Genomic DNA, 230,686 nt, shown 5'->3' with positions numbered 1-230,686 from the left:
TCCAGATCTCCAGCGCCGCTCCAGCTCAGCGATGTGGTCAGGCTTACATCATTTTCAGCGATTTCGAGTGCAAATTCCTGAACCTCCAGATTTTCTGCTGAAGGACCCATTGTACCCGTGTCTTGCTGGTGTCTTTCTGTATAGGTCAGGTCGCTTTCGATAACGCTGCCGTCCACATCCATGCGGTCAAAGTACATGTACTTATTCAACATTCTGACTTCAAGATTATGGACGCCTGTGCCCAGGTCATCAAACACAACGGCGACATCTTCAGGAGAATATTTGGAGGCGGTTGCACTGTAAACGGTGGCAACCCCCATTGAAACACCATCTGAAATAAGTTCGACCGAAGTTGGTTTGTCATCTTTTACAAAGAAGTGAAGACGTACCCGCTCCCCTCTTACCGTTGCGGTAAAGGAAGAGTTGGCGTATTTGGCTTTGTTCATTGTGCCCTGGTACGCCAATTCTTCTGACTTGTCATACCATTTTCCTGAGTATGTCAGTAATTCATAAGTGTCATCTACCTGGGTCCAGGGGCCCTGACTTGCCCAGGTGGTATCCCGGAGAGAAACTCTACGCGGTTACCACGAACTTCTTCTGCACGCTCAACCGCAGATTTGACATTAATGTATCCAGCACCAACCTCATGAGGGGCATAATCCATCGGATCAGCTGTCTCCATAAGGATTTGTTCAATTTGGTCTGGTGATAGCTGTGGATTAACTTCCAACAGCAAAGCGGCCACCCCGGCGACAAATGGCGTCGCCATCGATGTACCACTGATAGTATGGTAGTACGCAAAATATTCCGGATGTTCAGGATCTACCACGGGTCCCATCGCGCCAATCGCCGTGTTCGGAGCGCGGGTTGAGGTGATGTTTTGCCCGGGGGCAGTGATGTCAGGCTGCTTATACTGAGTACCGGCTACGCCCCGACTAGAAAAATCAGCCAATGTTTTGTCACTGGTACCAGCGGCCACGTTAATAACCCACGGCGCGATTGCATACTGATTAAGGGTATTTTCTTCAGGGCCTGAATTTGAGGCCGCAAAGCTTACCACCATCCCCCTCTTATAGGCTTCAAACGAGGCTTTATTGATAGGGTTGTTCGGGTCAAATTCTGCCCCGTCGCCGCCGCCCCAGCTATTGGTAATAATGTCAATATCCAGGCGTTCCTGATTAGCAATTGCATAATCAAAGCCGAGCAAGGCATATAGAATAGAAACCCCTTCGCCAGCACCGAGACCAACTAAACTCGAATCAGGCGCGATACCCGCGTGATAGTAAGCACGGCGTTCATCATTGGCTGACACCACGCCCGTACCGCCCACCGTGCCAGCAACGTGAGTCCCGTGGCCAGAACTTGTATCGCTATTTGGCACCCCTTCGATAAAGGCGTTGCGGCCACCCGCTAAATCCAAATCTCCCACTATCTTTACGTTTTCTACGGTTTTGGTACCTAATTCCAGATCCGGATGGGTGGCATCCACCCCCGAGTCCAGCACCGCGATGGTTACGCCCCTACCCGTGACGTTATAAACATCCTGAATATAATGTCCCCGGTAATTTGGCCGGACGTATAGTTTTTGTATTCCAAAGGAGCATCAGCATAAATACTGGTTACCGATGGATTCGTAGCAAGTTCCTGAATTTGCGTTTTAGTTAAGAAGGCCCCGCCATAGGCAGCGTTTTCAATGTTTGATAAGGAACATTTAATGACTGCAAAACCGAATCGACTTGCTGCTGCTCATTCATCGAGACAATGACATTGAACGGTCCCGTCTGGGACGTCAGTGACTGGGATAATTGAGGTCCAATCAACGCCTCAGCATGAACCAGGCCTGAACAGGCAAGACCTGAGGCTATTAAGCTAAGTGGCAGAAAAATTTTTCTCATTATGGTGTCCAACAGTTTATTAGTAGGCATGCAAAATGCCAAAAACAGGGTGAATCGCATATAAGGGGTTACACCTATATTTGACAATTTTTTAACAAAACTGACAAACTACTGGCGCTGTGTGAGGAATACTGATCGCGCCCAGAATGAGCGGTCTTGCATCTTCTGAGTTAGAAGATACCCAGATTAAGGCACCACGACCTGTTTAATAAAAGCTGGGAACTCCATTTTTGCTGTTTACTACAAATATGAATTTTTAAAATTGAGAAAAATAAAACCCTCTAAAAAGTGGGCTTAAAATTTATAAATTGTGTTTTCAAATATTGGTAGCCAACATATCAATTAAGTACGCTACCAGACACGATTAAAACCCTCGTTTGGCACACTCTCCTTAAGCTATTATTTTGGTGGATTTGACCTGAAAAAGAAAAATTATGGGTAGAGCTGTGGTCAATGAATTTGATAAATTCAATAACCACATCTTGTCGAAAACTATATCTTGGAATACCAGTCAATAACCTTTTCAAGTGCACCCAAGGTTTCTATTTTTAAATAATATGCCCTATTGCCTAACTTCAATTTTGGTGTGTTCTTCTCGTTCAGATTAGAATTCCTCGTTTGATTGCGCTCATACGCTTGCCCCGGAAATTTTGAGTTTTTTATCTCTACACCGTCGATGTTTTGATCGTACTTCTGTAACCAAAGATAAATTGCTTCAGTACGCTCTCTCTCTAGTGCAAGCTCTTTTCCCGACTTGGTCGCGAACTTTGCTATATACTGGGTGCTCGACTCAGTAAAAGGAAAAGCGTTTTTTAGTTCTTTCTGTGCTTGTTCTGAAATACTCATAAATTTTTACTCCCTGTTATTATTAGTTTAAACCTTCGATTGCTTGCAGCCTTTTTAAGCCCGGCCCTAAATCTGTTTTCAACCAAGTGTTAAAATGCCCATTTAAGCCAGATGCATGCGCTATGTGTATCCACCTCTTTCCTTCGGCTTCTACACACATAGGATTAATTCTCTTAAAGCTTTTTGGGTACAAATTTTCAATAATTCGTTGTACCCCACAAACATATTTATCACTATTTGATAGAAATATGACTGCCTTAATACTTTCCGGCAAACCTATTAAGTACTGCCTCGTACAATTACTTATAATTTCAGGTATCTCTTCGAAAGATTTAGTGATCAACGGTCCTGTACAAGAATAAACTTTTCCATTGCCTGCCTCTGATTTTTTACTATCTATTCGAGAGACACTGCACCGCACCAATGACCCAAAAGCTATTTTCGAAGAGGGATTGTTAATATTCTCAGTCACATGCTCTGAATCAGACATAATACCGACTGCCCGCAGTGCCTGAGTCAGCCGTTCTCTAATACCTGCAAAGGCAATGTCCTCAAATTTATTATTGTTGCACATCCCAGCCTGAGTGAAACCTTTAGAAAATCCAAGTATCAAGTATTCAGGTTTATCATTTCCGCCCCAAGCTCCCGGGTCATTGACCATTCTCCATTCGGTGTTTGGTTCAAACACATCATTAACATGTTCAGGAAAGCAAACTCTACAATCTATTCTTCCGTGTTTAGGTAACACTTTTTTATCCTCTTAGGTGAACTCCATATTTAAACTAATTTTAATTTTCTGGCAGATCAAGTATTTGCCACGGCAAACATTTGATCTGCCAGATTTAGTAGCATACCTTTCAACTCAACTGATTTTTTCAGAGACCCCAGCGGGCGGTGGGGATGAATAACACCCGCAACCATGTCAACGTTGTGTCTCTCACCGTTTTTTGACGGAAAGCAACGAAGTAATTGCGTAAAATAACTGTCCAATGCGAATAGGGATATTGAACAGCAATTACTGTAATGAACCGATGAGTGGCTGACGGCGGGAAAGACCGCGTTAATGTTAAGTTGGTTTTTGCCTCCAAAATTCGACAGTGAGTAGAATGGAGCAGAGTAATTTCAAGAAAAAATTCAAAGTATCATTCGCGCAGGTATTTATTAATTCACAGTAGGGCGGAGGCCAACCCTATATGCTTCGTCAGAATTAATCATCTGCTTAACTAGGTCAAATTTGTTCTTTTCACAGTAAAGAAATTGCTCAGCGAATGTAACCTGTAAACTATTTAAAAACGTCGTGTTTTCAATAGTTGTTTCCATAAGTTTCCCTTTTAAGAAGGCATTTGCATAATCCGGGCAAATAGGACAGTCACTAACCATTCTCAGGTACAGTTGGGTTTTGAACTAATTTGGGCACACTAAAAGCACGGTTCCCTTCGTGTTTAGAAGACCATGCCCAAACCACGTAAATCTCTTATCAACCTGGCAGATACCCTTACTATCACTGCGTATCTCGCTGTGTTCGCCGTGCATTTTTATGTGGTGAAGATACGCAGACAGGCAAAAGCTTCGAACATCGTCGCCAATGGGTGGAAGACCGTTTATTGTTTTTGGCTGAGGTGTTCTGCGTAGATGTCTGTGCCTATGCAGTGATGAGTAATCACACCCATGTGGTATTGCGCATCAACAAGGACAAGGCGGATTCATTATCGGTAGAGGAGGTTCTACGGCGATGGCACAAGCTCTACAAAGGCATGTTGATAGCCCGACGTTATATCAATCCGGCTGTGTGTGATTCGCTGTCCGAGGCCGAGACTGAAACGGTGAAAAGCCTTGCTGAAGTGTATCGCACCCGATTATTCGATATCAGCTGGTTTATGCGACTGCTCAATGAGTTTATTGCCAGGCAAGCAAATAAGGAAGACGGCTGTACAGGCCACTTCTGGGAGGGACGATTTAAGTCTCAGGCATTAATGGATGAAGCATCACTTGCAGCCTGTATGGCGTATGTCGATTTAAATCCTGTGCGTGCCTGTTTAGCAAAATCACCGGAAGCCTCTGCCCACACTAGTATTCAAAAACGCATTCAGGCGGCGAAGTCTCATCAACAACCTCGTACGCTGCTTCACTTCGACGGAAATTCCAAAGGCACACTGTCCGACGGGTTGCCTTTCCGGATTGAGGATTATTTCGCACTCGTCGAACAGACCGGGCGTCAATTTCATCCAGATAAACGTGGCAAGATAGAAGATGCAACCTCTTCTATACTCACACGGGCGGGACTAGCGCAAACCGATTGGAATACATTAGTCTGCGGTATTGAAACTGACTTTAAGTCCTCAGTAAGCATCGGGAAACTGATGTCGCACTGCAGAAGAAACCACAAATACAATTCAGCTTGAATACGCTGAGCTCGTCTCGAATCACATCCTACAACCTAATACGTACCGTTCAAGGCGGGGCGACGCACATCCGTAAGCTAGTGTTTTATCTACAAGCTATTTAGGTATATAAACCTTTTTAAAGCCGTTCCAGGGCGATATATCGAGGCATTAACTTCGAAATAGTTTGGGCAATCAAGTATTACCTAAAGGTTAACCGTAGATGCAGGGAGTGACTGTCCCACATTATTCTCCTCAACGGTCGAATCCAAATATTGTTCTTTCTGCTGTTCTTCAGCGGCTTGCGCTTTTCGTTTTGTCTCGGCAATTAACGCGAATGCGTCAGCATTCATCGCTTTAATGTCAGCCTCATGCTTTGCTTTAGCGATTTCTTCCGCACTCGGTGGCTGCGGCGCTTCTTCTGGAAAATCTTCAAAGTAATCAGACCATTCTCCCATGCTTCACTCTCCCTATTTCGCACGTTGTAGTATTCAGTATAGCATAACATTTCGCTAATACAGCCAACCCCACTCGCAAGACGATAGTGGCTATGCCTGTTTATTTTCCAAATCGGCTAATATTTGCCGCGCTTCCCGTGCTAATCGTCCATCAGAAATACCAAACATTATCTCTACGTCCATCGATGGGCTCGAGGCTGTTTTGTTATCCCGATAGAGCCAGAGAAAGATCTCTCGTGTCACGTCTTAGATGGGGATATTGATCCCGAAACACTCACCAGTATCATATCGACAGGACTCACAATAAAGTAGGACTCGTCCCGGCCCAGAAAGCTCGGCATAGGGCGGGTGATCAGGTTGAGAGCATTTGTTGCACCACAATTAGAGCAGCGGACGGCATTTCGCATTCAACCGTTCTCGGGTTCAATTCATATCGAGGAGGGAAACTAACACGCTCAGATACGGTTTCGCGACGAGAAGACAGTGAGTCTCCCAAATTAGCAGGCTGTCGACAGCCGCGAGCACTGTGAACTTTCGTAAATCAAATCAGTAAGAAACGAAGTGGATTGAACATAACCCCCTTATTGTGATGTCGCCTCTAATTTTGAGCTACGCCAGCATGAATTAGATCAATCTTAGGCTGCCGGAATTTGGCTTGCCTAAAAAGACTTGAGACTGGACGCAAATAGTACTGTACGACGAGCAGTTCCGGCTACTCTGACGAAAATTAATATATTGTAAAAAAGGGCCTTACGGCCCTTTTCACAAACTTCATTTATTTCACGAACTAATTTTATTCACAAACTAATTTAAAATTCACAAACTTAATTCGAAACTGGCAACAACAACTCACTCGTCCCGATAAGTATCTATCGAAGGGCATGAACACATCAGGTTGCGGTCCCCATACACATCATCGATACGGTTTACGCTGGGCCAGAATTTATTCCGGGCCACGGCGGCTACCGGATAGGCGGCTAATTGACGGTCATAACCACGGTTCCAGTCGCTGTCACAGATATCGGCCAGGGTATGCGGTGCATTGTGCAGTGGGTTGTCGGTGGCATCCCACTCGCCGCTTTCCACCTTGGCAATCTCTTGACGAATGCTAATCATGGCTTCTACAAAGCGGTCCAGCTCGTACTTGGCTTCTGACTCAGTAGGCTCAATCATCAGCGTACCGGCGACCGGGAAGCTCATGGTGGGCGCGTGGAAACCGTAGTCGTTCAGGCGCTTAGCAATATCCATTTCGCTTACACCGCTGCCGTCTTTAAGTGGCCGCAAATCAATAATACATTCGTGCGCCACCCGACCATTACGACCTTTGTACAACACCTCAAAATGCCCTTCGAGCTGCTTGGCGACATAGTTAGCATTCAATATAGCCACCTGGGTCGCTTTACGTAAGCCTTCGGCGCCCATCATTTTGATATACATGTAGCTGATTGGTAGTATTGAGGCACTGCCCCACGGCGCCGCGGATACGGCGCCACAATCTTTGCCGGCATTTTCAATATCAATCACGGTGTGATTAGGTAAAAACGGTGCCAGGTGTGATTTTACGCCGATGGGACCCATGCCGGGGCCACCACCACCATGGGGGATACAGAAGGTTTTATGCAGGTTTAGATGCGATACATCTGAGCCAATAAAGCCCGGTGCGGTAATACCGACCTGAGCATTCATGTTGGCGCCATCCATATACACCTGTCCACCATACTGATGCACAATTTCACACATCTCTCGCACGGTTTCTTCGTATACCCCGTGGGTAGACGGATAGGTGATCATCGCACACGACAAATTGTCGCCCACTTCTTCGGCTTTGGCGCGCAAGTCAGCAAGATCCACATTGCCGTTCTTGTCACAATTGACGACCACCACTTTCAGGCTAACCATTTGCGCTGAAGCAGGATTCGTCCCGTGCGCAGAGCTGGGGATCAGACACACATTTCGATGTCCTTCACCACGGCTTTCATGATAACGCTGAATGGCCAGCAGGCCGGCGTATTCGCCCTGAGCACCGGAGTTTGGCTGCATCGACATGGCATCATAACCGGTGATGCTGATAAGCCATTCGGCCAGCTCAGCAATCATCTCATGATAACCAGTGGCCTGGTCCAGCGGCGCAAATGGATGCAGCTGCCCGAACTCAGGCCAGGTCACCGGAATCATCTCGGCAGTGGCGTTAAGTTTCATGGTGCATGAGCCTAGCGAAATCATCGAGTGATTTAAGGCTAAATCTTTATTTTCTAAAGATTTAATATAGCGCAGCATTTCCGTTTCTGAATGATACTGGTTAAAGACTTCGTGGGTCAGTATATCGCTGGTGCGTACCAGATCAGCCGGGATCGACTGCACATTCTGGGTGGTCACCTCACTATCAAGTTTTTCAACATCCAGGCCGTGAGCATCGCCCAGCAACACATCAAACAATGCCTGCACATCATCACGGGTGGTGGTTTCATCAAACGCGATACCGACCGCGTTATCTAAGTCGGCACGCAGGTTCAGGCCTTTGTCGTAGGCGCGTTGCAGAATCTGATCTTTGTTGTCGGTCAGTACCGTCAGGGTATCGAACCAGGTCGCATGCTTAAGCGCCAGGCCTTTTTGTTTCAGGCCGGTGGCGGTAATATCGGCTAGACGATGAATTCGCTGGGCGATGGTTTTAAGCCCCTTGGGACCATGATACACCGCATAAAACGACGCCATATTGGCCAGTAACACCTGCGCGGTACAGATGTTTGAGTTGGCTTTTTCACGACGGATATGTTGTTCACGGGTTTGCAGCGCCATACGCAGTGCCGGACGACCACGGGTGTCTTTACTGACCCCGATGATACGACCAGGTAATGAGCGTTTATAGCTGTCGCGGGTGGCAAAAAATGCGGCGTGTGGACCACCATAGCCCATCGGTACACCAAAGCGCTGCGCGCTGCCCAGGGCCACATCGGCGCCCAGTTCACCCGGGGATTTCAGCATCACCAGACTCATCAGGTCTGCCGCTACCGCCACAATGCCTTTTTTGGCCTGTACTGCGCTGATGATATCGCGAATATCGGTTACTTCACCGGTGCTTGACGGATACTGCAACAACGCACCAAACACATCGTGTTCGGCAGCCTCTTCGGCCGGGCCACTGACAATTCCAAAGCCAAACATTTCGGCGCGGGTTTCCACCACGTCACGGGTCTGCGGATGTACATCATCAGCAATAAAGAACAGATTGGCTTTTTTGTTTTTCGAAACCCGCTTGGCCAGGGCCATGGCTTCCGCCGCCGCCGTCCCTTCATCCAGCAATGAGGCTGAGGCCAGCTCCAGACCGGTCAGGTCGATGGTGACCTGCTGGAAGTTCAGAATGGCTTCTAAACGTCCCTGGGCAATCTCTGGCTGATACGGTGTATAGGCGGTATACCAGCCGGGATTTTCCAGCACATTGCGCAAAATAACATTGGGTACATGGGTATCGTAATAGCCCATACCGATGAAGGAGCGATTGATTTTGTTTTTGGCTGCCACCTTTTTCAGTGCACTCAATGCATTAACTTCGGTGGCGCCCTCGCCGGTTGCAATCGGTTTATCCAGCTCGATACCAGCCGGGACGGTTTGCTGGGTTAAATCCTCTAATGACTCGGCATTGATGATTTGCAGCATCTCGTTGATTTCATCTTCGCCCGGGCCGATGTGACGGCGAACAAAGTCGTTTTTTTGCTCTAGCTGAGCCAGCGTAATGGAGGTGTCTGTCATAACAATTACTTAAGCATGTCCACTTGTTCGTGAAAGAAAAAAGGGGCGATTGTGTCGGCCCCTTTTACTTCATATAAATAATGACTAAGCAAATTCTGGCGAAGACTTACTCTTCGTCAATTGAAGCCTTGTAGCCGTCGGCATCCAGCAGATTTTCTACTTCTTTCGGATCGTCGGCTTTAATTTTGAATAACCAGCCATCGCCATAAGGGTCAGAGTTGACCAGCTCTGGCGAGTCTTCTAAATCTTCGTTTACCGCAATTACTTCGCCGGTAAGCGGAGTGTAGACATCAGAAGCGGCTTTTACCGACTCGGCCACGGCGACGTCGTCACCGGTGCTGACTTTGTCGCCTTCATCAGGCAGGTCGACAAAAACCATGTCGCCTAATAATTCCTGTGCATGTTCAGAAATGCCAACAGTGAATACACCATCGCTTTCGGGGCGCACCCATTCGTGAGTGGCGGCGTAGCGTAAATCTTTTGGAATGTTACTCATAGTATATCCTGACGTTTAAATTGTTAGTTATAAGACACTTTTACCATTGCGAACAAAGCTAGGTTTGACCACGTCTACTGTAACCCACTTTTTGCGCATTTCCACCTCTACCGTTTCAGGCGAGCCGGCTGGAATGCGCGCCATAGCAATCGCATGGCCCAATGTAGGCGAGAATGTACCTGAGGTGGTGATGCCTTCGCCGTTATCGGTTTTTACTTTTTGACCCGCGCGTAATACGCCTTTTTCTTTCATGACCAGACCCACCAGCTTGTCGGTGCCCTGCTCTTTTTGTTGTTCCAGCGCGCTACGCCCGACAAAGTCGCGATCAGCTGGTTCCCAGGTAATGGTCCAGCCCATGTTAGCCGCCAGCGGCGATACGGTTTCATCCATGTCCTGACCATACAGGTTCATGCCGGCTTCTAATCGCAGGGTATCGCGGGCACCCAGACCACACGGCTTGACCCCGGCATCTACCAGTTCCTGCCAAAACTGACCTGCTCGTGCTTTTGGCACCATGATTTCATATCCGGCTTCGCCGGTATAGCCAGTAGTGGCGATAAACAGGTCTTCGGCCTGTACCCCGAAAAAAGGCTTCATGCCTTCCACCGCTTCTTTTTGCGCGGCGCTGAATAAGGTTGCTGCTTTTTCTTTGGCGTTAGGACCCTGCACCGCAATCATGGCAAAATCCGGCTTTTCGGTAATGGTAACCTCAAAGCCTTCTGCTTTGTCCAGTAACCAGTTCATGTCTTTTTCGCGGGTAGCCGAATTAACCACCAGCCGGTAATTGGTGTTATCAAAATGATATACGATAAGGTCGTCGACCACGCCGCCGGCTTCGTTCAGCATACCGCTGTAAAGCGCTTTGCCTTTGTCTTTAAGCTTGGCTACGTCGTTGGCCAGCAGATAGCGCAAATAGGCCTGGGCCTGCTCGCCGGTAATATCAACAATGGTCATATGTGACACATCAAACATGCCGGCATCCTGACGTACCGCATGATGCTCTTCAATCTGAGAGCCGTAACTGATGGGCATTTCCCAACCAAAAAAATCTACCATTTTCGCCCCGGCTTCCAGGTGCTTTGCGTGTAGAGCCGTTTTGCTGGTCATACAATACAACCTTATCTTGTTATGTAAGTGTGAACAGCAGTATAGGGTGGCACTATAACGACAACAAATTGGAAATTTTTATCAATACATTTAAAATTGTTATCTAATGTTTATTGCATATCAGTAATTCAAATCTATATGAAACAGTTATCCTTGGACAACTTACGTACTTTTGTCACGGTTATAGAGCAAGGCGGCTATGCCAAAGCCGGTGAGTGGCTGGGCCGTTCGCAGCCTGCGGTGAGCCTGCAGATTAAAAAACTGGAAACCCAACTAGGCCGCAAATTGTTTTCCAAGGTCGGCCAGCGCCATACGCCCAGTGCCGACGGTAACTGGCTGTACGCTAAAGCCCGGGAATTATTAGCGCTCAATGATGATATTTTTCGGGCTTTAAACCCAGCGCCTCTCAGTGGTCGGCTGCGGCTGGGCATACCCAGTGAATTTGCGTCTACCCTGCTACCCGGCTTAATTGGCGAGTTTTCCAAACGCTACCCGGATGTGTCCCTTGAAGTTACCTCTGCGCTAAGCCGGGACCTATTGCATCACACCCGTCGGGATAGTTTTGATTTGATTCTGGCGCTGGCCAATCCGCAGGAGCAGACCGACGGCGAGGTCTTGTTACAGGATGACATGGTGTGGGCCGGCGATATTACCCGACGGATTGGCGGCGATACCATTTCCCTGGTGTTGGCGCCGGATGGCTGTGTTTATCGAAGCCGGGTCATTGAGCAGTTAAAACGCCAGACCAAAGCCTGGAAAATCACCTACACCAATGCCGATTTATCCGGCCTGGTGGCGGCGATTGGTCAGGGGCTGGGCATTACCGCACTGGCGCGTTCCAGCATGCCGGACAATCTGATGGTTTTAAAACATCCAAATCTTCCCCAGCTGGGACGGATTAATATTTGTTTGTTCAATCTGGATACCCAGCATCCGGTGGTCAGCAAAACGCTGGCCGACTTTATCAAGTCACGGCTGACCACCGGGGCGACGGCTAGCTAAGTGCTAACGGTGCCAGTTCGCCCAGCGGCTCTGCCAGGCTTTTGGGAGGACGGGTGAACCATTGCGGGCCTTTACTGTTCATATAAATACAATCTTCCAGACGCACCCCAAATTCGCCCGGAATATAAATCCCCGGCTCATTGGAAAAACACATGCCCGCTTGTAAGGTGGTTTTTTCACCATGCACAAAGTTCACCCGCTCGTGACCCTGCATCCCGATGCCATGACCGGTACGGTGAGACAGTCCGGGAAGCTGGTAATCCGGCCCGTAGCCTTGTTTTTTATACAGGCTGCGAACCGCGTCATCGACGCTGCCGGCAGTGTTACCAAGCTGGGCCTGGTCAAATGCGACCTGCTGGCCTTTACGTACACTGTTCCAGACCTGCTGTTGTTTGTCGGTGGGCTCACCAAATACAAAGGTACGGCTAATATCAGACTGATACCCGTGGACCGCACAGCCACAGTCCATCAGCACCACCGAACCTTCTTTTAACACCTGCTCTTTGCGGGTGCCGTGAGGATAAGCACTGCCTTCATTAAACAGCGCCATCGCCCACAAATCACTGCCACCCAGTTTTTGCTGAGCCTGCTGCATCAGATCTTTCACATCCGCCTGCGACATACCCGCTTCCAGCCGTTCATACACATGGGTATAGGCTTTTAATGTCACCTCGTTGGCCTTGTGCATCAGCCGCAGCTCATGCTCGCTTTTGAACATGCGACACCCCAGGGTCACCGGCTCGGCCGAGACATTCTGCATATCAGGCAACAGCGGCATCAAACCATTTAACACAAAGTAGCGAACACTGGACTCAAAGCCCAGGCGACCCTTGTCCACCTTGCGATCTGCAAGAATTTGCGCCACCTGCTTAAACGGGCTTTCGTGTTCCTGCCACACCCGGATATCTTCACCTACCTGCAGCGACTCTTCTACACTGGGCTTTTCAAAAAATGGCGTTACCACGGCGATGTCCCCTTCCCGGGGAATAACCACGGCCGTCAGGCGCTCACTGCGCCACCACTGGATACCAGTAAAATAGTCCATGGCGGCGCCGGGCTCTAAAATTATCGCCGCCATATCATTTTTGGCCATCAACTGCTGGGCTTTGGCAATCCGCGTGCGGCGCTCTTTAGCGGTTATCGGGCTTACCGACGCCGTGATATCAGCAATCTTGGTATCGGTATAAAACGGCTTTTTAGCAGTCTCCTGCTGGGCAAATGAAGCCAGCGGCGCCGCAGCCAGACCGGCTCCGGTAAATTTCAGAAAAGCGCGCTTATCCATGTTTTCACTCCGTGATAGTGGCAATAAAGATAATAATATTAACAATCCCATCATGCGTGGGTCGCTCAGGCTTTGCAATCCTGAGCTTGTAACCCGGCGAGCCGGATTGGATTAGGTAAATACAGAAAGGCGGTCTTAAAAGCCCATAGCCTGTTCAATCAGCTTTCGTTTTACCAGCGGCAACTCATTGGTTACGGCCAGCCCGGTACTGCGAACCAGTTTTTTCAATGGATTGTCTCCATCAAACAGGGCTTTAAAACCGTCCATGGCGGCAATCATTTTCATGGCTTCGGTTTTGCGGGCGCGTTCAAATGCACGCAGGTGTTTATAGCGCCCCAGCGGCAGACCATTTTCATGCAGCTGCACCAGGTGATCAGCCAGTACCAATGCGTCCTGCATGCCCAGGTTAGCGCCCTGCCCGGCCAGCGGATGGATGGTATGGGCGGCATCGCCAATGATGGCCACCCCATTGTCGGCCCACTGCCGGGCGTAACGCATGGTCAGGGTAAAGGCACGCCGGTCACTTTCCAGCGCCACTGAACCCAGCTCACTGTTACAGGCCGCGGTCATGGCGTGGGCAAAGTCGGTGTCGGATAACGCCATCAGCGCTTCGGCTTTGTCGGTTTGCTGAGACCAGACCACCGAGCATACATGCGGATCATTTAGCGGCAGAAATGCCAACGGGCCATCGGGGGTAAAAACCTGGCGGGCGCAGGCTTCATGGGGCTGTGGGGTTCGAATGGTGGCCACTATGGCGCGATGGTCATAATCTCTGAAGGTTTCAGGAAAGCCAGCATGGCGGCGTACCATCGAGTTGGCTCCATCTGCCCCCACCAACAACCGACACGACACCACCTCATCGTTGTTTAGCATCAGCATGGTTTCCTGATCGCCTGCCAGAATTTTGTCTACCCCGGCTTCAATCAGCGTCACATTCCGCAAATGCTGAATTTGTTCTGCCAGCGCATTGGTTAACACCTGATTTTCAATAATATGGCCCAGCTTCGGGCGTTGCATATCACTGGCATCAAAATGAATATGGCCAAAACTGTCTTTATCCCACACGTGCATGTGCTGGTAAGGCGCGACCCGGTCAGCGGGTAAATACTGCCAGACCTGCAGACGTTCCAACGCCTCATGGTTTGCTTCGTTAATCGCACTGACCCGCAGCGACGGCGCAGCAGATAAGGTTTCGGTAAATGCACTATGGCTAATGACCGCCACCCGCAGCGTACTTTGTCCCAACGCGGCGGCCAGGGTCAGGCCCACCATGCCACCGCCAATAATTACCACATCCATCTTTTGCATACTGTTAGCTCCTGCCTGTTGCCGGACCATAACCGGTGGTACGCGCCACAAAGGCCTGTTGTAATGCTGAAACATTATCCAGGGCAATTAATCCAGCGTTTCTCATGGCACCTAACCCCGCATAGCGATTGGAAAATCCCCGTACCAGGGCATCGGTCAGCCAGATAGTTTGCTCACGATCCGCGCTTCGTGCCTGCTCAAACTGTCTTAATGTGCCATAGCTACCGGGATCAGAGTGACAGGTTAATGTCTCTACAAGATCCAGCGTATCACGCAGGCCCAGGTTAAAGCCCTGTCCGGCAATCGGATGCAGGGTTTGCGCAGCGTTACCGACCATAGCGATACGATGGCTGGTTAACTGGTTTGCCTGGGCCAGCTCCAGGGGATAAGCGTGGCGCGGGCCGGTTTCATATATCCGCCCTTGTCGATAGCCGAACGCCCGTTGTAAGGCCCGTAAAAATTCCGTATCAGCGAGTTGCAGAAGGGCCTGGGCTTTATCAGCAGCCACCGTCCATACCATCGAAAAACTATGGCCAGCATGGGTATCGCCAGGGTTAAACGGTAAAAAGGCCAGCGGCCCGTGGGGCGTAAACCGTTCGTAGGCACGTTGGTAATGCGCCTCGCTGGTCAGCACATTGCAGGTAATGGCGACCTGCTCGTATGACATGCTGGTCCGTTCAATGCCAACCTGTTCGGCCAGACCTGAGCGCCCGCCATCTGCCAGGATCACTAGTTTGCTGCTCAGTTTTTCGTCCTCATCCAGCGCCAGTATCACTTCACCCTGACCCTGATGAAGCTGATGCACCGGCGTGCTGACCAGATAATTCAGTCCGTTAGACAGATTATGGGTGGTTAACAGCCGTCCCAGCTCTTTAAGCGCAATAACTTCCCCAAATGAGGATAATCGGAAATCTTCGGCATGTAACTGACAGAACCCAAGACTGCCCTGATCCGTAATCTGAATATGTCCGATGGCTTCGGTACAGGCAGAATCTACGGGGACGCCCATTGCTTGCAGGCTATCCACGGTACGCCGCGCCAGGGCAATCACCCGGGCATCAAAGCCGGGATGAACCATACCGGCAGCCTTTTCGTGTCTGTCACCAAAGCGAGGCTCTTCAGCGCTTACCTGCTTTGTCTTTAACGCTGCCCCTGCGGGCTGGGCGGGGTTAGCGTCAAGCAGGGTAACCTTAAAAGCGGTGTGCGCCAGCAAGCCGGCAGCCAGTGCATGGCCAATGGTACCGCCGCCCACAATCGCAATATCCGTTTGTTCCAAAAGTTTATCTCTGTAGCAGGGCTTCTAGTTCAGGCACTGTTTTAGGCACATCACTGGTTAATACCTCAATGCCGGTTGCAGTCACCACCACATTATCTTCTATACGTACGCCAATGCCCTGATATTGTTCAGCCACCGGCGCATCCGGGGCAATGTAAAGGCCCGGCTCAACCGTCAGCACCATGCCCGGCTGCAACGGCCGGTCTTCGCCATCAATACGATAATCGCCCACATCATGCACATCCAGGCCGATAAAATGTCCTAGGCCGTGCATAAAAAATTGTCGCCAGCTTTCACTGTCCAGGTTTTCGGCCACAGTGCCGGGCAACAGCTTTAACGCCACCAGCCCTTCGGTCAGGGTTTCGATTACCCGTTCAGTGGCATCGCGCAACGTAACCCCGGGGCCCAGCATGGCCAGCGCTTTTTCCTGAGCTTTCAGCACCAGGTTATAAATTTCTTTTTGTGGCGCACTGAAGGTGCCTGACACTGGAAACGTGCGGGTAATATCGGCAGCGTAGCCCATAAATTCGGCGCCGGCATCGATCAGCACCAGCTCATTGGCGGCCAGCTCTTTGCTGTTTTCGGTATAATGTAAAATGCAGGCATTTTCACCGCTGCCGACAATGGTGGAGTATGCCGGCGAGCGAGCCCCGGCCATGGCAAACTCATGATGCAGCTCGGCTTCAAGCTGGTACTCAAACACTCCGGGAGCAGCAGATTGCATGGCCCGGCAATGGGCACGGGCGCTGATCTGGCAGGCGGCTTTCATCACCGCCACTTCACACGCCGATTTAAACAATCGCATTTCATGCAACAGCGGCTGCACATCCAGGGTGGCCACCGGGGCACTGTATTCTTTGGGCGCCTCGCGCAGACTCTGCATGGCACCATTAAACAGAGTATCGGCGGTGGCATTCTGGCCCTGGCCAAAATAAACCTGATCGTGTCCCATCAGCCAGTGCATCAGCACTTCCGGTAATTCATCCAGGTCGTAAGCTTCGTCAAGGTCAAAACGCGCCAGGGCCATCTCGGTCCCTAAACGCCGACCATGCCAGATTTCACTGTCTTTATCTTTTGGCTGACATACCATGGCCATAAAGCTGCCGCCGTGGCGTTCATGATTAGATAACAGCAGCCAGGTATCGGGTTCATCAAAGCCCGTTAAATACCAAAAATCGCTGTTTTGGCGAAACGTATATTCGGTATCACGGCTACGAGTCACCCGCGAGGCCGCCGGTATCAGACACACACTGTTAGGCTGGCACTGGGCCAGCAGTCGCTGCCGGCGGGCAAAAAATTCCTGTTGGCTAATCATAGGCGCCTTTGTTGGTTAATGAGCGAAATGGTTAATGAACAGAAGGTTTTTCCTGTTGATCGTCAAGTAACGAGCGACCCAGCTCACTAAAGCACAGCAGTGCTGAAATTTTCACATACTCCACCACTTCATTTAATGCCCGTTCTGACTCTTCATCAGAATCCATCGGTTCTTCCATACGTGAAATATCGGAAAAGTCCTGCACAGCTTCTTTTACATCCGCTGAGCACTGCTCAAGATTTTGCTGATGCAACCCAAAGCCAAGCAAAAAACCCTGCACCCAGTTAATCAGCGCGGCACCGCGATCATTAATCGGGGCCTGATCATCGGGCAGCATCATTTGCAGGCTAAACTCGCCTTCCAGCAGTTGTTCGATGGTCTGGCTGAAGAGCTGTTCGAGTTTGAAGCTAACCAGTTGCGAAAAGGTTTCGCCCTGATTCGTGGTATCGGCCAGCACGGTCTGCCATTTGCGGTCGGTCAGTGACATCCCGCCACATAACATACCGCACATGGTGCCATGAACTTCGGCGGCATCGGCATTTACCGAGCCCTGGAACAACACATTGGTAATGCTGTCGTAATCTAACTGTTTGTCCACGCGAACAACCCTTAATATAATGCTTGTATGTTGACACGTTATGCTAGCAAAAACCGGCTGGAAAACCCAGTATGCTGGCTTTGTTCAGCAACTGCCCAACAAAGCGTAGATAATCGCATCTGCCCTTTCGTAATGAGCGAAGATGCTTTATTATTTAACTGCAAGCTATTTCTTTTGACCAAATGGTTAACTTTTGGTTGAAATTTTTTTGTCTGACAACATAATCGGGTCATCGCTTCTGACCTGTTGAGGTAGTGGAAATCCAGTGACTCAACCTGTTAGTATCCTACTGACCTGAACAACAAGGATAACGACGTACAAAATAATGATCTCTTCCCGAGACGGTACGTTTGATATACCCTGTTGCGCTTGTTATTTAATCAATGTCTCCTGGGATGTGCGCCAGTCCATTCATGTCCCTGGCCGATGCTTTTTTAAAAGGAAGTTGAACTTATAACTACTGTGCAAGCTCGGCTCGTATCGAGAAGCCTACGGTTATGATGATTCTTCCGCCGTGAACCTTTCGGCTCACGGGCGAACGATTGGGCAGCGGCATTCTGGGAGACGCCCTCTTTCGACGAGAAGAAGAAATGGCTGTAATTAATTTTGGGTCTATTAATATCGACCATGTGTATTCGGTTGAACATTTTGTCAGACCCGGTGAGACCATTGCCTCATCAAACTATCAGCAACTGTTGGGTGGCAAAGGTGCCAACCAGTCTATTGCACTGGCCCTGGCCGGCGCCGACGTTAAGCACGTAGGCAGCATCCACGAGTCTGATGCCAGTTTTAAACAAACCCTCATCAAGCATGGTGTCGACTGTCGTTATGTAAGGTGTCATGACGTGCCTTCAGGTCATGCCATTATTCAGGTGACGCCAGGCGGTGAAAACGCCATTGTTCTGTTTGGTGGCGCCAACCTTACGCTGACCTCCGATACTGTGCAAAAATCGCTGTTAGACATTGGCGATATGGATTGGGTGCTCACCCAAAACGAAACCAGCTGTATCGACGAAGTCTTAAAACAGGCCAAAGAAAAAGGATTGCGGGTTGCCTTTAACCCCGCGCCGATGAGTGAATCGGTCAAATCCTTGCCCCTGGATTGCGTGGATCTGTTGATTGTCAATGAAACCGAAGCCGCGGCACTGACCGGGGCCGAGGCACTGGATGAGATCATCAAAGTTTTCCAGCAACAGTGGGCCCATGCCGAGGTGTTAATCACCTTAGGTAAAGATGGGGTGCTGATGATCACCGAACAGGGCATCGAAAAAGTTTCCGCATTTACTGTTGAAGCCGTAGATACCACCGCCGCGGGCGACACCTTTATCGGCTATTTTTTATCTGCCTATAGCAAGCATACTGCCGCTAAAGATGCGCTGGTACGCGGATGCGCCGCCTCAGCCATCGCTGTTACCCGTAAAGGCGCCGCGCAGTCTATCCCCACCGAAGAAGAAGTGGACCGCTTTTTAGCGAAACACGCTTAGTACACAGAGAATACTATGACACACAAGATTATTTTAGACACGGATCCGGGTATTGATGATGCGATGGCCATCTTCTTTGCCTTCCAGTCACCTGACATTGACGTACTGGGGCTAACTACCGTATTTGGTAATGTGCCCGTGGATATGGCCGCTAAAAATGCGGTAACCCTGTGTAAACTGGCGGAACAGGACATCCCTGTCACCAAGGGTGTTGGCATGCCCTGGGTTGGACCAGAGTCTTCCTATGCGCATTTTGTGCATGGCGATGACGGCTTCGGTAACATTAATTTTCCGGCCATTGAAGGCCAGCTTGACCCACGCAGTTCTGCCCAGTTTATTGTGGATATGGCGCGTCAGTACCCTGGTGAAATTACGCTGGTGGCCATCGGTCCTCTGGGAAACCTGGCCCTGGCCCTGCGCCTGGAGCCGGATCTGCCGAAGCTGGTAAAAGGCGTAAGCATTATGGGCGGCGCGGCTTTTGTACCAGGCAATGTTACCCCGGTGGCCGAAGCCAATATCTGGAATGACGCCCATGCCGCCGAAATTGTGTTTGGCGCTGACTGGGAGGTCACCATGTTTGGTCTGGATGTCACCAATGCGGTGCGCTTTAAGGCCGAATTTGTGGAGACCCTGGCCCAAAAGAATCCGAAACTGGGTGGGTTTGTTAAAGATGCTGCCCAGTTTTATATTGATTTTTATACCCGTGACGCCCAGGAGAGGGTGTGTTGTTTTCATGATGCCTTCCCGCTGGCCCATTTAATTAAGCCAGAATTGTTTGAGCTGACCGAAGGGCATGCCCGGGTAGCCACTGATCCGCTTAACCGGGGCCAGACCATGGTGGCGCCGGCCGGCACTACCGCCAGCCCCTTATGGCTGGAAGCGCAAACCATTAAAGTGGCGACACAGGTTGACCGGGATGGTCTGGAACAGTTGTTTGTGGACACCTACGCCCGCTAACCCTGTCTTTCGTTACAAAGGCGCTGGCGCGATGGCGCAGCACCAGCGTCTACGTAAAAAAACTCCGTGTGGGAAGTTATTCCTGACGGAGTTTTTTTATTTTGGTTGGTCTAGCGAAACAGCGGGTCAGTTTCGAACAACAGCCATCAACATTGTTACTAAACATGTCCTGGTAATGCGTCCGCCTTTTGTATAACACCTTGTGGTTGCCTTACTGCGCCTGGCCCAATGGCACCATAATACGCTTTGAAGCATGCAACCGCTTATTTCAACTCATACCTGATTTACAACTAAAGTTGACTCGCTGGTACTGGCGATTTTAGTTATAACCTCCTATGCTTTTTAAAAACGAGACACCAAAACTATGCCCGCTCTGCCTGGCGTAGCTGTCTCTTATATTTCTTAATATATTGGTTATAAGAGACAAGCCTTGTGCAAATGCCCTCACCGCCTATAAATGAAAGTCAGCGACTGGCTGAACTGTTAAGTTACGAAATACTCGACAGCGACAGTGAAGATGTTTTCGACCAGCTCACCGCGCTGGCGTCACAGATTTGTGGTACTCCGATTGCGCTTATCAGTCTGATAGATCAGGACCGGCAATGGTTTAAGTCGAGAATCGGGTTGGATGCACAGCAGACCCATCGCAATGTTGCCTTTTGTGCCCATGCCATTCTTGAAGACCATGTGTTTGAAGTACACGATGCACTGCAGGATCCGCGGTTTTTTGATAACCCGTTGGTGACCGGTCATCCGAATATCCGTTTTTATGCGGGTACCCCATTGGTTTCGCCACGGGGATTTGCGCTGGGCACATTATGTACCCTGGACGATAAACCCAGAGTGCTGAATGAGGAGCAGCGCAAGGCGTTATCGACGCTGGGCGCCGCGGTCATTGCGCAAATGGAGCTGCGCCGAAACAGCCGGGAGTTGCAGCGGGCATTGCAATACAAAGAACATTATCTGTCGTACTTAAGCCACGAGGTGCGCACCCCCTTAAATGCGATTTCGATGTTTAGCCGTCAGTTACGCCAGCAAACAGCACAGCATAATCTCCCGGAATCTTTTGATAACGCGTTGCAGCATATTCAGACCAGCGGCCACCGGCTACTTGATATTGTCGACTCGGTATTAAATGTGGCCCATGACAGCGAAAAAAGTTTACAGCCATTACCCCGCAGTATTCGCTCCAAAGATTATCTGACCAGTTTGTTTAGTATGCTGCAAATGGTAAATAGCCAGCTCAAACTCGGCTGGGCGCTGGCCACCTCGGCGCCGCAAACGATGACCCTGGATGACACAAAAATCAGTCAGATCATCAGCACCCTGGTGAATCATGTGGCGTTACACCTGCCCGCCCGCAGCCAGTTAATTTGTCAGGTACAGTTTGCCGCAACGCAGTTGCAGTTTACCTTTAAAAGCACACAGCCGTTGGTGACGCCACTGGAACAGGAATTTTTAAACACACACCAAATCTGCTTTGATGAACAGTTTTATATCAGCGAGAATTTTCAGGATCTTAGCATCAGTAAAAATCTGATTAATTTGCTGGGTGGTCAGATTGAAGTCGAGGACCTCCATCAGTTTCGGCTGTCCCTACCATTGGGTCAATGCCCGCCTAACACCAGCTCAGAAGCCTCGGAAGATTTGCATATCAAGCCAGACGTTCGGTTATTGATTGTAGAAGACAATGAAATAAATCAGATTGTGATTAGTTCATTAATGGATGAGCTGAATGTGGCGCATGCGCTGGTGGCCACCGGCGAAGAGGCGGTTGATGCCGTCAGTCATGATCCGTTTGATTTAATTATCATGGATATTGGGTTGCCGGGGATTTCCGGCCTGCGCGCCACCGAAATTATCAAACAACAAAACCCGCGCTTGCCGGTGGTGGCGCTGACGGCCGATGCGGTAACCAACCGGGAAACCATGTTATTGAGTGGCCTGGATGCAATTTTAACAAAACCCATTGCATTGAATCAGCTCATCCGTATGCTTAATTATTATTTAGCCGAATCTTAAAATGTTATGCCTGCACAGCCAAACCGCCGAGAATTACGACAAACCCTTCGCGCCGCGCGAAATGCGCTAACCTCGGCGGCGCAACATGACGCCGCGCAAGCCATTGCCTATCATCTTACCTGTCTGGAGGCTTACACCCGCGCTCACACCATTGCCGGTTATCTGGCAAACGACGGAGAGCCCGACCTGACGCCAATGCTGTCGCAATGCTGGCGAGATAATAAACACACAACGTTGCCGGTTTTACACCCCTTTTCTAAACAGCACTTGTTGTTTTTGCGCTATTGTTCAGCCACCGCCATGACCACCAACCGCTTTAATATTGCCGAACCCATTCTCAGCTGTGCTGATATTCAATTGTTGAATCAGCACGATATGATCCTGATGCCACTGGTAGGCTTTGACAAGAAGGGCAACCGGCTGGGCATGGGCGGGGGCTTTTATGACCGCTCACTGGCGGCGTTGCCGGCCGGCGACAAACGTCCGGTGCTGGTAGGCATCGCCCACGATTGTCAGCAGGTAGACGCCCTGCCCGTCGCCAGCTGGGACATCCCCTGTGATGTTATCGTCACGCCCGCGGGGGTGCATAACCAGAAATACACGCAAAGCCAGCAATCCAGCCCCCAAATGGTCTGAGGATAAGGTACACTTTTGATTCTTTAAGATGGGAGGGATTATGGACCAGAACGAAAAGAAAAAAGCCGTTGCGCAAGCCGCCTTACAATATGTGCAATATGATACCGTCGTGGGCGTGGGCACAGGCTCTACCGTTAATTACTTTATTGATGAACTGGCCTCAATAAAAGATAAAATAACCGGGGCAGTGTCCAGCTCGCAGGCGTCTACCGAGCGTCTCGAGGCGGCGGGTATTGAAGTGTTTGAGCTTAACAATGTTGATTCATTGGGCATATATGTGGACGGCGCGGATGAGGTCACCGAACACAAACATATGATAAAAGGCGGCGGCGCCGCCCTTACCCGTGAAAAGATAGTCGCCGCGGTGGCCGAGACCTTTGTGTGTATTGTGGATGACTCTAAACAGGTTCCGATATTGGGTAATTTTCCATTGCCGGTGGAAGTGATTCCGATGGCGCGCTCTTATGTGGCCCGGGAACTGGTCAAACTGGGCGGCGATCCGGTTTACCGTCAGGGTGTGGTTACCGACAACGGCAATGTCATTTTAGACGTGCACAATCTTGAAATCCTCAATCCTCGCGAGCTTGAAGCGAAGATCAACAATATCGTCGGCGTGGTAACCAATGGTATTTTTGCCATGCGTGGTGCCGATGTGGTGTTAAGTGCCACCCAGCAAGGCGTAAAAACCTTCAAGTAAGCGTTTAATGTCTTTAGCTGTGGTCGCCTGACTATGGCTAAAGAGCGGTTTCAAGCCGCGACAACTTCCGCGCGGTCAAAATTGCCTGATAATCTTCTTTGCACCTTCTGTCACATCTGGTACTTTGGTATTTAGACGTCCAGATGTCTTTTAATAATTCACTAAGGCTGAGATTGCAAGCGATGAGTAAAGTGTCATTACCGAAAGAAAAGATCCGTATTTTGTTGTTAGAGGGGGTGCACCACAGCGCCGTAGAAACCCTGAAAAGCAGTGGCTACAGCAATATCGAGTATCTTAAAAGCTCGTTGCCGGAAGAGGAGCTGATTGAAAAGATTAAAGATGTCCATTTTATTGGTATTCGTTCCCGAACTCAGCTGACCGAGCCGGTTATTGCGGCCGCCCAAAAGCTGGTCGCCGTAGGCTGCTTTTGCATCGGCACCAATCAGGTCGACCTGAACGCGACCCAGCGCCGCGGGATCCCGGTTTTTAACGCCCCCTTTTCGAATACCCGCTCCGTGGCCGAGCTGGTGCTGGGACAAATTATTTTGTTACTGCGGGGCGTGCCTGCCAAAAATGCCAAGGCGCACCGTGGGGAATGGGACAAATCGGCCAATGGCTCCTTCGAGGCCCGGGGAAAGACCCTGGGCATCATTGGTTATGGTCATATCGGTACCCAGCTTAGTATCCTGGCTGAGCATCTTGGCATGAAAGTCCAGTTTTTTGACATCGAAGATAAGCTGGTGCTGGGCAATGCGGTGCAAATTAAGAAGCTGGATACCCTGCTGGCGTCCTCCGATGTGGTCTCGCTGCATGTTCCTGAGACCGACTCCACCCAGAATATGATCGATGCCCAGACGCTATCGAAGATGAAACCGGGCAGTATTTTTATCAATGCCTCCCGGGGCACGGTGGTGGATATTGACGCGCTGGTCAAAGAACTGGAAGCCGGGCGCCTCAATGGTGCTGCCATTGATGTGTTTCCGGTAGAGCCAAAGTCCAATACCGAAGAGTTTGTGTCGCCGCTACGTCAATTCGACAATGTTATTCTGACTCCCCATGTGGGCGGAAGTACTCAGGAAGCACAGGAAAACATTGGAATTGAAGTTGCTGGCAAGCTGGCGAAATACAGTGATAACGGTTCCACCCTGTCGGCCGTAAACTTTCCCGAAGTCTCGTTACCGGGTCACCCCGGCCGCTCGCGGTTATTGCATATTCATGAAAACCGGCCCGGCGTTATTATGCAGATCAACAGTACCTTTGCTGAGCGCGGGATCAATATTGAAGCACAGTACCTGCAAACCTCCGGGGATATCGGCTATGTGGTTATCGATGTGGCCGCGGATAATGCCTACGACGGATTGAGTCAGCTAATGCAGATTGACGGCACCATCAAAGCCCGCTTGTTACACTAAACGGTTCGCGGGGTAACCCCCAATAAAGCAGGTGAGTCGCCCCGCGGCTTACCTGCTGTAAATCGACAAAGTCAGTTTGCATAGATGTCGATAAAAAAGTAGCTGGTGATAAGTACGCTGACCATCATCACAAAATAACGAATATAATGCGCTGCTATCAATCGCGAGATGCGCGCCGCCAGATACCCGCCCGCCAGAGTGCCGGTTAACACCAACGCGCCTTCCACCCAGGCAATCTGGTCCTGAACCACGAAGATCACAATCGCAATCATTGACACCACACATGAGATAAGCAATTTCATTGCGTTCATCACATTGATATTGGTATAGCCGGCCAGCACCAGATAACTGAGCGAAATAATACCCAACCCCGCGTTAAAAAAACCGCCGTATATACCAATCAGTAACAACAGCACGACTAAGGCGGCCCTTGCCGTTCCTGCCATACGGGCATGCCCGTTACCCAGCATTCTAAACCCGCGGTTTAGCTGCTCCCCAAAGATAAACAGTAAGGTGGCAAATAACAGCAGCCAGGGTATGGCTTCTTGAAAAACGGTTTCGGGGGTTTGCAATAATGACCAGGCCCCCACCAGTCCGCCCACGGTGCTCACCATCACCAGAGCAGGCAACACCGAGCGATGGCTGCGAAGCTCTTCTTTAAAGGCGTAAGCGCCGCTCAGGTAGCCGGCACAAGAGGCAAAGGTGTTGGTGGCATTAGCACTGATGGCCGGGACCCCGGCCATCAGCAACATCGGAAAGGTGATAAAACTGCCTCCTCCGGCAATACTGTTTAATACGCCGCCAAAAAAGCCTGCCACCAATAACCCTGCCCAGTCCCAGCTCATCGTTGAGTCAGACGCCTACGGGCCTATCGCCGAACAGCAGGCCCGGGCAGTACGGTATAAAGCGTTAGCATTCAAACCGGGCAATACGCCGCTGCCAGTCGCCCTGATCCTGACGCGCGCAGCTCTGCTCACTATCCAGGCGCACATGGCGCCGGATATCTTTAACTTTAATACCCGCTTTTAGTAAGTTTCCCTGAATCCGTTGGCGTAATTTTTTGTCCAGCCCATCAGCCACTGCCCGCTCCACCTGGTCGTCATTTGCAAACACACACGTGATCATCAGACTTCCCGGAAAGTGATTGTAGCGAGCCGTATGGGTCAGCCACTCAAACCCTATCTGCCATTGTTTTACTTCTTCACAAGCTAAGGTCAGCGCTTTAACAACATTGTTATCAAGTTTTTTGGTGGTTTTATTCATTTTAAAAGCTTATCTGCGTAAACACTGAGCATTACGCATTTTACCACAGATAAAGATGCGTCCCAGAAGGTGAAAACCCTATCTAAAAGTTAATTTAATGTTAATGGATTGATAATTAAGATAGCATACTCAAACGGATGACCTTGGACAGTGCCCAAAGGGATGATATCTGACTGATAACAGTCGATTGACGGGCCAACAATAACAAGTGGAAACCAATATTTATGTTCAGAACACCTCTAAAACCTACATTAGCTGCTGTACTTTTGACGTTAGGCGCAACCGCTGTTTCAGCCAATACAGGCGACCGGTACATCATTCAGGTAGACAATAATAGCAAGGGTATTGTTAAAGCCCTGGCAAAGCAGTCCGGGGCTAAGATACACATCGATGCCGAAGGCTTTATTGCTGCTACCTTTGATGGAAAATCACTTTCGCAAGTCAAAGGATTGATGAACAATCCTCATGTGAAATTGATTGAACAGGATCTTCAGCGTTTTCCGATGGCACTCTACAATGATGATGCGGGTAATCCGGATACGACGCAAATAACGCCCTACGCGGTTTATCAATCGCAAGCTAATCAACTCAATTTTAATGCCGCTACTGATACGAAAGTGTGTGTTATCGACTCCGGCCTGGATGATTCTAATCCCGATTTTGTCTGGAATAATATTACCGGTGATAACGATCCCGGCACTGGTAACTGGTTTGACAATGGCGGGCCCCATGGCACCCATGTAGCCGGTACTATTGGCGCTGCTGATAATACCTATGGTGTAGTGGGTATGGCACCCGGGGTGAAAATGCACATTATCAAAGTATTTAATGCAGAAGGCTGGGGCTATTCCTCTGATTTAGCCTTTGCGGCCCAAAAATGTTCTCAAGCCGGCGCTAATATAATAAATATGAGCCTGGGCGGTGGCGGCGCTAACAGTACCGAAGAAAATGCATTCAATGACTTTGTTAATGCCGGTGGTCTGGTGGTGGCAGCGGCCGGTAACGACGGCAACAATGTGCGTTCTTACCCCGCTGGCTATCCGGCGGTAATGATGATCGGGGCCAACGATGGTGATGACAATATTGCCGACTTTTCGCAGTATCCGTCATGTACCACCGGTCGCGGTAAAAACGTGACGACAAATGAAACGACCTGTGTGGAAGTCACCGCCGGCGGTGTCGATACCCTGTCAACCTATCCGGCTAACGGCGCTACCCTGGCAACAATGACCGCCGACGGTCAGGGTTTTGCCTCCTCAGCCATGGAAAATACCGGCACCGCTTCGGCCAGCACCTATTTTATGGGTCTGGGCGATAACATCGACAATAATGCATCGGGTAAGATTTGTGTAATCGATCGAGGCTCTATTTCTTTTTATGACAAAGTGAATAATTGTGAGTTATCTGGCGGCGTGGGCGCGGTGTTAATCAACAACGAACCCGGCATGCTTTATGGCACATTGGGCGAAGCCAACGACACCTCTATTCCGGCGGTGGGCGCAACGTTTGAAGATCGTGCACAGTTGGTAAGTGCCACTACAATAGATATTAGTATAGGTACCAGCGATTATGGTTATATGAGCGGCACCTCAATGGCCACACCAGCGGTGGCCGGGGTGGCGGCGTTGGTTTGGTCAAATCATCCGACCTGCAGTGGTGAAGATATCCGTGCCGCGCTAAAAGCTACGGCCCGGGACTCAGGCGCGGCTGGCAAGGACGTATACTTCGGTTATGGTATTGTGCAGGCCGCCGATGCTGATGCATATTTAACCGCTAACGCGTGTGCAGGGGGTTCTGGGGGCGGAACTCAGAATGAGTTAACGCTTACCGGCGACGGTTATAAAGTAAAAGGCCTGCAAGTTGTTGATCTTACCTGGTCTAACGCGAGCGCGAACGAGGTAGATATCTATCGTGATGGGAATGTCATTACCACCACGGCCAATGATGGTGCTTACACTGACAATCTAAATCGTAAGGGTAGCAACAGCTATAGCTACCAGGTTTGTGAAGCGGGTACCTCGGTATGTTCTGCGTCCGTCTCTGTAGCCTTTTGATATTATTTTCTGCCCGCAGAAGCTAGTGACAAAACGCGTGAATCTAATGCCAGTCAGTTAAGCTGACTGGCATTGTTCTTTTTGGGGTATTCAACTGGCATGGCCACTCCTGCCCCTGGTCGTTCCTGACCGACCTCAAACCGTCTATCTTCAGCCACTTCGCGTTTGGGACAGATTCGTACACAGCATCGGTTACAACCTTCAGTAAAACCCGGACACCTTTGCAGCTACCTCTGTCGCTTTTGTGGAGGCTTGCCAATACTTGCAAATGACTCCATTTAAAGGCCAGGCTGAGGGTAGAGTCCCCCTTTGTTATGGCGTTCGCCTTTAGACGCCGCCAGATTAGCCTACGGCTTTTCAGCCCCAGGCATAGCTCATCCGGATCCCACCAAAATAGCTATACGCGTTTCCTAAACGATGTAGCCGGGAGATAGGTTTCGCCCTCACACAGACACCAGGCTCCAATCGCCCACCTTCCTGCCTAAGTCGGGCCTAAGTCAAGCCTACACTTTGAGCTGGTTTCGAGTAAGATTCATTCCAATAACCCGCCTCTCACGGTTGCAGTGAGTCAGGGGGTCCGGGAGAGCTGAGAAGGGACATAAAAAATCCGATATCAAACGCTGATATCGGATTTTGAAATTTGAAAGAGTTTAAGCAACCCACCAGCAAAGTTTGTTAACCGATGGCAGCTGGCCTCAGCCCGCTTTTCAAGTCACCCCAACCTGCTATTACAGGAAGTTGTAAACCAGGGTTACCGCTGTTTCGGTGTCCAGTTTTTCTTTGCCTGGCTCCACGTTCGTGTTGTGGTCAAACGAAATAGAGACCTTAAGTGATAAACTGCCGTTAATTGATGCTGTCAACGCGGTTTCGGCGGCAGACTTGGTATTGTCACTCCCTACCTCAGTACTGAGTGTCTGGGTAAACTTTGACGTATCAGAAATAAGCCACTGAAAGCCGGTTGAAGCACGCACGATGAAGCCATTCTGTGACTCGCCGTCCTGAGTTTCGTTGAACGCATAACCCGGACCAATGGAGTACTCTAAAGCTGTTGTATCATCTTGCCACAGCTTTTGGTTCCAACCCGCAGCCACAGTAGACTGGTAGTTAAACGAACTGAACCGGTCGTCTTCATAAGATGCGAAACCAAACAACCGGTTGTCCGGATTCTGTAGTTTGTAGTTGGCCTGGGCCTGGGCATCAAACTTTTGCGCAGAGGTGCGATCTTCTTCCACCCCTTCTTCATTTTCTACCGACTCCTGCTTATAAAGCCCGCTTACGCTGTAGTCGTTACTCCATCTTTCCAGTTCCTGGTGTGACTCTATCGAAGCATTAACAGAAGTGGTATCTGTGTTACCGGTAGTGAAAATGAAACCCAGACCACCTTCCAGAGTGAAAGGCTTTTGCTTGATTTGCGCCAGGCTTGAACCTGAGAAAAGCGCACCGATAACCGTTGCCGCTAATACTGTTTTGTTCATGTGTTTCTCCGTGTTTTTTGTGAATCCGATTTGTGTTTGCCCTAACGGTGCTCCCCCGCTGCGGCGTTATTCTTTTTTTTGATACCCGAGCTTTTACTGATTAACCGCGCAATTTGCTCAGTTTGCTTAAAAGAACCGGTAAACCACACTCAGTGAGGTTTCGGTATTCAGATTAGGGACATCAGGTAGCGGTTGTGTTTCAAAAGACACAATAAAAGATAATTTCATCGCTAATGAGTCAAACAGGTTTGCTGAAAGCGCGGTCTCTGACCGGGTCTTAATATTATCGGGGCCGACTTCGGTACTTAAAAACTGCCGAAACCGGGAACCGGTATACCACTGATAATGGTATTCGCCCGAGGCCCGTAAAATCAACCCGTTATTGATGTTGGTCTGGGTGCCATCTTCGGCGGAGACCAGCCCATATCCCGGCCCCACACTATAACGCAGCATACTTTCATCGGTGTTCCAGACTCGCTGAGACCAGCCGCTGGCCAGGGTCGCCCGATACTCGTACCCATTGAACTCATCATTTTCGTAATCGGCATAAAAGAACAGTCTTCGGCCTGGGGTATCCAGCTTGTTGTCGAACTGCGCCGTACCGTAAAAACGCTGGGCACTAACCTGATCTTCTGTGACCCCGTTATTTTCCACTTCAATTTGCTTGTACAGCAACTCGGCCGAATAATTGTTGTTCCAGTGAAAGGTTTCCTGCTCGGCAATCACACCAGCCTTAAGAGAAAAGGCATCGGTGTTACCGGTTGAATTTAACACCCCCACTTCCCCGTCTAACGAAAACAGATCTTCCTCTTCATCCTGGCGATAGGTGAAGTCCGTATGATACAAGGTTTGAATCAGATTTTTCTCGGCGGCATAAGACGGCACACTGCCAAACAAACAGGCAGCCAGAACCAGTAAACATCTTCTGGAATGGTTTTGCATACAATTTGATTCGATTTGTTAGCGCTTGTGGTGAACCGGTCCGTGGCCAGATTATTAGTATATCAGCGAGGAAATTTTCTCAGCTTCTTTGTCGGCATAAGCCACAACCTCGTCCAACTGCTCATGAGCAAAGGTTAAGATGCGGTTTGATGCCGGCGGCACCGGGTCAATTTCCTTCGACATTTCAGGCCGTATCTGACAAATTGTAACCCGCAGGGCGCAGGCTAATAAAGCAATATCCTGTTCCAGTGCCTGTTTTTCTGTATTGTGTAATTCCTGCACCGGATAGTACAAAGGCATGGGTAACTGCCATTTTTCCATGATAACGCCGCTTAATCGGGCAAAATCAAAGCCGAACACCGCCTGTTGACGACTCCAGGGTGTGCCTTTCGAAAATTGGGTGTATTCACTGTAGAGCTTCGGATTGTATTTGGCGGCCACCAGTTCGCTGAGATTCAACAAAATACCATTGACAAAAAAACGGTCACTGCCACGAAGCCCGGCCAGTTTTGCCAGCCGTTTGGCCACCACCCCGGTATAGACCGATGCCTGCCAGTGGGCGTCTAAGTTAACATAAGGCGTATCGAACACCTTGAAGGCGGTGGTGGCGGTTTCGGCGACCACCAGGTTGTATAATGCTTCACCACCAATAACACTCACAGCTTTGCTGATGGAATCTACCTGCGACGGGAATCTGAACAAAGCACTGTTGGCCAGCTTTAAAATTTTAGCCGTCAGTGACGGGTCTACCGCAATTAAACGGGCAATGTCGTCACTGTCTGAACGATGATCATCTAAAATCTCGCGAATCCGCAAACAGATATCCGGCAGTGTAAAGGATTGTGCTGCAAATGAGGCGTAGTTTTCTAAAGACATGGATTTTGTTCTCTCCTGGCAGCGTGACTGAAATCTTACTACCTAAAAAGCTATGTATTGTCGAACAATTCAAACTGAGTCGGGCCCGCCGAAGACGGTTTATCGTGCTGGCGGGCACGGCGCTGCGCCGCCTGTTTACGTTTATAGCACGCTGCCACTATCTGGCGACGGGTAGCCGTGTCGGCCTGATACCAGAAGCGTCGTTCATCACGACTGCGAAAACAGCCTTTACAATACCCGCGACGACCCGACTCGCACACACCGATGCAAGGGCTGGGCACATCAAAAAACTCCAGCTGGGAGGGTATTGAAGGCGAAGAGTCTGTCATCAGGAAGTTCCTGTTTTGCCGCCAAAACTTTCTGATCATCAGTATAGCAGGATTCATACCCAGTTGAATATTGCCAGCGTATACGCAGGTATCAATCAATCGGCGTGTATTTGAGGCTGGCAACCACCCTCACTTTTTTACACAAAGATGCTTGTGGTCCCGGCGGCTGCGGGTGTCGGACACAGGGGCAAGTGAGGGGAATGAGTGGATTGAGGGGAATGAGTGGATTGAGGGGAATGAAGGTAAACCAGTAAGGCGAGTATCAGCATGGACAGCCACGTGCCCCTGGCCAGAATAACGCCAGAGCTTTCATCCACAACCTTGCTTATTTATAGCGTTAACAGGCACTGAAATAGCAGTACAACCCTGCATCAGAAACCGCGCAACAGTAGTAAGGCAAGAGTAAGGGGGCAGCAAGAGGATGGTAAGAGGATGGCAACGAGCAGGCAATAATAAAAAAGCCGCCCGGGAGGGCGGCATAAAATGCCCCAGTTAAGGAGAGGGGCAACACTTGGGTTTGGTTAAGACGCCTTGCTGGCTTTTTTGCGTTGCAACAGGTAATAGAATACCGGGGTTAAAATGAGTCCGAACACGGTGACCCCAATCATGCCGGAGAATACCGCCACTCCCATCGCCTGGCGCATTTCGGCGCCGGCACCGGTGGATAACACCATTGGCAGTACCCCCATAATAAAGGCAATCGAGGTCATCAGAATGGGGCGCAGCCGCAGGCGGGAGGCTTCTTTAATCGCACTAAAGGCATCGTGCCCGTCTTCTTCAAGTTCCTTGGCAAACTCCACAATCAAAATGGCATTTTTGGTGGCCAGCCCTACCAGGACAATCAAGCCTATCTGGGTAAAGATATTGTTGTTTCCTTCAAACAGCCCTACGCCAATCAGCGCGCTTAACAGCGTCATCGGTACAATAAGAATGATGGCCAGCGGCAGACGCAGACTTTCATACTGGGCTGCCAGCACTAAAAACACCAGTAACACCACCAATGGGAATACATACACCGCGGTATTGCCTGCCAGAATCTGCTGATAGGTTAATTCGGTCCACTCGTAGGTCATGCCGATGGGTAAGGTGTCATCCAGGATTTTTTCGATGGCAGCTTTGGCCTGATCAGAGCTGTAGCCAGCTGCCGGGGCACCGTTAATTTCCGCGGTCACATATCCATTGTAATGCATCACCCGGTCCGGGCCGGCGCTGTAATCAATATTCAGCATCGAGCCCAGCGGAATCATTTCGCCGTCTTTGTTTCTAACCTTCATCTGCTCGATTTGCTCCACATCCTGTCGGTATGGGGCATCGGCCTGAACATTGACCTGATAGGTGCGGCCAAACAGGTTAAAGTCGTTGACATAGATAGCCCCCAGATACCCTTGCATGGTATTAAACAGCGTATCGATATCCACGCCCTGGGTGATGGCCTTTTCCCGATCCACATCCACGTCCAGCTGCGGCACATTCACCGTAAAACTGGTGAAAGCATCGGTCAGCGCCGGGTCGGCCCAGGCTTTTTGAATGACCTCGTTGGAGACTTTTTCCAGGGCGGCAAAGCCCAGAGAATCCCGATCCTGCAATTGCAACCTGAAGCCCCCAATGGTGCCTAAGCCCTGCACCGGCGGTGGCGGAAAAATAGCCACGTAGGCGCCTTTAATGGAGCCAAAGGCTTTGTTCAGATCAGCAGCAATGGCCGCCGCGGAAAGCTCTGGTGACTGGCGCTCTGAAAACGGCTTTAACGGCGTAAACAATATGCCCGAGCTGGGACTATTGGTAAAGCCATTGATGTTAAGCCCCGGAAACGCCACGGCATCAGACACACCAGGGTGCTCCATGGCAATGGCCGACATATCCCGGATAACCTGCTCGGTTCTATCCAGCGACGCGGCATTGGGCAGTTGGGCAAAGGCCACCAGATACATTTTGTCCTGCGGCGGCACGTAGCCGGTAGGCGTACTGTCAAACTGCTGCCAGGTCAATGCCAATAGTCCGGCATACAGCACCATCACAATACCGCCTTTGCGTACCAAAGAGCCTACGCCATTGGTGTATTTGGCCGAGGCCTTGTCAAAAAAGCGGTTAAATGGTTTGAACAACCAGCCACCTAAGGCTTTGTCCATCGCCCGGGTCAGCCAGTCATTTTTGCTACTGTGAGGTTTTAACAGCAGTGCCGATAAGGCCGGACTCAGGGTCAGGGAGTTAATGGCTGAAATCACTGTAGAGATAGTAATGGTCAGGGCAAACTGTTTGTAGAACTGGCCCGTCAGGCCGCTCATAAAGGCGGTCGGAATAAAAACTGCCGCCAGCACTAAGGTGGTGGCGACAATAGGCCCGGTGACTTCTTTCATCGCCTGGGTTGTCGCAGCTACCGGTGATAAGCCTTCGGCAATATTGCGTTCGACATTTTCTACCACCACTATGGCATCATCGACCACAATCCCAATGGCCAGTACCAGTCCGAACAGCGACAGCGCGTTTAACGAAAAGCCCAGCAAATGCATAAAGGCAAAGGTACCCACCAGGGAGATAGGCACCGCCACCAGCGGAATGATGGAGGCACGCCAGGTCTGCAAAAACAGCACGACCACCAGCACTACCAGCAATACCGCCTCTAGCAGCGTATTGACCACCGCTTCAATAGACCCGCGTACAAACACGGTGGGGTCATATACAATTTCGTATTCCAAACCCTGAGGAAAGGCTTTTTCCAGCTCCGCCATGCGTGCACGCACATCATCAGAGATTTGAATCGCATTAGAACCCGGTGCCTGAAACACCGGAATGGCCGCAGCAGGACGATTGTTTAACAAAGAACGCAGGGCATAATTGTTGGCGCCCAGCTCGGTGCGGGCAACATCTTTAAGCCGGGTAATTTCACCATTTTCGCCGGTTTTGACAATAATTTCGTCAAACTCATCTTGTTCTACCAGACGGCCACGAACATTGATTAGCCACTGAAATTCACTGGTGCCGGTGGGTTGGGCACCCAGGCTGCCGGCCGCCGCCTGCTGATTTTGCGAGCGAATGGCCTTTACCACGTCGCCGGGGTTCATCTTAAGCGCCGCCAGCTTATTGGGGTTCAGCCACACCCGCATGCTGTATTCACCCGCACCAAACAGCCGAACCTGGCCGACCCCTTCAATACGATTCAGCTCATCTTTAACATACTGATCGCCATAATTAGACAGGTACAGCATGTCATACCGATTATCCGGCGAGGTTAAATGCACCACCATGGTCAGGTTGGGTGACGACTTTTCGGTCACGACCCCCAGTCGCTGCACTTCTTCAGGCAGTCTTGGTAGCGCCCGGTTTACCCGGTTTTGCACCAGGGTAGTGGCTTCATCCGGATTGGTACCAATGGCAAAGGTAACTGTTAATGTCATGGTGCCATCGGAAGTTGCCTGGGAGGACATATACAGCATGTCCTGCACCCCGTTTATTTCCTGCTCAATCGGGGTGGCCACGGTTTCGCCGATGACTTTAGGGTTCGCCCCCGGGTAGTTGGCGGTGACCACCACGGTGGGCGGTACCACATCAGGATACTCGGTGATCGGTAATTTCCAGACCGCAATGGCGCCGCCGATAAATATCAGCAGCGACAACACCGCCGCGAATATAGGACGATGAATAAAAAAGCGCGAAAAGTTCATTATTGCACTCCGCCCACAGTAACATTAGAGCGGCGACGGGCGATACCGCTGGCGTTGTCTACGCGTTGCTGCCACGCCTGCAGTTGCTCGAGGGTCTGCTCATCGGCCATAGAAACTGTATTAGGGGCCACCGTGGCGCCCGGGCGTATGCGTTGTAAGCCATTGACCACAATGATGTCATCCGCCTTCAGCCCGCTTTTGATAATACGCAGCGAACCGCCGACCTTATCGCCCATCTTTACCGCGCGATATTCCACTTTATTATCCTGATTAACCACCATCACATACTTGTTGTTCAGGTCGGTACCAATAGCTTTTTCGGCCACCAGAATGCCATTTTCAGCTTTGCCACCTGCCAGCTTAAGATGCGCAAATAAACCAGGCATCAGGTCTTTATTTTCATTGGCAAATACCGCACGCACCCGCAAGGTTCCGGTGCTGCTGTTAACCTGGTTATCCACAAAATTTATTCTTCCCCAGTGGCGATAGTCATCTTCATTAGCCAGACGCATGGCTACCGGTTGTGCAGCAACAGCATCGCTGCGCTGCTGAGCCTGCTGATAGTTCAGCCAGGTGGTTTCGTCAATATCAAAGTAAGCATACAGTTTTTCGGAAGACACAATGGAGGTGAGCACCGTCTGGCCGGCGGTAACATAGTTACCCTGAGTGATATTGGCCCGGGAGACCCGGCCTGCGATAGGCGCTTCGACGCGGGCAAAGCCGCGATTTAATCGCGCCAGTTCCAGGGCTGCCTGAGTTTGCGCGACCTGAGCCTGAGCCTGCTCTACACCGCTGATGCGAGTATCCAGCACCTCTTTTGAGATGGACTGACTTTCACGTAAACCTTCGGCACGGCTTTTGTCCTGTCTGGCTAAACGCAGCTGACTGCGGGCCGATTGTAATTGGGCTTCCAACCGCTGCACTTCAGCTTTAAACTGGCGGTTATCAATCAGAAACAGCGTATCGCCCTGTTCCACATATTCGCCTTCTTCGAACGCGACAAAGTCGATGTAACCAGACACACGGGGGCGTAATGATACCTGTTGGGGCGCTTCAAGACGGCCAGTAAAACTGTCCCATTCGGTAATACGCTGTGCCACCACCGGCGCCACATCTACCGGAACACCGGCCGGTGCAGCAGCACTTTGTTGCTCTGCAGCCTTGTCATCCGTACAGGCTGCCACTAGCGATAGCGCTATTATGAGAAAGCTTAATCGTTTAATTAATGGCATGTCGGTTCATCTCTTTCATCGGTCACTGAATATAAGCGCGGCATTATGAACACATGTATATAATAAAAATAATTATCTTTTTATATGCGATACATCATTTGATATAATATATATATTATTAACAATCCCGTTACACAGGAGTGCAGATTCCGGTGCGTCCACAAGAACTGAATTTACTAATGATTTTTGACGCCATCATGACCGAGGGCGCTATCACCCGGGCGGCAGACCGGCTTTCGATGACGCAGCCTGCGGTGTCCAATGCCTTGTCCCGGATGCGAGCCGTGTGGGGCGATGAACTGTTTGTTAAAGACGGCCGTGGTATTCAGCCCACGGCTTTTGCGAAAAATATGTGGAGCCAGATTCAAACACCGCTAAGTGCACTGGAAGATGCGGTGAACCCTGATCAATTTGACCCGGCCACGGCAACCCGGACCTTTAGGATTGCCGCCACCGATACCTTTGTCGATGTGATCTGGGGGCCGTTGCGTCAGGTTATCGAGCGTGAAGCCCCGGGTATTAATATTTATGCGGTACCCAATCCCACCATAGAGTCTGCCGATATTTTAAAAGCCGCTGAAGCCGAGCTGGCCATCTCCAAATATACCCAGTCAGAAAGCGTGATACGTTCTGAACATCTGTTGGATCCCAGTTATGTCGTGGTCATGCGCCCTGACCATCCGCTGGCCCAGGAACAGCTCACATTAGAGCAATTCATCAATGCGGATCATTTGCTGGTGTCGTTAACCGGCGATGTAACCGGCCCGACGGATCTGGCATTGCAGAGTCTGGGAAAAAAACGCCGGGTGGCGATGTCGGTAAACAACTTTTTTAATGTGCCGGGACTGCTAAAACAAACAAATCTGATTTGTGTGGCACCGTCGATGGTGCTGGAGCGGGAAATCTTTTCTAAACAACTGGCGGTGTTCGAAAGCCCGGTGGAGGTAAGCCCTACCCCGGTCACGTTACTATGGCACAAGCGCCAGGATCATGATCCGGGCTTACAATGGCTACGTCGCCATGTGGTTCGCATTATCCATCAGCGGGTTGAACAGCATCAACAATTGCTGAACCAGTGTTGCCGCAAGGGGTATTGCGAGCAGGCGGTACTCGAGGCCAAAGCACAGCATCATTATGAGTGTATAACCCAGGCCTGTGAGCAACTGAACATTGAACCTAAAGCGATTACCCCAGGTCACTAATAGCGGCGCCGGCGGAGCGATCTGTTATCGCCTACGGCTGGTCGGTGGCTAAGGCGGCTAAGATGGCTAAGGCGAGACCAACAACACTCCCTAACACAAGACCAATAACATAAGACCAATAAAAAACCCCCGCTGCGAGCGCATCGCAACGGGGGTTGTTAGCAAGGGTCAGTCCGCTGATAGTCACAAACTGACTATCCACTGACATAAAACCCGGTTACTTTTTCTTTTTCGCCTTCGGGTTTGGCATATCGGTAATGCTACCTTCGAAGATCTCGCTGGCCAGGCCAATTGACTCATTCAGCGTAGGGTGAGCATGAATAGTCAGGGCCACATCTTCGGCGTCGGCGCCCATTTCGATAGCCAGACCAATTTCACCCAGCATCTCGCCGGCGTTAGTACCGACAATGGCACCACCAATCACCCGACCTGAATCTTTATCAAAGATCATTTTGGTCAGACCGTTGGTAGCATCAGAGGCAATCGCCCGACCTGACGCCGCCCACGGGAAGGAGGCGGTCTCGTAATTCACGCCTTCTTCTTTAGCTTCTTTCTCGGTCAGACCCACCCAGGCAACTTCTGGTTCGGTGTAGGCCACTGAAGGAATACAACGCGGATCAAAGTAGTGATTCTTACCAGCAATAACTTCTGCTGCTGCGTGGCCTTCATGCACCGCTTTGTGGGCCAGCATAGGCTGTCCTACCAGGTCGCCAATCGCATAGATGTTTTTCACATTGGTTTGCATCTGCTTGTTCACGTTGATGAAACCACGGTCGTCTACTTCTACGCCGGCTTTATCTGCGCCTACTTTTTTACCATTGGGGGTACGACCCACCGCTACCAGCACTTTGTCGTAACGTACTTTTTCTGACGGTGCATTTTTGCCTTCGAAGGTTACGTACAAGCCGTCATCTTTGGCTTCAACATCCGTTACTTTGGTTTCAAGCATGATGTTGAATTTATCTTTATAGTCTTTCATGAAGACTTTCATGATGTCTTTATCGGCAGCAGGAATAAGCTGGTCCAAAAATTCAACCACATCAATCTTAGAGCCCAGTGCTTCATACACTGTGCCCATTTCCAGACCAATGATACCGCCACCCAATACCAGCATTTTTTCCGGAATGTCTTTCATTTCCAGAGCGCCGGTTGAGTCAATAACCCGGTCGTCTTCTGGAATGAACGGCAATTTAACCGGCTCAGAACCTGCAGCGATGATCGCATTATCAAACTTGATGGTGGTGGTGCCGTCTTCACCTTCCACTTCTAGGGTGTTGGCACCGGTAAATTTGCCGGTACCACGCACATGTTTAACCTTGCGCATCTTGGTCATTCCTGACAAGCCTTTTGTCAGCTGACCCACAACCGAATCTTTATAGTCCCGTAGTTTATCCAGGTCGACTTCCGGTTCGCCAAAGCTTACGCCGTGCGCGGCCATCTGTTTTGCTTCTTTCATTACCTTGGCTACGTGCAACAGGGCTTTTGAAGGGATACACCCAACATTCAAACAAACCCCACCCAGTGTTTCCCTGGCATCAACAATCACGGTTTCTACGCCCATATCGGCAGCGCGAAAAGCCGCAGAATAACCGCCTGGTCCTGCGCCCAATACAACTAGCTGAGTTTTAATTTCGCTCATCTTGACCTCAAATTTGTCAAATATCTGAAAATAATGCGTTAAGAAGTTTAACTAGGGCTGGTGAGCCCTGTAAAGCTAAGCTGGCTATTTGCCTGCAAAAAGCATCAAGGGGAGCCTGTTTTGCTCCCCTTTACATGGTTTGTCTATAGTAGCATCTGGCGCAGGTCTTCTAAGACCGCTTTAAGATGCACGGCAAACCGGGCTGCAACCGCACCGTCGATAACCCGGTGGTCGTAAGACAAAGATAGCGGCAGCATCAGGCGAGGTTCAAAGTCCTTGCCATTCCACTTCGGCTTCATCTCGCTCTTCGAGACACCCAGGATTGCTACGTCTGGCGCATTCACAATAGGCGTAAAGGCGGTACCGCCAATGCCACCTAAGCTGGAAATAGTGAAACAACTTCCCTGCATATCGGCAGACTTCAGCTTACCGTCACGGGCTTTCACACTAATATCCATCAGCTCTTTCGATAATTCGTGGATGCCTTTCTGATCAACATCACGAACCACCGGAACCACCAGACCATTTGGTGTGTCTACTGCAATACCAATATGGTAATACTTTTTCTGAATTAAAGACTCGCCTGACTCAGAAAGTGAAGTATTGAAAATCGGGTAGGCTTTGAGCGCATCGGCCACCGCTTTCATCATGAACACCAACGGCGTGATCTTGAAGCCCATCTTGCGCTTCTCGGCCACCTGGTTTTGTTCTTTACGAAATGCTTCTACATCAGTAATGTCCGCTTCTTCAAACTGGGTAACATGGGGAATCGACACCCAGTTACGATGCAGGTTTGGCCCTGACAGTTTTTGAATACGCGTTAGCGGAACTTCTTCAACATCACCAAATTTAGAAAAATCGACTTTTGGCTGTGGAATGACCTGCAGACCACCGCCCTCGCCTTTGCCGGCAGAGCTTGCTGTCGCTTTGGGTCGTGACAGCTCGTATTTTACGTACGATTGTACATCTTCTTTGAGGATCCGGTCTTTACGACCACTGCCTGATACTTCAGACAAATCCACCCCAAATTCACGGGCCAGGCGACGAACCGAGGGTGAGGCATGAACCTTACCCGATTTTTGTTTTTCACCTGCCGAAGGATGATGTGGAACCGGCGGCGGCTTAGGACGGCCGCTGTCCTGTGACTTGCTCTCTTGTGAGCTGTCTTTAGCAGAGGCTTTTTGCTCTGATTTAGCCGGTTTGTCTTCGGTCTTGGTAGCTGGCTTACTGCCACTGCCCTTAACCTTCAGCATTAATACCTGTGAGCCCTGCGAGACTTTATCGCCTTGCTTCACCATCATCTTGATTACGGTGCCGGCTTTGGGGGCCGGAACATCCATGGTCGCCTTGTCAGTTTCAACGGTGATCAGGCCATCTTCGGCTTCAATTGTATCACCTTCGCTAACCAGCACTTCGATAACTTCAACATCCGCAGCATCGCCGATGTCAGGTACAGTCACTTCAATTTCTTCTTCACCGCCATCATCAGACGAATCTGGCTCATTGCTATCGGCAGCGGCAGGTTCGCCTTTGGTGCCGGCATCATCCGGCTCGCTCTGACCTGATGCCGCGTCATCGTCGGCGGCCTGCTCACCGTCTTCGTCACCCGCGACTTCCAGCATCAGAATCAGTGAACCTTCACTGACCTTATCGCCTTCTTTAACTTTCAGGCTGACGACTTTGCCGCCCTGAGGCGCAGGCACATCCATGGTCGCTTTGTCGGTTTCAAGGGTAATCAGACCGTCTTCGGCTTCCACCGTATCGCCTTCGCTGACCAACACTTCGATGATGTCAACTTCCTCTGCATCACCAATATCCGGCACCGTTACTTCAACGGTAGAGCTGCTACCACCTGATGCTTTCGCGCCCTTGGTTTCACTTTGCTCGCTGCCTGATTTTGCGTCTTTTGCAGAGTCACCCTGATCGGCTTTTGTAGTGGTCTCTTCTGCGGCCTGGTCGTCTGACTCAGATTGTTCCTGAGACTCATCAGCTTCGTCGCTGCTGTCATCACCAGCAGCTTCTAATTGCATCAGCAAATCGCCTTCAGAAATCTTATCTCCTACGCTGACTTTCAAAGCACTGACTTTACCGCCAAAGGGCGCCGGAATATCCATACTGGCTTTGTCACTTTCAACCGTAACCAGCGAGTCTTCCGCTTCAATGTCATCGCCCTCTGCCACCAACACTTCAATGACTTCTACTTCGTCTTCACCTAGGTCGGGTACGAGAACGTCTTTAATATCTGCCATGTTGTTGTCTCTCCTGTGCTTACGCGTACAGTGGGTTAACTTTGTCTGAATCGATATCCAGATCTTTCATCGCCTTTGACAGTGTCTTGGCATCTACATCACCGGCTTTATACAGCTCATAAAGAGCGGCATAGGCTACATAGGCAGCATCAACCTCAAAGTGGCGACGAAGATTTGCACGGCTGTCAGAGCGGCCAAAGCCGTCAGTTCCCAGTACACGATAACTACCAGGTACAAAGTTACGTACCTGATCAGCATAGTTTTTGATGTAATCGGTAGCCGCAATGGTCGGGCCATCGTTACCGTTGTTTAGTACTTCGGTGATGTACGGCGTACGGGCATCAGCATCCGGGTGTAGCATGTTGTGACGATCCACATCCATACCATCGCGGGTCAGCTCGTTAAACGAGGTAACACTGTAAACCTGTGACTCGATATTGTAGTTATCAGCCAGCAGTTTCGCCGCGTCACGGACCTGCTCTAAGATAGTACCTGAGCCCAGCAGCTTCACTTTCTTATCGCTTTCACCCACCGTGTCCAGCAGATAAATACCTTTCACAATACCTTCTTCAACATCTTTGGGCATTTGCGGCTGCTTGTAGTTTTCGTTCATCACGGTCAGGTAATAGAACACATCTTCCTGTTCTTCAAACATCCGACGCATACCGTCTTGCATGATCACGGCAATTTCAAAGCCGTAGGTCGGATCGTAAGAAATACAGTTTGGAATCAGTGCTGCCTGAGTATGGCTGTGACCATCCTGATGCTGTAAGCCTTCACCATTCAATGTCGTACGACCGGCGGTACCACCGACTAAGAAGCCACGTGCCTGTGAATCCCCTGCGGCCCAGGCTAAGTCGCCCACCCGCTGGAAACCAAACATGGAATAGTAGATGTAAACCGGAATCATCGGCAGATCGTTGGTGCTGTAAGACGTACCAGCCGCCAGCCATGAAGCCATGGCGCCCAGCTCATTGATACCTTCCTGCAGAACCTGACCTTTGGTGTCTTCGCGGTAATACGCTACCTGGTCTGAATCCTGTGGCTCGTATTTCTGACCTTGTGAAGAATAAATCCCCACCTGCCGGAACAAGCCTTCCATACCAAAGGTACGGGCTTCATCCGGAATAATCGGTACCACGCGTTTGCCGATTTTCTTGTCTTTGAGCATCGCGGTTAGAACACGAACAAAGGCCATGGTGGTTGAAATTTCACGATCGCCCGAGCCTTTGGTAACGGCCTCAAAGGCTTTCAGATCCGGCGCCGGTAAGTCTTCGGTGCTTTTGGCCAGACGGCGTGGCATAAAGCCATGCAATGCTTCGCGACGAGCCTTGAGATATTTCATCTCTTCGCTGTCTTCATCAAACTTGTAGTACGGCAGGTCAGCTAAGCTTTCATCTGATACCGGAATGTTGAACCGGTCACGGTAGGCTTTAACCGCATCGGTATCCATCTTTTTCACCTGGTGGGCAATGTTCTTACCTTCACCAGCGGCGCCCATGCCATACCCTTTAACCGTTTTGGCCAGAATTACCTGTGGGCGGCCTTCGGTTTTAGTGGCGCGATCGTACGCGGCATACACTTTAACCGGATCATGACCACCCCGGTTCAGACGCCAGATGTCTTCATCTGACATATTGGAAACCATTTCTTTAAGCTCTGGGTATTTGCCGAAGAATTTTTCGCGGGTATACGCGCCGCCTTTGGCTTTAAAGTTCTGGTATTCACCATCAACAGTTTCGTTCATCAGATCCAGCAGCTTGCCAGAGGTGTCGCGCGCCAGCAGCGGATCCCAGTAACGACCCCAGATCACTTTGATCACTTCCCAGCCTGCGCCGCGGAAGGTACCTTCGAGTTCCTGAATAATTTTGCCGTTACCACGCACCGGACCATCCAGACGCTGCAGGTTACAGTTAACCACAAAGGTCAGGTTGTCCAGACCTTCACGCGAAGCCAGACCGATAGCACCTAAGCTTTCTGGCTCATCAATCTCGCCATCGCCCAGGAAACACCAGACGCGCTGTTCTGAACAGTCTTTCAAACCACGATTGGTCAGATACTTCAGATAGCGGGCTAAATAAATCGCCTGCATTGGGCCTAAGCCCATTGATACCGTGGGGAATTGCCAGAAATCAGGCATCAGTTTCGGGTGCGGGTAAGAAGACAGACCTTCGCCGTCTACTTCCTGACGGAACATGTCCAGCTGGTCTTCGCTCAGACGACCTTCGATATAGGCACGTGAGTAAATACCCGGTGATACATGGCCCTGGATGAACAGGAAGTCACCACCGTCTTTGTCATTCGGTGCGCGGAAGAAATGGTTAAAGCCCACATCGTATAGCATTGCAGATGATGCAAAGCTGGAAATGTGCCCGCCCAGTTCCATGTCTTTTTTCGAGGCGCGCAGTACCATCATCAGGGCATTCCAACGCAGGGCGTTACGGATTTTACCTTCGATAGTCTGATCGCCCGGCATGGTCGGTTCCTGACCCGGCGGAATAGTGTTTATGTACGCGGTTGTTGCATCATAGGGTAAGTGGGCACCATTTCTGCGTGCTTTCTCTATTAGGGATTCTAATAAGAAGTGAGCCCTTTCAATACCTTCTTCTTCTAAAACTGACTCTATTGACTCCAGCCATTCTTGTGTTTCTTGTGGATCCACATCTTGGTGCATCATATCAGTCATGGTGCCATCCTATTTTTGCTTAATATAGAAAACCACCCACAACACCGAATTTGGCGGAGGATGGAATCACTAAATTATGTTGTACTTGCAGCAGGCTGTATCAGCCCACCTCTTAGTTGCGTGCTGTTGCTTACAAAAAAGCAATCATGCGCATAAAAACCAGCTCTTCGCCATTAAATTTCAAGGCGTCGTAAAGCGCGCTGTACTCTGCTGTCACGCTGATTAATTGCCAGCAAAGTTTTTTCAATAAATGCCAGGTGCGCATTGCAGGCCTGTCGGGCACTTTCCGGGTCCCGGTCGGCAATGGCTGCGACTATTTCGGCACGCTGACGTGACAAATCCTGCGCCACATTGGCATGCTGAGCCAGCATTTCTAAATTTCGTTCAATATTTTCTATTAACATGGCTTGCATGGTGCTCATCACATGCAGCAACACCATATTGTGGGAAGCCCGGGCCATCACCACATAAAACTGTCCAAGCGCTTCGGCCAGTGGCCGCTGACTTTGTTTGTCATCTGCCGCGGGCAGCTCGTCGAGCGCCTGCTGCAAGGCCTGATAATCCTCAGGTTGCCCCCGCAGCGCCGCATAATAGGCCGACATGCCTTCCAGGGCGTGGCGAAACTCCAGCAAATCAAACTGGGTTTCGGGCCGCCGGCTAATCAGCGCCATCAGCGGGTCCAGCATGGCCGCATTCAGACTTTTGCTAACAAAGGTGCCCCCCCCTGTTTACGTTCAACCAGCCCCCGGGCCTGTAAATTACCGATGGCCTCGCGTAAAGACGGTCTGGACACATCAAAGCGGGTGGCCAATTCACGTTCGGGAGGCAGTTTTTGTCCAGCCAGTAGCGAGCCATCCAGAATCATAGACTCCAGTTGCTCGGTGATGACATCTGACAATTTTTTGCGCCCCTGCTGCATGGGTATCCTTGACTCTTCAGACAGAAAAAAGGCGGTCACTTTGTAAACACCTTGGTGTTACAACCGCCTATTGGTCATACCATTTTACCTATATAGTGTAGGCCAGTTTAAAACTCAGGTAAACACTTTGCCGGATTACCTTCTTTTCAGGTCGTACCTAAACCTATGCTACATACTGTTTTTTAACCACTTTATTAATAGTTCTTACTGGTCGGATAAGCCCTGACCTGGCGATAAAATCAACATTTACCAATACCGGTGAAGGCCTTCTGCCAGCGGCGGGGTTAGTGCAAGACCCCGGTCAGCGTCAACACGGCGATAATGACCACCAGACACCAGCTGCTGCGCCGGGCAAGCACCAAGGCACTGGCTACCGACTCTTGGGTGGCGCCGGCTTCAAACTCACCCGCCTGTTGACCTACCCCGATTAAAAACAGCCGCGGGGGCTGGGTGATCGCCATCAAATTTTTAACCCAGGCCGCTGCAGCGCGGCTAAAGTGCCCCACCAGCAAATAAGTTAAGCCCACCAGCCGCGTCCCGCCAATATCGGCGATGCGCATAAATTCAGCAGGCACGCTGCGTCGGTTATCGCCAGGCACATGCTGACTCAGCCATCTTGCGCTGCAATAAATCAGCAGGCCCGGGATCCCTAACACTGCGGTCACCAGGATAATGGCGGTGTAATAGCGATAGTTCACCCACAACAATGCCCCGGGCAAATCATTCTGACTGGCCACCTGGTAACAATCCTGGTGCATCCCATCCAGATAGCGGCCAGCGGCTTCTTCGTCACGGCGTTCCAGCGCCGCCTTAAAACGACGAACATTGCGTTTTACCCGAACACTGCCCAGGGCCAGAATCAGTAACACCGTTTGGACAATCCAGGTTAAGAATGCACTGTCGGCCACAAATAACACGCCGCTGACAATCACCACCGGTAATATCATCACTGCTGCGCGCAGCCAGTGAACGCTGGCCGGACCGGTAATTACCCGCCCCAGCCCGGTGGCCATCAGATTTAAGTAAAAGTCGATAAATCCGGCCCGGGGGCGGATGAAGTAACGGTCAATAGCCAGTGCCAGCAGTAAACTTATTAGCATAATAGTGGGTCCGGTTGGTTTAGCTTATTGTGTTGTTGTTGAGTGTTACAGTATCAGGGGCTGAGCCAGCTTGTCGCGGTTCAGCCGGTTCAGCCGGTTCAGAAAAAAGGGCATGACGGTAACCGCCCCAGTCAAATGCAGGTCCGGGGTCGGTTTTACGCCCCGGGGCTATATCATTATGGCCGACAATACGCCCACAGGTAATTAATGGAAAGGCATGTACCAAGGTCCGGCTTAATGTCAGTAAACTGGCATATTGTGCCTGAGTATAGGGCGTATAGTCGGTGCCTTCCATTTCTATGCCAATGGCAAAATCGTTGCAACGGCTACGCCCCTGAAAGGTTGATAAGCCGGCGTGCCAGGCCCGGTGGGTGAAAGGCACAAATTGCTCAATACGCCCATCACGGTAGATCACACAATGGGCCGACACCTTCAGGCCGGCAAGCTGGGTATAAAAAGCATGCTCATCCGGATTCAGGGTACCGGTAAACAGTTGCTCTATACCCTTTGTGTTAAACTCACCCGGTGGCAGCGAAATATTATGAATCACCAGCAGCGACACCGGCACATCGGCAGGTCGCTCGTCATAAAACGGCGAAGACTTTTGAATTGCCTGGGAATAATATTTCACAATAACAGTTCCTGATTATGTGTCAGACCAATCAAATTTTGACACCCTACAGGACAAGGTACAAGTACTGTGCCCCACAGACTACTATTAATGTATTGCCGGCAGACAATACAGAGCGGCATAGCAAGGAAAATAATGAGCAGTGAAAAATCGATGGGTAAGTGGATGTATGTGCTGGCATGGGTTTGCGGGCTGGGGTTGCTGACGTTAATCTTTACCGATGTGATTGACGGACAGCGCAACCCGAACCGGTCACCCGAGTCTATGCGCATTAATGGTCAGACTGAGGTCAGGCTTAAACAAAACCGCCAGGGTCATTATGTAACCAGCGGCACCATTAATGGTGAGCCGGTGGTCTTTCTGGTGGATACCGGCGCCACCGATGTCGCCATTCCGGCCAGCATGCAGCAAAAGCTGGGCCTGACCGCCGGGCGCACTGCCCAGGCCCAGACCGCCAATGGCACGGTACGGGTAGCACGAACCACCATCGATACCCTGACCATTGGTGACATTACCCTGCATAATGTTAACGCGAATCTGAATCCGGGGCTTGGCGAAGGCCAGATTTTGCTGGGGATGAGTGTTTTGCGTCAGTTAGAGTTTACTCAGCGTCAGGATTGGTTAATATTGCGCACCCTGTAATTTTACTCATTGTGTTTGGGAGCCTTTACGCCCTATGTCTTATGTTTCAACCGACGATATTATTGCTCAGGTAAGCACCGCCTTAATGGAAGACCTGGGGGGTAGCCTGACCCCGGCCAACGACATTACCGCGAACCTGATCCCGGCCGCACAACAGGCCACCGCCACCATTATTACCCGTGAACACGCAGTAGTGTGCGGCAAACAATGGGTGGAGCAGGCATTTGCCCTGGTGGATGCCACCCTTACCCTGGACTGGCATGTCAGCGATGGCGACACGGTTACCCCGGACACGGTGCTGGTCAGCATCAGCGGCAGTGCCCGCAGTATTTTAACCGCCGAGCGTACCGCCCTGAATTTTTTGCAGACCTTATCGGGTACCGCCACGGTAACCGCCTATTACACCAGTTTACTGGCAGGCTCAAAAACCCGCATACTGGATACCCGCAAGACCTTGCCGGGTCTGCGTATGGCCCAGAAATACGCAGTAAAATGCGGCGGTGGCACCAATCATCGCATTGGGTTATTCGATGCATACCTGATTAAGGAAAACCACATATTTGCCTGTGGCTCTATTGATAAGGCCGTGGCCACCGCCAAAGCCAGCCATCCGCAAAAAATGGTTGAGGTTGAGGTTGAAAATCAGCACGAGCTACAGCAAGCCCTTGATGCCGGGGCAGATATTATCATGCTGGATAATTTTACCAACGAACAGATCGAAAGCGCAGTAGCACTGAATCAGGGAAAAAGTAAACTGGAGGTGTCTGGGAATGTAACTGATGAAAGGTTGCGATCGCTGGCAAAAATAGGGGTTGACTTCATCTCTTCCGGCGCGTTGACTAAGCATGTTCAAGCTATTGATTTGTCGTTAAGGGTCACCATTAAATAACATTAACCAGCTGTTTTTGTTGAAAATTTGGCGTTTTTTAAACTTTTGTCTAAAAGCGCCTCCCGCCTCCTGTTACTCCGGCAGAACCTACACATAAGTATACTTTCGAATACTTGTCAACACGACGATCCCCCCTATACTTGGCTTCAAGTACCGGGGGCGTTACAAGGAACAAACCAGGTATAAACGTAACTTTGATTAGTTAACTAACGTAACTAGCAACTTTTTAAATTAGCGTCCTATACGCACCCGGAGAACTACCATGAAACAATTTAAACCAGCAAACAAACAAGACGGTTTCACCTTAATCGAACTGATGATCGTTGTGGCGATTATCGGTATTCTGGCCGCGGTAGCCCTGCCGGCTTATTCAAACTATACCGAAAAAGCGCGCTTCACCGAGATTGTCAATGCGACAGCCGGTGTTAAATCTGCTGTTGAAGTATGTGCCCAGACGTTGGATGGGATTGACAATTGTACGGGCGGAACTAATGGTAGTAATGGTATTGCAAAAGATGTAACTGCTGCGAAGGGTGTTGTAGGGATAAAAGTAGCAGCAGGTAAGATTACGGCCACAGAGCCAACTGATGGAAAAATTGCAGGTGTTACGAAAGCAACCTATGAACTAGCTCCTACTTATGAAAACGGCCGTGTAACTTGGAAAGCAACGTGCGCTCCAGCTACTTTGTGCTAAAACAAGAGTATTGATTTTAATAAGCCCAGCCCTCGCTGGGCTTTTTACTTGACGAGAACAACACCATGGCAAAAGCAGCAGCGGTATTTGAATGGCAGGGTAAGGATCGGCAGGGCGGTAAGCGTAAAGGCGAGATTTCCGCAATAAATATCGCTGAAGCCAAAAACCTTCTACGTCGACAGGGCATCTCGGCCAACAAGGTTAAAAAACAGCAAAAGTCGTTATTTGGTGGTGGTAAAAAGATAGACGCCGGTGATATTTCGGTAGTCACCCGCCAAATCGCCACCATGTTAGGCGCGGGCGTTACCCTGCTTCAGTCAATCCAGATGATTGCCCAGGGTCATGGCAAACCCGATATGCGCAAAATGCTTACCGCCATTGCTGATGATGTCAGTGCCGGTACCCCCCTTTCTAATGCCTTGCGCAAATACCCCCTGTATTTTGATGATTTATACTGCGATCTGATTCATACCGGTGAACAGTCCGGTGCACTCGAACTGATATTTGACCGGCTGGCGACCTACAAAGAAAAAGCCGAAGCACTGAAAAGCAAAATCAAGAAAGCCATGTTTTACCCAGCGGCGGTATTGATTGTGGCGTTTATAGTGACCACCGTCTTGCTGATTTTTGTAGTACCCCAGTTTGAAGAAATTTTCTCCAGCTTTGGCGCCGAACTGCCGGCCTTTACTCAGTTTGTGCTGGCCATTTCACGAGGCATGCAGGACTACGGGATCTTTATTGGCATGGCGGTGGCCGCGGCTATCTTTTTGTTTATCCGCGCCCATCGTAAATCAAAAAAGCTGCGCGATAACGTGGATAAACTGACCCTGAAAATTCCGGTTATTGGCGAGATTTTGAAAAAAGGCGCCATTGCCCGCTTTACCCGTACTCTGGCCACCACCTTTTCTGCCGGTGTGCCGCTGATAGGCGCGCTGGACTCAGCGGCTGGTGCCTCGGGCAATGCAGTGTATCGCGATGCCATCCTGTTTATTAAAAAAGAAGTCGCCGGTGGTATGCAGATGAACACCGCCATGCGCGCCACCAATGTATTTCCGGATATGGTGAATCAGATGGTGGCCATTGGTGAAGAGTCAGGCGCGGTAGATGAAATGCTCAGCAAGGTGGCGACCATTTATGAAGCCGAGGTGGACGATATGGTTGACGGCCTTACCAGCCTGCTGGAGCCCATGATTATGGCGGTGCTGGGGGTGGTGATTGGCGGGCTTATCGTAGCGATGTACTTGCCAATCTTCCAGATGGGTAATGTGGTTTGATTTACTTAAGCATTTTTACATGTTTCATCAAAATAAAAGCTAGGTAAAAACTAAATAAAAACCGGCCGCTCGGGCCGGTGAAATCTATTTTCTTTGCCGTTGTAGTTTTTTTTAGAATGTTTATCCGTCAGCACAGACGCTAAAACCCGGCTCAGGCAAAATCTTTCAGGCTAAACCAGCGCGACAAGGTAATTTTGGTGGTCCGGGCTGAAGATAATAGTATTGCCGGTTGCCAATTGACAGTAGTCAGAGCCAAATATCAGGATTTGTACCCTTAGCCTGGCTCTGGCACACTTTTGTTTCTTACCAGTTGAAAACGAAAATTTTATTTATGTACGCCATTATTGAGCTTTGCCAGACCAGCCCGGTGTTTTTTTTAAGCCTTGTATTTGTCGTCAGTTTACTGGTGGGCAGCTTTTTAAATGTGGTGGTATACCGCCTGCCCATAATGATGGAACGCGAATTTAAAGCCGATTATCAGGCTTATTATGAAACGGATGCCATGGTACTGGCCCCGAAGCTGGCGATAATGCACCCACCGGCGCGCCCGGGCCTGATAGCAGCGCGACCTCATCCGCGGGCTTTGACTCTCCCTCACCACACGAAACCGCCGTTTTTAATCTGGTTAAACCCGATAGTACCTGCCCTGCCTGCGGGCACAAAATCCGGGCATGGGAAAATATTCCGGTAATAAGCTATTTGTTTTTAAAAGGCCGTTGCGCCCAATGTAAAACCAGAATCTCTGTCCGTTATCCGCTGGTAGAGCTGAGCACCGCCTTATTGTGTACCTGGGTGGCCTGGCATTTTGGCCCCAACAGCCAGGGCGTGATTGCGATTCTGGCCTGTTGGTTACTGGTGCCAATGGTACTAATTGATTTGGACAAAATGCTGCTGCCCGACCAGTTAACCCTGGCCCTGTTATGGGTAGGGTTGCTGGCCAGTACCCAGCAGGTGTTTGTGGATGCCCCTACCGCCATTATTGGTGCGGCGATGGGTTACTTTTGTTTGTGGGCGGTGTACTGGCTGTTCAAATTGTTTACCGGTAAGGAAGGCATGGGATATGGCGACTTTAAGTTGCTGGCTGCGCTGGGGGCTCTGGTAGGCTGGCAAGGGTTGCCGGTGATTGTTATTTTGTCCTCCCTGGTGGGCGCGATGGTGGGGATTGGGTTAATGCTGAAGCGCGGTCAGAATTCAAATCTGGCCATCCCCTTTGGCCCCTATCTGGCGGTTGCCGGGTTGCTGACTCTGCTGTATAAACAGCCTATCATTGATACGTACCTGCAGTGGATTTTGTAATGCGTTGGTTTTGTTGTTATCCACAGCAGTGGTCATCATGAGTTTTGTGGTGGGCCTGACCGGGGGAATCGGCAGTGGCAAAAGTGCCGCGACCCGGGAGTTTGAAAAATTAGGGATCACGGTTATAGATGCGGATGTGGTCGCCCGTCAGGTGGTTGAGCCAGGCACCGCGGCGCTGGCCCGAATTGCTGAGTATTTTGGTGACGCAATGCTCAACACCCATGGCGAGCTTAATCGCACTGCCCTCAGAAAGGCGGTATTTGATAACGAGCAGCATAAAAACTGGCTGAATGCGTTGCTGCACCCGGCCATCCGACGTCTGATGCAGCAACAAATTGAACAGGCACCCGGCCCTTATTGCATTTTGGCGGTGCCGCTGTTAATTGAAAACAACCTGACCGGGATGTGCCAGCGGGTGCTGGTCATCGATTGTCCCGAATCCCTGCAGCTGGCCCGAGCGGTTAAACGTGATGGCAGTGATGAGCAAGTTATCAAAAATATTATGAAATCTCAGGCCAGTCGCGAGCAACGCCGTGAAGCGGCGGACGATATTATTGATAACAGTGGTGAAATAGATGCCCTTGCTCCTCAGGTTACCCGCCTCCACCAGCAGTATCTGAGCCTGTCAGCGCCGTCATAACGCCATTTTACTTGAAATTTTTGTATTTTTACGTTTTAGTGCTTAAAAGAAGTGATAACGAGGAAATACATGTCTGACACCGTTTACGAATTTCCACTCAAAGAGAAAGTGCGAAATTACCTGCGCATTGAACAGCTGATTGCGCAACTGAAAAGCGGCGCGTCAGCTCCTTCTTCCCAGTTGCAGATGTATTTTTTTGACCAGCTGTTTACCCTGCTCGATTTATTTGAGCGCATCGATATTCGTACCGACATCATTAAGGATCTTGATGCCCACGAAAAAAATCTGATGTATTGGTCGCAGCATCCTAATATTGACAGCGGCGCCTTAGAACAAACCATGAACTCCATTGTGGCGTTGCGTGACAAGCTGAAAACCTGCAAAAAATTTGGTACTGAATTAAAAGACGACAAGTTTCTGGCCAGTATCCGCCAGCGTTTTGCCATTCCCGGCGGCGCGTGCAGCTTTGATTTACCCAACTTGCACTTCTGGCTGGCCCAGCCCGACGACCAGCGCACCGCCAGCATGAACAACTGGCTTGCCACGCTAAGCAGTGTCGATAAAGCCATCAGTATCTGCCTGTCGTTTTTACGGGAACGCGGCCAATTTCGCCCTATTACCGCCACCAACGGCTTTTATCAGGGGGTCGCGGAGGACAAGAATGAACTTATCCGGGTTCGTTGTTCCACAGAGGGCGGCTATTATCCGAATTTAAGCGGCAATAAATACCGCTACGCCCTGCGCTTTATGTGGTTTGAACCCACCGCCGGGGCCAATGTGTCGGTGGAAGATGATGTCAGCTTTTCCGTCGCGGCCTGTTAAACCCAGTTGTTATTGTTCGATAGAGCCATTTGTAAAGAGAGATTATGTTCGTTAAATGTCCTATTTGTGCCAAAGAAGTTGAATGGTCGGCCACCGCCAGCCCGTTTCGGCCCTTTTGCTCCAAAAAATGCCAGCTTATTGATTTAGGCGAATGGGCCAGCGAAGAGCGCACCATTGCTGCGGCCAAACAAACTCCCGAAGCCAGCCCCGACGCTGTCGATATTGAAGAGATTGAGGCGATGCTGAGTCAGCAACCCGATGACTTTTTCAAACATTAAGGAACTGCCCTCATGCTGAATTCTGTTGCACTGGTCGGTGCCACCCATGGCAACGAAACCAGTGGCATCCAGCTTGTCAAAAACTGGCGTCACAGCGGTATTCCTGCACAATATACCAGTACCCTGACGCTATCACTGCACCTGGCCAATGAAGCTGCGCTGCAGGCGAATGTGCGCTTTATTGAAGAGGATTTAAATCGACAGTTCAGTGCCGCTGCATTGCAGGAACAAGGCAGTGCTCAGGAGGCCATTCTGGCCCGGCAGCTAAATGCCACGCTGGGGCCCAAAGGTGACTCGGCCACGGATCTGGTTATTGATATTCACAATACCACCAGTGCCATGGGCGCAACCCTGATTATTCTGGAAGCCAGTGAGTTTTACATTCAGCTGGCCAGGTTTGTAAAACAGCACATGCCCGAGGCCAACATTTTGCTTGAAGATGAAAAACCCTTCAGCGATCACCGTTATCTGTGTACCACAGGCAAACGGGGCGTGATGCTGGAAATCGGCGGCCAGCCCCAGGGTGTGCTTAGGCAGGAGGTATATCAGCTTACCGAGGCCCTGACCCATACGGTACTGGATTTTTGTCTGGCCTATCAACAGGGGCAAACCAGCAACCTGCCACCCTGTGAGGGGTTTCGGTTAGGCCATGAAGTGCAGTTTCCATTGTCCGCGGCAGGTGAACGTGAAGCGATGGTGCATTATCAGTTACAGGATGCCGATTTTACGCCCTTGCTAGCCGGTCAGCCGGTATTCAAATGCTTTGATGGCAGTGAAATTGTGTGGGAAGGCGAATCGCCTACCTATCCGCATTTTATTAACGAAGCCGCCTATGCCAAACAACATGTGGCCTTCGCTACCGCCAGTCTGGTGACGCTTTAATAGCTGAAATGCTGCATTGGTAACCGGCAACCACCACCGACAGGCATTCGTCCTGTTAACCGGCCAGTCAGGCAAACCTTTGCCTGATAGGCTGATAAAATAAGCGCTGCGGCTTTAAAATAAGCGCTGCGAGCACTAAAAAGCACGCTAAGAAGCCTGAGTCATTTACAAGCGCCGCCCTGACGACATAAAAAAACCAGCCCTCAGGCTGGTTTTTTGGTTTATGCTTATGGGTTCAATCCCACATCATCACGCCGGTAGTGCTTTTGCAGTGCTTCAATAATAGCCTGGTTGGCGGCCGGAAACTCCTGCGGGTCCAGCAAATCTACACTGACCCACCGGCCTTGCTGCTGCTCACGGCCATAGGGTTCACCTTCAAAGCCGGTTACCACCTGCACCTCCAGACAAACCCGTTTGTCGCCATAATCATGTTCGATGGTCATCAGCGGCTGCGTCTGAATAACAGCAATACCGACTTCTTCGTAAAGCTCGCGGCGCAGTGCGGCCAAGACGGTTTCGTCATTTTCCACTTTACCACCGGGAAACTCCCACTTACCGCCCTGATGCTTGTCATCGGCACGCAGCGTTACAAAGGTTTGGTTGTGGCGAAGGATAATGCCTACCGCCACCAGTACCTGTTTCATCAGCTCAATTTACCGTGACACTGTTTGTACTTTTTCCCCGAGCCACATGGGCACGGGTCATTTCGACCCACTTTCGGGCCTTCACGCAAGGTGCTTTGCACCCGGCTGCCGCCCTGTGCGGGGGCTTGCCCCTGCACTTGCGCCTGAGCCTGCGCGGGTTCCGGTTTTGGCGTGGTTTTCTCATGCTCAAAGTTTTTCGGAACATCGTCTGCCTGACGACGCTGTTCTTCTACTTTTTCCACATCTGACTCTTCTTTCACCTGAACCCGGCTAAGAATGGTAATGACTTCCAGCTTCAGCGCTTCAAGCATCTGCGAGAAAAGCTCAAACGACTCACGTTTGTATTCCTGCTTAGGGTTCTTCTGTGCATAGCCACGCAAGTGAATGCCCTGACGAAGATGGTCCATGGCCGCCAAATGCTCTTTCCAGTGACTGTCCAGATTTTGCAGCATCACTGCTTTTTCAAACTGACGCAGGACCTGCTCGCCCACCATTTCTTCTTTGGCTTTGTAAGCCGCCTCGACTTCATCGAGAATGCGCTCACGCAGCTTTTCTTCGTACAGTTTTTCGTCACTGTCGAGCCATTCCTGCAGCGGCATATCTACCGAGAAGTCGGCTTTCAGACGTTCCTGCAATCCTGCTACGTCCCACATTTCTTCTAACGACTGCGGCGGAATATATTCATCAATCACACCCGCGACCACATCTTTACGAATCGCCTGAATGGTTTCGCTGATATCGCCTTCATCCAGCAGTTCGTTGCGTTGCTCGTAGATAACCTTACGCTGATCATTGGCCACATCATCGTATTCCAGCAATTGCTTACGAATATCGAAGTTACGGCCTTCAACTTTGCGCTGCGCATTTTCGATGGCGCGGGATACCCAGGGATGCTCAATGGCCTCACCTTTTTCCATGCCCAGACGTTTCATCATGCCGGCCATTTTTTCCGAAGCAAAAATACGCATCAGCGCATCATCCAGCGACAGATAAAAACGACTTGAACCAGCATCGCCCTGACGACCTGAACGGCCCCGTAGCTGGTTATCGATACGCCGTGACTCATGGCGTTCGGTACCAATAATATGCAAGCCACCGGATTCCAGGACCGCATCATGGCGTGTTTGCCACTCACTCTTAATTTTTTCAATTTGAGCGTCGGTGGGATTCTCCAGTTTTTCCACCTCACTTTGCCAGCTTCCGCCCAGTACAATATCGGTTCCCCGACCGGCCATGTTGGTGGCGATGGTGACCGCACCCGGACGACCCGCTTCAGAGATGATATCGGCTTCATGCTCGTGGAACTTGGCGTTTAATACCTTGTGCTTGATGCCTTCTTTTTTCAGCACCCGGGACAACAGCTCGGAGTTTTCGATAGAAATGGTACCGACCAATGACGGCTGGCCGCGCTTTACGCACTCTCTGATATCCGCCACAATTGCATCGTACTTTTCTTCGGCGGTCATGTAGATAAGATCCGCCATATCCTTACGAATCATCGGCTTGTTGGTGGGGATAACCACAGTTTCCAGGCTATAGATATGATTGAATTCGAAGGCTTCGGTATCAGCAGTACCGGTCATGCCCGACAACTTGTTATACAGCCGGAAATAATTCTGGAAGGTAATGGAAGCCAGCGTCTGGTTTTCGTTCTGGATCTTAACCCCTTCTTTGGCTTCTACCGCCTGGTGCAAGCCTTCTGACCAGCGACGGCCTTCCATGGTACGCCCGGTGTGCTCATCAACAATAACGATTTGATCATCTTTTACCAGATAATCGACATCTTTTTGGAACAATTTGTGGGCACGTAGCGCGGCGTTGATATGATGCAATAACGAAATATTACCAGCATCAAACAGACTTTCATTTTCAGGCAAAATGCCATTGCGGTGCAGAATTTGTTCTACATGCAACTGACCATTTTCAGTCAGATGGATTTGCTTGGCTTTTTCATCCACGGTGTAGTCGCCATCACCATGAGCACCCTCTTCATCTTCTTTGTCCTGCTTTACCAGCTCCGGGATAATGGTATTGATGCTGCGATACAGGGCCGAGCTGTCTTCAGCAGCGCCGGAGATAATTAGCGGGGTCCGGGCTTCATCAATCAAAATGGAGTCAACTTCATCCACCACCGCAAAGTTCAGCTCTCGCTGAACCCGATCCTGCGGGCTGAACGCCATGTTGTCTCGCAGGTAATCAAACCCAAACTCATTGTTGGTTCCATAGGTAATATCTGACTCGTAGGCTTCGCGCTTCATCTGCGGTGGCATACCAGGAATATTACAGCCCACGGTCATCCCCAGATAGGCAAACAATTCCCGGGCCCAGTCGGCATCCCGTTTGGCCAGATAATCGTTGACGGTAACCACATGCACACCTTTACCGGATAACGCATTGAGGTAGGTGGGCAAGGTCGCGGTCAGGGTTTTACCTTCACCGGTGCGCATTTCGGCAATCTGCCCATTGTGCAGCACCTGACCACCGAGCATCTGTACATCAAAATGCCGCATGCCGTACACGCGCTTACTGGCTTCACGCACGGTGGCAAATGCTTCAATCAGCAAGTCGTCCAGCGTACTGCCCTCAGCCAGCCGTTTTTTGAATTCGTCGGTTTTGGCTTTCAGTTCTTCGTCAGAAAGCGCTTCAAATTCCTTTTCCAGACCGTTGATGGCATCGACAGATTTTTTTAGCTTTTTTATAAGTCGGTCATTACGGCTACCGAACACTTTTCTCAGGACGCTTGAAAACATTACGTTGCAATTTCCACTACTGATAAGGCAGCCTGTCACGGGCCTGCACCTTGGGTTTAGAAAAATGACATCGCGCTGTGGCTGGCACCGCGCAACTCACCCTAATTTTTGATTGTCTGTATTGGTGTAGTTTTCGCACCGAACAGTGATTTTTCTTATCAATTGCGGGTAAAGGGAAGAGGATCGACAGGCTGGCCGTGTCTTATTACTTCATAATGCACATGGGCGCCGGTGGAACGACCGGTGTTACCCATGATCGCGATGGCCTGACCTTTGGTGACCACCTCGCCTACAGCAACCTCGATAGACTGATTATGCCCATAGCGGGTGATGTACCCATCTTTGTGCTCAATCTCAACCAGGTTGCCATAGCCATAGCGTTCTGCGGCCCAGGTTACAATGCCGGCAGCAGTCGCTACCACGTTATCGCCTTCGGCACCGGCAAAATCCAAACCTTTGTGCATCGCAGGCTTGCCATTAAATGGATCTGTGCGCATTCCGTAATAAGAAGACAACCATCCCGCCTCTACAGGCCTTCCCGACAATTGGCTTTGTTGTTGGATATGGTGCCCGGAAACTAAACTTTCAAGCATCGCAATTTGACGCGATTTGTTTTCCAGTGAGGCTTCCATGACATGCAGCTGTTTTAGCAGCGGCTCGTTATCCAGTGTTGTTGATGTTGCCGGTAATGTGAAGGCATCAAGATCCTGTGCCTTCATTCCCAGTTGTTCTGCAATTTGTTGGCCCCGGCCGTCCAGTTGCGACATTTTGCTATTAAGCCGGGCCAGTTGTTCAATTAAAACCTGTAATTGTGCTTCGGTACTCAGCTTCAGAGCCTCAAGCTCTTCCTGATCGGCGGTGTGGGCCTGCTGCGCGAGCGCAATACGGGCCAGATCTTCATTCACCGACTCGGTAGAACGGCTGGATACCAGCATAAACAAAGACGACAAAACCGTCAGGCTCACCAGCGTACGTACGCTGAATGTGCGCTGATAGCGAAGTGTTTTGCCGGTCAGGTTTATGGTCAGTTTCATTTCACAACTCTTAGAAAAATCGAGCAATAGTGTACCGCTGTTCGCGGCGATGAACAAATAGGATTAACAATTCTAACTATAGCAGCTTTGCTTTATGACAAAGGTATAAAAATCAGCGGATAAGGCATGGTGCCAGATACAAAAAAACCGCCAGATAGGATGGCGGTTTTTTTATGCATCGCGTTAACGACTAGGCCAGTACAGGTTCGGCGTAACGAATCGGTACTTCTTCCTGATTGTCGTAGGTAACAAATTCCCACGCATCAGCATTGGCCAGTACTTCATTGAGCAGCTTGTTATTGAGTCCGTGGCCAGTTTTATAGGCACGTAGTTCACCCACAATACTGTGACCACCTAAATACAAGTCACCAACGGCATCCAGAATTTTATGCTTTAAGAACTCATCATCGTAACGCAGGCCTTCAGGGTTCAGAATTCTGAACTCATCCAATGCTACGGCGTTTTCCATGCTGGCACCTAACGCCAGGTTATTGGCATTCATGTACTCAACATCACGCATAAACCCAAAGGTACGGGCACGACTGATCTCGCTCACATAACTGCAGCTGTCAAAGTCCATAACCATTTTCTGGCGCGTTTGGCTGATCACCGGATGGTCAAAATCGATTTCAAAATCGACCCGGAAACCATCATGTGGCAGCAACTCGGCCCATTTGTCACCGTCTTCTACACGAACCGGCTTTTTAATGCGTAAAAAGCGTTTTGGTGCATTTAGCTCCTCGATACCAGCAGACTGCAGCAGGAAAATAAACGGACTTGCGCTACCGTCCATGATGGGCAGCTCGTTGCTGTCTACTTCGACAATAATATTGTCGATTCCCAGCCCTGCCAGTGCCGATGCCAAATGCTCAACAGTATGAATGCTCACACCGTCTTCATTATTAACACACGTACACAACACGGTGTTACCTACAGCATTTGCACGCGCAGGAATATCCACAAACGGTTCCAGGTCAATCCGCCGGAACACAATTCCTGTGTTCGCAGGCGCAGGCCGGAGAGTCATAGTGACCTTTTCCCCTTTGTGTAAACCAATGCCGGTCTCTTGTACCGGATGTTTGATTGTACGTTGTTTAATCATGATATGCTTTTACCTATTCAAAAAGCGGTCGCGTATTATACAGGCACAAATTGCCCGTTGTCAAAAATCGAAACTTTTAACCTTAGCGCTGATGCCGGTATTAAGCAGCATCAGCCACGCGCCCAATTCCTAAAGCCTGAAAATATCAGTCCGCCTGCTTGCGCAGGAACGCTGGTATATCCAGGTACTCCAGATCATTGTTAGGCTGTACATCATCATCAGCTTTAAGCGCTTGGTTGCCATCGGTGCCACCCACATTGGCGCGGCTTTCCCCCGTTGAAGGCGTATTACCGCCAAACTCACGAGCAGAAGATGACAGGCGCGATCCTTCAGAACTCACCAGGGAAATGTCTGGTTTTTTCTCTGCGCCAATACCTGTTGCGACCACGGTTACCCGTAATTCGTCGGTCATTTCCATATCGATAACGGTACCCACGACTACCGTGGCGTTTTCGCTGGCAAATGCCTTAACCGCATTACCGACGGTCTCAAACTCATCAATTGCAAAATCAGGGCCAGCTGTAATATTCACCAGAATACCGCGGGCGCCAGACAGGTCGATATCTTCCAGCAGCGGGCTGGCAATAGCAGACTCCGCGGCCTCTTCAGCGCGATCCGGACCACTGGCAGCACCAGAGCCCATCATGGCTTTGCCCATCTCCGACATAACTGTACGTACGTCGGCGAAATCCACGTTAATCAGGCCTGGGCGGGTGATCAGCTCCGCAATGCCTTGCACCGCACCACGTAGCACGTCGTTGGCGGCACTAAAGGCTTGTAGCAACGGCGTGCCCGGCCCCATCACTTTTAACAGTTTTTCGTTTGGAATGGTGATCAGTGAATCAACATTGTTGGCCAGTTCAATAATGCCCTGTTCAGCAAAGGTTGTGCGTTTTTTACCTTCGAATGGGAAAGGTTTAGTCACTACCGCTACCGTAAGAATTCCCATTTCACGGGCAATTTTGGCCACTTCCGGGGCTGCGCCGGTACCGGTACCGCCACCCATTCCTGCGGTGATGAATACCATATCCGCGCCGTCCAGCGACTGACGAATGGTTTCACGATCTTCTTGTGCGGCATCACGACCCACATTTGGATCGGCGCCTGCACCCAGGCCTTTGGTCACACTGGAACCAATTTGCAAGGTGACATCTGCACTGGAACTGCGCAGCACCTGAGCATCGGTGTTAATTGCAATAAACTCAACGCCTTCAATACACTGAGACACCATGTGCTCAACTGCATTGTTACCGCCGCCACCGACTCCGATGACTTTGATTACGGCTTCTTCGCCGTGACTATCCATTAATTCAAACATACTTACTCTCCGGTTGTACGTCTTCAACACTACGCCAGAACATTGTCAGCAGGTTATGCGCTTCCTTGACAACCTTCATGTACCGGCGATAGCGCCCCCAAAATAAAAAAATTTAAAATTCGCCTTTGAACCAGCTTTGCACCCGGTTAATAAAACTTTCTACCGGTTTATGCTTACTGATTTTCTTATTCTCTGATTGCATCTTGCCATATTGCAGAAGTCCTACAACCGTGGCAAAACCAGCATCATCAGTATATTCCGACAAACCTTTGATATTGATCGGTTTGCCAACACGCACAGGCATCTGAAATAACTCTTCAGCAAATTCGACAGCCCCTTCCATTTTGGCGGTACCGCCGGTCAGGACTAACCCTGCTGCAATTTGTTCTTCCAGGCCACTGGCACGAATTTCATCGTGCACTAACTCAAATAGTTCCTGATACCGAGGCTCGATCACCTCAGCCAGAGTATGCCGTGACATCGCCCGGGCAGGCCGCCCGCCAACGCTCGGCACCTCTATATTGTCTTCCATGCTCACCATGTCTTTCAGTGCGCACGCATAATTCACTTTTATCTCTTCAGCATTGCTGATCGGTGTGCGAAAAATCTTGGCGATATCACTGGTAATCTGATTACCCGCTACCGGGATCACCGCCGTATGGCGAATGGCACCATCGGTGTAAATGACGATGTCCATGGTCCCGCCGCCAATATCCACCACACATACGCCCAGCTCTTTTTCATCATCTGTCAGTACCGCATAGCTTGATGCCAGCGCCGAGAAAATCAGCTGGTCTGCATTTAATTCGCAGCGCTCAATGCACTTTGTCAGATTTTTCGCCATATCATCGGCGCAGGTAATAATGTGCGCATCGGCTTCCATTCTGACCCCCGACATGCCGATGGGGTTTTTGATGCCTTCCTGGACATCAATGGTATATTCCTGCGGTAACACATGCAGCAGCCGGCGCTCGGCCGCAATCGGTACTGAGCGCGCCGCATGAATTACGTTATCCACATCTTCCTGGGTGACTTCCTGGTTGTTGATGGGCACCATGCCATTTTCGTTCTGACACTTAACATGGCGACCTGAGATCGACATAAATACCGACGAGACCCGGCAATCTGCCATCAATTCCATCTCGTTAACCGCATTTTGTACTGACTTCACCACCAGGTTTAAGTCGTTCACCCCGCCTTTGTCCATGCCTTTTGCTGCATGGGTTCCAACTCCAACAATACTGATCTGACTGTCGTTCAGCACTTCGCCAACCACGGCTTTCACCTGGCTGGTTCCAATATCCAGGCCGACGATCAAATTGCGCTCAGCGGGTTTTGACATAGTAATTTAAACTCTCTCACTAACTGCGTTTGTTATCGTCAATTCGCCAGCCCACAGCAAATCCTGTGTCGTAGCGCAAATCAACGTACCGTACCGGTTTTTCTTGTTTGGTTAATAGCGGGTATACATCGATAAACCGCTGTAGTCTGTCAATAAATTCCTGCCGACCTAAATTGAGCTCTACCCCGTTTTTAAGCTGCATCTGCCAGGCAAACCGTTCGCTTAGCGACAATTCCGCAATCGCCATCGATGAGGTTGCCAGCAACGACTTCATGGCGTTGTACCCTTCCAGCGCGGTCTTTTCACTACCGCCTGGACCATACAGCCGCGGTAAGGTCAACTCGCCGGCGCTGGCTTCAAATGTGTCGCCATACGGATTGAGCAGCATATCCTCATTCCACTGCGCCACCGGCTGTTGCTCCACCAGATAAATTTTCAGGGTATTCGGCCATTGTTTGCGCACCGACGCCCGATATACCCAGGGCTGTGCTTCAACCAGTCGGAACACCTCATTCACATCCAGCTCAAAAAAACTGCCGGGCTGACTTTTTCGAATCAGCCGTTCCAGCCGGGTCAGGCTCACATGGTCAAAATCACCCGAAAACTCAATAACCTGTACCGGCATCCGCTGTTCGTCTTTGAGCCAGTCTCGCACGGCAAATGCGGCATATAACAAACTGCCAAGCACACACAGCAGAAAGGTCAGGCCGCTAATAAAGCGTATTTGCTTACGAGATAACAGCTGCATGTGCCGATGGTTTTCCCTGTTAACTTGCGGGCATACTGGTGGTCAAAATAGCCACTGATAATGCATCAAAATCGATGCCCGCTGCTGCTGCCGCTTTCGGCACCAGGCTTTTTTCGGTCATGCCAGGCACGGTGTTTGACTCAAGCAAAAAGAAGGTTCCGGTTGCTTCATCACGCATCACATCCACCCTTCCCCAGCCGCTGCCAGATAACGCGTGGAAGGCTCTGGTCGATAATTCGGCCAGCCTGACTTCTTCTTCTGCGGCCAGTCCGCTGGGACAAAAATACTCGGTGGTATTGTCCTGGTACTTAGCCGCATAGTCGTAAAATGTATGGGGGGTGGACATCCGGATAGACGGTAGTGCTTTGCCATTGAGCAAGGCTACGGTGTATTCCTGTCCATCAATGAACTGCTCTAGTAACACCTGATCATCGTAATGAAAAGCATCTTGTACGGCAGTTTCGAGTTGTTTAGCGCACGTCACTTTGGCCATGCCGATGCTCGAACCTTCACGAGCGGGCTTAACCATGACTTTGTTCCCCAATTTTTTCATTATAGCGCTGCATGATCCAGCTTCAAAGCTTGTTTTATCAGCAATTTGGTATTTCGCAGTGGGCAGACCCAGGCTTTCCCAAATTTGCTTACTGTGAATCTTGTCCATGGCTAATGCTGAGCCCAGCACACCACTGCCGGAATAGGCTATTTTAAGCTGTTGCAAAGCCCCTTGCATCGAGCCATCTTCACCGCCCCGGCCATGCAGCATGATAACCGCGCGGTCTATATTTTCATCAATTAAATCAGTTATTTGCCTCTCGCTAGGATCGAAGGCAATAGTCTCAATTCCACACCGTTGCAAGGCATTCAGCACCGCCGTTCCTGATCGCAGGGACACTTCACGCTCGGCAGAGTCGCCACCAAGCAGCACAGCCACGCGGCCGAAATCAGATGCCTGATATTGTTTTTCCATTACTATTTCTCATCCAAAAAATTTTTTGGCTCGCATTCTTTTTCAGCAAGTTTTGCAGCAATTTGCCCGATATTACCTGCTCCCTGAGTCATTATGACATCATCGCCGTGCAGAAGGTTCGCCAGCAATCCTTGTAAATTTTCCTTATCACCAACATACACCGGCTCGAGTTGGCCGCGCATGCGAATTGACCGACACAAGGATTTACTGTCCGCTCCTTCAATGGGCTGTTCACTGGCGGCATAGACATCCAGAATCAGCAGCACATCTACCTTGGATAATACTTCGACAAAATCTTCATACAGGTCCCGGGTTCGGCTAAACCGATGCGGCTGATACACCATGACCAGCCGGCGCTCAGGCCAGTTAGCCCGCGCCGCAGCAATGGTGGCGGCTACTTCAGTGGGGTGATGACCATAGTCATCCACCAGCGTAATCTCGCCGACACTGGTTGCATAGTTGCCCAGCACCTCAAAGCGTCGTCCTATACCTCTGAATCCGGCCAGGGCCCGCACGATGGCATCATCTTCCACGCCTTCGTCCGTGGCCACTGCAATGGCGGCCAGGGCATTTAGCACATTGTGATGCCCGGTTAGATTCAGGGTTACCGTTAAATCACTGTGTCCGCGCCGGCTGACGGTAAAGTGTGCCTGGCCAAAGCCCAGCTTAATATCCCGGGCCACAAAATCATTATCCTCGGCGATGCCATAGGTAAGAATACTGCGCCCTACCCGGTCACGAATGGCCTGAATATTTTCATCGTCGCCACACATAATCGCCTGACCATAAAATGGCAGGTTGTGCAGAAAATCCACGTAGGTGTCTTTCATGCGACCAAAATCACCGTCATAGGTATCCATGTGATCAGGTTCAATATTGGTCACTACCGACACCATCGGCTGCAGATGCAAAAATGAGGCATCGCTTTCATCGGCTTCGGCAATCAGATACCGGCTACGCCCCAGACGAGCATTGGTGCCGGCGCTATTGAGTAAGCCCCCGATGACAAACGTAGGATCCCGCTCGCCCTCAGCAAAAATAGTGGCAATCAGACTGGTGGTGGTGGTTTTGCCATGGGTGCCGGCCACCGCAATGCCATGCCGGAAGCGCATTAATTCGGCCAGCATCTCGGCGCGGCGAATAATCGGAATTCGATGCTGGCGTGCGTATATGACTTCCGGATTTTGTTCGTTGATGGCACTGGAAACCACCACTACATCTGCATTTTTTACATTTTCCGCGGCATGCCCAATGCACACCGTGGCACCGCGCGCGCTCAAGCGTTGGGTCATGGTACCGGTTTGCTGATCTGAGCCGGCAATTTTATAGCCTTCATTGAGCAACACTTCAGCAATACCACCCATTCCCGCACCGCCAATGCCGATAAAAAAAATGGTTTCAACTTTCCGCATTTGCGGACTTTGGAACGGCGTTTCAAACACCATCAGCCGTCTCTCCTGTCAGTGCTATACACTGGTTAATTACATTGTCTGTGGCATCTAATTGTGCCTGCTGGCGGGCATTTTTACCCATGGCTACACAGCGCCCAGGATCAGCCAGCCAGCGTTCAATTACCCCAGGTAACTGCGCTGCTAAATTTTGTTGCGGAATCAATACCGCCGCCTCATTGTTTACCAACGCCTGGGCATTTTTGGTCTGATGATCGTCCACCGCATGTGGCAGGGGCACAAAGACCGCCGTGAGCCCTGCCGCGGCGACTTCAGATACCGTCAGCGCCCCCGCCCGACAAATGATGACATCGGCCCAGGCATAGGCTTCATGCATTTGTTCGATAAACTCACTTACCTGCCATTCACAATGGGCGCCGGCATAGGCCTGCTCTAAAGCTTGCGCCTGATTCTTTCCACTTTGATGCCAAACGGATAAACCCGGATAGCGCCCGGCAATATCCGGGATCGCCGCATTCAGTGGCGCCGATCCTAAACTGCCCCCCACAATCAGAACGCGCAGGGGTGTGTGAGTACTGACTTTTGGTTGAAGCGAGGCAATCTCCTGTCGAATTGGGTTGCCGACGGTAACACACCGGTTGGCTACCTGGCCAAACTGGTTTTGGGCGGCACTAAAGCCCAACAGAATTTTTTTGGCCAACCGGCCTAACAGCTTGTTGGTCATCCCTATCGCTGCATTTTGCTCATGAATCATCAGCGGAATACGCAAACTGTAAGCAGCGGCGCCGCCAGGCCCGCTGGCATAACCGCCAAAGCCTACGACCAGGTCAGGCTTCAGCCGTTGCAATAACCGCCGAGCGTGCCACAGGCTTTTCCCTAATGCCAGCAGCCCCTGCAGCCGTACTTTAAGGCCTTTACCCCGTAAGCCTGTTACCGGTAAAAAATGAATGTCGAACTGATTGGCGGGGACCACCCGCGCTTCCATTCGCTCGGCGGTACCCAGCCACTGCACATCCCAGCCGCGTTCACGCAAGGCAATCGCTACCGCCAGGGCGGGAAACACATGGCCGCCGGTACCGCCGGCCATGATCACACAGCGTTTAGGCGTTGGCATCGTCAGCCTCCTGCTTAACATCACTGACCATTTTACGTACCTGTTGCCGGGCGACCGGTTTTTTAAGCTTGCGGGGGTTGTCACCCCGATTTAGCGCCTGCACCCCATCAACCCGCAACTCAAAATCGATACGCAATAGCAGGGCAATTGACACCATCATCACAATTAAACTGGTGCCGCCATAACTGATCAGTGGCAGGGTCAGCCCCTTGGTAGGTAAAATCCCGACACTGGCGCCGATATTCACCGCAGTTTGAAAGCTGAACCAGATACCGATGGCATAAGCCAGATAACCTTCAAAGGGGCGTTCGTGGGACAGCGCCCGATTGCCGATTTTAAGGGTGCGGATCACCAGAAAGAAAATCAGCCCCAGGACGGTGAGCACACCCACAAAGCCCAGCTCTTCGGCCAGAATTGCCATGATAAAATCTGAATGCGCCTGGGTAAGAAATTCCAGCTTTTGATAACTGTTGCCCAGGCCCTGGCCGAACCAGCTGCCCCGACCATACGCCATCAACGACTGAGTTAACTGATACCCGCTGCCAAACGGATCAGCCCAGGGATCCAGAAACGAGGTGACCCGGCGCATCCGGTATTCTTCAAACACAATTAGCGAAACCACCGCAGCCAGACCTACAAACACCACGCCAAAGAACTGCCACAGCGGCGCACCGGCTAAAAATAACAGCCCCATGGTGGTAGTAAGCATTACCACCGCGGTACCAAAGTCCGGCTGCAACAACAGCATGGTAGCCAGCACAAACAACACCGCCAGAGGTTTGATAAAGCCTTTGATGTTCTCCGTCACCTCTTCGTATCGGCGCACCAGATAACCGGCCAGGTATGTAAAAAAGAACAGTTTTGCCGGCTCTGCCGGTTGCAAGGTCAAGGGCCCTATTACAATCCAGCGGGTACTGCCATTAATGCTGCGCCCCACCACCAATACTGCCACCAGCAATACGATGGCAAGAATCAACAGATACGGATTTGTGACCCGCCAGAAGCGCATGGGTACCGTCAGCACACCGGCGGCGGCCACCAAAGCCGCCACCAGATAAATCATATGCCGCGAAGAAAAGTAAAACGGGTTCGCGTATTCGCGCTCAGCCACCGGCATGGAAGCAGAGGTGACGACCACTAATCCGATGGTCATCAGCGCCAGACTCACCAACACCAGCGACAGATCATAGGCACGCTGCTGCCCGACCTGGCCATGCCGGGCATTGAATAATTCAGTAAGCCTGGTCGTGGCAGCGGCTAGCATGAGAATCCTTTTTCAATGGCATCGACAAACACTTGAGCGCGGTGCTCGTAGTTATTGAACATATCCAGGCTCGCGCAGGCGGGTGACAACAGCACCGTGTCTCCTGGCGCTGCCAGCTTGTGGGCCTGCGCGACTGCCTCGGCCATAGAGCGGGTATGCATCGCCCCCGGCTTCAGCCTGGCCAGCAACTCGCCGTCACGTCCCAGCGTCACCAGCTCATCAATATATTGTTCAAAATAGGGTTTAAGACAGCTCAGGTCGGCGCCTTTCGCATCGCCGCCAGCAATCAGAATTAACTTGCCGGTGCGCCCTGCACCCAGCCCCTCAATCGCCGCCATGGTGGCGCCGGCGTTGGTCGCTTTTGAATCATCAATCCAGGTAATACCGTCTTTAGCCGATACCGGTACGCAGCGATGCGCCACCGCCTCAAACTGGTAAACCGCTGGGGCAGCCTGTTCCGGGGTTACCCCCAATAGCATCGCCAGTCCCAGCGCCGCCTGAATATTCAGAATATTGTGGGCTCCTACCAGCCGGACCTGCGCCAGGTCAACCACCGGTTGACCCTGCCAGGTGATCCAGTTATTGCTGACTCCAAAATCTTCGGTGGCAGACTGCTGGCCAAACTCGACCACCTCGACCATTATCGGCAAGGGATAGGTCAGCTGCTGGTCACGCCAGCACAGCGCGGTCTGGGCATGGCTGTAAATACGCTGTTTTGCCTCACTGTAGGCCGCCAGTGTTTTGTGCCGGTCCAGATGATCATCACTGATATTTAAAATGGTGGCCCCGGCCAATGCCAGCGACCGCGTGGTTTCAAGCTGAAAGCTGGAAAGCTCAAGCACCACGGCCTCAGGTGCCAGGGCCAGGGTATCCAGCGCCGGCAAGCCAACATTGCCTGCCGCCACGGCATTAATGCCAAAAGCGTTTAAAATATGGGTGGTGAGTAAGGTCACCGTGGTTTTACCATTAGAGCCGGTGATGCCCAGCACCGGCGCCTGATTGAAGCGGGCGAACAGTTCAATCTCGCCGATGATTTCCACGCCCTGGCCCGCCGCTATTTGCAGCTGGGGATGATTCAGCGCCAGACCGGGGCTTACCACCACCATATCGACATCATTCCAAAACCCGGCGGGCGGCTCGCCCAGTACCAGCGGGATCTGCAGCCCTTCTGGCAATGCTTGATCGGTCCGGGTATCCCAGACGCTTAGCTGCACCGGCTGACGGGTCAGAAAACGCAGGCAGGCCTGGCCGCTGAGCCCAAGCCCGGCCACGACTATCCGTTTTGCGTTTAACTGATCACTCATTAGCACTTACCGTAATTTAAGGGTGGCCAGGCCCACCAGCACCAGAATTAACGAAATGATCCAGAAACGCACAATTACCCGCGGTTCCGGCCAGCCTTTCAGTTCATAATGATGATGAATGGGAGCCATTCGAAAAATGCGCTGGCCCCGTAGTTTGTAGGAACCGACCTGCAAAATAACTGACAGGGTTTCCACCACAAACACCCCGCCCATAATAATCAGTACAATCTCCTGGCGTACCAGTACCGCCAGCACGCCCAGCGTTCCACCCAGTGCCAGCGAACCGACATCGCCCATAAACACCTGGGCCGGATAGGTATTGAACCACAAGAAACCTAAACCGGCGCCGACAATGGCGGTGCATACAATAACCAGCTCGCCGGTAAGCGGGATATACGGAATATTAAGATATTCGGCAAAATTAGTATTGCCGGTCACATAAGCAAAGATGGCCAGCGCCCCGGCCACCAATATGGTCGGCACAATGGCCAGGCCATCCAGCCCGTCGGTAAGGTTCACCGCGTTACTGGTGCCCACCAACGCAAAATACACAATCATCATGTAAGCCAGCCCTAACTGCGGGAAGACTTCTTTGAAAAATGGCACCAGCAAGGCGGTTTCAGCCGGGGAGCTGGCGCTGGCATACAAATACCCGGCCACACCAATTGCGATAGCCGACTGCCAGAAGTATTTCCAGCGGGCAATCAGGCCATTGGAGTCTTTGCGGATGACTTTGCGATAATCATCCACAAAGCCGATGATGCCGTAGCCGATGGTGACCGATAACGTGACCAGCACGTAGCGGTTGGTTAAATCTGCCCACAACAAAATGCTCACGATCACCGCCGCCAGTATTAACAGCCCTCCCATGGTGGGGGTTCCGGCTTTGGATAGATGGCTTTGCGGGCCATCATCACGGACGGTCTGGCCAATTTGCATGCGCTGCAATGCGCGAATCATTTTCGGGCCAATAAGAATAGCGATCAATAACGCCGTCAGGGTGCTTAAAATTGCGCGCATCGTCAGATACGAGAAAACATTAAATCCTGTTTCGAACTGGGTTAACCACTCAGCCAGCCAAATTAACATGCAATACGCTCCCGACGGCGCTCAAGCTTTCCCAGCGGGGATTCCTCGAGGGCCTGAACTACTCTTTCCATTTTTGAACTTCGTGATCCCTTGATTAAGATTGAAATATCACGCTGCTCGTTTTCCACCCGGCTTAGCAGATTGCTCACCAGTTTATCGACTTCATAAAAATGCTGACCCCGGACATCAAACACCGTGCTGGCACTTTGGCTTAATACGCCTAAGGTCAGCAGGTAATCGATGCCTTTTTGACGGGCATAGTCGCCAACCTGTTCATGATAATACCGTGCCTGCTCGCCCAGCTCGGCCATATCGCCAAGCACCAGCACCCTGACCCCGCTAAACGAAGACAGCGTATCAATCGCGGCATTTACTGACGCCACGTTGGCATTGTAGGTATCATCCAGCAGGCGGACCTGGTTGGTGAGTTTTTTCACATTCAACCGGCCTTTGACCTGGGCCATTTCCCGCAGACCTTCACATACATCCTCAAGCGTCGCGCCAACTTGCATCGCCAGCGCCGCAGCGACCAGGGCATTACCCACATTATGGGTACCAGGGATGGCCAGTTGCACGGCGGCGGTACCGCCGGGCGTAATCATTTGAAATTCGGCGCAGCCATCAAGTCCTAAAGAAATATCTTCAGCATAAAAATCAGCTGGTTTTTTCTGGTCCGGCGCAAAGGTCAGTACCGTCTTGTCTTTAAGTTTACCCAGCCAGAAATCAGCAAACTGACTGTCGGCATTGATAATCGCGACACCATCACTGCCCAGCCCTCTGAAAATTTCACTTTTGGCCCGTGCCACCCCAAACAGACTGCCAAAGCCTTCCAGATGCGAGGCCGCGGCATTAACAATGGTGGCCACATCCGGCTTCACCAGGTCGGTGGTATACGCGATTTCACCCAGATGGTTGGCGCCCAGCTCGAGCACCGCAAAGTCATGGCCGGCTTCAAGACGCAGCAACGATAGCGGCACCCCAATTTCGTTATTAAAATTGCCCTGGGTTGCCAGGACTTTACCGCGCCGGGATAAAATTGAGGCAGTCATTTCTTTTACGGTGGTTTTACCGCTGCTGCCGGTGATGGCGACAGTTTTAGGTGCCACCTTAGCCTTCACCGCAGCCCCCAGCAGGCCTAATGCCTCACTGGTATTATTAACGGTGATCACCGGTAAGTGGGTGGTCACCGGGGCGCTGGCAATAATGGCACTGGCGCCGCCGGCTTCGGCCTGCGCCAGAAATTTATGGCCATCGAAATTCGGCCCGGTCAGGGCGATAAAAACATCGCCTGGCGCGATATTACGGGTGTCGGTGCTTACCCCCGCTACCGTGATATCGTCGCCGTGTAACTGACCGTCCACATTCTGCGCTATCCATGACAGCGTGGTGGTTATCATGTGTTGTACTCCATCTGCAGCCGCGCAATGACGGCGCGCTCATTATACTTGTTTTTGGACTCACCAATTATCTGGTATTCCTCGTGGCCCTTGCCGGCCACGATAATCAAATCCTCTGGCTGGGCGTTATCCAGACAATAACGCACTGCCGCTTCGCGCTCTTCCACAAAGACCGCTTGCCCGGGCTGACTCAGGCCGGTGCGAATATCATCAGCAATGGCCTGGGGTGATTCGGAGCGGCTGTTGTCATTGGTGATCACAATATGATCGGCGTATTGCTCGGCAGCGGCCCCCATCAGTGGCCGTTTGCCTTTATCGCGATCGCCGCCACAGCCAAATACACACCAAACCCGGGCACGGGTATGCGCCCGGGCGCTTTGCAGTACCTTTTCCAGCGCGTCGGGGGTATGGGCATAATCCACCACCACATTGGCATGCCCGGTGAATTCGAAAACTTCCATACGCCCGTCTACCGGTTTGAGCCGTGGCAGGACCTGTATAATCCGGTCAAAGGCTTCGCCCTGAACCAAAGCTACCGACACCGCGCTGAGTATATTGCGAACATTAAAGGCGCCCAACAGCGGAATATTCACCTCATGGGTGCCCCAGCTGCTTTGCAAGGTAAACTGCACACCTGCCTGATGGTATTGAACATTGGTGGCCACACAATGGCGGTAGTGCGGCAATCGGGGTTCGTCCGGTGCCATACTCGTTAAAATCCGCTCTACGGTGGCGGGCGCGTTATCCAGCCAGTTCTGAGCTTCCGGATCATCAATGTTCACCACCAGCGACTGCAGGCCGGGCTGTCTGAGCAGCCCACGCTTGGCCGCCGCATAATTTTCCATACTGTGATGGTAATCCAGATGATCGCGGGATAGATTGGTAAACACCGCGATATCCGTTTTCACCTGACTCAACCGGCCTTGGACAATGGCATGGGACGAGGCTTCAAAAGCAACCTGACGCACTTCATGAAGCACGAAGTTTGCCAACAATGCCTGCATGGCAATCGCATCCGGGGTGGTGTTATCGGCTGGCGACGGTGTCCAGCGCGTGGAAGCACCTTCGTAGACACCACTTCCCAGGGTACCGATAGCCGCGCAGCGGGTCCCCAGCAATGAGGTGATCTGACTGATAAGCTGTACCACCGAGGTTTTACCATTGGTACCAGTAACCGCAATAGAGTCCAGCTTGGAGGCCGGGTAATCATAAAATGCCGCGGCCAGTGACGACAACATGACCGGCAGGTCAAACAGGTGGACAATCACCGTGCCGCCGCGCATTTCCATCGCCCCATGGGCTTCACTGTCTTCAGTTTGCGCCAGAATAACTTTCGCGCCCAGACTTATGGCTTGCGGAATGAATTCACGCCCGTCACGCTCATGACCTTTAAGGGCAATAAAACCATGACGGGGGGTGACCTGACGGCTGTCTATTGCCAGCCCATCTAGCCGAATGTCAGGTGCTTCGATACCAAACTTAGCTAGAAGGGGTCGGATACTTTGGGTAAACGCATTAGCTACCATGCTGGCCTCCGGTCAACCACTGGGTCGAGGTTACCTGTTTATCATCAGGGGGAATATTCAATAGTTGCAGGGCGCCGCCCATAATCGCGGAAAAGGCCGGTGCTGCAGTGTCGCCGGCATGATACAAATCACCCCCGGGCTCATTAATTAACACCACCGTTACCAGTTTAGGATCCGAGAGCGGCGCGACCCCGGCAAAAATGTTTACATATTCTTCACCATAGCCCCGGCCACGGCTTTGCGACTGGTACCGGTTTTACCGCCAATCCGATACCCGGCCACCGCCGCTTTGGTCGCGGTGCCGCCCCGCTGGACCACCGACTCCAGCATGTTCATTACCGCATTGGCATTTTTTTCACTCAGCACCCGTTCCGCTTCAGGCTTCCACCCTTTTGACTGGGGGCGTTTCACAATACTCAGGGGATGCTTGATGCCGCCGTTGGCAATGGTGGCGTACATGCGTGCCAGTTGCGCGGTAGTCACTGAAATACCATACCCAAAGGACAGGGTTGCCAGTTCAAACTTCGACCAGCGGCTGCGTTCATGGAAGATGCCGTCGCTTTCACCGGGCATATTGGTGCCGGTATCGGTCATCAGTCCCATATTGTAATACGTATCGAGCAAGAAGTTTTTCGGCACGCCTAATGCCAGCCGCGAGGTGCCCATATTACTGGAATGCTGGATAATTTCTTCAAGGGATAACTCGCCATAATTGCGATGATCCTTCACCAGGCTGCCACCAAGACGCATCCATCCCGGGTGGGTGTCCACAATATCATCGACCTCGACACTCCCAAATTCCAGAGCCGATAACACCGCCAATGGCTTCATCGCTGAGCCGGGCTCGAACGCATCGGTAATCACCCGGTTGCGCATTCGACGCGGCGATACATCGCTGCGATCATTGGAATTGAACGAAGGCGCATTGACCATGGCCAGAATTTCGCCGGTATGCACATCCGCCACAATGGCTGAGGCTGAGGTAGCCTGGTAATACAGCATGGCTTCTTTAATTTCACGGTAGGCCAGTGCCTGGATGCGCTGATCGATGGTGAGGGTCAGATTCCCCGCCGCTTCACCATCTTTGGTTTCCAGGATCTCCACCTGACGGCCTTTGGCATCCCGGCGGATTATTTTTGACCCGGCCGTACCCGTGAGCCAGTCGTCGTACAGTCGTTCGAGGCCTTCAATGCCCGTATCATCCACATTGGTGATACCAATCAACTGCGCGGTAACCTCACCATTGGGATAATAGCGCCGGCTTTCGCGACGCAGGTAAATCCCCGGAATATCAAGCTGACTGACATAATCCGCCATGGCCGGGGAAACCTGGCGTTGCAAATACACAAACCGCCGTTTGGGATTTTTTACTTTGTCTTTTAACTCGTTGACATCGCGTCCCAGAACATCGGCCAGCGCCTCCCACCGGCGGGTGCGCGACAAGCCATTTTTCTGATGGACAATTTTGGGATCGGCATAAATGGCCCGCACCGGCACACTAACCGCCAGTTCCACGCCATTTCTGTCGGCGATTAACCCGCGGTAGGTGGGCATATCCCGGGTTCGAAGGGTACGATAGTCGCCTTGTTCAATAAGATTATCCGGGGCAATCACCTGAATATACGCCGCCCGCACCGCAATCGCGGCAAACACTAACGCCACCGCCACCAACACCACCACAAAACGCCACTGCACCAGACTAGGCTTCACATTCTGGCGGGCGCCGCGGGTTTGCTTCTTTCCTTTAAGCGGTGACTTGGTCATTTTATTTTTATTACCACTTCCTGATCGGCGCTGGGCCGATGCATGTCCAGCTGTTTTTGCACCATTGCTTCAATGCGGTTGTGCTCGGTGAGCGCCCGCTGTTCCAGTACCAGGTTTCGCCACTGGACATCCAGCTCATCACGCTGTTGCATCAGACTCTCCAGCTCAATGTTTTGTTGCCGGTTGTAATGGCTGGCCAGAATCACTGCGATGCTTGAAACAATCACCATCAAATACAACAAAACCCGCAACTTGTTGCGGGCTAAATCATGAACCAGAATGCTGACCAGGCTGAAATTCGTGGCCGCCTGATGTGCATGATTGGCCGCCGGGCTCATAGCTTTTCTGCCACCCTGAGTACAGAGCTGCGCGAACGCACATTAATATTTATTTCTTCGGCACTTGGCTTGATGGCCTTGCCGATGGGCTTAAGGACTTTATCCGCGTCAATTTCAGCCTGCGTTACAGGCAGGTTATGCGGCACCACTTTGCCTTTGCTCTGATCCTTGATAAACCGTTTCACCAACCGGTCTTCCAGCGAATGAAATGAAATGACCGCCAGCCGCCCCCCGGCTTAAGCACATCCACCGCCGCTTTTAGCCCCACTCGCAACTGCTCCAGTTCAGCATTAATATAAATACGAATTCCCTGAAACGCCCGGGTGGCGGGGTGTTTGTATTTGTCTTTTACCGGTACCGCCGCATCGATAAGTTCGGCCAGCTCCAGGGTGCGGCTCAATGGCTGGGTTTCACGCCGCTCGATAATGGCATGGGCGATACGTTTGCCAAACTTTTCTTCCCCAAATTCTTTAATAACCTGAGTGATGTCCTGAAGCTCGGCGGTATTTAACCAATCGGCGGCGCTCATGCCCCGACTGGTGTCCATACGCATGTCCAATGGGCCGTCGCGTAAAAAACTAAAGCCCCGATCCGCATCATCCAACTGCGGAGAAGAAACTCCTAAATCCATCAGTACCCCGTCAATACGGCCAGCCAGGCCCTGGGCCTGCAGTTGTTCGGCGAGCGTGCCAAAGGGTTCATGAATAATGCTAAAGCGTTGGTCATCAAGCAGCGGCTGCGCCGCGGCGATAGCTTGCGGATCGCGGTCAAAGGCAATCAGACGGCCTTTATCAGACAGCTGTTCCAGTATTTTACGCGAATGACCGCCCCGGCCGAAGGTGGCGTCCACATAAATCCCGTCGGGGTCAATCGACAGCCCTTCCATGCACTCATTGAGTAACACTGAAATGTGGCTAAATTCGCTCATAGAGAAAAGTCCTGTAAGCGCTCGGTAAGTTCAAAGTTGCCTTCACGTTCAATATCCATATCCGCCTCAACCTGACGGGCCCAGATATCGGCATCCCAAATCTCAAGTTTATTGAGCTGGCCGACTAACATGATTTCTTTGTTCAGATGTGCGCGTTGACGTAAAGGAGAAGACAGCAGAAAACGTCCGTTTTTGTCCATTTCACCTTCTGTGGCATAGCCAAGCAGAAGACGTTTCAAACGACGTTCAGCAGGAATAGTACTGGAAAACTTACTGAGTTTTAGTTCAATTTCTTCCCATTCGGGAAGTGGGTAAAGTAGCAAACAACACTGCTGTGAATCGGCGGTGCAGACCAGCTGTCCGTTGCAATCATCCAACAAAGGCTGACGATATTTTGTCGGTAAAGCCAGCCTTCCCTTTGCGTCCAGATTGATTGCGTTAGCGCCGCGGAACATTCCCCTAGCCTTTTTTTGTTTTTGTTTATATTTTTCTTGTTTTATGGACGTTGGTCTGCAAAATCTTTAACTTTCGATCCACAATTCACCACATTTACCCACTGATTGACAGTTTAGGTAGGTACCTGTGTAACTGTCAAGAAAAAAACCGGGCGCGAGGCCGCGTATCTACTGGGCTAGAACTGTATTTATATACAGCTTAATTTTGAAGTGGCTGATTAATGAACAGAAAAAACCGGGGCTTCTGGCGCAGACAACAACGAATTTATTTAAAAAAAGTTAATATAAATGGCTTGAGGCCGAAAATCTGACCGCGCTCACCCGCTGCTCAGGCAGCACCTGATGGCTGACGGGTCTCGCCGGGCACAGTGATAGGCACCGAATAGCAAAGACGCAATGACCAGCATAAAAAAACCGGTTTTAGCTTCGCACTAAAACCGGTTCTTAACAGCAATCATTTAAGCTTACTGAGTAACTTCTTCTTGTGGCTGTGCTTGTTCCTGAGCATTGGCGTTGCTCAGTTGCATGGTCTGAATCGGGTTTTCTGTGTCTTTTGACAGCTCTACCAGACGGTTTAGCTGGCCCAATGACATCATTACCGCATACATGGCGCCCAAAAAGCCTGACTTATGCAGTTCAAGGACTTTTTCTTCAGGCAATTCCAGCATTTTCTTTTCATTGATGCTTAGCATGCCGGTAACATTGCGCTGCTGACCATTTTTGTACAACAAGCGGATCTGGATTTCTTCCAGCAGGTCCAGTTCCAGAACCTGTTTAACAAAGCGCTGTGTCATCATTTCACTGTTGGCTAAATCACCCAGAAATTGCTGGCGATTTTGCAGGTATTCCGACGGCTCACCGGTTTCAGTGAACAAAGGCTGACCTTCATCACCCAGCAGCTCGCTGTTTTCATCGATATAGACGCCCAGCTTATCACCGTCAGGACGCACATCGAATGGATAGCGCAGTACATTCATGGGTACATGCGGGCCCTTCCAGCGGTCAGTGGCCAAAAACAGGTTCTGATTTTGTTCCATGCCCAGCATTGCCACTACATGATGACGATCCGCTTTTGGATCTTTAATAAACACGATAGGCATTGAGGAAGCCAGTTGCGCAAATTCTTTAATCGACGCGGCGGCCAGGTGAGTATTCTTTGCAAAGGCAAATGTGTTATTCACCGCTACTTTTGAGTCTTTATGTTTTTCTTTATCTAGCGGGATGTAATTAATAGCCATAATCTAATTCTCGTAACAGTTAGGGGTGGTAATGAATACATGGACCAGAAGACAACGCCATTTAGCGGGTTGTTTCACGCGTTCCACGCGTCAAAGCGGCCTTGTCTGCCAGGCTTTAATGCGGGTGAAAAGTATTACCACGATATTTACTTCAACAAACGCCCTGCCCTGTTGCACGTTCTTGCGCGTGCTCCTAAACAGCAGGGAGTGGGGGGCAGTATCCCGTATTTACGGGCGTAAGTCACGCGCAAGCACCATATCAAGTTTTAAGTTTTTATGACAACCGATTAACAGGTTTTTTTAACCGATAAGCGAACTGGTATCCCCGCCGCGGCCATGGCACACTGAGTACAAATTGCTCTGCCTAACCAAAGCAGAAAAATAACTAGTTGAATTTCGTACGAAAAGGAATCCTTGCTTTATGTTTGCAAAATCGTCTTTGCGCGCCGCCTTGTTCTGTGGTCTAACCGGTACTGTGGGCCTGTCGTCGGCTGTGGCCGACGTCTCTGAGCAAGCAACCAGGCTTGCCCAACAAAATATTATTGTCGATGGCCATATTGATGTGCCCTACCGCATCCACGATACCTGGGCGGATGTGACCCAGGCTACTGCCGATGGCGATTTTGATTATCCCAGGGCAAAACAAGGCGGCTTAAATGCGCCCTTTATGTCTATTTACGTACCTGCGTCACTGGATAACTCTGCCGAATCCACCCAATTGGCGCACCGGCTGATTGATTCTGTGGAAGCCATTGTTTATCGCGCTCCGGACAAATTTGCCATCGCCACCAGCGCCGCCCAGGTTAAACAACAGTTTGAAAAAGGCCTGATTTCCCTGCCTATGGGCATGGAAAACGGCTCACCTATACAGGGTGACATCAACAACCTGAAGACCTTCTATGAGCGCGGGATTCGGTACATTACTCTGGCGCATTCCCAAGCCAATCACATTAGCGACTCGTCGTACGACTTACGCCGGAAGTGGAAAGGCCTGAGCCCGTTTGGTAAAAAGCTGATTGCTGAAATGAACAATATCGGCATGCTTATCGATATTTCTCATGTCTCGGATGACGCGTTTTATCAGGTGATCGAGCTTACCGAAGCACCGGTTATTGCCTCTCACTCCTCTTTGCGTCATTTCACCCCCGGGTTCGAGCGCAATATGAGCGACGAGATGCTTAAAAAGCTGGGTGAGAACGGCGGCATTGTGATGATCAATTTTGGTTCCGGGTTTGTGACCAAAGAAGCCCGGAAGTGGCGCGATGGTCTGAGCAAGTACACCCGTAAGCTCGTCAAAGAGCATGGTAAAGACAGTGCGCAGGTACGCAATGCTGAAACTTCTTACCGTGAACAGCAGCCCTACCCCTATTCAAGCCTTTCGCAAGTGCTTGACCATATTGATTACGTGGTCAAACTGATTGGTGTTGAGCATGTGGGGATTGGCTCTGACTATGATGGTGTAGGCGATACCCTGCCCACCGGCCTTAAAGATGTGGCTGATTTTCCGAACCTGGTTCAGGGGCTCTTGGATCGGGGCTACAGCGAGGCCGATATCACTAACATTCTGGGCCGCAACTTTTTGCGGGTGTGGGAAGAGGTGGAACAATACGCCAGCCAGCAATAACCCATGGCGGCATAAGAGCGGCTCAGCCGCCTGACGTTACTAACAGCCTGTGCGGGCCACAGCCCCGCCCAGGCTTTTTATGGTTTATTTACCAGTAGCCTGTTTGAAGTCATCATAACTGATATACGGCCGCGGCCGGTTGCTGTCCTGCAGCCCTGGCGTAATCTCAGTATGGGCACTGACAAAGGCTTCAAGCATAAATATCATCTGGCGGTACAAAGGATTGGCTTTAGGCACCGCACAGCGCTCCTGAACATTGACCATCTTCGTTTTAAAATGCATGTCGGCCACCAGCTTACGATTCAGCGGTAAGTCGGCATGACACAAATCATAGTCTTTATCTATTTCGAAAAAAGTATTGGTGTCATCTGCATATTCCAGCAACCGCTTGACCCCTTTAATCGGGGTGGTGTTATCCGCCTGCGAATGAGCGGCAAAGACCGGCACCTGTATACGCTGCCCTTCCTCCAGCCGGGTGCGGATAGACCTGATGATATCCATCAGCTCTAATCCTGCGAAGCCAGCGACCGCCGGGTATTTGTAGGGGTTGGGGCCGTGGCTTTCATAGTCGCCATCGATAAGTTTTGCCAGAGTTTTGATACCCCAGATTTTATGCATGGTTTCGGCATTATCGGTTAGCGCCAGCGCTCCTGAAAATAACATCAGCCCGGCAATATCCTCAGGTGCATCCAGATAATGGTCGACCGCCAGCGCCCCGCCGGTAGAAAAACCACCGATAAAAAAGCGCTCACCCAGCGGCTGGCTCACGGCCATGATGTCTTCAACATGCTGCTGCCAGCGCTCGGCCAGTTGTTTATCTTTCATTGCCGCGTCCGCCTCGCGCAATCCATGCCCGGGTAGCAGCGGGACCACCACGGTAAAGCCGCGATCATGTAATACCGCGGCAAGGGCCCGCATAAAATAGGGAGAATCGCTCAGGCCGTGGAACAACACCGCCACATTTTTTGTGGGCTTACCATGATGCAGAATAAACGGGCCGTTGCCTTCATTACGCAGGGCTTCTGCACACACCCGATACTGATTGACGGCGCCCTCGCGACAACGGCTGGTCGCATTGAGCTCTGTCTGATACAGCTGACTGAATGCCGTGAAGACTTGTTGCATTGAGGCCACCGCGGTGCTGGTTGAACATGTTAGCAGCAGGCCGGTGAAAAATAGGGACCATCTCAAACGGAACTCTCCGATTACATTGTACAAATCGATTATGCATTATTTTAGCACGTGCGCTTGGGCAAAAAACCGCTATTGCCAATTTAGGCATTGTCCCTGCTTGTATGCTGGCTTATATCTTTGCCCTTCCCGCCATTCCTGCCCGCTGGCTTTATTGGGCTATGCTGAATTACAAAGGTACCCCTGGCGGGTGCAGTAAAACAGACGAAAAAGGCAAAGCGAGGCGAAAGCACGTGACGCAAAGCCACCGGTCTTTCCTGCTAAAGGTATCACTTTTAACAGATGACAGCGGGGCTACCGAAGCTGTCTGATAGTATTAATCAGACTGATTTGCTTTTTCTGTCGGCCATTCCAGCATCCGAAACGCCTGGTTGAGGTGCTGGTAATTCCATACGGGTAAGGACTGACATCATGATTATTTTAGTCGGCGGCGAGAAAGGCGGCAGCGGCAAAAGCTGCTTAGCCCAGAACATCGCGGTATATCTTCGAAATGAAAAGCAGGTCAGCGTGTTGATGGTCGACTGTGACCCGCAACGGACCACCTCAGACTGGATCCAGGAACGTAACGCCAATGAGGAATTACCGGCCATCAACTGTGTGCAGTTGTATGGTAAAATTCGTAATGATTTGCTGAGTTTACGTCAGCATTATGAGTATGTGGTAATAGATTGCGGCGGCCAGGATAACCTGGCCCTGCGCTCGTCGATGGCGGTGGCCGATCATATTCTTATTCCGCTGCGTCCTAAACGTCGTGATTTGAAAACCGTGCCTCATATGGAAGATATTCTGTCGACCTGCAAAATGGTAAACCCTCGTATGAATGCGGCCTTTGTCATCACCCAATGCCCATCGTTACCCTCACTGGCCAGCCGTATCCTGGAAGCAAAAGAGGTTTGTCGGTCGTTCGAAGTACCGGTGCTGGACTCGGTTACCTTTAGCCGTAACATGTATGATGATTCGGAAGAGTCCGGTATGTCGGTCATGGAAAGTGAGCCAAAAGGAAAAGCCGCTATCGAGATACGCAGTATCATCGAAGAGCTTCTGGCCCGGGAACAGGGAGAAAGCTATGAGTCTTTCCAGTCTCAAAAAATCCAAGCCGTCAGTTAAGGCCACGCCGGTAAGCGTGGATACCTTTATCGAGCAGGCGATTGACTATGCACGTGGCGAAGGCGTGGCGACAGTGGTTCGGCTCCCGGAAAAACAGGAAGCTGGCACCACCAAACCGATGCGCCGGGCTACCTTCACTCTCAGTGAACATGCCATTGAAAAGCTGACGGCGCTGAGCGAACAAACTGGGATCCCCCGCTCAAAACTTATCAGGATCTGGGTGGAGCAAGCAAACCTCGTCCCCTTTCTGGTGTGCTGTTAAAGCAATCTTGTTGCTAGCAAAAAAAGCGTGAATTACGACTAGTCAGTAATCCTTTGACCTCACCTTTTTTTATTAGCTTTTGTGCATACAATAAGGTAAAACAGTAGAAACGCGTAACCAGGATGTGGGTATGATGCATTATGTACGTCTGCTTGTTATGGCGTTGCTACTGGTGACAGGTTGCGGGGCTAGTTTGGCATCGCCCAGCCAGTTTTTGTCGTGTTCGCCGGCCATCTGCCAGCAGCTTGAACAGCTCTCACTGGACTTTGACCAAGGGCTGGCTGATGTTACCCACAAAAACCTGGCAAAGCTTATTGCCACCTTAAATCCTTCCAATAACCCCGACGATTTAGTGTCTGCGCATTTTTATAAAGGCCATTTTGCCCGCTCACAAAGCGCCTACGATGACGCGCTTCAGGCCTTTGAGACCGCGCTGCATCATTGTCAGCAACCGCGCCAGATCGCTTCAAAGGCGTTCATTTTGGGGGAGATGGCAAAGGTCTACCGCTTCCAGGGAAATTTACAGGCGGCGTTGGAGCATGCCTATCAGGCACTACAGCTTTATCAGCAACACCATCATTTAAGCGGTGTCGCGTGGCAGCAGGTAACGGTGGGCAGTATTCTGGTGGCCCGGGGCCAATACGAACCGGCACTGGCGGTACTCCAACAGGTGGCTAAAAACAGTCATCAGTATGAAGATGCTGAGCTTACCGGGCAGGTGTTTTATTACATCGGGGTGGCGTACCTGCAACTGCAGCAGCTGGAGCTGGCGGGCCAGTACCTGGATGACGCACTGGAATATTTTGATAGCGCCGGCACCGCCTTCTATGTGGCTTCAAGTTATTTTAGCCTGGGGGAGCTCAATTTACAGCGCAGCGATACTACCCAGGCCCGAACACAGCTCAACAAAGCCTTAGGTTTATTTGCCGAGATCAACGCGCCTGTGATGCTGCATAAGGCGCAAAGCCTACTGGGCCTGATTGAAATAACCGCGGGCGAGGCCGATGTTGGTCAGGCGCATCTGAACACCGCCATGGCGTTTGCCCGACAGCACTCGGCGACAAAACTTGAAGCTTACCTTCATCTTTACATGGCCCGGGGCCTGCGTCTGGCAAACCAGCCAGAACAAGCATTTGAGCATGTACTTCAGGGAGAGCAGATGGCCATAAGCCAGCAACGCGCCGGTCTGCACACCGAATTTTTAAAACTTAAAGCCCAGCTGCTGTTTGAACAGCAAGACTATCAACAAGCCTATGAAGCGCAGCAGCAAAGCTATGCCATGACGGCTTCACTGGCCAATCAGGCACGACTGATGCCTATTATTCAGCAAAGCGCGTTGTTACAGGTACAGCGTCAGGCCCAGTCTATTGAACTGTTGGAGCATAGCAATGCCGCCGAGCTGGCACAGGCCGAGCAACGGAATTTGCGCAATATGCTGATTTTAGGTTCGGTTATTACCCTGATGTTGTTGCTGTTTTTATTATTTAGCCGCTACGCCCATTATCGTCAGAATATGTGGCTGCGCCAGCAAGTTCGGGCCAGAACAATTGAGCTGGAGTCAAAAAATCAACAGTTGCAGGAAGCCTTTAAGTCGCTGGAACAAGCTAGCCTGCGGGATCCACTTACCGGTTTATACAATCGCTACTATCTGGATACCCGGCTGCCCGGTGAGTTTCGGCGTGCTCAGCATGCGTGCGCTCAGGCGGCCGAAAACAACACCCGTGCTGACACCGATTTGTTGTGTTTTCTAATGGATATCGACAATTTCAAACAAATCAACGATGAGTATGGCCACTTATCGGGGGACCGGGTGCTGGTGCAATTTTCCACTCTAATTCAGGAAGTATTTCGGGATACCGATTTGCAGATCCGCTGGGGAGGCGAGGAATTTCTGGTCATTTGCCGGCATGCGAACCGGGCCAGTACCGAAGAGCTGGCCGAACGCTTTCGGCAAACAGTGGCCGCCCATGTGTTTATCCTGGCCGACGCCCGGCCTTTGCGGGTAACCTGTTGTATCGGCTTTAGTGTCCTGCCCCTGGACCCTCACGGGCCGTTTAATACTTCCTGGTCAATGACCTTTGCGTTGATTGATTATTGCCTGTACGCGGCAAAATTGTCTGGTAAGAACTGTTGGGTCGGTGTCCGTGAGGCCAGTGAACAGCAAGCCGGTGATACGGACCAGCCTGGCACCGCAGCGGCCTCGGTATTATCCGAAAAGTTCAATCTTGCGCAGATCAAACTCGCAACGTCGCTAAACAATATTGCCAGTATTCAATGGCCCGAAGATACCTGAAAAAAAACCGGCTTATACGCCGGTTTTGATGTCTTCCATATGATATTTGTCTATCAGTGAATACAGCGTAGGCCGGGTTACCCCAGCAGTTCAGCAGTCTTAGACATATTTTTATCGGCGGTTAAGTAGGCCCGGCGAATGGCCCGGCTTTCTGCCAGTTCCCGGACTTCACGAAGATTCAATGTCTCGGTTTCAGCCGGTTTGTCCGGGGCCATCAGACCTAAATCTTCAGCCTGGACCACCTGACCTTCGGCCATAATGACTGCCGACTTCAGTTTATTCTGAAGCTCGCGAATATTGCCCGGCCAGCGATGCGCCAGTAATGCCTGAATCGCGCCTTCTGAAAAGCTTTTGGCTTTGGCGCCAAACTCTTCGCGATACTGACTTAAAAAGGTTCGGGCCAGCAGAATGATGTCCTGATCCCGGTCACGCAGAGGCGGAATGACAATCGGGATCTCACCGATGCGGTAGTACAAGTCTTCCCGAAAACTTTCTTCGGCCACCATCGTCTGCAGATCCCGGTGCGTGGCACAGATAACCCGTATATCGACTGAAATTTCACTGCGCCCGCCGACCCGCTCAATGATCCGCTCTTGTAAGAAACGCAGCATTTTGGCCTGTAACCCCAGCGGCATATCGCCTATTTCATCCAGAAACAGAGTGCCACCCTGGGCGGTTTCAATTTTTCCTAACGTGGTTTTATTGGCCCCGGTGAACGCGCCTTTTTCGTAACCAAACAGCTCGCTTTCAAGCAGGTTTTCAGGAATAGAGGCACAGTTAATGGCCACAAAAGGCTTGTCTTTACGCGGGCTGTGCTCGTGAATACTGCGCGCAAACACTTCTTTACCGGTGCCACTTTCGCCCAGCAACAGGGTGCTGATGTCGGTGCCGGCAATTTTTTCGGCGCGGCGTACCACGGTCTGAATCGCATCGCTGTTACCGATAATCCGGCCCATGCCCGGGCGGGTTTTCGCCAGTATACGATTTTCATCTTCCAGCTTCGCCAGGTTCGCCGCCCGGTTAACCAACAGTTTAATCGTATCGGAGTCGATGGGCTTTTGATAAAAATCGTAAGCGCCCAGCTCAATGGCTTTTAGCGCATTTTCTTTGTCGTTGTTACCGGTCACCACAATAACTTTGGTGCGCGGGGCCAGCGCAATAATTTCTTCCAGCGTAGCCAGACCTTCTGAGGCATTCGCCGGGTCCGGCGGCAGTCCCAAATCAAGGGTCACCACTTTTGGCTCGTGGCGCCGCAACTGAGCAATGGTGGAACTACGATCATCGGCAAAGACCACCGTGTAATCCGTAAAACTCCACTTCAACTGTTTTTGGATCCCCAAATCGTCATCGACAACTAGTATGGTATCCGTCATGTGCTGGTTATCCTGTATAAATTGGTTGTTTCAATCGATGGCTTAGTCAAGGGGAAAGGCCAGCGTAAAACAACTGCCTTTGCCGACTTCACTATGTACTGTTAAATAGCCTTCAACAGACTCCATATAATGTTTTGCATCATAAGCGCCGATGCCCATGCCAGCATTGCCTTTGGTCGTATCAAACGGCTTGAAGAGACGCTGCTCAATGAAGGCTTTATCCATACCGGTGCCATTGTCTTCAATCAGCACCAGCTGTTGCTGTTCGGCTTCATCCACCCGTAAACGCACGGTTATTTGTCCCTCATCCGCCGTAGCCTGCTGCGCATTACTGACCAGATGATAAATAACATTGGAAAATTTTTCGGCATCGACCACCACGCTACGCTCTTCTTCACAGATAAGCTGTGGCACAGGCAGTAGATTATGACACCGATTCTCCAGAACATGCTGTATTACCGGTGATAACAGCTGTGCCTGATCAATACCTTTATCCTCCACATTTTTTTCGGTCAGCTGGCGTAGCATCTTATCCATTCTGGCCTTGGTGTAATGTAAGGTTTCAAAGGTATCTTCAATAAATTCGGGATTATGCTTGTGTTGTTCAGCATTGCATAAAATCAGATCCACCTGGGCCATCACATTTTTAAGATCGTGCAAAACAAACGCCGACATGCGATTAAACGCCGCAAACTGCGCATTTTCAGCCACCGCATTGGCCGCCTCGCTGTGCAATATATAGGTGGCGACCTGCTCACTGACCGCATGCAGATAGTCACGAACCTCCCAGTTCAGTGAGACGCTGTCGCCTGAGTTGTGCAACAGCGCAAAGCCCCAGACTTTCTCCTGATTGAACAAGGGCACCACTAATTCGAAGTTCACCGCTTTTACGGTTTCCCGGTCCAGCTGCAAGCCCTCGTACTTAAAAGGATTGACCTGGTATTCGGGTAAGTCGATAAGCCAGTTGGTGCTGGCGCAAAACGGGATCAACTGACGTAATACCGTACGTTCAGCTTCATTAAACTCGACATACCCACACTCGCTGACCAGCTCAACATTATTGCCGACAATTTTGGCCAGCACCCCGCTGTCATAATTGATGGCCTCGCAGGTCCCTTTGAGCGCATGGGTGTACACCTCATGCATGCCGTTGGTTTGTGAAGTAAGGGCTTTGGTTAGCTTTACCCACTCTACCCGGTAGTCGAATTGATTGGCAAAAAAGTGTTTAGTGATAAACACTTTGGTGCGGTTACGCAGACTGTTTGAGGTTATCACCGCGGCCAGTAAGGTTAGCGATAGCCCCAGCGTGATAATCTGAAATGTGGTGCCCCAGTTGCCACCATAATAATTGACCGCGTAGCCGGCCATAGCCACCACAAACAAAAAGCCACCGGCCACCAGCATAATAGAGCTGTGTAACACCACCTGGCGGGAGATAAATATATCTACCCCCAGTGCTTGATACGGCGAATTGCGATAACTAAAAAAGGCAGAATCAGGAAATAGAAATAACCACGGGCGGCAATAAACCCGGGATCCACAATATTCACCATGGTGGCATTCACATAGGTGACAAATTCAAACAAATGCACCGCGCCCAGCGAAATCACCAGAGGCTTATACGCCCAGCGATCTTTATCAACCTGGCGGTACAACACTTCCAGCAGCAACAACACTTCCAGTGACAAAATCGTCATCATCAGAAAGTGGGTCGACAGCTGGAACCGGTAAAACCAGGGGCAATCAGCGTGACCAGCCCTGGCAATAAAATGACCATGGTTACGGGGCGGCGCAGTACATCCCAAATGGTGGCGAAGTCGTTTCTTAAACAACTGGCCAGAAACAGTAGCCAGACCAGCAACTTGGTGACATCGGCCGTCAGCAGATAGTACAGACTCACCGGGCCGGTCAGATAGGTAATATAGCCCACCGACCAGCCAAAGCTGACCAGGGTGGCCAACATCAGCAGATATTTGGCCAGCCCGGCCTTACGCACCGTGAACAATAACAACAACAAGCCCAAATGCCCCAGTGCGCTCAGGCTATAACCAATATCTGCCAGCATTATCTTCCCTAATTATTGTCGTTTTACTTCAACGCTTAACGCTTTTGCAATACCAGGCTACCGATAGAATAACCGGCTCCAAATGAACATAAGACACCGTAATCGCCCTGGTGCAGATCTTTATGATTCAGACCAAAGGCAATCACCGAGCCTGCAGACGCGGTATTGGCGTATTCATCCAGCACAATTGGCGCTTCCTGAGCACTGGCTTCACGTCCCAGCAGCCGCTTGCAGATAAGTGTATTCATATTGATGTTCGCCTGATGCAGCCACCAGCGGGTCACATCCGCCGGCGTCAGCGAGTGACGCGCCAGATGCTGCTCAATGTGGTCCGCTGCCAGCGGGCAAACTTCTTTAAACACTTTGCGGCCGGCCTGATGAAATAATTTATCCGGGCCGTACGGGTCGACATCATTGGCGCGGCTCATATAGCTAAAGTTCGAACGAATATTGTTTGAATATTTTGTCAGCGCCTGGGTGCTCAGCACATTATAGACATGTTCAGCGGTCGCGGTCTCGGCGGTTTCAAGCACCGTGGCGGTAGCCACATCACCAAAAATAAAGTGACTGTCCCGATCGGTGTAATTAATCTGGGGCGAGACCAGTTCAGGATTTATGACCAATACGCATTTGGCATTGCCTGCAGCAATCATTTCATAGGCGCGATGCATCCCGAATGTGGCCGCCGAACAGGCCACCAGCATGTCAAAGCCAAAGCCTTCGATGCCAAGCTGTTTCTGTACTTCAATGGCGATGGCAGGATAAGAGCGCTGCGTGTAGGCGCACGACACAATAACCGCATCCACGTCGCTGGCTTGTTTATTTGCCTCTGCCAGCGCTTTTTTGGCTGCATGCAGTGCAATTTCCGCCTGATCAGACAGCTCAGTTTCCGCCCGCTCAGGAATACTGGGGCGCATTCTTTGCACATCTAACGCCCCGTCTTTGCAGTAGATATAACGCTGTTTGATACCCGACGCTTTTTCAATAAATTCCGCACTGGAATGGGGTTTGGCAGCGACATCTCCGGCGTCAATGTCAGCCTGATGTTCTTTGTTAAAGGCATCAGCATACGCATTATAGCTTGCCACGAGCTCTTCATTGGTGATTGTGAATTCAGGGTTCCAGACGCCTACACCACTCACTACAATTTGTTGGGCCATTGTTATCTCTTTGGTTAGTCAGTTAAGGGTTTCCGGTGCTCTGTCTATTTTACAGGGAGTCATAATGCCCCCGGCAGGCCGGCGCTACTAACATGAATTATATACCGGTGTAGCTTACCGTGTTATACCAGCCTTGTCATGAGACAAAAGTCCGGCCTGCGGGCCTGTCCGCCTCGAAGCTGGCAGCCTTGCAGCAGCCGGAAGACAAGCATCTCACCTGATTTTAAGGTTATCGATTTATAACTATAGAGGTTTGGGTATACTAAATACTGGCGTCAAACCATGCGCTCAAATCTGACCAAAGTAGTCCGGCTGGTCAAATCCTCAGCGCTTTAACTATTTCGGCACGAACCGGGTTTGAAAATTTTTTTCTCTTCCAAACATCTGATTCGGCCTCGCTCCCGTTAACAGTTTAAACCGGTATTAGATCACCGCGGTTGGCTGGCTTGATCCCAGCGCTAACGTATTATTTATAAAGCTGATTCAGCATCATAGGTAATTATCTTGGCGTGACCCGGCCGGAAGCAGTACACTGATTTAATGCCATACCCTGTGATGTGAAATAACATCGATATGTTTAGTATAATTAAGAAGGATTTCTGTATGTCTGCGTGGACCAAACCGCTGGTCGCTCTGGGCCTTACCGTATTGTTAAGTGCCTGTGCCACCTCCCCTACGGGCCGTAACCAGGTGCTGTTGTATTCATCGGATCAACTTGAACAGATGGGCGACCAGGCCTTTGCCAGCATGAAAGAAGAGTTAAAGGTATCTAACAAGCGGGTACAGAATGCCTATGTTGAGTGTATTGCCAACGCCATCACCCCCATGTGCCGCAATCGGTATACAATGGCCGCTGGGAAGTGGTGGTGTTTGATGATGAGCAGGTGAATGCGTTTGCCTTACCGGGTGGTAAAATCGGGGTGTATACCGGTTTGCTGAAGGTAGCAGAAAATCAGAACCAGCTGGCCGCCGTTATTGGCCATGAGGTAGGACACGTTATTGCCGAACATGGTAATGAGCGTATGTCTCAGGGGACTATCATCAATATGGGTTCCCAGGCCGTAGGACAGGTACTGGCGGCCAACGAAGTTAGTCAAACCGGTCCGATTATGGCTGCCATTGGTTTAGGGGTGCAGGTAGGTGTGCAACTGCCGTTCAGCCGGACCCACGAATCTGAAGCAGATATTATCGGTTTAGAATTGATGGCCCAGGCGGGTTTTGACCCACGTGCGTCGATTCAACTTTGGAAAAATATGGATGCGGCGAGCTCCGGGGAGCGGCCAATGGAGTTTTTATCGACTCACCCGGCCCCACAAACCCGCATCGAAGATTTGCAGGCCAATATGAGTGCGGCCCTGGCAGACTATCAAAATACCAGCCAACGCCCTTCATGTAAGCCTTAACCAGCCAGCCCTGATGACAGCTCTGATAACAGCCCCGAGCTAAAGTGAAAGCAATGGGGCATCGCTATCAAACACAATTCAACAGACATAAAAAAAGCGCCTAAAGGCGCTTTTTTTATGTCTGGGGCGTGTACTATTTTTGTACCTGCTGCGCCGCCTCTGCTTCTTTATGCAAATGCACATCCATTTGCGGGTAAGGAATTGAGATACCCTCTTCATCAAAGCGTAACTTCACTTTTTCAGTGAAATCCAGCCGCAACGCAAAGTTGTCTGAAGAGTTCACCCACGGGCGCACGATAAAGTTCACACTGTTATCGCCCAACTCCGAAACCGCCACCAACGGTTCGGGATCTTTTAATACCCGCTCGTCGGCATGCACCATTTCTTCCAGAATCCGTTTGGCTTTAAGCAAATCATCATCATAGCCAATGCCAAACACCATATCACAACGGCGGGTGTCTTTAGCCGAATAGTTGGTGATATTGTCATTGTAGATTTTGCCATTCGGGATGGTGATTTCTTTATTGTCCAGGGAGGTCATGATGGTATGAAAAATACCGATTTTCTGCACAATCCCGGTGGTGCCTGCCGCTTCCACGAAATTACCGGATTTGAAAGGTTTGAACACCAGCAGCATCACGCCGGCAGCAAAGTTTTTCAAAGAATCCTGCAATGACAGACCAATGGCCAGGCCCGCGGCACCCACAATCGCCACTAATGAGGTGGTATCCACACCCAATTCGTTTAACGAGGCAACAATAACGAACAACATCAGAATCGCACTGATGATGGACTCCAGAAAATTGATCAACATCTCGTCGTGTTTGGATTTGGCCATTAAGCGCCGGAACATCGACATAATGATGCCGACCACCAACCGGCCTACCACAAAGATAATTAATGCCATGGCAATATTAATTGCCCACGGCACGGCGTATTCATTAAAGTACATCTGAATATCTTCGGTGGATACCAGGTTTATATTTTCCATTTTTTCTCCCACAGTATGGATTGATAACTAACTGATAACTTACGCTAACAAGGCCTGTGAAGTCGTTGCAACGTCTCTCATTACCACCATCATGAATAAATTGTTTTGTTGGTTATACCTTTATTTGACCAGAATCGATTTGTTTCACGTACTCATCAGTCAGATGCGTCAGATGTTTTACGCCTTCATTTGGCCTCAATATACAAGTTGCTGTTTTCAATGTTATTTGAAAAAAAACCAGGACGCATGCTTATTTGTGCTGGCATGACCAGCTCAAAGTTACTATGATGGGGGCTTCTCCGCTCCGTATGCTAACGGAATGAGCTGTCTCACGCCCCGGAGAGTTCCCAGTAACCCTTAGTATTTTGATTATCCAGTATCCCTAAGTGGTTAGCATTAACCTGACGAAACAAAGGATCAGACAATGTTATTTCTTACAGTGCTTTTTGTCATTGTAGTAGTGTTGTTTGCCTATGCATTATCTTCAGACAAAGGCAAAAACACCATCTATGCGCGACGTCACGCGCCCTCCCCGCCGTCGATGACTGATATGTCGAAGAAACCCTCAACCAAAGTGGTTTCAATAAATTCCTGACCCGGCTGTTATCAGTCTATAGGTAGTTTAATTGGTTATTGATCTGACAGACATTGCGTCGGTCAGGTCAAACTCGTTATTATATCGCTCATACTAAACTAAGAACCTTGTTGTATGCGCATTCCACGCTTTTACCACCCCGGCCCCATTGCCACTGATACCGAGTTTTCGCTAGCCCCTGAAGCGGCTCATCATGCCAGTACCGTGTTACGGTTAAAAGCCAATCAGCCTATTGTGCTGTTTAATGGTGATGGCAACGAATACAGCGGTCAGATTATCAGTGTCGCCCGCCGTGAAGTGATGGTTGAAATGGATGCGTGTCTGGCGCTGAAGGTGGAATCCGGGCTACGATTGCATCTGGCCCAAGGCGTCTCTAAAGGCGACCGGATGGAAACCGTGCTGCAAAAAAGTGTGGAGCTGGGCGTCACCGAGATTACGCCGGTTATCACCGAGCGCTGTACCGTAAAACTGGATGAGAAGCGCTGGGAGAAAAAGTTTCAGCAGTGGCAAAAAATCATTATTGGGGCGTGCGAACAAAGCGGCCGCAATACCTTGCCCACCCTGAATCCGGCCCAAACACTGAACCAGTTACTGGCTCACTCCACCCGTCAGCAGCGCTTGGTACTGGCTCCTGGCGCCACCGCCCGCTCAGCCGTACCGCTTATAGTACGGATGGCTACCGGTTGCTGATAGGCCAGAAGGCGGCTTATCTGACAGTGAGATTCACCATGCCACCGAAGCTGGCTATGCCGCCGTTAGTATGGGCCCACGTATATTGCGTACAGAAACCGCCGCAATTGCCAGCTTAAGTCTGTTACAAGGCATTCACGGCGACCTTTGAGCTGCCTTTTTCCGAATGCATAAACCGGTATCCAGCCTGATAAATTCCCCGGCCCGGTCTTGAAAATCGGCGGCCGGACGCCATATTCGTTTGTATTCACCCCTGATAACAAAAGTAGACTACCATGACCTATACCGTAGGCGTGGTGATGGATCCCATCGCCAACATTAAGCCGCACAAAGACACCAGCTTTGCCATGATGCTTGAAGCCCAGCGCCGGGGCGCCACTGTGGTGTATTTTGAGCCCGCCGATCTGTATTTGGACAACGGCAAACCTATGGGTCTGGCGCGCAACATTAAGGTGCAGGACACTGACACTGACTTTTATCAGTTAGGCGATACCTACACCGTGCCGCTGGGTCAGATTGATGTGCTGCTGATGCGCAAAGACCCCCCTTTGATAGCGAGTTCTTATACTCCACTCAGGTGTTGTCGCTGGCCGAACGCGATGGCGCGCTGGTAGTGAACAACCCACAGGCCCTGCGCGATTACAACGAAAAGCTTTTCACCGCCTGGTTCAGCGAGCTGATCCCAGACACCCTGGTGACCAGCAACGCGGCTAAGGTCAAAGAGTTCCATGCCACCCACAAAGACATTATTTGTAAACCGCTGGATGGGATGGGCGGTGCATCTATCTTCAGAGTCAAAGAAGACGGTAACAACCTGGGCGTGGTGATTGAGACCCTCACCAAACATGGCAAATATTTCATGATGGCCCAACGCTATATGCCGCAAATAAAAGATGGCGATAAGCGCATTCTGATTGTGGATGGTGAGGTGGTGCCCTATGCTCTGGCGCGGTTACCCGGCAAAGGGGAAACCCGTGGTAATCTTGCCGCCGGCGGCACCGGCCGTCCGCAAGCGCTTAGCGAAGCTGATCACCAGATTGCCAGCACCATCGCCCCGGTCTTAAAAGACCATGGACTGTTGTTTGTGGGTCTGGATGTCATTGGCGATAAAATTACCGAAATAAACGTTACCAGCCCCACCTGCGTAAGAGAAATAGAAGCCAGTTTTGATATTAATATCATGGCGATGCTGTTCGATGCCATAGAACGCCGCCTGAAGTCTACCGGGAGTAACGCATGACTGAGGTAAAAAGCTTACAAAATCATTTGCTTATTGCGATGCCATCACTCGATGACCCCTTTTTCGAGCGCTCGCTGACGTACATTTGTGAGCACAATGAAGAAGGCGCTATGGGCATTGTGATCAACCAGCCATCGGCGATGAATTTGCGCGAATTGCTGGAACAGACCGACAAAGATCTGATCGTCGCTGAGGATAAACAGGAGCAGATTGTGCTCACCGGCGGGCCGGTGAATCAGGAGCGCGGTTTTGTATTGCATTCTGATCAGGGCCAATGGGGCTCAAGTCTGACCCTGGCCGATAATATTGTGGTGACCACCTCCAAGGATATTCTCACCGCCATCGGCACCAATGCCGGACCCGATAGCGCTTTGATTGCATTAGGCTACGCCGGCTGGACAGCCGGTCAGCTGGAAAAAGAATTGCAGGAAAACGCCTGGCTGACCATCGAGGCAGATCCGCAGATCCTGTTTAATACCCCCGTGCACGAAAAATGGCAGGCGGCGGTGAACAAACTCGGTATCGATGTGTGGCAGCTGACCCCGGACATTGGCCATGCGTGAGGCTGGCCAGCGTACCGTGCTGGCATTTGATTTTGGGACGAAAAGTATAGGGGTCGCGGTAGGACAGGAAATTACCGGTACCGCTTCGCCGCTGGCTGCATTAAAAGCTACCGATGGCATCCCGGACTGGGAAAAAGTTGGCCAATTGTTTAAAGACTGGACGCCGGATTTAGCCGTGGTGGGCTTACCGTTGAATATGGATGGCACTGAACAGGAAGTAACCCGGCGCGCCCGAAAGTTTGCCAACCGTCTGAATGGCCGGTTTCAGGTCGCCATAGACACCTGGGATGAACGGTTATCTACGGTGGATGCTAAATCTATGCTGTTTGAACTGGGCGGCTATAAAAAGCTTACCAAGGAAAAAATCGACAGTGTTTCTGCCTGTGTAATTTTCACCAGCTGGGCGGAAAACCAGTATTAGCCGGCTCAGGTGGCCGGTAGTGGCACCTGCCGATGACAACATGGCTCTGGCTTGGGCGCCTGACACTGCCAGCAGATCGCAAAGGCGCCTTCATTGAGTTCATTACACTGTGCACATTGCCAGTCAGAATTTTCACAAAAGCAACGCCCGATCTCACTAAGACTTTCCACAATTTTTACGGCCTGATGAGCCCAGCTTTCGTCGAGCAACCATACCTGCTGCTGAATATCCTGCCAGGGTAATTCACCTACCGCACCGGCCACATATTCGTTTTTCATCAGATATGGAATGCCTGCGGTTTCCAGCTCGCTACGCAGGCGCTGAATTAAAAACCGATCATCACTGCCAAACAGTTTTTGCATGGTTAATCCATATCGATTGAGACATTTGTCAGCGAGCCTAAGTTTGAGCCATTGCTGGCATCCAGTTTGACCATTAATCGCAGATCATTTGGAGAGTCAGCATGATGCAATGCCTGCTCCAGGTCAATATCCCCACGCTGATACAGTTCATACAGGGCCATATCAAAGGTCTGCATTCCCGCCTCGCGACTCTTTTTCATTGCCTCTTTCAGCTCCCCGACCCGGTTCGCCTGAATAAGCTCGCTCACAAAGGGGGTGTTGAGCAAGACCTCAATCGCCGCGGTGCGTCCGCCGGTCTGCGTGGGGACCAGTTGCTGAGCCACGATGGCACGTAAATTCAGGCTCAGATCAAACAGCAGCTTTTTATGCAGTTCTTTTGGCGCCAGATGCATGATGCGTTCAATTGCCTGGTTGGCGTTATTGGCATGCAGGGTCGCCACACATAAATGCCCGGTATCGGCAAACGACATGGCATATTCCATGGTTTCCATTGAGCGGATTTCACCCAGTAAAATGACATCAGGAGCCTGCCGTAAAGAACTCTTCAGGGCATCTTCAAAAGAATGGGTGTCGATGCCCACCTCACGCTGGGTGACCACACATTTGCCATGGCGGTGGATAAACTCTACCGGGTCTTCAATGGTTAAGATATGGCCGGAAGAATTATGATTACGATGGTCGATAAGCGCCGCCAGCGAGGTGGATTTACCGGTCCCGGTCGCCCCCACCATTAACACAAGACCGCGTTTGCTCATGATCACATCTTTTAAAACCGCGGGCAGACCCAGCTCATCCACTTTGGGGATTTCGGTGACAATCCGGCGAATCACCATTCCCACTGAATCCCGCTGCCAGAATGCCGAGCAACGAAAACGCCCCAGGCCACTGATGCCAACAGCAAAATTTGCTTCTTTCAGGGTATTAAGCTCTTCCACATAGCGCGATTCCATGATGCTGTGCACCAGCTCTTTGGCCTGAAAAGATGACAACTTGTCACCGCCAAGAGGAATCAGCTCACCATTGATTTTGGCACTGACCGGAAAACCCGCCGTAACAAAAATATCAGAGGCGCCTAGTTCTGTAGCCTGACGCAAAAAATCGATTAACACGAGCGGATTCCTTAAAAAGTGTTTTGCTTATCAACGGATTTAGCCGCAGCGTCTTGCTGCGACACAATACCTTTGGCAACCAGGCGTTGCAGGCATTGATCCATGGTTTGCATACCAATGGACTGGCCGGTCTGAATAACAGAATACATTTGTGGCACTTTATCTTCGCGAATCAGATTACGAATCGCCGGCACCCCCAGCATGATTTCGTGCGCGGCCACCCGGCCCCCGCCAATTTTTTTCAACAAGGTTTGGGAAATAACCGCTCGCAGAGACTCAGACAACATGGAGCGAATCATCGACTTTTCGGCGGCCGGAAATACATCAATAATCCGGTCAATGGTTTTGGGAGCCGAGTTTGTGTGCAGGGTGCCGAACACCAGGTGGCCGGTTTCGGCCGCAGACATGGCCAGCCGGATAGTCTCCAGGTCGCGTAATTCGCCTACCAGAATGACATCGGGGTCTTCACGCAACGCTGAGCGCAAAGCGCTGGTAAAACTGTGGGTGTCCCGGTGAACCTCACGCTGGTTAACCAGGCTGGTTTTGTTGTCATGCACAAATTCAATGGGATCTTCAATGGTCAGAATATGCTCGCGTTTATTAGAGTTGATGTGATCCACCATCGCTGCCAGCGTAGTACTCTTGCCCGAACCGGTAGCACCGGTGACCAACACCAAGCCGGTAGGCTGTTTAATAATCTCTTTGAAAATTTCAGGCGCGCCCAAATCATCCAGAGTCAGAATTGAGGAAGGAATGGTCCGCAACACCGCGGCCGCGCCACGGTTTTGCATAAATGCATTGACCCTAAAGCGCGATAGATCTTTAACTTCAAAAGAAAAATCCACTTCCAGCTTTTCTTCATATTCTTTGCGCTGGTTGTCGTTCATGATTTCATAAATAAGCGCATGAACCTGTTTGTGGTCCAACTCTGGTATATTCAGGCGCCGCATTTCGCCATCGACGCGAATGAGGGGCGGTAAGCCGGCTGAAAGGTGTAGATCCGATGCGTTATTCTTAACACTGAAAGCCAAAAGTTCGGTAATATCCACGAAAACATCTCCATATCGTTAGGTGCACTATGCAAACAATAGCAGAACGACTGAAAACCACCTATGCACGGATAGAACAGGCGACTGCGCAGGCTAATCGTCCTTTAAAATCCGTCCGATTACTAGCGGTATCAAAGACAAAACCGGTATCTGATATCAGGCTAGCGTATGAAGCCGGACAACGTTTGTTTGGCGAAAACTACATTCAGGAAGGGGTTGAAAAAATTCAGGCGTTACAGGATTGTGATGATATTGAGTGGCATATGATAGGCCCGATTCAATCCAACAAAACCCGTGTGGTGGCAGCACATTTTGATTGGGTACAGTCTGTGGACCGGTTGAAAATTGCCCGCCGGCTGCACGAACAACGCCCTGATAACCTGGCGCCACTGAATGTCTGCATTCAGCTGAATCTGGATGATGAAGCTTCAAAGTCTGGGGTATCGGCGGAGGAACTGCCGGCGCTGATTGACCAGGTTAGCCGCTTTAAACGCTTGCGGTTACGTGGACTGATGGCCATCCCTAAAGCCAGCGCTTCATCTGAAGAGCAGCAACAAACCCTCGCCCGGCTGGCAGAATTATTCGGCCAATACCATACAAAGCTGAGCAATTTTGATACCCTATCCGTAGGTATGAGTGGTGATTTAGAAGTAGCGATTGCCCATGGTTCCCATATGGTCCGTGTTGGTACGGCTATTTTTGGTGCCCGAAATTCGTAACCTTTATTACTAATTTTTACATCAAACCAAAAGGACACACATGCAACAGAAAAAACTCGCATTCATCGGCGCTGGTAACATGAGCCGGAGTATTATCAGCGGACTGATTCAGTCAGGCTACGACAAAAACCTGATCATGGCCAGTAATCCCAGCTCCGGTCCGCTTGAAAAGATGGCACAGGAGTTTGGCATAAAAACCTCCCAGTCTAATGATGAAGCATGTGCTTTTGCTGATGCGGTTGTGTTGTCTGTCAAACCCCAGGTAATGGGCAAAATGTGTGATGCCCTCACCAAAGACGGTTTTGAGAATAAACTGTTTATCTCGATTGCAGCAGGTCTGACCGTCAGCCGCTTAAAAGAAATGCTGGGCGGCGATTATGATCTGGTTCGGGTCATGCCTAATACTCCCAGCCTGCTGGGCAAAGGAATGTCCGGTTTATATGCCGAACAGGGTATCAGCTCGGACAACCGCCAGTTTGTAGAAGACATGATGAATGGTGTCGGCGCCACGGTCTGGGCCGAAAAAGAAGAGGATATCAACGGGGTGATCGCCGCTGCAGGCAGCAGCCCGGCGTATTTTTTCCTGTTTTTACAAGCCATGCAGGAAGAAGCCATGAATATGGGCTTTGACGAACAGGCCGCCCGGACGATGGTCCAGCAGTCGATGCTGGGGGCCGCCGAAATGGTTTGTCAGAATCCGGATTTGCAGTTAAGTGAATTACGCGCCCAGGTTACCTCAAAAGGCGGGACGACTGCGGCCGCCGTCAATACGCTGATTGATGAGGGCTTGCAGGAAACCGTTGCCAAAGCGATGCGCGCGGCTGTGTCCCGTGCCGAAGAAATGGCCAAAGAACTTTAAATTAGCAGGATATTTTTAGATGAACGCATCGGTATTTCTTATCTCTACACTATTCAATCTGTATTTGATGGTAGTGATTTTACGTTTGTGGTTACAGCTGGCCCGGGCTGATTTTTACAATCCTTTAAGCCAGTTTGTGGTCAAGGCCACCCACCCTATCGTGGGGCCGATGCGACGGGTTATTCCTTCACTGGGGCGGTTTGATACCGCCACCTTTGTATTGGCGATAATCGTCTCATTTGCCAAACTGGCGACCCTGTCACTGGTATTTGGCTCTGGCATTTTAAACCCGCTGGTGATGTTTTTTGTGGCCATCGTGGATGTGTTAAAAGAAGCCTTCTCACTGGTCTTCTGGGTGCTTATCCTGCGTGCAATTCTTAGCTGGATTTCACAGGGCAATAACCCCATAGAGTATGTATTGCATCAGTTAACCGAACCTTTTCTGGCGCCAATCCGCAAGGTTATTCCCCCATCGGCGGGCTTGATCTGTCGGTTCTGGTGGCCATTATTGCGTTACAGTTTATCCAGCTGCTGCTGCAAGAAACCTTTCGTTTGTATTAAAAACCTCACAGGCACCGTATCACCATGATAAGCATAAAGCAGTGGATAACCGGAATATTGCTGATGGTCGTAGCCACCTTTGGGGTCCAGGCTGAGCAAAAAAAGACGCTGGGCGACTGGGATGTGCATTATATCGTGGTGAATACTGCCTTTTTAACGCCGGATGTGGCCAAAGCCTATGACATTGTTCGTAGTAAGTATTCGGCGCTGGTGAATGTGTCGGTGCTCAATAAGCAGTCTCAACAACCACAGCGGGTCGATGTTACCGGCACGGCGACCAACCTGCTGGGCAGTGCCCAACAATTAAAATTTCGGCGGGTGGAAGACGGTGATGCCATTTATTATCTGGCGATACTGTCATTTGATAATTTGGAGACCTTTCGTTTTAATATCAGACTACAGCAGGGCGACGCCCGGCAAACCCTGAAATTCCAGCAAAAGCTCTACACCGATTAAGAGCGAATAATCCGCGAATTAAGCACGATTAAAAAAGCCTGGCACTGACCAGGCTTTTTTATGCAAATCCAGCATCCAGGGATAGAAGCTAGCTTTGTTCTTCGCGTAAAAATACCAAATCATTACCGCTACTTTGTTCCTCGCTGTAGTAATAGCCATCAGCATCAAAGTCATGCAAACCCGCCACGTCTTCAATCTGATTTTCAAGGATAAAGCGTGCCATCATGCCCCGGGCTTTTTTAGCGTAAAAACTAATCACCTTATAGTTACCGTTTTTCTTATCTTTGAAATGCGGGGTGATAATTGCTCCATCCAACTGCTTTTTCTTCACCGACTTGAAATACTCATTTGAAGCCAGGTTAACCAGCACATTATCGCCCTGCGCAGCCATCGATTTGTTGAGCTGTTCGGTGATTCGGCTGCCCCAGAACTGATACAGGTCTTTGCCTTCACTATTATCCAGTTTTGTACCCATCTCGAGCCGGTAAGCCTGCATCAGATCCAGCGGCTTCAATACCCCGTACAGGCCCGATAAAATACGAAAATGCTGCTGGGCGTAATCTATCGCTTTGGGGCTCAGGTTGTAGGCATCCAGACCACTGTACACATCGCCATTAAACGCATATATCGCCTGACGGGCATTGTCGGGGGTAAATGGCGTTGAAAATTCGGTAAAGCGATCGGCATTTAACATTGCCAGTTTGTCGCTGATGCTCATCAATGAACCCAGCTGCGCCGGGGATAATTCGCGGCACCGCTCAACCAGCTTCTGCGCCTCATTCAGCATTTCAGGCTGCGTATACGACTCGGTCGGTACCGGCGACTCAAAGTCAAGATTCTTGGCGGGTGAAACAACAACCAGCATAGTAGCTCCAGTGTTTAAATTGAATGTGAGTAGTGTATCGAACCCGCCAGTATTGGCAAATTGATTAACTATATCGGTGTAATCATTAAATTGGTTGAATACGGGCCAATCACCCCAATGTTTAGAGGTGGTATTTATACGCGCTTTTTCATACAGTATCAGGGCGAGCATTCTTATCTGCCTTTGGCCTGAGCGCCCACGAAATATGCAGCACAAAAATTTCGTTTTGAGATAAAGACCGCAGTAATAATTTTTTCTGACTGGTTAGTCTGGTTTGTAAACTAGCCGGTCAGCATACTTTCACATTTACAGATTTAGAGAGAAATATGACCAATCAGTTAGAAGCCTTACGCGAAATGACCACCGTTGTGGCGGACACCGGTGATATTGAAGCGATTAAAAAGTATCAGCCTGTTGATGCCACCACCAACCCGTCACTGCTACTGAAAGCCTCCGGTATGCCTCATTATGCGCAAATTATTGATGATGCGGTCGCCTGGGCAAAGCTGCAGTCTAAAGATCACGACCAACAACTGGTGGATGCCGCTGACAAACTGTCCGTGCTAATTGGTAAGGAAATCTCAGGCTCCGTACCGGGCCGTATTTCTACCGAAGTCGATGCCCGCTTATCGTTTGATACCGAAGCGACTATTGCCAAAGCGGAACGTCTGATTGAGCTGTACGCCGATGAAGGCATCGACAAATCCCGCATTCTGATCAAAATTGCTTCTACCTGGGAAGGCATTCGTGCCGCTGAAGTCCTTGAGCAAAAAGGCATCAATTGTAACCTCACATTATTGTTCAGCTTTGCCCAGGCGCGTGCCTGTGCCGAAGCCGGTGCCTTTCTGATTTCCCCGTTTGTGGGCCGCATTCTGGACTGGTACAAAGCCAATACCGATAAAAAAGAGTATGCCCCTCATGAAGATCCGGGTGTGCAGTCAGTCACCCAAATCTATGATTACTACAAGCATTATGGTTATGAGACTATCGTAATGGGCGCCAGCTTCCGTAATATTGGTGAAATTCAGGCCCTGGCCGGCTGTGACCGGCTGACCATCAGTCCGGCGCTGCTGGAAGAGCTGGCGAATGAAACCGCGCCATTAAAAGCCGTTCTGAAAGACGAAGGCGCCAGCGAAACTCCGGGTGAAAAGTTAACCGAAGCAGAGTTTCGCTGGAACATGAACGAAGACCCGATGGCCACCCAGAAACTTGCCGAAGGCATTCGTAATTTTGCCGCCGATCAGGTGAAACTGGAAACCACGTTAAAAGAAAAGCTGGATATTTAGTCAGCTCAGCGTTCCCTCTTTTACTGAATTTCTCAGGGTTATGCGTCGCGGCATAGCCCTTTAGTTTGTCTTAATATCACACCAAAGGACGGCATCATGACCACCTTAACTGATCAACCCCAGTGGCAAAAGCTGAGCGAGCTGGCCGCTTCGGTAAAACAGGCCCATATGCGCGACTGGTTCGCAGAAGACTCCCAACGTGCTCAGTCAATGCAAGCCAAAGCCTGTGGTATTTTTCTGGATTACTCGAAAAACCGGGTAACCGATGAGGTGTTAACCACGTTGTTTGACCTGGCCCGCGCCCAGGGCCTTGAAACGGCCCGTGAGCGTATGTTCAGTGGCGAGCCTGTTAATCACACCGAACAGCGAGCGGTGCTGCATACTGCTTTGCGCAATCTGTCTGGCGAGCCAGTGCAGGTTGAGGGTGAAGACGTTATGCCGGAAATACAGGCGACGCTGGAGAAGATGCGTGAATTCACGGAGGCGGTCCACAATCAAACCCATGTGGGTTATACCGGCAAACCGGTAAAAGATATTGTGGCTATCGGTATTGGCGGGTCGTTTTTAGGCCCAAAAATTATGACAGAGGCTCTTAAACCCTATCGTACTGACAAGGTGAAGGTTCATTTTGTTGCCAATGTGGATGGCTGTCACATTCATGATGTGCTGAGTCAGGTGAATCATGAAGAAACCCTGATAGTAATGTCGTCGAAGTCATTTTCTACACAGGAAACATTGCAAAATACCCAGTCCGCTAAACAGTGGTTCCTGAAGGCCGGGGGCAGCCAGGCCGATATTGCCCGCCATTTTGTGGCTGTGTCGTCCAATGTTAAAGCAGCGACAGAATTTGGTATCGATAAAGACAATGTCTTTCCCATGTGGGACTGGGTGGGCGGTCGTTATTCGCTATGGTCAGCCATTGGTCTGCCGATTTGCCTGGCGTTAGGCTACGACAACTTCCACCGCCTGCTTAAAGGGGCTCATCAAATGGATGAGCATTTCAGGTCGGCGCCACTGAAAAATAATCTGCCGGTCATCCTGGGGATGCTGGGTGTATGGTATCGCAACTTTTTCAATGCACAGTCCCATGTGCTATTGCCCTATTACCATTATCTGCGCGGGTTACCGGCCTATGTTCAGCAGCTCGATATGGAAAGTAATGGCAAGCGTACCAATGACAGTGGCGACACGGTAAATTACCAGACAGGCCCTATCATCTGGGGCAGCGAAGGCACAAATGGCCAGCATAGCTTTCACCAGCTCATTCATCAGGGAACCTCCGTCATTCCGGCCGACTTTTTATTACCATTAAAGGTGCCGAATCAGAATGATACTCATCACGCCATGCTGGCTTCAAATTGCTTCGGACAGTCACAGGCACTGATGCAGGGTAAAACGTATGATGAATGCTACGCGGATCTGGCTGATGAGACCGACGTACAACGTCGTAGCAAACTGGCTGCGCACAAAACTATGCCGGGCAATAAGCCCAGCAATACCTTGTTGTTTGAGCAGCTGGACCCCGAAACCCTTGGTTCCTTGGTAGCTTTATACGAACACAAGGTGTTTGTCCAGGGCGTAATCTGGGAAGTGAATTCGTTTGACCAGTGGGGTGTCGAGCTTGGTAAGCAGTTGGGTAATGAAGTGCTTAATGGTATTCAGGGCAATGCTGATGCGAGTCAGTTTGATGACTCAACCTTGCAACTGATTAAGCAATTCACCCAGGCGAACTAAGCCCTTGGGAAAAAGCCCGACGTGGCGATAAGTGGTTATATAATAGGCGATCCTGTTCAGGGTCGCTTTTTTATGCCCGATTCATAACCCATGTCATAAAAACGTCATAAAGTGTTAACAAAAGGTAAACTTTCTTGTTTTATTTTTGCTGTGGCTGTGGTACAAGATTAGTCGAAAGGATAATGCGTTCACTCAGTGACTGTTGTAAGTGGTACATTAAGGAGATCCTCGTGGATAAATCAGATCTATTTACCTTGTTAGATATCGAAACAACGCCGGCAAAAACCAAAAGCAAAAAACGTAAATGGCGAGAGATTGAAGCACTGCAAGATCGTTTCGCGCTGGAAAAAGAGCTTGCTGATTTAGATTATAGTTTTGAGTATGAACTGGAAACCATGGAACGCTAAAGCATAAATCACGGCCACCTTATTACAGGTGGTCGTTTTGTTTGTGGCGATGGTCAGGTGAGTACGGGCAGTTTTATCACTGCCCTAAGTTCGGTGCGGTTTATATTTGCCAGCTTATTGGTACTTGTTGTTGCGCTTCAAGCAAGCGGTTGGTGGCTGAAAAGTGCCCGCAGCCTAAAAATCCGCGATGGGCGGATAGTGGCGATGGGTGGGGGGCGCTAAGCACATGATGGCGGTCGCTATCGATTCCGGCACCTTTCTTTTTAGCGTGACTTCCCCACAACAAAAACACCACGCCTTCACAATGAGTATTGATTGCTTCAATTACCGCATCCGTGAAGGTTTCCCAGCCAAATTTTGCATGGCTATGGGCCTTGCCCTGCTCCACTGTGAGCACGGTATTGAGCAATAACACACCTTGCTCGGCCCATGAGGTCAGCGTGCCGTGGTCCGGGATGCAGAACCCATCAATATCACTGGCCAGTTCTTTATAGATATTCACCAACGATGGTGGTGTTTTGACCCCAGGCAAAACCGAAAAGCTCAGGCCATGAGCCTGGTTCGGCCCATGGTAAGGATCCTGACCTAATATCACGACTTTGATATTGTCCAGCGGGGTGACTTTCAGCGCGTTGAAAACATCCTCGCGGGGCGGATAAATTGTCTTACCCGCCGCACGCTCCTGCTCGACCTTCTCCATCAGCGTTTGAAAATAAGGTTTTTGCTTTTCCTCGCCCAGGACGTCGTGCCAGTTCATTGCTTATCTTTCAACAGATGTTGCATGTGTGCCTTTAACTCTTCGTAGCTGGCATTGAGCTCCACTGCCAGACTGTCTTCGCCCACCACGGACGCCAATTCCGGGGGTAAACTAATGGGCTGACCTAAAACATTTTCGACGGTTTCGCGAAACTTTGCCGGATGCGCCGTACCCAGGAATAACCCGGTTTCACCTTCTTCCAAAGAGTGGCTTAATACGCGGTAGGCGACGGCGGCATGCGGCTCGCTGGTGTAACCCGCCTGCGCCAGTTGCCGCATGGCCAGTTGGGTGTACTGCTCATCCACCGCTTCACCATGCACACTGTGTTTATCGATGTAACCTTTTTCAATCAGGGCCTCAATGCGTGGCCAGTTGTTGGGCTGACTCACATCCATGGCATTTGAAATGGTGGCCACGGTGGCTTTGGGGTCCCATTCACCGGTTTTTAGAAAACGCGGCACCGTATCATTGGTATTGGTGGCGGCGATAAACCGTTTTACCGGCAGCCCCATCGCCTTGGCAATCAAGCCGGCCGTAAGATTTCCGAAATTGCCGCTGGGGACGGACACCACCAGCTCTTTACGTCGCTCAGCCGGTAACTGACTGACTGCTTCAAAGTAATAGCAAACCTGCGCCAGCAGGCGGCTGATATTAATTGAATTCGCCGAATTAAGATGCAGGTCATCACGTACCTGTGGATCATCAAATGCCTGTTTTACTAATGCCTGACAACTATCAAAATCGCCATCCACCGCGACCGTATGAATATTGTCGCCTAAGGTAGAAAACAGCTTTTCCTGCAAGGGACTGATTTTACCTTTTGGAAACAAGATGACCACATTGATATTTTCGATGCCGTGAAACGCATGGGCTACGGCGGCGCCGGTATCTCCGGAGGTCGCGGTCAATATAGTTACCGGCTTACCCCTGGCAATACGGGACAAACACTGCGCCATAAATCGGCCACCAAAATCTTTGAACGCCAGTGTCGGGCCATGAAACAGCTCTAATGTATATATATCTTCGTTGATCTGGGTTACCGGGACATTAAAATCAAATGCGGTCTGCACAATTTCATCCAGTACGCCCGCCCCCAGCTCATCACCGATAAGACGGTGCAGCAGCGCGGTACTGCGTTCTACAAACGGCATGTCCAGCAAGGCTTCTATGTTTTCCAGTTTTGGAATTTCTACCGGAAAGTAAAGCCCCTGATGTTTACCTAAGCCTTTGGCGACGGCTTGCGAAAAGGAAACCTTGTCACTGGCGTCTTTTAAATTTACTAATTCCACAATCTGATACCTTCGCTGTTACTTAACGCCCTTTGACGGGATACGACAAACATGGCTAAAACCATCATCGTTTTGAATGTAGTTAGTTTCAAGCCAGGCGGCCATTGAACGGGCCTCTTCTAATTTCTGACATACCGCAAAGACGGTGGGTCCTGAACCTGAAATGCCAAACGCCAAGGCGCCGGCTCGCAGGCAATGTATGCGGGCTTCATCAAACCCCGGTAGCAATGACTTTCGATAGGGCTCAGCAATAACATCGGTCATTACCGCGGCCGCCAGCGCTTCATCCTGGGTATGTAGAGCATGCACAAACACACCTAACTGCCGACCAAAGGTAAGGCCGGTCGCCAGGGGCACTGAATCGGGTAAAATATCCCGCGCCTGCGACGTAGAAACCGTAATTCCGGAATAACACACGACCCAGTACCAGCTATTTATGGCAGGCAGAGACGCCGTGAGCGGTGCCTGCTGGCCGGTCATCAGAGTAATGCCCCCTAAATAACTGGGCGCGACATTATCATAGTGAATACTGCCGCTTATCTGGCCTTCCATCTCCCCCATCATATGCAACAGCTCATTTTTGGTAAATGGCTGTCCAAAATGAATATTGAGGGCATGCAAAGCTGCCACAATAGAGCTGGCGCTGGAGCCCAGACCACTGCCAATAGGCAAATTTTTGTGCAGCGTCAGTGCCACCGGGTGAGTGGGCTGGCCATACTTGACCATGGCTTCGATGAAATGTTCGTAGCAGTGAGTGACAATATTGGTGTTTTCATGCCTCGGCAGTTTATGGGCAAAGGGGCCGTCCACTGATAATGAAAACGCCTCAGCCTGCTGCACTTCCACCACATCACCCAGGGGCGTTCCATCCACCGGCTCAATCGCGGCCCCAAGCACATCATAACCTAAGCTGATATTACCGATTGATGCGGGTGCGTAAGCTATTGTTGTCATTGTTTATCCTTGTTACTTAACCAGCGTTTTGTTTCCATGGCATGGTGCGCAGTATATCGGCAAATACCCCCGCAGCGGTGACCGTAGCGCCTGCTCCATAACCACGAATGACATAGGGAATAGGCCGGTAATATTCACTGCTGATCGCCAGCGCATTTTCACCATCTTTGACCGCCGCCAGGGGGTTGTCGGTGGTAACTGCTGCTATCGAAACCCGGCATTTTCCATTCTCTATACTGCCAATGTAACGCAATACCTTGCCTTGTTCGCGGGCTGAAGCGACTTTTTTTGCAAACTCGTCATCAAGTTCTGGTAAGCGCTGCATAAATTCCTCTACCGAGCAGGTATCAGCAAAGCCCGCAGGAAGCACTGACTCAATAGTGATATCACTGAGCTCCAGCTCCAAATCGGCTTCGCGTGCCATAATCAGCAATTTTCGCGCGACATCCATACCACTGAGATCGTCTCTCGGGTCCGGTTCGGTGTAACCATTTTTTCTGGCCGTAAGGGTCGCCTCCGACAGACTCATGCCTTCATCCAGCTTGCCAAATACATAGGATAAACTTCCCGACAGAATGCCCTCAAAACGGTGCAGGGTATCGCCGGCACTGAACAGTTTCTGCAAATTATCGATAACCGGTAGCCCCGCCCCACCGTGGTTTCATACAAGTACTGACGGTTGGTGTGCAAAGCGGTTTTGCGTAAGCACCGATAGTATTCAAGGGAGGCGGTATTGGCCTTTTTGTTAGGCGTGACCACATGAAATCCCTGATCCAGCATGGCTACATACTGGTCGGCGATGTCGGCATTACTGGTGCAGTCCACTATTACCGGGTTTACCAGGCTGTTGTCGTTAACAAACTGATGCAAGCGTGCTACCGAAAATGACTCCTCAGCGGCCTGTAACGCCGCGGGCCAGTTGTTGCTCACATCAATACCCTGGGCATTCAGTAGCAGTTGCCGACTATTGGCGATGCCATACACCCGCAGCTGAACATTGCGCTGTAGCAAGGCGGGCTGCTGACGGGCGATCTGCTCAAGCAATTCTTTACCGACATTACCGCAACCCACCAAAAACACATCAATGGTATGCCGGTTGGAGAAAAAATTCTGATGAATCACCCGAACCGCTTTTTTCGCACGCCGGGCTTCAATAACCGTAGAAATAGAGCGTTCTGAGGAGCCCTGGGCTATCGCCACATTGTTTACCCGAGCCTGAGCCAGGGAGGTGAAGAAGCGCGCCGCCAACCCTTTGGTGTGACGCATGCCATCACCCACCAGCGTCACAATAGCCAGTTGCCGGCGAACCTCTATCGGATCCAGCAACTGATTTTGCAACTCCAGCGCAAAGGCTTCTTCGAGTAAGGCCTGGGCCTTATCGGTATCTTTATCCTGAATACAAAAGCTGATGCTGTATTCTGAACTGGACTGCGTTATCAGTGAGATTGAAATATTGGCATTGGACATCACCTCAAACACGCGGCTGGCCATGCCTACCATGCCTTTTAAGCCGGGCCCGGCGACATTAAACATGGTGATATCATCCAGCTGAGAAATACCCTTAACCGAAGTCCAGGTCTCGCTTGGCTGGTTGGAGATAAGGGTTCCTGGTGCCTGAGGATTCAATGTATTTCGAATGCGACAGGGGATGTGGTGCTGGGCAATGGGACCAATTGTTTTGGGGTGCAGTACCTTAGCTCCAAAATACGACAGTTCCATCGCTTCCTGGTAAGTAAGCTTATCCAGCAGCACTGCGCCTTCCACCTGATTTGGATCGGCGTTGTAAACCCCATCCACATCAGTCCATATTTCGCAGGCTTTAGCATCAATACAAGCCGCCAGAATAGCCGCTGAATAGTCTGAGCCATTGCGTCCCAGGGTCACCTTTTCGCCTTGTTCGTTGGCCGCCACAAAACCAGGCATAACCAATAGCGTGCTGCCATCGGTGGGCGTATCGGCAAAGTGTTGTTTGCTGGCGGCCACATCGGCGATGCTGTCCAGATAATCGCCTTCCGCAATAATACAGGTAGTAGGGTCAATGATCTGATTGTTAACCTCTTTAGCACTTAATATAGCCCCGAATAGCGTGACGCTGATGTATTCTCCAATGCTTAGGATGCCCGCGGTCACCGAATCAGGTGCGCAGCCTAATAACTGAATACCCTGAAGCTGTTTTTGCAAACTGACCAACTGACTTTCAATAAAAACCGACACTTTTTTGCTATCAAACTCAGGTAATTCGGTATCCAGCTGCCCGGCGATGCCGCTGACCAGGCTCGCCAGCTTATCCAATAGCACCGAATAATCTTCTCCGGTCGCTGCCTGCTCGCACAGCAGTGACAAGGCATTTGTTACCCCTTTTGGCGCCGAGAGCACGACGGCTGCGCCGTCGGTTTGGTGGGTGGAAATACTAATCTCGGTGACCCGTAAATATCGCTGCGCGTCGGCCAAAGATGATCCACCAAACTTCAACACTTTCATTTGTTGCTCCTCTTCAAGGGTTAACTACATCAATGTTTAACATTGTTTGCAAAAAAAAACCCGCTCTCGTTGAGGGCGGGTTTTTGGTATTTGTGCTTTTTTGTGCACTAACCAGCTACCGCCCTCGTCGAGGTGGTAATCATAATCATGCCGGTGGTGCGAATCATTGTGCTCATGGGTTCAATTTGACGTATAGACGTCTATAAGTCAACCCCACAATTGCGTAAAACGTAGACAAACATAAAATCATTATTTTATTAAACCCGCTTAGGATTCTTTCGATAACGGCGAAGACAAGTTCCTAATCCAATGGCACTCGAAATAATGAGCCTCACGAGCTGCTTTCCCCTCTGTACTGATAAGCAACTTCCCCCCATTAAGCGACTTCACCTCATGGCCACGCCAAAGCCGTACCGGCCAACCACTGCGTTGAGATATGTTTTTTAAGAGTATTACTGATTGGATACTGATTGGACACCCACTACTGATTGGACACCCACCATAACTCATTGCCTCCTACAGTATGGACACCCACTATATTACTAACTGGACACCCACCTATAGTGTGGATACTACTGATTGCCCCCCCGAACTCAATGCTGTTGAAACACGGCGCTTTGCTCTATGATTAATTGACTCGAATGGTAACTATCTCTGGTTGGACACCCACCCTCGAGTAATCACCAGCGGCCTGGATAAATAATTGACAACCGTGAACCGTAAAAAGAAATTAACTTTTGGAGCAGGCGGATTGAACAGAGAATGTGCATGAACCAGACATACCAACGCAGTCCCGGGGCAAAGACTGGATTCCACAAAGAGAATTATCAGCATTTTTGTAAAAACGCTTATCGCTTTTCAAACAACCCGGGGAAACTGAGACGGTTTCGGCTTCCCGGGCTTGTATTCATAATTTTTGCAGAGCCCACACTTGTTCTCAGGGCGATTTATTGGCCGTCGAGCGTAAAAGTAAGGCTGGAAAAATAGCTTTCATAATCAGCATCAGTGTTATTAGGCCTGACTTCTCCCCAAACCACATTGAGTTTTACCGGCCCCTCTCCTGTAAGCTTAAAAATGGCCTCCCCCGGCTATTGGTGGTCTTTGACTGCTCTTTGTGACTTGCCCCAGACAGAGGTGCTACATCAACTAGGGCATTTTCCAGAGGTTTTCCTTTAAATAGTACTTTAACCGGAAATGTACCTTCTGAGTTTATCTTTGCCGGATGCTGTAACGGCACAATCTCCAGTGTGTGTCCCAGAGGTCTTGTAGCAATATCTGACTGTTCTGAGCCGATTTGGATGATGGCTTTGGCTTTACGTGAAAACAATTCCGTTCCCGGCTTGGTGGCGAGACCGTTTTTCTGACGATGTGCAATAATATCTGCCAAGCCCTCTTCCCGGGCATAAGCATTGAACGTATCCGCCTCCAGGGTACTGCGACTGTGATAGCTTTCAAACCCAAGTACATAGGTACCAGATGAAAGTTTCTGAGTTTTGGCCACCCCTGGCATAAAGTTAGATTTGGGGATAATACTGGCCGCCATATCCTGTACCCCGGCACTGCTGTAGGTACGTAATGCCACTATTTTGTCCCAGCTCAAATTCCAGTTGCTCGCATTTTCTTCATGCCCGACTTTGAATTTTACAGGCACTGCGGTCGCTTCCTTTGCATAATACTGTCCCGGTTCCAGCCAGAAATCGTGTGCCATAGCAATGGAGATACTGCCGCATAAGATGGCCAAGCAAACTAACCCTTTTATTGTTTTCATTATGTTTATTGTCCCTTCATTAAATTACGTAGAGCTAAAGTTATTACCGTTTAGAACTTGATTTAGACTCATACAGGTTGTTGGACACTCACTGCCCGGCATTAGATACAGTTTTCTTACTGCTGAAATGCAGACACTATAATGGTTTGTACTTTAGCGGAGCAGCCTGCTGTGCCACTTCCCCGAAAATCTCTGATATCGCTATCGCAAACACCTTATTATCATTGCGTCTCCCGCTGCGTGCGCCGCGCGTTCCTGTGTGGCAAAGACAAGCATACCGGACAGTCATACGAGCACCGAAGACAATGGGTGGAAGACCGGCTGCTGTTCTTAGGGACTGTATTCGCCATTGATATCTGTGCTTACGCGGTCATGAGCAATCACACCCATGTTGTATTACATGTGGACCGCCAAGCGGCCTGCCAGTGGTCGACCGAACAAGTTCTAGAGCGCTGGCATCGTCTTCATAAGGGCACGGTGCTGACCAACCGCTATCTAAACCTCACCGAAAGAAAAGCCATGTCCACAGCCGAAACAGAAGCGGTGAAAAGTACCGCGGAGATTTATCGTTCACGCCTGTACGACATCAGCTGGTTTATGCGACTGCTCAACGAATTCATCGCCCGGCAGGCGAATAAAGAAGATAATTGCACCGGCCGCTTTTGGGAGGGGCGATTCAAATCTCAGGCATTACTGGATGAAGCCGCGCTGGCCGCGTGTATGGCATACGTGGATTTGAACCCGGTACGCGCAGGTTTAGCAACCACACCTCAAGGTTCCTGTCATACCAGTATCAAAAAACGAATCCGGGCCGTTCGGCAGAATCAACAACCCCAAGAGCTATTTGCGTTTACTGAGGCAGGCCAACCTGCTGCATTTTCTGCCTTGCCCTTCCATTTAAAAGATTACCTCGCGCTGGTTAACCTTACCTGTAAGCAGTTTCTACACAACAAATCCAGCCTGGCTGCTAGTTCAACACCGATACTGAAAAAGACCCGGCTTTCCCAAGCGCAATGGCACTGGCTGGTAGAAGGTATTGAACAGCAGTTTGGCACGCGCATAAGCCTGGATTTGGTTCATAGGAAGTTGAATAATCGAATGTTAGATGCTGTCTGAAAGCCGTATTAAAGCCAAAAAGTTTTGTGGTAAAAAGTCGATTAAGTCGCGTACTTGCGCCGCCTCCGTTTATCCATACGCCCCGGGCTTTAAAAGCTTGTCATATTGCTCAGTTTAATCAAACTTCTACTCACCGAGATGAATAATATCCATACATAGAGTTTGTTGAGCAAAGCTAGATTACTGCACTACGACTTGAGCAAGTTATGGTGTGGTTTCTATACTTTGGTAATGATTGCACTATGGCTATTGAAATCCTGCAAATGGGCCTCCTGTTTCTTACTATTTATTGAGAGTTTGCCTGTGTGGTCTTTGTTTCTTTTTCTAATGGAGTTATAACTGTCGTTCTCCTGGTTATTTCCTTCAAATTGCCGGTCTAAGTCACTCTTTCTCAGAGTAATACCTTCGATTAAAACGCTCTCTACCGACTGAATCTACCATCCTGGACAGATGATTTACCTATCGCACTTATCAAGTCGGCTGTCCATCGGTCTTGGTAGATCTGAAACAGTGGGTGTCCTAGCTATTTAGTGGGTGTCCTGGCTATTTGCTTTTATGGATGTCCTGGCTATTTAGTGGGTGTCCTGGCTATTTGCTGATTATTTATTGAGCTTTGGTGGTTCTCACTGCGAGGTCTAAACGTGGTATTTATGAGTTCCCGGTGGAGGGTGATTAGTGCTTATTGCAACGAAGGGGTTGCCTACAATAAGTCCAGACCCGTCCCGGCAACTTACCGGTTCTGAAACGCCTGCAGTGTATTGTTAAGCCCTTAAGCCCTCTGTGGGGCTAACATTCGTTCACAAATATGCGTAATGCTTCCATATCCACCGGCTTTACAAAGTGAGCGTTAAAACCAGCGGCTTCGGCGCGTTTGCGATCAGACTCCAGCCCATAGCCGGTTAACGCAGCCAAAGTAATTTCGGGAGATTGCTCACGCAACCGTCTGGCTACTTCGTAGCCATCCATCCCCGGCAGTCCAATATCCAATAGCACCACATCTGGCTGAAATTCCTTTGTCTGCGCCAGCGCACCACTGCCTTCATGGACGATAACAACCTGATGTCCGGCCAGCTCCAGCAGCAAAGAAAGCGTTTCGGCAATGTCCTCATCGTCTTCCACTACCAATACACGCTTGCAGCACACGGTGCCGGGGTGGGTTTGCTCAGTCTGCACTTCAACAGCATTATCTGATGTTGCCAGTGGTAACGTTACCAAAAACTCTGACCCTTTGTTGAGCCCATCACTGTAGGCTTCCACCTGGCCGCCGTGCAGCTCTACCAATCGCTGAACGATAGTCAGACCAATCCCCAGTCCGCCTTTGGAACGATCCAGCCCCCGTTCGACCTGTCTGAAGAGATCAAACACCTGCTCCAGTACTTCAGGGTCATACCAATGCCAGTATCTTTTACCCTTAATACCGCCTGGTCACGCTGGCATGCTAACTCAAGCGTAATCATTCCGCCTGGGTCGGTGTACTTGGCCGAGTTGGTAAGCAGATTCACCAGTATTTGTTCAAGCCGAACCGTATCCCCTATCACGTAGAGCGGTTCATCCGGTAACGCCAGGCTCAGTACGTGATCATTATCCTCCATCAATGGCCGAACACTTTCTAGCGCATGAGCAGCAATCTGAACCAGGTCGGTTTGTTCCCGTTTAATCTCTACCAGGCCCCGGGTAATGCGCGAAACATCTAGCAAGTCATTGACCAGCCCCTGAAGAATACTGGACTGGCGGGTCAAAATATTCAGATACCGACGGTTCGCGGTATCGCAGTGTAGCTCCATAAGTTGCACGGTATTACTAATCGCACCAAGGGGGTTACGAAGCTCATGGGCAAGCATCGCCAGAAACTCATCTTTGCGACGATCTTCCTGCTTGAGGCGGGCATTAGCTTCGCTTAATGCTTCGGCCGCTTCCCGGCGCACCCGGGCAAGCTCTAAACACGCGGCGATCCGGGTCGTCAGCTCGCGTGCCGAGAATGGTTTAACCAAATAATCATCCGCGCCGGCTTCAAGCCCTTCCAGTCGGGCTTCGTCGCCGGCGCGGGCGGACAGTAAGATAACCGGAATACTCTTGGTCAGTTCATTACCCCGAAGCTGCTGTAATAACTCAAAGCCGTCAACTTTGGGCATCATGACATCGGTCAAGACCAAATCGGGCGGAGATCTTAGCACCCGCTGAAGGGCCGCTTCCCCATCGCTCACCGCCTCCACGGTCCAATAACTTTCTAACAATCGTCGCAGATAATCACGCATGTCAGCATTATCATCTGCCACCAGCACACAAGGTTTCTCCTGACCATGCTCGCCAGCGCGGGCGTTATTCGAAGTCCCCTCGGTGGCGGGCACTTCCCACTCCCACGAGGTATCTGGTGACTCTGGCAACCACCTTAGGGCCTCCTCAATATAAGGCCGGACGCCGATGGCGGTCGATGCCAGTTTTTGTGGTGAACTGATTTGCTCCTGGGGCAGATGCTCACTGCCAAACGGCAGGCGTATGGTGAAGGTCGTGCCCGCTCCGGGAGAACTTTGCACGTTTATGTTGCCACCATGTAGCTTAACCAGTTCACGTACCAGCGACAGACCTATACCGGTTCCCTCATGGGTTCGCCCCCGGGCGTTCTTTACCCGATGAAAGCGATCAAATATATGCGGTAATTCTTCTTTAACAATGCCTATACCCGTATCTTGTACTTGTAACTCCACCTTCGAGCCTACCCGACGTAGCGCAATACGAATACTCCCTTCAAAGGTAAACTTCAGTGCATTAGAAAGCAGGTTGAGAACAATTTTTTCCCATTTTTCCTCATCAATGTACACCAGCTCATCAAGCTCTGGCATATCCGCCACCAACGACAGTCCGGCCTTTTCAATAGCAGAACGAAAGGTACTGGCAAGCTCCTGAGTTTTAAGAGAAAGGTTGGTCGCTTTAAAGCTGACATCGGTACGGCCTGCTTCAATACGGGAAAAATCCAACAGTGTATTGACGAGCTTAAGCATGCGTAGGGCATTGCGGTGCACCAATTTCAGCTCGGTGGGCGCCAGCACCGGCTCGGCGGCGCGAAGGGCATCTTCTGTAGGGGCCAGCATCAACGTCAGCGGCGTCCGCAATTCATGGCTGACATTCAGGAAAAAAGCAGTCTTTGCGCGATCCAGCTCGGCCAGGGCTTCCACCCGTTTACGCTCTTCTTCATACGCTCTGGCACTGCCTATCGCTCGGTCTATCTGATCGGCGGTAAGCCGGATAAGCTCTTGGTAAGCATCATCAAATGCCCGCAGCGGACTCAAGCCGACTACCAGATACCCATAGGGCTTGCTGCCAGAGCCGGTCAAAACCACCACAACCGCCTGTTCGGGGGGCTGTTCCCAGCGACCGCCCGGCATGGTGCCTACCTTATCCAATACATCATTGAGTACCAACGGGCTATCGGCCGACGCCTCAGCCAGGGGCCAGGTTTGTGCATTGTTCTTATCAAAAATAATCACCTCTGGCGTGCCGGGGCCCTGGTAATCATCCAGCCCTGCTGACGCCACCAGACTGGCTTGCTGACCATCGGCATCAATCAGGTACAACATGGCGAATGGAAAATCAGCATCATTGCGAGCCAGCACAAGGGTTGCCATGTTGCAGGCCTCCTCCGCCGACTCCGGGGTGGGCTGGGCGCCAAGATCGCGCAGCAATAATAACTGACGCTCACTTTGCACTTGTAAGGTGGTTTCCTGACAGGTTACCAACACCCCGCCAATACCACCGGCATCATCACGTACCGGGCTATAGGAAAAGGTGAAATACGTTTCTTCTATAAAGCCTTTGCGATTCATCGGTAAAAACAAATGCTCATTCCAGGTAGCCCCTTTACCGCAAAGCACGTACTCACTTTGCGGACCAATAATGTGCCAAATTTCCTGCCAGATCTCAGCGGCGGGCTGACCCAGAGCGTGAGGGTGCTTATCTGCTAAGACAGGCAAATAAGCTTCATTATAGATGTGCAGAAGATCCGGGCCCCACCACAGCGTCATGGGGAAACGGTTTTCCAATACCATCGCTGCCACTGAGCGCAGGCTGGCAGGCCAGGTTTCGTAAGGCCCAAGACCTGTACTCGACCAGTTAAACGCTTCCAAACGCAAAGCCAGATCGTCTGCGCCGGCCAGCAAATTATCGACGTATAGTTTATCCATTATGAGTTTCGTCATCCCGGGCTACCAGTGGGCCTGTATTCGCTTCATAAGACTTAACCAGCGCGCATAAACGCCAGCCTTCGTTAAAGTGCGATTAAGTGAGGAAAAAAGCTCGCTAGATCAGACGCTGTGTTTGCCAAAAACTATATCAATAGCATAATTTAGAAGCAAAAAATAGCGTGACAGACCTTGGTCGCATAGAGCTTTGACTCCCCCGGAGGTGGGTAACTTTACCCCCTTTACAACCTGCGCGATTATCACGGCATTAAGCCCTCTGAGGTGCGCAATAATTCTGGTTCGCTAACGTTTTATTTCAGTGACCATAAATTTTTCAAATAAAACCAGCAGCGCCATCCTATTCTGTTAACGCTCGTTACATTTTTACAATTGCGTGTTTGCCGGCGCTTCCTAGAATTGGGGCATCATTGTTAAACTCTGTAATGAAATGTTGTTTAGAATTATTATAACGTTATCGCTGATTTTTGCTCCTTTGGCCGGATTCGGTGAAACATCTGCGCCGGTTAAAGAGCCTATAAGGGTGGTTACCCTGGGAACCTTTCATTTTCACTTTCCCAACCTTGATGCAGTAAAAGTGAGCGATGACGATAAAATTGATGTGTTATCGGCTGATTATCAACGCCAACTTGAAGATATCTGTCAACAATTAATGACCTTCAACCCTACACATATTGTGGTCGAGCATCGGGTAACAAAGCAAAACGAACTGACCAAGGCTTACTCAAACTACCTGGCCGGGCAACCGGGTCTGCCTGCGGCGCTGCCGCCTGGGGAGGTTTACCAGTTTGGCTTTAGGCTGGCGAAAAAATCCGGGCATAAAACCCTCTTTGCCGCAGATACATGGGGGCAGATGTACCCGAATATCGAGGCAGTGTTCAACGATAAAACGAAAGTGGCCGAGTTTGGCAGGTTTTACAAGAACAATCCTGATACTTCTCTGCGATTTGATAATGGTGAGCCCGCCTACAAATCTCATAATATCGCCACAGAATTACTGCGCCTGAACGATGAACAACACCTAAAGCAATCGCTAGGGAATTACCTTATAGGCCACTTCAAGTTTGAAAGTGAAGACAATGAATACTTCGGGGCTGACTTTGAAACCGGCCGCTGGTTTAATCGTAATTTACGCATTTTTCGCAATATTCAGCGGGTTCCTGCCGCCCCGGCGACCGGATTCTGGTTATCTTTGGCGCAGGCCACATGAACCTTCTTAACCTGTTCTTTGATGCATCGCCCGAATACAGCCGGGAAAGCCTGCGTACTTATTTAAAAGCTCCTGATTGAACGCCGGCATTTCCTCCCGTCAGTGTTGCTCCAGGCGCCTTTGTTGCGATGGCGGCCGGTAGTCAAGCAATCAACTGCGTTCGCAAAACGCGGTACTTTTGCCTGCCTGAATTCTTACTCACCCTTTCAATACCCGGGCTGTGGTAATGTGACTATCTGTGTGGCTATCTTTGTGGCTTAGCGATAGTGTGCTTATGCGTGGGGACGTGAAACAAATCCGCTCATAACCACCAAAGCGAAAAGCAGATAGCTGAGCAGGAGCCGGTTGGCAGCAAGAAATATTCGCAACTAGACCTGCTGGTTAAAAACAGGGCGGAATAACAGGCTCCCTCCTCCCACCGCCTTCTTTGCTTTATTGTCCGCCAGGCCTTACATAGCTGGAACAGCTCCTGCATTGCCATGTGTTCCAATACTGGTATTTCGTAACGCTAAGGAGTGTGACTATGTCTGACCAACAATACCCTACCCCGCCGTTTTCAAAACAGGATACTGGCGAGCTTCCCGGTGAAGAACAGTCTATGGATCCACGGCCCGAATTTACCGCTGAAGATTACAAGAGTGCCGGTAAGCTTTCCGGAAAAGTAGCATTGATCACCGGCGGCGATTCAGGTATTGGACGTTCTGTGGCTGTACTGTTTGCCCGTGAGGGCGCAAAAATTACATTTACCTATTTGCCTGAAGAAGAGCAGGATGCCAGAGCTACCGTCAAGCATGTGCAACAGGCGGGCGGTGAAGCTCTGATGATTCCATTTGATGTTACCGACCAGGGCGATTGTGAAAAAGTCGTCAATGACACTCTTAAACAGTTTGGCCAACTGGATATTCTGGTCAACAATGCGGCCTTTCAAAATCATGTGGCGGATGTGGAATCATTGTCTTTTGAACAATGGGATAAAACATTTCAGACCAACATCTATGGTTACTTTAAGATGGTCAAAGCTGCCCTGCCGCATATGACCAAAGGCGCAACCATTATCAATACCGGTTCTATCACGGGACTGGAAGGCTCAGCCGGACTGCTGGACTATTCATCTACCAAAGGGGCGATCCATGCCTTCACCAAAACCCTGGCACAAGAGCTGGTTGAACGTGGAATCAGAGTAAACTGTGTGGCGCCCGGCCCGGTCTGGACCCCCTTAAATCCGGCAGAACGCAGCCGCGAAAGCGCCAAACATTTTGGTGAAAAAACACCTTATGGACGGCCGGCGCAACCCGAAGAGATGGCACCTACGTATGTATATCTGGCCTCTAACGCCGACTCGGGCTATCTGACGGGTCAGATCATCACTCTGCTGGGCGGTAGTACCCGCGCTGGCTAATTCAACTAAATTATAAGGAATCTCATGTCTAAAATTGTACTTATTACTGGTGCTTCCAGTGGCATCGGTAAAGCCACGGCACAGGAAGTGGTTAAAGCCGGACATAAAGTGGCGTTAACTGCCCGTAGCGAGGATAAGCTCAACGCCCTGGTGGAGGAGCTTGGCAAAGATAATGCCGTGGCATTTGCTGCTGATGCTACCTGCTATGACGAGCAGAAGAAGGTTGTTAAACAGACCATCGAACACTATGGTCAGCTGGATGTGGTCTTTGCCAATGCCGGTAAAGGTGTTTCTCAGGCTGGAACCGAAAATGGCGACCCGAAAGAATGGGACTCGATGGTGGATATTAACATCAAAGCCTTATTATGGAGTGCTCAGCTGACCCTGCCGCATCTGCGCAAAACTACCGGACACTTTATTTTAACCAGTTCCGCTGCCGGCCGCCGGCCTATTCAGGGCTCTATTTATGGCGCCTCAAAATGGTTTGCCTACGGTTTTGGTCAGAATCTGGCCGAAGAGATGAAGGAATGGGGCGGGCGTTGTACCACAATTTGTCCGGGCGTGGTTAATACCCCATTCTTTGATGAAGCCAAAGATGACAAGCTGCAACCTCAGGATGTGGCCGATGCCGTGGTGTTCGCCATCGACGCGAACCAGCGTAACAGCGTGCGCGAAATCTATTTGATGCCCACCAACTAACCCCGCCGGTATCACTTCGGCTGACCGGTCGCATCTGGTCAGCCCCTTCCTTCCAGCCATTTTACCCATGTTATTTTAAGCACAGGCAGGCTACATTAACCTTTTAACTGATATCGCAGCAATGTTGCACGTCATCAATAAGAGGCTTTCTGTGAGCGAACAACATATAGCCGGGCGTATCGCCTATCGGATATTACAGCACTTTGATCAAAGCTACCGGTGGTTTTCTCGTATCACCCGCGGTGCCCAGGAGCGCTTTGAAAAAGGCCAGTGGCAGGCCACCCAGAATGCGGTAAAAGAACGCATTACCATTTATGAGACCAGCCTGGCTGAAGCGGTAGCCGATATTTATCAGGATATTACCGTTCATCAGCAAAATGATGGGTTCTGGCAGACTATGAAACAATGTTATGCCCGTTTGCTGGATGGACACCCACAATTTGAACTGGCCGAAACCTTCTATAACTCGGTCATCGGGCGGGTGTTTCGTCACCAAAAAATTGATGATGCGGTCATGTTTTTGCAGCCAAGCCGTTGTTATCTGCCGGGGCAGGACCGCCACAAGGTGGTAAACAGCTTCGACCCTACCACCACGGTGCGCCAGATGTATCAGGCTTTATTTAAGGTGTACCGCTTTAATGTGCCATTTGAAAATATAGAGCGGGATTTGGAGCATCTTGAAGTTGCGCTGCGTAAGCGCCTGACCACCGAACAACTGGCCAGTGTCACTGCTGTAGAAATGCTTCAGCCTGTCTTTTACCGTTCCAAAGCCGCTTATGTTATTGGCCGTATTTGTATGCCCACCCACACGCTACCGTTTGTAATCGCTCTGCAAACTAATGCCAGTCAGGCTATTTTTGTGGATGCCCTGCTTACCGACCGCAAAGATCTGAGTGTCATTTTTGGCTTTGCGCGCTCCTATTTTATGGCCGATACCCTGTACCCGGCGGAAGTCACTGCTTTCTTGCAGGAGTTACTGCCTAACAAAAAGCACTTTGAACTGTACATGGCCCTGGGACATTTTAAACATGGAAAAACGGTGTTTTACCGGAATTTTTTAGACCACCTGCAATACAGTAACGATAGCTTTGAAGCCGCAGCGGGGACCCGCGGGCTAGTGATGATGGTGTTTGATTTACCCTCTTATGGCGTGGTGTTTAAAATCATTAAAGATGAGTTTGCAGAAAGCAAAAAAATTACCCGCCAGCATGTGAAAGACTGTTATCGACTGGTGAAAATGTCAGACCGTGTGGGCCGTATGGCGGATACACATGAATACGTGAATTTTCGGCTGCCACGGCACCGGGTGAGTAATGACCTGCTTGCCGAGCTGCAACAAACCTGCGCCTCCAGCATTGAGCTTACCGACAGTGAACTAATTATACGGCACTTATACATTGAGCGGAAAATGACGCCGCTGAATTTGTATCTGGAGCAGGAAACCGACCCCGACAAAGTGCGCCACACCATCAATGAACTGGGGCTGTGTATAAAACAAATTGCGCTTGCCAATATTTTTCCGGGGGATATGTTGATGAAAAACTTTGGTGTTACCCGGCAAGGTCGCGTGATTTTTTATGATTATGATGAAATTTGTCTGATGAAAGACCGTAACTTTCGGGACCTGCCAAAAAGCGAGGATCCCTATGCCATTGATACGCTGTCGGTGGCCCCAGATGATGTTTTTCCCGAGCAATTCGAGCATTTTATTGTGGGCAAGCGGCACTTAAAAGAGTTGCTTAAAAGTTTGCATGGCAACCTGCTGACCGCCAGCTACTGGCGCGAGATGCAGCAAATTGCCCAGCGGGGCGAAGTTCAAAATTTTACACCCTATAACCCTAAAATGTGTTTTCCCAGAGAGACGCCTGGCGAATCTGAAATTAACGCCTGATAACAATGTACAAAGTGATCGGTTTTCGTGGTTGCAGCTGTAAAACTAACGACGATGCATCCAAACGGACACTTGGCCTACGGGAAGATTTGCGTATCATGAAAGCGTTGATAATTGAAGATGATGTAACGGTTGCCGAACATGTCCAGCAAGGGCTTATTGCTGCTGACCATGAAACCACGGTAGTCAGTGACGGGACCAAAGGGCTTGAAGCAGCCCGACAGAGCCAGTGGGATATTATTATTCTGGATATTATGCTGCCCGGTGAAGATGGTTTATCGGTGTTGCGCACCCTACGCGAGGAAGAAAACCAGACCCCGGTATTGCTGTTAAGTGCCAAAAGTCAGGTGGAAGATAAAGTTCAGGGGTTGCGTTCAGGTGCCAATGACTACCTGACGAAACCTTTCGCCGTAGAAGAATTACTGGCGCGGGTGGAGGGGCTGGCCGGGCGGGTTCAGGATACTACGACGTCTCTGAAAGTCGGCGATCTTACCCTTGATCTGCTTAATCGCAAAGTCACCCGGGGCGAGACGGAGATTGATCTGCAGTCAAAAGAGTTTCAGCTACTGGAATGCCTGATGCGAAACCGCGGCAAGGTGGTCACCCGTTCGATGCTGCTTGAGCATGTCTGGAATTATCACTTCGATCCGCAAACCAATGTGATTGATGTTCACATCAGCCGATTACGGCAAAAAGTGGATAAAACCTTTAATGTGCCTTTGATTGAAACTGTGCGTGGTACCGGTTACCGGATCGCGGAAAATCAAACGTGATTGCGATTCGCACCTTTACCCGAAGCTCCAGTTTTCGGTTAGGTGCACTGTTAACCCTGCTATCCAGTGCGGCCATGACCTTTGTGTTTTATGTATGGTCGCTGTCTAACGAAGAAACCCTGTTACGCGAAGCGCGAGCCGCGGTTGATGCCCAGGTTTGGGGATACCAGGCCTGGTACCAGGCGGAAGGGCGCGAAGGGCTTATCAGTGCGATAAACAACAATCCTTTTTCCTCGACCTCGACGCTGGTCAGTCTGCAAAGTGCTGACGGTGAATTTCTGGCGGGTAACCTGACCTCCCTCGATAGTTTAAGTGTGCCTGAAGGTACTGATTTTTTTCAGTTTGTGTTTAGCGCCGATATGCTCTCGGGGGCGCGGCTTGATAAAGCCCAGCGTGCGGTGTTGTTTAAAGATATCATTTTACCCGATGGCAGCCGGCTGTTTCTGGCCCGGGATGTTGAAGACCTGTATACCGCCCAATGGATAGGGCAATCCTTTAGCTGGGTGTTTGTGGCGGTGCTGGGGTGCATTTCAGGGTTAAGTTTCGGGGTCGCCATGTACGTGGTTAATCGTATCAACCGTATGTCGCAAACGGCCGATACGATAATGCAAACCGGAAATCTTACCGAAAGACTCGATATTGATAGCAACTGGGATGACCTGAGCAAGCTCGCGGTGGTGTTAAACCGCATGCTGGATAAAATTGAGGCGTCGGTAGAAAATATCAAATCGGTCACCGACAATATCGCCCATGATTTGCGTACGCCGTTGAGTCGGTTGCGCTCCCGTCTGGATAAGCTACCTGAAGGTGAAATTAAAGCTCAGGCGCAGGCGGAAGCTGACAACTTACTGGGTATGTTCAACGGTCTGTTACGTATTGCGGATATTGAAAGTCAGCGGCAACGTCAGGGGTTCACCACCATCAGTTTGGCCGAGGTGTTGCGGGATGTCGTGGATTTATACGAGCCGTACTTTGAAGAACACCAAATGCAGCTAACCACCAATATTAATTCGGTAACCATGTATGGCGATCCCAATCAGCTGTTTCAGATGATGGCTAACTTAATGGATAACACCGTAAAATACGCCGGGACAGGCAACCGGGTGGATGTCAGCCTGACTACTGTGGGGCAGCGGATTGTATTGAGTGTTTCGGACACAGGTGCGGGTCTTGATGAGAAGCACTTTGCACAGCTTGATCGACGTTTCTATCGCGCCCAGGCCAGCAGGACCACCGCCGGTAACGGCTTGGGTTTATCGATGGTGAAAGCCGTCGCTGAGCTGCACAATGGTACCGTATACTATGTCCCCGACCCATTGCTGTCAGGATCTGGATTAGGGGTTACCATTACCTTTGCGGCAGGGGAAAAACTAAGTCAGATCTGAATGCGCTCTGCCGGCATTCAATGCAAGACTTTGTGCATGTTAACCGCCATTTTCATAGTCTCGTCTCCATCATTGACTAACATTTTACTTCGCAAGGAAAGACAAGATTTTGTTTTTGAAAATTGGTGGGTGGCCACAGCCTGCTCAAAAATGATGGATGTCCATCACCTCTTGAAAGAAGATGAGTACCCATATTTGTGGAGGTTTAAAAGTGGGGTTCAAATTTAAAACCCAAAGTGGAGGTCTACATTTTGGTTTCCATATCATGATGTACTTCCCTCTCACCCTCTACTCGTCAGCAATGCCCTGCTTCGCAGGGTGAAGTGGATTCTTATCATTAAAAAATGGTGGGTGTCCACAAAATGCTGTGAATGTCCTGAATCTGTTTTAAAGATGGTGGGTGTTCCACAAGATGCTGTGGATGTTCTGAATCTGTTTTAAAGATGGTGGGTGTCCACAAGATGCTGTGGATGTTCTGAATCTGTTTAAAGATGGTGGGTGTCCACAAGATGCTGTGGATGTTCTGAATCTGTTTAAAGATGGTGGGTGTCCACAAAATGCTGTTTAAAGATGGTGGGTGTCCATGTTTGCGGTGGGTGTCCATGTTTGCGGATCCTAAAAGATAGGTGTCGAGAACCTGATGAAAAATAGTGGGTGTCCATGTTTGTGTCCATCTTTGTGGAAGCCAAAGGTGGGTGTCCACAAGATGCTGTGGATGTCCTGAATCTGAGCGCTAGCGCTGATTATTCAGCGTCATTACATCACCTACTCTGGCCACCCTATGGCTATGACTGCCCAGGAAAATACAAGCGCGGGTTATTGTTTTTGCATAAAAATGGTCACTTCAGCCACTACCACCCCAAACTTTTTAATATAAGAACGGTTCATCAACGTTGTATCATCAAAAGCAAAAAACCAGTCATCAAAGCTTACCATGTAAGTAGTATCATCCACCGGCAGGTCCATCTCATACTGAAAGTTAAATGCGTTTCCGTAACTGATTCCCGTGGCCGGACCATCGACATCGCCTGCGCGGCCGGTGTAGGCATTATCGCCCTTCAGGGTGATTTTCCAGGTGCGCTGTGCCGGCCCCTCCCCCACGCCATAGTCAAACGTCTCATCCATGATCAGGGTGTCTCCTTCCATGCGCCCATTGATGTCAACCTTGAAGCGCTGCACTACCTCGCCACTCCAATTTTGAGCGATGCCCCAGGCTTTAACGTCACCGGTAAAAAATTGCTGGATATCAAGTTGTGGCTGAACCTGTTCATACGCTGGCCCCTCAGGAGCACCGGCGCAGCCACCCAAAAATGCCAGACAACCCGCCGCCGATATCGCCAGTAGTGTATGCTTCATTAGTTTGCTCCCTCAAGTAGCTGTTGCCGAAACTCTGGTTCAGATGTTTTTTCACTTAACCAAATATCGAAAAATCGTTGAGTAAAGTCAGCATCATCAATGTTGCCAATGACCTCACCATTATAAACAAACCGGGTCGTCTGTTGGCTGGTGGCAATTCCAATAAGCACATCGTTTTCCTTTACATCAGGAAAAATCTGCTGCATCTGGCCACGCCATTGCGCTAGTTTGGTGGCGTCTTTCAGCCCCTGCTTTTTCATTTCTTTAACACTACGCTGGGCAATCTTTTTACCTTTTAAATCGCGTAGGTAGGTAAGCTTTAATGCATAGGGTGGTTGGCCGTTCCACCGCCCTTTTGGCGCGTACAAAGTGGCATCGTACACATCCCAGAAATAGTAACTAAAACGGGCTTCACCCACTTTGGCGGGCGCTTCAACAACCTCTTTTATCGACGCCGAAATATCAGCAAAAGCATTAAAAGATAGCAGGCTTAACAGCATTAGGTAGGCACGCATGGCAGCTTCTTTTTTACAGGTTTACTTTGAATACCTGCCTCGCAGTCTTTATGATCAAGCATTACAAATTTGTATATCCGGATTTTACGACTTTGCTTCTCCAGTCATCCCTTGAAACCAGGCTGCATATTCAGCGTCCCAGCCCGTTACAGCCTTTTGCCCCACAGTGGCCGGGTGCCGAACAGCTGCAACTTTTTATTAAACGGGATGATCAGTTGCATGCGGTTATATCTGGCAATAAATGGCGCAAACTGAGCCAGCAACTGACTCAGTACGCCAGCCTGCCTGACCACATTGTCAGCTTTGGCGGCGGTTACTCTAACCATCTGCATGCCTTAGGTTATCTATGCTGGCAGTTGGGAATTACCTTCTCGGCGATGGTCCGCGGAGACTATCGTAACCATCCTACGCCCATGCTAGTGGATCTACAGCGCTGGCAAACCCAAATTTGTTATGTCAGCCGGCTGGAATACCAACAACGAAGCGATCCGGAATATTTGCAAGCGCTGGCTCAGCGCTTTGCAACCCGGTTTATAATTCCTGAAGGCGGCAGTAACCAAGCGGCTGTGGCGGGCATTGGGCAAATTGTAGATGAGTTGCATGCGCAGACCGCCCCTCTGGATGTTATTGCTGCGCCGGTGGCCAGTGGCGCGACTTTAGCCGGCCTTGCCCATCATTGTGCGCAGTCCGGAGCAAGGCCCACCTCCATTCTTGGAATTGGGGTATTAAAAGGTGAAGGCTATCTGGAGTCACTGGTGCAAGCGCTTTTGCCGCAACCATGCTCTAACTGGCATATCGACCACACACACTGTGGTCGTGGCTACGCTAAAAGCGATACTGAGCTGCTTGAATTTTGTGAACAAATGCAACATCAATACGCAGTGCCGGTGGAACCGGTATATTCAGGTAAATTATTTCTGGGTGTTAAGAAAAAAATAGCGGCCGGAGAATTTGCCCCTGGTACACGCCTTGTGCTGTTGCACACCGGGGGCTTACAGGGTGCCAGAAACTGATCTGAGCAGGCACTTTTTTCGTTCTAACAAACACGGCAGGCAAGGTGTGTAAGCGCCTTTGCATTCTTCTATTAACCTGTAACTGATTTATCGTGCCATCGTCTGCCGGTGAAGGCACAGGAGGTTCTATCCATGATAAATGGCCCAACTCAACTTTCTAAGCCCCTGCAAACGCTGGTCACACGCGCCCTCACCCTGTGTGAAATGATGCTGCCCCACTGCCAGGCCATTTATCCTTTTGCTGCAATTTATGAAGACGGCAAGGTGGGGTGTTTGTTTACTGATGAGCAGCTGCGGATCCAGAATGAAAGCTTTTTGATCGAGCAATTGCAGTGGCGCATTATCGATACCACCACCGATTCAGACAGCTATAGTGTGCTGGCTTATGCAGCCACAGTGCAAACCGAATATCATGAAAAACTGGATGCGATTGCCATCAATACCACCAGCCCTGACGGGGAAGAAAATTTATTGCTATATCCGTACTTTCGGGTTGGTAAGCGCATTGTGGTTTCCCCGCCTATAGCTAATTGAGGTCCTTCTTTGAGGTCTTTTTTAATACAGACGCCCCGTGGGTATGAATAATGCTCGCGGGGCGTTTTTACTTGATAAACCCATTTTATCAGGCAACACTACATAGCAGTATTTTGGTACCAGCAGCATCAACTTTGCTTGCCAATTTAATGATGTCTGCTAGGATTCAGCGCAAATCTCAACGCCTTGGAAACTGACTTATGTCTCGAGTATTAATTATTGGCGCCGGTGGCGTCGCAAGTGTAACGGTTAAAAAATGTGCTCGTCTGCCAGAACAGTTCGATGAAATCTATCTGGCCAGCCGCACAGTTTCAAAATGCGAAGCTTTACAAAAAGAAGTCGGTGAAGACCGTGTCAAAGCCGTATTTGCCGTCGATGCTGACAACGCCAGCGAAGTTGAGCAATTGATCAATCAAACCAAACCGGACCTGGTTATTAACCTGGCCCTGCCCTATCAGGATCTGCCCATTATGGATGCCTGTCTGGCCACCGGTGTGGACTATCTGGATACCGCCAATTACGAACCCAAGGACGAAGCCAAGTTTGAATATCACTGGCAATGGGCGTACCAGGATAAATTTAAAGAAGCCGGCATTATGGCGCTGCTTGGCTCAGGTTTCGATCCCGGTGTGACCAACGTGTTTACCGCTTATGCGGCCAAGCATTACTTTGACGAAATTCACTATCTGGATATTGTCGATTGTAATGGGGGCGATCACGGCCAGGCGTTTGCCACCAACTTCAATCCTGAAATCAATATCCGTGAAATTACCCAACGCGGTAAGTTCTACGAAAATGGCGAATGGAAAGAAACTGATCCGTTAAGTGTGCGTGAAGATCTGGATTATCAGAATATTGGTGTAAGACCTTCTTACCTGATGTATCACGAAGAGCTTGAGTCCATTGTTAAGCACTTTCCTACCATCAAGCGTGCGCGTTTCTGGATGACCTTTGGCGAAGCGTACCTCAACCACTTACGCGTGCTTGAAGGCGTAGGCATGACCAGCATTGAGCCGGTAGAGCATCAGGGCCAGCAAATTGTTCCGCTTGAGTTTCTAAAAGCGGTATTACCGAACCCGGGCTCACTGGCCGAAGGCTATACAGGTATGACCTGTATTGGTACCTACATTACCGGTATCAAAGATGGCAAAGAAAAAACCCTGTTCATCTACAACAATTGCGATCATGCCAAGACCAATGAAGAAGTCGGCGCGCAGGCGGTGTCATACACCACCGGTGTTCCGGCAATGATTGGTGCCAAGCTGATGCTGAACAATGTCTGGAAAAAACCGGGCGTGTGGAATATGGAACAGTTTGATCCGGACCCGTTTATGGAAGAGCTGAACCAGCATGGTCTGCCATGGCATGTGCTCGAATGTGACACCAGCCCGTTCAGCCGTTAAGTCAGGAGAGACTTTTGACTAATCTGACTCAGCGCCGCGATATTCCGTCGCCTTGCTATGTGCTTGAAGAAGCCCGGCTGATTGCTAACCTGGAATTAATGAAACGGGTTCAGGATGCTTCGGGAGCCAGAATTATACTGGCTCTTAAGGGTTTCTCGATGTGGTCGTGTTTTGACATTATCAAACCCTATTTGCATGGGGCGACCGCCAGCTCGGTGTGGGAAGCTCGCCTGGCCAGCGAAATGGGTAAGGAAGTGCACGCCTATGCCCCCGCTTATAAACAAGCTGATATCACTGAGCTGGCGACGCTGGTACATCATTTGTCGTTTAATAGTCTGTCGCAGTGGCAGGCCCACAAAACGGCGTTGCCAGGGGTATCTTTAGGTTTGCGGATTAATCCTGAGCATCAGGAGGCCAATACCCCGCTTTACGATCCGGCCGCGCCTGGCTCGCGGCTGGGGATTCGTGCCGATGAGCTGGAAGGCCAGGATCTTAGCGGTATTGATGGCTTTCATTGTCACAATTTGTGCGAATGCGATTCATTTGCCACTGAGCGTACATTAAAGGCGATTGAAGCGCGTTTTGGGCCCTGGCTGGATAAACTGAAGTGGCTCAATTTAGGTGGTGGTCACTTAATGACCCGTGAAGGCTATGATGTCGAGCACCTCATTGGCGTGCTAAAAAACTTCAAACAGCGTTATCCGCATCTGGATCTCATCTTAGAGCCAGGTTCTGCGGTGGCCTGGCAAACCGGCCCGCTGATCGCCGAGGTGGTAGATATTGTTAATAACCAGGGCGATATCGCCATTCTGGATATCTCTGCCACGGCCCATATGCCGGATGTATTAGAAATGCCTTACCGGCCCGATATTACCGGGGCGGGCGAGCCTGGGGAAAAAGCGTATGACATCAAGCTGGGCGGCAACTCCTGTCTGGCCGGAGACGTCATTGATACCTATTCGTTTGATGCCCCGCTGGTCCCGGGTGACCGGCTGCAGTTTGAAGACATGATGCATTACACCATGGTTAAAACGACCTTTTTCAATGGGGTTGAGCATCCGTCAATTGGGATCTTACGTACGTCCGGTGAGTTTGAGCTGGTACGTGAGTTTGGGTACGAGGACTTTAAAGGTCGCTTGTCTTAGCCGCCTTGTTCTATGTCTTTTAATGTCAAAAGCCACCTCTGCAGATGTGGCTTTTTTGTATCGGCCGTTTTTTGTATCAGTAGCTTTTTGTATCAGCGTAAGGCACTGACCAGGCTAAGGGTGATAGCGTGTCAGCGCCCTCGTATCCGGTCGCCAGAGCTACCGGCGTGCGGCGATCAGATTACGCCTCTGCCGTTGGCGATACCGGTATCCCCTACCTCACCTTCGGCCAATACCGTGTCATCCAGCGTAATTTTGAAGCGGGTGCCGGCACTGGCAACGATATTATATTCCAGCGCCTGCATTTTGTTTTCATCTACCTCGACCTCAGCTTCTTTGTTTGGATGCAGCAACTCATATTTGCCATCATCATTATTGTCATCAATCACGTTAACCATCCAGTTACCCTCCTGGATGTCCAGCTTCAGTGTACGTGTGGCCATAGGGCTTCTCCTGTCAAACAATTTAGGGTGGGTACGGCCTAACCTGACAAATTGTTTAGCTAGGAGGCGTTATTTCGCTCCAGACCTGCCTGATACAATGCATTCTTTTTCAGCTTATAATGCGCAGCCACAATCGCCGCGGCTTTTTTAAGAGGCAACTCGGCGGTCAGCTGAGCAAGCAATTCTAAGGCGGGCGCGGGCAAATCGGATTCAACCCGCTCAGCGCCGCCGATCATCAGCACAAACTCGCCTTTCTGGCGGCCCGGCTCCGCATCCAGCCAGTCAATAATATCCTTTGCGGTACCACTGACAAAGGCTTCGTACGACTTCGACAACTCTTTGGCCAGCACCAGCGCACGCGACGCCCCCAACACGGTCTGAATATCGAGCAGAGTATCGCGGATCCTGCGGGGCGCTTCGTAAAAAACACTGGTACAGGTGCGATCGCTGAGCTGTTTCAATGCCACACTGCGTGCCTGGCTTCTCGAGGGCAGGAAGCCTTCAAAAATAAACCGGTCAGTAGGCAGACCTGAACCACTTAACGCAGTAATGGCAGCACAAGGGCCAGGTAAAGCCACCACCTTGATGTGTTCTTCGCGGCATTTGCGTACCAACACGAACCCCGGGTCACTGATAAGAGGCGTACCGGCGTCACTGACCAGCGCCACCGATTCACCACTTTGTAAACGATGCACCAGCATGGTCGCCCGCTTGTCTTCGTTGTGCTCATGTAACGACATCGTCCGGGTTTTTATGCCAAAATGCTGTAGCAAACGTTGGGTATGCCGGGTGTCTTCGGCAGCAATCCAGTCTACGCTCTCCAATGTTTGCAAGGCCCTGGCGGTAATATCATCAAGATTGCCTATCGGCGTAGGTACAATGTAAAGGGTGGCGTCGTCGCTCATGCTTACCTGAAAATGTTGTCTGAAAAGTCAAAAGTGTAACACGCCTAAGGGCCGGTTTATTGCGCCAACCATAGATTTTCCTGTGGGTTCAGATAAACTTGGCGTCAAACGGGTTATTCTGGTCAAAAAAGGATCTGGCGTGCATCAGGCAAGCTATTATTATCTGATTGTAAAATGTGTTTTATTGGGCGGGGTACTAAGCCTGGCCGCCTGTAGCAGCGGCCCTTCAGCGCCCCGGCCTGCGCCTGTGAGTCAGCCTGAAACGGTGGGTACCGAAACGCCCGTCACCATGTCGCCACAGGCGCTTATCGCCAAGGCTCGCCAGGTGTGGGAACAGCAAAGTGACAAAGATGCTCGCGACACCCTATTGCTTGATGCAGCGACCGCGTACCTGCAACAACAGCAACCACGTCAGGCCCGGCAACTGTTACTGACGCTGAAAAACAGTCGCCTGGGACGTGAACAGCAGGTACGGGCCAACACATTGATTGCCCAAAGTTATATGAATTCTGCCCAGGCCGAAGCCGGGCCCCTGATTGATTTGCTGTTACCGTTAGATAATGAAGCGGGTCTCAAGGCTCGTCAGCTGCGTATCTTAACCACATTGTACGAGCGTCAGAACGATTACCTGGCTGCCGCCAATTCACTGTTGCAGTATATGCAACCCAATGCTCATACCGTGGCCCAGATTTGGCGCTGGGTCAACAAAGCCGAGCCTGACCGTTCTGCCACTACCGAGTATCCGGATTTGCAGCCTTATATTGCCCTGCGCAACCTCGTGGTACAGCACGGCCTTAATACCAATGAGCTTTCGACACATCTACAACAGTTCAGGCAGGTCTACCGCGGGCAACCTGTGGTTACCTATATGCCTGAGGCCATTACCCAGGCTGCCAGTCTGTCGATAGATGAGCTGGACACGGCTGCTGTGCTGCTGCCACTTAGTGGCCGGTTTGCCGCCACCGGGGCGCTTATTAAACAGGGCATTCTGGCAGGGTATTATCAACAGCTGAATAGGGACTCTCAACGCCATGCCGGTCAGCTTCGATTTATTGATACCAACAACAAGAGCGCGGAACAGATTATCAGCGAAGTGGGCTCAACCCGCTGGGTAATCGGCCCGCTACTAAAAGATACCATTGAAGCGGTAGCGCCCCGCTTCAGTTCCGATACCCGACTGCTGGCATTAAACCGGATTGCGTTGCCGGCTCACCGGGCCTTACCCGAGAGCGCGTTAGCGCTTATCCCCGACAATCTCCAGGTCAATCAATTGTTGCCTGACCGCGCAGCATTTTTTGCTTTAGCCCCAGAAGATGAAGCCTATCAGCTGGCTGAACAAATTTTTTCCCAGGGTCACCGGGCGCCCATTATCGTGGCGGCTGACGGCGGCATTTACCAGCGTTTGCTGGATGCCTTTTCGATGCGCTGGCAACAGCTTAGCAAAAATGCTGACCTGGCCCGTGAGCGTGAACTGGACATTGTTCGTTACACCGACAGTAAATCGCTTAAAGAAGGTATTTCCGCGTCCCTGGGCGTGGCACAAAGCAAAAACCGAATAGACCAGATTCGGTATATGGTGAATGAAAAGCTCTACAATGTTACCCGCAACCGGCGCGACATTGATGCGATTGTGGTATTCGCCTCAGCGGAACAAACCGAATTGCTCAACCCTATGATAGAAGCGAGCCTGAGCCCATTTGATGGCAAGACAGTCCCCGTCTATGCCACATCCCGCTCAATGGAATATGACAGCAGTAAAAATCAGTGGCGCGATCTTCAAAATGTTCGTTTCATTGATATGCCCTGGCTCATGCCGGATTCCCAATGGCAATCGTTAAAGCAGGAAACCGCGGCGCTATGGCCCCGTCGAAGTACCGCACAGGCACGCTTTTTTGCGTTCGGGGTGGATGCGTACCAGCTGTTGCCGTTTGTCGAAACGCTGAGTCTGCTTCCCCAAATTAACTATTCTGGTCTTACCGGTACCTTATCGGGCAGTCATACCGGGGAGTTGCAACGCCTGCTGCCCCAGGCGATTATCGACAATGGCCGTATTAAACCTTTAAGTGAGGCCCGGTAGCGGTGTCCCGGCGGCTTGGGCAACAGGCAGAACAGCAGGCGATTGCCTATCTGCAACAGCAGGGGCTGACCCTGGTTGCCTGTAATGTGCACAGCCGCTTTGGCGAACTGGATATCGTCATGCGTGACGGTGTCTATTGGGTCTGTATCGAAGTAAAAGCACGAGCAAGCCATCAGCACGGTCATCCGGCCGAGTTTGTCAACGCCGCCAAACTGGATAAAATGACCAAAACCTTTGTCCGGTATCTGATTGACCAGGGCTTAAATCCAAACCACATACCCCAACGCTTTGATGTGGTAACCTTTAATAATGATCATCTGCAATGGTTTAAAAACATTGCTGGTTAAGTTCCCTATACCAGGTAGTCATCAATATGATTGAACAAATAAAAGCAAATTTCACCGAAAGTATTCAGACCAAAATTGCGGCCTCAGAGATTTTACCTGAGTCCATCGAGAAAGCCGCCAGCATGATGGTTGAGGCGCTGATTCGGGGAAATAAAATCCTTAGCTGTGGGAATGGCGGCTCGGCGGGCGATGCCCAACACTTTTCGTCTGAAATGCTGAATCGCTACGAGCGCGATCGCCCAAGCCTACCAGCGATAGCCCTTAGCACCGATACCTCCACCCTGACCTCTATCGCTAATGATTACAGCTATGATGAGATATTTGCCAAGCAGGTGCGTGCTTTAGGCCAGTCGGGTGACATTTTGCTGGCCATCTCCACCAGCGGTAACTCCCGCAATGTGATTGCCGCTATGGAAGCAGCCTTATCCCGGGATATGACCATTGTCGCGCTGACCGGTAAAGACGGCGGTGAAATGGCCGGTTTTTTAAATGATCACGATGTCGAAATTCGGGTGCCTTCCAATCGCACTGCCCGTATTCAGGAAGTCCATTTATTGGTCATTCACAACTTGTGTGAATGCATTGATGACAGTTTATTTCCAGCCGAACATCCGGAATCCGATTAATATGACTATACGTTGGCTAAGCGCCTGCTCGCTGGCGCTAGTGGTCACTTTGAGCAGTATTCAGGGCTGCGCCGTCCTTGCCGTAGGCGCCGGTGCGGCAGCGGCCAAAGTTGCCCACGACAGACGCACTGTGGGGACCCAGCTGGATGATCAGAACGCCGAAGGTAAAGTTGCGTTTCGCTGGTCTGACAATGAGCGTTTGAAGAACGAGACAAACTTGCAGGTCGATATCTATAACGGGGTCGCGCTTATCACCGGCCAGGCTCCGGACCAACAGCTTATTAATCAGGCTGTGGCGCAGGTCAAACAGGTCGACCATGTGCGCAAGATTCACAATCAGGTGCGTGTGGGCCAACCGCTCGGGGCTTCGGCACAAGCCTATGATATCTGGCTGGCGAACAAGGTCCGGGCCAAACTGCTGGCAAATGAAAATGTTCCGACCCTGCAGGTTCGTGTAGTGGTGCAACATGCCGAAGTATTTCTGATGGGCCGGGTCAACAACCAGGAAGCGACCTTTGCCGTAGATATTGCCCGCAATGTGGAAGGCGTTACCCGGGTGGTCCGCGCCTTCGAAATTCAGTAACTTAAGCTACCCCTTTGTCGGTAGCAGGTCTATAGCCCTGCTGCTGACTGATCTATTGTCTGGTCTGGTTGCTAATTAATACATCTCCTAATCTTTCTGTGCTGTCCTGATCCCAGGCCCTCGGCCTTGGTCCCCTGCAATTGCGTCGGGCCGGTAACGCGATGAAATAAGTATCTGTTCGAATGCCAAAAGTTGATAACAAAACTGCCACAGCGCTATTGGTGGCGGCCGCTTTGTTTATGGAAATACTGGATGCCACCATCATTACCACGGCCCTGCCCATCATGGCCCGGGATTTTGGGGTGCCTGCGGCGCATTTATCCGTGGGGATCAGTGCATATCTGGTGGCAGTCACTATTTTTATCCCGATCAGCGGCTGGGCCGCCGATCGGTTTGGCGCCCGTCATATTTTTTCACTGGCTATTGTGCTGTTTGTCAGTGCCTCGGTGTTGTGCGGGCTGAGCACCGGCTTGTACGAATTTACCGCCGCGCGAATTTTACAGGGGATTGGCGGCGCGATGATGGTCCCGGTGGGCAGACTGGTGGTATTGCGACATTTACCCAAGCAACAAATTGTGAAAGCCATGGCGATTTTGACCTGGCCGGCCCTGGGCGCGCCTCTGATTGGCCCGGTATTAGGAGGCTGGATTGCCCAAACCTGGCACTGGTCATGGATTTTCTTTATTAATATTCCGCTGGGGCTGGCCGCGCTCATCTTCACTTATCTGTTACTCGATAACGAAAAAGGGGAATATCAGCGCTTTGATATAAAGGGTTTCATTTTAAGCGGCGCAGGTTTTGGGACGCTTATGGCCGGCTTGGAGCTACTCAGCAGCCATCCCGAAGCGCCGCTAATCCCGGGCGCTTTGATCGCGCTCGGTGTAGGGGTGATAGCACTGAATATCCGGCATATGCTCCGCGCTACTCAGCCCTTATTTTCGCTAGGCGCCCTGCGTTATCGTACCTTTCGGGCCACCATGGTAGGTGGTTCAATCATCCGTATTGCGTTATCCAGCGCGCCGTTTTTAATTCCATTGATGTTGCAACTGGGAATGGGGTATTCGCCCATTGAGGCCGGCGTGGTGCTGCTGTGGCTGTTTGCCGGGAACCTGGTAATTAAACCCGCCACCACCTGGATCATGAATCAGTTTGGCTTTAAGCAGGTGCTGATATACAACGCGCTGCTGATTGCCGCCGGCTTTGTGGCACTGGCATTATGTACTACTCAAACCCCCGGCTGGCTCCTCGGGCTGATACTGTTTAGCAGTGGTATGACCCGCTCCATGCATCTGACCGTGTTAAATACCTTAGGCTTTGCCGACATTCCTCAGCATAAGATCCGTGACGCTAATACATTAAGCGCGGTGGTTATGCAAATGACCCGGGGCCTGGGCATTACCGTGGGAGCGTTGGCCCTGACGGTGGCGACATTATTGCTGGCGGGCTCGGCCGATGCACCGGCACTGATTGATTTTCAGCTGACCATGGGCATGATGGCGATTATTGCCCTGCTTTCTATTGTCGACAGTATAACCTTACCCAACCAGGCCGGCCGTAGCATTTTGAAAAAATCAGGCTCTTCAGCCGCTTCCTGACCGGGTGTGCCATCAGCCGCAGGATATCCGCCTAGGCAAAAGGAGCATGGCTTTCGGCCTGAGACCGTCGAGGTTAGCACTGTCCTTTTTTTGTCGACAATTTACCCACCTATCTTTGACAATTGTTTTATAAAGCACTACATTGTCGACACAATACATCTTCTTAACACTATTGAAACCATGCCGTTACCCGTAGAAGTCGCGATAACCAGCGCTGAAAAAACCTTTTTTCAGCTGCGCAAGGATATCGTTGAGGGCGTGATCCCGGCCGGTGCCAAGCTCAGCGAAACTGAACTGGCGAGTCGTTATACCGTAAGTCGCGCGGTGATTCGTGAGGCCATTAGTCGTTTAATGAACTGTCACCTGGTGGAGCGCAAAGCCAATGTGGGCGCCAAGGTGGTAACCCTTTCTGCCGCAGGTCTAAAAGAGCTGTATCAGGTCAGGGAGTCTCTGGAAGGTATGGCAGCACGCCTGGCGGCCCGGCATATGAGCGAGCAGGAGATCCTGGCGTTGCAGCAACTGCTTGACGAACACAGCGCTCAGGTAAAAGAAGATCAATCGTATTATCAGGAAGCCGGTGATGTCGACTTTCATTATCGTATCGTGCAGGGCAGTAACAACAGCCATTTGATCAATGTACTCATTGATGGTCTGTATCATCTGGTACGTATGTACCGGGTCCAGCTGGGCATGGCCGGCCCGCGGGTAACCACCGCCTTTGTTGAGCACAAGAATATCGCACTGGCCATCGCTAATCGCGACGAAGAGCTGGCAGAAATGCTGATGCGCCGCCATATCCTGTATTCCCAACACAATATTGAAAACAAGCTGAAAGTCTGACTTCCCCTACATTAAAAGTGAAAGAGGTTTTTATGCAATCTGCAGGAAAAAAATTTCGTGAGGCGCTGCGCGCCAACCAGCCCCTTCAAATTGTCGGCACCATCAATGCCTACAGTGCCATTATGGCCAAAGAAATTGGTCATCAGGCGATTTATCTATCTGGCGGTGGGGTAGCCAATGCCTCATATGGCCTGCCTGATCTGGGCATGACATCTTTAAACGATGTATTGGTGGATGTTCAGCGCATTACTAGCGCCTGCGATCTGCCATTGTTAGTCGATATCGATACCGGCTGGGGCGGGGCTTTCAATATTGCCAAAACCATCCGCGATATGGAAAAAGCCGGTGCGGCGGCGGTTCACATGGAAGATCAGGTGGCCCAGAAGCGTTGTGGTCATCGCCCGAATAAAGAAATTGTCTCTACCAAAGAAATGGTGGATCGCATTACTGCGGCCGTGGATGCCCGTACCGATCCTGACTTTTTTATCATGGCACGCACCGATGCCTTTGCTCAGGAAGGCTTAGATGCCGCCATAGAACGTGCAAAGGCTTATGTGGCCGCCGGCGCCGATGGTATTTTTGCCGAAGCCATTCAAACCGAAGCACACTACCGGGCTTTTGCTGAAGCACTGGAGGTACCGATTCTGGCCAATATTACTGAGTTTGGCAAAACCGAACTTTGGAATACCAGCGACTTAGGTCAGTGGGGCGCGGCGATGGTGCTGTATCCGTTAAGTGCATTCAGAGCCATGAACAAGGCTGCTGAACGGGTGTATCAGCACATTTTAAAAGATGGTGACCAAAAGGCGGTGGTCGATGACATGCAAACCCGGGTGGATTTGTATGACTATCTTGGCTATCACGATTACGAGAAAAAGCTGGATGACCTGTTCGAGCAAAGCAAAAACCAATAGCCGGGTGTAACTTACCTTAAACCGTATTTTCTCATTTGTACCCTACATATTATAAGCGGAGATATTTCATGGCAAAACAACTTAGTGGCGCAGGCCTGCGTGGTCAGGTAGCCGGTAAAACAGCCCTTTCAACAGTAGGTATTGCCGGTTCAGGCTTAACCTATCGCGGTTATGACATTAAAGATCTTGCTGACAACTGTCAGTTTGAAGAAGTAGCACATCTGATTTTAAAAGGTCATCTGCCAAATCAAGGCGAACTGGCCGAGTATAAAGCGCTACTGCAACGCCAGCGCGGCCTGCCTCAGGCACTAAAAGAAGTCCTGGAGCGTATTCCTAAAGACGCTCATCCTATGGATGTGCTGCGCACCGGCTGTTCAGTACTGGGCAATCTGGAAACCGAAGAAAGCTTTGACGATCAGCAAACCATCACCGATCGAATGCTGGCCTGCTTCCCCAGTATCATCTGTTACTGGTACCGTTTCAGCCATGATGGCGAGCGTATTGAGGTAGAAACCGATGATGATTCAATCGGCGGTCATTTTTTGCATATGCTGCATGGTAAAAAACCCGAGCCACTGCATGAGCAGGTAATGCATGTTTCGTTGATTTTGTATGCCGAGCATGAGTTTAATGCCTCTACCTTTACCGCTCGCGTATGTGCCTCTACCCTGTCGGACATGCACTCATGCGTCACCGGTGCCATCGGTTCTCTGCGTGGTCCTTTGCATGGCGGCGCGAACGAAGCTGCCATGGATATGATTGAAAAATTCAGCTCTCCGGATGATGCGGAAAAGCAAATGATGGGTATGCTGGAGCGCAAAGAAAAAATTATGGGCTTTGGTCATGCGGTGTATTCAGACAACGATCCGCGCAACGATATTATCAAAAAATGGTCAAAAGAATTGTCTGAACAAGTCGGTAACGAAAACCTCTACGCGATTTCTGAGCGCTGTGAGGCGGTTATGTGGCGGGAAAAGAAACTGTTCTGTAACGCTGACTTTTTCCACGCGTCGGCTTACAACTTTATGGGCATTCCCACTAAGCTGTTTACCCCGATTTTTGTGATGTCACGTCTGACTGGCTGGGCTGCTCACGTGATGGAGCAACGCGCCGACAACCGCATTATTCGTCCTTCGGCCGAATACACCGGTGAAGAACTCCGTCAGGTGCCGGCCATCGACGCCCGTTAATTCCTTTTATTTTAAACCGGGCCTCAACCTGTGTGGGTGTCCGGTTTTTTGCTATTGCAGGAGGCAGTTATGAATACTGACCATCGCAAACCCCTTCCCAATTCTAATCTTGATTATTTTGACACCCGAGAAGCAATAAATAACCTGAGCCCGGGTACCTACGAAAAGCTTCCCTATACCCTGAAAGTCTTTGCCGAAAACCTGGTACGCAAATGCCCGCCGGAGATTTTACAACAGTCTCTGGAGCAGATTATTCACGGTAAAAAAGACCATGACTTTCCGTGGTACCCGTCCCGGGTGGTGTGCCACGATATCCTGGGCCAAACCGCGTTTGTCGATTTAGCCGGGCTGCGCGACGCGATTGCGGAAAAAGGCGGCGATCCGTCGAAAGTTAATCCGGTGGTGCCTACCCAGCTGATTGTGGATCATTCGTTGGCCGTGGAGCATGCCGGGTTCGAAAAAGACGCCTTTGAGAAAAATCGGGCCATCGAAGATCGTCGCAACGATGACCGCTTTCATTTTATCAACTGGACTAAGACCGCCTTTAAAAATGTGGATGTCATTGGTCCCGGCAACGGCATCATGCACCAGATCAATTTGGAGCGCATGTCACCGGTAGTACATGCCACCGATGGTGTAGCGTTTCCCGATACCCTGGTGGGCACCGACAGTCACACTCCCCATGTGGACGCGCTGGGCGTTATTGCCGTGGGTGTGGGTGGTCTGGAAGCTGAAAGCGTAATGCTGGGCCGCGCCTCCATGTTGCGACTGCCCGATGTGGTGGGTGTGGAGCTTACCGGAAAACCTCAGCCCAACATTACGGCTACCGATATTGTACTGGCACTGACAGAGTTTTTACGCAAACAAAAAGTGGTTTCGGCCTACCTGGAGTTTTTTGGTGAAGGTACCAAACATCTGACGTTGGGCGATCGCGCCACGATTTCTAATATGACCCCGAATACGGGGCCACCGCGGCGATGTTCTATATTGATGAGCAAACCATCAAATATCTGGCCCTTACCGGGCGTGAAGATAAACAGGTGGCGCTGGTAGAAAATTACGCTAAACACACCGGCCTGTGGGCCGAAGATATGGCTTCAGCTCATTATGAACGGGTGCTGCAGTTTGATCTGTCCAGTGTCGGGCGAAATATGGCCGGGCCGTCGAACCCCCATTCGCGCTTGCCCACCAGCGATCTCAAACAACATGGTTTGTTAGGTGATGTTCATGCCGAAGCCGGTAAAATGCCGGACGGGGCGGTCATTATTGCCGCAATCACCAGCTGTACCAATACCAGCAACCCTCGTAATGTGATTGCTGCAGGCTTGCTGGCGAAAAAAGCCAACGCACTGGGCCTGACCCGCAAACCCTGGGTAAAAACCTCTCTGGCGCCGGGCTCTAAAGCCGTCAAACTGTATTTAGAAGAAGCCGATTTGATGGATGAGCTTGAACAGCTGGGCTTTGGGGTGGTGGCTTTTGCCTGCACCACCTGCAATGGCATGAGCGGAGCGTTAGATCCGGCTATCCAGCAGGAGCTGGAAGAACGTGACTTGTATTCGGTAGCGGTATTATCCGGTAACCGCAATTTTGACGGTCGCATTCATCCTTTTGCAAAGCAGGCCTTTTTGGCCTCCCCTGCCCTGGTCGTGGCCTACGCCATCGCCGGCACCATTCGTTTTGATATTGAAAAAGATGCGCTGGGAACCGACGAACATGGTAATCCGGTGACCCTGAGCGATTTATGGCCGTCTGATGAAGACATCGATGCCATGGTGGATAAGTACGTTAAGCCTGAGCACTTTAAAAAGGTGTATGAGCCGATGTTCGACCTGAAAGTGGAGTACGGTAAAGATCTGAATCCGCTGTACAACTGGCGTGAACAAAGCACGTATATTCGCCGTCCCCCTACTGGGAAGGTGCATTGGCGGCTGAACGAACCATGACTGGGATGCGGCCACTGGCCATCCTGCCTGACAATATCACCACAGACCACCTGTCGCCATCCAACGCCATCATGGCCAGCAGCGCAGCCGGTGAATACCTGACCAGCATGGGCGTACCCGAAGAAGATTATAATTCGTATGCCACCCACCGGGGCGATCACCTTACCGCCCAGCGGGCGACGCTGGCGAATCCCAAAATTTTCAATGAAATGGTGATGGAAAACGGTGAGGTTGTGCAGGGCTCGTTAACACGTTTGCAGCCTGAAGGCGACGTAATGCGGATGTGGGATGCTATTGAAACGTACATGCAACGAAAGCAGCCGCTGATCATTGTTGCCGGTGATAATTATGGTCAGGGCTCATCGCGCGACTGGGCGGCCAAAGGGGTACGTCTGGCCGGGGTTGAAGTCATTGTCGCCGAAGGTTTTGAACGTATTCATCGCACCAACTTAATCGGGATGGGCGTATTGCCTCTGGAGTTAACGCCAGGCACCACCCGTCACACCCTTAAGCTGGATGGCAGTGAAACCTTTGATGTTAAAGGCACGCCTCATCCGGGTGCTGAGCTTACCTTATGCATAAATCGTAAAGACGCGCAGCAAGTTGAGGTACCGGTTATCTGTCGTCTGGATACCTTCGAAGAGCTGTCTATTTATGAAGCGGGCGGCGTGCTACAACGCTTCGCTCAGGACTTTTTGCAGGCTGAAGAAGCTAAGCAGGAGTAACGTAATCAGGGCCACTGGCACTGCCTGATGGCCCTGTAACAGGAGTATTGTTATGTCTCATCCTTCACAATTACGGGTCCCGGCAACCTATATGCGCGGCGGTACCAGCAAGGGTGTTTTTTTTGCGTTAAAGGATTTACCTGAAGCAGCTCAACACGCCGGCCCCTATCGTGATGCGCTATTGTTACGGGTTATTGGTAGCCCCGATCCTTACCAAAAACACACGGATGGAATGGGCGGTGCCACCTCCAGTACCAGCAAAACGGTCATTTTGTCCAAAAGTGAACGTCAGGACTACGATGTCGACTATCTGTTTGGGCAGGTCGCCATTGATAAACCTCATATCGACTGGAGCGGTAACTGCGGCAATCTCACTGCAGCAGTGGGTGCTTTTGCCATCACCAATAATCTGGTCGATGCTTCACGTATCCCCGAAAACGGTGTGGCGGTAGTGCGGATCTGGCAGGTTAATATTCAAAAAGCGATCGTGGCGCATATTCCCATTACCGATGGTCAGGTACAGGAAACCGGTGACTTTGAGCTCGATGGGGTCACCTTCCCGGCAGCTGAAGTGAAAGTCGAGTTTATGGATCCTGCCGATGCCAGCGAACCCTTATTTCCGACCGGTAACACCCAGGATGTGCTTGAAGTGCCGGGCGTAGGTCATCTTGATGTCACTATGATCAACGCCGGGATCCCGACTATTTTTGTGCGGGCCGCCGACATCGGCTATGCCGGGACCGAGCTGCAGGAAGATATTAACGGCGACGCCACCGCCCTGGCTATGTTCGAATCAGTTCGTGCCCATGGCGCGGTTAAAATGGGCCTTATTCAGAACATTGGGGAAGCTGCCCAGCGCCAGCATACCCCTAAAGTGGCTTTTGTGGCGCCCGCTGCTTCTTACAAAGCCTCCAGCGGTAAAACCGTTGAAGCTAAAGACACGGATATGCTGGTACGTGCGTTGTCGATGGGAAAACTACACCATGCCATGATGGGGACCGCGGCAGTCGCCATTGCCACCGCAGCGGCTATCCCCGGCACCCTGGTCAATGAAGCCGCCGGCGGTACAGAGCGCGAGTCGGTGGTATTTGGTCATCCTTCCGGTACATTGGAAGTGGGCGCCAAGGCTCGCTACTGTGACACTCACTGGCAGGTCGAAAAAGCGATCATGAGCCGCAGTGCCAGAGTGCTGATGGAAGGCTTTGTAAGGGTACCGCCGGTGTCTTGAGTCGGGCTTCGGGAACTTTTTACCTTTTACCAGGTGCCTTGCACCAGGTACCTGGGTTAGCGGTAGCCGGCGATTTATCCCATAGATGACTGTGGGTGCGAATTATTCAGTGATTACCGGTTTGTAAGTGTAATAGCAGACCGGGTTTACATCCACGAGCGCCGGGTACTTTCTGTTTCATACAACAACCGGTTCATCAGGTCCCTGGCCTGAGACTCGCCCATAAACGGTATGGTGACACAGCCACTGGCCAGGACTATTTTCAGACTCGCGACGCCACGCCGTTTCATCATGACACTTTGCTGGTATTTAACCTGCTGAACCTTGTACAGCGGACAACATCGGTAATCGAGGCCAATACAACCATTGCGCACATAGAGATAACGCGCATCGTAGCTGTAGCCCCAACGCCAGTAGCGTAATAACAAAACTATCACCGCCATCGTCATCCCTGTCGCCACCACTGCCACGCCAACCCATTGTCTGAGCTCAAACCCCAGTACACCGAGCAGCACAGTAAGGGGCAATAACCGCACCAGCAGATGGTGGGTAACATAAAACTCAGACACCCGCCGATACGACTGCTGCATGGGTGAACAGTCATTAAAAGCATGACTGACCAACGTTTGCGCCTGGGCGGTGGTAACCGAAGGCACTAGCAATTTATTGGCCGCCATCAGCTCCTGGTCCTGCTGCTGCCCGCTTCTATTTTGTTCAAAAAACAAATTGGCCCGGCTCAGCAATTTATCCAGCCAGTCCTGCTTTATCGCCACCAGCTGAATACGGCTTTCGCGCATACTCACCTCCTGGCGGGACAACAACCCGCTGCGCCGGATATACCGATCGCCGTCTTTGGACAGGGTATACCCGTAATAGGTCAGCAGCGAGCCGCCCACCGACAATAGCCCCATTAACGCCAGAATGATCAGGGTCACAGAAGCCAGGTACAGCCCCATTGCCACCAGGCGATGGTACCTGACCCGGCAAGCTGTTCCAGTTGCAGCCCATACTGCTCCAGATAATCATTGATACCGACGGCCAGGTTATCAAAAAACGGTACCAGGGCGCCTAATAAAATCCACACCCGGTTGTTGGTGATCCCGTGAATCACTAGATCTTTGACTGATCGGGTATTTATAACCTGCTCCTGGTCCTGGTCCGGGGATTCATCAGCCGAAGGTGAGGCTTCTGCTTCTGCCTCATCCTTATTTCGGTGCTGCAAATAGTCGCTTCGTGAAGCAAGAATTTGGGCACGCAAGGTGGTGGCATAGCTGGTTGAGACCGCCACCAGACTGGCTTCTTCACTAGCAGAGCCGGCGGTATCCAGAATCACTACCGAAAAGCGGGTAAACCGATAATAAAATGGTCGTTCGACTTTTACATTTTGAATTCGCCAGAAAGGCAGGTTGATATGCCGCCGGCTAAACATGCCGCGGCGAATCTCGACATGGTTATTGCGAACCCTGAAATGATAGAAAAAATAGCTAAGTGCCGCCGAGCCCACGATCACCAGAGCGATGCCGCCCAAGGCCGGGATAAACCAGCTTGCTGTGGTAATACTCGTTGTCTGCGAGCCTATCGCCAGCGCCGGAATAGCATACAACCCATTCTGAACCAGGGTTTTGAAGCCGCTGGCCACGAAATACAACATGGCGATGGGCGATAGCCGCCGCCAGTGCTTACCGGTGTCCAGCTCAACCTCGGCCTCAGGGAGGGTGTCGTGCTTATTCATAGTGCCTCTGTCGGGTTATTTGGCATCCAGCTCTTTGTGGCTGAGAATAAACTGACGCAATTGCTGGGCCCGGGCTACCGGCAAGCCGGGAATTTCAAAGGTATGCCCGGCGCCGCCAGCCGAAAACACCTGCAAGCTGGCTAATCCGGCCAGTCTTTCCAGGGGGCCCCGTTTAAGCTCGATATGCTGGATGCGCAAAATCGGCTGGCAGCTTATACTTTTGAAAATCAACCCCTTATGCAAAACCAAATCTTGCTCACGCAGCGCATAACGCACGCGTAAGTCCGCAAAAAAATGATACACAAACCAAACCAGTCCCACGGCTGCCAGTAACATGCATGCCCGCGGGTATGCTGCCTGCAGTTCAGCGGTAAGCCCGAACCAGGGCTGAAAACGAAAGCCGGTGATAATCACCAGCAGGCCTGAAAAAATCACTGCTACCGTCGTAAGGTTAAGCTGGCGATAGCGAGGTGAAACCGCACTGGTTTGAAGGGTCCAGATATCCGGCAGCGAGTCAGGCGCTACCGGCGTATTGGAAAAAGGCGGTGGGGGTTGAGCACTCATAACGGCCTTATATTAATCGTCTATTGGCTGACTGCTCAGCCATTTCTGTAACGCTTCCATATCATGCGCTACCGCCATCTGCAGCTCTTCAACCCAGTCATGCACATTCTGCCACCAGGCCGGGTGATCGCCCTGCTGAATCTGATTAGCAATACGCTGGACCCGTGCCAGGCCTACTGAGCCCGCCGCCCCTTTGATCTTGTGCGCCTGTGAACAAACTTCTGACTTTTCATCGGCGCTTAAATTCAGCTGCAGTATTTCCATATATTCAGGCATTTTATCCTGAAAAACTTTGACGCTGGCACGCACCATATCTTCGCCGATGGTATCCACCAGCATTTGCAGCAAATCCATATCCAGAATGTTATTAAGAGACTTACTGGCCTCGGCTTTAGGTTTACGCTGCTCGGCCTCAAGCGCAGTGGGGGCCGCCGGCTCGGCAAACAAGGAATTGAAGACCTCGATTACCCGACTTTTCTTGATGGGCTTGGCAATAATATCGTCCATGCCATTTTCAAGATATTCTTCGCGCTTTTTAATCACATTCGCGGTCAATGCGACCATCGGGGTTTGCATCACCAAATCTTCTTCAATTAGCACATTGGCAACATCAAAGCCGGACATATCTGGTAGCTGAATATCCAATAAGATCAGGTCGTATTGCTGGGCACGTACTTTATCAATCGCATCCTGACCGGTCATCGCCACATCCACATGCTGTCCTAATTTTTCCAGCAGAGCTTTGGCGACCATTACATTGAGTTCAATGTCTTCCACCAGCAGTATCTTCAGATCGGTAACCAGCAGTTTTGAAACCTGCATTGGCTTGGTCGAAATCTGTACCGGTAAATCAATTTCAAATCGGGTGCCTTTGCCCACTTCACTGGTAACCCGGATTTCGCCATGCATCAGCTCGACCATTTGCTTACAAATCGCCAGACCAATTCCGGTGCCGGTAGCAGACTGATGATCAGGATGATCGACCTGATAATACATCGCAAAAATTTTATCCAGCTCGGTATCGGGTATCCCCACCCCAGTGTCTTCAATGACAAAGCTGACCACACACGCCTCTTTAACAGGCTGGGTGGCTGAAACCGACAGGCTCACATAGCCTTTGTGGGTGAACTTGACCGCATTGAACAAAATATTCCATAAAATCTGGCGTAAACGGGTGCCATCCACCTCAATCATCTGCGGTAAGGGCTCGTGAATATCAGACACCAGCTCTAAATTTTTATCTGCCGCCAACAAGCGGATGATGCTTGATAATTCTTCGGTGAAATCGCGCAGCGAGACGGTCTTAAGGCTCAGTTCAAGCTTATCGCGATCAAGTTTGTCCAAATCAATAATGTCGTTAAAGATATTGCCAAGAGTGATGGCGCTGGCGTAAATGGTACTGACCCAGCTAAATTGCTCATCCGACAGTTCGGTATCACGCAGCATTCGGCTCAGACCCACGATACCATTTAGCGGTGTGCGCAGCTCATGGCTGATGGTGGCAATAAAACGGGTTTTATCCGTACTGGCTTTTTCCGCCGCGCTTTCTGCCTGTTTGCGTTCGGTCATATCCCGTCCAAAGGCCAGCAGACCTAAACGGTTACCGGCTTTATCGAAAAACGGTACCCGTTTCATTTCAAAGTAACGACGGCGGCCGTCAGCAAAGCGCAGCCACAATTCTTCGGTCATACTGGCGTTGGTTTCCAGCACTTCGCGATCACTGGCGACAATCTGGGCGGCTAAATCTTCTTCAAAGACATCGTGAAGCGTGAGCCCTACCAGCTCTTGCTCGGTCTTGCCGGTCAGCATTTCGGCAATACGGTTGCATCCAGCAAAGCGACCTTCTTCATTGCGGTAATAAATCAGGTCGGGTGAGGCGTCGATAATAGAGCGCAGCAGCGTAGATAAACGCCGGGCCTGCTCTTCAGAAGATGACTTGTCTTCGATTTCCCGTTCCAGCTCTTTAAATACGGCTTCACGTTCTTCCTGCGCCCGCTTGCGCTGCTCGATTTCGTGATTGAGTTGACGCACATTATTTTGCAGTTCCCGGTTCAGAAATACATCTTCTTCGCGCAAGCGCTCAAGCTGACTGACCACCTCTTTAAGGTTGGTACGAGAGCTTTCCAGCTGTTTCACCAGTTCGCTGAAAAAATACAGTACCCAGGGCGCCGACAACAAGGTGATGATGATGGCGATAATAAAGTCATCAGGTTGCACCGACTTGCCCAAACTGATGCGCACCAGGTAAGACGCCACCAGGGTAAAAACCAAAGTTGCGGTGACAAACAAAATACTGAGTTTGAGTGTGCCGAAGCGCTTCACAAACTGAGCTATGCGTATAGCCCATGAATCGTTGGGTGAATCCTGATGCATAACACTTATTTCACGAATAAAATTGCGGTTATCCTAGCAGGTCTTAGGCCCCGGGCAAACAAAGCAAAGTGGTTGAGACCGGATTAGTGTCAAACCGACCGTTACGATCCCATGCATGGACACCCACAGGAAAAACTAAAATCTAAACCATGGACACCCACCGCTACACCCAAGGACAAGAGGAATCTCATACATGGACACCCACAGTTAAAGCCGAAAGATCGTGGCTATGAACCTTCCGTTCCGGTGTATGGAGACCCATAGGAAAAACTACTGGCAGGATGTGAGATACACCAAGACCTGAATCATGGACACCCACAGATAAAGCCGAAAGAACGCGGCGAAATACTTACAGTTTCAGTTCATGGACACCCACCGCTAAACACAACGGCAGGATGTGAGATAGCAAAAAAGTCTGTAAGGTTTGCACGGTCAGTATTCTGCTAAGCCCGAACTCAGCACGTTAAGCAATATCCCGATCCGCAGATGTTTCAAGGTTTAATCCTTGACGCTTTCAAATTGAAATCTCAACAGAAGGGGGCCCACACCGTAACCGCGTGACTATTGGTATGTTAACGGCGGTGTGTCCGCCAACGTATTGGGGCGTTCCGCGAAAAGCCAGGTTAAGACATCAGGCCCCCACCCAAATAGAGCCCTGATTTGTTTTTATTTTTTGCGTTTTTGCCCATTCGGTTTTTGAAAATGCGATTACGTCTTTCACCGAGCGGCGATAAATTCTTCGAGTTCGTAGGGTGCTTAGCATCTGACTATCAATGGGTTTTACTCAACAGCAGATGAAGAAAACGAGCGGAAAACAGCGAGCCGGAAACCCGCCTTTGTCCTGGCAATTGATTTAGCCCCCACCCTGTAAGCTTTGCAAAATAGGAAGCTCAGGCGCCCGCTAATAGGTTAGTGACATTTGTGGCTGAAGTTCATGAAAGGGCAACGCAAACATGGATACACCTGCTCCTTGAGCTCAATTGCTTTTAGATCAACAGCTCGCGAGTGTGACCTTAATCTGCCAGGGCTGTTGCCTCACTTTTTAAATGTTTCGGCTCAACCGCCTATGAGCATTGAGCTATAGCACAGTTAGTCTATTTGAGTTTGTGGTTCTGGCAGACACAGGAGTGGTACAAGGAGGCGCAATTTTACCAGTTTGCTTTGTTTTTGCCTTGGTTTTTGCAAGCGGCCATTTGTGGGTGTCCCATTTTTGTTCGTTTGCTTATGGGCGCTTTTGAAAGCCAACATACCAGTAACAATTTTGTAACTTTTTTAGAGTTTTATCTGCCCTCTCGTAGGAGGGCATCTACAGATTCACTATTTAAATAGACCAGCCAAGCAGATACACATAACAATGAAGTGGGTGTCCATTCTTTATCCATTCTTTATCCTTTCTTTATCCTTTCTTTATCCTTTCCATTCCCTTGTCGACGTGGGGGTCCATTTTCGCTCCTCTGCCTTTCTCTCGCACCAATACTCTGCCCCTGCTCAGCTGCTATACAAATGTGGGTGTCCCACAGTGTGCGTTGCACCGTGTACTTGCCCTATACTTGAGCACAGCTTTTGAAATAAAGTGTCCGAAACTCTGTTTTTTCGGACTTAAAAACGGGGAGAGGAAGATCCGGAGGGAGGGCTAAAAGCCGTTACTGTCGCCGCATAGAAACACTTTGGCTAAATAGCATACACCCAGGCTGGGTTTTCGGCTGGAAGGATCATTTGTTAGCGGACATAAAAAAGCCAGCGTGCCAGTTCGGTGATGCCAAACTGCGGTGTCGCTGGCTGATTCTAAAAGTACTTAAGTAGAATGCAACTACCTGAATATACGTTACTTTATGTTGTACCCTGGCACTGCAATACGATCCATTTCTTCTTCATCATACACATTGATTAGCAACATAGTGTTCACCTTCTTACCTTTGTAATTTCAGATTTGCCTAACCGTGAGCGTAGGCGATGGTCTTCACTTATGACAAATGCAAATGCTTTACCAGTTTTTACAAAAGTGTAATAAACATGGCCTATCTGGAAACAGCGAGAGACTCAATGAGGAATGATTTTTGGCCAGAAACCGCACGCCCTCCTAGCCCTGGCCGGTGACATGCTATGGAGTCAATGTCCCCAGCGGTATTAATAAACATAGTATTGGTAGCAAAACTGGAGTTATCAGTACGTTAGGACTATGCCGCGCCTTTAAAAACTAAATATATCCACCCCATAAATGCTTATTTATTCACTTCTAAAATTACCGCCATTTTTTAAAAATTAGTATATTCATCCTAATCGCTGCGCTTAACAAGATCTTCACAAACTTTAAACAACGAACGAAAAAAACAAACTAAACAACTGATTTAAATGAATTAAAAACCTCTGTATAACGGTTCAGTGATAATGACCTATAAATCGGATTGATTTTATTTTTTAATCTGGTTATTTTGTTAGGCCCGCTCAGCAAATATGCATAAAAATGCGGACCACATGACTGGTACCCTCTAATAAGAAACGACGACAAAAACCGGCACACCGGACTAAAGCAACTTTAAGTCTACATAAAACGATGCTCGGAATGACTGCCCCACACAGTTTTAATGGTGATGGAGGTAGCGTGTACCTTGCCCAGTCGAAGGTTGAAGGAGTAAAAGATGAGTTTGTACAACCCTAATGATTCCCGGGATAACTGTGGTTTTGGCTTAATTGCGCATCTCCATGGCGAGGCCAGCCACGAGCTGGTAGAAACGGCTATCCACGGTCTTGATCGAATGCAGCATCGTGGCGGTATTGCCGCTGATGGAAAAACCGGTGACGGGTGCGGTTTGTTATTGCAAAAACCCGACGCATTTTTCCACCAAATCGCCGAGGAAAATGGCTGGAAGCTCAGCAAAAAATACGCGGTGGGCATGATATTTTTGAATCAGGACCCAGCGCTGGCGCAACAGGCTCGCGATATCCTTAATGAAGAACTAGAAAAAGAAACATTAGGGGTGGTGGGCTGGCGTGAAGTGCCGGTAGACCAAAGTGTGCTGGGCGAGCTGGCGTTAAGCGGGGTCCCCCAGATTGAACAGATTTTTGTCAACGCCCCCGCTGGCTGGCGTAAGCGTGATTTGGAACGACGCCTGTACATGGTGCGTCGCCGAGCCGAAAAGCGTCTGGAGCAGGATGAGGAGTTTTACGTAGCCTGCTTATCCGGTTTAGTGACCGTTTATAAAGGCCTGGTAATGCCCAAAGATTTGCCGGCCTTTTATGCTGATCTGGCTGATCCGCGTCTGAAAAGTGCGATTTGTGTTTTTCACCAGCGCTTTTCTACTAATACTCTGCCGCGCTGGCCCCTGGCGCAGCCGTTTCGGTTTTTGGCGCATAATGGCGAGATCAATACCATCAAAGGTAACCGGGACTGGTCACTGGCGCGAACCGGTAAATTTGCTACGCCACTGCTTCCCGATCTAAAAGATGCCGCCCCGTATGTGAATACCGAGGGTTCTGATTCTTCATCCCTGGACAACATGCTTGAGCTGTTTTTGGCCGGCGGGATGGATCTGTTCCGGGCTATGCGACTACTGGTGCCGCCCGCGTATCAGAATAACGATACCATGCACCCGGACTTACGCGCTTTTTATGAATTCAACTCGATGCACATGGAGCCGTGGGACGGCCCGGCGGGGATCGTGCTGACCAATGGCCGTCATGTTGCGTGCAACCTTGACCGTAATGGCTTGCGCCCGGCGCGTTATGTGATAACCAAAAATGGTTTTATCACCCTGGCTTCCGAAGTGGGTATCTGGGATTACCAGCAACAGGACGTAATTGAAAAAGGCCGGGTAGGCCCCGGTGAAATGCTGGCGGTCGATACCTACACTGGCAAAATCTGGCGCTCTACCGAAATTGATGATGAACTCAAGGACCGCCATCCCTACCGGGAATGGCTGGACAAACATATCCGGCGCCTGGCTCCGGTAGAAGAAGTGGATGCCAGTCAAATTGGTAAGCGGGTATTTGATGATGCGACCATGGCCATTTACCACAAGCTGTTCAATTACAGCTATGAGGAGATCCAGCAGGTTATCAAGGTACTGGCTAAAGATGGCCAGGAAGCCGTCGGATCTATGGGTGACGATACGCCGATGGCAGTGATGTCCTCACAAACTCGCACTCTGTACGATTATTTTCGCCAGCAATTTGCCCAGGTTACCAACCCGCCGATCGACCCTTTGCGCGAAAACCATGTGATGTCACTGGCCACCTGCATCGGACGTGAGCAGAATGTATTTAGTGAAACCTCCGGCTACGCCGATCGGGTGTTATTTCAGTCACCAATATTGATGTACACCGATCTGAAACAGCTGCGGGAGTTTAATCCTGAGTATTACTACTCCGAAGTGGTGGAATTACAATATCGCCCCGACGAAGGCCTGCGCCAGGCGATTGAACGCATTTGTGATGAGGTAGAGCACCTGGTCAGAGATAAACGCGCAGCATTTGTGGTGCTATCGGACCGTCATATCAGTAAGGATACTTTGCCGGTGCCGGCGGCTATGGCCGTGGGCGCAGTGCAGCGCCGCTTGGTCAACGAGCAATTACGGTGCGACGCCAACATTGTGGTAGAAACCGCCACCACCCGCGATCCGCATCATTACGCGGTATTGATCGGCTTAGGTGCCACCGCTATTTATCCCTTTTTGGCTTATGAAACCATTGAGCAGCTGTGTGAAAACAACGAGCTCTCGGTGTCAGTCATGCAGGCAACGTTGAATTACCGTAAGGGTATCAATAAAGGTCTGTACAAAATCATGTCTAAAATGGGCATCAGCACGGTTGCCAGTTACCGTTCAGCCAAACTGTTCGAGGCTATCGGTATCAATGATGAAGTAATGAAGCTGTGTTTTCACGGCGTCACCTCACGCATTCAGGGCGCCGGGTTTGATGACTTTAATCAGGACATTGCGAATCTGGCCCGGGTTGCCTGGCTTAAACGTAAACCAATCAGCCACGGCGGCTTGCTAAAATATGTGCATGGCGGCGAATACCATGCGTATAACCCGGGCGTGGTGAAATCGTTACAAAAAGCCGTCATGAGCGGTGAATACACCGATTATCAGGAATACGCCCAGCAGGTGAACGAGCGCAGCCCGGCCCATTTGCGTGATTTACTGCATTTGCGCGACAGTGAGCAGGCTATCGATATTGACGAAGTTGAACCGGCGCAGAAGCTGTTTTCTCGGTTTGATACTGCCGCCATGTCTATTGGCGCGCTGAGTCCGGAGGCGCACGAAGCCCTTGCCATTGCCATGAACCGGCTTGGCGGACAGTCTAATTCTGGCGAAGGCGGTGAACACCCTTCCCGGTTTGGAACCGAGAAAAATTCTAAAATCAAACAGGTTGCCTCGGGCCGCTTCGGGGTAACGCCGCATTATTTAGTAAACGCTAATGTGATTCAGATAAAAGTGGCTCAGGGCGCTAAGCCTGGGGAAGGCGGGCAGCTGCCGGGTGATAAAGTCAACCGTTACATTGCCACCTTACGATTCTCGGTACCCGGCGTAACCCTGATATCCCCGCCACCGCATCATGACATTTACTCCATTGAAGATTTAGCCCAGCTTATCTTTGACTTAAAACAGGTGAACCCGGCCGCTTTGATTTCAGTGAAGCTGGTGTCTGAACCCGGTGTAGGAACGATTGCGACCGGGGTGGCCAAAGCCTACGCCGACCTGATCACCGTTTCTGGTTACGATGGCGGTACCGGGGCCAGCCCGCTGACCTCGGTTAAATACGCCGGCAGCCCGTTTGAACTGGGGTTGGCTGAAACCCAGCAAGCCCTTATTGAAAACGGTTTGCGCCATAAGGTACGCCTGCAAACTGACGGCGGTCTTAAAACCGGCCTTGATGTGGTAAAAGCCGCCTGCCTGGGCGCCGAAAGCTTTGGCTTTGGGACTGGCCCCATGGTGGCGTTAGGCTGTAAATACCTGCGCATATGCCACCTGAACAACTGCGCCACCGGTGTCGCAACCCAGGATGAAAAGCTGCGCGAAGAGCACTTCATCGGACTGCCTGAGATGGTCATGAATTATTTCAGATTCATCGCCCAGGAAGTACGGGAAATTATGGCCAGCCTGGGGGTTAAACAATTTGATGACCTGGTAGGTCGCACCGATTTACTGGAAGTACTCGATGGCATTTCGGCTAAACAAAACCGGCTGGATCTCTCGCCCTTGCTGGTTCGGCCTAAAGCCGGTGAGCATACCCGGTTGTTCTGTTCACAAACCACTAATCAGCCTATGGATAAGGGCGAGCTGAATAACCGGTTGTTTACCGATGCCCGTGAAGCCGTGGCCAACAAATTGGGGATCCGGCTGGCCTACCCCATTCGCAACACCGATCGTTCTGTGGGGGCGCTGGTCTCGGGCGAAATTGCTAAATATCATGGCAACCATGATATGGAAGATGCGCCGATAGAAGTACAGTTTACCGGTACCGCGGGGCAAAGCTTTGGGGTCTGGAACGCCGGCGGCCTGCATATGCGTATCGAAGGGGATGCCAATGACTATGTAGGTAAGGGCATGACCGGCGGCAAGCTGGTGATCTACCCGCCTGCAAATTGTGGATTTGATGCTCACGAGAGCGCCATAATGGGTAACACCTGTCTATACGGTGCCACCGGCGGTAAATTGTTTGCCGCCGGCCGGGCCGGCGAGCGCTTCGGCGTACGTAACTCCGGCGCCATCGCGGTGGTCGAAGGCATTGGCGACAACGGCTGTGAATATATGACCGGCGGTATTGTCGCAGTACTGGGTAAAGTTGGGGTGAATTTCGGGGCCGGCATGACCGGTGGCTTTGCGTACCTGCTGGATGATGGCGATCTGGAACACCGCGTCAACAGAGAACTGGTCGAGATCATGCCGGTAGCGGATAAAAATATTTTGGTGGAACACCTTCGCGGGCTGATTAATCAGCACTACGAAGAAACCGGCAGCGAGTATTCTTTGCAGTTACTCACCGACTTCGCCGCCACGCTTAAGCAGATCAGGCTTGTTAAACCAAAAACCAGTGATGTGAAAAACCTGTTGGGCCACATCAGTCGTTCCAGCGACGAACTTCGCATTCAGGCTCAGTAGGAGGGTATTGTAATGGCTAAAAATGTTTACCAGTTTGTCGATGTTGAACGCATTGACCCGCCGAAAAAGCCCATCCAGATGCGTAAATCTGAATTTGGCGAAATCTATCAGCCGCTATCTCAGTCGCAAACCGAGGGTCAGGCGGATCGGTGTCTTGATTGTGGTAACCCGTATTGCGAATGGAAATGTCCGGTCCATAACTACATTCCCCAGTGGCTTGATTTAGCCAATCAGGGACGGATTATAGAAGCGGCCGAATTGTCCCACAAAACCAACAGCCTGCCCGAAGTATGCGGCCGGGTTTGCCCACAGGATCGGCTGTGTGAAGGTGACTGTACGCTTAATGATGAGTTTGGTGCCGTGACCATTGGCAGCATCGAAAAGTACATCACCGATACTGCTTTTAAAATGGGCTGGCGCCCGGATATGTCGGATGTAGAATGGACCGATAAAACCGTGGCGGTGATTGGTGCTGGCCCGGCAGGCCTGGCGTGCGCCGATGTACTGATACGCAATGGCGTGAAACCCGTGGTGTATGACAAATACGAAGAAATTGGCGGGCTGCTGACCTTTGGTATTCCGTCCTTCAAGCTTGAAAAAGATGTGATAAAGCTGCGCCGGCAAATCTTCACCGATATGGGCATCGAGTTTGTGCTCAATACCGAAATTGGCAAAGATGTACAGATAGAAGAGCTGATGGAGCGGCATGATGCGGTGTTTCTGGGGATGGGTACCTATAAGTCGATGCAGGGCGGCTTTGTCAATGAACAGGTCGAAGGCGTTTATGAAGCCCTGCCCTTTTTGATAGCCAATACCAATCGGGTGATGGGGCTCGAAAAAGATCCGGCAGACTTTATCGATATGAAAGGCAAAACGGTGGTGGTGCTTGGTGGTGGTGATACCACCATGGACTGTGTGCGTACCTCCATCCGCCAGGGGGCCAAACGCGTAGTTTGTGCCTACCGCCGAGATGAACAAAGTATGCCCGGCTCGCGCAAGGAAGTACAAAATGCCAGAGAAGAAGGCGTTGAGTTTGTATTTAATGTTCAGCCTCAGGACATCAGCATCGATGAGCACGGCCGTGCCAATGGTGTGCGACTGGTGAAAACCGAGATGGGGCCACCGGATGTCAATGGCCGGCGACGTCCGGTTGATGTGAAAGACTCTGAACATGTGCTTAGCGCCGACGCCGTAATTATAGCCTTTGGTTTTCAGCCCAGTCCTTCAGACTGGTTTGCTGATCACGGCATCATTTTAGATGAAAAAGGTCGGGTCATGGCGCCCTCTAAAGGCAAGTTTGCTTACCAGACCAGTAACCCCAGGATTTTTGCCGGCGGGGACATGGTGCGCGGTTCCGATCTGGTGGTGACCGCCATCGATGAAGGCCGCAAGGCCGCCGCTGGCATTATGGATTACCTGGAGGTGTAAACCGTAATCAGCCACTCTGCCCCACACCCCAGTGTGCGGGCAGACCTTCCTTCCGCCGCGACGTGCTGGATGAAATTATAAATATTCCTTTATTATCCTCCTCATACCTACTGCTTTTTTCGCATACCTAATCCCCCCCTTCGAAGGTTGCCGTGGGCAGCGCCATTGCCTATAGTTGTTTTTGTATTAAAATTCATCACTAAAAGGCCGACAATGACCTTGCTTAAAGTATTGCCCTTGGCACTTGCCTCATTACTTTGTGTGCCTGTGCTGGCCGCCAACACATCAGGACCGGACACCGCCGTCTGCCCTGCCGACTTTTACTCGATTGCCATGCCTGCCGGAGCCACCCAGTGTCAGCGCTTCGACGACGAACTGCCGGCCTCGCTGGTCTATCATACGCCTGTAGATACTCAGACCATTTTGCAATGGTACCAGCAGGCAATGCCTGAACTGGCGGTGGTCAGCCGTTTTAATAAACGGGTGGTGTTAAGTGCCCCGAACAATAATATTCGGGTGGTGGTCTCCCCTGATCAGCATGGCGCGCAGGTGGATTTGCTCGTCATCGATACCTTGCTAGCCAGTCAGTAACCTGCCACCTTATTCTCCTGTTGACCCAAAAAGCGCTCGCATTGAGCGCTTTTCTGTTTGATTTTCATAACTTTTTTAAATAAAGCCCACTATCAGCCTTATTGGCACCCCCCTTGCTAATTCATTAGAACTGACGGAAATCCCGCACATATCGTCAGAAAAATGACATCTAAGACCGGGTTTTTGAGGAATCGTTATGGAACTGGCAATAATTTTAATGATGCTGTTAATTGTGGTCGCTCTGGGCGCCATAAAACTGTCAGACGGAGGGGTCGCATTTCCATTTCGACGCAAGCCTTCGTTATTTACTCCTGTAGAGCAAAGCTTTTTAGGCCTGATTGAACAGGCTGTGGGACGCGAATTTCGGGTAGTGTGTCGGGTTCGTCTAAGCGATCTGGTTCAGGTGCGTCAAAATACCGCGAAAAAACAAGCCGGAGCCGCCTTAAGCCGGGCATCGTCACGCCAGCTGGATTTTGTGTTGTGCGATAAAACCGATATGACACCGGTCATGGCTATTGACCTGGTGCATGCTAATGGTAAGGATGGCTACAAGACGCAACGGGACTGGTTTGTGTCCGGCACCCTGGATGCGGCTGGCATGCCTCACGCCCGTATCAAGGTTAAATCAGGATATACAGTAGAAGAGATTCGTGAGTGCCTGGAAACCAAACTGATTGGTTACCGTCGTCGTCAGCAAAAGCTGGCCCAGGCCCCTACACACAACCCGCAGCCGCCTAAGCGTCCTACCCGGCCGCTGCGCTCAAGTCGCGCTGCCGCATAATCATTTTCAGAGGGAAAGCCCCCCAGGGCTTTCCCTCATCTTCTTTTCAATGCTGTCAGTTTTTTTCTTTTCGTATTACCATATTTATACACTGCACCATATGCGCTGCTTCTGGCGCACATACAACCTATTAAGAGCACTATGGCAAAAATCGGAATTCTGGGCGCAATGGATCAGGAAGTTGCGCTATTACAAGCCTCGCTGAGCGATGCTACCACCATTCAGTGGCACCACCTGACCTTCGTGGAAGGTACCTTGCACGGACATCAGGTGGTACTAGTACGTTGTGGGATTGGTAAAGTGGCGGCCACCCTGGCAACCACCGCGCTGATTCAGCAATTTGCGCCTGACTATGTGGTAAATACAGGTTCAGCCGGGGGCTTTGATAGCGCCCTGAACATTGGCGACATTGTCATTGGCAGCGCGTTAAAACATCATGATGTGGATTTGACGCACTTTGGTTATGCGCCGGGGCAGTGCGCCGGAGATATGCCCGAGGCTTACCATAGTGATCCCACCCTGATGAGTGCGGCGCAACAGGCTACCGATGCCATTGAGGGGATCACCCACGCCACCGGCTTGATTTGCACCGGCGATGCCTTCATTGGCAGCGATGACGCTGCCCAGCGAATTCAGTCTACGTTTCGGGATATGAAAGCCTGTGAGATGGAAGGGGCAGCCATCGCTCAGACATGCCATATGCTTAACACGCCTTTTCTGGTGATCCGCTCATTATCTGATATTGCCGGAAAAACGTCGTCGGTGTCGTTCCAGGAATACCTGGAACAGGCGGCTAAAAATTCTGCCCAGCTGGTAATGGGAATGCTTGCCGTCTTGGATTAAGCCTATGTTCACCGGGGTATGGAACACCATTGTGTCAGAGCCTGTCTTGCAGTCGCTGGCACTGATTTTAGTGGTTATGGCTTGCGATGCGACATGGCGATGGCCGCGCGCCTATCATCCACTGACCCTGATGCGCCAGCTCTCTGAAACCATGGCCCGGCGGGTCCGTCCAGGGGCTGATTATTCGGTGTCTCAGCATCGGTTATCCGGTATTTTGGGGGCGGCGGTTTTACTTGGTCCATTGCTGGTGCTACTAGCACTGCTGGTGAATATGGCAGAGTACCCGGTGTTTTTTGAAGGGCTCATTTTATTGGCCATTCTGGATTTCGGGCATGACCGCAAAGCCTACAGACAGGTGCGTTCGGCGCTGAACCAGGAAAAGAAGATGCTGGCCCGTGACCGGCTTCGGTTGCTGGTCGCCCGTGATACCGACAGACTCAGTCCGGTGGGTATCGCCAAAGCGGCGATTGAGGCCTTGTTCCTGCGGTTTTGTTATATCTATGGCGCCGTGGTGTTCTGGTTTTTGCTGGCCGGCCCGGTGGCCGCCCTTACCTACCGGTTGTTATTGATGCTAAGTTGGCAGTGGCATTGCCGGCGGCCTGGCTTTGACTATTTTGTGGGGCCTGTTCAGAAACTAACCCGCTTGCTGGCAATAGTGCCTGCCTGGCTCACTACTTTTTTGCTTATCTTAGTTACACATCCCATTGATGCTATTCAGGCTGCCCGCCGTAGTCCGGCTACCGACAGTACCTCGTTATTGCTGGCCCTGGTCGGTGGAGCATTAGGTTTTCAGCTGGGCGGGCCGGCCATTTATCAACAGCAAAAATTTCGTTATCCAAGGGTGGGCGGCCCGCGGGAAGTGCGGCTTTCCGATGTATCCCGGGCTAAACATGCCATCGACCGCACCAACCTGTTAATGGCGATATTACTGTTGCTGACGTTTGTGACCTGCTGGCCTTTGGGGTGGTCATGAAAGCGATGTGCCGGCCAGGTTGGCTGTGGCTTTTTGTGACCGGTTCGATGCTGTTATGGAGCCATCTGATCAGCGCTAAAACCGTGGTGACCTTATCCCCGCACCTGGCCGAGTGGGTATATAGCCTGAACTATGAAGATGAGTTACTGGCAGTTAGCGCCCACAGTGATTATCCACCTTCGGCCGCGAACAAACCGGTGGTGGCCAGCTATCACGGGGTCGATATCAAAGCCATTATGAAGCTGGATCCTGATCTTATTCTGGCCTGGCAGGGTGGCAATAAACCACAGGATATTGCCCGCTTACAAAGTCTGGGATTTGAAGTATTTTTATCTCAGCCCGTCACCCCCGAGGACATTGCTCACGAAATAAATGAATTGGGCGAGCTGCTGGGGCTGGCCAACCAGGCACGCGCGGTGACCAAACCGTTTCTTGTGGGACTTAAACGGTTAGGCGATCAATACAGGACACCCACCAATAAACCGGTTTTTTATTATTTATCAAATCAGCCTTTGATGAGCGTGGGCGCTGGGTCCTGGCCCGATAGGCTGCTAAATTATTGCGGTGGCCAGACAATTTTTGCCGACGCCCCGGTGGCCTACCCTCAGGTTTCCCCCAGGAGGTGCTGCGTCGTCAGCCTGAGATCATCATTGCCGCCAATGGCCAGCCACTGGCCGATGAACGGGCATTCTGGCAACCTCACCGACCGGTATTGAACGCCCCGATTATTCGGGTTGACCCGGATATAACCAGCCGCTTTACCCTACGGTTACTGCCCCAACTCCGGCAACTGTGCGCCGCGATCCAGACACCCAGCCCGCGCTAGTACTGCCCTACTGATGCGTTTCAGGCTATACTTAATACCGGCGTCAGCAATTGAGCTGGCCGTGTTCTGATAACACAGGATCCTGCTTATGTCTTCCAGTTTGAAAGTGGTGCTGTTGGTGATGGGGTTGCTGGTGAGTTCGGTGGGTGCCGCCGATGCTCCGCTCCCCTGGCAGCCTTCGGTAAACCACGGCCCCAGATATTAGAAAAAGTTCGTAGCAATGAATGGCTGTTGATTGATGTCAGGACACCCACCGAATTTGCCAAAAATCATATCCCGGGCGCGGTGAATATCCCTATGACAAAATAGACACCCACATTTCTTATCTTGCCGACAGTAAACAAAAACCTTTGATTATTTATTGCCGCTCAGGCCGACGGGCAAAACTGGCCATTGAAACCCTTAAGGCCAGGTCATTCGATAACGTTAGTCATCTTGAAGGTGATATGATGGGCTGGCATGATGCCGGTTTACCGGTTGAAAAAATGTAATCTGATATTGTTCTGGTCACCTTTTCTGCGGTCTTAACCACAGCTGCTTCTGTATCTGCAGCCGCAACCCAGGCCGGGATAACTTTGTGAACAACAGCGAGCCTTTCATTCATGACAATAGATATCGCTACGCCTGCCATGCTGTTCCCGGCGATTTCGCTATTACTGCTGGCTTACACCAATCGTTTTTTGACCCTGGCGACCATTATTCGCAACTTTTCGAAAGAAAAGTGGGATCAGAACACCACCGCCCAAATCCAGAATTTACGCCAGCGCATCCAGCTGATTAAGCGGATGCAGATAGCTGGCGTAGTCAGTTTTTTTCTGTGTGTGCTTTCGATGCTGGCTATTTATCTGACTTACCAGCTTGCCGGAAACTGGATTTTTGCCGCCAGTTTAATCTGTCTGATGTATTCACTATGGATTTCGGTGCGCGAAATTTTGATTTCAGTCGAAGCACTGGATGTTCACCTAGACGGGATAAAAACTAAATGAGTATTACCTACTGCCCTTTAGCCCCCGCCACTTTGCAGGGGTCATTAAACTTGGAAACGCCGTTCACGGCGACAATTATTTATCCGCACAAAGCCTGCAGTCGATTTACAACAAAAGCTTTCATAATGGCATTAACGCCAGCTGGGTGGCGGTGGACACCCACCAGGTTGTGGGTTTCAGATTAACGCTGGCACACACCCAGTGGCAACCGGATAAATGGTGTACCCCAAGTCGCTGGCCGGTAGCATCCAACGCCGTATGCTATTTTAAATGCAATACGGTGTCCCCTGACCGGCAAGGTCAGAGTATTGGCAGCACCATGCTCAGGCATTCTATCGACAGTGCCAGACAACAGGGCGCCGCAGCTGGGCTGGCCCATATCTGGCTCGCCAGTCCGGGCAACAGCGCCTTTTTATATTTTCAAAAAAATGGCGGAGAGTTGATTCGCAAGCACCCGGATAAATGGCGTCATGAAGCTTTATATGAAGGCTATGATTGTCCGGTCTGCGACACTTTGTGCAAATGTGAGGGTGCTGAGATGTTGCTCACCTTCTCATGAGCTATGATCCGTTAGTGTCACCGGCGGTTGATTCGTCAACCCCCGCGCCCGATACCTATTGGCATGCCACCTCTCAGCCCACTTCCTTTGAGGCGCTTGATGGTGCTCATGACACCGACTTTTTGATTATTGGCGGTGGTTATACCGGATTGTCTGCCGCGTTAGAGCTTACCGAAAAGCAATCAGGCCGGGTCACATTAATTGATAGCCATTCGATGGGGTTTGGCTGTGCCGGGCGCAATGCTGGCTTTGTCTTAAGCGGCAGTGGTCGGCTGGGGCCGCTGGCTCTGGCAAAAAAGTTTGGTCCGGCCACCGCCCGGGCCATTCAAAACGAATACGACGAAGCTGTTACACAGCTGCTACAGCATATCGAGACCTATGATATTGCCTGTGATGTGGCCCCCGGCCCGTATTACAAACTGGCCCACACAGCCGGGCAAGCACGCTCACAAACCAATAGTCTGGACCAGCTAGCCGGCCAGTTTGGCTCGCAGGCGACCGCCTTAGATCGGCACGCTTTACAACAACAACTCTCAGTGAAGGGGTTTTATGGTGCCACCGTACAGCCGGGTTACGGGTTAAACCCGTTAAAACTGGCCGACGGACTGGCCTGCGCCGCCCGGGACTCAGGGGCACAGTTGTTTGGCCAAACCCCCGCCCTCAAACTTGACCATAATCAAGCCGGGTACACAGTATGGACACCCACCGGTCGTATCAATGCCACCAAGGTGCTTATAGCCAGTAACGCCTACAGCAGCAAACAGTTTCACCCCTGCATCGATAGCCGCCAATTTCCGGTGCAATCAAGCATTCTGGTAACCGAGCCATTGAGTGATGGTGAGCTTGCAAGTATTGGCCTGAACGCGCCGGCCACCATGATGGACACCCGGATGATGAAATACTATTACCGGTTACTGCCCGACAACCGTATTTTATTTGGCGGTCGCGGGGAAGTAACGGGGAAAGCTGCTTCAGCCGGCAAAGCACGATTGTTTAATGCCATGGTCTCCAGTTTTCCGGTACTTAACCACAAGCCTGTGAGTCATTTCTGGAGTGGCTGGGTGTCTGTGTCTTTGGATAGTCTGCCCCGAGTGTATTTTGATCATACCCAGAATTTGGGGTATGCCATGGGGTACTGTGGGGCTGGGGTGTCGTTTGCAAACTTTGCAGGCCGGCGCCTCGCCCAACAGGCAATGGGCGACACAGATTTGCCTGATATTCCCCTTTATACCTCGCCCCTGCCACGTTATCCACTTGCAGGCTTACGCCGCTTAGGACTCCGCGCTCTGTACGCCTGGGCGCGCGTAGCAGAGCGAGTATAAGACCTGGCCGCGGATTTATGCGCCGGTGATGGTGACCCGGGCGAATTTGCGTTTACCCACCTGGTAAACCGCTTCGCCTGGCTCGGTGAGCAGTAAACGGGTATCACTGACTTTTTCGCCGTTGATTTTCACCGCGCCCTGCTTAATCATTCGCATAGCATCCGAGGTCGAGGCGACCAGACTTGCCTGCTTCAACAGATTACCAATCGCCACGCTGCCGTCGTTCAGCGTAACGGTGATTTCTGGCATATCATCAGGAATGGCATTTTTTTGAAAGCGCTGGACAAAATCATTATAAGCAGCGTTAAAGGCGGCTTCATCATGAAACCGGCTGATCAGCTCTTTGGCCAACTCTATTTTTATATCACGGGGTTCGTACCCTCTGCAACACTGGCTTTCAAAGCATCTAGTTCTTCCAGTGGCCGGAAGCTGAGAAGTTCAAAATAGCGCCACATCAAGTCGTCTGAGACCGACATGATTTTACCGAACATATCATTGGCCGGTTCGGTTATACCAATATAATTATTCAACGATTTAGACATTTTCTGCACGCCATCGAGTCCTTCAAGCAGCGGCAGCATCACCGTGGTCTGAGGCTTTTGGCCATTTTCTTTTTGCAGCTCACGCCCCATCAGCAGGTTGAAGCGCTGGTCGGTACCGCCCAGCTCTACATCGGCTTCCAGGGCAACCGAGTCCCATCCCTGAACCAGCGGATACAAAAACTCATGAATGGCAATAGGCTGATTATTGTTGTAGCGCTTTTTAAAATCGTCGCGTTCGAGCATGCGGGCAACGGTCTGGCTGGCGGCCAGTTTAATCATGCCATCGGCACCTAACAGGTCCATCCATTCAGAGTTAAAGCGGACTTCTGTTTTGGCCGGATCGAGAATTTTAAAAACCTGTTCCTGATACGTTTTCGCGTTTTCTAATACCTGATCTTTACTTAAGGGCTTGCGAGTCGCATTTTTACCTGTAGGATCGCCAATCAGACCGGTGAAGTCACCGATAAGAAAGACCACTTTATGACCAAACTGCTGAAACGCCCGTAGTTTGTTAATTAGTACAGTGTGTCCCAGATGCAAATCCGGTGCTGTAGGGTCAAAGCCAGCTTTTACTGTAAGGGTTTTACCTGATTTGAGTTTTTCAATCAGATCGTCTTCGGGAAGTATTTCGTCTGTTCCACGTTTTATTTCAGCAAAAGCGGTTTGCCAGTCACTCATCGGTAAGTTCCACGTATTGATAGGTTCAAGGTCATCAGGGCGAGTATTTTACGCATGTGATTGAACCAATGAAAGGATTAGGCATCAAAATCGGGATTATTCAACGGGCTATTCCATAGTATACTGTTCAGCTTTTAACCAAGCTGAGATGGAAACTCGCTTTTTAACCGGATATTCTCTGGGCAGGCAGTAGGATGAGAATGAATTTGAAAGACAATATGGTTTTTAAAACAATACAAAACCTTCCCAAACCCCACCGAACCGGATTATTGCTGGGCAGCCTGTTTTTGGGCGCTTTGGTGATGTTGCCTTCCGAACCGGTGGCCGCAAGCCGTCATCAGGAGTCCCTGGTACTGGACACCGGCGTTCGTTACCCCGTCGACTTGTCGGTACCGGCCTCCCCCGCTATTAGCTTTGGAGAGGAAGACACCCACTGGCAGGTTATCCGGGTGCGCTCCGGCGATACGCTGGCAAAAATTTTTAAACGAGCCGGTTTTTCTGCCCGTGATACCTACAATGTTACCCAGGCCGGTGAACTGGCAAAGATGCTGGTTACTCTGGTTCCAGGTGATATCTTACATTTAAAAGCCGATGCTGGCGGCGCATTTGATGGGTTGAAATATGCGGTTTCTTCGCGCGAAACGCTGATCATCCAACCTGAGGATGACCAGGGTACGATGGTGGCCAACATCGACACCAAAGAGGTAGAAACCCGCTACAGCTTTGCCCAGGGCGATATTCAGTCCAGTTTTTGGAAAGCCGCAGTCAATGCCGGCTTGAGCAACAACCAAATTATGAACCTTGCGGGTCTGTTTGGCTGGGATATTGATTTTGCGATGGAAATTCGTCAGGGCGATAGCTTCAATATGGTGTTTGAAGAACACTATATTGATGGCGAATTTGTCGGCTATGGCGATATTGTTGCTGCTGAATTTACCAACCAGGGCGAAACCTTTACGGCCATTCAACATTCAGATGGCAATTACTACACCCCTGAAGGTCGTAGTATGCGTAAAAGCTTCTTGCGAGCACCGATTAATTTTAAGTACGTAAGCTCTAACTTTACCAAGAAGCGCTTTCATCCGGTGCAAAAACGCTGGAAATCTCACAATGGTACGGATTATGTTGCCGCTATGGGGACTCCGGTGATGGCGGCTGGCGATGGCCGGGTCATCAAATCCACATACAATCGCTTTAACGGTAATTATGTCTTTATTCAGCATGGCGAAAAATATGTGACTAAGTATCTGCACTTTAAAAAGCGTGCGGTAAAAGCAGGTGAAGTGGTTAAGCAGGGGCAGGTTATAGGTTATTTGGGAAGCACGGGGATGGCGACCGGGGCGCATTTGCATTATGAATTCCTGGTCAACGGCACACATCGTAACCCACGCACGGTGGAGCTACCTAAAGCAGCGCCCATTGCCAAAACGCAACGAGCAGCATTTATGAAAATTGCTGCAAACCGGCTGACCCAGCTGGAAAATAACCGCCGCGTTATGCTTGCTATGCAATAACATGCGCTATTTTATCGGACTTATGTCGGGCACCAGCATGGATGGCGTAGACGCCGTGCTGTGTGCCATAGACACCCACAAGCCTATGGACACCCACTGGTTTCAGACCCTAAAGCGGGTCAGCCTGCCCTTCCCCGACTCGCTACTTAATACCCTCAATACCTTGTGCCAGCCTTCTGTAAACGAAATAAATAAAATGGGCGCTGCTGATATCGGAGTAGCCAGGCTGTTTGCTCAGGCGGTGGGTGTCCTGATTGAAGAGGCGGGCCTTACGCCAAATGATATTACGGCATTGGGCTCCCACGGTCAGACCATCCGGCATCATCCGGCCGGCTATTGTGCTGAAACAGCTAACGTGGGATTTACCTTACAGATTGGCGATCCTAATACACTGGCGGTCCTTACAGGTATACCGGTAGTCGCAGATTTCCGACGTAAGGACGTTGCGTTGGGAGGCCAGGGTGCTCCCTTAGTCCCGGCATTTCACCAAGCGATATTTGGTTGCCATGACAGCTACCGAAATCCCGCGGTTCCGGCGTCTAAAAAGGATTTCTCTTTGGACACCCACCAAAGCCAAACTAAGGCTATTGGTGCTTTTGCCAGAGCCATAGTTAATATTGGCGGCATTGCTAATATCAGTTTTATTGATGATAGTCCCAGCTCTATCAGCGGGTTTGACTCAGGCCCTGGAAACATACTCATGGATGGGTGGGTGTCCGAACATCTTCAGCTACCCTTCGATAAAAGTGGAAAATGGGCGGCCTCGGGGACGGTGCATCAAACATTGTTAGATGCCTGTCTTAACGATCCGTATTTTAAACAGGCCGCCCCTAAAAGTACCGGCCGGGAATACTTCAATACGCTATGGGTGTCACGGGTATTGCAAACATTTACTGATATTACGCCTGCGGATGTTCAAGCAACATTGTGCGAACTGACCGCTGCCCATATTGCCGATGCGGTAAAAATGCAGCCTCGGGTTGAACAGGTTTATATTTGTGGGGGAGGCGCATATAACACACACCTGTTAAGTCGGATTCAGGCTTTGTTACCAGCTCAAAAGGTCATGACCACCCAGACCCTTGGCATTTGTCCTCAGGATGTTGAGGGCGCGGCCTTCGCCTGGCTCGCCTATGCATATTTGGAACGAATAACAGCGAATGTGCCTGCCGTTACCGGGGCCTGTCGAAATGCGGTACTAGGGGGGTTGTATCTGCCTGACTAAAGAGCCCTCGGCGCGATTACGCGGTTTCTTTTAACGCAGGTAATTTTGCCAAACGAGTGAATCGAGCGACCCACTGGGCGTGCGCAAAGTTGCGCTGCTCCTCATTTTCCAGGCCTTCGTGATTAAGGTGAATACGGGTCACTTTATCGTTTACTGTTTCAAATCTCACATCCACCGATGATTCGTACCCCTCGTCAAGCTTGAGGGTAAACAACAGCTGCTCATTTGGCCGAACTTTGGCAAATTCTCCGGTATATCGACGCGCAGGGGTACCGGCTTCATCGACGAACACCATTTCGTATTCGGCGCCCTCATGTACATTCATGACCATGTATTTCAGCTGCATATCTTCGGGCATGAACCACTGCACCAATAACTCTGTTTTACAAAAACAGTTAAACAGCCGGGTAAGCGGAATTGAAAATTCCTGGTGAAACGCTAACTGGTTCATTCACACACCCCTGCTTTAATTACATTAATAGGTCTGGTCTCATCAGTGTAAACGATTCCTTGTGACTGTGCGATAAGACTGTGTCAGTTAACCTGATGCCTAGGCTCCCTTATTACCTTTTAAGCACTCTGGGCGCAAGCCTCTTGGGCCCATTTATGGCGGCTCACTTCGCCCTTACATTGTTGTTCAAACCCATGGCAAACCGACATCCAGTCTTGTCCCCCAAACCACATTGCTCTAGCAACTCGGGTATTCCAGGCCTTGAAGGGGGATCTTTTACATTATTAGTATAGTGTTCGAAGCTCCAGCGAAGCAATTGCAGATAAGTCTGCAAACTAAACCACAGCTGGAAGGTATCAGGCTTTCTTTGGGTTCGAAGTGGCAGTAAACCTGGTGCAGGCCGCCCAGCTTTTCTGGCAATAAGCCGCCGATTGAGACTGGTATATAACAAGTTTTTAATCGAGCGGGCTTTCCCTGCCCGGACCGGATTGAGATCCACATAAGCCATACAGGCCAGCACAGATGCTTCATCTAATAATGCCTGAGATTTAAACCGCCCTTCCCAAAAGCGGCCAGTGCATTCATCTTCCTTGTTAGCCCGCCGGGCAATAAATTCATTCAACTCACGCATAAACCAACTAATACATTGTAGGCGCCCCCGGTAGACCTCCACTGTCGCCTGCACCGTGTTAAGTTCATTATGAGTTAAAGCAGATTTGTCATTCAGATACCGCTGACACAGGACCGTTCCGCGATGCAGTTTTTGCCAATTTCTGAGCGTTTTTTCGTGGCTCCACTGCCGGGCTTTTGCAGTATTGATGCGCAATACCACATGAGTGTGGTTGCTCATCACCGCATAGGCACAAACATCCACAGCAAAGATCTTTGCTAAAAACAAAAGCCTTTGCTCTACCCAGGGCCGGCGATGTTCATAGCTTTTTCCGGAATAGCGGTCTTTGCCACATAAGAATGCTCGTCTTACGCACCGGGACACACAGTGATAAAACGGTGTTCGAGAAGCGCAGATGAGCGCCTTTCTTGGTCTGGGCATAAGCGTTAATTTGATAAATCAGTAAGACACTCAGTTTATCGCCTAAACCATTATATGCAGCTGAACAAGAGGCCAGAAGTGCCAAATAATCAGCTTAGATTGTTACCCTTGGTGAAAGGTTTTCAGATAAAGCGCTTCTACTTTATCCCGGGCCCACTGAGTTTTTCGTAAAAATTTGAGTGACGACTTTATCGAGGGTTCGTTTGCAAAACAGTTTACTCTGATTCGCTCGTGAAGCCCTTCCCAGCCATAGTGCTCCACCAGACGAGTGACAATAGTTTGCAAAGTAATGCCATGCAAATGGTTGTTAGGTTGATAGGAGGTCATAGCAGGCCATTTTTGTTTGGAAAAGCCGGATTTTATCAGGTTTATTGGTTCTTCGCTGTTATTCAAAAGCGCCTACCACAGACCCCGGAAAATAATAAAGGAGGGGCGACCTTAGCCGTTCAACCGCTAACGAGGCCAAAGGGGTTTCCTTAAGCTCCGCATTGATGTGGGTGTCCACAATGTAGCTATCCACGGTATGGCTATGGCGGAAGCCTTGAATTAACGACGCTCATAAAGACCAACATTCTACACCTGCATAGCAGATGGACACCCACCTTAATAAATCGCTGCGGTGGGTGTCCTATCTTCGGTCTAGCTTTGTTTACTATTTTCTTTTAGCCTTACCCTGCCATTTCAAAACTGTGGTCTTTGTTTGCTAAGTTCTGTCTCTGCTAACTTGTTATTTCGTTAGCAATTCTGTCATTGGCGGCTGATTACCAAAATGCTGTGCGCTGACCTGTTGCGCGACATTAGCATACAGCTTATCAAGAGCCTCTGAATTCATGAAACCCTCACAAAAGCCTTGTGCGTGTGGTTCGATAAAATGCCTGGCGGCTAAGATAAAGTGTGCAATCAATGGTTTGACATTGTCGGTCCCCATTGCGATTCGCATAGTGGTTAGCTCAATGCCTGCCCGTTTTTGTTCTTCCGGCGACAACTCTGAATGTGAGGTCAGAGCGGGGCATAGGATAATGGTATTGTTCTGGCCAATACTAACCTGGTGACTGAAAGCCGGTTCCAGAGCATCGAAAAAACGAGTAAACACATCTCTGGATAAACCAGCGCCCGCCATATCGACGGTAAACAACGGGCAAGGCCAACCATTTTCATGCTGTTTTTCTTTAAGCCCCGCATTGGGGTGGGTGTCTACAGCATGGCTATTCACTGTGATATCTGGATGGGCATTTAAAAACGCAGTAAAAACCTGAGTGTTGATGACTTTATTCATCATCCGCAACTCCAGTGTTTTCATTCCGTTTAAAACATCAAAGGCTTTTTCTGAGTCCAGAAAGGCCCCTTTGATATAGTACACATCCCAAAACATGGTTTTTGACCAGTCGACCCCGTTCATCTGACTGCCTTTGGGCTGGAACATCCTATATCCCGGTCCGACTACCACTCCGGCGGTGGTAGCGCCACTGCCACACAGATCTTTGGTATAACTATGTACCACATAATCCGGACGGCATGCTGCTTCCCCGTGTTGTAGTGGCCGGTGCAGAACCGGCGTGGCCAGCGTGGAGTCCAGCATCACTAACGATTCATGTTCGTGGGCGGTTCGGCATATTTCCGGCACATCCAGAACATAACCATGAGGGTTGCAAGGCGACTCCACATACACATGCAGGTTGGCGCCAGCATCTATCTCTGCCTGAAACTGAGAACGAGTCTGGGCATAGAATTCATTAAATTCTTCGGCGCTATAACCATCAAACCATGCCAGCTTAATGTCCATACGCCGGCTCTGGGCGTAAAAATCATGCAACAGCTGATAAACCCCGCCATATACATTGCGCGACACAATCAAAATATCGCCATGATTGAGCACATTGCTCAATAACGCATCAATAGCGGCCATACCACTGTTGAAGTTCCACGCCAGATAATCAGCTGCGTGCGGCCCCGCCTCCATATCCACAATAGCGTTAGCTAAAGAAATATTGGTAGGATTGAGCAATCGCGAATATATCTGATGCGTAAACTCTTTACCCTGAAAGGCGTCATCCACCCATTCGGTGCAGGCATAGACATAGGTGGCCGTGCGAACCACCACCGGGGTAGCTGAAAAGAGCGCGGTAACATTGTCAAACAGCGGGTAATGATTTCGGCTAAGCTGACCATTGCCTAAGCTTTGCCAGGTTTGGCGAAATGGGTTTTGCAGTGTATCGAGAATCTTCGCCAGCTGAAAAGACAGAAACTTTTTAGCATTGAACCAGGCAACCCGGTCTTCCCGGTCAAGTTCCTGTAAAGTCTGCTCGGTGATCTCCCACAATCGACTGACATCGCTTTGTGCGTGGTACAAGTGCCCGGCGGTATCGGCCAGGGCCTGCCCATACGGCGTTTGCTTATCAATGCCAAAATGTGCAAGCTGTTCGGCAACTAAAGCATCTACAGTTGATGATTCGGTGGTATTCCGGCGTGGTGAAAGGCGTCGGGCATGTTCAATAGATTGGCTCATCGTTAGCTTCTTTTACATAAATACATAGCGGAATTTATACATTCTTTTAACATTAATTAAACCGCTATCCCGTTATATCTGTCATTTAACAAGGAAAGAAATCTTTACTATGTCTGCTTTATCCCCACCTACTGAGATTGTCATTTTAAGTGACGAATATACCGAGTATCAGCAGGCTTTGCAGCGGTTAGCCCCTGCCAGCGAATTGATTGTCACCAGCGCTTCCGACGACCCTGGCACGGTGGATGTCCATACCACTGCCATTATGCTGGCTGATCCCCATCTGGCTGCAACAATCGTTGACAAATGTTCCGCTTTAAAATGGCTGCAATTAGGCTGGGCGGGGGTAACCCCGTTATTACGCGCGCAAAATCGTAGCTATACCCTTACCGGTGTTAAAGGCGTGTTTGACATGCAGATGCGTGAATACGTATTTAGCTATTTATTGTACTTTTCCCGCAACATCGCAGGCTTCCAAAAGGCGGCCGAGTCGGCTGAGAACAAATGGTACAAACCTGAACACACTTATCTGAAAGGTAAAACCCTGGGGGTGCTTGGGGCAGGCTCAATTGCCTCGGCGCTGGCGCCCGTCGCCCAGGTTTTCGGCATGAAGCTAGTGGGTTTGCGAAAAAGTGGACACCCACACCCCGGGTTTAATGACATGTACGACAATACCCAATTACAGGAATTTGCCCGCCAGTGTGATTATCTGGTCAGCCTGTTACCCGACACGCCTCATACCCGGGGTCTTCTTGATAAAACATTATTTAACGCCCTGCCAGAGAATGCGGTGTTAATCAATGCAGGGCGGGGTAATGCCCTGGTACAGCAGGATTTATTGGATGCGTTGGAGGAAGGCCAGCTACAGGCTGCCGTATTGGATGTTTTTGAACAGGAACCTCTACCAGACACCCACCCGTTCTGGCTGCACCCCGATATTCATGTGACTCAGCATACGGCCGCCACGTCCATCCCTGCGGATATCGCGAAGCTTTTCTACGACAATCTGCAGCGCTACCGGCAAGGTCAGGCGCTGCAACATGCTATCGACTTTGAGAAAGGTTATTGAGCTGCAGCCGCCAGGTGTTAACGGGGATCGGTGGCGGTGACTTCAATCCGATCCACATGCTGCTCACGAAAAGCTTTAAGATGGTCTAACCCTTCCAGCCGGTGCAATTCGCGCAATTCAATCCAGTCGATCAGCGAGTACAAACATATAGCCGGATAATGCCAGTTAGAAAATTCGCCCTCGCCCACCAGACTATTTAAATGGTTCAGACTGGCGGTTATGCGTTCTTTTTGGACCCGAACAAACAGCGCATCCTGATCGGCACTGATCTCTGAGCGCTTCATCAAAAACAAAGAGACAAACGAATCATTAACAGCATCGACCAGGGTCAGTTGGTTTTCTTCATCCCAGGTTAATGCGGAATACTTGTACTTTTCCGCCAGATAGCGGTAAATCACTCGCGAGTCATAGATCATCTGGCCATCATCTTCCAGACAAGGAACTTTTAGAACCGGGGATTTGTCAGCCAGCGTTTGTCGATCTTTACCCTGATAAATATTGAGCTCGACAAAGTCATGAGGGGTTTGTGACAACAGAATACGAATGCGTCTGACGTATGGCGAAGTTGTAGATCCGTAAAGTTTCATACCGACTCCTGTGAGGATGCCAAAAAGAACACTTTATACACAAAATTCAATTGTATCGATCGTCCTGCGCACTGCAGGACGAAAATCAACCGCTCCGTGGGGCTATACGCTAAAGCTGGCGCCGCAGCCACAGGTGGTGGTGGCATTTGGGTTTTCAACTAAAAAGCGCGAACCTTCCAGGCCTTCGACGTAGTCGACCACTCCGCCAACCAGATATTGCAAGCTCATCGGGTCCACCACCAGCGTGACACTGTCTTTATCGATGGTCATATCACCCTCGTTTACCTTTTCATCAAAGGTAAATCCGTACTGAAAGCCTGAGCAGCCGCCTCCGGTTACATAGACCCGCAATTTTAGCGCCGGGTTCTCTTCCTCTGCGACTAATTCTTTCACTTTTGCTGCGGCCGCATCAGAAAATTCGATGGGCAACGCTGTTTCTACAGACATAACAACCTCATTGCAGGTAAAACGGGTGCCGGCATTACCGACCATACTGCGAATTATCTTACAGACCGTGGCCGCAATCAATGTCAGCCGGCTTTAATTCAACACTAAAGACCTTTACGACGGTGAATTAGCGGTAAACACCTGCTTCCAGTCCACCTGCCATTTATAGTCTTCCCGTTTTTTTGAATACTGATACACTTGCGAGCTAAACGATACAGTTACCGGCTCAAACGCCTCGGGCAAGGTAAAAGCCACGCTTACTGTCTGAAAAAATTTGAAGCCGTAGGCGATATCCCCTTCGGGCAGCAGTGCCGGTGAGCCGCTGCATAATGTCTGACCCTGCTCGCCGCGAATACAAATTTGTAAATTACCTTTAATCAGGGAGCGCCGCTCCAGTCGTTGCAGCAGTACAAACTCCATTTTGTAATGATTCGGCGTCGACTGTTCAAAAATCTGCAATCCATCAACGATAAACCGATCCTGGATGGTTTCCGGGGCCATAACATTTTGGTAAAACGACAATGAGGTAGCCTGCTCAGCCAACGTGGTGCTGAGTATATCAAGCTGCTCACGCTGGCTGGCCGCCTCCAGCTCAGCCAGCGTCAGGCGTGTTTGCAACTGATGTTTTTGTTGCAAGACCTGCGTATGGCTCTGCTCCAGTTCGCGCAGCTCGGATTGGCGCATTTCGGCCTGCTGAGCCTTGTCAGATACCGATATCTGCCCCAGCCAAAAGCTAATGCCTGCTACCAGGCCAAGCCCGACAATCAGGACTAAGCTGAGCCGGAATCCGCTGAGTTTAAATCCTGAGGTAGAAGATGAGTAATTCACTTGAAAATGACCGTCCTAACTAAAAATCAGATGCTTAGGAAATGTGAAAGGGTATGGTAAGCTAACCGCATGCTTTAGTTTACCCTAGTTTGGGTCATTACATGCGTCTTCATGGCCTTCGTCAAGAACTTGCTCATCCTCGCACTTCAGTACTGGTATGTTTACTGGGTATTGTCGGTGGCGCCATTGCTGCAGGTCTGATTATTCTGTTTCGGCTATGTTATGAGTGGCTACACACTAATGCCCCCATATGGCTGGAGATGCTGACCGGCGATGCCGGTCTTGCCCGGCTCATCCAACCGTTAGCAGCGGTCGCCCTGATTTTGCTGGTGGCCTTCATAACCGGCTTCAAGCATTACCGCATGGGCATTCCGTTTGTGATACATCGGGTCAAAATGTTCTACGGCTATGTGCCCTTTCGTACCACCATAAACCAATTTTTTGGCGGTATGCTGGCCCTGGCCGGCGGTTTTGTGGTTGGCCGAGAAGGCCCCAGCGTGCATATCGGGGCTTCAGGCAGCAGCTATGTCGGCCAGTGGCTGCGATTACCCTACAACAGCATTCGTATTCTGGCCGGTTGCGGCATCGCGGCCGGCATTTCAGCATCATTTAATACCCCTTTCGCGGCAGTCATCTTTGTCATGGAAGTGGTTCTGCGTGAATATAAAATCCATATCTTTGTACCGGTTATGCTGGCTGCCGCGTGTGGCTCCGTGCTGACACGTCTGGTCTTTGGAGAGATCAACGAGCTGTCGTTTTTATCCATTGCGGTGTTTAGTGAATGGATGTATCTGTATCTCATTTTACTGGGAGTGGTACTGGGGGCGCTGGCTGCTTTGTTTAATAATCAGCTGATGCGGGTCATGACCCTGTTTCGGCCAGTGGGCATGATGTGGCGCCTGGTATTGGCCGCCGTTATCACCGGCAGCATCACCTTCATGCTGCCTCAGGCTGCCGGAGCAAGTTTTGAAAGTATTGAAATTCTGTTTACCGAACAGCCCGATACGTTGTTTTTGCTTGCCTTATTAGCAGCGAAATTTGTATTGGCAGTCGCCGCAATCGGCCTGGGCGTACCAGGTGGCATCATGGGGCCGGTGATGGTAATTGGAATGTTAGCCGGCGCCCTTTTGCTAATACCCCTTAATAGTTTCATTGATGTGAGTGACTACACCAGAAGTTTCGCGCTTTTAGGCGTAGCCGGTATGTTAACTGCCACATTACATGCGCCGCTAGCCGCATTATCGGCGGTGATGGAGCTTTCCTACAGTCCCCAGATTATACTGCCCGCGATGCTGGTTATTGTGCCTGCTTACGTTACCTCTACGCAATTTTTAGGTAACCGCTCTATTTTCATCCGTCAACTTGATTACCAGAATCTGCCCTATGCCATTAACTCTATTCGTGAAGCCCTGGAAAAAACAGGTGTGCTGGCGGCCATGGCAACCGACTTTAAGCTGTTTAAAACGGCTCCTGAAGATATTATTGAAAAGTATCTGGCCGATAATCCTACTGCTATCGTATTAGAACAAAAGCAGCTTGAGCGAGAGTTACAGTATCGACTGGTTCAATACGATGTCAGTCTTGATCACAATGCGCAGGCGCTGAACTATTTGCCGGTAGAAGGACTCAACAGTCAGACCACCTTATTTGAGGTCTACGAAAAGCTGAAAAATACACGCAGTGGCGCGGTGTTCATTTACGACTCCAAAGAAGAAAACATCATCGGGGTTATCACCTGGAATATTTTGCAAAGTTTTCTTCAGAAAGCGCAGTACTAACAGGGATATACTATGATTTTGTGGCTTAAAGCCCTGCACCTTTTTTTTATGGTTGCCTGGATGGCCGGGATTTTTTATCTACCCAGGTTGTTTGTGTATCACGCTCAATCCAATGAACAAGCAGTAAAAGATCAGTTTAAAGTGATGGAGCGCCGGTTATGGTTTTTTGTCACGCCATTTGCCTTGCTGACCCTGGTCTTCGGTATCGCTTTAATTGCAGTGTATGGCGGGCAGTGGTTTAAGGTTTCTGGGTGGCTGCACGCAAAAGCCGTACTGCTGGTCGGCCTCTATGCCTATCACTTTTATCTGTACCGACTGGTAAAACAGTTTGCCCGGGACGAGAATACCCGAGGCCCAACCTTTTACCGTGTTTTGAACGAAGCCCCGGTGTTGGTGTTGTTGGGGATTGTAATTTTAGCAGTGGTTAAACCTTTTTAATGAACAACTTGTCTGGCTGTGCCAATTCACCGGCTATACTAGAGGTTACTTTCTTGCCCTGCATCAATGATGTAGCTTTACCGTGTACGCAGGATTCACATGGACGTAAGTAACGAACGCCTCAAGCATCTGCTGGCGCGCACCGACGAAGCCTTTCAGGCGCTTTTGAAAGAGCCTGACTCCATTGCGCTTAATGAAGCCTACGAAACCGCGAAAGCCGAACTGGATGAATATATCAGCTCGTTACGCGAGGCTCTTTCCAAAAAAAGACTCAAACGCTGAACTTCAAGAGGCATCATCCGGTGTCTGCTGAAAATTTTCAAACTGCTGCGGTAAAAATGGAGCAAGCTCCCCTGCCAGCTTAATATAATCTTGTAAAATAGCAGGCAGTTGACCGGCCAGCTGGGGCAGGTTTTGCTTTAGTCGCGCCGCCTGCGCCGCTTCAAGGCCTTTAGTCGCCGCCTCGGGATTTGCCAGGGTAGTAAAAAGCTTAAGACACCGACTTAAACGTTTTTCCGGAGCTTCATTTAACAAGCCGCCGTCTTTATCCGGCGATGCCTGCGCTTTTGCCCAGGCTTGCTGCCAGATAGTTTCGAGCTGTTGATGACCCGTTAACAGCCCTTGCAGCCATTGTTGCAAAGGCTGACGTTCCTCCGGCTTTTCAGACCATTTTGCCGGAGCGGGTAAAGCTGCTCTATTGTCATTCATTTGCTGCAATGTATCGCGCAGTCCAAGCATCAGATGATGCGCCAGGTTGTCGACTTGTTCGTCAGTCAGAGTTTGAGAGGGAGAACCTGCGCTCACCAACCAGGGCATCCAGGTTTCAGGCATCGGAATTTCAGGAGCTGCTGCAATCGCAAAAATGAGCCCGCGGGTATGCATTTGCGGCGGCAAAACCTGCGCCTCAGGATAGGTCTGGTAAAAAATTGTCAAGGTATCAGATGCAGCCACAACCATACTCATTACGAGGGAATAAGGCTCCCATTCTATGCACAACCTCTGCTCGCATTCAATTTTTAGGCTGGATTACGTTTTCGAAGCCCCATCAATGCTCGGCTAATGCTTTGCGCTAATTCTGGAAATCACTTCACGAGCCTCGTCATGGACACCCACCCAGCCACGTAATGGACACCCACCCTGTTTGCATGAGCGGAATAGGCGGAAAATGGACACCCACTAAATGTCTACCCTGTTTCAGCGCTCCGATTACATTAAATTGGGGGAGCGCTCGCTTCCGTTGTTACCGTTATAGGTATCGTCAGGAGGTGGGTGTCCGGTTTGTACAAGTCTGTTCTTGCTGCCGCTTTTGAAAACTACCATGAGAGTCTTATCTCTGTGGGTGTCCAGTATCTACCATGGGAGTCGTATCTCTGTGGGAGTCGTATCTCTGTGGGAGTCTTATCTCTGTGGGTGTCCAGTATAGCCACGTAATGGAAGCCACGTAATGGACACCCACCCTGGTTGCATGGGCGGAATAGGCGGAAATTGACACCCACTAAATATCTACCCTGTTTCAGCGCTCCGATTACATTAAATTGGGGGAGCGCTCGCTTCCGTTGTTACCGTTATAGGTATCGTCAGGAGGTGGGTGTCCGGTTTGTACTAGTCCGTTCTTGCTGCCGCTTTTGAAAACTACCATGGGAGGCGTATCTCTGTGGGAGTCTTATCTCTGTGAGTGTCCAGTATCTAGTGTCGTCAAGAGGTGGGTGTCCAGTATCTATAGGTGTCAGTATCACCAGATGCCCTATAGCTGTGCTTTGTATCTGTGGGTGTCCTACAATTATATTTCTATAGTTATCCCTGAAGCTATGCCCTGTATCTCGCCGTTACCGGCGTTGCATTCAGATGGATGTCTTCAGGTGGCTTTAATTGAAACGGTTTCGATCAGTGCGGCTTTATTTTTGGCGATTTGTTTATTCATATATAAAAAAGTTATGCTGGCTCTTGGTTCGCGGCGGACTTTTCTTTACCATCCGCCTCCCAAAAAATACGCTGGTCTGGTGAAAGCGCCTCATATTGAGGCATCAGGCTTAACAATTATGGTTTGTTTCAACAGGTAGCCTGCTATGGCAAAAGATAAATCTGGATACATTATCGCGGCTGCGTTTATCGGCCCGGGTACAGTCACCACTGCCAGTGTGGCAGGCGCGAACTTTGGCTTTCATCTGATGTGGGCATTGTTGTTTTCTATCATTGCGACCATGGTACTGCAGGATATGGCAGCCCGTCTGGGCATTGCTACTGGTAAGGGCCTGGCGACTAATTTGAAAGATATTAGTGACAAACCTGCTTTTCGGGCCTTGTTTGCGGTGTTAATTGTGGCCGCTGTGGGGGTCGGTAACGCCGCCTACGAGTCGGGTAATCTGACCGGCGCCGCGATTGGATTGGATGCCTTTGTCAGTATCGGCACTGGTAACTGGGCGATGATTTTAGGCGCTATTTCGGCTCTGCTGCTCTATTCAGGCAAATATAAAGTCATCGAATCGGTGCTGGTGGTCTTGGTGATAGCCATGGCCGTGGTCTTTTTTGTGACATTGTTTGCCGCTGGCCCACAGTGGACGGATATGCTTAGTCAGGCGATGCAGCCTCAACTTGATGTCGATACCATCACTATGATTTTGGCCCTGATCGGCACCACTATCGTGCCTTATAACCTGTTTTTGCATGCCAGTCTGACTGCCCAGAATTATGCCGGTGAAGATAAAGCTGAATCCATCGCCGCTTCCAGAAAACAATCGGTAATGGCCATTGGCTTCGGCGGTTTAATCACTCTGGTGGTCATGGCCACCGCCATGATGGCGTTCTTTAGCCAGGCGGCCACTATGGATGCATCAAATATGGGGCAGCAACTGGAACCGGTACTGGGTGAAGGCGCTCAATGGTTTTTCGCGGCAGGCTTATTTGCCGCCGGACTCACCAGTTCTATCACCGCGCCATTGGCAGCCAGTTATGCGGTCTGTGGTGCTTTTAACCTGTCGCAAGACATGAACAGCAGAGCCTTTCGCAGTATCTGGATGGCCATTATCGCCACCGGGGTCATCATCGCCGGTATGGGCTTCAAACCACTATCGGCCATCCTGTTTGCACAGGCTGCCAATGGGCTGCTGTTGCCTGTAGTGGCCATCTTTTTGCTGGTCGTAATGAACAAGCGTGAGCTACTGGGGCCGTTTAAAAATGGCAAAGCCAGTAACCTGCTCGGCGCCCTGGTCGTTGCCTTTGTGGTGTGCCTGGGCGCCTACAAGCTGGTCTCGTTATTCTGAGGCCAGCCGGTCAAGGATAGCCGTCAACATCTGACGGCTGCAGCCAAAATTAATTCGAAAATGGTTAGGAGCACCAAAATCTATCCCCGGTGAGGGACCTACTCCGCGTGCTTCGGCCCATTTTTGAACATCGTCTACTCCCAGTCCCGAAGCATCCACCCAGGCTAAAAAGGTGGCAGGCTGAGTGTTTACCGCTAAGCCCTCAATCTGGTTGATGCGCTTTACCAGCAAGTCGCGATTTTCGCGCAAATACTGAAGCTGCTGCTGATGCCAGTCGTCGCATTGCGTAAATGCGGCTTCAGTGGCCAGCAAGCCCAGCTGATTAACCCAGGGCACAATTCCGGCAGCCGCCTGACTAAACTGACGCCGTAATTTGCTATCCGGAATAATGGCAAATGACGCCCCTAATCCGGCAATATTAAAAGTTTTACTGGCGGCCATTAGAGTTACGCTATTATGTGCCAGTCCAGGCTCGCGACCGGCGGGTAAATGCGGCGCGTCGGGGTCTAATATCAAATCACAATGAATTTCATCGGAACACAACACCACATTGTGCTGCTCACAAATGCGGGCAATGGTTGCCAGTTCCTGCGCAGTTAACACCGAACCGACCGGATTCATTGGGTTGCATAAAATCATTAACGAACAGGAGGGATCCTGCGCTTCTTGTTCTAACTGGTTAAAATCCAGCGTGGCACGCCCGTGCTCAGTGATGGTTTGAATATCTACCCGTTCTAAGCCGTTAAGCTTGGGGGCCGCCAGTAAGGGCGGATAATTCGGCGTCTGAATTAAGACCTTATCGCCGGGCTGGCAATAGGCTTTACATACGGCATTAAAGGCCGGCACCACGCCAGGTGTCCACACCAGCCAGTCTGCCTCAATCTCCCAGTCATGCTTGTCTTTTAGCCAGCGGCGTACCGCGTCAATAGCAGGCGTATACTGTGAGGGCAGTACATAGCCAAGATTACCGTGTTCGACCCGCTGCTGTATGGCATCAAGAATTGGCTGAGCACAACGAAACTCAGTATCTGCGACCCAGGCGGGTAACACATCTTTACCCTGATATTTCTGCCATTTGAAAGAATAGGTTCCATCCCGTGAAGGGGTTTGATCAAAAAGCTCAGACACGCTTACCATCCTGTTATTACTAAAATGTGGCAGCCAGTGTAGAACAGGCATAACAGGGCTAGCTAGTACCTGGTTAGAATAAATTGCTATGAGATGGATGGCGGATGAAAGGCTTCACCCAGCCAATATTTCATTGACCTTGGCTATCAGGTCATCAACTTTGAAAGGTTTGGCCACAAACTGAGTGGCACCTGAGCGCCGTGCTTCCAGCACCGTTTCACGGGTAGCATCTGCGGTCAGCAACAAAAAGGGTAACTGCATGCCCTGCTTTCGGCACATTTTTAGCAGTGAAATGCCGTCATAGTCAGGCATCATCTGATCGCTGATAATAAGGGAAAGTGAAGTGTCATCCTGACGCATCAGAAAATCTCTGGCAACTTTACTCTGTGTAAAGCTATGCACCTGGGCACCTAAACGGTCCTCCAATGTCACAGCAATTAATTCCTGTGTAATGGCATCATCATCCACTACCACAATTGAGCAAGATCCCATACCTGCACCAAAATGCTTTTTATTTCCCCTAGCATAACCTCATCCTGCAAATCTAACAATTGTTCTAAAGTTGTACGCCTACAATACCACCCTAATTTCAGGCATAAAAAAACGCCGCAAAAGCGGCGTTTTCAAACTCGTTGGAAAAGTGCGTTATTTAGCCCTTTTTCTCACGTGAATTACGCTTACGTTCGTTTTCGGTTAAGAACCGCTTACGAATACGGATGCTTTTCGGCGTCACTTCCACCAGCTCATCATCATCGATAAATTCCAGTGCCTGTTCCAGCGTCATAACAATCGGCGGCACCAGGCTCTGCGCTTCATCAGTACCTGAAGCACGCACGTTGGTCAGCTGCTTACCTTTAAGGGCATTAACTGTTAAGTCGTTGTCACGGCTATGAATACCAATAACCATGCCTTCGTAAACCTCAACACCATGACCGATAAACATACGGCCACGCTCTTGCAGGTTAAACAATGCGTTAGTCAGCGCTTTACCGGCCGCATTAGCAATCAATACACCATTTTTACGCTGACCAATTTTGCCGCCTTTGTGCAAACCGTAATGGTCAAATGTATGGTACAGCAGACCAGACCCTGAGGTCAGAGTTAAGAACTCGGTCTGGAAGCCAATCAGGCCACGACTTGGGATCATAAAGTCCATGCGAACACGGCCTTTGCCATCCGGCGACATATCTGTCAGTTCAGCTTTACGATAACCCAGTTGTTCCATGATAGAACCCTGGTCTTCTTCCTGACAATCTACCGTCAGGGTTTCGAAAGGTTCCAGCAAGTTGCCATCTTCATCTTCTTTGATGATAACTTCAGGACGCGAAACCGCCAGCTCGTAACCTTCACGACGCATGTTTTCAATCAAGATACCCAGGTGCAGTTCACCACGACCTGAAACCCGGAACTTATCAGGGTTTTCGGTTTCTTCAACACGCAGGGCTACGTTGTGTACCAACTCATCCTGTAAACGGTCAAAGATATTACGTGAAGTTACATATTTTCCTTCACGACCAGAAAACGGTGAGGTGTTTACCTGGAAGGTCATGGTCACGGTAGGCTCATCCACTGTTAACGCGGGCATTGCTTCAACCGCATTAACATCACAGATGGTGTCAGAGATTTTCAGCTCGCCCAGCCCGGTGATGGCAATAATATCACCGGCATTTGCAATTTCTGCTTCCTGACGCTGCAGACCCAGATAGGTTAGAACCTGGCCCACCTTTCCATTACGTTTGTCGCCATCGGCATTGACAATAGTAACCTGCTGACCGGTTTTTACTTTACCACGCGCGATACGACCTACACCGATGACGCCAACATAAGAGTTGTAATCCAGCTGTGAGATCTGCATCTGGAACGGACCTTCAGGGTCTGTATTCGGCGCATCTACCTGGTCTACGATGGTTTGGAACAACGGCGTCATATCGGTGCCGGTAGTGTCTGAATCCATCGCGGCCCAGCCGTTTAGTGCTGAGGCGTACACAATCTGGAAGTCCAGTTGTTCATCAGTAGCACCCAGGTTGTCAAATAGGTCAAAAACCTGATCGATTACCCAGTCAGGACGAGCGCCTGGCTTGTCGATTTTATTTACCACTACAATTGGCTTCAAGCCCTGGGCAAACGCTTTTTGAGTTACAAAGCGAGTTTGCGGCATAGGACCTTCCTGAGCATCAACCAGCAGCAGCACAGAGTCGGCCATTGACATTACCCGCTCTACTTCACCACCAAAGTCGGCGTGTCCGGGAGTGTCAACAATATTAATATGGTAATCCTGCCAATTGATTGCAGTGTTCTTGGCCAGGATTGTGATGCCGCGCTCTTTCTCGATATCGTTGGAATCCATGATGCGCTCTTCGGCTTCACCACGGCTTTCCAGCGTACCAGACTGCTGTAGCAATTTATCGACCAGGGTGGTTTTGCCGTGGTCAACGTGCGCGATGATCGCAATGTTTCTTAACTTCGAAATATCGTACGTGTTCATTAGGTTTGTGCCTGTATAGCTGCCCGGACTGAGATTGGCGCCCGGCTAAAGAGTTGAAATTCTTGCAGAGGTAAAAAATGTGCGCGGATTGTACAGAAAATTTACTGTCTTTGCGCTTCTTTTTTTACGATCTTTGCATATCTCTGACAATATGCAACTAAAGTTAAAAGAATTTTGAGGGGATGATGAACCACACCCCCCGTTTTGCACTGGTTTTGTCAGTCTCATCAAACACCTGGACCGTGCAGCATAGAAAAAAAAGCTGTTATGCACCAAGATAGCGCCGCAATGCTCCAATTTGGTGCAATCCGAATTTGTAAGTGTTGCGTAACTTGCTTGTATCCCGTGTTATTCAGGCCTTAGATTACTGGCACGAATATCGCTAGGTCTTTTTATCAATACTGACAGGGTAATTTATCCGGCCCTGCATTTTTACATCTATACCTGGAGGAAACGATGTCAATAGAAAAGGCATTAGAGCTGATTGAAGAAAGTGAAGCAAAATTTATCGATATGCGCTTCACCGATACAGCAGGCAAGGAACAACATGTTTCTATTCCTGCGGCTCAGGTTGACGAAGAGTTTTTTGAAGAAGGCAAAATGTTTGATGGCTCTTCAATTGCCGGCTGGAAAGGAATTAACGAATCAGACATGGTATTGATGCCGGATGCCGATTCTGTGGTTCTGGACCCTTTTGCAGAAGAAACCCAAATTAATGTGCGCTGTAATATCGTTGAACCAATGACGATGGAAGGGTATGAGCGTGACCCACGTTCTGTGGCATATCGCGCCGAAGAATACCTGAAATCCACCGGTATTGGCGATACGGCCTTTTTCGGTCCTGAGCCGGAGTTTTTCCTGTTTGATGATGTTCGGTTCCATACCGACATTTCCGGTTCATTTTACAAAATCGATTCTTCTGAAGCCAAATGGAATTCCGGGGCCGACTTTGAAGGTGGCAACATGGGTCACCGTCCTGGTGTAAAGGGCGGTTATTTCCCGGTACCCCCGGTAGACTCAAGCCACGATACCCGCGCGGCGATGTGTCTGGTAATGGAAGAGATGGGCCTGACTATCGAAGCACATCACCACGAAGTCGCCACTGCCGGTCAAAACGAAATTGCCTGTGAGTTTAATACTCTGGTGAAAAAAGCCGATGAGCTGCAAATCTACAAGTACGTAGTACACAATGTGGCACATGCTTACGGGCAAACCGCAACCTTTATGCCAAAACCATTGGTTGGGGATAACGGCTCGGGAATGCACGTTCACATGTCCATCGCCAAAGATGGTAAGAATGTCTTCGCTGGTGACAAATATGCAGGTCTGTCTGAAGAAGCGCTGTATTACATTGGCGGTATCATCAAGCACGCCCGTGCCCTGAATGCGTTTACCAATGCGTCAACCAACTCGTACAAGCGTCTGGTACCTGGATTTGAAGCCCCGGTTATGCTGGCTTATTCAGCGCGTAACCGCTCGGCATCGATTCGTATTCCCTATGTGACCAGCGATAAAGCACGTCGTATTGAAGTACGCTTCCCGGATCCAACCGCGAACCCGTACCTGGCGTTCTCAGCGCTGCTGATGGCCGGTCTGGACGGCATCAAAAACAAGATCCATCCTGGCGATGCTATGGATAAAGACTTATATGATCTGCCAGCAGAAGAAGCTAAGGATATTCCCACGGTAGCGAGTTCATTTGAAATGGCGCTGGAAGCACTGGACAATGACCGTGAATTCCTGAAAGCCGGCGGCGTTATGACCGATGATATGATTGATGCCTACATCGATCTTAAATCTGAAGATGTGACCAAGCTGCGTATGACCACGCATCCTGTTGAGTTTGATATGTACTACAGCCTGTAACAGATTGTAAGCCATAAAGAATTAAAGCCCGCTTAACCGCGGGCTTTTTTGTGTTTGCTCCGGCCATACCGCTAAACACAAATGTGATAGGAACCAGACAGTATTCGTACTAAGATTAATGAGTACCACTACACTATCAGGACAACGCCATGAAGTTGCGCATCGCCATATTTGTTATTTTCAACTGGTGCTATATGCCCCACGTAACGGCTCAGGTTTATAAAGTCGAAAAAGAAGATGGCACAGTCGTCTTCACTGACACGCCCGCCGCTGCCGACAGTAAAACGGTGACCTTTGATGCCAAAACTTCTAATATAACGCCAACTTTGCCTGGCAAGGCGCCGGCAGCGCCGACCCCGCAGCCTCAGAAAAAAGTTCGTTACACCATTAATATTGCCAGTCCAGCCCCCGAGGCCACCATCCGCAATAATAAAGGTAAGGTGTCTATTGTCGCTTCCGCCTCTCCCAAACCTGTGGGCCGCTATCAGCTTACCCTGGACGATAAGGTTATCAAGCAAAATAGCAGTGGCTCGTTTGCTCTGTCAGGCGTACCCCGCGGCGCTCACACCTTTCAAATTCAGTTACTGGGTAATAAGGGCAAGACTCTTGCATCGTCAAAGACACAAACCTTTTACATGCATCAGGCCTCGGCCCTTATCAATCAGGGCTCCGCTCAGTAGCCGACTCGTACAATTCGGGCTGAGCATGCCCGGTGAAAAACGTAAACCCCTGGCCAGGTGACACACGCCAGTGTCTTTACGCTATAATGCACCAGATTAGTGCAAGGAGATTTCACCCTCATGCCCGGTTTCGAAACCGCCCCGGCTCAATTACTGGATAACCTCAACACCATCTTAGTGATGGTGGATAACGAACTGAACATCGTCTATGTCAATCAGGCCGGTGAGGCGTTATTTGCCACCGGCGTGAAACAGCTTTACGGCCACCCCCTCTACGATTTTTTTATGCCTGGTACCATTCAGCGCGCCCGCCTGCGCGCCGCCTTACGCTGGGCCGAAGACTTTACCGAAAATGAAGTTAGTCTGACATTTCGTGACAACCGCTCAGTATTGGTGGATCTTACCGTTACCAACCTGCAAACCGAGCACGGTCACCGGTTGTTATTTGAGGTCCGTAAAATTGATCAGCAAAAACGTATTTCCCGGGAAACCCAGCAAAACGCCCAGCATTTTGCCGCGCGGGAACTGGTGCGGGGACTGGCCCATGAAATCAAAAATCCGTTAGGGGGTATTCGCGGCGCCGCCCAGCTTCTGGAAAAAATGCTTGAACAGCCGGACCACCGGGAGTTTACGCAGATGATTGTGGAACAGTCAGATCGGCTGCGAAGCCTGGTGGATCGTCTGTTAGGCCCCAATGCCCTGCCCCAGCGACAATGGTGCAACCTGCATCAGACCCTGGAACGGGTGCGCAACCTGATGAAAGTGGATGCCGAAACCCCGATTACGCTTGTTCGTGATTATGACCCGAGCATTCCGGATATTCATATTGACCCGGATATGATTCAGCAGGCGGTACTCAATATTGTTCGCAACAGTGTGCAGGCGCTGAGTCAGGCCCAAACTGACACCCCAAAAATTTGTCTGATCAGCCGAATAGAGCGCCAGATGACCATCCAGGGCATACGTTATCCGTTAGTGGCTCGCATCAGCGTACTTGATAACGGCCCCGGTATCCCTGAGGCTATTCGCGATACCCTGTTTTATCCGATGGTCAGTAGCAAAAGTGGTGGCAGTGGCCTGGGTTTGTCTATCGCCCAGACGTTGATCCATCATCATGCCGGGCGTATCGACGTTGACAGCCAGCCCGGCCACACCGAAGTGGTGTTGTTTCTTCCAATTGAACGCAAGGAGTCGTATTCATGAGCAGTGAACAGGTATGGATTGTGGATGATGACAGCTCCATTCGCTGGGTTTTACAAAAAGCCTTGCAGGCAGCGCAGATTGGCTGCCTGAGCTTTGAAAAGCCACAAGACTTGTTATTGCATTTACACAGTGGCGAACGCCCGCAGGTGGTCATTTCTGATATTCGGATGCCGCAGATGGATGGCATGGAGTTATTGCAGGAGATCCAGCAGATTGAGCCGGATATGCCGGTTATTATTATGACCGCCCATTCAGACTTAGACAGTGCGGTAAACGCGTATCAAAGCGGCGCGTTTGAGTATTTGCCTAAACCCTTTGATATTGATGATGCCATCACGCTGACCCAACGGGCATTAGCCCACCGCCAGGAGCAAAACCGGCAACAACAACAACAACCAGAACAGCCGCCCCTTTCGCAGATTATTGGCGAAGCGCCGGCCATGCAGGAAGTGTTTCGGGCTATCGGCCGCTTATCACGATCATCGATAAGCGTGCTGATCAATGGCCAGTCGGGCACGGGAAAAGAGTTGGTGGCTCAGGCACTGCACCAACATAGTCCACGTACGGCCAAGCCGTTTATTGCTTTGAATATGGCGGCGATACCCGCCGATTTAGTGGAGTCGGAACTGTTTGGTCACGAAAAAGGCGCTTTTACCGGCGCACAGAATACCCGGCATGGGCGCTTCGAGCAGGCGAATGGCGGCACCTTGTTTTTAGATGAAATCGGCGATATGCCGTTGGATGTTCAGACTCGCCTGCTGCGGGTGCTGGCCGAGGGTCAGTTTTATCGGGTGGGCGGCCATCACCCGGTCACCGTGGATGTGCGTATTATCGCGGCGACCCACCAGGATCTGGAGCAGCGGGTGCGTAATGGCCAGTTCCGGGAAGATTTGTTTCATCGCCTGAATGTTATTCGTATTCATATCCCCTCACTGGCGCAGCGCCGGGAAGACATTCCGCTACTGGCTACTCACTTTTTACATCTGGCCGCCAAAGAATTAAAAGTAGAAACCAAAGCCTTAAGTAAGGCAGCCCAGGGCACGATGATGCGGTTGGCCTGGCCGGGTAATGTGCGCCAGCTTGAAAATGTGTGTCGCTGGCTGACTGTAATGGCCAGTGGCCAGGAAATATTACCCGCCGACCTGCCCGCTGAGCTGCATACGGAAAGTCCGATACAGCCCGAGGCGCAAGATGCTGCGCAGTGGTCAGAATTGCTGGCCCGCTGGGCCGATGAACAGTTGCAGGCAAATAAACATAATGTTTTGACTGACGCAGCCCACACCTTTGAAAAAGTGCTGCTGGAACGTGCTCTGCATCATACCCAGGGTCACAAGCAAGAGGCCGCCAAGCATCTGGGATGGGGTCGAAATACGCTTACCCGCAAACTTAAAGAGCTCAACATTTCCGGTTAGTTCATGATGCCGGACCCGGCTGCCCGAATCGTGGTCGGGCGCCTCTACCTTGCTGCCCCCCTTCTGCCGAGGCAGTGCTGCCTCACCTTGCTTCCAGACACCCAACTAAACTATTTAAGAATGTAAACGCGTACATCAAAACACTGTCTGCGCCTGCATTCCTGTGCCTATCTTAATTGTTTAAGTTTTTCCTTAATTTTTGCTTGAGGCGCTTCAGATAAATGGGTATTGTTAACCTAATGTAATACCAAAGTTACAGGCTCACACATTTGAGAAGGCACACAGAATGAAGAAATCACGACTGTTCAAACCGGCAATGCTGTCCCTTGCCGTTAGTTCGGCAATATTTGCAAGCCAGGCATACGCCCAACAAGAGTTAAATCCGAATCCCGACGAAGATGTCGAAGTCATCGCGGTAAAAGGGATCCGCGGCTCATTAATTCGCGCCCAGGCAGTAAAGATGGATAACTCGTCGATTGTTGAGGCCATCTCCGCTGAAGACATCGGTAAATTGCCTGACTCGTCTATCGCTGAATCGTTGGCGCGTTTGCCTGGTATGGCCGGTGAGCGTGTCGGTGGCCGGACCTCGGGAATTTCTGTTCGTGGTTTCAAAGAAGATTTTATCGGTACTTCATTAAATGGTCGCGAGCTTATTGGTATCGGTGATAACCGAGGCGTAGAATTTGACCTGTACCCGGCTGAAATCATGACCGGTGCTACCATCTACAAATCCGTCGATGCGTCCTTAATGGTGCAAGGCGTCGGTGGTACGGTTGACCTGCAAACCGTTCGTCCGCTGGCATCTCAGGAAACGCTGACGCTGACCGGCACCTTAGAGCGCGGTGGTAACGACTCTGACAACCCGGAATTTGATAATAAAGGCCATCGCTACGCCTTATCATTTGTCGAAAAGTTTGCTGATGACACCATTGGGGTGGCGCTGGCCCTTGCGTCGACGGAATCGCCGCGTAACGAACGTAAATACGGGGTTTGGGGCTATGGCGACAATAATGGCGCCCTGATCCCGTTTGGCTTGGATACCCAGGCCATCAGCCGGGTTCTGGAGCGCGATACGATTTCTGGTATTTTTCAGTGGCGACCCACTGAAAACTGGGACATCGTCGTGGATGTGCTCGACATTGATTATTCTGACTCGGGCGTGATTCGCGGTTTTATCGAACCGTTTGAACTGAACACCGCCTCATTGACCGGCAGTGGTGCTACCGCGTCAGGGATCCAGACCAATGTGAACCCGGTGCTGCGTACCGACCCGGCGCAAAAGGATGGCGAGCTTCAAACCTTTGGCCTGAATGTAAAATATTATTTGAACGATTCCTGGTCGGTGGCACTGGATGTGGCCGAAAGCGACTCCAGCAAACGCGACCTGCGCGGTGAGTCGTATGCCGGTTTAGCCCGTAATGGCGCCGCCTTGGCACCCGGTGATCAGCGCACCCGTAATTTTAACATGAGCCCGGATGGCATCATGTTTAGCGACAGCAACGGCTTAGAAGCTTTTGCTGACCCCAGCTTACTGCAGCTGACCGGGCCGCAGCCCTGGGGTGGCGGTCTGGCGAACCTGGCTGACCAGTTTGAAACCGATGTACTGCGCGCCGATGGCGAACCCTACGACTATTTCAATGCCCAGGATGGCTTCTTAAACTTTGCAGATTTTGAAGAAGAGCTGACCACTGTGCGCTTTGAAACCTTTGGTCTGGTGGACTGGGGAATTGTCAATGAAGTAAATTTCGGCTTCCGCTATTCAGATCGCGTTAAGAGCAAAGACAACAAAGGCTTTTTTGCCACCGCATCGTCTTACCCTGACTCTACAGCTATTCCTTCAGACTACCTGTACAACGGCCTGGCAGATTTGACCTGGGCAGGTCTGGGCCAGGTGGTGGCCTACGATGGTTTTGCGCCCTATAACGATGGCGAATATATCCTTAATGATGCGGGATTGTTAGAGCCGGATCGCTTAGGCGATACCTATACTGTGGAAGAGGAAACCACCACCCTGTTTGCCAAATTTGATTTTGAAACCGATGTGGCCGGCTTCTTTGTCACCGGTAACTTTGGCGCCCAGTATGTACAGACAGACCAAAGCTCTACCGGCTTTATCGGTGTGGTAGGTTCAAACTTCAAAGTGTGTGATGCCGACGATGATGGCGCAATAGACACTAGCTGTATTACCAGCATTGACGATGATTACTCGCATTTTCTGCCTAGCTTAAACGTGAATGTGGAGCTGGATGAAAAACGCTATGTTCGTTTTGCTGCATCAAAAACCATCAGTCGAGCCCGTATCGACCAGATGAAAGCCTCTGGGTTTGTGAAGTTCGACCAAAACATTAACTTAATCGCTATTCCTAATACGCCAGAGGCAGTAGACACCTATGGTACGCCGTGGTCCAAATCGCAGGGTAACCCGCGTTTGCGTCCGCTGGAAGCCAATAACTTCGACCTGTCGTTTGAAAACTATTTTGAAGACGAAGGGTATGTGTCTTTGGCCTTATTCTATAAAGATTTGGTTAACTGGACTCGTGATGGTAACCAGACCATCGACTTTACCAACGACCCGACCAACGATGGCGCCAACTACTTTATTCCTGGCTTCCACGATCGTATCGTCGGCAGTGATGGCCTGGTTGGCCCGGATGGCACTGAATACGCGCCGGGCACGTATCTGACGCCGCCGGATCTGGGCACCTTCTCATTCTTTGAAGATGGCCTGGAAGGTGAAGTTAAAGGCGCCGAGGTGACCGCTCAGGTACCGCTAAACAAAGTGGCCGATTTTCTGGAGGGCTTTGGTCTGGCCGGTTCTGCCACCTTTATCGATGGCGAGTTAGAAGATGGCACCGCGATTCCGGGTCAGTCTGACCGGGTCTACTCAGTCACCGCCTACTATGAAAATGGCGGCTTTGAGGTTCGGGTTGCTGCTACTGATCGTTCAGAGTTTTTGACCTATCAGCGTGGCGGCTCGAATAAAATTGATGCCGCTACCCGTGATGCCATCACCCAGGTCGATGCCCAAATCAGCTATGACTTTGCTGACAGCGGCATTCAGTATCTGGAAGGCTTACGCGTGTCATTGCAAGGCCAGAACCTGACTGACGAATTGGAAGAAACCCGCGATAGCAACGGCCTGGTGACACTGCGCCGTGAGTTCGGGCCTTCTTACCTGCTCAACCTGAACTACTCGTTCTATTAACCCTGCCTGTCTCTCCATCAGATCCTCTGTGGTCTGATGGAGACCTCTTTTTTGCTTTGCTTTTGACGCGTTTTTATCTACAGTCACACGCTGGGCAAACTGCTGTAAAAATTAAGGAATTTGTATGTCTTCTCCCATTCGCAAGGTTGTTATCGCCGGTGGCGGTACCGCCGGATGGATGAGCGCAGCCTTACTTAAGAAAGTACTGCCTCATCTGGAAATAGAGCTGGTTGAGTCGGCAGATATTGGCACCATCGGTGTCGGTGAAGCTACCATTCCTCCCATTCAGACATTTAATCAGTTTTTAGGTCTGGATGAAAAAACATTCTTACGGGAAACCAATGGCACCATCAAGCTGGCGATTTCATTCGAGAACTGGCGTGTGCCGGGCGAAAGCTACCTGCATACCTTCGGCGCCCCGGGGGCCACTTTAGGATTTTGTGGGTTCCAGCATTTTTGGCTGCGAGCAAAGAAAGCTGGCCTCCAGCAATCGCTGTGGGACTTTGATTTAAATTACTTAAGCTGTCAGGCCGGTAAGTTCAACAAAATTCAGACTGAAAACCCGGTCTACTCCATGGGCTACGCCTACCACTTTGACTCCTCACTGTATGGCCAGTTTTTACGCCGTTTGGCCGAGCAGTCAGGGGTAAAGCGCACCGAGGGCACTATTGCTCACATTGCTCAAAATGCGCAGACCGGCTTTATTGAAGCCTTGCAATTAAGCGATGGCAGACAGCTTAAAGGCGATTTATTTATCGACTGCACTGGTATGCGGGGGCTATTGCTGCAACAGGCACTGGGGGTTGGCTATGAAGACTGGTCGCACTGGCTATGCGCCGACAGCGCGCTGGCGGTACCTTCCCAGCGCCACGATACCACCCTGCCCTATACGCGCAGCATTGCTCGCCAGACAGGCTGGCAATGGCGGATCCCGCTGACCCATCGTAATGGCAATGGTCTGGTGTACTCTTCGCAGTATCTTAGTGACGATAATGCCCACGACATGCTGATGGGCAATCTGGAAACCGAGGCGCTGGACACGCCGCGCACCATTCGCTTTAAAACCGGACGGGCCGAACAGCAGTGGGCAAAAAATGTTGTGGGTATTGGTCTTTCCAGTGGTTTTCTGGAGCCACTGGAGTCCACCAGCATTCACCTTATCCAGTCGGGTATTGTCCGTCTGCTAAAACTGTTTCCCAAGGATGACATTCTGGCCTCGTCGCAGGCGCTTTACAATCGCGATTCAAAAGAAGAATTTGAAACCATTCGCGACTTTATTATTTTGCACTACTATCAAAATGAGCGCACCGATTCCGACTTTTGGCAGGATATGCGTCGCCTGGCCCTGCCCCACCGGCTTGAACAAAAAATCGCAGCATTCAAAGACTCGGCGACCATCTTCAACGAAGCCAATGATATTTTTCGTGATGCTTCCTGGGTTCAGGTAATGATGGGCCAGGGGATCACTCCGGCCAGTTATCATCCAAGTGCCGATGCGTATTCCGATGAGGCGATTCTGGCATTGATGCAAAAAATTTATCACGCAAAACAGCAACCCATTGAACAAATGCTGAGTCACGATGAGTTTCTGGCCCGGTTTACGGCGGCCTCATGAATTCGCCGCAGCGTATTATTATTGCCGGCGGCGGCACCGCCGGCTGGATGGCCGCCGCACTCATGGCCCACCGCTTCAAATCTCTGCCCGTGGTGATCACCTTAATAGAGTCCTCTGATATTGCCACCATCGGCGTAGGCGAAGGCTCTACGCCGAGTCTGAAACAGTTTTTTGCTGAACTGGGCATTGCCGATGAGACCTGGATGCCACAGTGCAGCGCCACCTATAAAGTGGGGATTGAGTTTTGCAACTGGAGTCCGGCGTCAGGCGTGCCCAGTTATCGGCATCCGTTTATCTCTCAGCTTGATACCTTTTCGCAGCGCCCGTTTGAAGTGAATTGCCAGACCCGGCGCCTGGGCCTGGATGTCACCACCCATCCCGACAAGTTTTTGTTTAATAGCTACCTGGCACAAGCACATTGTGCTCCGGTTACGCCTCCCAATTTTCCGTTTCGAATGGAATACGGCTATCATTTTGACTCAGCCCGGCTGGGCCAGTTTTTAAAAAAACATGCGCAGCAACTGGGAGTGCGTCATGTTGATGCCAGAATTGCAGGGGTGGACACCCACCCTGATGGTAGCCTGAGCACACTGATCGATGCCAGTGGTCAGCATTACAGCGGCGATATGTTTGTCGACTGCACCGGGTTTCGCTCATTACTGTTACAACAAGCATTGGCAGTGCCCTTTGTTTCGTTTGCCGATAACCTTTTTAATAATAAAGCCATGGTACTGGCCACCGACACCAAAGCGCCGCTGCCGGTGGAAACCAAAGCCACCGCTTTAAGTAATGGCTGGGCCTGGCAGATTCCGTTACACAGCCGCACCGGCAATGGCTATGTCTACAGCGATGCCTATCAGACGCAAGAAGCCGCTGAGCAGGAGTTTCGGCGCTACCTGGGAGTGACCGACGACGCCCAGGTGCAGCATCTGTCGATGCAGATAGGACAGGTAGCACAGCACTGGTCGAAAAACTGTGTGGCCCTGGGATTAGCCCAAGGCTTTATTGAGCCGCTCGAGGCCACGGCGCTGCACCTGGTGTATCAGTCCGCGCGGCTGTTTTGCGATCAATATCAGCACAGTGGTTTAAAGGCGCAGCAAAGCGGTACCTACAATCAGCAGGTGACTGCGCAATTTGACAATGTACGTGACTATATCGTGGCGCATTACAAACTCAACACCCGCAACGATAGCGCCTACTGGCAGGACAACCGAAACCATCGGCACTTGTCTGAGTCACTCTTACAAATCCTGGATACCTGGTACCGGGGCCGTGACCTGGCGGCGCACTTAGCAAACCACCGCGAAGCCACCCATTTCCATAGCACTTCCTGGCATTGTTTGCTGGCCGGATACGGCACTTTCCCGGCTTTAGCGCCCGACCAGCCGGGTCAGGGTGACTTATTCAAGGAGCATCGGTTGCAGCAATTTTTTGAAGGCTGTCTGCTTAATTTCAAAACATAGCTTCTGTCTGCCTTTATCCAGCCCCGGGGTTTCAATCAATCCATGCATTTGCGGTAAGCTGGTCGCGCTGCTTGCCACTCTTTCCAAGACTACCGATGCTAGAGCGCCTGGCCGAGACTGGCCAGGGGTGATTGGTATACAAGCTACTTCAGGACTCTGCTTGCATGAGGTTTAAGCGTAGCTACCGGCGTTGCCAGCTGGCTTGAAAGGGAACAGCTGGCGCCTATTCCCGTGGCCGAATTTGATGACAGTGCGCTGTTAAAACTGTTTGGCTCACAAGGCTTCGGGGTATTTTGTGCCCCGTCCTGTATTGCCGCTCATGTGGAGCAGCATTATCAGGGAGCGTGTATTGGCCAGGTCAGCGAACTGAACGAGCAATTTTTTGCGCTGACCCGACAAAATCAGCGCGACATTGTGTTACCAGCGACATTATTGCCCAAGCCCGGAGGTTATTGGCGACAAGCGCTGACTAACTGGCCTGCTTGGTTAGCAAGATGGTCATGCCATGATTAAAATGGCGCATCCACTCGGCGCTAAACTGCCCTTTGGCATTGCGGTTCATATGAATGACCGCTTCTTTTTTGCTCATCGGCGCTGTTTTATTGTGGGCACGTGGTTGGGTCAGCGCATCGTAGGTATCTAAAATAGCCAGCAACCTAGCGCCGGCACAAATGTCATGCTCTTTGATGCCCAGCGGATAACCACTGCCATCGGGACGTTCATGGTGCTGCATTACAATTTTGCGGGCATGATCCCACTGATCAAGATGTTCCAGCAACCGCGCGCTTTTATACACATGCGAACGCATCAGATTAAACTCGTTGTCGGTATAGGACTCGGTTTTATTGAGAATATGCAGCGGCATAAATGCCATGCCAAAGTCATGCACATAACAGGCAACGGCCAGTTGATCATCGTTGATGGGTTTGCCGGCCAGATGATTGATATATAACGCCAGCTTGGCAATACGATCGCCGCGCCCGCCCCAGTAGTTAGACCGGTGCTCAATGGTTTTCATCATTTCACGAAAAAACAGCATGTCCATATGTTGTTCAGCGCTTAACCCTTTAGGAATGCCGGTGTTGGCCAGCGTCGCCGGCGGCGCATCGGGTGCACCTGAAAGGCTATGTTTGTGCGCCGAAGCATTGCCTGACTCCGGATTAAGCAACAACACAGCGTCGGTTAGCAGCTGGTCGTGCTCATGCTGGTTGGATGGCAGCACCCTGGATATAGCAGTTACTAGCTTAGTATGCAGGCTATCATCGTAACTGGCGATGCCTTTACTCATGACCTCCTGTACAAAGTGTTTGACCCTATCCATGGTCAGCAGCACCAAATCGCTCATGGTGCTGGTGTAATTCACTTCACCTTTGCGCAAATAATCCAGTAAGTCTTCAACATGTTGTAACAACGGGATCATCGGCCCGAAGTTAACCAGGCCTAAATCCCCTTTTATGGTATGTATAGAACGAAATAATGAACGCTGTAATTCATTGTCCGCCGGTCTGAGTTCCAGTTTAATGAGGGTTTGTTCACTGGCCTCGTACAGCTCATTGATCTCTTCCATCAAATCAGTGAGGATGTCATCTTCTAGTTCTTCAGGCACGAATGTCTGCATGGTTGGGTACCGCTTTAAAGTAAAAGTGTATGGACACCGGATAAAGTCTTATAAGCCTATCGGTAATTTCATACCGCTTCTTTAATTCTTTAGAGTAAAAAACTGATAACCACACTGATCGGACATGTGCAGCTGCCACATTATTTTATACTGCCCCGAAATTTAGCAAAAGGATCCTTAGTGCTCGCCTTAATTCGCCTTCCTGTTTTACTGATTAGTTTTATTCTGATAAATCTGGTCGTGTTTGTGGTGTGTATATGCCGCCCGTTTCATCGTAACAATGTGCACTTTGCCGGTAGCGCCTATGCCATGCTGGCACCGATTCTGGGGCTGAAAGTAGTGGTACGGCCTTCCCCCGCTATCGATTTGAATCAGGCGTATGTGTATGTGGCGAATCACCAGAATACCTACGATATCATTACAATTTGCAAAGCCGCCCTGCCCGGCGTGGTCACAGTAGGTAAAAAAAGTCTGAAATGGATCCCCATTTTTGGTCAGATTTACTGGTTGTCCGGCAATATTATGATCGATCGAAAAAACAGTGGGCGCGCCCGGGACACGCTGGCCCAGGCCGGTAAAAAAATTCAGCAGCGCCGCACCTCGGTATGGGTGTTTCCAGAAGGTACCCGCAGCAATGGCCGCGGCATGCTACCGTTTAAATCCGGCGCCTTTCGGTTGGCCAAAACCGTGAATGAACCCGTGGTCATGGTCACCGCCAGTAACCTGCATAAAAAAGTAAACTGGAATCGCTGGAACAACGGCGTTGTGCTGATTGAGATGAGTGCCCCGGAGCCACTCACCGAGGATAAAAACATCAAGCAGTGGACCGACTATTTTTATCAGCAGATGAAAGAAAAACAGGTTGAACTGGATCGACAAGTCGCTGAAATGGAAAAAAAGCGATAAACTTACTACCAGACCTTTTAATGTGGACGGTTTATGAAACAAATTGACGAAAAAGCCGAATGGCATGAGTTCAATCAGGAAACCATCGATGCCCTGCTTGAAGATGGCAGCGAAGCCGATGCCCAGTACACCATCGAGCATCACCTGGCCAGTAACGACTTTGACAAGCTGGAAAAGGCCGCGGTGGATGCATTTAAGGCTGGCTTTGAGGTAAGCGATGCCGAAGAGCTTATGCTGGATGATGGCGGCATGATTTTTTGTTTCGACGCCGTGGTTGAACGAAAGTTAGAACGCAGTCCGTTAGACCAGGACGTCGAAAATCTGCTGGTCATCGCTGACAAGCATGATGTGCATTATGATGGCTGGGGCACCTATTTTATGCCTCGGGACGATGAAGCGGATGACGCGCCGGACGAATACGATCTGGACGACTAATATCGCAGTCTGCTCCCCGATTCAGGCGCTTGCATTAATTGAGCACCTGAACTGGGGCTTTTGTACCAGCCCCTCCCAGTAGCCCCTGCAGCCCCTGTAGCGTGGTTTCAGACATCTTCCCTACACTGACGGAGGCTACTTTTCCAGTCAGTGGTGTGGTCAGCAGTTAAGATTGCTTTCAGCCAGTGTTCATTTTCATCCCGGCACACTAGGCCTGTGATCATCAACTTAGTGAAGGCGCCGATTATGTGGAAAAATACCCTCCGACTGACCACCTTTGTATTACTTGGGCTTGGACTTAGCCTGCCAACCTGGGCCAACAGTAAGGTCACGGTTAAAGAGACGCAGTTTGAACAACCCCTGAAAGAATCCTCGCTCCAACAGCAAAAAGACAAACGATCTGTGACGGCATTTGCCAGCAGACCCAAATCCCGTGTCAGTCACCACGACGAACCCGACTTTTGGATTTTCGACAGCTGGAGTGAGCTGTATCAGGATAATGATTTTGATAATTACTACTCCTCGCTGCGCCTGAGTGTGGATGTTGATAGCGTCTATTCGCAGGCACCGGTCTATCTGGTGGTCTATTTAGGCGACGCGACGGAATATTCGTCGGTGCATGTATCCTCGGTATTTGATGTTTATGGTGATGACAGCAACGACTTTCTGACCATGGATATTGAGCTGGTGACCGGCTTTGCCCCCTTTGATTATGATGTATTGGTGGAAGTCTACGATGCCCAGACCGATGAGCTTGTGGCCTTTAGTGACGCCCAGGATGATGCCGACCTGAGTTTGTTGAGTCTGGAAAGTGCAGACTATGATCGCTCGCAAGGCGAAACCGTGGTGGTGGTAGAAGAACATGGCGGGAGCCTGGCGGGGGCCGGATTAGCCGCATTACTGGCAGTTGGGTTCTACCGGCGCGTGTACCTGAGTGTGGGCCGGCGCGCCTGAGTTCAGATTGGCTATCGTAAAAAGTCGTTAATCATCGAAGAATAAATGGTAGAGAGCCCCATTCGGTGCCACAATTAAGTCATCGAAATTGTTTACCCCCATGAGTACTTATGAAAAAAAGCGCAGCTTCTGCCCCACGCAGGCGCTTTTTGAAAGGAGCCGCCGCCGGTGCTATTTGCGCCGGCGTAGCGCCGTTTTCAATCGGCAGAGAAAAACCGCTGGTCAGGGTTATGGGTACCCATGTCACCTTGCAGGAAGAGCTACGCCAGCGCGCCATGAGCGATCTGGGCATCCGGCTGCAATTTGAACCCAACGGCTCAGCGGCGGTGCTGCAAAAAGCAGCTATGAATCCTGATTCTTTTGATTTGTACGAACAATGGTCCAACAGCATCAACCTGTTGTGGCGGGCCCATGCTATTGCGCCCATTGAGGTCAAGCGTCTGCGCTACTGGGATGAGATAAACAGCCTCAGCAAAACCGGTAAAATTACGCCCCAGGCCCGTTTGGGCGCAGGCGATGCGCCACATAAGATTCTTAATATCCAGGCCGATAATAGTCTGGGCGCCGATCCTACCGGGCACATCAGCTTTTTGCCGTATGTACATAATGTTGACTCATTCGGGTACAACCAAAGCGCTATCGATCCGTCCTTGCTCAATGAAAAAGAAAGCTGGGGCTGGCTGCTGGACTCCCGTTCTTCGGGGCGGGTGGCGATTGTTAACGATCCGACCATCGGCTTATTCGATTTGGCCCTGGCGGCCCAGGCCAAAGGATTTGTTGAGTTTGCTGATATCGGCGCGATCACCCGCGCTGAAATGGATGCTTTGTTTGCGGTACTTATTGAGCTCAAACAACTTCAGCATTTCACCGGATTCTGGACCTCGGTACCAGAGTCTGTTCAGTTCATGCGCAATCGCCGGGCTATTATTGAGAGCATGTTCTCACCCGCCGTCTCGGCGCTTAATGGTGAGGATATTCCGGTGCGCTTTGCCGCGCCCGAAGAAGGCTACCGCGGCTGGCATGGGGTGATGTGCTTGTCCTCACGCACCCAAGGCCGGGTAAAAGACGCCGCCTATGAATATATGAACTGGTGGCTGTCGGGCTGGCCGGGGGCTTATATCGCCCGCCAGGGCTATTACATTTCTAACCCGCAACGCTCTGCAACATATTTAACTGAAGCAGAATGGAATTACTGGTATAACGGAATGCCCGCCGCTGAGCCCCTGAAGGGCACGGATGGTAAGATTTCTGTTAAGCAAGGCGAACAGCGGACGGGCGGCAGTTACGAGAGCCGCTTCAATAATGTCGCGGTATGGAATACGGTAATGCCGACCTACGAATACAGCCTGCAAAAGTGGTATGAGTTTATTACGTCCTGATCAAAGGAGTGACGGTTTTATATGTTTTCATCCATTCGTACGCAGTTGATACTGGTCCTGGTGGCGTTGATTGGCTTATTAGTGTTTCAGGGCATGATTGCCCGTACCAATCAAAGCGCGCTAGCCAATGGTATTGAAGCGTCCGGCCAGGCGGTTATAGATGTAGGCCTGGTCGGGGCGCTGGAGCGTGATGTATTGGATTTACAGCGCAATGTACTGATCTTTAAAGAAACCGCCAGTCAGTCTGCGGTCACCCGATTTGAACGCCTGATGCGCTCCATCGAACAACGGTTAACGGCATTGGAAGGTTCCCGGTTAGCCAGCTTGCCGGAGTATCAGGCCGAAAACACCTTAAACCGGATGCGAGAGCATTTGACCAGCTACCACCTCAATTTTAAAGAAGTGGTTGAAGCCCGGGAACAACGCGATAAACTGCTGGCCAGTCAGACCTTGTTCGGAAGTTTTGATTTAACGACGCAGGCCATCGGCACCGGGGTTGATCAGATGCCGCCTGCGAGCCGGGCGCAATTAAAATACCTATTAAGCCGGGCCGAGACCGCAGCCCTGCAGTACCTTATCGCCCCCGACAGCGCCTATATAGAAGCCTTTAACCAGGCATTAAGCGAAGCCAATGCACTTTTAGCTAACCAGCCTGACGAGCTTGCTGCGGCTATTTCACAGCATCTTACTCAAATTGATAACCGTTTTTTTCGTCTGACCCGGCTGATTCAGGGCAACCTGTTCTTGGTGAATGTGGTGATGGCCGGTTCGGCAAATGAGTTTCTGTATTTAAGTGGCGAATTATCAAACCAGGTGAATCAGCAATACAACGATATCAAACAGCAGTCGCAACAGGGCGCCGTTACCGCCCAGCGTAACCTCGAGCTGGTGTCGCTGGTGGCCATTTTGCTGGCTCTGGCCGCCACCGTTTTTACCGCATTTCGGATCCTTCGGCCTATTCAGCGTATTTCGGATGTTTTTCGAAAACTGGCCGATGGTGGCAAGGTCACGGCAGTGCCCGGCTACCAGCGTCAGGATGAAATTGGTCAGCTCGCCAGATCAGCCAAAGTGTTTAGTGACAAAAATCAACAGACTCAACAGTTGTTAAAAAGTGCTCAGGAGCTTAATGCCCGCCAGACAGCCTTAAATGCCGAGTTGCATGAGTCGAAACATCGGGCCGAGCAGGCCACCGCCTCCAAAAGCATATTTCTGGCGAATATGAGTCATGAAATACGCACGCCGATGAATGGCATCATCGGCTTGATTGAGCTGGCCCAAAAGCAACCTATGTCTTCAGTATTAAAAGGCTACCTGGACAAAGCGGCCCACTCCAGTCAGATTCTCATGAGTGTAATCAACGACATCCTCGATTTTTCCAAAATTGAAGCCGGTAAACTTGAACTTGAAGAGGTTAGTTTTTCACTGCACTCCGTATTTGACAATTTGCTGGCGGTCATTGCTTTGCGTGCCCAGGAAAAAAATCTCAGTGTGCATTTAACTGCCTCCCCGGATTTACCGGCAATGCTGGTGGGCGACCCCTTGCGCCTATCGCAAATTTTAATGAATTTATGCACCAATGCAGTGAAATTCACCGAACAAGGAAAAATCAGCATCCATGTTGATGGTGAGCTGAACGAACACGGAAATGTGCTGGCGCTGCATGTGGAAATTGAAGACTCAGGCATTGGTATGTCAGAAGAACAGCTGGAGCAAATTTTCAAACCCTTCACCCAGGCCGATGAAGCCACCAACCGCAAATTCGGCGGTACCGGGTTAGGCCTGGCCATTGTAAAGCAGCTTACCGAGCTTATGGGCGGCGAACTGGCTGCCAGCGCCTCGTTAGGTTCAGGCTCTACCTTTCATGTCACCCTGCCATTACGGACGTTCAAAAACCAGCCAGGGATCTTGCGTCAGCTTCCCGGTCTGCCTTTTACCAGTCAGTATTATTCGAATAAGCCCCTGCTGCCCGAGGATTATCTGGAGATTTTACAGCTTTCTGCTTTGCCTGCGCCGCTTGAGGCGTTAAGTCAGGACATTGGCGCCCCGGAATGTTTGATCATTGATATCGAAAACTACAATATTTTTAAAGCGCTGCTACCGCGTCTGAATACCCTGGTAGCCCGTGATATACAGCTGGGGCTGATTATCGACACCCAGCCCGGCCAGTTGGTAGAAAAAATCACGGCCCAATGGTCACACCCCTTATTGGTTCACCCATTCACGCCCCAGCAGTTTGCCCACTTTGTATGGGCCATGGCGGGTGAGTCCAGGGCACCGGTGCCCTTAACGGCTGAAGTTAATGAGCCTGATATGCTCGAAGCCCATATATTGCTGGTGGAAGACAACAGTATAAATCAGCTGGTGACCGGCGAAATGCTGACCTCACTGGGGATCACCTTCGATGTGGCCGAGGACGGTCAGCAGGCCGTAACCAAAGTAGACAATGCACCGCAATATGATTTAGTACTCATGGATGTCCAAATGCCGATAATGGATGGCTACGAAGCCACCCGTGTACTGCGTGGTAAAGGCTATACCGATTTGCTTATCATCGGCTTATCGGCAAATGCCATGAAAGAAGATAAAGTACTGGCCCTTAAAGCAGGCATGGACAATTACCTGACCAAGCCTATAAAACGCGATGCGCTGGCCGCGATGCTGAAGCGTTATCTACATGCCGCGTCTGACAAAGCCGGTATTATCAGCACGTCACCCTAGTCTGTTCCACTTTCGGTAGCTTATCGAAACCAGTATATTATGGTTTTTATCAAACTGTATGAACGACACCGTGCCTTGCAAGGGTAAGACGGTATTGTGAAAGGTGGTGTTATGTTACATCGAACGGTGTTTGCTATATTAATGTCTTTGGCATTGAGCAGCATTATGTCGGCGTGGGTTACCTATATTAATCTTGGCATGACCGCACATTTTTTACAGCGCTGGTTTGAAGCCTGGATACTGGCCTGGCCCGCCGCAGGAGTGTGCGCTTTTATTTTCGGACCTTCGGTGCACCGCCTTAGTGCGCATATTGTCGCCCGCCTCGTAGGCGAACAACCTAACTGACGCCCATAAAAAACCCCGGCCGAAGCCGGGGTTTTGAGTTTTATTTGCGGCGTGGGCCGGATTTGGAACTACAGCGCGCTGATGGTCTCAAACTGCTCTCGCAATTTCGCCAGTTGCTTTTGCGCTTCTTCCAGTTTGCCACGCTCTTTTTCAATAACCGCATCTGGGGCGTTGCTGACAAACTTTTCGTTCGCTAGCTTACCTTCGGTGCGGTTAACATCCTTTTCGGTTTTCTCCATCGCCCGTCCGATGCGGGCCAGTTCAGCCTCTTTGTCAATCAGGCCAGCCATCGGGATTAGAATTTCCATATCCTGCACCAGCGCCGTGGCACTGGCCGGGGCGGTATCCTGAGCGCCCAGCACCGTGATGCTGTCTAACCGTGCCAGACGATCAATAAACGGGCGGGCAATCTCCAGGCGTCGCGTATCGTCATCACTGACATTGCGCAACAGGGCATCAAGAGGCTTATTCGGAGAAATATCCATTTCGCCGCGAATATTACGAATACCCACAATAAAGCGTTTCACCCACTCGATATCGCTTAGCACCTGAGCATCCTGCTGACTGCTGTCCTGCTGCGGGAACGGCTGCACCATAATACTATAAGGGGCACCTTCTTCCGGGTCTATTACTGCACTAAGCGGCGCCACCTTCTGCCAGATTTCTTCAGTGATAAATGGCATGAACGGGTGCAGTAAGCGCAATGTGCTTTCCAGGATATTGATGAGGGTATAACGGGTACCGCGTTTTTGCGCTTCTGTGCTGGTTTCACTGTTTAGCACCGGCTTGGTCAGTTCCAGATACCAGTCGCACAGCTGATTCCAGGTAAACTCATAAGCCGTCTGGGCGGCAATATCAAACCGGTAATCGGCCAGGGCCTCTTCAAACTCTTTCAGGGTTTTCTGGAACTGTGCGCTGATCCAGCGATCGGCCAGACTTAGTTCCATATCTCCGCCATTCCGGCCGGTATCCAGCGCTTCGGTGTTCATCAACACAAAGCGCGAGGCGTTCCAGATCTTGTTACAGAAATTCCGGTAGCCTTCAACCCGGTTCATATCAAAGTTGATATCACGGCTGGTGGAGGCCATGGCGGCAAAGGTAAAGCGCAGTGCATCGGTGCCGTATGCCTGGATGCCATCCGGAAACTGCTTACGGGTGCGCTTGGCAATTTTTTCTGCCAGCTTGGGCTGCATCATACCCGAGGTACGCTTGGCCACCAGCGACTCAATATCAATGCCATCGATAAGATCAATCGGGTCCAGCACATTGCCTTTCGACTTTGACATTTTATCGCCGCTTTCATCGCGGATCAGACCGGTAATATAAATATCTTTAAACGGGATCTGGCCGGTGAACTTTTTGGTCATCATAATCATTCTGGCGACCCAGAAGAAAATAATATCAAAGCCGGTTACCAGCACCGATGAAGGTAAAAAGGTCTCCAGCTCTTCGGTTTTTTCAGGCCAGCCCAGTGTAGCAAATGGCCACAATGCTGATGAAAACCAGGTGTCCAGCACATCTTCGTCCTGACGTAACACCACCGACTCTGCCAGGCTGTGCTTGCGGCGTACTTCTTCTTCATCCCGCCCGACATAGATATTGCCCTGGTCATCATACCAGGCCGGGATCCGGTGGCCCCACCATAACTGCCGCGAAATACACCAGTCCTGAATGTTGTGCATCCACTGGTAATAGGTTTTGTTCCAGTTCTCAGGCACAAACCTGATCTCCCCAGACTCTACCGCATCTATGGCGGGTTTTGCCAACGACTCTACCGCCACATACCACTGATCGGTCAGGAAAGGTTCAATGACCGCATTGGTGCGATCGCCCCGGGGCACTTTAAGTTTATGATCTTCCACCTTTACCAAGTGGCCGCTGGCATCCAGATCGCTGACAATTTGCTTGCGGGCATCAAACCGATCCAGCCCCCGATAGGCTTCAGGCGCTTCATCGTTAATTTTCGCATCAGCGGTCAGCACATTGATCATCGGCAACTCGTGACGCTTGCCCATGTCATAATCATTAAAATCATGGGCCGGGGTGATCTTCACACAGCCGGTTCCAAATTCCGGGTCGACATAGTCATCGGCGATAATGGGGATCAACCGGCCGGTGATGGGCAGTTTAATCTGCTTGCCCACTAACGCCTGATAGCGCTCATCTTCGGGATGCACAGCTACCGCCGTATCACCCAGCATCGTTTCCGGGCGGGTGGTTGCCACTACCAGCTCGCCAGAGCCATCTTCCAGCGGATAGCGCATGTGCCACATGTGGCCTTGTTCTTCTTCGTTAAGCACTTCCAGATCAGAGACTGCCGTATGCAGCACCGGATCCCAGTTCACCAGGCGCTTGCCGCGGTAAATCAGGCCTTCTTCATGGAGCTTAACAAACACTTCAGTCACCGCAGATGACAGATTGTCGTCCATGGTAAAGACTTCGCGATCCCAGTCTGGCGAGGTGCCTAAGCGGCGCATTTGCTGAGTAATGGTGCCACCGCTTTGCTCTTTCCAGTCCCAGATTTTCTCGACGAATTTTTCGCGGCCTAAATCATGCCGGGTTTGCTGCTGGGCATTAAGCTGACGTTCCACCACCATTTGTGTGGCAATACCGGCATGGTCGGTACCTACCTGCCACAACGTGTTATCGCCCTTCATACGATGGTAGCGGGTTAACGCATCCATAATAGTTTGCTGAAAACCATGGCCCATGTGCAAACTGCCGGTCACATTGGGTGGTGGCAACAAGATACAGTAGGGCTCGCCATGGCCAGATGCCTTAAACATCCCGGAAGCTTCCCATTGCTGGTAACACTGCTGCTCAATGGATTTCGGTTCGAAGGTTTTATCCATACTTACTCTCAATATTACGCGGACTTGAACTGCATCTGACAGCCAGCCTGCTGAAATTGTTTATAACGAATTCGCGCCGCCTTTTTGGCCTCATCGGCCGCGGGCACAAAGTCTATGATTTGCTGAAACTGCCCCATCGACTGCGGCAGTATTTCACTAAGATTGACCAGCACATGCCGGCGGCTTAATTGCTCTGGCAGCCAGCAAAGCTCTACCGGCGTGCCTGAGGGCGGGCCTTCACCCGACATATTATGGGGCACAAACCGAGCGGCCGGTAGCTGCCATAATAAGTCATCCAGCACCTCGGCCTGCGACTGACTGGCGCACCACACCACACACCGCTGTTTGTTTGCAAACGCATTGGCAATAAGCTCACAGGCCCTTACCGGGCCTGCATCTTTGGTGTCCTGGAGTTGATAAAAAGTGACTTGCGGCATCGCGCCTTAGTCCTCGTCGCTCACACCGGCACGGTTCATCAGAAACTGTGACAGCATGGGGACCGGACGCCCGGTGGCGCCTTTATTTTTACCACTGCGCCACGCGGAACCGGCAATATCCATATGGGCCCAAGTGTACTTTTTGGTAAAGCGTGACAAGAAACACCCTGCGGTAATAGACCCTGCCGGGCGTCCGCCCAGATTGGTCATATCCGCAAACGGGCTTTCCAGTTGATCCTGGTATTCATCCCACAGCGGCAACCGCCAGGCGCGATCAGAGCTTTGCTCAGAAGCATTAATCAGCTCGTGGGCCAGCGGGTTGTGCTGGCTCATGACCGCACTGGCATGTGAGCCCAGTGCAATAATACAGGCACCGGTTAATGTGGCGACATCGATAACCAGTTCTGGCTCGAAACGCTCAACATAGGTTAAGGCATCACACAACACCAGACGACCTTCAGCATCGGTGTTTAATACTTCAACGGTCTGGCCCGACATGGTGGTCAGAATATCGCCCGGGCGATAGGCTTTGCCATCTGGCATATTTTCGCAGCCAGCCAATACCCCAATGACATTTACCGGCAGATTCAGCTCGGCAACGGTATGCATCGTGCCCAGTACGCCGGCGGCTCCTCCCATGTCATACTTCATTTCATCCATGCCCTCACCAGGCTTGATTGAAATACCACCGGAGTCAAAGGTCAGGCCTTTACCTACCAGCACAATTGGAGGCTGGTCAGCGGGTCCGCCACGATGATGAATAATGCTCATCATCGACTCGTTTTCTGAGCCGCGGCCTACCGCCAGATAAGCTTGCATACCAAGCTCAGCCATCTGGGCTTCATCGACCACTTCGGCCGTCACCGACTCATAGTTGGTCTGAAGCTTTTGCGCCTGCTCCCACAAATAAGCCGGATTACAAATATTTGGCGGCATATTGGCAACATCACGGGTGGTTTTTGCCCCTTCGCTGATGGCCAGACCGTGCTCAATAGCACGCTCGCCTATGTTTAGCTCGCGACGGGTGGGCACATTGAAAACCATCTTGCGTAATGGCCGGCGCGGTTCGCCTTTTTTGGTTTTAAGATGCAAAAAGGTGTACAGCGAGTCTTGTGTAGCTTCCACCGCCTGGCGCACTTTCCAGTAGGTATCACGACCCTTTACATGCAGCTCAGTTAAAAAGCATACCGCTTCCATGGAGCCGGTTTCATTCAGGGTCTGAATGGTTTTGGCGATAATTTGCTTGTACTGACGTTCGTTTAACTCGCGTTCCTTGCCGCAGCCTACCAGCAGGACACGTTCGCTAAGCACGTTAGGAACATGGTGTAACAGCAACATCTGACCGGCTTTTCCTTCAAGGTCGCCGCGACGCAGCAAATTGCTGATATATCCTTCGCTGATTTCGTCTAATTGCTCAGCTACCGCAGTCAAGCGCCGTGGCTCGAACACCCCGACGACGATGCAGGCGCTGCGTTGTTTTTCAGGGCTACCACTTTTTACACTAAACTCCACGATGACACCTCGCTTTTATCCATTTTGTGTTTGCAGAAATACAAAAATCACATAACGTTTTACGCTACTTTTGTGTTTTAATACACAGCTTAACTTGCATGGGACACCCAGATACAGCAAAGTTGCTATTTCAGCACTTTTTTCGCTGTAACAACCGTGTGATGCTTAATTTCCATGCAATCTGGCACGCATTTACAGGCAAAACTTGTAAAAACGTTTAGTTTACTCAAATTTGTGCTTTCTTTCACTATAATTCCAATTTTTCCAGTAGGGCTCACATGCTGATATTTCGCTACCTGATTAAGGAAACGCTGAAGTCACAGCTGGCAATATTCTTCATTCTGATGGCCATCTTTATCACCTTGCGGTTTGTCCGGGTTCTGGGCGATGCTTCTGACGGTGACATTCCAGCCGGGCTGGTAATGGGCTTTTTAGGGCTTTATGCCCCCATTCTTGCTTCTTTAATTTTACCGATTAGTGCGTACCTGGGCATTATGCTGGCCCACGGACGTATGTACGTAGACAGTGAAATGACGGTGCTGCGTGCTTGCGGCGTCAGCGAATGGTATATCACCCGGGTAATGTTGTTTTTGTCGTTGTTTATTATGGTCATTACCGGCTTCATCACGCTGTATCTGGCCCCGACCGCGGCGGAAAGTGAATATCTGCTGCGGGAAAAAGCCCGCAACGAAGCCGGGTTTTCAGCCCTGGTCCCTGGGCGTTTTCAGCAAACCGGTAATGAAGAAGCGGTGATTTTTGTGCACGACATTGATGCCAAAAACGACCAGTTACAACGAGTATTTTTATCGCAAAACCAGCCCGAAGACGAATATACCCAGGTGCGGGTGGTGTATGCCGATGCCGGCTCGATCCAAAACAACAAAGATGGCACCCGCAGTCTGGTACTGAAAGACGGGGTGCAGTATGAAGGCATTCAGACTCAGCAAAACTACCGAAAAGTTGAATTTGATGAATATCAGATTCAGATAGCCGACGAACCGGCTGAAGAGCCACGGGGTAAAGTCAGTGTGCTGCCCACTATGGAGTTGTGGAATGATAACTCTGTGGAGGCCCGGGCGGAATTGCAGTGGCGTCTGGCCATCCCTTTGTCTATCCCGTTTTTAGCGTTAATCGCGGTGCCGTTAAGTTCAGTGGACCCGCGCCAGGGCCGCTTTGGCAAGATGATTCCGGCTATCTTGCTGTACCTGGGTTACTTTTTGCTATTACTGGCCAGCCGACGGGTCCTTGCTGATGGCAAATTGCCGATTCAGCTGGGACTATGGTGGGTACACGGGATCATGCTGATTATCGGGGTCACGCTGATTGTCAGGGATCGCAAAACCGGTACTGAGCTGCGCGCCTGGCTGTTGGGGAAAAAGTAATGTTTAAAATTCTCGACCTTTACATTGCCCGCACCCTGCTGAGCACCATCGCCGTGACCTTATCGGTATTGATTGGCTTAAGTGCATTGATCAAATTTGTTGAGCAACTGCGCAAACTCGGCGAAGGGGATTACGATATCACTCTGGCCGCGATTTACGTGCTTCTTAGCCTACCCCGTGACTTAGAACAGTTTTTCCCGATGGCGACCCTGCTAGGGGCCTGGTCGGTATGGGCGTACTGGCCAGTAACAGTGAGCTGATAGTGATGCAATCCGCCGGGCTAAGTCGCTGGAATATCATCAACTCAGCCATGAAATCGGCAGTGTTGATGATTCTATTTGTAATGGCAGTGGGTGAATGGGTGACCCCGTATAGCGAAGCCAAGGCCAAAGAGCTTCGTACCGAGGCGCTCACCGGCGGGTCGCTGTTTTCCTCCGATGAACTGGTATGGGCCAAAGATGGCGAGCATTTTGTCAGTATCGGGCAGGTGGTGACCCGCGAACGGCTGCAAGAGATCAGCATTCATGACTTTGCGCAGGATTTAACCCTTAACCAAATCATTTTCGCAAGCAGTGGCCACTTTGATGGTCAAAGCTGGTGGCTGGAAGACGTCACTATTACCCAGTTCACTGATGAGCAGGTGAGCACCCAAACTCAACCGAAACGGCGGTGGGATTCATCGCTCACCCCGGACAAGCTGGGAATCGTGGCAGTGAAACCAGAAACCCTGTCGATTACTGGCCTATCTGAGTATATTCAGTATCTGGATAACAACACTCAGGATAGCAGCCGCTATCAGCTGGCGTGGTGGCGTAAAGTCCTGCAGCCGGTATCGGTCAGCGTTATGCTGTTAACCGCGTTGTCGTTCATCTTTGGGCCATTACGCAGTGTGTCGATGGGTGCCCGGGTTATCATGGGCGTGCTGACCGGCTTCGGCTTTTTTGTTTCCAACGAGGTGTTCGGACCTTTGAGCCTGGTATATAACTTCCCGCCATTTTTAGCCGCGCTGTTTCCCAGCCTGCTGTTCGCCGCCGTAGCGGCAATTATGCTACGAAAATAAATTAGCGGTTCTTTCGATGATTCAAAGCTGGTAGTTAAAAGCTGGTAATTAAAAGCTACCAGCTTTTATGATGATTAGCCTCGGCCGTTAGCTGCAATACTTCGGTGTGAGCGATGCGGTCTTGCAATGCTAACTTGTTTTTATAATCCAGCAGAACCAGTAAGGTCCCTACTCCACCGAGTGAAAAAATCAGCCGTAAAATCAAGCGGCCCCAGGTGACCGGCGCCGCCGTGGTCGAGTAGATTCGTAATCGCCATGCCCGCATTCCCAGGGTTTGGCCGCCTTTTTTCCAGAACCACAGAAAAAAGCCCGCAACCCACGATCCAACCCAAAGCTGAATGATTAGTTTGTAACCCACCGAAGCCTGAATCAAATCGGCTGGCTCAGCGAACCCCTGCAGACTCAATACCCCATTTTTAAGCAGGACCACCAGCGTTACTATCAGCACCATAGCCGCACACATCGCCACTGCTACGGCGACCAAAGTGTCGTAGACCATGGCCAGCAGGCGCTTGAAAAAGCTGGCTCGTACCAGTTGTTCTTTCACGGCAGTTGGTTGATGAGTCACTGAAATTTCCAAATAAGTTTAATAAATTGAGTCTGCCATAGTTTCAATAAGATACAACGAAGACAGTGGAAAAATTACTGACTGGACTGAGGTTTTCTCCTGGCATAGATACGCAGGTTGCCCGAACCCACGACGCAAGGTGCAAGTTGAATAAACCCGCTATGGGAAAATATTGTAAAAATACCATCAGAAAATTTCTGAATCGTCAGGCCGGGGAGCGGATTTATGCTTTTGATGCCTGTATTCGGGACGCTTTGTTCAAAAGCTGGGCAGTTAACTGACTTTGCAAGAAAAAAGCTTGTATGTCATTAACACATCGCTATAATGCTTTTCGTAGCGATAGCACACCTATCCAAGCCAGTGTGATGGAATTGGTAGACATGACGGATTCAAAATCCGTTGCCTTCGGGCGTGGCGGTTCAAGTCCGCCCACTGGTACCATCTTCTTTCAAGAAGAAACAATAAGCCGACGCAAGTCGGTTTTTTTGTGTCTGGAATACCAGAACTGCCTCGCCCAGGCGTGGCGTCCGAGTGTCGGCCCCGCGCGTGGCGACCAACCTAAAGCCCGCCCACTGGTACCATCTTCTTTTCTTACCAATGAAAGAGATAACAATAAGCCGGCCTCTGAGTCGGTTTTTTTGTGTCTCAATTTCAGAGTTCACCAGGCCTGGGCTGTGTTCGAGTGCCGGCCATGAGGTTAACGAAACCAAGCGCTTAAAAGAGCTTGAGTCTGAGAACAACAAGCTGAAAAAGATGCTGGCTGACAAGCTCTTAGAAGTAGAAGCGATGAAGGATGTGCTTTCAAAAAAGTGGTAACGCCAGCAGCAAGAAAGCCTGTCGCCCGTCACCTTATTGATGCATATAAGCTCAGTGAACGGGTTGCCTGCAAGCTTGCTGGTGTCAGCCGAACCGCATTCAGATATTGCCATAAGACAAAGCCTGATAGCGCTGTGCGCGCACGGTTGAAAGAATTAGCATCACAGTATCCTCGGTATGGTTATTTGATGCTGCATGGTTTACTCAAAGGCGAAGGGCTTGTTGTGAACCGCAAGCATACCTACCGCCTTTATACCGAAGAGGCGTTGCAGGTAAGGACGAAGAAGCGCAAGAAGCTGACTCGACCAAGACAACCGCTTGAGGTACCAACAGCACCAGATCAACGCTGGTCTATGGATTTCGTATCTGATCAACTTAGCAACGGCAGGCGCTTTAGGGTACTGAACGTGGTAGACGATTACTCTCGCGAAATGGTCGGCCAACTAGTTTCTGTCTCCATCAGCGGTCGTCAGGTTGCACGCTTCCTGAGTCAGCTCATTGAGCAACGAGGAAAACCAGCAAAGGTTATTTGCGACAACGGAACAGAATTTACCAGTAAGGCGATGTTCTTCTGGAGCAAGGAAACGGGTGTTGAGCTTGGCTTTATCCAGCCTGGTAAACCGACCCAAAATGCCTTCGTGGAAAGCCTTAACGGCAAGTTCAGAAACGAATGTCTGAATCAGCATTGGTTTAGAACAATGGACGAGGCAAGATACGAAGTAAATCTATGGCGTGAGCATTACAACCATGTTCGGCCACATAGCTCACTGAATTATCTGCCGCCTGTTGAGTATGCGAAACAGGCAGCATAATATGAAAAAACTCATCGAAAGAGTGGTGCTAGTTCAGGGGAAAGGTCACTTCAACAGGTCTATAATTGCAGCGCGATTTGGCACAAGACTCAACTACAATATAGAACATTAGTTCAGTTACATTTGCCCTTACGCTTCTGTAAATTTTATCTCGCTAATGAATATATCATTAGCGGAACATGGAGTTTTAATGAAAAAGGATATGAAATGAGAGAACTAACGGTCAAGGAAACGAACGATATTAATGGCGGGATAGTAGCGCTTTATTGGGTAGGTGCAGGAGCAGTATGGGCTTATCGCTCATATAAAACCGTAAGGTTTGTTTCTCAAGCTATGGCTGGCGGAGCTTTGTACGACGGTGCTAAGTCGATAGCCCGCTAGCTATAATAGCGTACGGCTAAAGCCGTACGCTTATTTTGGAAGCGTAAAAGTGCGTATACACGAAAGTCACTGTCCTTGTTGCAAAAGCATTATAGAGCTGTCTAAGAAAACAGAGCTATTAGTACACGAAACAATTACATGCCAAACCTGTGATACTACGTTTACCGTTAGTATTTTTTCAGCTGTACTTGCAACCTGTATTTTGGGCGTACCCGCTTGGCTCATTTTCGACGAACTCATAATTAATGACAACCACAACTATTTGAAGCTTCTTTTAGGCTTCAGTGTTTGTATGTGCACGGCGAGACTTGGCTTTCCATTCTCCACACTTGTCCAGGTAAGGCGTTGAGTATGCACATCCTGTATTCACCGCTCACCTATTATTTATGCCCTATCGATCTCTTTACATGGGCATCAACCCGTTTTGAACTAGCGGCTCATTAATCAAAGTCATATGTTATTGAACTTAAAATTGAGTACTACAAACAATTTTTGCTTGCGGAAACAGATAAGCAGTTACGCAAAGAATCTGAAAAGTTACATCTACTATTTCCAAATTCATGATTTTAGTGAATTAAAGCACACTTTAACTCTTAATTATTCGTTGCCTTCGGGCGTGGCGTCCGACTGTCGGCCCATTGCGTGGCGACGAATCTAAAGCCTGCCCACTGGTATCATCTCTTTTCTTACCAATGAAAGAGATAACGATGAACCGACGTGAGTCGCTTTTTTTGTCTGAAATACGTTGAATACCTTATTACCGCACAACCTTCAAATCTGCAGCCTTGGCTTTGACCGACTAAGCCCTGTTTTCACCGCTAGGCAAAGCTAATCTTCGATCATACATAACGCCATTTTGCTGGCTACTGTCCATCGCTTTGATAATTACCACTATCCAACATGAGTAAGCGTATGGCGGGCCAAATCTTGTGTTCTACCCGCCCAAACGCTCTGTGCTACTGTGCGGTCTCTACACTCACCACGGGTGCGCTGAGATTACTGGCATCTATGGCAAAGCGGACGAGCTGGGTTTCGCTGACGTTCAATTGGATGTTGCCAGCGCCCTGCTCCAGAGTAAGTGACTCGCCAACATTGATGGTGCCACCATTACTGCCTAAATTGGGCGATAACCAGTTGGCTTCAGCCACTTTAAATTCATGAGTCCCGGCATCGACGGCAAAAATGATGGCATACACCCCCGCCCCTTCGTACTCCATGGGTCTCGACGTCCCCCAGTCACCCATAATGCCACGGATATAGATGGTTGTATCGCCATAGGGTGCTGGTGTTGCATTGGGATCTTCAGACCCAATGCTCAGCACTGGGCGCTCGGCATTACTGGCATCAACCTCAAAGGTGTAGGCACCATCACTTATCACGTTAAGGGTCAGGTTGTTTCCGCCATTGGTCAGTGTTGCTGACTGGCCGGCTGACACACTGAAGCCCCCACCAATATTGGCGACATCGAAAAATTCGTCAGCCAGCTTGAACTCATACACGCCGGTGACAAACTCAAACTCTGCACGATAAGTATCGTTACCGACATAGGTAAGAGGTTGTGAGGTGTCCCAATCGTTCATACTGCCACGCAGATACACCGTGCTGTCACCGTAAGGAGGCCGTGCCGACAAACCAACCCCCTGTGCTGACTGCTGCGGCTTAACAAAGACCGCTGTGGTCAGTGCCGGCACGTTAAAGTTTCCGTTGTTAAACGATGCGCTCTGTACCCGCTCGTCTGCCGACGCTCGTTGGTTTTCGTGCAAGGTAAAGCCACTGGCGTCGCCGATGTGAAATTGCTGCTCGGACTGTGTGCCGTTAAACAACACCACCACAGCATCATTGTGCGGGTCAATATCATCCAGGCCGATGCCGTCGTCCAGGCTCATCACAATTAAGCCCTGAACCTGTTCTTTGCCAGTATTGTGAAAACGGATGCGCTGCGATACATCCTCTGCGGTAGGCAGCCTGAACAACTTACTGGTTGCCCGAATGTTCAAAAATTCATTGAACAGTGACGAGGTTAACTGAATCTCCCGGGCGCCAAACTGTGAGTTGGGATTGGCCGAAACCTGACGGATCTCTTCCCACCGGGCCTGGTTATCTTGCGCCAGGGGCAAGCCAATATTCCAGTTACTTTCGGTTTTCGTGAAATCTACTTTGTTGAACCAATCACCTGCATCATAGGTGTTACGGTCCATGGATTTGGAACGGATAAGATCAGAGCCCATATGTAAAAACGGAATACCCTGGCTAAGCAGCGGAATGGACAGTGCCACATTTTGCACCCGCACTCTGTCAGCCACTTGCATATCTTCCGGCAGGCCGTACTGTAGCTCATCCCACAGCGCTTCATTGTCGTGCTTCGAAATATAATTTACCGTATCCGCAGGGTCATCACTGTAACCTGCCGGCTGACCATTCCATTCGTAATCATAGGCTGAAAGATAGGTGCCATCGGCGGCCACAAACTGATAGCTTCCTACATTCGCTACCAGCCCGATTCGGATCGTATCCTGGTCGTGTAAACTGCCGCCATTGGTAAACAGTGCGGCACTGCGCACTGCCTCGCGCTGCCTGTCGGAGAACGTGCCCACTTCGGTACCGGCCATATTCAGTTGTGCGGCTTGTTCGAAACGACGGTTGTTGACCACTTCACCAAAATTCCAGCCTTCACCGTAAAAATAGGTATCTGGGTCCACCGCGCGCACTGCTTCGCGCGCATCAAGTATCGCTTGCTTTGGAATATGCCCCATCAAATCAAAGCGGAAAGAATCAAACCCAAAGTGTTCAGCAAAGCTGACCAATGAGTCGTTCATCAGTTTGGCCATCATCACGTGCTCCGTGGCCGTATTTTCGCAGCAGGTCGAGTTTTCGATTCGCCCTGTAATTTCATTTAAACGCTGATAATACCCAGGCACCACCTTATCCAGTACCGATTTATCATACAGCCCTGATGATGCGGTGTGATTATAGACCACATCCAGCACCACGCGCAGACCCATTTCATGCAGCGCCTGGTTCATGGCACGCATTTCAACAATGCGCGCTGTACCATCGGGATCGGTGGCATAGCTGCCTTCTGGGGCCGCAAAATGATGGGGATCGTATCCCCAGTTAAACCCGTCATAAGCGCGCATTGATTCGACCAGCGCCTGGGCCTGAGTCGTCCCTGGCGAATAGCCTTCTAGCACGTCTAATAAGGTGGTGTTGTCATTCTCTGTGCCGCACACCGGTGCTGCGGCGTTAACACTGCACAGGCGGCCGACAGTATCAGTAATATCTACCCTGCTCTGTGCATCTTCAGGAATGGTGGCTATGTCATTGGCAGGGAGCATATGAAAGTGCGTCAGACCTGCGTTTTGCAATGTCTGAAGATGCTGCACCGGCACCGAGTTGGACTCAGTAAATGCCATGTATTTACCCCGGTGTTCCGGGCTGGTGCTTTCATCAAGAATACTGAAATCGCGGATATGACTTTCGTAAATAGTGATGTCTTCGGGATCAGAAACGGTCGGAACAATGTGGTTATCCCACCCGGCTGGTTTTAAGTCGTTATCATTCAGGTTCACAAATTGGGTAAACCTGCCATTGGTCGACAACGACACAGAGTAAGGATCGGTGGATTCAAGTTGCTCAATATTCTGCGTCAGCGGATGATAAACAGAGAGCTCGTAACGATAGAATTGGCGATCTAAGGTTGCCTTGTCGCCGGTGTAATGCCACACCCCAGAGCCTGGCTCTAAGGTCATCGCAACTGTGCTTTGCAGCACTTTTTCTTTGTTGTAAATCTTCAGATTCACCGACTGCGCAGTGGGCGCCCATACCGATGCCGTCACATTACTCCCCTGGTACTTTACCCCCAGCTCGGCTTCATCGGCATCATTGGCAGTTCGTGTATACAAATAATCTAACACTCTTGGGATCTGTACCCGTGTCGCATCTAAAATGTTACCGTTCGCGTCGGCTGCCACGGCAACAAGCTGACCGGTCAGCATGGACTTAGCTTGCTGCTCTGTAACCTGCACACCAAAACCGGTAAAACCATTCAGATGCGGGTTGTTTTCATAGTGAGCCTGCTCGACATTTTGCTGCTGTAACGGCAGTTGATTGGCAGAGTCCAACGCACCAACATTCAGTAACGACACTCCGGCATTAGGTACATCAAGGCTGGCATCGCTTGAATGGTACAACGTAACCGTTGCCGCATCGCTGTAGTCCGTGCGCCATAAAAGGGTATCGTCGTCCATCCAGTGCGCTCTTGCACCGTCCAGAAATTGTGGCCGGCTGGTCACCGGGGTGTACCACAGCTCAGGATGACCGTTAAACGTAAACGCCTGGTTACCAAATTCGGGCTCAAAGCGGCTGTCGCCACCGCCCAGTGCTTTGTCGTTACCTTTATGCACGATGAAGTTGTAACACTCTGCACCGGGCTCGACCGACAGAATATAGTAAGCGCCGTATTCCGGATGCACCCCATCAGCGGGGTAAGGGTCGGCCCAATTACTGAAATATGTGCTTTGGGTGGTGGCGGGCGCATAATTGCCACAGGCCTGACCATTCCACAGATGTAACCCCCAACCATCATATTGCCCGTCCTCGCGGCTGTAGAACACCGCAATTTGGTTGTCAGCTAAATCCAGTCCTGTGCCAGACTCATCGTTTATATTTGCCTGAACGCGAAGGTCGAACGATACAGCGGCTCTTTTAGGTGCCAGCCTTGCTGTGATGTTCGCACTATCGCCAGGTTTTAGTTCAGGGTTGGCTAACTCAAGATAAGGCACACCGCTTTCTTCACCACTGGCATTAAGCAGTGTATGGCTGGTGGCATCGAACAGCAGGCGAATTGGACCAGTAATCTTTTGGTCACTGGTATTTTTAATGCGAATGGTGGAAACGTACTCACGATTTTTCCGGTCAAACGCCGGGCGGCTTGGATAACTGGTATCAGCGGCTTGAATGTTTTGCCAATCAGCCTGCGAGGGGAACTAGCCAATGCCAATAGGGGCAAACAAATAAACGTTAGTTTTTTCATTGCAACAATCCTTATTGCTGTTGTAATTTGCGGCGTAGCGCCACAGCACACAGACCAAATGCAATCAATAATGAAGTGTGTGGTGCAGTCACTTCAACACGTTCAGTCAACGCCACATTGTCTAATGTGAAGATGGAAGCATACGACTCTGCATTGAAGCCTGGCAGAAGAGCAAAGTCGAGTGAGAAGCCATCGTAGCTTGCATCTAACTGGGTGAAAAATGTGCCACTTCCATCTTCAAAGACGAACAATAGCTCCTCAAGGTCCATACCGTTGTTAAGTACTACGCTGAAAGCGTCGGAAAACTCATCTGTTTGAAGATCGAAACCAGAAAAAGTCCAGTCAAATTGCAAGTCCAGAATCGCATCTGGTGACACACTCGACAAATCCAGATTGGTAAACAGGGTGTTAGCAAATTCAGTAGCAAAAGGATTGCCCGTGCTTACTTGCGCCGAGCACTGCCCTGCCTCATCAATTATGGTAAAGTTACTGGTATCAGCAGGTTCTCCAAACCCATCTGTATCCAGCCCCCAATGAGTAAAATCGCAGGTTTGAAAATCTCCGTTGGAGATCAAATTAGCACTGGTTGGTGTGCTCATTACCAGTAAAGTTGCAGCAATTATAAATGTAAATTTCATTGTCCCGCCCTGTCTAGTTTTATCCCGTGTTAAAAATAAGCTTTAAATTGTTAAATATTTGTTTGTGTAACCATATGTTAACCGGGACGGCCACGCTAGAGAGTTTTGTCGAGAATCGGATTGAATACGTATGCACTGCACAGGGACGAGAGGTTTATAGCAAATAAGGGGACATGGCGCGGTTATCAGCCCATGGAAAGCTGGGGTGCTGGCTAGGCAAAGAGGATCAAAAAGTGACTGTGCTATGAGCCTTCGCTGCGCAGGGACGAGAGGTTTATAGCAAAGAAAGGGACATCGCCCGGTTAGCAGCCCATTGGAAAACTAGGGGCTGGCTAGGCAAAGAGGATCGAAAAGTGACTGTGCTATAAGCCTTACTATGAGCCTTCGTTAAAAAACCTAAGAACTTCATGAAGCACGGAAACTTATAGCAGATAAAGTTTGTGGCTGTCCTATTGTCTAATCTCTATCATCTAATCTGAAGAAGTAACCATTGAGAATTGGAGCGTAAGCTAATAAAACCATCACATTAATGCGGGATATTTCATTTTTCCGCGTAGTGGTAGCACTGCATGTAATTCACTCGCATTCCTTTGCTACGCCGCCATTTTTTATTGAAAGGGTTCATCGTCATACCGCACTTGAAGGTTTTATAGAAGTCTCGACCTACCCACTTGTCTAACTGTCGAGGTTTTACAAACTTACGCCAGGAATGAGTCCCCTTTGGCAAATAGCCCATAACAAACTCTGCGCCGACGATCGTCACCAAATAACTGGTAAGTGTACGGTTGATGGTGGCCAGAATAAGCATGCCTCCTGGTCTCACCAGACGAACACAGTCCTTTATCATGTCAGCCTGATCAGCCACATGCTGGACAACTTCAGCATTTATAACTACATCGAACTTTTGTGCATTATCCAGTTCTTCCACCAGGCAATGTTTGTAGTCGATAGCCAATCCCTCGTGCTCGGCATGACGCCTGGCCACTTCAATACTGATATTACTGGCATCGATGCCGGTGACGTGAGCACCTTTCGTAGCCACGGCTTCACTAATCAGGCCCCCACCGCATCCCACATCCAGAATGTTTAAATCGTGAAACGCATTATCTTTATCGTGAGAACGTCCAAAGTGATGACAAATCTCATGGAGCATGATGGCGGTGCGGGCCCGGTTAAATTCCAACGCTGTCGTATACTCACCTTCCGGGTCCCGACAGGTCTCAGCCACTTTATCAAAGCGGGCGATTTCCTCTGCAGAAAAATTTTCACTACTGCGGGCGTTACGTCTCTTTCTTTTGTTCAGCATACAAAGTCTCTAATGGATAGGTCGCAACAATTGCTACAGCTGATTAAATTTTATACTACAAAAGACAAGGTTTTGATTAGATGAGGATAAACAACGGCAATTGAAACCAATATTTTTTGGCAAACCACTCATGTTGCGCTGCAAGAAATCCGGTCTTGTTCTAGGAAAATTTTGTAACCGAGACCCCGGTTAATTTCCAAAAGTACAGTATTTGCGCAGTCCTTGATGTGCCATTTTCAGCATCTTACACAAGTCTGATAAATGACCTATTCTCACCACGTCCCGATATGATACTCACAGACATAACAGTCGGTTGTCGATGTAGCCTGTGCGCTGTCGTGAACTTAATGGCAAAGCGATTAGGGCAAAGTGAATAGGAAAGTGAATAGGACAGTCACTTTCTTTGCTTTGCATTACCCCCTATTCACTGGTTTTGGGTCCACTCTACGAAGTATTAATAACACCTGTTAGTGAACTACGCCCGAATTCGGATAATAAGTGCACCACTCATGGTTAAACGGTGAGAAGAGATCAACTGCCTGTTGGTGGTACTCTGTAGTCGCCAAACAAACATGAGTAGTTACCATGAGTTACAAGCAGTTGATCGAGGGACAACGATATCAGATCGAAGCCTACTTGCGCGAGGGTTTCAGCTATCGGGAGACTGGGAAGCGGCTGAAAGTTTGTCACACGACCATCAGTAGAGAAGTTCGGCGTAACAGTATTCGTGATAACCACTATCTGCCTGAAGTCGCTCATGCTAAGACAGTTAAACGACGATGTCAGGCAGCGAAATCTAGCGTATCAGGGTTAACTATCACGTTCGTCGAGTTCGGGTTGAGCCAGAAATGGAGTCCGGAGCAAATTGCTGGTGTAGGTAAGGCCATAGGTCATAGCGTCAGCCTTGAGTGGATTTACGGCTACGTACAGCGAGACACACTGCGTGGCGGTAAGCTGCACAAGCAACTGCGACATAGTCGTCGTAAGTACCGAAAAGGCAGTCGCGCGAAGCGCGTAATTATTCCGAACCGAGTTGGCATTGAGCACCGTCCGGCCATTGTTGATAAGAAAAAGCGGTTTGGTGACTGGGAAGCCGACACCGTATTAGACAAGAACGGTACGGGTGCCATCGTTAGCCTGGTTGAACGCAAAAGCAAGCTGTACCTGATACGAAAAGTGCCAGCGAAAAGCGCGGCTGATGTAAGCCAAGCCATGATTGGCATGCTATGGCGCTATCGCGGCCATGTCCATACGATTACGGCAGACAACGGCGCGGAATTCTGTGCTCACGCACAGGTTGCGGATAAACTGAAAACGAATATCTACTTCGCCAATCCGTACTCGTCGTGGGAGCGCGGACTGAACGAAAACTTTAACTGACTGCTGCGGCAATATATCCGTAAAGGGACAGACTTGCGGACGGTGACGGCCAAACAGATTGCTGATGTTGAGCGTGCGCTAAATGCGAGACCAAGGAAGTGCCTTGGGTTTAAACAGCCATCGGTCGTGTTCAAAACATTACGCAAAGCAGCTTAATTTAGCGAGTGGTGCACTTCGGGGTTGAATCCGCGGCCGCCGAACAAAGAATCACTTATGTATAATCCTGAGTGCACCGACCGGCTGTATCCATGGAGTGACTAAAATTATAGCTGATTAGGGAATCACTATTTTCTTTTCTACCGATTAAAAATCAACCTCCAGATAGTTTAGCTTTGTCTTAGCACAACCTTAAGCCTAACATAAAAAGCTTATTAAATCAGACCTCCTCCGGCCAAAGCTCTCCCATTATACTGGCAGAAATAATGGCAACAAAAACAACACTTAAATTTCTATCGAAGTCAGTAATACAAAACGTAATTATTTCGTTTATTAAAATTGCCGACAGACTTGAAAAGACTATAGAAGCTATCTTTTTATACTTTAATTTATTCATATTACCTTCTTTTAAAAATAGAGCCATATTTTAATATAGCCCTACTTTACCATTACTTTCGTTATCTTAATTTATATGTAACAAAGCCTGCCGTGGCAGCCCCTGCTGTTGCGCTCACTGCATTAAAGCCACCTGCGCCCCATACAAAACCACCAGCAGCGGCACCAGCAAATCCTGACCCACTCAAACCTGAGCCCCAGCCGCTCATCGCATAGCCAGCCATAGAGGAAGCGGCTCCTACCACACCCATCCCAACATTGACCAAAATTCCACCATTTACCTTTTCCATCTCATATATATCTAATTCATACATATTTATTTTCCCTGAAATCATCTTATTGCGTAAGGCAGATTTTTGCCTCTTCACAAAAAATCAAAAATAGAAGGACTTATGGAATACGATAAAACTTAAACCCATAAACCATCTGAAACTAGCCTTTACCTCTAAAGGCCTACTCCAGAATAAACAGTTTTGCTTTTTAAAAAACTGTACAAAAAGCGTGTTTTATTGAACACTATAAATATGTAAACCACCATCCAAACAAATTTTAAAAGGAAAATGTAACAGTCACTTTTTTGCTTTGCATTACCGCTTCATTCAGTGCGATTTAGCAATAAATTTAACTCAAATATTGCACTTAAGTTCAGTTACATTGGACCTTAAGCTTCTGTAAATTTTATTACGCTAATGAATCTATAATTAGCAGGACATGAAATTTCAATGAAAGGGGATATGAAGTAAGAGAACTGACGGTTGAGGAAACCAATGATATTAGCGGCGGAATAGTAGCGCTTTACTGGGTAGGTGTAGGGGCCGTTTGGGCTTATCGATCATATAATTCGGTAAGGTTTGTTTCACAAACTATGGCCGGCGGAGCCTTGTATGACGGTGCCAAGTCAATGATCCCCTAGCTGTAATAGCGTACGGCCTTGCCCGTACGCTCATTTGTGAAGCGTAACCATGCGTATAAATGAAAGTCGTTGTCCTTGCTGCAAAAGCAATATTGGGATGCTTGAGAAAATAAAGCTATTAGTCTACGAAACAATTACATGCCAAACCTGTGGCACTACGCTAACCGTGAGTATTTTTCAGCTGTCCTCGCAACCTGTATTTTAGGTGTACCTGCCTGGCTCCTCTTTGACGAACTCTTTATAAATACTGACATCCACCATTATTTGAAGCTTTTCTTTGGCTTCAGTGTTTGTATGTGCACGGCACGACCTGGCTTTCCATTCACCACACTTGCCCAGGTAAGGCGCTGAGCATGCACATTTAAAAGAACCAAATGCGCAAACGCAGAAACATACTTTAAGACGGATTATCTGAACAATCAGAAAGTGGTTTGATTGACCAGTATTTAGCGATAACCGTCTACGCCCCGCCCCTCTCATGTTGCAAGGCGTTGAAATATTTAGACTTATCAACTGGCATGGCAACTGCTTCAACTTATTGAAATTAAATGGCAATCAATAACTAACGGAGCAACCGTCATGGTTAAACTTGAAGATCGTCCTATCGAGCAGGTCAGGGAAGAAGTGATCGATAAGCTGATTTATCACTACAGTCATGGCGTAATTTCAGCTGAGGCGTTTGAGCGTCGCCTGGATAATGCGATGGCCAGTCAGGACCATCAGGAAATTGCTCAATTGGCTGCCGACCTTACCCTGCAAGTCGATGATAATTACACGCGGCAAAAAGAGAAAAAGCTTAATATCAATTACACCGCTGGTGAGACGCCTGATAATGAAACCATTATCAATATTATGGGCGGCTCCGACAGGTCTGGGCGCTGGCTGGTGCCGGCGGAAATTCGCGTTTTTAACTTTATGGGTGGTTCAGACATAGACTTTTCCGACGCGGTGTTTACCACCCCAAATGTAACAATTAAAACCCTTTGTATAATGGGCGGAACCGATATAAAAGTGCCGGAAAATGTAAATGTGGTCACCAAAGCATTTTGTTTGATGGGCGGTATTGACAATAATGCCCCGTCCATCGCCGACCGACAGGCCCCAACCATTACCGTGGAAGGCTTTGTGTTCATGGGTGGGGTAGATATCGGCCTTAAACGCACTATTAAAGAAAAGTTTGTGGAGCTGGCAGAGCAGATGAAAGCGCTATTCGGAAGCTCCACACGGTAGGCGGTAAATCTGGTGCCTTAGCTGAACTAATGCAAGCGTAGTGGCACTGGTTGTTTTGCATAATCCATTGCGACACCTCCCGCCAAGCTTTGTGGCTGGTTTTTACCGCCCGGGGAAACCAGCCAGGCACACAGCCTTTTACCTTTTAGTTGGCAAATTTCAAAAAGCTTTTTGCTATTCCTTTATAACTTCGTCAGGCCCATTAAAAGCCCAGTGGTTTTCAATGGATGTCCTTTCTGGACACAGCTATGGACACTCACCTTTTCTCAAACGTCTTACTAGTAATGAATAGAGTCCAGCTATGGACCTCCGCCTTGTCTCTAACGTCTTACTAGTAGTGAATAGGGCCGTAACCCTCATTCGTGTTGGCGCCAGTGTTACATGCCTTACTAGTTCCTGTGTGTGCGTCATTGCTGGCCTTCTTGTGTCCTGTGAGCAGCGCGCAACATAATAACTAAGACTTTCTGAACCTGATCACCATGTGTAATTTGCGGTAAGTGAAAGCTGCTCAGCGCGCCCTGGGGTACCAGGAATCTCTTCAAACGACTCATCCCACAAATTATCGAAAGCGAAAACAAGGTTGAAACGCTCAAACTGAGGGGGTGAATAGGTAGCGGTAAAATGGGTGAAAAACGCACTACTACGGCCGTTTCTCAAGCGGTTATCTTCTTGCTTGCGCCACTCATTATCCACTCTTACCTCAATGACATCACTCAGAAACCACACCAGGCCCAGGGTGAACCGGTGCGGTGGATAATTCAAGGCATAGAAGCTGGCGTCGATACTCGCGTCTCGGTAGTCTTCCGATTTATTCAGGTAAGTATACCCTGCAACTAAGTCAGCATTGGCCAGCCGCTTAACAGCAAAGAACTCGACCCCCAGGGTTTCAATATCCACAGGGTTTGCGCTGCGTGCTGAGGTGGAGTCAAAACGATAAGTCCAATCGGTTAACCCATGATCCCACCGGTAAAATAGGGCGGCGTCCACCCGCCATGAGGTGTGGTCCAGCGACACGCCTAACTCTGTATTGTCACTGGTCTCACGCTGTAAAGTGTTGTTACTTCTGAAAAGCCCGCTCGTGGTGCTGCCGCCAATTGCGGTGTAGCCAGCCACTTGCGAGGCTTGCGAGTAGGATAGCGTGACGGTACGTGTAGCATTATCGCGATGCTGCGTTACCCAACGAATATCACTGATCAGTGAAAATTTTGACGCATCACGGTTGGTATCATCAAATGCCGCGCCTAACCGAAATGTGAGGCGTTCATGCTCATTGAGTACAGCCTGGTACTCTGGCACCATACTGATCTTATAATAATCACGAGAGGTGAAGTTATTTTCCAGGGTGGTTGATTCAATCGCGTCGGCCATGAACTGTGCAGCATAATTAAAGGTAACGTTTGGCGTCGACCGATGGCGTCCCGAGACCGCCAGCGAGCTGACTTTTGTCTCATGAAAGGCCTGAAAACCCTCAGGGTTTTTTCGTGAAAAAACATAATGATCATTATGCTTTCTGTAATAGGCTGAGAGTTCTACAACGCTCTGTTGCCCATACAGTTGCTGATGGTTGAGCATCACCAATTCGGTCCGCAAGTTCTCGGTTTCATTAACGTTAAACGGCGTATACATATTAGGCCAGCCAAAAAACTTTTCCTGGTAGCCATAAAACAGATCCGTTTGCACCGTGTCATTTTGCAGCTGAATGCGCCCTGATGCCCGCTCAAAATTGTGATCACCGTTTTCAATGGTACCGTCACTTTCAGAACGTGAGTACTCGCCTTCTACCCCTACACGCGCTGATGAGGAGGATTGAACCGGCCTGGTTACGCCGCCGTGGACTCGTTGTAGATTGAAGTGGTTGTTGCCCACACCCAATGAAATATTTCCACCGGTTTGAATCGCTCGCCATTCAAACGCCACCGTACCCACTGAACTGTTCATCCCATAAAGCGCATTTTCTACGCCGGTGAAAATAGACGGCGATGACAGCATTTCAGGGGCAATCGGAATTTCTGAAAAGTAGTGACCTGTTTGCGGATCGTATAAGGTCGCACTACCCACCGTAAAACCGGTATTTTCGAAAATACCACCTCGAATGGTAACGTCGGCCTGGGCCTCAGCCATGTTTCTTGATTGCAGATCCACCCGTGGATCATATTCCAGATTAGAAACGGGAGCGCTGAATGTACCCACCGGTTGTTCATTGGCGGTTGCTGCACTTTCAACCGTAATTCTTTCGATGTCCTCCTGGCTCCTGTCTTCACTATGACAAGGCATGGCAGCGACAACCGATATGCCAACCACAATATTCATGGCAGTGCGAAACATGCTTTTTCCTTTATTTTAAGTAATCCGGGCTTGGCGCAATAGATCCGAGCAAGGTCAACGTTTCGCTGCGGTAAAACCCGCAGGCAGTGGAAAACACTTCGCACCCTGGCCCTGGTCGAAAATGGCCACAGAGTGTAGTTGATTGTGCAGCAACTGCCTATCCCCTCAGGGATATCTGGTGTGGTAATTGTTTACGCGGGGAGCGGTGTTTAAAACATAACGGCAGGCAGCGTTATCGGTCGTTAACCCTGGATGCCGATAACAGCTGCTATAAATAAACCTGTCGCTTTGCTGGTAGAAAACGAGCTTGTCCCCATGAAGAATGAAGTTGTAACCGAGTCGAGGCAAGGCTTTTTTGCAACAGAGGCTGTGCCCGATAGGGCAATAGGTCTGTTGAGCAAACAGTCAAAACAGGCCCCGCCCCCGGGGGAAAACCTTACTGAATTACTCTGCTTGCGCAAGGGGCTGGACAAAACAAAGTAACGGCCCACCAGCACGAGCTATTGGTGAGGCGCCCGATAAGTTGCTTGCTACATTACCATTTACTAACCTCAGTAACCTCGCCGCTGTGTCTCAACTTTCAACCGCGCTTCTTAACCAGGAACAATGGGCGCCGTTATATAAGGCGCTGAGACATAATCCGTGATGTGCGGTGACTCGCCAGGGAGTAAACTTACCTGGCTGAGCTTTATTTTGTCCTGTTTTTTGTCGTGATCTTCGCCGGTTACGCGGCCTGTGAGCCTCACACGCTATTGTCTTATAACGGAAGCCAGACTTTTCTCACTCCTGGATTGCACCGAGTATTTGCTCTAACTGCGATGAGGAAGGAAGTCCTTGTTGAAACTTCACCGCCTCAGATGCATCCCTATAGAAAATTACGGGTGTAGCATTAACGCCCAGCTTTTGCATCAATGTATGATTCTTTTTTAGCTGTGCTTGCACTTTTGCAGATGGTGACTGCAATGGCTCTAGCGAACTGTTGGTACTGGCTTCATGTTTATGCAATGCTTCACCTGGATTTTTGGCACTTAAGATAGCCGCTGATTTTCCATAGCTGTCAGCCTTTAATATACCCACCAGAATATGTCTGATTTGCACCTTACCTGACTCTACCCAAGGCCGGGCTTGCTCCCAGAATTGTTTGCAATAAGGACAGTTGGGATCGGTGAAGGTATAGATGATTTTATCTGCATTTTCATCACCATCAGGAATCCAATTCGAAGAGGATAATGCCTGCCATTTTTTCTCGCTCAGGGACCCCTGATATATTCATCAAGCTTTTCTTTGCCCATATCGCGCCCCGCCGCATCGAGCATTTTTCCGGTGAAAAGATATTGTTTATCTTCGGAAAGGTAGACCGTAAGTGCATTCCCTCTGAAATCGACGATATAGCCTGTGACACCCGCAGGGGCAGCATAAGAGTCCACCACTTCCCCGCCCTGCTTTTCTATGAATTGAAGAGGCTTCGGCAATTCGTTATCCGCGGCAACTGTCGGATGTGCGAAAGCCAGCAATAGTAGCGCTCGTTTTAACATTGATATACCCCGCTATGTTTCATTATTATCTTCAAGAAATGGCTGCAAATAATGTTGCAGACTTGCTTCTGAAAGCTCGCCCATATGACTGTTGATCAGTTTGCCTTCAGAGTTATAAAAGAGGGTGGTAGGAAGGCCATAGGCCCCAAGCTCTTTGGCTGAACGCCCAGAAAAATCATAGTAAACATTTTTTATTTCGATATTTTGTTTAGACAAAAATGCCCGGGCGACGGCGGGTGCTTCCGATTGATTAACGAAAATAAATTTCATATCCCGGTGCTGTTGCTGTGCGTCTTGCAAGATCGGCATTTCCCGGCGGCACGGGGGGCACCAGGAAGCCCAAAAGTTTATTATCACTGGCTTGCCTATCTCCAGATTCAGGGTTTCCGGCTCCCCTTCGAAATTGGTAACGTCAATGCCTTTACCCGCGGTTTGATTGTTCATCCACACATTCACCACGAAAAGTGGAAAAACAACCACGCCTGTAATCACAGCAGATTTTAAATAAGTTGTAGCAAGTTTACGCTGGGCCCGGGAACGGATAAAAAGGAGCATAATGCCGGTGAACCAGCCTATCTGCTGATTGAACCCTCCGTCCCTGATATCGAAAGCTGAAACCCAGTCCTGTTGGTAGACTTCCCACAAAGCGATAACAAACATAATACGGGCGACCAGAAAGCCTGCCACTACACTCCAAAACAAGGTGTCAGTCGCAAACTTTTGATAGTTGGTTGACCTTGTAAAAAAACTCACAAAAAACCAGAATAGCAGGATACTGGCGAGCGTCAGAGCGGTACTGGTCATCAGTGCAAATGGGCCTATCGAAATGCTGGTCACTACATACGTAATTTTGGATGAGTTATGCTGATAGACTATCTGGCCCAGATTAATTTGGTATTAATTTGCGAAAAGTTTTTTGTAAGCCACAACGTACTGTAAGGTTTTATGAATATACTCCTGGTTGAGGACGATGCAGTTATTGCTGATGCGATATGCGTTTACCTGAGTAAAGCGCTCATGCAGGTGACGCACGCGGCAACTTTAAGTGAAGCAAAACACCATATCGCTACATGTCATTTTGACCTTTGTCTCTTAGATATCGCGTTACCCGATGGCAGCGGGCTGGGGTTAATCGCCCTTGCTAAAAGCAAGTCTCTGGAGATGCCTATTATCTTATTAACAGCCAAAGATGCACTTGAAGATAAAGTTCAGGGTTTAAACCAAGGTGCAGATGACTACATCACCAAACCCTTTGATTTTGAAGAGCTGGTGGCAAGAATCAATAGAGTCTATAGACGGTTTACTCATCAGCACAACAATTATTTGCAACATGGCGAGTTAAAATATGACTTAAAGAACAAGCTCGCCATGTTAGGCGACAAACGGTTAGCCTTGTCTGCTTCAGAGCTTCGGCTACTGGTGGCATTTTTATCTAACCCCAACCGGGTTTTGGTGGAAAGTCAGCTAAAAGACTATGTGTATGGGGTAAACGAAGACGTCAGTAGTAATGCCCTTAATGTTCATCTGTTCAACTTACGCAAAAAAATCGGTAAAAATACCATTGTCACAGAACGTGGCCTTGGGTTTCGTCTCGCCTCGTGTGAAGATCAAAAATGAGCCTTCGCTGTAAACTTCTATTGATTATCGCACCTGTCTTTTTTGTGCTGTGGCTTATTGCGAGTTACTTCTCTATCACCCAGCTACAGAATGAAATTAACCAGGCTATGGATAGCCGGCTGCAGTCTACCGCTCGGATGGTCAACAACCTGGCGCTTTCCAACCCGCAGGTGGGAGCCAGACCGGGGCTCGATGCCAGTAAAGTGTTTAGTAACAGTGGCTCGGCCAAAGGTCTTGCATGCAAGATTAGCTCGTTAAGCGGTGAGGTGATTGCTAACAGTCATCCTGGTGAGTTCGCTTCGCCGCCCACGGCAACCTCTGGCTTCAACTCTTTTATGGTCGGCGAAACCCAGTGGCGAAGCTACACCTTAAATACGCCTGATCTTAATATTGCGATTGCAGAAAAACTATCTGAACGTCGTTCTATCTTTGTTAGTATGGTACTGGTGAGTGCATTACCTACCTT

General features: G+C 50.3%; 176 protein-coding genes, 1 tRNA gene, 1 other RNA gene, 19 pseudogenes and 1 riboswitch (2 of these 198 only partly in view). Of the genes and pseudogenes, 101 read left to right on the top strand and 96 right to left on the bottom strand.

Annotation, left to right across the window (positions count from 1 at the left end):
- The 5 genes from IT774_RS17000 to IT774_RS03815 form a co-directional block, all read right to left on the bottom strand.
- A protein-coding gene (locus IT774_RS17000; protein WP_218958942.1) for a hypothetical protein crosses the window boundary here: on the bottom strand, window positions 1–446 show its 5' portion. Its footprint begins 175 nt before the window's first position; only the first 446 of its 621 coding nucleotides appear in the window; its start codon is at window positions 444–446; its stop codon lies off the left edge, out of view.
- A 74-nt stretch (window positions 447–520) separates the two neighbouring features.
- Window positions 521–1,549 (bottom strand): S8 family serine peptidase, encoded by a 1,029-nt coding sequence (locus IT774_RS16995; RefSeq protein ID WP_269749797.1) that lies wholly within the window; start codon window positions 1,547–1,549, stop codon window positions 521–523.
- 112 nt (window positions 1,550–1,661) lie between these two features.
- Window positions 1,662–1,895 carry a hypothetical protein gene (locus IT774_RS16990; RefSeq protein ID WP_218958940.1) on the bottom strand — a complete coding sequence of 78 codons (234 nt, stop codon included), beginning with the start codon at window positions 1,893–1,895 and terminating at the stop codon, window positions 1,662–1,664.
- A gap of 492 nt (window positions 1,896–2,387) precedes the next feature.
- Window positions 2,388–2,741: a hypothetical protein gene (locus IT774_RS03820; protein WP_195811413.1), complete on the bottom strand. Its 354-nt coding sequence runs from the start codon at window positions 2,739–2,741 to the stop codon at window positions 2,388–2,390.
- Between the two features lie 22 nt (window positions 2,742–2,763).
- Window positions 2,764–3,489 carry a hypothetical protein gene (locus tag IT774_RS03815; RefSeq protein ID WP_195811412.1) on the bottom strand — a complete coding sequence of 242 codons (726 nt, stop codon included), beginning with the start codon at window positions 3,487–3,489 and terminating at the stop codon, window positions 2,764–2,766.
- Window positions 3,490–4,193: 704 nt separating this feature from the next.
- Between IT774_RS03815 and IT774_RS03810 the strand changes: the two are divergent.
- Window positions 4,194–5,143 (top strand): annotated as a pseudogene (locus tag IT774_RS03810) (transposase).
- Between the two features lie 185 nt (window positions 5,144–5,328).
- Here the strand turns inward: IT774_RS03810 and IT774_RS03805 are convergent.
- From IT774_RS03805 to gcvT, 4 genes are all read right to left on the bottom strand, one after another.
- Window positions 5,329–5,580 (bottom strand): hypothetical protein, encoded by a 252-nt coding sequence (locus tag IT774_RS03805; protein WP_195811411.1) that lies wholly within the window; start codon window positions 5,578–5,580, stop codon window positions 5,329–5,331.
- An 849-nt stretch (window positions 5,581–6,429) separates the two neighbouring features.
- Window positions 6,430–9,327 (bottom strand): aminomethyl-transferring glycine dehydrogenase, encoded by a 2,898-nt coding sequence (gene gcvP, locus IT774_RS03800; protein ID WP_195811410.1) that lies wholly within the window; start codon window positions 9,325–9,327, stop codon window positions 6,430–6,432.
- A 106-nt stretch (window positions 9,328–9,433) separates the two neighbouring features.
- Window positions 9,434–9,823, bottom strand: coding sequence for a glycine cleavage system protein GcvH (gcvH, locus tag IT774_RS03795; protein WP_195811409.1), 390 nt, complete (start codon window positions 9,821–9,823; stop codon window positions 9,434–9,436).
- Window positions 9,824–9,850: 27 nt separating this feature from the next.
- A complete protein-coding gene (gene gcvT / locus IT774_RS03790) occupies window positions 9,851–10,930 on the bottom strand; it encodes a glycine cleavage system aminomethyltransferase GcvT (protein WP_195811408.1) in 1,080 nt (359 codons plus the stop codon).
- Between the two features lie 138 nt (window positions 10,931–11,068).
- On the opposite strand from gcvT, the gene IT774_RS03785 reads away from it, so the two are divergent.
- On the top strand, window positions 11,069–11,932 hold the full coding sequence (locus IT774_RS03785; RefSeq protein ID WP_195811407.1) for a LysR family transcriptional regulator: 864 nt from the start codon (window positions 11,069–11,071) through the stop codon (window positions 11,930–11,932).
- Here IT774_RS03785 and IT774_RS03780 read toward each other — a convergent pair.
- The 5 genes from IT774_RS03780 to IT774_RS03760 form a co-directional block, all read right to left on the bottom strand.
- The gene (locus IT774_RS03780) at window positions 11,925–13,214 is read right to left on the bottom strand and encodes a M24 family metallopeptidase (protein ID WP_195811406.1); all 1,290 of its coding nucleotides are present in this window, start codon (window positions 13,212–13,214) and stop codon (window positions 11,925–11,927) included. The genes IT774_RS03785 and IT774_RS03780 overlap by 8 nt on opposite strands.
- 135 nt (window positions 13,215–13,349) lie before the next feature.
- Window positions 13,350–14,522, bottom strand: a complete 1,173-nt coding sequence (locus IT774_RS03775; protein WP_195811405.1) for an FAD-dependent monooxygenase — start codon at window positions 14,520–14,522, stop codon at window positions 13,350–13,352.
- 4 nt (window positions 14,523–14,526) lie between these two features.
- Window positions 14,527–15,798 (bottom strand): FAD-dependent monooxygenase, encoded by a 1,272-nt coding sequence (locus IT774_RS03770; RefSeq protein WP_195811404.1) that lies wholly within the window; start codon window positions 15,796–15,798, stop codon window positions 14,527–14,529.
- A gap of 4 nt (window positions 15,799–15,802) precedes the next feature.
- Window positions 15,803–17,113 (bottom strand): Xaa-Pro aminopeptidase, encoded by a 1,311-nt coding sequence (gene pepP, locus IT774_RS03765; protein WP_195811403.1) that lies wholly within the window; start codon window positions 17,111–17,113, stop codon window positions 15,803–15,805.
- A 31-nt stretch (window positions 17,114–17,144) separates the two neighbouring features.
- Complete coding sequence (locus IT774_RS03760) at window positions 17,145–17,711, bottom strand: UPF0149 family protein (RefSeq protein ID WP_195811402.1); 567 nt, start codon at window positions 17,709–17,711, stop codon at window positions 17,145–17,147.
- Window positions 17,712–18,095: 384 nt separating this feature from the next.
- Between IT774_RS03760 and ssrS the strand changes: the two genes are divergently transcribed.
- From ssrS to serA, 7 genes are all read left to right on the top strand, one after another.
- Window positions 18,096–18,279: non-coding RNA, 6S RNA (gene ssrS, locus IT774_RS03755), on the top strand.
- Window positions 18,280–18,301: 22 nt separating this feature from the next.
- Window positions 18,302–19,195, top strand: a complete 894-nt coding sequence (locus IT774_RS03750) for a ribokinase (protein WP_195811401.1) — start codon at window positions 18,302–18,304, stop codon at window positions 19,193–19,195.
- Window positions 19,196–19,210: 15 nt separating this feature from the next.
- Window positions 19,211–20,152 carry a nucleoside hydrolase gene (locus tag IT774_RS03745; RefSeq protein ID WP_195811400.1) on the top strand — a complete coding sequence of 314 codons (942 nt, stop codon included), beginning with the start codon at window positions 19,211–19,213 and terminating at the stop codon, window positions 20,150–20,152.
- Window positions 20,153–20,590: 438 nt separating this feature from the next.
- Window positions 20,591–22,174, top strand: a complete 1,584-nt coding sequence (locus tag IT774_RS03740) for a GAF domain-containing hybrid sensor histidine kinase/response regulator (RefSeq protein ID WP_232365174.1) — start codon at window positions 20,591–20,593, stop codon at window positions 22,172–22,174.
- 6 nt (window positions 22,175–22,180) lie between these two features.
- Window positions 22,181–22,810 carry a 5-formyltetrahydrofolate cyclo-ligase gene (locus tag IT774_RS03735; protein WP_195811398.1) on the top strand — a complete coding sequence of 210 codons (630 nt, stop codon included), beginning with the start codon at window positions 22,181–22,183 and terminating at the stop codon, window positions 22,808–22,810.
- Window positions 22,811–22,850: 40 nt separating this feature from the next.
- Complete coding sequence (gene rpiA, locus IT774_RS03730) at window positions 22,851–23,507, top strand: ribose-5-phosphate isomerase RpiA (RefSeq protein ID WP_195811397.1); 657 nt, start codon at window positions 22,851–22,853, stop codon at window positions 23,505–23,507.
- A gap of 182 nt (window positions 23,508–23,689) precedes the next feature.
- Window positions 23,690–24,919 carry a phosphoglycerate dehydrogenase gene (serA, locus tag IT774_RS03725; protein WP_195811396.1) on the top strand — a complete coding sequence of 410 codons (1,230 nt, stop codon included), beginning with the start codon at window positions 23,690–23,692 and terminating at the stop codon, window positions 24,917–24,919.
- A gap of 71 nt (window positions 24,920–24,990) precedes the next feature.
- Here the strand turns inward: serA and IT774_RS03720 are convergent, their stop codons facing one another.
- The gene (locus IT774_RS03720; protein WP_195811395.1) at window positions 24,991–25,764 is read right to left on the bottom strand and encodes a sulfite exporter TauE/SafE family protein; all 774 of its coding nucleotides are present in this window, start codon (window positions 25,762–25,764) and stop codon (window positions 24,991–24,993) included.
- Window positions 25,765–25,828: 64 nt separating this feature from the next.
- Window positions 25,829–26,182 carry a Fis family transcriptional regulator gene (locus IT774_RS03715; protein WP_195811394.1) on the bottom strand — a complete coding sequence of 118 codons (354 nt, stop codon included), beginning with the start codon at window positions 26,180–26,182 and terminating at the stop codon, window positions 25,829–25,831.
- 224 nt (window positions 26,183–26,406) lie between these two features.
- Between IT774_RS03715 and IT774_RS03710 the strand changes: the two genes are divergently transcribed.
- Entirely contained in the window at window positions 26,407–28,236 is a 1,830-nt protein-coding gene (locus tag IT774_RS03710) for a S8 family serine peptidase (protein WP_195811393.1), read from the top strand.
- A gap of 728 nt (window positions 28,237–28,964) precedes the next feature.
- Here IT774_RS03710 and IT774_RS03705 read toward each other — a convergent pair.
- The 6 genes from IT774_RS03705 to IT774_RS03680 all read right to left on the bottom strand — a co-directional run bounded on the left by IT774_RS03705 (window position 28,965) and on the right by IT774_RS03680 (window position 36,749).
- Window positions 28,965–29,711 (bottom strand): DUF481 domain-containing protein, encoded by a 747-nt coding sequence (locus IT774_RS03705; RefSeq protein WP_195811392.1) that lies wholly within the window; start codon window positions 29,709–29,711, stop codon window positions 28,965–28,967.
- A gap of 126 nt (window positions 29,712–29,837) precedes the next feature.
- Window positions 29,838–30,653 (bottom strand): DUF481 domain-containing protein, encoded by an 816-nt coding sequence (locus tag IT774_RS03700; RefSeq protein ID WP_195811391.1) that lies wholly within the window; start codon window positions 30,651–30,653, stop codon window positions 29,838–29,840.
- A gap of 54 nt (window positions 30,654–30,707) precedes the next feature.
- The gene (locus tag IT774_RS03695) at window positions 30,708–31,529 is read right to left on the bottom strand and encodes an HDOD domain-containing protein (RefSeq protein ID WP_195811390.1); all 822 of its coding nucleotides are present in this window, start codon (window positions 31,527–31,529) and stop codon (window positions 30,708–30,710) included.
- 50 nt (window positions 31,530–31,579) lie between these two features.
- Complete coding sequence (locus tag IT774_RS03690) at window positions 31,580–31,858, bottom strand: DUF1289 domain-containing protein (RefSeq protein WP_195811389.1); 279 nt, start codon at window positions 31,856–31,858, stop codon at window positions 31,580–31,582.
- Between the two features lie 521 nt (window positions 31,859–32,379).
- Complete coding sequence (locus tag IT774_RS03685; RefSeq protein WP_195811388.1) at window positions 32,380–35,517, bottom strand: efflux RND transporter permease subunit; 3,138 nt, start codon at window positions 35,515–35,517, stop codon at window positions 32,380–32,382.
- Window positions 35,517–36,749: an efflux RND transporter periplasmic adaptor subunit gene (locus tag IT774_RS03680; RefSeq protein ID WP_195811387.1), complete on the bottom strand. Its 1,233-nt coding sequence runs from the start codon at window positions 36,747–36,749 to the stop codon at window positions 35,517–35,519. The genes IT774_RS03685 and IT774_RS03680 overlap by 1 nt, the downstream gene beginning before the upstream one ends.
- A gap of 152 nt (window positions 36,750–36,901) precedes the next feature.
- Between IT774_RS03680 and IT774_RS03675 the strand changes: the two genes are divergently transcribed.
- Window positions 36,902–37,951 (top strand): LysR family transcriptional regulator, encoded by a 1,050-nt coding sequence (locus IT774_RS03675; protein WP_195811386.1) that lies wholly within the window; start codon window positions 36,902–36,904, stop codon window positions 37,949–37,951.
- Window positions 37,952–38,168: 217 nt separating this feature from the next.
- On the opposite strand, the gene lpdA is transcribed toward IT774_RS03675, so the two are convergent.
- From lpdA to ampD, 6 genes and pseudogenes are all read right to left on the bottom strand, one after another.
- Window positions 38,169–39,590, bottom strand: a complete 1,422-nt coding sequence (lpdA, locus tag IT774_RS03670) for a dihydrolipoyl dehydrogenase (RefSeq protein WP_195811385.1) — start codon at window positions 39,588–39,590, stop codon at window positions 38,169–38,171.
- A 143-nt stretch (window positions 39,591–39,733) separates the two neighbouring features.
- The gene (gene aceF, locus IT774_RS03665) at window positions 39,734–41,839 is read right to left on the bottom strand and encodes a dihydrolipoyllysine-residue acetyltransferase (RefSeq protein WP_195811384.1); all 2,106 of its coding nucleotides are present in this window, start codon (window positions 41,837–41,839) and stop codon (window positions 39,734–39,736) included.
- Between the two features lie 19 nt (window positions 41,840–41,858).
- A complete protein-coding gene (aceE, locus tag IT774_RS03660) occupies window positions 41,859–44,525 on the bottom strand; it encodes a pyruvate dehydrogenase (acetyl-transferring), homodimeric type (RefSeq protein WP_195811383.1) in 2,667 nt (888 codons plus the stop codon).
- Between the two features lie 173 nt (window positions 44,526–44,698).
- Window positions 44,699–45,444 (bottom strand): annotated as a pseudogene (locus tag IT774_RS03655) (GntR family transcriptional regulator).
- Window positions 45,445–45,728: 284 nt separating this feature from the next.
- Entirely contained in the window at window positions 45,729–46,544 is an 816-nt protein-coding gene (ampE, locus tag IT774_RS03650; RefSeq protein WP_195811382.1) for a regulatory signaling modulator protein AmpE, read from the bottom strand.
- Between the two features lie 19 nt (window positions 46,545–46,563).
- Complete coding sequence (gene ampD / locus IT774_RS03645) at window positions 46,564–47,175, bottom strand: 1,6-anhydro-N-acetylmuramyl-L-alanine amidase AmpD (RefSeq protein ID WP_195811381.1); 612 nt, start codon at window positions 47,173–47,175, stop codon at window positions 46,564–46,566.
- A 135-nt stretch (window positions 47,176–47,310) separates the two neighbouring features.
- Here ampD and IT774_RS03640 point away from each other — a divergent pair, with 135 nt between their 5' ends.
- From IT774_RS03640 to IT774_RS03600, 9 genes and pseudogenes are all read left to right on the top strand, one after another.
- Window positions 47,311–47,817 (top strand): retropepsin-like aspartic protease family protein, encoded by a 507-nt coding sequence (locus IT774_RS03640; RefSeq protein WP_195811380.1) that lies wholly within the window; start codon window positions 47,311–47,313, stop codon window positions 47,815–47,817.
- 34 nt (window positions 47,818–47,851) lie between these two features.
- Window positions 47,852–48,706, top strand: coding sequence for a carboxylating nicotinate-nucleotide diphosphorylase (nadC, locus tag IT774_RS03635; protein WP_195811379.1), 855 nt, complete (start codon window positions 47,852–47,854; stop codon window positions 48,704–48,706).
- A gap of 262 nt (window positions 48,707–48,968) precedes the next feature.
- On the top strand, window positions 48,969–49,400 hold the full coding sequence (locus IT774_RS03630; RefSeq protein WP_195811378.1) for a pilin: 432 nt from the start codon (window positions 48,969–48,971) through the stop codon (window positions 49,398–49,400).
- A gap of 65 nt (window positions 49,401–49,465) precedes the next feature.
- Window positions 49,466–50,674, top strand: a complete 1,209-nt coding sequence (locus IT774_RS03625; RefSeq protein ID WP_195811377.1) for a type II secretion system F family protein — start codon at window positions 49,466–49,468, stop codon at window positions 50,672–50,674.
- A 331-nt stretch (window positions 50,675–51,005) separates the two neighbouring features.
- Window positions 51,006–51,970, top strand: a pseudogene (locus IT774_RS03620) (prepilin peptidase).
- Window positions 51,971–52,007: 37 nt separating this feature from the next.
- Complete coding sequence (gene coaE / locus IT774_RS03615) at window positions 52,008–52,610, top strand: dephospho-CoA kinase (protein ID WP_195812198.1); 603 nt, start codon at window positions 52,008–52,010, stop codon at window positions 52,608–52,610.
- Window positions 52,611–52,679: 69 nt separating this feature from the next.
- Window positions 52,680–53,432 carry a cell division protein ZapD gene (zapD, locus tag IT774_RS03610; protein WP_195811376.1) on the top strand — a complete coding sequence of 251 codons (753 nt, stop codon included), beginning with the start codon at window positions 52,680–52,682 and terminating at the stop codon, window positions 53,430–53,432.
- A gap of 44 nt (window positions 53,433–53,476) precedes the next feature.
- The gene (gene yacG / locus IT774_RS03605) at window positions 53,477–53,710 is read left to right on the top strand and encodes a DNA gyrase inhibitor YacG (protein WP_195811375.1); all 234 of its coding nucleotides are present in this window, start codon (window positions 53,477–53,479) and stop codon (window positions 53,708–53,710) included.
- A gap of 12 nt (window positions 53,711–53,722) precedes the next feature.
- Window positions 53,723–54,592: an aspartoacylase gene (locus IT774_RS03600; RefSeq protein ID WP_195811374.1), complete on the top strand. Its 870-nt coding sequence runs from the start codon at window positions 53,723–53,725 to the stop codon at window positions 54,590–54,592.
- Window positions 54,593–54,819: 227 nt separating this feature from the next.
- On the opposite strand, the gene mutT is transcribed toward IT774_RS03600, so the two are convergent.
- The 20 genes and pseudogenes from mutT to IT774_RS03500 all read right to left on the bottom strand — a co-directional run bounded on the left by mutT (window position 54,820) and on the right by IT774_RS03500 (window position 78,323).
- Window positions 54,820–55,236, bottom strand: coding sequence for an 8-oxo-dGTP diphosphatase MutT (mutT, locus tag IT774_RS03595; RefSeq protein WP_195811373.1), 417 nt, complete (start codon window positions 55,234–55,236; stop codon window positions 54,820–54,822).
- Window positions 55,236–57,986 (bottom strand): preprotein translocase subunit SecA, encoded by a 2,751-nt coding sequence (gene secA, locus IT774_RS03590; RefSeq protein ID WP_195811372.1) that lies wholly within the window; start codon window positions 57,984–57,986, stop codon window positions 55,236–55,238. The genes mutT and secA overlap by 1 nt, the downstream gene beginning before the upstream one ends.
- 158 nt (window positions 57,987–58,144) lie before the next feature.
- Window positions 58,145–59,020, bottom strand: a complete 876-nt coding sequence (locus tag IT774_RS03585) for a M23 family metallopeptidase (protein WP_195811371.1) — start codon at window positions 59,018–59,020, stop codon at window positions 58,145–58,147.
- 190 nt (window positions 59,021–59,210) lie between these two features.
- A complete protein-coding gene (lpxC, locus tag IT774_RS03580) occupies window positions 59,211–60,122 on the bottom strand; it encodes a UDP-3-O-acyl-N-acetylglucosamine deacetylase (protein WP_195811370.1) in 912 nt (303 codons plus the stop codon).
- 145 nt (window positions 60,123–60,267) lie between these two features.
- A complete protein-coding gene (ftsZ, locus tag IT774_RS03575) occupies window positions 60,268–61,440 on the bottom strand; it encodes a cell division protein FtsZ (protein ID WP_195811369.1) in 1,173 nt (390 codons plus the stop codon).
- 112 nt (window positions 61,441–61,552) lie between these two features.
- Complete coding sequence (ftsA, locus tag IT774_RS03570; RefSeq protein WP_195811368.1) at window positions 61,553–62,782, bottom strand: cell division protein FtsA; 1,230 nt, start codon at window positions 62,780–62,782, stop codon at window positions 61,553–61,555.
- 19 nt (window positions 62,783–62,801) lie between these two features.
- The gene (locus tag IT774_RS03565; protein WP_195811367.1) at window positions 62,802–63,530 is read right to left on the bottom strand and encodes a cell division protein FtsQ/DivIB; all 729 of its coding nucleotides are present in this window, start codon (window positions 63,528–63,530) and stop codon (window positions 62,802–62,804) included.
- Window positions 63,531–63,549: 19 nt separating this feature from the next.
- Window positions 63,550–64,497, bottom strand: a complete 948-nt coding sequence (locus tag IT774_RS03560) for a D-alanine--D-alanine ligase (protein ID WP_195811366.1) — start codon at window positions 64,495–64,497, stop codon at window positions 63,550–63,552.
- A 2-nt stretch (window positions 64,498–64,499) separates the two neighbouring features.
- Window positions 64,500–65,942 (bottom strand): UDP-N-acetylmuramate--L-alanine ligase, encoded by a 1,443-nt coding sequence (gene murC / locus IT774_RS03555; protein WP_195811365.1) that lies wholly within the window; start codon window positions 65,940–65,942, stop codon window positions 64,500–64,502.
- Complete coding sequence (gene murG, locus IT774_RS03550; protein ID WP_195811364.1) at window positions 65,932–67,020, bottom strand: undecaprenyldiphospho-muramoylpentapeptide beta-N-acetylglucosaminyltransferase; 1,089 nt, start codon at window positions 67,018–67,020, stop codon at window positions 65,932–65,934. The genes murC and murG overlap by 11 nt, the downstream gene beginning before the upstream one ends.
- On the bottom strand, window positions 67,007–68,284 hold the full coding sequence (gene ftsW, locus IT774_RS03545; RefSeq protein WP_195811363.1) for a cell division protein FtsW: 1,278 nt from the start codon (window positions 68,282–68,284) through the stop codon (window positions 67,007–67,009). Before ftsW ends, murG begins: the two co-directional genes overlap by 14 nt.
- The gene (murD, locus tag IT774_RS03540) at window positions 68,278–69,588 is read right to left on the bottom strand and encodes a UDP-N-acetylmuramoyl-L-alanine--D-glutamate ligase (protein ID WP_195811362.1); all 1,311 of its coding nucleotides are present in this window, start codon (window positions 69,586–69,588) and stop codon (window positions 68,278–68,280) included. The genes ftsW and murD overlap by 7 nt, the downstream gene beginning before the upstream one ends.
- 6 nt (window positions 69,589–69,594) lie before the next feature.
- A complete protein-coding gene (mraY, locus tag IT774_RS03535) occupies window positions 69,595–70,677 on the bottom strand; it encodes a phospho-N-acetylmuramoyl-pentapeptide-transferase (RefSeq protein ID WP_195811361.1) in 1,083 nt (360 codons plus the stop codon).
- On the bottom strand, window positions 70,671–72,074 hold the full coding sequence (locus tag IT774_RS03530) for a UDP-N-acetylmuramoyl-tripeptide--D-alanyl-D-alanine ligase (protein WP_195811360.1): 1,404 nt from the start codon (window positions 72,072–72,074) through the stop codon (window positions 70,671–70,673). Before IT774_RS03530 ends, mraY begins: the two co-directional genes overlap by 7 nt.
- A complete protein-coding gene (locus tag IT774_RS03525; RefSeq protein ID WP_195811359.1) occupies window positions 72,071–73,600 on the bottom strand; it encodes a UDP-N-acetylmuramoyl-L-alanyl-D-glutamate--2,6-diaminopimelate ligase in 1,530 nt (509 codons plus the stop codon). The genes IT774_RS03530 and IT774_RS03525 overlap by 4 nt, the downstream gene beginning before the upstream one ends.
- Window positions 73,590–75,364 (bottom strand): annotated as a pseudogene (locus tag IT774_RS03520) (penicillin-binding transpeptidase domain-containing protein). Before IT774_RS03520 ends, IT774_RS03525 begins: the two are co-directional and overlap by 11 nt.
- Window positions 75,361–75,702, bottom strand: coding sequence for a cell division protein FtsL (gene ftsL / locus IT774_RS03515; protein WP_195811358.1), 342 nt, complete (start codon window positions 75,700–75,702; stop codon window positions 75,361–75,363). The pseudogene IT774_RS03520 and the gene ftsL overlap by 4 nt, the downstream one beginning before the upstream one ends.
- A pseudogene (gene rsmH / locus IT774_RS03510) lies at window positions 75,699–76,630 on the bottom strand (16S rRNA (cytosine(1402)-N(4))-methyltransferase RsmH). Before rsmH ends, ftsL begins: the two are co-directional and overlap by 4 nt.
- On the bottom strand, window positions 76,627–77,085 hold the full coding sequence (mraZ, locus tag IT774_RS03505; RefSeq protein ID WP_195811357.1) for a division/cell wall cluster transcriptional repressor MraZ: 459 nt from the start codon (window positions 77,083–77,085) through the stop codon (window positions 76,627–76,629). The pseudogene rsmH and the gene mraZ overlap by 4 nt, the downstream one beginning before the upstream one ends.
- Window positions 77,086–77,549: 464 nt before the next feature.
- The gene (locus tag IT774_RS03500; protein WP_195811356.1) at window positions 77,550–78,323 is read right to left on the bottom strand and encodes a SapC family protein; all 774 of its coding nucleotides are present in this window, start codon (window positions 78,321–78,323) and stop codon (window positions 77,550–77,552) included.
- A gap of 421 nt (window positions 78,324–78,744) precedes the next feature.
- On the opposite strand from IT774_RS03500, the gene IT774_RS03495 reads away from it, so the two are divergent.
- Complete coding sequence (locus tag IT774_RS03495; protein ID WP_195811355.1) at window positions 78,745–79,947, top strand: dipeptidase; 1,203 nt, start codon at window positions 78,745–78,747, stop codon at window positions 79,945–79,947.
- Between the two features lie 84 nt (window positions 79,948–80,031).
- Here IT774_RS03495 and IT774_RS03490 read toward each other — a convergent pair whose 3' ends face one another.
- A complete protein-coding gene (locus IT774_RS03490; protein ID WP_195811354.1) occupies window positions 80,032–81,072 on the bottom strand; it encodes an alpha/beta hydrolase in 1,041 nt (346 codons plus the stop codon).
- Window positions 81,073–81,340: 268 nt separating this feature from the next.
- A riboswitch (cyclic di-GMP riboswitch) is annotated at window positions 81,341–81,440 on the top strand.
- Window positions 81,441–81,549: 109 nt separating this feature from the next.
- On the opposite strand from IT774_RS03490, the gene IT774_RS03485 reads away from it, so the two are divergent.
- The 3 genes from IT774_RS03485 (at window position 81,550) to IT774_RS03475 (ending at window position 84,800) form a co-directional block, all read left to right on the top strand.
- Window positions 81,550–82,245, top strand: coding sequence for an AAA family ATPase (locus IT774_RS03485; protein WP_195811353.1), 696 nt, complete (start codon window positions 81,550–81,552; stop codon window positions 82,243–82,245).
- Window positions 82,205–82,507, top strand: coding sequence for a ribbon-helix-helix domain-containing protein (locus tag IT774_RS03480; protein WP_195811352.1), 303 nt, complete (start codon window positions 82,205–82,207; stop codon window positions 82,505–82,507). Before IT774_RS03485 ends, IT774_RS03480 begins: the two co-directional genes overlap by 41 nt.
- 130 nt (window positions 82,508–82,637) lie before the next feature.
- Window positions 82,638–84,800 (top strand): tetratricopeptide repeat-containing diguanylate cyclase, encoded by a 2,163-nt coding sequence (locus IT774_RS03475; protein WP_195811351.1) that lies wholly within the window; start codon window positions 82,638–82,640, stop codon window positions 84,798–84,800.
- A 12-nt stretch (window positions 84,801–84,812) separates the two neighbouring features.
- Here IT774_RS03475 and prsR read toward each other — a convergent pair.
- From prsR to IT774_RS03460, 3 genes and pseudogenes are all read right to left on the bottom strand, one after another.
- Window positions 84,813–86,173 (bottom strand): annotated as a pseudogene (gene prsR / locus IT774_RS03470) (PEP-CTERM-box response regulator transcription factor).
- 42 nt (window positions 86,174–86,215) lie between these two features.
- A pseudogene (gene prsK / locus IT774_RS03465) lies at window positions 86,216–88,238 on the bottom strand (XrtA/PEP-CTERM system histidine kinase PrsK).
- 35 nt (window positions 88,239–88,273) lie between these two features.
- Window positions 88,274–89,398 carry a beta-ketoacyl-ACP synthase III gene (locus tag IT774_RS03460; protein ID WP_195811350.1) on the bottom strand — a complete coding sequence of 375 codons (1,125 nt, stop codon included), beginning with the start codon at window positions 89,396–89,398 and terminating at the stop codon, window positions 88,274–88,276.
- A gap of 603 nt (window positions 89,399–90,001) precedes the next feature.
- Between IT774_RS03460 and IT774_RS03455 the strand changes: the two are divergent.
- A pseudogene (locus IT774_RS03455) lies at window positions 90,002–90,801 on the top strand (M48 family metallopeptidase).
- 133 nt (window positions 90,802–90,934) lie between these two features.
- Here the strand turns inward: IT774_RS03455 and IT774_RS03450 are convergent.
- On the bottom strand, window positions 90,935–91,792 hold the full coding sequence (locus tag IT774_RS03450; protein ID WP_195811349.1) for a mechanosensitive ion channel family protein: 858 nt from the start codon (window positions 91,790–91,792) through the stop codon (window positions 90,935–90,937).
- A 424-nt stretch (window positions 91,793–92,216) separates the two neighbouring features.
- Here IT774_RS03450 and IT774_RS03445 point away from each other — a divergent pair, with 424 nt between their 5' ends.
- The 5 genes and pseudogenes from IT774_RS03445 to ruvX all read left to right on the top strand — a co-directional run bounded on the left by IT774_RS03445 (window position 92,217) and on the right by ruvX (window position 95,301).
- On the top strand, window positions 92,217–92,387 hold the full coding sequence (locus tag IT774_RS03445; protein ID WP_195811348.1) for a hypothetical protein: 171 nt from the start codon (window positions 92,217–92,219) through the stop codon (window positions 92,385–92,387).
- 114 nt (window positions 92,388–92,501) lie between these two features.
- Window positions 92,502–93,228 (top strand): annotated as a pseudogene (locus IT774_RS03440) (16S rRNA (uracil(1498)-N(3))-methyltransferase).
- Between the two features lie 124 nt (window positions 93,229–93,352).
- Window positions 93,353–94,317, top strand: a pseudogene (gshB, locus tag IT774_RS03435) (glutathione synthase).
- Window positions 94,314–94,880 (top strand): YqgE/AlgH family protein, encoded by a 567-nt coding sequence (locus IT774_RS03430; RefSeq protein ID WP_195811347.1) that lies wholly within the window; start codon window positions 94,314–94,316, stop codon window positions 94,878–94,880. The pseudogene gshB and the gene IT774_RS03430 overlap by 4 nt, the downstream one beginning before the upstream one ends.
- A complete protein-coding gene (gene ruvX / locus IT774_RS03425; RefSeq protein WP_195811346.1) occupies window positions 94,873–95,301 on the top strand; it encodes a Holliday junction resolvase RuvX in 429 nt (142 codons plus the stop codon). Before IT774_RS03430 ends, ruvX begins: the two co-directional genes overlap by 8 nt.
- 5 nt (window positions 95,302–95,306) lie before the next feature.
- On the opposite strand, the gene IT774_RS03420 is transcribed toward ruvX, so the two are convergent.
- From IT774_RS03420 to IT774_RS03410, 3 genes are read right to left on the bottom strand one after another with little or no spacing between them, the layout of a single operon-like run.
- Window positions 95,307–95,663 (bottom strand): putative signal transducing protein, encoded by a 357-nt coding sequence (locus IT774_RS03420; protein WP_195811345.1) that lies wholly within the window; start codon window positions 95,661–95,663, stop codon window positions 95,307–95,309.
- Between the two features lie 2 nt (window positions 95,664–95,665).
- Complete coding sequence (locus IT774_RS03415; protein ID WP_195811344.1) at window positions 95,666–96,772, bottom strand: PilT/PilU family type 4a pilus ATPase; 1,107 nt, start codon at window positions 96,770–96,772, stop codon at window positions 95,666–95,668.
- Between the two features lie 11 nt (window positions 96,773–96,783).
- Complete coding sequence (locus tag IT774_RS03410) at window positions 96,784–97,821, bottom strand: type IV pilus twitching motility protein PilT (RefSeq protein WP_195811343.1); 1,038 nt, start codon at window positions 97,819–97,821, stop codon at window positions 96,784–96,786.
- Between the two features lie 29 nt (window positions 97,822–97,850).
- On the opposite strand from IT774_RS03410, the gene IT774_RS03405 reads away from it, so the two are divergent.
- The 4 genes and pseudogenes from IT774_RS03405 to IT774_RS03390 all read left to right on the top strand — a co-directional run bounded on the left by IT774_RS03405 (window position 97,851) and on the right by IT774_RS03390 (window position 100,416).
- Window positions 97,851–98,540, top strand: a complete 690-nt coding sequence (locus IT774_RS03405; RefSeq protein WP_195811342.1) for a YggS family pyridoxal phosphate-dependent enzyme — start codon at window positions 97,851–97,853, stop codon at window positions 98,538–98,540.
- A 40-nt stretch (window positions 98,541–98,580) separates the two neighbouring features.
- On the top strand, window positions 98,581–99,399 hold the full coding sequence (proC, locus tag IT774_RS03400) for a pyrroline-5-carboxylate reductase (protein WP_195811341.1): 819 nt from the start codon (window positions 98,581–98,583) through the stop codon (window positions 99,397–99,399).
- 19 nt (window positions 99,400–99,418) lie between these two features.
- Window positions 99,419–99,960, top strand: a pseudogene (locus tag IT774_RS03395) (YggT family protein).
- Between the two features lie 63 nt (window positions 99,961–100,023).
- A complete protein-coding gene (locus IT774_RS03390; RefSeq protein WP_232365173.1) occupies window positions 100,024–100,416 on the top strand; it encodes a DUF4426 domain-containing protein in 393 nt (130 codons plus the stop codon).
- An 88-nt stretch (window positions 100,417–100,504) separates the two neighbouring features.
- Here IT774_RS03390 and yaaA read toward each other — a convergent pair whose 3' ends face one another.
- Window positions 100,505–101,281: a peroxide stress protein YaaA gene (gene yaaA, locus IT774_RS03385; RefSeq protein ID WP_195811339.1), complete on the bottom strand. Its 777-nt coding sequence runs from the start codon at window positions 101,279–101,281 to the stop codon at window positions 100,505–100,507.
- Between the two features lie 326 nt (window positions 101,282–101,607).
- Here yaaA and tal point away from each other — a divergent pair, with 326 nt between their 5' ends.
- The 3 genes from tal (at window position 101,608) to IT774_RS03370 (ending at window position 104,708) form a co-directional block, all read left to right on the top strand.
- A complete protein-coding gene (tal, locus tag IT774_RS03380) occupies window positions 101,608–102,567 on the top strand; it encodes a transaldolase (RefSeq protein WP_195811338.1) in 960 nt (319 codons plus the stop codon).
- A 96-nt stretch (window positions 102,568–102,663) separates the two neighbouring features.
- A complete protein-coding gene (gene pgi, locus IT774_RS03375; protein WP_195811337.1) occupies window positions 102,664–104,301 on the top strand; it encodes a glucose-6-phosphate isomerase in 1,638 nt (545 codons plus the stop codon).
- Between the two features lie 230 nt (window positions 104,302–104,531).
- Window positions 104,532–104,708 (top strand): DUF3545 family protein, encoded by a 177-nt coding sequence (locus tag IT774_RS03370; protein ID WP_195811336.1) that lies wholly within the window; start codon window positions 104,532–104,534, stop codon window positions 104,706–104,708.
- Between the two features lie 100 nt (window positions 104,709–104,808).
- Here IT774_RS03370 and ung read toward each other — a convergent pair whose 3' ends face one another.
- From ung to IT774_RS03345, 5 genes and pseudogenes are all read right to left on the bottom strand, one after another.
- Window positions 104,809–105,465 carry a uracil-DNA glycosylase gene (gene ung / locus IT774_RS03365; RefSeq protein WP_195811335.1) on the bottom strand — a complete coding sequence of 219 codons (657 nt, stop codon included), beginning with the start codon at window positions 105,463–105,465 and terminating at the stop codon, window positions 104,809–104,811.
- Window positions 105,462–106,754 (bottom strand): threonine synthase, encoded by a 1,293-nt coding sequence (gene thrC / locus IT774_RS03360; protein ID WP_195811334.1) that lies wholly within the window; start codon window positions 106,752–106,754, stop codon window positions 105,462–105,464. Before thrC ends, ung begins: the two co-directional genes overlap by 4 nt.
- 18 nt (window positions 106,755–106,772) lie before the next feature.
- Complete coding sequence (thrB, locus tag IT774_RS03355; protein WP_195811333.1) at window positions 106,773–107,708, bottom strand: homoserine kinase; 936 nt, start codon at window positions 107,706–107,708, stop codon at window positions 106,773–106,775.
- A gap of 16 nt (window positions 107,709–107,724) precedes the next feature.
- Window positions 107,725–110,189, bottom strand: a pseudogene (thrA, locus tag IT774_RS03350) (bifunctional aspartate kinase/homoserine dehydrogenase I).
- Window positions 110,190–111,234: 1,045 nt separating this feature from the next.
- Window positions 111,235–111,840 carry a DUF4198 domain-containing protein gene (locus tag IT774_RS03345; RefSeq protein WP_232365104.1) on the bottom strand — a complete coding sequence of 202 codons (606 nt, stop codon included), beginning with the start codon at window positions 111,838–111,840 and terminating at the stop codon, window positions 111,235–111,237.
- A 426-nt stretch (window positions 111,841–112,266) separates the two neighbouring features.
- Between IT774_RS03345 and IT774_RS03340 the strand changes: the two genes are divergently transcribed.
- Window positions 112,267–113,073: a transposase gene (locus IT774_RS03340; protein ID WP_408641200.1), complete on the top strand. Its 807-nt coding sequence runs from the start codon at window positions 112,267–112,269 to the stop codon at window positions 113,071–113,073.
- Between the two features lie 786 nt (window positions 113,074–113,859).
- Here IT774_RS03340 and IT774_RS17250 read toward each other — a convergent pair.
- Window positions 113,860–116,696 (bottom strand): annotated as a pseudogene (locus tag IT774_RS17250) (response regulator); the annotation flags it as partial.
- Between the two features lie 1,000 nt (window positions 116,697–117,696).
- Here IT774_RS17250 and IT774_RS03325 point away from each other — a divergent pair.
- The 6 genes and pseudogenes from IT774_RS03325 to IT774_RS03300 all read left to right on the top strand — a co-directional run bounded on the left by IT774_RS03325 (window position 117,697) and on the right by IT774_RS03300 (window position 124,623).
- A pseudogene (locus IT774_RS03325) lies at window positions 117,697–118,556 on the top strand (DUF5694 domain-containing protein).
- A gap of 443 nt (window positions 118,557–118,999) precedes the next feature.
- Complete coding sequence (locus tag IT774_RS03320) at window positions 119,000–119,875, top strand: SDR family oxidoreductase (protein ID WP_195811328.1); 876 nt, start codon at window positions 119,000–119,002, stop codon at window positions 119,873–119,875.
- 24 nt (window positions 119,876–119,899) lie between these two features.
- Complete coding sequence (locus IT774_RS03315) at window positions 119,900–120,574, top strand: SDR family oxidoreductase (protein ID WP_195811327.1); 675 nt, start codon at window positions 119,900–119,902, stop codon at window positions 120,572–120,574.
- A 151-nt stretch (window positions 120,575–120,725) separates the two neighbouring features.
- Entirely contained in the window at window positions 120,726–122,465 is a 1,740-nt protein-coding gene (gene aceK, locus IT774_RS03310) for a bifunctional isocitrate dehydrogenase kinase/phosphatase (RefSeq protein WP_232365103.1), read from the top strand.
- 98 nt (window positions 122,466–122,563) lie between these two features.
- A complete protein-coding gene (locus IT774_RS03305; RefSeq protein WP_195811325.1) occupies window positions 122,564–123,238 on the top strand; it encodes a response regulator transcription factor in 675 nt (224 codons plus the stop codon).
- Window positions 123,235–124,623: a sensor histidine kinase gene (locus tag IT774_RS03300; protein ID WP_195811324.1), complete on the top strand. Its 1,389-nt coding sequence runs from the start codon at window positions 123,235–123,237 to the stop codon at window positions 124,621–124,623. Before IT774_RS03305 ends, IT774_RS03300 begins: the two co-directional genes overlap by 4 nt.
- Before the next feature lie 816 nt (window positions 124,624–125,439).
- On the opposite strand, the gene IT774_RS03295 is transcribed toward IT774_RS03300, so the two are convergent.
- On the bottom strand, window positions 125,440–125,979 hold the full coding sequence (locus tag IT774_RS03295; protein WP_195811323.1) for a DUF3833 family protein: 540 nt from the start codon (window positions 125,977–125,979) through the stop codon (window positions 125,440–125,442).
- Window positions 125,979–126,494: a chalcone isomerase family protein gene (locus IT774_RS03290; protein ID WP_232365102.1), complete on the bottom strand. Its 516-nt coding sequence runs from the start codon at window positions 126,492–126,494 to the stop codon at window positions 125,979–125,981. Before IT774_RS03290 ends, IT774_RS03295 begins: the two co-directional genes overlap by 1 nt.
- Window positions 126,495–126,544: 50 nt before the next feature.
- Here IT774_RS03290 and IT774_RS03285 point away from each other — a divergent pair, with 50 nt between their 5' ends.
- The 4 genes from IT774_RS03285 (at window position 126,545) to nspC (ending at window position 130,589) form a co-directional block, all read left to right on the top strand.
- Window positions 126,545–127,507: a 1-aminocyclopropane-1-carboxylate deaminase/D-cysteine desulfhydrase gene (locus IT774_RS03285; protein WP_195811322.1), complete on the top strand. Its 963-nt coding sequence runs from the start codon at window positions 126,545–126,547 to the stop codon at window positions 127,505–127,507.
- A gap of 132 nt (window positions 127,508–127,639) precedes the next feature.
- Window positions 127,640–128,041 carry a hypothetical protein gene (locus tag IT774_RS03280; RefSeq protein WP_195811321.1) on the top strand — a complete coding sequence of 134 codons (402 nt, stop codon included), beginning with the start codon at window positions 127,640–127,642 and terminating at the stop codon, window positions 128,039–128,041.
- A 200-nt stretch (window positions 128,042–128,241) separates the two neighbouring features.
- Complete coding sequence (locus tag IT774_RS03275; protein WP_195811320.1) at window positions 128,242–129,444, top strand: saccharopine dehydrogenase family protein; 1,203 nt, start codon at window positions 128,242–128,244, stop codon at window positions 129,442–129,444.
- 14 nt (window positions 129,445–129,458) lie between these two features.
- Window positions 129,459–130,589, top strand: coding sequence for a carboxynorspermidine decarboxylase (nspC, locus tag IT774_RS03270; protein WP_195811319.1), 1,131 nt, complete (start codon window positions 129,459–129,461; stop codon window positions 130,587–130,589).
- Window positions 130,590–130,765: 176 nt separating this feature from the next.
- On the opposite strand, the gene IT774_RS03265 is transcribed toward nspC, so the two are convergent.
- Entirely contained in the window at window positions 130,766–131,032 is a 267-nt protein-coding gene (locus tag IT774_RS03265; protein WP_195811318.1) for a hypothetical protein, read from the bottom strand.
- A gap of 59 nt (window positions 131,033–131,091) precedes the next feature.
- Complete coding sequence (gene rsmI / locus IT774_RS03260; RefSeq protein ID WP_195811317.1) at window positions 131,092–131,937, bottom strand: 16S rRNA (cytidine(1402)-2'-O)-methyltransferase; 846 nt, start codon at window positions 131,935–131,937, stop codon at window positions 131,092–131,094.
- Window positions 131,938–132,019: 82 nt separating this feature from the next.
- Between rsmI and IT774_RS03255 the strand changes: the two genes are divergently transcribed.
- The 10 genes and pseudogenes from IT774_RS03255 to prpF all read left to right on the top strand — a co-directional run bounded on the left by IT774_RS03255 (window position 132,020) and on the right by prpF (window position 144,005).
- Entirely contained in the window at window positions 132,020–134,014 is a 1,995-nt protein-coding gene (locus IT774_RS03255) for a penicillin-binding protein activator (RefSeq protein WP_195811316.1), read from the top strand.
- A 2-nt stretch (window positions 134,015–134,016) separates the two neighbouring features.
- The gene (locus IT774_RS03250; RefSeq protein WP_195811315.1) at window positions 134,017–134,361 is read left to right on the top strand and encodes a YraN family protein; all 345 of its coding nucleotides are present in this window, start codon (window positions 134,017–134,019) and stop codon (window positions 134,359–134,361) included.
- A 26-nt stretch (window positions 134,362–134,387) separates the two neighbouring features.
- Window positions 134,388–134,987 (top strand): phosphoheptose isomerase, encoded by a 600-nt coding sequence (locus tag IT774_RS03245; protein WP_195811314.1) that lies wholly within the window; start codon window positions 134,388–134,390, stop codon window positions 134,985–134,987.
- 1 nt (window position 134,988) lies between these two features.
- Window positions 134,989–135,570 (top strand): BON domain-containing protein, encoded by a 582-nt coding sequence (locus IT774_RS03240; protein WP_195811313.1) that lies wholly within the window; start codon window positions 134,989–134,991, stop codon window positions 135,568–135,570.
- Between the two features lie 182 nt (window positions 135,571–135,752).
- Window positions 135,753–137,165: an MFS transporter gene (locus IT774_RS03235; RefSeq protein WP_232365101.1), complete on the top strand. Its 1,413-nt coding sequence runs from the start codon at window positions 135,753–135,755 to the stop codon at window positions 137,163–137,165.
- A gap of 180 nt (window positions 137,166–137,345) precedes the next feature.
- Window positions 137,346–138,005 (top strand): GntR family transcriptional regulator, encoded by a 660-nt coding sequence (locus IT774_RS03230; RefSeq protein ID WP_195811312.1) that lies wholly within the window; start codon window positions 137,346–137,348, stop codon window positions 138,003–138,005.
- 32 nt (window positions 138,006–138,037) lie between these two features.
- A complete protein-coding gene (gene prpB / locus IT774_RS03225) occupies window positions 138,038–138,919 on the top strand; it encodes a methylisocitrate lyase (protein ID WP_195811311.1) in 882 nt (293 codons plus the stop codon).
- 68 nt (window positions 138,920–138,987) lie between these two features.
- A complete protein-coding gene (prpC, locus tag IT774_RS03220; protein WP_195811310.1) occupies window positions 138,988–140,109 on the top strand; it encodes a bifunctional 2-methylcitrate synthase/citrate synthase in 1,122 nt (373 codons plus the stop codon).
- A 69-nt stretch (window positions 140,110–140,178) separates the two neighbouring features.
- A pseudogene (gene acnD, locus IT774_RS03215) lies at window positions 140,179–142,777 on the top strand (Fe/S-dependent 2-methylisocitrate dehydratase AcnD).
- A 52-nt stretch (window positions 142,778–142,829) separates the two neighbouring features.
- Window positions 142,830–144,005 carry a 2-methylaconitate cis-trans isomerase PrpF gene (gene prpF, locus IT774_RS03210; protein WP_195811309.1) on the top strand — a complete coding sequence of 392 codons (1,176 nt, stop codon included), beginning with the start codon at window positions 142,830–142,832 and terminating at the stop codon, window positions 144,003–144,005.
- Between the two features lie 146 nt (window positions 144,006–144,151).
- Here prpF and IT774_RS03205 read toward each other — a convergent pair whose 3' ends face one another.
- The 4 genes from IT774_RS03205 to arcB are packed head-to-tail and all read right to left on the bottom strand — an operon-like array spanning window position 144,152 to window position 148,674.
- Window positions 144,152–144,961: a PH domain-containing protein gene (locus tag IT774_RS03205; RefSeq protein WP_232365171.1), complete on the bottom strand. Its 810-nt coding sequence runs from the start codon at window positions 144,959–144,961 to the stop codon at window positions 144,152–144,154.
- The gene (locus tag IT774_RS03200; protein ID WP_195811307.1) at window positions 144,937–145,737 is read right to left on the bottom strand and encodes a PH domain-containing protein; all 801 of its coding nucleotides are present in this window, start codon (window positions 145,735–145,737) and stop codon (window positions 144,937–144,939) included. The genes IT774_RS03205 and IT774_RS03200 overlap by 25 nt, the downstream gene beginning before the upstream one ends.
- Before the next feature lie 15 nt (window positions 145,738–145,752).
- Window positions 145,753–146,301 (bottom strand): PH domain-containing protein, encoded by a 549-nt coding sequence (locus tag IT774_RS03195; protein WP_195811306.1) that lies wholly within the window; start codon window positions 146,299–146,301, stop codon window positions 145,753–145,755.
- A gap of 12 nt (window positions 146,302–146,313) precedes the next feature.
- Window positions 146,314–148,674, bottom strand: a complete 2,361-nt coding sequence (arcB, locus tag IT774_RS03190) for an aerobic respiration two-component sensor histidine kinase ArcB (protein ID WP_195811305.1) — start codon at window positions 148,672–148,674, stop codon at window positions 146,314–146,316.
- A 2,639-nt stretch (window positions 148,675–151,313) separates the two neighbouring features.
- Between arcB and gltB the strand changes: the two genes are divergently transcribed.
- From gltB to IT774_RS03130, 12 genes are all read left to right on the top strand, one after another.
- On the top strand, window positions 151,314–155,777 hold the full coding sequence (gene gltB, locus IT774_RS03185) for a glutamate synthase large subunit (RefSeq protein ID WP_195811304.1): 4,464 nt from the start codon (window positions 151,314–151,316) through the stop codon (window positions 155,775–155,777).
- A 12-nt stretch (window positions 155,778–155,789) separates the two neighbouring features.
- On the top strand, window positions 155,790–157,205 hold the full coding sequence (locus IT774_RS03180; protein ID WP_195811303.1) for an FAD-dependent oxidoreductase: 1,416 nt from the start codon (window positions 155,790–155,792) through the stop codon (window positions 157,203–157,205).
- 213 nt (window positions 157,206–157,418) lie between these two features.
- Window positions 157,419–157,796, top strand: coding sequence for a hypothetical protein (locus tag IT774_RS03175; protein WP_195811302.1), 378 nt, complete (start codon window positions 157,419–157,421; stop codon window positions 157,794–157,796).
- A gap of 196 nt (window positions 157,797–157,992) precedes the next feature.
- Window positions 157,993–158,577: a DUF2726 domain-containing protein gene (locus IT774_RS03170; protein WP_195811301.1), complete on the top strand. Its 585-nt coding sequence runs from the start codon at window positions 157,993–157,995 to the stop codon at window positions 158,575–158,577.
- A 141-nt stretch (window positions 158,578–158,718) separates the two neighbouring features.
- Window positions 158,719–159,420: a 5'-methylthioadenosine/adenosylhomocysteine nucleosidase gene (locus IT774_RS03165; protein WP_195811300.1), complete on the top strand. Its 702-nt coding sequence runs from the start codon at window positions 158,719–158,721 to the stop codon at window positions 159,418–159,420.
- A 31-nt stretch (window positions 159,421–159,451) separates the two neighbouring features.
- Entirely contained in the window at window positions 159,452–160,393 is a 942-nt protein-coding gene (locus IT774_RS03160; RefSeq protein WP_195811299.1) for a cobalamin biosynthesis protein CobD/CbiB, read from the top strand.
- Window positions 160,390–161,109: a helical backbone metal receptor gene (locus IT774_RS03155; RefSeq protein WP_195811298.1), complete on the top strand. Its 720-nt coding sequence runs from the start codon at window positions 160,390–160,392 to the stop codon at window positions 161,107–161,109. Before IT774_RS03160 ends, IT774_RS03155 begins: the two co-directional genes overlap by 4 nt.
- Before the next feature lie 341 nt (window positions 161,110–161,450).
- On the top strand, window positions 161,451–161,528 hold the full coding sequence (locus IT774_RS17980) for a rhodanese-like domain-containing protein (protein ID WP_408641209.1): 78 nt from the start codon (window positions 161,451–161,453) through the stop codon (window positions 161,526–161,528).
- Window positions 161,529–161,569: 41 nt separating this feature from the next.
- Window positions 161,570–161,710, top strand: a complete 141-nt coding sequence (locus tag IT774_RS17685; RefSeq protein ID WP_195811297.1) for a rhodanese-like domain-containing protein — start codon at window positions 161,570–161,572, stop codon at window positions 161,708–161,710.
- 111 nt (window positions 161,711–161,821) lie between these two features.
- Window positions 161,822–162,205 carry a DUF2721 domain-containing protein gene (locus tag IT774_RS03140; RefSeq protein ID WP_195811296.1) on the top strand — a complete coding sequence of 128 codons (384 nt, stop codon included), beginning with the start codon at window positions 161,822–161,824 and terminating at the stop codon, window positions 162,203–162,205.
- 169 nt (window positions 162,206–162,374) lie between these two features.
- Window positions 162,375–162,764, top strand: coding sequence for an N-acetyltransferase (locus IT774_RS03135; protein WP_408641199.1), 390 nt, complete (start codon window positions 162,375–162,377; stop codon window positions 162,762–162,764).
- Window positions 162,761–164,086, top strand: coding sequence for an NAD(P)/FAD-dependent oxidoreductase (locus IT774_RS03130; protein ID WP_195811295.1), 1,326 nt, complete (start codon window positions 162,761–162,763; stop codon window positions 164,084–164,086). Before IT774_RS03135 ends, IT774_RS03130 begins: the two co-directional genes overlap by 4 nt.
- Window positions 164,087–164,101: 15 nt before the next feature.
- Here the strand turns inward: IT774_RS03130 and tyrS are convergent.
- Window positions 164,102–165,306 (bottom strand): annotated as a pseudogene (tyrS, locus tag IT774_RS03125) (tyrosine--tRNA ligase).
- Between the two features lie 194 nt (window positions 165,307–165,500).
- Here tyrS and IT774_RS03120 point away from each other — a divergent pair.
- Window positions 165,501–166,820, top strand: coding sequence for a peptidoglycan DD-metalloendopeptidase family protein (locus tag IT774_RS03120; RefSeq protein WP_232365100.1), 1,320 nt, complete (start codon window positions 165,501–165,503; stop codon window positions 166,818–166,820).
- A 1-nt stretch (window position 166,821) separates the two neighbouring features.
- Window positions 166,822–168,045, top strand: a complete 1,224-nt coding sequence (locus IT774_RS03115) for an anhydro-N-acetylmuramic acid kinase (protein WP_195811294.1) — start codon at window positions 166,822–166,824, stop codon at window positions 168,043–168,045.
- A gap of 16 nt (window positions 168,046–168,061) precedes the next feature.
- Here the strand turns inward: IT774_RS03115 and IT774_RS03110 are convergent, their stop codons facing one another.
- From IT774_RS03110 to IT774_RS03095, 4 genes are all read right to left on the bottom strand, one after another.
- On the bottom strand, window positions 168,062–168,496 hold the full coding sequence (locus tag IT774_RS03110; RefSeq protein ID WP_195811293.1) for an SRPBCC family protein: 435 nt from the start codon (window positions 168,494–168,496) through the stop codon (window positions 168,062–168,064).
- Between the two features lie 163 nt (window positions 168,497–168,659).
- Complete coding sequence (locus IT774_RS03105; RefSeq protein ID WP_195811292.1) at window positions 168,660–169,394, bottom strand: transposase; 735 nt, start codon at window positions 169,392–169,394, stop codon at window positions 168,660–168,662.
- Between the two features lie 255 nt (window positions 169,395–169,649).
- Window positions 169,650–169,874, bottom strand: coding sequence for a VF530 family protein (locus IT774_RS03100; protein WP_195812192.1), 225 nt, complete (start codon window positions 169,872–169,874; stop codon window positions 169,650–169,652).
- 400 nt (window positions 169,875–170,274) lie between these two features.
- Entirely contained in the window at window positions 170,275–172,053 is a 1,779-nt protein-coding gene (locus tag IT774_RS03095) for a trans-sulfuration enzyme family protein (protein ID WP_195811291.1), read from the bottom strand.
- A 109-nt stretch (window positions 172,054–172,162) separates the two neighbouring features.
- Here IT774_RS03095 and IT774_RS03090 point away from each other — a divergent pair, with 109 nt between their 5' ends.
- Window positions 172,163–173,122, top strand: coding sequence for a D-2-hydroxyacid dehydrogenase (locus IT774_RS03090; protein ID WP_195811290.1), 960 nt, complete (start codon window positions 172,163–172,165; stop codon window positions 173,120–173,122).
- A 17-nt stretch (window positions 173,123–173,139) separates the two neighbouring features.
- On the opposite strand, the gene IT774_RS03085 is transcribed toward IT774_RS03090, so the two are convergent.
- From IT774_RS03085 to IT774_RS03075, 3 genes are all read right to left on the bottom strand, one after another.
- Window positions 173,140–173,709, bottom strand: coding sequence for a glutathione S-transferase family protein (locus IT774_RS03085; RefSeq protein ID WP_195811289.1), 570 nt, complete (start codon window positions 173,707–173,709; stop codon window positions 173,140–173,142).
- A 102-nt stretch (window positions 173,710–173,811) separates the two neighbouring features.
- Complete coding sequence (erpA, locus tag IT774_RS03080) at window positions 173,812–174,156, bottom strand: iron-sulfur cluster insertion protein ErpA (RefSeq protein ID WP_195811288.1); 345 nt, start codon at window positions 174,154–174,156, stop codon at window positions 173,812–173,814.
- A gap of 114 nt (window positions 174,157–174,270) precedes the next feature.
- Window positions 174,271–174,984, bottom strand: coding sequence for a DUF6776 family protein (locus IT774_RS03075; RefSeq protein WP_195811287.1), 714 nt, complete (start codon window positions 174,982–174,984; stop codon window positions 174,271–174,273).
- 101 nt (window positions 174,985–175,085) lie between these two features.
- On the opposite strand from IT774_RS03075, the gene IT774_RS03070 reads away from it, so the two are divergent.
- From IT774_RS03070 to IT774_RS03060, 3 genes are all read left to right on the top strand, one after another.
- Window positions 175,086–176,762 (top strand): chloride channel protein, encoded by a 1,677-nt coding sequence (locus tag IT774_RS03070; RefSeq protein ID WP_195811286.1) that lies wholly within the window; start codon window positions 175,086–175,088, stop codon window positions 176,760–176,762.
- A gap of 12 nt (window positions 176,763–176,774) precedes the next feature.
- Window positions 176,775–177,200: a CopD family protein gene (locus IT774_RS03065; RefSeq protein ID WP_195811285.1), complete on the top strand. Its 426-nt coding sequence runs from the start codon at window positions 176,775–176,777 to the stop codon at window positions 177,198–177,200.
- A 99-nt stretch (window positions 177,201–177,299) separates the two neighbouring features.
- Complete coding sequence (locus IT774_RS03060; protein ID WP_195811284.1) at window positions 177,300–177,482, top strand: hypothetical protein; 183 nt, start codon at window positions 177,300–177,302, stop codon at window positions 177,480–177,482.
- 3 nt (window positions 177,483–177,485) lie between these two features.
- On the opposite strand, the gene IT774_RS03055 is transcribed toward IT774_RS03060, so the two are convergent.
- A complete protein-coding gene (locus IT774_RS03055) occupies window positions 177,486–178,157 on the bottom strand; it encodes a UPF0149 family protein (RefSeq protein ID WP_408641208.1) in 672 nt (223 codons plus the stop codon).
- 902 nt (window positions 178,158–179,059) lie between these two features.
- Between IT774_RS03055 and IT774_RS03050 the strand changes: the two genes are divergently transcribed.
- A complete protein-coding gene (locus IT774_RS03050) occupies window positions 179,060–179,260 on the top strand; it encodes a hypothetical protein (RefSeq protein ID WP_195811282.1) in 201 nt (66 codons plus the stop codon).
- A gap of 6 nt (window positions 179,261–179,266) precedes the next feature.
- A complete protein-coding gene (locus IT774_RS03045) occupies window positions 179,267–180,460 on the top strand; it encodes an Nramp family divalent metal transporter (RefSeq protein WP_195811281.1) in 1,194 nt (397 codons plus the stop codon).
- Here IT774_RS03045 and IT774_RS03040 read toward each other — a convergent pair.
- The 3 genes from IT774_RS03040 to typA form a co-directional block, all read right to left on the bottom strand.
- On the bottom strand, window positions 180,452–181,588 hold the full coding sequence (locus IT774_RS03040; protein ID WP_195811280.1) for a MalY/PatB family protein: 1,137 nt from the start codon (window positions 181,586–181,588) through the stop codon (window positions 180,452–180,454). The genes IT774_RS03045 and IT774_RS03040 overlap by 9 nt on opposite strands.
- Window positions 181,589–181,702: 114 nt before the next feature.
- Window positions 181,703–182,080, bottom strand: a complete 378-nt coding sequence (locus IT774_RS03035) for a response regulator (protein ID WP_195811279.1) — start codon at window positions 182,078–182,080, stop codon at window positions 181,703–181,705.
- A 157-nt stretch (window positions 182,081–182,237) separates the two neighbouring features.
- Window positions 182,238–184,073, bottom strand: coding sequence for a translational GTPase TypA (typA, locus tag IT774_RS03030; protein WP_195811278.1), 1,836 nt, complete (start codon window positions 184,071–184,073; stop codon window positions 182,238–182,240).
- Between the two features lie 456 nt (window positions 184,074–184,529).
- Here typA and glnA point away from each other — a divergent pair, with 456 nt between their 5' ends.
- From glnA to IT774_RS02990, 8 genes are all read left to right on the top strand, one after another.
- Window positions 184,530–185,939 (top strand): glutamate--ammonia ligase, encoded by a 1,410-nt coding sequence (gene glnA, locus IT774_RS03025; protein WP_195811277.1) that lies wholly within the window; start codon window positions 184,530–184,532, stop codon window positions 185,937–185,939.
- A 149-nt stretch (window positions 185,940–186,088) separates the two neighbouring features.
- Entirely contained in the window at window positions 186,089–186,619 is a 531-nt protein-coding gene (locus tag IT774_RS03020) for a DUF4124 domain-containing protein (protein WP_195811276.1), read from the top strand.
- 120 nt (window positions 186,620–186,739) lie between these two features.
- Window positions 186,740–187,822 carry a nitrogen regulation protein NR(II) gene (gene glnL, locus IT774_RS03015; RefSeq protein WP_195811275.1) on the top strand — a complete coding sequence of 361 codons (1,083 nt, stop codon included), beginning with the start codon at window positions 186,740–186,742 and terminating at the stop codon, window positions 187,820–187,822.
- Window positions 187,819–189,234 (top strand): nitrogen regulation protein NR(I), encoded by a 1,416-nt coding sequence (gene glnG / locus IT774_RS03010; protein WP_195811274.1) that lies wholly within the window; start codon window positions 187,819–187,821, stop codon window positions 189,232–189,234. The genes glnL and glnG overlap by 4 nt, the downstream gene beginning before the upstream one ends.
- A gap of 286 nt (window positions 189,235–189,520) precedes the next feature.
- Window positions 189,521–192,439, top strand: a complete 2,919-nt coding sequence (locus tag IT774_RS03005) for a TonB-dependent receptor (RefSeq protein ID WP_195811273.1) — start codon at window positions 189,521–189,523, stop codon at window positions 192,437–192,439.
- 124 nt (window positions 192,440–192,563) lie between these two features.
- Window positions 192,564–194,054, top strand: a complete 1,491-nt coding sequence (locus IT774_RS03000; RefSeq protein WP_195811272.1) for a tryptophan halogenase family protein — start codon at window positions 192,564–192,566, stop codon at window positions 194,052–194,054.
- Window positions 194,051–195,517, top strand: a complete 1,467-nt coding sequence (locus IT774_RS02995; RefSeq protein WP_195811271.1) for a tryptophan halogenase family protein — start codon at window positions 194,051–194,053, stop codon at window positions 195,515–195,517. Before IT774_RS03000 ends, IT774_RS02995 begins: the two co-directional genes overlap by 4 nt.
- 231 nt (window positions 195,518–195,748) lie before the next feature.
- On the top strand, window positions 195,749–196,030 hold the full coding sequence (locus IT774_RS02990) for a type 2 periplasmic-binding domain-containing protein (RefSeq protein ID WP_195811270.1): 282 nt from the start codon (window positions 195,749–195,751) through the stop codon (window positions 196,028–196,030).
- Here IT774_RS02990 and IT774_RS02985 read toward each other — a convergent pair.
- Entirely contained in the window at window positions 195,987–197,135 is a 1,149-nt protein-coding gene (locus tag IT774_RS02985; RefSeq protein ID WP_195811269.1) for an HD-GYP domain-containing protein, read from the bottom strand. The genes IT774_RS02990 and IT774_RS02985 overlap by 44 nt on opposite strands.
- 180 nt (window positions 197,136–197,315) lie before the next feature.
- Between IT774_RS02985 and IT774_RS02980 the strand changes: the two genes are divergently transcribed.
- The 6 genes from IT774_RS02980 to IT774_RS02955 all read left to right on the top strand — a co-directional run bounded on the left by IT774_RS02980 (window position 197,316) and on the right by IT774_RS02955 (window position 203,872).
- A complete protein-coding gene (locus IT774_RS02980) occupies window positions 197,316–198,041 on the top strand; it encodes a 1-acylglycerol-3-phosphate O-acyltransferase (RefSeq protein WP_195811268.1) in 726 nt (241 codons plus the stop codon).
- Window positions 198,042–198,074: 33 nt separating this feature from the next.
- Complete coding sequence (rraB, locus tag IT774_RS02975; protein ID WP_195811267.1) at window positions 198,075–198,476, top strand: ribonuclease E inhibitor RraB; 402 nt, start codon at window positions 198,075–198,077, stop codon at window positions 198,474–198,476.
- Window positions 198,477–198,722: 246 nt separating this feature from the next.
- On the top strand, window positions 198,723–199,430 hold the full coding sequence (locus IT774_RS02970; protein ID WP_195811266.1) for a choice-of-anchor H family protein: 708 nt from the start codon (window positions 198,723–198,725) through the stop codon (window positions 199,428–199,430).
- Between the two features lie 110 nt (window positions 199,431–199,540).
- Complete coding sequence (locus IT774_RS02965; RefSeq protein WP_195811265.1) at window positions 199,541–200,809, top strand: ABC transporter substrate-binding protein; 1,269 nt, start codon at window positions 199,541–199,543, stop codon at window positions 200,807–200,809.
- A 21-nt stretch (window positions 200,810–200,830) separates the two neighbouring features.
- Window positions 200,831–203,527: a hybrid sensor histidine kinase/response regulator gene (locus IT774_RS02960; RefSeq protein ID WP_195811264.1), complete on the top strand. Its 2,697-nt coding sequence runs from the start codon at window positions 200,831–200,833 to the stop codon at window positions 203,525–203,527.
- Between the two features lie 111 nt (window positions 203,528–203,638).
- Window positions 203,639–203,872, top strand: coding sequence for a DUF2798 domain-containing protein (locus IT774_RS02955; protein WP_195811263.1), 234 nt, complete (start codon window positions 203,639–203,641; stop codon window positions 203,870–203,872).
- Between the two features lie 68 nt (window positions 203,873–203,940).
- Here IT774_RS02955 and IT774_RS02950 read toward each other — a convergent pair whose 3' ends face one another.
- The 3 genes from IT774_RS02950 to pepA are packed head-to-tail and all read right to left on the bottom strand — an operon-like array spanning window position 203,941 to window position 208,673.
- Window positions 203,941–206,724, bottom strand: a complete 2,784-nt coding sequence (locus IT774_RS02950; RefSeq protein WP_195811262.1) for a valine--tRNA ligase — start codon at window positions 206,722–206,724, stop codon at window positions 203,941–203,943.
- A gap of 14 nt (window positions 206,725–206,738) precedes the next feature.
- A complete protein-coding gene (locus IT774_RS02945; protein WP_195811261.1) occupies window positions 206,739–207,161 on the bottom strand; it encodes a DNA polymerase III subunit chi in 423 nt (140 codons plus the stop codon).
- Between the two features lie 6 nt (window positions 207,162–207,167).
- The gene (gene pepA, locus IT774_RS02940; protein ID WP_195811260.1) at window positions 207,168–208,673 is read right to left on the bottom strand and encodes a leucyl aminopeptidase; all 1,506 of its coding nucleotides are present in this window, start codon (window positions 208,671–208,673) and stop codon (window positions 207,168–207,170) included.
- A 278-nt stretch (window positions 208,674–208,951) separates the two neighbouring features.
- Between pepA and lptF the strand changes: the two genes are divergently transcribed.
- Entirely contained in the window at window positions 208,952–210,055 is a 1,104-nt protein-coding gene (lptF, locus tag IT774_RS02935) for an LPS export ABC transporter permease LptF (protein WP_195811259.1), read from the top strand.
- Window positions 210,055–211,115 (top strand): annotated as a pseudogene (lptG, locus tag IT774_RS02930) (LPS export ABC transporter permease LptG). Before lptF ends, lptG begins: the two are co-directional and overlap by 1 nt.
- Before the next feature lie 55 nt (window positions 211,116–211,170).
- On the opposite strand, the gene IT774_RS02925 reads toward lptG, so the two are convergent.
- Window positions 211,171–211,683, bottom strand: a complete 513-nt coding sequence (locus IT774_RS02925) for an RDD family protein (RefSeq protein WP_269749787.1) — start codon at window positions 211,681–211,683, stop codon at window positions 211,171–211,173.
- Window positions 211,684–212,039: 356 nt separating this feature from the next.
- On the opposite strand from IT774_RS02925, the gene IT774_RS02920 reads away from it, so the two are divergent.
- The 3 genes and pseudogenes from IT774_RS02920 to IT774_RS02910 all read left to right on the top strand — a co-directional run bounded on the left by IT774_RS02920 (window position 212,040) and on the right by IT774_RS02910 (window position 213,692).
- Window positions 212,040–212,124, top strand: a tRNA-Leu gene (locus tag IT774_RS02920).
- 243 nt (window positions 212,125–212,367) lie between these two features.
- Window positions 212,368–213,311, top strand: a pseudogene (locus tag IT774_RS02915) (IS3 family transposase); the annotation flags it as partial.
- Window positions 213,312–213,518: 207 nt separating this feature from the next.
- Window positions 213,519–213,692, top strand: coding sequence for a hypothetical protein (locus tag IT774_RS02910; protein ID WP_195811258.1), 174 nt, complete (start codon window positions 213,519–213,521; stop codon window positions 213,690–213,692).
- 956 nt (window positions 213,693–214,648) lie between these two features.
- Here IT774_RS02910 and pulA read toward each other — a convergent pair.
- The 3 genes from pulA to ubiG all read right to left on the bottom strand — a co-directional run bounded on the left by pulA (window position 214,649) and on the right by ubiG (window position 220,668).
- Complete coding sequence (gene pulA / locus IT774_RS02905; RefSeq protein ID WP_232365099.1) at window positions 214,649–218,473, bottom strand: pullulanase-type alpha-1,6-glucosidase; 3,825 nt, start codon at window positions 218,471–218,473, stop codon at window positions 214,649–214,651.
- Window positions 218,474–218,735: 262 nt separating this feature from the next.
- Window positions 218,736–219,362: a hypothetical protein gene (locus IT774_RS02900; RefSeq protein WP_195811257.1), complete on the bottom strand. Its 627-nt coding sequence runs from the start codon at window positions 219,360–219,362 to the stop codon at window positions 218,736–218,738.
- Between the two features lie 541 nt (window positions 219,363–219,903).
- The gene (ubiG, locus tag IT774_RS02895) at window positions 219,904–220,668 is read right to left on the bottom strand and encodes a bifunctional 2-polyprenyl-6-hydroxyphenol methylase/3-demethylubiquinol 3-O-methyltransferase UbiG (protein ID WP_195811256.1); all 765 of its coding nucleotides are present in this window, start codon (window positions 220,666–220,668) and stop codon (window positions 219,904–219,906) included.
- A gap of 585 nt (window positions 220,669–221,253) precedes the next feature.
- Between ubiG and IT774_RS02890 the strand changes: the two are divergent.
- Window positions 221,254–222,204: pseudogene (locus tag IT774_RS02890) on the top strand (IS30 family transposase).
- Window positions 222,205–222,662: 458 nt separating this feature from the next.
- Here IT774_RS02890 and IT774_RS02885 read toward each other — a convergent pair.
- Window positions 222,663–222,914 (bottom strand): hypothetical protein, encoded by a 252-nt coding sequence (locus IT774_RS02885; protein WP_195811255.1) that lies wholly within the window; start codon window positions 222,912–222,914, stop codon window positions 222,663–222,665.
- Window positions 222,915–224,092: 1,178 nt separating this feature from the next.
- Here IT774_RS02885 and IT774_RS02880 point away from each other — a divergent pair.
- On the top strand, window positions 224,093–224,743 hold the full coding sequence (locus IT774_RS02880; RefSeq protein WP_195811254.1) for a LiaF domain-containing protein: 651 nt from the start codon (window positions 224,093–224,095) through the stop codon (window positions 224,741–224,743).
- A 474-nt stretch (window positions 224,744–225,217) separates the two neighbouring features.
- Here IT774_RS02880 and IT774_RS02875 read toward each other — a convergent pair whose 3' ends face one another.
- The 4 genes from IT774_RS02875 to IT774_RS02865 all read right to left on the bottom strand — a co-directional run bounded on the left by IT774_RS02875 (window position 225,218) and on the right by IT774_RS02865 (window position 229,440).
- Window positions 225,218–227,017 carry a TonB-dependent receptor plug domain-containing protein gene (locus IT774_RS02875; protein WP_232365170.1) on the bottom strand — a complete coding sequence of 600 codons (1,800 nt, stop codon included), beginning with the start codon at window positions 227,015–227,017 and terminating at the stop codon, window positions 225,218–225,220.
- Between the two features lie 831 nt (window positions 227,018–227,848).
- Window positions 227,849–228,280 (bottom strand): thiol:disulfide interchange protein DsbG, encoded by a 432-nt coding sequence (gene dsbG / locus IT774_RS17240; protein WP_232365169.1) that lies wholly within the window; start codon window positions 228,278–228,280, stop codon window positions 227,849–227,851.
- Window positions 228,281–228,318: 38 nt separating this feature from the next.
- Complete coding sequence (locus IT774_RS17235; RefSeq protein ID WP_232365098.1) at window positions 228,319–228,603, bottom strand: hypothetical protein; 285 nt, start codon at window positions 228,601–228,603, stop codon at window positions 228,319–228,321.
- A 12-nt stretch (window positions 228,604–228,615) separates the two neighbouring features.
- Window positions 228,616–229,440: a TlpA family protein disulfide reductase gene (locus IT774_RS02865; protein WP_269749786.1), complete on the bottom strand. Its 825-nt coding sequence runs from the start codon at window positions 229,438–229,440 to the stop codon at window positions 228,616–228,618.
- A 108-nt stretch (window positions 229,441–229,548) separates the two neighbouring features.
- Between IT774_RS02865 and IT774_RS02860 the strand changes: the two genes are divergently transcribed.
- Both IT774_RS02860 and IT774_RS02855 read left to right on the top strand, forming a co-directional pair.
- The gene (locus tag IT774_RS02860) at window positions 229,549–230,220 is read left to right on the top strand and encodes a response regulator transcription factor (protein ID WP_195811252.1); all 672 of its coding nucleotides are present in this window, start codon (window positions 229,549–229,551) and stop codon (window positions 230,218–230,220) included.
- Window positions 230,217–230,686 carry the beginning of a histidine kinase dimerization/phospho-acceptor domain-containing protein gene (locus IT774_RS02855; RefSeq protein WP_195811251.1) on the top strand. 850 nt of this gene lie beyond the right edge of the window, so 470 of the gene's 1,320 nt are visible here — the first part of the coding sequence; the start codon lies at window positions 230,217–230,219; its stop codon lies off the right edge, out of view. Before IT774_RS02860 ends, IT774_RS02855 begins: the two co-directional genes overlap by 4 nt.

The organism is Salinimonas marina (assembly GCF_015644725.1).
Lineage (GTDB): Bacteria > Pseudomonadota > Gammaproteobacteria > Enterobacterales > Alteromonadaceae > Alteromonas.
Note: the sequence above shows the minus strand (reverse complement) of the source record. Positions and strands in the feature narration are given on the sequence as shown.

Coding starts and splice junctions, on each gene's coding strand:
- rraB (WP_195811267.1), top strand. CDS start 198,075: ATGAAACAAATTGACGAAAAAGCCGAATGGCATGAGTTCAATCAGGAA.
- IT774_RS03200 (WP_195811307.1), bottom strand. CDS start 145,737: ATGAATAAGCACGACACCCTCCCTGAGGCCGAGGTTGAGCTGGACACC.
- IT774_RS02860 (WP_195811252.1), top strand. CDS start 229,549: ATGAATATACTCCTGGTTGAGGACGATGCAGTTATTGCTGATGCGATA.
- IT774_RS03035 (WP_195811279.1), bottom strand. CDS start 182,080: ATGGGATCTTGCTCAATTGTGGTAGTGGATGATGATGCCATTACACAG.
- glnG (WP_195811274.1), top strand. CDS start 187,819: ATGAGCAGTGAACAGGTATGGATTGTGGATGATGACAGCTCCATTCGC.
- IT774_RS03450 (WP_195811349.1), bottom strand. CDS start 91,792: ATGGAAAATATAAACCTGGTATCCACCGAAGATATTCAGATGTACTTT.
- IT774_RS03170 (WP_195811301.1), top strand. CDS start 157,993: ATGGAACTGGCAATAATTTTAATGATGCTGTTAATTGTGGTCGCTCTG.
- IT774_RS03485 (WP_195811353.1), top strand. CDS start 81,550: ATGATTATTTTAGTCGGCGGCGAGAAAGGCGGCAGCGGCAAAAGCTGC.
- IT774_RS03165 (WP_195811300.1), top strand. CDS start 158,719: ATGGCAAAAATCGGAATTCTGGGCGCAATGGATCAGGAAGTTGCGCTA.
- IT774_RS03680 (WP_195811387.1), bottom strand. CDS start 36,749: ATGCCATTAATTAAACGATTAAGCTTTCTCATAATAGCGCTATCGCTA.
- IT774_RS03625 (WP_195811377.1), top strand. CDS start 49,466: ATGGCAAAAGCAGCAGCGGTATTTGAATGGCAGGGTAAGGATCGGCAG.
- IT774_RS03085 (WP_195811289.1), bottom strand. CDS start 173,709: ATGAAACTTTACGGATCTACAACTTCGCCATACGTCAGACGCATTCGT.
- ubiG (WP_195811256.1), bottom strand. CDS start 220,668: ATGCTGAACAAAAGAAAGAGACGTAACGCCCGCAGTAGTGAAAATTTT.
- pgi (WP_195811337.1), top strand. CDS start 102,664: ATGACCACCTTAACTGATCAACCCCAGTGGCAAAAGCTGAGCGAGCTG.
- IT774_RS03700 (WP_195811391.1), bottom strand. CDS start 30,653: ATGCAAAACCATTCCAGAAGATGTTTACTGGTTCTGGCTGCCTGTTTG.
- IT774_RS03240 (WP_195811313.1), top strand. CDS start 134,989: ATGACTATACGTTGGCTAAGCGCCTGCTCGCTGGCGCTAGTGGTCACT.
- IT774_RS03195 (WP_195811306.1), bottom strand. CDS start 146,301: ATGAGTGCTCAACCCCCACCGCCTTTTTCCAATACGCCGGTAGCGCCT.
- IT774_RS03420 (WP_195811345.1), bottom strand. CDS start 95,663: ATGCAAAAACTGTTTGGCAGTGATGATCGGTTTTTAATTCAGCGCCTG.
- gcvH (WP_195811409.1), bottom strand. CDS start 9,823: ATGAGTAACATTCCAAAAGATTTACGCTACGCCGCCACTCACGAATGG.
- IT774_RS03280 (WP_195811321.1), top strand. CDS start 127,640: ATGATAAATGGCCCAACTCAACTTTCTAAGCCCCTGCAAACGCTGGTC.
- IT774_RS03495 (WP_195811355.1), top strand. CDS start 78,745: ATGTTTGCAAAATCGTCTTTGCGCGCCGCCTTGTTCTGTGGTCTAACC.
- ftsL (WP_195811358.1), bottom strand. CDS start 75,702: ATGAGCCCGGCGGCCAATCATGCACATCAGGCGGCCACGAATTTCAGC.
- IT774_RS03390 (WP_232365173.1), top strand. CDS start 100,024: ATGGTCGTAGCCACCTTTGGGGTCCAGGCTGAGCAAAAAAAGACGCTG.
- IT774_RS03740 (WP_232365174.1), top strand. CDS start 20,591: ATGCCCTCACCGCCTATAAATGAAAGTCAGCGACTGGCTGAACTGTTA.
- IT774_RS03320 (WP_195811328.1), top strand. CDS start 119,000: ATGTCTGACCAACAATACCCTACCCCGCCGTTTTCAAAACAGGATACT.
- IT774_RS03245 (WP_195811314.1), top strand. CDS start 134,388: ATGATTGAACAAATAAAAGCAAATTTCACCGAAAGTATTCAGACCAAA.
- murG (WP_195811364.1), bottom strand. CDS start 67,020: ATGCCAACGCCTAAACGCTGTGTGATCATGGCCGGCGGTACCGGCGGC.
- ftsZ (WP_195811369.1), bottom strand. CDS start 61,440: ATGTTTGAATTAATGGATAGTCACGGCGAAGAAGCCGTAATCAAAGTC.
- IT774_RS03110 (WP_195811293.1), bottom strand. CDS start 168,496: ATGAACCAGTTAGCGTTTCACCAGGAATTTTCAATTCCGCTTACCCGG.
- IT774_RS03315 (WP_195811327.1), top strand. CDS start 119,900: ATGTCTAAAATTGTACTTATTACTGGTGCTTCCAGTGGCATCGGTAAA.
- IT774_RS03600 (WP_195811374.1), top strand. CDS start 53,723: ATGCTGAATTCTGTTGCACTGGTCGGTGCCACCCATGGCAACGAAACC.
- IT774_RS03175 (WP_195811302.1), top strand. CDS start 157,419: ATGACCTTGCTTAAAGTATTGCCCTTGGCACTTGCCTCATTACTTTGT.
- IT774_RS03205 (WP_232365171.1), bottom strand. CDS start 144,961: ATGGGGCTGTACCTGGCTTCTGTGACCCTGATCATTCTGGCGTTAATG.
- IT774_RS03705 (WP_195811392.1), bottom strand. CDS start 29,711: ATGAACAAAACAGTATTAGCGGCAACGGTTATCGGTGCGCTTTTCTCA.
- IT774_RS03120 (WP_232365100.1), top strand. CDS start 165,501: ATGAGAATGAATTTGAAAGACAATATGGTTTTTAAAACAATACAAAAC.
- IT774_RS03720 (WP_195811395.1), bottom strand. CDS start 25,764: ATGAGCTGGGACTGGGCAGGGTTATTGGTGGCAGGCTTTTTTGGCGGC.
- IT774_RS03530 (WP_195811360.1), bottom strand. CDS start 72,074: ATGATAACCACCACGCTGTCATGGATAGCGCAGAATGTGGACGGTCAG.
- erpA (WP_195811288.1), bottom strand. CDS start 174,156: ATGTCTGTAGAAACAGCGTTGCCCATCGAATTTTCTGATGCGGCCGCA.
- IT774_RS02985 (WP_195811269.1), bottom strand. CDS start 197,135: ATGCAGACATTCGTGCCTGAAGAACTAGAAGATGACATCCTCACTGAT.
- IT774_RS03640 (WP_195811380.1), top strand. CDS start 47,311: ATGAGCAGTGAAAAATCGATGGGTAAGTGGATGTATGTGCTGGCATGG.
- IT774_RS03235 (WP_232365101.1), top strand. CDS start 135,753: ATGCCAAAAGTTGATAACAAAACTGCCACAGCGCTATTGGTGGCGGCC.
- lpdA (WP_195811385.1), bottom strand. CDS start 39,590: ATGAGCGAAATTAAAACTCAGCTAGTTGTATTGGGCGCAGGACCAGGC.
- ung (WP_195811335.1), bottom strand. CDS start 105,465: ATGAACTGGCACGACGTCCTGGGCGAGGAAAAGCAAAAACCTTATTTT.
- IT774_RS03820 (WP_195811413.1), bottom strand. CDS start 2,741: ATGAGTATTTCAGAACAAGCACAGAAAGAACTAAAAAACGCTTTTCCT.
- IT774_RS03100 (WP_195812192.1), bottom strand. CDS start 169,874: ATGACCTCCTATCAACCTAACAACCATTTGCATGGCATTACTTTGCAA.
- IT774_RS03055 (WP_408641208.1), bottom strand. CDS start 178,157: ATGGTTGTGGCTGCATCTGATACCTTGACAATTTTTTACCAGACCTAT.
- IT774_RS03695 (WP_195811390.1), bottom strand. CDS start 31,529: ATGTCTTTAGAAAACTACGCCTCATTTGCAGCACAATCCTTTACACTG.
- secA (WP_195811372.1), bottom strand. CDS start 57,986: ATGTTTTCAAGCGTCCTGAGAAAAGTGTTCGGTAGCCGTAATGACCGA.
- glnL (WP_195811275.1), top strand. CDS start 186,740: ATGCCCGGTTTCGAAACCGCCCCGGCTCAATTACTGGATAACCTCAAC.
- IT774_RS03090 (WP_195811290.1), top strand. CDS start 172,163: ATGTCTGCTTTATCCCCACCTACTGAGATTGTCATTTTAAGTGACGAA.
- IT774_RS03305 (WP_195811325.1), top strand. CDS start 122,564: ATGAAAGCGTTGATAATTGAAGATGATGTAACGGTTGCCGAACATGTC.
- pepP (WP_195811403.1), bottom strand. CDS start 17,113: ATGATTAGCCAACAGGAATTTTTTGCCCGCCGGCAGCGACTGCTGGCC.
- ampE (WP_195811382.1), bottom strand. CDS start 46,544: ATGCTAATAAGTTTACTGCTGGCACTGGCTATTGACCGTTACTTCATC.
- murD (WP_195811362.1), bottom strand. CDS start 69,588: ATGAGTGATCAGTTAAACGCAAAACGGATAGTCGTGGCCGGGCTTGGG.
- IT774_RS03045 (WP_195811281.1), top strand. CDS start 179,267: ATGGCAAAAGATAAATCTGGATACATTATCGCGGCTGCGTTTATCGGC.
- IT774_RS03130 (WP_195811295.1), top strand. CDS start 162,761: ATGAGCTATGATCCGTTAGTGTCACCGGCGGTTGATTCGTCAACCCCC.
- ftsA (WP_195811368.1), bottom strand. CDS start 62,782: ATGTCAAAACCCGCTGAGCGCAATTTGATCGTCGGCCTGGATATTGGA.
- IT774_RS03265 (WP_195811318.1), bottom strand. CDS start 131,032: ATGGCCACACGTACACTGAAGCTGGACATCCAGGAGGGTAACTGGATG.
- zapD (WP_195811376.1), top strand. CDS start 52,680: ATGTCTGACACCGTTTACGAATTTCCACTCAAAGAGAAAGTGCGAAAT.
- IT774_RS03710 (WP_195811393.1), top strand. CDS start 26,407: ATGTTCAGAACACCTCTAAAACCTACATTAGCTGCTGTACTTTTGACG.
- IT774_RS03020 (WP_195811276.1), top strand. CDS start 186,089: ATGAAGTTGCGCATCGCCATATTTGTTATTTTCAACTGGTGCTATATG.
- IT774_RS03060 (WP_195811284.1), top strand. CDS start 177,300: ATGGACGTAAGTAACGAACGCCTCAAGCATCTGCTGGCGCGCACCGAC.
- murC (WP_195811365.1), bottom strand. CDS start 65,942: ATGGTGTTTGAAACGCCGTTCCAAAGTCCGCAAATGCGGAAAGTTGAA.
- IT774_RS02950 (WP_195811262.1), bottom strand. CDS start 206,724: ATGGATAAAACCTTCGAACCGAAATCCATTGAGCAGCAGTGTTACCAG.
- IT774_RS03180 (WP_195811303.1), top strand. CDS start 155,790: ATGGCTAAAAATGTTTACCAGTTTGTCGATGTTGAACGCATTGACCCG.
- IT774_RS03070 (WP_195811286.1), top strand. CDS start 175,086: ATGCGTCTTCATGGCCTTCGTCAAGAACTTGCTCATCCTCGCACTTCA.
- IT774_RS03480 (WP_195811352.1), top strand. CDS start 82,205: ATGAGTCTTTCCAGTCTCAAAAAATCCAAGCCGTCAGTTAAGGCCACG.
- IT774_RS02875 (WP_232365170.1), bottom strand. CDS start 227,017: ATGCCTTGTCATAGTGAAGACAGGAGCCAGGAGGACATCGAAAGAATT.
- IT774_RS03490 (WP_195811354.1), bottom strand. CDS start 81,072: ATGCAACAAGTCTTCACGGCATTCAGTCAGCTGTATCAGACAGAGCTC.
- arcB (WP_195811305.1), bottom strand. CDS start 148,674: ATGCATCAGGATTCACCCAACGATTCATGGGCTATACGCATAGCTCAG.
- IT774_RS03500 (WP_195811356.1), bottom strand. CDS start 78,323: ATGGCTATTAATTACATCCCGCTAGATAAAGAAAAACATAAAGACTCA.
- IT774_RS02960 (WP_195811264.1), top strand. CDS start 200,831: ATGTTTTCATCCATTCGTACGCAGTTGATACTGGTCCTGGTGGCGTTG.
- IT774_RS03780 (WP_195811406.1), bottom strand. CDS start 13,214: ATGGATAAGCGCGCTTTTCTGAAATTTACCGGAGCCGGTCTGGCTGCG.
- IT774_RS03685 (WP_195811388.1), bottom strand. CDS start 35,517: ATGAACTTTTCGCGCTTTTTTATTCATCGTCCTATATTCGCGGCGGTG.
- prpB (WP_195811311.1), top strand. CDS start 138,038: ATGCAATCTGCAGGAAAAAAATTTCGTGAGGCGCTGCGCGCCAACCAG.
- IT774_RS03690 (WP_195811389.1), bottom strand. CDS start 31,858: ATGACAGACTCTTCGCCTTCAATACCCTCCCAGCTGGAGTTTTTTGAT.
- mutT (WP_195811373.1), bottom strand. CDS start 55,236: ATGAAACAGGTACTGGTGGCGGTAGGCATTATCCTTCGCCACAACCAA.
- IT774_RS03005 (WP_195811273.1), top strand. CDS start 189,521: ATGAAGAAATCACGACTGTTCAAACCGGCAATGCTGTCCCTTGCCGTT.
- IT774_RS03475 (WP_195811351.1), top strand. CDS start 82,638: ATGATGCATTATGTACGTCTGCTTGTTATGGCGTTGCTACTGGTGACA.
- IT774_RS03560 (WP_195811366.1), bottom strand. CDS start 64,497: ATGGAAAAACAATATCAGGCATCTGATTTCGGCCGCGTGGCTGTGCTG.
- IT774_RS02995 (WP_195811271.1), top strand. CDS start 194,051: ATGAATTCGCCGCAGCGTATTATTATTGCCGGCGGCGGCACCGCCGGC.
- IT774_RS17235 (WP_232365098.1), bottom strand. CDS start 228,603: ATGTTAAAACGAGCGCTACTATTGCTGGCTTTCGCACATCCGACAGTT.
- IT774_RS03065 (WP_195811285.1), top strand. CDS start 176,775: ATGATTTTGTGGCTTAAAGCCCTGCACCTTTTTTTTATGGTTGCCTGG.
- lptF (WP_195811259.1), top strand. CDS start 208,952: ATGCTGATATTTCGCTACCTGATTAAGGAAACGCTGAAGTCACAGCTG.
- mraZ (WP_195811357.1), bottom strand. CDS start 77,085: ATGTTCCGCGGCGCTAACGCAATCAATCTGGACGCAAAGGGAAGGCTG.
- IT774_RS03230 (WP_195811312.1), top strand. CDS start 137,346: ATGCCGTTACCCGTAGAAGTCGCGATAACCAGCGCTGAAAAAACCTTT.
- IT774_RS03785 (WP_195811407.1), top strand. CDS start 11,069: ATGAAACAGTTATCCTTGGACAACTTACGTACTTTTGTCACGGTTATA.
- aceF (WP_195811384.1), bottom strand. CDS start 41,839: ATGGCAGATATTAAAGACGTTCTCGTACCCGACCTAGGTGAAGACGAA.
- IT774_RS03295 (WP_195811323.1), bottom strand. CDS start 125,979: ATGAAGCATACACTACTGGCGATATCGGCGGCGGGTTGTCTGGCATTT.
- mraY (WP_195811361.1), bottom strand. CDS start 70,677: ATGTTAATTTGGCTGGCTGAGTGGTTAACCCAGTTCGAAACAGGATTT.
- IT774_RS03430 (WP_195811347.1), top strand. CDS start 94,314: ATGACTGAGGTAAAAAGCTTACAAAATCATTTGCTTATTGCGATGCCA.
- yaaA (WP_195811339.1), bottom strand. CDS start 101,281: ATGCTGGTTGTTGTTTCACCCGCCAAGAATCTTGACTTTGAGTCGCCG.
- serA (WP_195811396.1), top strand. CDS start 23,690: ATGAGTAAAGTGTCATTACCGAAAGAAAAGATCCGTATTTTGTTGTTA.
- IT774_RS03565 (WP_195811367.1), bottom strand. CDS start 63,530: ATGCAGCTGTTATCTCGTAAGCAAATACGCTTTATTAGCGGCCTGACC.
- IT774_RS16990 (WP_218958940.1), bottom strand. CDS start 1,895: ATGAGAAAAATTTTTCTGCCACTTAGCTTAATAGCCTCAGGTCTTGCC.
- lpxC (WP_195811370.1), bottom strand. CDS start 60,122: ATGATTAAACAACGTACAATCAAACATCCGGTACAAGAGACCGGCATT.
- IT774_RS03775 (WP_195811405.1), bottom strand. CDS start 14,522: ATGCAAAAGATGGATGTGGTAATTATTGGCGGTGGCATGGTGGGCCTG.
- nadC (WP_195811379.1), top strand. CDS start 47,852: ATGTCTTATGTTTCAACCGACGATATTATTGCTCAGGTAAGCACCGCC.
- IT774_RS02885 (WP_195811255.1), bottom strand. CDS start 222,914: ATGTATGAATTAGATATATATGAGATGGAAAAGGTAAATGGTGGAATT.
- IT774_RS02880 (WP_195811254.1), top strand. CDS start 224,093: ATGGTTAAACTTGAAGATCGTCCTATCGAGCAGGTCAGGGAAGAAGTG.
- IT774_RS02955 (WP_195811263.1), top strand. CDS start 203,639: ATGTTACATCGAACGGTGTTTGCTATATTAATGTCTTTGGCATTGAGC.
- glnA (WP_195811277.1), top strand. CDS start 184,530: ATGTCAATAGAAAAGGCATTAGAGCTGATTGAAGAAAGTGAAGCAAAA.
- IT774_RS03715 (WP_195811394.1), bottom strand. CDS start 26,182: ATGAATAAAACCACCAAAAAACTTGATAACAATGTTGTTAAAGCGCTG.
- IT774_RS02900 (WP_195811257.1), bottom strand. CDS start 219,362: ATGAAATTTACATTTATAATTGCTGCAACTTTACTGGTAATGAGCACA.
- gcvP (WP_195811410.1), bottom strand. CDS start 9,327: ATGACAGACACCTCCATTACGCTGGCTCAGCTAGAGCAAAAAAACGAC.
- rpiA (WP_195811397.1), top strand. CDS start 22,851: ATGGACCAGAACGAAAAGAAAAAAGCCGTTGCGCAAGCCGCCTTACAA.
- IT774_RS02910 (WP_195811258.1), top strand. CDS start 213,519: ATGAGAGAACTAACGGTCAAGGAAACGAACGATATTAATGGCGGGATA.
- IT774_RS03745 (WP_195811400.1), top strand. CDS start 19,211: ATGACACACAAGATTATTTTAGACACGGATCCGGGTATTGATGATGCG.
- IT774_RS03140 (WP_195811296.1), top strand. CDS start 161,822: ATGACAATAGATATCGCTACGCCTGCCATGCTGTTCCCGGCGATTTCG.
- IT774_RS02970 (WP_195811266.1), top strand. CDS start 198,723: ATGTGGAAAAATACCCTCCGACTGACCACCTTTGTATTACTTGGGCTT.
- IT774_RS03285 (WP_195811322.1), top strand. CDS start 126,545: ATGATCAAGCATTACAAATTTGTATATCCGGATTTTACGACTTTGCTT.
- IT774_RS03155 (WP_195811298.1), top strand. CDS start 160,390: ATGAAAGCGATGTGCCGGCCAGGTTGGCTGTGGCTTTTTGTGACCGGT.
- IT774_RS02945 (WP_195811261.1), bottom strand. CDS start 207,161: ATGCCGCAAGTCACTTTTTATCAACTCCAGGACACCAAAGATGCAGGC.
- IT774_RS03805 (WP_195811411.1), bottom strand. CDS start 5,580: ATGGGAGAATGGTCTGATTACTTTGAAGATTTTCCAGAAGAAGCGCCG.
- IT774_RS03750 (WP_195811401.1), top strand. CDS start 18,302: ATGGCTGTAATTAATTTTGGGTCTATTAATATCGACCATGTGTATTCG.
- tal (WP_195811338.1), top strand. CDS start 101,608: ATGACCAATCAGTTAGAAGCCTTACGCGAAATGACCACCGTTGTGGCG.
- typA (WP_195811278.1), bottom strand. CDS start 184,073: ATGAACACGTACGATATTTCGAAGTTAAGAAACATTGCGATCATCGCG.
- IT774_RS03000 (WP_195811272.1), top strand. CDS start 192,564: ATGTCTTCTCCCATTCGCAAGGTTGTTATCGCCGGTGGCGGTACCGCC.
- gltB (WP_195811304.1), top strand. CDS start 151,314: ATGAGTTTGTACAACCCTAATGATTCCCGGGATAACTGTGGTTTTGGC.
- ruvX (WP_195811346.1), top strand. CDS start 94,873: ATGCGTGAGGCTGGCCAGCGTACCGTGCTGGCATTTGATTTTGGGACG.
- IT774_RS03095 (WP_195811291.1), bottom strand. CDS start 172,053: ATGAGCCAATCTATTGAACATGCCCGACGCCTTTCACCACGCCGGAAT.
- IT774_RS03445 (WP_195811348.1), top strand. CDS start 92,217: ATGTTATTTCTTACAGTGCTTTTTGTCATTGTAGTAGTGTTGTTTGCC.
- IT774_RS03405 (WP_195811342.1), top strand. CDS start 97,851: ATGCAAACAATAGCAGAACGACTGAAAACCACCTATGCACGGATAGAA.
- yacG (WP_195811375.1), top strand. CDS start 53,477: ATGTTCGTTAAATGTCCTATTTGTGCCAAAGAAGTTGAATGGTCGGCC.
- gcvT (WP_195811408.1), bottom strand. CDS start 10,930: ATGACCAGCAAAACGGCTCTACACGCAAAGCACCTGGAAGCCGGGGCG.
- IT774_RS03290 (WP_232365102.1), bottom strand. CDS start 126,494: ATGCGTGCCTACCTAATGCTGTTAAGCCTGCTATCTTTTAATGCTTTT.
- IT774_RS03115 (WP_195811294.1), top strand. CDS start 166,822: ATGCGCTATTTTATCGGACTTATGTCGGGCACCAGCATGGATGGCGTA.
- prpF (WP_195811309.1), top strand. CDS start 142,830: ATGTCTCATCCTTCACAATTACGGGTCCCGGCAACCTATATGCGCGGC.
- IT774_RS03525 (WP_195811359.1), bottom strand. CDS start 73,600: ATGGTAGCTAATGCGTTTACCCAAAGTATCCGACCCCTTCTAGCTAAG.
- IT774_RS03585 (WP_195811371.1), bottom strand. CDS start 59,020: ATGAAACTGACCATAAACCTGACCGGCAAAACACTTCGCTATCAGCGC.
- IT774_RS03630 (WP_195811378.1), top strand. CDS start 48,969: ATGAAACAATTTAAACCAGCAAACAAACAAGACGGTTTCACCTTAATC.
- coaE (WP_195812198.1), top strand. CDS start 52,008: ATGAGTTTTGTGGTGGGCCTGACCGGGGGAATCGGCAGTGGCAAAAGT.
- IT774_RS03275 (WP_195811320.1), top strand. CDS start 128,242: ATGTCTCGAGTATTAATTATTGGCGCCGGTGGCGTCGCAAGTGTAACG.
- thrB (WP_195811333.1), bottom strand. CDS start 107,708: ATGACAACAATAGCTTACGCACCCGCATCAATCGGTAATATCAGCTTA.
- proC (WP_195811341.1), top strand. CDS start 98,581: ATGCAACAGAAAAAACTCGCATTCATCGGCGCTGGTAACATGAGCCGG.
- prpC (WP_195811310.1), top strand. CDS start 138,988: ATGGCAAAACAACTTAGTGGCGCAGGCCTGCGTGGTCAGGTAGCCGGT.
- aceE (WP_195811383.1), bottom strand. CDS start 44,525: ATGACTGATATGATGCACCAAGATGTGGATCCACAAGAAACACAAGAA.
- IT774_RS02965 (WP_195811265.1), top strand. CDS start 199,541: ATGAAAAAAAGCGCAGCTTCTGCCCCACGCAGGCGCTTTTTGAAAGGA.
- ftsW (WP_195811363.1), bottom strand. CDS start 68,284: ATGCTAGCCGCTGCCACGACCAGGCTTACTGAATTATTCAATGCCCGG.
- IT774_RS03460 (WP_195811350.1), bottom strand. CDS start 89,398: ATGGCCCAACAAATTGTAGTGAGTGGTGTAGGCGTCTGGAACCCTGAA.
- IT774_RS03735 (WP_195811398.1), top strand. CDS start 22,181: ATGCCTGCACAGCCAAACCGCCGAGAATTACGACAAACCCTTCGCGCC.
- rsmI (WP_195811317.1), bottom strand. CDS start 131,937: ATGAGCGACGACGCCACCCTTTACATTGTACCTACGCCGATAGGCAAT.